188 protein-coding genes and 2 other RNA genes (2 of these 190 only partly in view) are annotated in these 230,686 nt (G+C 61.4%); 100 read left to right on the top strand and 90 right to left on the bottom strand.

Translation table 11 applies throughout. The features are described 5' to 3' along the window. Positions 1-259 carry the 3' portion of an AraC family transcriptional regulator gene (locus J3P85_RS09440; RefSeq protein WP_434705580.1) on the top strand. Its footprint begins 659 nt before the window's first position, so only the last 259 of its 918 coding nucleotides appear in the window; the start codon falls outside the window, past its left edge; its stop codon occupies positions 257-259. 176 nt (positions 260-435) lie between these two features. On the opposite strand, the gene J3P85_RS09435 is transcribed toward J3P85_RS09440, so the two are convergent. Further along, a complete protein-coding gene (locus J3P85_RS09435) occupies positions 436-1,947 on the bottom strand; it encodes an amino acid racemase (protein ID WP_434705579.1) in 1,512 nt (503 codons plus the stop codon). 10 nt (positions 1,948-1,957) lie between these two features. Continuing rightward, positions 1,958-3,253: a dicarboxylate/amino acid:cation symporter gene (locus tag J3P85_RS09430; protein ID WP_434705578.1), complete on the bottom strand. Its 1,296-nt coding sequence runs from the start codon at positions 3,251-3,253 to the stop codon at positions 1,958-1,960. Between the two features lie 182 nt (positions 3,254-3,435). Between J3P85_RS09430 and J3P85_RS09425 the strand changes: the two genes are divergently transcribed. Beyond that, positions 3,436-4,383: a LysR substrate-binding domain-containing protein gene (locus J3P85_RS09425; RefSeq protein WP_434571321.1), complete on the top strand. Its 948-nt coding sequence runs from the start codon at positions 3,436-3,438 to the stop codon at positions 4,381-4,383. 578 nt (positions 4,384-4,961) lie between these two features. On the opposite strand, the gene J3P85_RS09420 is transcribed toward J3P85_RS09425, so the two are convergent. The 3 genes from J3P85_RS09420 to J3P85_RS09410 form a co-directional block, all read right to left on the bottom strand. Then, positions 4,962-5,237, bottom strand: a complete 276-nt coding sequence (locus J3P85_RS09420; RefSeq protein WP_434705577.1) for a hypothetical protein — start codon at positions 5,235-5,237, stop codon at positions 4,962-4,964. Between the two features lie 518 nt (positions 5,238-5,755). Further along, on the bottom strand, positions 5,756-6,607 hold the full coding sequence (locus tag J3P85_RS09415; protein WP_434705576.1) for a TIGR03915 family putative DNA repair protein: 852 nt from the start codon (positions 6,605-6,607) through the stop codon (positions 5,756-5,758). Continuing rightward, positions 6,598-7,818: a putative DNA modification/repair radical SAM protein gene (locus J3P85_RS09410; protein WP_434705575.1), complete on the bottom strand. Its 1,221-nt coding sequence runs from the start codon at positions 7,816-7,818 to the stop codon at positions 6,598-6,600. The genes J3P85_RS09415 and J3P85_RS09410 overlap by 10 nt, the downstream gene beginning before the upstream one ends. 140 nt (positions 7,819-7,958) lie before the next feature. Here J3P85_RS09410 and J3P85_RS09405 point away from each other — a divergent pair, with 140 nt between their 5' ends. The 4 genes from J3P85_RS09405 (at position 7,959) to J3P85_RS09390 (ending at position 10,611) form a co-directional block, all read left to right on the top strand. After that, positions 7,959-8,129 carry a YhfG family protein gene (locus J3P85_RS09405; protein ID WP_003199786.1) on the top strand — a complete coding sequence of 57 codons (171 nt, stop codon included), beginning with the start codon at positions 7,959-7,961 and terminating at the stop codon, positions 8,127-8,129. After that, positions 8,129-8,728, top strand: a complete 600-nt coding sequence (locus J3P85_RS09400; RefSeq protein WP_434705572.1) for a putative adenosine monophosphate-protein transferase Fic — start codon at positions 8,129-8,131, stop codon at positions 8,726-8,728. The genes J3P85_RS09405 and J3P85_RS09400 overlap by 1 nt, the downstream gene beginning before the upstream one ends. A 93-nt stretch (positions 8,729-8,821) precedes the next feature. After that, positions 8,822-9,544, top strand: coding sequence for a metallophosphoesterase (locus J3P85_RS09395; RefSeq protein WP_434705571.1), 723 nt, complete (start codon positions 8,822-8,824; stop codon positions 9,542-9,544). A 755-nt stretch (positions 9,545-10,299) separates the two neighbouring features. Then, a complete protein-coding gene (locus J3P85_RS09390) occupies positions 10,300-10,611 on the top strand; it encodes a hypothetical protein (RefSeq protein WP_434705570.1) in 312 nt (103 codons plus the stop codon). A gap of 218 nt (positions 10,612-10,829) precedes the next feature. On the opposite strand, the gene J3P85_RS09385 is transcribed toward J3P85_RS09390, so the two are convergent. After that, positions 10,830-11,138 (bottom strand): BrnA antitoxin family protein, encoded by a 309-nt coding sequence (locus J3P85_RS09385; protein ID WP_434705569.1) that lies wholly within the window; start codon positions 11,136-11,138, stop codon positions 10,830-10,832. Continuing rightward, positions 11,116-11,322, bottom strand: coding sequence for a BrnT family toxin (locus tag J3P85_RS09380; protein WP_434705568.1), 207 nt, complete (start codon positions 11,320-11,322; stop codon positions 11,116-11,118). Before J3P85_RS09380 ends, J3P85_RS09385 begins: the two co-directional genes overlap by 23 nt. A 245-nt stretch (positions 11,323-11,567) precedes the next feature. Here J3P85_RS09380 and dusA point away from each other — a divergent pair, with 245 nt between their 5' ends. Further along, positions 11,568-12,554: a tRNA dihydrouridine(20/20a) synthase DusA gene (gene dusA / locus J3P85_RS09375; RefSeq protein WP_434705567.1), complete on the top strand. Its 987-nt coding sequence runs from the start codon at positions 11,568-11,570 to the stop codon at positions 12,552-12,554. Between the two features lie 178 nt (positions 12,555-12,732). After that, entirely contained in the window at positions 12,733-13,659 is a 927-nt protein-coding gene (gene tal / locus J3P85_RS09370) for a transaldolase (RefSeq protein WP_434705566.1), read from the top strand. Between the two features lie 218 nt (positions 13,660-13,877). Here the strand turns inward: tal and rssC are convergent, their stop codons facing one another. The 3 genes from rssC to J3P85_RS09355 form a co-directional block, all read right to left on the bottom strand. Next, a complete protein-coding gene (gene rssC / locus J3P85_RS09365; RefSeq protein WP_025212773.1) occupies positions 13,878-14,360 on the bottom strand; it encodes an anti-sigma factor antagonist RssC in 483 nt (160 codons plus the stop codon). Then, positions 14,360-15,541, bottom strand: coding sequence for a two-component system response regulator RssB (rssB, locus tag J3P85_RS09360; protein ID WP_053120765.1), 1,182 nt, complete (start codon positions 15,539-15,541; stop codon positions 14,360-14,362). Before rssB ends, rssC begins: the two co-directional genes overlap by 1 nt. A gap of 345 nt (positions 15,542-15,886) precedes the next feature. Then, positions 15,887-16,576, bottom strand: a complete 690-nt coding sequence (locus J3P85_RS09355; RefSeq protein WP_186705211.1) for an MlaA family lipoprotein — start codon at positions 16,574-16,576, stop codon at positions 15,887-15,889. A gap of 202 nt (positions 16,577-16,778) precedes the next feature. Between J3P85_RS09355 and J3P85_RS09350 the strand changes: the two genes are divergently transcribed. Both J3P85_RS09350 and J3P85_RS09345 read left to right on the top strand, forming a co-directional pair. Continuing rightward, the gene (locus tag J3P85_RS09350) at positions 16,779-17,399 is read left to right on the top strand and encodes an HAD family phosphatase (RefSeq protein WP_411386950.1); all 621 of its coding nucleotides are present in this window, start codon (positions 16,779-16,781) and stop codon (positions 17,397-17,399) included. A gap of 108 nt (positions 17,400-17,507) precedes the next feature. Further along, positions 17,508-17,771 (top strand): DUF4404 family protein, encoded by a 264-nt coding sequence (locus J3P85_RS09345; protein ID WP_057452381.1) that lies wholly within the window; start codon positions 17,508-17,510, stop codon positions 17,769-17,771. Positions 17,772-17,986: 215 nt separating this feature from the next. Here J3P85_RS09345 and queF read toward each other — a convergent pair whose 3' ends face one another. Then, positions 17,987-18,817 carry an NADPH-dependent 7-cyano-7-deazaguanine reductase QueF gene (queF, locus tag J3P85_RS09340; RefSeq protein WP_434705565.1) on the bottom strand — a complete coding sequence of 277 codons (831 nt, stop codon included), beginning with the start codon at positions 18,815-18,817 and terminating at the stop codon, positions 17,987-17,989. 61 nt (positions 18,818-18,878) lie between these two features. After that, entirely contained in the window at positions 18,879-19,400 is a 522-nt protein-coding gene (gene copI, locus J3P85_RS09335) for a copper-resistant cuproprotein CopI (protein WP_434705564.1), read from the bottom strand. 152 nt (positions 19,401-19,552) lie between these two features. On the opposite strand from copI, the gene J3P85_RS09330 reads away from it, so the two are divergent. Both J3P85_RS09330 and J3P85_RS09325 read left to right on the top strand, forming a co-directional pair. Then, positions 19,553-20,233 (top strand): heavy metal response regulator transcription factor, encoded by a 681-nt coding sequence (locus tag J3P85_RS09330; protein ID WP_434571345.1) that lies wholly within the window; start codon positions 19,553-19,555, stop codon positions 20,231-20,233. After that, the gene (locus J3P85_RS09325; RefSeq protein WP_434705563.1) at positions 20,230-21,582 is read left to right on the top strand and encodes a heavy metal sensor histidine kinase; all 1,353 of its coding nucleotides are present in this window, start codon (positions 20,230-20,232) and stop codon (positions 21,580-21,582) included. Before J3P85_RS09330 ends, J3P85_RS09325 begins: the two co-directional genes overlap by 4 nt. 200 nt (positions 21,583-21,782) lie before the next feature. Here J3P85_RS09325 and J3P85_RS09320 read toward each other — a convergent pair whose 3' ends face one another. The 3 genes from J3P85_RS09320 to J3P85_RS09310 all read right to left on the bottom strand — a co-directional run bounded on the left by J3P85_RS09320 (position 21,783) and on the right by J3P85_RS09310 (position 25,032). Beyond that, positions 21,783-23,027, bottom strand: coding sequence for a lipoprotein-releasing ABC transporter permease subunit (locus tag J3P85_RS09320; RefSeq protein ID WP_434705562.1), 1,245 nt, complete (start codon positions 23,025-23,027; stop codon positions 21,783-21,785). Positions 23,028-23,090: 63 nt separating this feature from the next. Beyond that, complete coding sequence (gene lolD, locus J3P85_RS09315) at positions 23,091-23,774, bottom strand: lipoprotein-releasing ABC transporter ATP-binding protein LolD (RefSeq protein ID WP_162843734.1); 684 nt, start codon at positions 23,772-23,774, stop codon at positions 23,091-23,093. Positions 23,775-23,781: 7 nt separating this feature from the next. Then, positions 23,782-25,032, bottom strand: a complete 1,251-nt coding sequence (locus tag J3P85_RS09310) for a lipoprotein-releasing ABC transporter permease subunit (protein WP_434705561.1) — start codon at positions 25,030-25,032, stop codon at positions 23,782-23,784. A 94-nt stretch (positions 25,033-25,126) separates the two neighbouring features. Between J3P85_RS09310 and J3P85_RS09305 the strand changes: the two genes are divergently transcribed. Together J3P85_RS09305 and J3P85_RS09300 are read left to right on the top strand one after the other, a co-directional pair. Next, positions 25,127-25,723, top strand: coding sequence for a PilZ domain-containing protein (locus J3P85_RS09305; RefSeq protein WP_207961299.1), 597 nt, complete (start codon positions 25,127-25,129; stop codon positions 25,721-25,723). Further along, positions 25,720-26,442, top strand: a complete 723-nt coding sequence (locus tag J3P85_RS09300; protein WP_434705560.1) for a glycerophosphodiester phosphodiesterase — start codon at positions 25,720-25,722, stop codon at positions 26,440-26,442. The genes J3P85_RS09305 and J3P85_RS09300 overlap by 4 nt, the downstream gene beginning before the upstream one ends. A gap of 42 nt (positions 26,443-26,484) precedes the next feature. Here J3P85_RS09300 and sthA read toward each other — a convergent pair whose 3' ends face one another. Next, positions 26,485-27,879, bottom strand: coding sequence for a Si-specific NAD(P)(+) transhydrogenase (sthA, locus tag J3P85_RS09295; protein WP_003183399.1), 1,395 nt, complete (start codon positions 27,877-27,879; stop codon positions 26,485-26,487). A 348-nt stretch (positions 27,880-28,227) separates the two neighbouring features. Continuing rightward, positions 28,228-29,277: an FAD:protein FMN transferase gene (locus J3P85_RS09290; RefSeq protein ID WP_434705559.1), complete on the bottom strand. Its 1,050-nt coding sequence runs from the start codon at positions 29,275-29,277 to the stop codon at positions 28,228-28,230. A gap of 172 nt (positions 29,278-29,449) precedes the next feature. On the opposite strand from J3P85_RS09290, the gene J3P85_RS09285 reads away from it, so the two are divergent. Then, entirely contained in the window at positions 29,450-30,751 is a 1,302-nt protein-coding gene (locus tag J3P85_RS09285; protein WP_434705558.1) for an MFS transporter, read from the top strand. A 183-nt stretch (positions 30,752-30,934) separates the two neighbouring features. Here J3P85_RS09285 and J3P85_RS09280 read toward each other — a convergent pair whose 3' ends face one another. Continuing rightward, positions 30,935-32,398, bottom strand: coding sequence for a glyceraldehyde-3-phosphate dehydrogenase (locus tag J3P85_RS09280; RefSeq protein WP_434705557.1), 1,464 nt, complete (start codon positions 32,396-32,398; stop codon positions 30,935-30,937). 168 nt (positions 32,399-32,566) lie between these two features. On the opposite strand from J3P85_RS09280, the gene mfd reads away from it, so the two are divergent. Genes mfd through J3P85_RS09265 form a run of 3 tightly spaced genes read left to right on the top strand, consistent with a single transcriptional unit; the run spans position 32,567 to position 39,298 of the window. Next, a complete protein-coding gene (gene mfd / locus J3P85_RS09275) occupies positions 32,567-36,016 on the top strand; it encodes a transcription-repair coupling factor (protein ID WP_186705224.1) in 3,450 nt (1,149 codons plus the stop codon). A gap of 10 nt (positions 36,017-36,026) precedes the next feature. Beyond that, entirely contained in the window at positions 36,027-36,593 is a 567-nt protein-coding gene (locus J3P85_RS09270; protein ID WP_186705225.1) for a CsiV family protein, read from the top strand. Positions 36,594-36,604: 11 nt separating this feature from the next. After that, on the top strand, positions 36,605-39,298 hold the full coding sequence (locus J3P85_RS09265) for a DEAD/DEAH box helicase (RefSeq protein WP_434705556.1): 2,694 nt from the start codon (positions 36,605-36,607) through the stop codon (positions 39,296-39,298). 299 nt (positions 39,299-39,597) lie between these two features. Here J3P85_RS09265 and nagZ read toward each other — a convergent pair whose 3' ends face one another. Next, complete coding sequence (nagZ, locus tag J3P85_RS09260) at positions 39,598-40,596, bottom strand: beta-N-acetylhexosaminidase (protein WP_434706345.1); 999 nt, start codon at positions 40,594-40,596, stop codon at positions 39,598-39,600. 183 nt (positions 40,597-40,779) lie between these two features. Further along, a complete protein-coding gene (locus tag J3P85_RS09255) occupies positions 40,780-41,487 on the bottom strand; it encodes a TetR/AcrR family transcriptional regulator (protein WP_013692622.1) in 708 nt (235 codons plus the stop codon). A 242-nt stretch (positions 41,488-41,729) separates the two neighbouring features. Here J3P85_RS09255 and lexA point away from each other — a divergent pair, with 242 nt between their 5' ends. Further along, entirely contained in the window at positions 41,730-42,338 is a 609-nt protein-coding gene (lexA, locus tag J3P85_RS09250) for a transcriptional repressor LexA (protein ID WP_003199651.1), read from the top strand. 10 nt (positions 42,339-42,348) lie between these two features. Beyond that, positions 42,349-42,822, top strand: coding sequence for an SOS-induced cell division inhibitor SulA (gene sulA / locus J3P85_RS09245; protein WP_003199648.1), 474 nt, complete (start codon positions 42,349-42,351; stop codon positions 42,820-42,822). 71 nt (positions 42,823-42,893) lie between these two features. On the opposite strand, the gene J3P85_RS09240 is transcribed toward sulA, so the two are convergent. The 7 genes from J3P85_RS09240 to J3P85_RS09210 all read right to left on the bottom strand — a co-directional run bounded on the left by J3P85_RS09240 (position 42,894) and on the right by J3P85_RS09210 (position 51,338). Continuing rightward, positions 42,894-43,127 carry a hypothetical protein gene (locus J3P85_RS09240; protein WP_250962697.1) on the bottom strand — a complete coding sequence of 78 codons (234 nt, stop codon included), beginning with the start codon at positions 43,125-43,127 and terminating at the stop codon, positions 42,894-42,896. Between the two features lie 106 nt (positions 43,128-43,233). Beyond that, positions 43,234-43,758 carry a DUF6586 family protein gene (locus J3P85_RS09235; RefSeq protein ID WP_434705555.1) on the bottom strand — a complete coding sequence of 175 codons (525 nt, stop codon included), beginning with the start codon at positions 43,756-43,758 and terminating at the stop codon, positions 43,234-43,236. 227 nt (positions 43,759-43,985) lie between these two features. Next, positions 43,986-46,598, bottom strand: a complete 2,613-nt coding sequence (gene topA, locus J3P85_RS09230; RefSeq protein WP_434705554.1) for a type I DNA topoisomerase — start codon at positions 46,596-46,598, stop codon at positions 43,986-43,988. A gap of 115 nt (positions 46,599-46,713) precedes the next feature. Continuing rightward, positions 46,714-46,950 (bottom strand): DUF1653 domain-containing protein, encoded by a 237-nt coding sequence (locus J3P85_RS09225; RefSeq protein ID WP_003199644.1) that lies wholly within the window; start codon positions 46,948-46,950, stop codon positions 46,714-46,716. A 109-nt stretch (positions 46,951-47,059) separates the two neighbouring features. Beyond that, positions 47,060-48,235: an acetyl-CoA C-acyltransferase FadA gene (fadA, locus tag J3P85_RS09220; RefSeq protein WP_053120718.1), complete on the bottom strand. Its 1,176-nt coding sequence runs from the start codon at positions 48,233-48,235 to the stop codon at positions 47,060-47,062. A 31-nt stretch (positions 48,236-48,266) separates the two neighbouring features. Then, a complete protein-coding gene (gene fadB, locus J3P85_RS09215) occupies positions 48,267-50,414 on the bottom strand; it encodes a fatty acid oxidation complex subunit alpha FadB (RefSeq protein WP_434705553.1) in 2,148 nt (715 codons plus the stop codon). A gap of 486 nt (positions 50,415-50,900) precedes the next feature. Continuing rightward, on the bottom strand, positions 50,901-51,338 hold the full coding sequence (locus tag J3P85_RS09210) for a hypothetical protein (RefSeq protein WP_186705232.1): 438 nt from the start codon (positions 51,336-51,338) through the stop codon (positions 50,901-50,903). A gap of 101 nt (positions 51,339-51,439) precedes the next feature. Here J3P85_RS09210 and J3P85_RS09205 point away from each other — a divergent pair, with 101 nt between their 5' ends. Then, positions 51,440-51,880: a universal stress protein gene (locus tag J3P85_RS09205; protein ID WP_060738415.1), complete on the top strand. Its 441-nt coding sequence runs from the start codon at positions 51,440-51,442 to the stop codon at positions 51,878-51,880. Between the two features lie 105 nt (positions 51,881-51,985). Here the strand turns inward: J3P85_RS09205 and J3P85_RS09200 are convergent, their stop codons facing one another. Next, positions 51,986-53,902, bottom strand: a complete 1,917-nt coding sequence (locus J3P85_RS09200; RefSeq protein ID WP_186705233.1) for an ATP-binding cassette domain-containing protein — start codon at positions 53,900-53,902, stop codon at positions 51,986-51,988. A 213-nt stretch (positions 53,903-54,115) separates the two neighbouring features. Here J3P85_RS09200 and J3P85_RS09195 point away from each other — a divergent pair, with 213 nt between their 5' ends. Then, complete coding sequence (locus tag J3P85_RS09195) at positions 54,116-56,044, top strand: transglycosylase SLT domain-containing protein (protein ID WP_434705552.1); 1,929 nt, start codon at positions 54,116-54,118, stop codon at positions 56,042-56,044. Between the two features lie 206 nt (positions 56,045-56,250). Here the strand turns inward: J3P85_RS09195 and J3P85_RS09190 are convergent, their stop codons facing one another. Then, positions 56,251-58,017, bottom strand: coding sequence for an ABC transporter transmembrane domain-containing protein (locus tag J3P85_RS09190; RefSeq protein ID WP_434705551.1), 1,767 nt, complete (start codon positions 58,015-58,017; stop codon positions 56,251-56,253). A gap of 257 nt (positions 58,018-58,274) precedes the next feature. Here J3P85_RS09190 and J3P85_RS09185 point away from each other — a divergent pair, with 257 nt between their 5' ends. Beyond that, the gene (locus J3P85_RS09185; protein WP_186705236.1) at positions 58,275-58,454 is read left to right on the top strand and encodes a PA1571 family protein; all 180 of its coding nucleotides are present in this window, start codon (positions 58,275-58,277) and stop codon (positions 58,452-58,454) included. Between the two features lie 234 nt (positions 58,455-58,688). Here the strand turns inward: J3P85_RS09185 and pdxB are convergent, their stop codons facing one another. Further along, positions 58,689-59,828 carry a 4-phosphoerythronate dehydrogenase PdxB gene (gene pdxB / locus J3P85_RS09180; RefSeq protein ID WP_434705550.1) on the bottom strand — a complete coding sequence of 380 codons (1,140 nt, stop codon included), beginning with the start codon at positions 59,826-59,828 and terminating at the stop codon, positions 58,689-58,691. Positions 59,829-60,121: 293 nt separating this feature from the next. On the opposite strand from pdxB, the gene J3P85_RS09175 reads away from it, so the two are divergent. Further along, complete coding sequence (locus J3P85_RS09175) at positions 60,122-61,525, top strand: MATE family efflux transporter (RefSeq protein WP_434705549.1); 1,404 nt, start codon at positions 60,122-60,124, stop codon at positions 61,523-61,525. Here J3P85_RS09175 and tusA read toward each other — a convergent pair. Both tusA and rlmM read right to left on the bottom strand, forming a co-directional pair. Then, positions 61,522-61,773 (bottom strand): sulfurtransferase TusA, encoded by a 252-nt coding sequence (gene tusA, locus J3P85_RS09170; protein ID WP_434705548.1) that lies wholly within the window; start codon positions 61,771-61,773, stop codon positions 61,522-61,524. The genes J3P85_RS09175 and tusA overlap by 4 nt on opposite strands. Positions 61,774-61,971: 198 nt before the next feature. Continuing rightward, positions 61,972-63,045, bottom strand: coding sequence for a 23S rRNA (cytidine(2498)-2'-O)-methyltransferase RlmM (gene rlmM / locus J3P85_RS09165; protein WP_186728209.1), 1,074 nt, complete (start codon positions 63,043-63,045; stop codon positions 61,972-61,974). Between the two features lie 172 nt (positions 63,046-63,217). Here rlmM and acnA point away from each other — a divergent pair, with 172 nt between their 5' ends. The 3 genes from acnA (at position 63,218) to J3P85_RS09150 (ending at position 68,752) form a co-directional block, all read left to right on the top strand. Continuing rightward, positions 63,218-65,959 (top strand): aconitate hydratase AcnA, encoded by a 2,742-nt coding sequence (acnA, locus tag J3P85_RS09160; protein ID WP_434705547.1) that lies wholly within the window; start codon positions 63,218-63,220, stop codon positions 65,957-65,959. Positions 65,960-66,320: 361 nt separating this feature from the next. Further along, entirely contained in the window at positions 66,321-67,109 is a 789-nt protein-coding gene (locus J3P85_RS09155; protein ID WP_434705546.1) for a lysostaphin resistance A-like protein, read from the top strand. Positions 67,110-67,186: 77 nt separating this feature from the next. Continuing rightward, positions 67,187-68,752 (top strand): methyl-accepting chemotaxis protein, encoded by a 1,566-nt coding sequence (locus J3P85_RS09150; protein WP_434705545.1) that lies wholly within the window; start codon positions 67,187-67,189, stop codon positions 68,750-68,752. A gap of 191 nt (positions 68,753-68,943) precedes the next feature. Here the strand turns inward: J3P85_RS09150 and J3P85_RS09145 are convergent, their stop codons facing one another. Continuing rightward, the gene (locus J3P85_RS09145; protein WP_434705544.1) at positions 68,944-69,630 is read right to left on the bottom strand and encodes an alpha/beta family hydrolase; all 687 of its coding nucleotides are present in this window, start codon (positions 69,628-69,630) and stop codon (positions 68,944-68,946) included. 96 nt (positions 69,631-69,726) lie between these two features. Between J3P85_RS09145 and ccoN (J3P85_RS09140) the strand changes: the two genes are divergently transcribed. The 18 genes from ccoN (J3P85_RS09140) (at position 69,727) to J3P85_RS09055 (ending at position 86,495) form a co-directional block, all read left to right on the top strand. After that, on the top strand, positions 69,727-71,151 hold the full coding sequence (gene ccoN, locus J3P85_RS09140) for a cytochrome-c oxidase, cbb3-type subunit I (RefSeq protein WP_186705242.1): 1,425 nt from the start codon (positions 69,727-69,729) through the stop codon (positions 71,149-71,151). Positions 71,152-71,161: 10 nt separating this feature from the next. Then, positions 71,162-71,770, top strand: a complete 609-nt coding sequence (gene ccoO, locus J3P85_RS09135) for a cytochrome-c oxidase, cbb3-type subunit II (protein ID WP_053120686.1) — start codon at positions 71,162-71,164, stop codon at positions 71,768-71,770. 5 nt (positions 71,771-71,775) lie between these two features. After that, a complete protein-coding gene (locus tag J3P85_RS09130) occupies positions 71,776-71,976 on the top strand; it encodes a cbb3-type cytochrome oxidase subunit 3 (RefSeq protein WP_186705243.1) in 201 nt (66 codons plus the stop codon). Next, a complete protein-coding gene (ccoP, locus tag J3P85_RS09125) occupies positions 71,973-72,926 on the top strand; it encodes a cytochrome-c oxidase, cbb3-type subunit III (protein WP_411386932.1) in 954 nt (317 codons plus the stop codon). The genes J3P85_RS09130 and ccoP (J3P85_RS09125) overlap by 4 nt, the downstream gene beginning before the upstream one ends. Before the next feature lie 481 nt (positions 72,927-73,407). Then, positions 73,408-74,850: a cytochrome-c oxidase, cbb3-type subunit I gene (gene ccoN, locus J3P85_RS09120; RefSeq protein ID WP_053120682.1), complete on the top strand. Its 1,443-nt coding sequence runs from the start codon at positions 73,408-73,410 to the stop codon at positions 74,848-74,850. After that, positions 74,850-75,458: a cytochrome-c oxidase, cbb3-type subunit II gene (ccoO, locus tag J3P85_RS09115; protein ID WP_072407855.1), complete on the top strand. Its 609-nt coding sequence runs from the start codon at positions 74,850-74,852 to the stop codon at positions 75,456-75,458. Before ccoN (J3P85_RS09120) ends, ccoO (J3P85_RS09115) begins: the two co-directional genes overlap by 1 nt. A 5-nt stretch (positions 75,459-75,463) precedes the next feature. Beyond that, positions 75,464-75,649 (top strand): CcoQ/FixQ family Cbb3-type cytochrome c oxidase assembly chaperone, encoded by a 186-nt coding sequence (locus tag J3P85_RS09110; RefSeq protein WP_003183474.1) that lies wholly within the window; start codon positions 75,464-75,466, stop codon positions 75,647-75,649. Then, the gene (ccoP, locus tag J3P85_RS09105; protein WP_186705245.1) at positions 75,646-76,629 is read left to right on the top strand and encodes a cytochrome-c oxidase, cbb3-type subunit III; all 984 of its coding nucleotides are present in this window, start codon (positions 75,646-75,648) and stop codon (positions 76,627-76,629) included. The genes J3P85_RS09110 and ccoP (J3P85_RS09105) overlap by 4 nt, the downstream gene beginning before the upstream one ends. Before the next feature lie 152 nt (positions 76,630-76,781). Continuing rightward, positions 76,782-77,036 carry a type II toxin-antitoxin system Phd/YefM family antitoxin gene (locus tag J3P85_RS09100; RefSeq protein WP_434705542.1) on the top strand — a complete coding sequence of 85 codons (255 nt, stop codon included), beginning with the start codon at positions 76,782-76,784 and terminating at the stop codon, positions 77,034-77,036. Further along, positions 77,037-77,447 carry a type II toxin-antitoxin system VapC family toxin gene (locus tag J3P85_RS09095; protein ID WP_434705541.1) on the top strand — a complete coding sequence of 137 codons (411 nt, stop codon included), beginning with the start codon at positions 77,037-77,039 and terminating at the stop codon, positions 77,445-77,447. Positions 77,448-77,854: 407 nt separating this feature from the next. Further along, positions 77,855-79,270, top strand: a complete 1,416-nt coding sequence (gene ccoG / locus J3P85_RS09090) for a cytochrome c oxidase accessory protein CcoG (RefSeq protein WP_434705540.1) — start codon at positions 77,855-77,857, stop codon at positions 79,268-79,270. 11 nt (positions 79,271-79,281) lie between these two features. Continuing rightward, complete coding sequence (locus tag J3P85_RS09085) at positions 79,282-79,821, top strand: FixH family protein (protein WP_186705249.1); 540 nt, start codon at positions 79,282-79,284, stop codon at positions 79,819-79,821. A gap of 196 nt (positions 79,822-80,017) precedes the next feature. Further along, positions 80,018-82,468, top strand: coding sequence for a heavy metal translocating P-type ATPase (locus J3P85_RS09080; RefSeq protein WP_434705539.1), 2,451 nt, complete (start codon positions 80,018-80,020; stop codon positions 82,466-82,468). Positions 82,469-82,492: 24 nt separating this feature from the next. Further along, the gene (gene ccoS, locus J3P85_RS09075) at positions 82,493-82,711 is read left to right on the top strand and encodes a cbb3-type cytochrome oxidase assembly protein CcoS (protein ID WP_003183505.1); all 219 of its coding nucleotides are present in this window, start codon (positions 82,493-82,495) and stop codon (positions 82,709-82,711) included. Next, positions 82,704-83,387: a sulfite exporter TauE/SafE family protein gene (locus J3P85_RS09070; protein ID WP_434705538.1), complete on the top strand. Its 684-nt coding sequence runs from the start codon at positions 82,704-82,706 to the stop codon at positions 83,385-83,387. Before ccoS ends, J3P85_RS09070 begins: the two co-directional genes overlap by 8 nt. Before the next feature lie 271 nt (positions 83,388-83,658). Then, complete coding sequence (gene hemN, locus J3P85_RS09065; protein WP_434705537.1) at positions 83,659-85,041, top strand: oxygen-independent coproporphyrinogen III oxidase; 1,383 nt, start codon at positions 83,659-83,661, stop codon at positions 85,039-85,041. 94 nt (positions 85,042-85,135) lie between these two features. Further along, positions 85,136-85,870, top strand: coding sequence for a fumarate/nitrate reduction transcriptional regulator Fnr (gene fnr, locus J3P85_RS09060; RefSeq protein ID WP_053120659.1), 735 nt, complete (start codon positions 85,136-85,138; stop codon positions 85,868-85,870). Positions 85,871-85,946: 76 nt separating this feature from the next. After that, positions 85,947-86,495, top strand: coding sequence for an adenine phosphoribosyltransferase (locus J3P85_RS09055; RefSeq protein WP_003183509.1), 549 nt, complete (start codon positions 85,947-85,949; stop codon positions 86,493-86,495). A gap of 127 nt (positions 86,496-86,622) precedes the next feature. Here J3P85_RS09055 and recR read toward each other — a convergent pair whose 3' ends face one another. The 4 genes from recR to dnaX form a co-directional block, all read right to left on the bottom strand. After that, positions 86,623-87,225, bottom strand: coding sequence for a recombination mediator RecR (gene recR / locus J3P85_RS09050; RefSeq protein WP_003183510.1), 603 nt, complete (start codon positions 87,223-87,225; stop codon positions 86,623-86,625). A 66-nt stretch (positions 87,226-87,291) separates the two neighbouring features. Further along, positions 87,292-88,320, bottom strand: a complete 1,029-nt coding sequence (locus J3P85_RS09045) for an NADP-dependent oxidoreductase (RefSeq protein ID WP_434705536.1) — start codon at positions 88,318-88,320, stop codon at positions 87,292-87,294. Between the two features lie 287 nt (positions 88,321-88,607). Continuing rightward, entirely contained in the window at positions 88,608-88,946 is a 339-nt protein-coding gene (locus J3P85_RS09040; RefSeq protein WP_003183512.1) for a YbaB/EbfC family nucleoid-associated protein, read from the bottom strand. 64 nt (positions 88,947-89,010) lie between these two features. Next, complete coding sequence (gene dnaX, locus J3P85_RS09035; protein WP_434705535.1) at positions 89,011-91,086, bottom strand: DNA polymerase III subunit gamma/tau; 2,076 nt, start codon at positions 91,084-91,086, stop codon at positions 89,011-89,013. A 132-nt stretch (positions 91,087-91,218) separates the two neighbouring features. Between dnaX and J3P85_RS09030 the strand changes: the two genes are divergently transcribed. Then, positions 91,219-91,989 (top strand): substrate-binding periplasmic protein, encoded by a 771-nt coding sequence (locus J3P85_RS09030; protein ID WP_434705534.1) that lies wholly within the window; start codon positions 91,219-91,221, stop codon positions 91,987-91,989. On the opposite strand, the gene J3P85_RS09025 is transcribed toward J3P85_RS09030, so the two are convergent. Next, positions 91,935-93,683, bottom strand: coding sequence for a putative bifunctional diguanylate cyclase/phosphodiesterase (locus J3P85_RS09025; protein WP_434705533.1), 1,749 nt, complete (start codon positions 93,681-93,683; stop codon positions 91,935-91,937). The genes J3P85_RS09030 and J3P85_RS09025 overlap by 55 nt on opposite strands. 338 nt (positions 93,684-94,021) lie before the next feature. Here J3P85_RS09025 and J3P85_RS09020 point away from each other — a divergent pair, with 338 nt between their 5' ends. Both J3P85_RS09020 and J3P85_RS09015 read left to right on the top strand, forming a co-directional pair. Further along, positions 94,022-94,336: a helix-turn-helix domain-containing protein gene (locus J3P85_RS09020; RefSeq protein WP_186705257.1), complete on the top strand. Its 315-nt coding sequence runs from the start codon at positions 94,022-94,024 to the stop codon at positions 94,334-94,336. A 201-nt stretch (positions 94,337-94,537) separates the two neighbouring features. Then, entirely contained in the window at positions 94,538-95,044 is a 507-nt protein-coding gene (locus J3P85_RS09015; protein ID WP_434571399.1) for a DUF4823 domain-containing protein, read from the top strand. A 157-nt stretch (positions 95,045-95,201) separates the two neighbouring features. Here the strand turns inward: J3P85_RS09015 and ffs (J3P85_RS09010) are convergent. Then, positions 95,202-95,298, bottom strand: an RNA gene (ffs, locus tag J3P85_RS09010) — signal recognition particle sRNA small type. Positions 95,299-95,602: 304 nt separating this feature from the next. Between ffs (J3P85_RS09010) and J3P85_RS09005 the strand changes: the two genes are divergently transcribed. Together J3P85_RS09005 and J3P85_RS09000 are read left to right on the top strand one after the other, a co-directional pair. Beyond that, positions 95,603-96,460 carry a hypothetical protein gene (locus J3P85_RS09005; protein WP_434705532.1) on the top strand — a complete coding sequence of 286 codons (858 nt, stop codon included), beginning with the start codon at positions 95,603-95,605 and terminating at the stop codon, positions 96,458-96,460. A gap of 351 nt (positions 96,461-96,811) precedes the next feature. After that, entirely contained in the window at positions 96,812-99,598 is a 2,787-nt protein-coding gene (locus J3P85_RS09000) for a hypothetical protein (RefSeq protein ID WP_434705531.1), read from the top strand. 319 nt (positions 99,599-99,917) lie between these two features. Here the strand turns inward: J3P85_RS09000 and J3P85_RS08995 are convergent, their stop codons facing one another. From J3P85_RS08995 to J3P85_RS08965, 7 genes are all read right to left on the bottom strand, one after another. Continuing rightward, the gene (locus J3P85_RS08995) at positions 99,918-100,214 is read right to left on the bottom strand and encodes a DUF6538 domain-containing protein (RefSeq protein ID WP_434706344.1); all 297 of its coding nucleotides are present in this window, start codon (positions 100,212-100,214) and stop codon (positions 99,918-99,920) included. A 114-nt stretch (positions 100,215-100,328) separates the two neighbouring features. After that, an RNA gene (gene ffs, locus J3P85_RS08990) (signal recognition particle sRNA small type) lies at positions 100,329-100,425 on the bottom strand. A gap of 349 nt (positions 100,426-100,774) precedes the next feature. After that, entirely contained in the window at positions 100,775-101,935 is a 1,161-nt protein-coding gene (locus tag J3P85_RS08985) for a zinc-binding metallopeptidase family protein (protein WP_434705530.1), read from the bottom strand. 229 nt (positions 101,936-102,164) lie between these two features. Continuing rightward, positions 102,165-104,522, bottom strand: a complete 2,358-nt coding sequence (ligA, locus tag J3P85_RS08980) for an NAD-dependent DNA ligase LigA (RefSeq protein WP_434705529.1) — start codon at positions 104,520-104,522, stop codon at positions 102,165-102,167. A 153-nt stretch (positions 104,523-104,675) separates the two neighbouring features. Continuing rightward, positions 104,676-105,521 (bottom strand): cell division protein ZipA, encoded by an 846-nt coding sequence (zipA, locus tag J3P85_RS08975; RefSeq protein ID WP_186705260.1) that lies wholly within the window; start codon positions 105,519-105,521, stop codon positions 104,676-104,678. A gap of 258 nt (positions 105,522-105,779) precedes the next feature. After that, entirely contained in the window at positions 105,780-109,268 is a 3,489-nt protein-coding gene (gene smc / locus J3P85_RS08970) for a chromosome segregation protein SMC (RefSeq protein ID WP_434705527.1), read from the bottom strand. Between the two features lies 1 nt (position 109,269). Then, positions 109,270-109,929 (bottom strand): GntR family transcriptional regulator, encoded by a 660-nt coding sequence (locus J3P85_RS08965; RefSeq protein ID WP_434705526.1) that lies wholly within the window; start codon positions 109,927-109,929, stop codon positions 109,270-109,272. Positions 109,930-110,297: 368 nt separating this feature from the next. Here J3P85_RS08965 and xdhA point away from each other — a divergent pair, with 368 nt between their 5' ends. From xdhA to guaD, 4 genes are all read left to right on the top strand, one after another. Beyond that, the gene (gene xdhA / locus J3P85_RS08960; protein WP_434705524.1) at positions 110,298-111,752 is read left to right on the top strand and encodes a xanthine dehydrogenase small subunit; all 1,455 of its coding nucleotides are present in this window, start codon (positions 110,298-110,300) and stop codon (positions 111,750-111,752) included. Then, the gene (xdhB, locus tag J3P85_RS08955) at positions 111,745-114,144 is read left to right on the top strand and encodes a xanthine dehydrogenase molybdopterin binding subunit (RefSeq protein ID WP_434705523.1); all 2,400 of its coding nucleotides are present in this window, start codon (positions 111,745-111,747) and stop codon (positions 114,142-114,144) included. Before xdhA ends, xdhB begins: the two co-directional genes overlap by 8 nt. A 156-nt stretch (positions 114,145-114,300) precedes the next feature. Further along, on the top strand, positions 114,301-115,137 hold the full coding sequence (xdhC, locus tag J3P85_RS08950; protein ID WP_186705265.1) for a xanthine dehydrogenase accessory protein XdhC: 837 nt from the start codon (positions 114,301-114,303) through the stop codon (positions 115,135-115,137). A 20-nt stretch (positions 115,138-115,157) separates the two neighbouring features. Continuing rightward, positions 115,158-116,462: a guanine deaminase gene (gene guaD, locus J3P85_RS08945; RefSeq protein WP_434705522.1), complete on the top strand. Its 1,305-nt coding sequence runs from the start codon at positions 115,158-115,160 to the stop codon at positions 116,460-116,462. 123 nt (positions 116,463-116,585) lie between these two features. Here the strand turns inward: guaD and J3P85_RS08940 are convergent, their stop codons facing one another. Continuing rightward, entirely contained in the window at positions 116,586-117,350 is a 765-nt protein-coding gene (locus tag J3P85_RS08940) for a GntR family transcriptional regulator (RefSeq protein ID WP_003183531.1), read from the bottom strand. 368 nt (positions 117,351-117,718) lie between these two features. Here J3P85_RS08940 and J3P85_RS08935 point away from each other — a divergent pair, with 368 nt between their 5' ends. Continuing rightward, positions 117,719-118,909, top strand: coding sequence for a benzoate/H(+) symporter BenE family transporter (locus tag J3P85_RS08935; RefSeq protein ID WP_434705521.1), 1,191 nt, complete (start codon positions 117,719-117,721; stop codon positions 118,907-118,909). A 157-nt stretch (positions 118,910-119,066) separates the two neighbouring features. On the opposite strand, the gene J3P85_RS08930 is transcribed toward J3P85_RS08935, so the two are convergent. Then, entirely contained in the window at positions 119,067-119,411 is a 345-nt protein-coding gene (locus J3P85_RS08930) for a YggL family protein (RefSeq protein WP_186705268.1), read from the bottom strand. Between the two features lie 233 nt (positions 119,412-119,644). Here J3P85_RS08930 and dacB point away from each other — a divergent pair, with 233 nt between their 5' ends. Then, positions 119,645-121,111 carry a D-alanyl-D-alanine carboxypeptidase/D-alanyl-D-alanine endopeptidase gene (gene dacB, locus J3P85_RS08925; protein ID WP_434705520.1) on the top strand — a complete coding sequence of 489 codons (1,467 nt, stop codon included), beginning with the start codon at positions 119,645-119,647 and terminating at the stop codon, positions 121,109-121,111. A gap of 261 nt (positions 121,112-121,372) precedes the next feature. Here dacB and J3P85_RS08920 read toward each other — a convergent pair whose 3' ends face one another. Together J3P85_RS08920 and rlmKL are read right to left on the bottom strand one after the other, a co-directional pair. Then, entirely contained in the window at positions 121,373-123,757 is a 2,385-nt protein-coding gene (locus tag J3P85_RS08920) for a sensor domain-containing diguanylate cyclase (protein WP_434705519.1), read from the bottom strand. Positions 123,758-123,899: 142 nt separating this feature from the next. Continuing rightward, positions 123,900-126,170: a bifunctional 23S rRNA (guanine(2069)-N(7))-methyltransferase RlmK/23S rRNA (guanine(2445)-N(2))-methyltransferase RlmL gene (gene rlmKL / locus J3P85_RS08915; protein WP_186728184.1), complete on the bottom strand. Its 2,271-nt coding sequence runs from the start codon at positions 126,168-126,170 to the stop codon at positions 123,900-123,902. A 532-nt stretch (positions 126,171-126,702) separates the two neighbouring features. On the opposite strand from rlmKL, the gene rmf reads away from it, so the two are divergent. Next, on the top strand, positions 126,703-126,918 hold the full coding sequence (gene rmf, locus J3P85_RS08910; protein WP_003223300.1) for a ribosome modulation factor: 216 nt from the start codon (positions 126,703-126,705) through the stop codon (positions 126,916-126,918). A gap of 350 nt (positions 126,919-127,268) precedes the next feature. On the opposite strand, the gene J3P85_RS08905 is transcribed toward rmf, so the two are convergent. Beyond that, positions 127,269-128,288, bottom strand: a complete 1,020-nt coding sequence (locus J3P85_RS08905; protein WP_186705272.1) for a quinone-dependent dihydroorotate dehydrogenase — start codon at positions 128,286-128,288, stop codon at positions 127,269-127,271. Between the two features lie 232 nt (positions 128,289-128,520). Between J3P85_RS08905 and J3P85_RS08900 the strand changes: the two genes are divergently transcribed. The 8 genes from J3P85_RS08900 to cobA all read left to right on the top strand — a co-directional run bounded on the left by J3P85_RS08900 (position 128,521) and on the right by cobA (position 140,377). Continuing rightward, positions 128,521-129,732, top strand: coding sequence for a CmpA/NrtA family ABC transporter substrate-binding protein (locus J3P85_RS08900; protein WP_434705518.1), 1,212 nt, complete (start codon positions 128,521-128,523; stop codon positions 129,730-129,732). Between the two features lie 14 nt (positions 129,733-129,746). Beyond that, the gene (locus J3P85_RS08895; protein ID WP_003199539.1) at positions 129,747-130,322 is read left to right on the top strand and encodes an ANTAR domain-containing response regulator; all 576 of its coding nucleotides are present in this window, start codon (positions 129,747-129,749) and stop codon (positions 130,320-130,322) included. Positions 130,323-130,812: 490 nt separating this feature from the next. Then, positions 130,813-132,024, top strand: a complete 1,212-nt coding sequence (locus J3P85_RS08890; protein ID WP_053120618.1) for a nitrate/nitrite transporter — start codon at positions 130,813-130,815, stop codon at positions 132,022-132,024. Positions 132,025-132,033: 9 nt separating this feature from the next. Then, a complete protein-coding gene (locus tag J3P85_RS08885) occupies positions 132,034-133,704 on the top strand; it encodes a protein kinase domain-containing protein (RefSeq protein ID WP_434705517.1) in 1,671 nt (556 codons plus the stop codon). Positions 133,705-134,126: 422 nt separating this feature from the next. Next, complete coding sequence (nirB, locus tag J3P85_RS08880; protein ID WP_434705516.1) at positions 134,127-136,580, top strand: nitrite reductase large subunit NirB; 2,454 nt, start codon at positions 134,127-134,129, stop codon at positions 136,578-136,580. Beyond that, a complete protein-coding gene (nirD, locus tag J3P85_RS08875; RefSeq protein ID WP_186705301.1) occupies positions 136,577-136,894 on the top strand; it encodes a nitrite reductase small subunit NirD in 318 nt (105 codons plus the stop codon). The genes nirB and nirD overlap by 4 nt, the downstream gene beginning before the upstream one ends. Then, positions 136,894-139,611, top strand: coding sequence for a nitrate reductase (locus J3P85_RS08870; RefSeq protein ID WP_434705514.1), 2,718 nt, complete (start codon positions 136,894-136,896; stop codon positions 139,609-139,611). Before nirD ends, J3P85_RS08870 begins: the two co-directional genes overlap by 1 nt. 10 nt (positions 139,612-139,621) lie before the next feature. After that, a complete protein-coding gene (gene cobA / locus J3P85_RS08865) occupies positions 139,622-140,377 on the top strand; it encodes a uroporphyrinogen-III C-methyltransferase (protein ID WP_434705513.1) in 756 nt (251 codons plus the stop codon). 723 nt (positions 140,378-141,100) lie between these two features. Here the strand turns inward: cobA and J3P85_RS08860 are convergent. From J3P85_RS08860 to ppsA, 8 genes are all read right to left on the bottom strand, one after another. Then, positions 141,101-142,135: an OmpA family protein gene (locus J3P85_RS08860; protein WP_186705304.1), complete on the bottom strand. Its 1,035-nt coding sequence runs from the start codon at positions 142,133-142,135 to the stop codon at positions 141,101-141,103. 107 nt (positions 142,136-142,242) lie between these two features. Continuing rightward, entirely contained in the window at positions 142,243-142,833 is a 591-nt protein-coding gene (sigX, locus tag J3P85_RS08855; protein WP_003183614.1) for an RNA polymerase sigma factor SigX, read from the bottom strand. 91 nt (positions 142,834-142,924) lie between these two features. After that, positions 142,925-143,749 (bottom strand): mechanosensitive ion channel family protein, encoded by an 825-nt coding sequence (locus J3P85_RS08850; protein ID WP_003199523.1) that lies wholly within the window; start codon positions 143,747-143,749, stop codon positions 142,925-142,927. 2 nt (positions 143,750-143,751) lie between these two features. After that, a complete protein-coding gene (locus tag J3P85_RS08845) occupies positions 143,752-143,997 on the bottom strand; it encodes a hypothetical protein (RefSeq protein ID WP_014337331.1) in 246 nt (81 codons plus the stop codon). A 63-nt stretch (positions 143,998-144,060) separates the two neighbouring features. After that, on the bottom strand, positions 144,061-145,056 hold the full coding sequence (locus J3P85_RS08840; protein WP_434705512.1) for a zinc transporter ZntB: 996 nt from the start codon (positions 145,054-145,056) through the stop codon (positions 144,061-144,063). Between the two features lie 25 nt (positions 145,057-145,081). Continuing rightward, positions 145,082-145,573, bottom strand: coding sequence for a ribonuclease E activity regulator RraA (rraA, locus tag J3P85_RS08835; RefSeq protein WP_186705306.1), 492 nt, complete (start codon positions 145,571-145,573; stop codon positions 145,082-145,084). A 125-nt stretch (positions 145,574-145,698) separates the two neighbouring features. Next, positions 145,699-146,688 carry an alpha/beta fold hydrolase gene (locus J3P85_RS08830; RefSeq protein WP_434705511.1) on the bottom strand — a complete coding sequence of 330 codons (990 nt, stop codon included), beginning with the start codon at positions 146,686-146,688 and terminating at the stop codon, positions 145,699-145,701. 219 nt (positions 146,689-146,907) lie between these two features. Next, entirely contained in the window at positions 146,908-149,283 is a 2,376-nt protein-coding gene (gene ppsA, locus J3P85_RS08825; protein ID WP_434705510.1) for a phosphoenolpyruvate synthase, read from the bottom strand. Between the two features lie 184 nt (positions 149,284-149,467). Here ppsA and ppsR point away from each other — a divergent pair, with 184 nt between their 5' ends. Beyond that, the gene (ppsR, locus tag J3P85_RS08820) at positions 149,468-150,286 is read left to right on the top strand and encodes a posphoenolpyruvate synthetase regulatory kinase/phosphorylase PpsR (RefSeq protein WP_003199510.1); all 819 of its coding nucleotides are present in this window, start codon (positions 149,468-149,470) and stop codon (positions 150,284-150,286) included. Between the two features lie 161 nt (positions 150,287-150,447). On the opposite strand, the gene J3P85_RS08815 is transcribed toward ppsR, so the two are convergent. Continuing rightward, positions 150,448-151,293, bottom strand: coding sequence for a type 1 glutamine amidotransferase domain-containing protein (locus J3P85_RS08815; RefSeq protein WP_434705508.1), 846 nt, complete (start codon positions 151,291-151,293; stop codon positions 150,448-150,450). A gap of 103 nt (positions 151,294-151,396) precedes the next feature. Here J3P85_RS08815 and J3P85_RS08810 point away from each other — a divergent pair, with 103 nt between their 5' ends. Beyond that, complete coding sequence (locus tag J3P85_RS08810; RefSeq protein WP_434705507.1) at positions 151,397-152,293, top strand: LysR family transcriptional regulator; 897 nt, start codon at positions 151,397-151,399, stop codon at positions 152,291-152,293. A 189-nt stretch (positions 152,294-152,482) separates the two neighbouring features. Here the strand turns inward: J3P85_RS08810 and J3P85_RS08805 are convergent, their stop codons facing one another. The 5 genes from J3P85_RS08805 to J3P85_RS08785 all read right to left on the bottom strand — a co-directional run bounded on the left by J3P85_RS08805 (position 152,483) and on the right by J3P85_RS08785 (position 157,121). Continuing rightward, entirely contained in the window at positions 152,483-152,710 is a 228-nt protein-coding gene (locus tag J3P85_RS08805) for an MbtH family protein (RefSeq protein ID WP_063322270.1), read from the bottom strand. A gap of 84 nt (positions 152,711-152,794) precedes the next feature. Further along, on the bottom strand, positions 152,795-154,207 hold the full coding sequence (locus J3P85_RS08800) for an aspartate aminotransferase family protein (protein ID WP_434705506.1): 1,413 nt from the start codon (positions 154,205-154,207) through the stop codon (positions 152,795-152,797). Positions 154,208-154,303: 96 nt separating this feature from the next. Then, the gene (locus tag J3P85_RS08795) at positions 154,304-154,825 is read right to left on the bottom strand and encodes a GNAT family N-acetyltransferase (RefSeq protein WP_434705505.1); all 522 of its coding nucleotides are present in this window, start codon (positions 154,823-154,825) and stop codon (positions 154,304-154,306) included. 284 nt (positions 154,826-155,109) lie between these two features. Further along, complete coding sequence (locus J3P85_RS08790; protein ID WP_434705504.1) at positions 155,110-156,444, bottom strand: ATP-binding protein; 1,335 nt, start codon at positions 156,442-156,444, stop codon at positions 155,110-155,112. Further along, positions 156,441-157,121: a response regulator gene (locus tag J3P85_RS08785; RefSeq protein ID WP_434705503.1), complete on the bottom strand. Its 681-nt coding sequence runs from the start codon at positions 157,119-157,121 to the stop codon at positions 156,441-156,443. The genes J3P85_RS08790 and J3P85_RS08785 overlap by 4 nt, the downstream gene beginning before the upstream one ends. Before the next feature lie 176 nt (positions 157,122-157,297). Between J3P85_RS08785 and dsbD the strand changes: the two genes are divergently transcribed. Genes dsbD through dsbG form a run of 3 tightly spaced genes read left to right on the top strand, consistent with a single transcriptional unit; the run spans position 157,298 to position 160,637 of the window. Then, positions 157,298-159,025 (top strand): protein-disulfide reductase DsbD, encoded by a 1,728-nt coding sequence (gene dsbD / locus J3P85_RS08780; RefSeq protein WP_434705502.1) that lies wholly within the window; start codon positions 157,298-157,300, stop codon positions 159,023-159,025. Next, the gene (locus J3P85_RS08775; protein WP_411386902.1) at positions 159,025-159,894 is read left to right on the top strand and encodes a TlpA family protein disulfide reductase; all 870 of its coding nucleotides are present in this window, start codon (positions 159,025-159,027) and stop codon (positions 159,892-159,894) included. Before dsbD ends, J3P85_RS08775 begins: the two co-directional genes overlap by 1 nt. Next, on the top strand, positions 159,870-160,637 hold the full coding sequence (gene dsbG, locus J3P85_RS08770) for a thiol:disulfide interchange protein DsbG (RefSeq protein WP_434705501.1): 768 nt from the start codon (positions 159,870-159,872) through the stop codon (positions 160,635-160,637). Before J3P85_RS08775 ends, dsbG begins: the two co-directional genes overlap by 25 nt. Positions 160,638-160,807: 170 nt before the next feature. On the opposite strand, the gene J3P85_RS08765 is transcribed toward dsbG, so the two are convergent. Further along, a complete protein-coding gene (locus tag J3P85_RS08765) occupies positions 160,808-161,614 on the bottom strand; it encodes an alpha/beta fold hydrolase (protein WP_434705500.1) in 807 nt (268 codons plus the stop codon). A 198-nt stretch (positions 161,615-161,812) separates the two neighbouring features. Then, on the bottom strand, positions 161,813-174,817 hold the full coding sequence (locus J3P85_RS08760; protein ID WP_434705498.1) for a non-ribosomal peptide synthetase: 13,005 nt from the start codon (positions 174,815-174,817) through the stop codon (positions 161,813-161,815). A gap of 281 nt (positions 174,818-175,098) precedes the next feature. Here J3P85_RS08760 and J3P85_RS08755 point away from each other — a divergent pair, with 281 nt between their 5' ends. Next, positions 175,099-175,647, top strand: coding sequence for an RNA polymerase factor sigma-70 (locus J3P85_RS08755; RefSeq protein ID WP_434705497.1), 549 nt, complete (start codon positions 175,099-175,101; stop codon positions 175,645-175,647). 110 nt (positions 175,648-175,757) lie between these two features. On the opposite strand, the gene J3P85_RS08750 is transcribed toward J3P85_RS08755, so the two are convergent. The 3 genes from J3P85_RS08750 to J3P85_RS08740 all read right to left on the bottom strand — a co-directional run bounded on the left by J3P85_RS08750 (position 175,758) and on the right by J3P85_RS08740 (position 178,359). After that, positions 175,758-176,771 (bottom strand): GNAT family N-acetyltransferase, encoded by a 1,014-nt coding sequence (locus J3P85_RS08750; RefSeq protein WP_434705496.1) that lies wholly within the window; start codon positions 176,769-176,771, stop codon positions 175,758-175,760. 70 nt (positions 176,772-176,841) lie between these two features. Continuing rightward, a complete protein-coding gene (locus tag J3P85_RS08745) occupies positions 176,842-177,618 on the bottom strand; it encodes a substrate-binding periplasmic protein (protein WP_434706343.1) in 777 nt (258 codons plus the stop codon). A 117-nt stretch (positions 177,619-177,735) separates the two neighbouring features. Next, entirely contained in the window at positions 177,736-178,359 is a 624-nt protein-coding gene (locus J3P85_RS08740) for a TetR/AcrR family transcriptional regulator (RefSeq protein ID WP_434705495.1), read from the bottom strand. A 180-nt stretch (positions 178,360-178,539) separates the two neighbouring features. On the opposite strand from J3P85_RS08740, the gene J3P85_RS08735 reads away from it, so the two are divergent. From J3P85_RS08735 to J3P85_RS08710, 6 genes are all read left to right on the top strand, one after another. Beyond that, entirely contained in the window at positions 178,540-180,330 is a 1,791-nt protein-coding gene (locus tag J3P85_RS08735; protein ID WP_434705494.1) for an acyclic terpene utilization AtuA family protein, read from the top strand. A 163-nt stretch (positions 180,331-180,493) separates the two neighbouring features. Further along, positions 180,494-182,110 carry a geranyl-CoA carboxylase subunit beta gene (gene atuC / locus J3P85_RS08730; RefSeq protein WP_434705493.1) on the top strand — a complete coding sequence of 539 codons (1,617 nt, stop codon included), beginning with the start codon at positions 180,494-180,496 and terminating at the stop codon, positions 182,108-182,110. Between the two features lie 26 nt (positions 182,111-182,136). After that, positions 182,137-183,294, top strand: coding sequence for a citronellyl-CoA dehydrogenase (gene atuD / locus J3P85_RS08725; protein ID WP_434705492.1), 1,158 nt, complete (start codon positions 182,137-182,139; stop codon positions 183,292-183,294). Positions 183,295-183,426: 132 nt separating this feature from the next. Then, entirely contained in the window at positions 183,427-185,397 is a 1,971-nt protein-coding gene (locus J3P85_RS08720; protein WP_434705491.1) for an acetyl/propionyl/methylcrotonyl-CoA carboxylase subunit alpha, read from the top strand. A 62-nt stretch (positions 185,398-185,459) separates the two neighbouring features. Then, positions 185,460-186,002, top strand: coding sequence for an exonuclease domain-containing protein (locus J3P85_RS08715; protein ID WP_250962337.1), 543 nt, complete (start codon positions 185,460-185,462; stop codon positions 186,000-186,002). Between the two features lie 93 nt (positions 186,003-186,095). Continuing rightward, complete coding sequence (locus tag J3P85_RS08710; RefSeq protein WP_014337306.1) at positions 186,096-186,380, top strand: pyrimidine/purine nucleoside phosphorylase; 285 nt, start codon at positions 186,096-186,098, stop codon at positions 186,378-186,380. A gap of 231 nt (positions 186,381-186,611) precedes the next feature. Here the strand turns inward: J3P85_RS08710 and J3P85_RS08705 are convergent, their stop codons facing one another. Together J3P85_RS08705 and J3P85_RS08700 are read right to left on the bottom strand one after the other, a co-directional pair. Then, positions 186,612-187,421 (bottom strand): MOSC domain-containing protein, encoded by an 810-nt coding sequence (locus J3P85_RS08705; RefSeq protein WP_434705490.1) that lies wholly within the window; start codon positions 187,419-187,421, stop codon positions 186,612-186,614. Positions 187,422-187,492: 71 nt separating this feature from the next. Further along, positions 187,493-188,416 (bottom strand): chemotaxis protein CheV, encoded by a 924-nt coding sequence (locus J3P85_RS08700; RefSeq protein ID WP_434705489.1) that lies wholly within the window; start codon positions 188,414-188,416, stop codon positions 187,493-187,495. Between the two features lie 479 nt (positions 188,417-188,895). Here J3P85_RS08700 and J3P85_RS08695 point away from each other — a divergent pair, with 479 nt between their 5' ends. The 3 genes from J3P85_RS08695 to J3P85_RS08685 all read left to right on the top strand — a co-directional run bounded on the left by J3P85_RS08695 (position 188,896) and on the right by J3P85_RS08685 (position 191,133). After that, entirely contained in the window at positions 188,896-189,363 is a 468-nt protein-coding gene (locus J3P85_RS08695; protein WP_250962339.1) for a hypothetical protein, read from the top strand. A gap of 220 nt (positions 189,364-189,583) precedes the next feature. Continuing rightward, positions 189,584-190,477, top strand: coding sequence for a sensor histidine kinase (locus tag J3P85_RS08690; RefSeq protein WP_434706341.1), 894 nt, complete (start codon positions 189,584-189,586; stop codon positions 190,475-190,477). After that, positions 190,474-191,133 carry a response regulator gene (locus J3P85_RS08685; RefSeq protein WP_434705488.1) on the top strand — a complete coding sequence of 220 codons (660 nt, stop codon included), beginning with the start codon at positions 190,474-190,476 and terminating at the stop codon, positions 191,131-191,133. Before J3P85_RS08690 ends, J3P85_RS08685 begins: the two co-directional genes overlap by 4 nt. Here the strand turns inward: J3P85_RS08685 and yegS are convergent. Continuing rightward, on the bottom strand, positions 191,117-192,034 hold the full coding sequence (yegS, locus tag J3P85_RS08680; RefSeq protein ID WP_434705487.1) for a lipid kinase YegS: 918 nt from the start codon (positions 192,032-192,034) through the stop codon (positions 191,117-191,119). The two genes, J3P85_RS08685 and yegS, sit on opposite strands and share 17 nt — an antisense overlap. A gap of 314 nt (positions 192,035-192,348) precedes the next feature. Here yegS and J3P85_RS08675 point away from each other — a divergent pair, with 314 nt between their 5' ends. Continuing rightward, positions 192,349-192,657, top strand: coding sequence for a hypothetical protein (locus tag J3P85_RS08675; protein WP_434705486.1), 309 nt, complete (start codon positions 192,349-192,351; stop codon positions 192,655-192,657). Between the two features lie 59 nt (positions 192,658-192,716). On the opposite strand, the gene J3P85_RS08670 is transcribed toward J3P85_RS08675, so the two are convergent. Together J3P85_RS08670 and moaB are read right to left on the bottom strand one after the other, a co-directional pair. Further along, positions 192,717-193,904, bottom strand: a complete 1,188-nt coding sequence (locus tag J3P85_RS08670; RefSeq protein WP_434706340.1) for a molybdopterin molybdotransferase MoeA — start codon at positions 193,902-193,904, stop codon at positions 192,717-192,719. Positions 193,905-193,926: 22 nt separating this feature from the next. Beyond that, positions 193,927-194,466 carry a molybdenum cofactor biosynthesis protein B gene (moaB, locus tag J3P85_RS08665; protein WP_250962343.1) on the bottom strand — a complete coding sequence of 180 codons (540 nt, stop codon included), beginning with the start codon at positions 194,464-194,466 and terminating at the stop codon, positions 193,927-193,929. Positions 194,467-194,544: 78 nt separating this feature from the next. Here moaB and mobA point away from each other — a divergent pair, with 78 nt between their 5' ends. Both mobA and J3P85_RS08655 read left to right on the top strand, forming a co-directional pair. Further along, entirely contained in the window at positions 194,545-195,147 is a 603-nt protein-coding gene (gene mobA, locus J3P85_RS08660; RefSeq protein WP_434705485.1) for a molybdenum cofactor guanylyltransferase MobA, read from the top strand. Positions 195,148-195,222: 75 nt separating this feature from the next. Then, the gene (locus J3P85_RS08655) at positions 195,223-195,444 is read left to right on the top strand and encodes a YgdI/YgdR family lipoprotein (protein WP_003199454.1); all 222 of its coding nucleotides are present in this window, start codon (positions 195,223-195,225) and stop codon (positions 195,442-195,444) included. Positions 195,445-195,828: 384 nt separating this feature from the next. Here the strand turns inward: J3P85_RS08655 and J3P85_RS08650 are convergent, their stop codons facing one another. The 3 genes from J3P85_RS08650 to J3P85_RS08640 all read right to left on the bottom strand — a co-directional run bounded on the left by J3P85_RS08650 (position 195,829) and on the right by J3P85_RS08640 (position 197,440). Beyond that, positions 195,829-196,719: a pseudouridine synthase gene (locus J3P85_RS08650; protein ID WP_434705484.1), complete on the bottom strand. Its 891-nt coding sequence runs from the start codon at positions 196,717-196,719 to the stop codon at positions 195,829-195,831. Positions 196,720-196,790: 71 nt separating this feature from the next. Further along, a complete protein-coding gene (locus J3P85_RS08645) occupies positions 196,791-197,111 on the bottom strand; it encodes a transcriptional regulator (protein ID WP_207964516.1) in 321 nt (106 codons plus the stop codon). Between the two features lie 92 nt (positions 197,112-197,203). Continuing rightward, positions 197,204-197,440, bottom strand: coding sequence for a glutaredoxin family protein (locus J3P85_RS08640; protein ID WP_434705483.1), 237 nt, complete (start codon positions 197,438-197,440; stop codon positions 197,204-197,206). A 188-nt stretch (positions 197,441-197,628) separates the two neighbouring features. On the opposite strand from J3P85_RS08640, the gene J3P85_RS08635 reads away from it, so the two are divergent. Further along, positions 197,629-199,341 (top strand): cation:proton antiporter, encoded by a 1,713-nt coding sequence (locus tag J3P85_RS08635; protein WP_434705482.1) that lies wholly within the window; start codon positions 197,629-197,631, stop codon positions 199,339-199,341. A gap of 19 nt (positions 199,342-199,360) precedes the next feature. Here the strand turns inward: J3P85_RS08635 and J3P85_RS08630 are convergent, their stop codons facing one another. Next, positions 199,361-200,569 (bottom strand): ammonium transporter, encoded by a 1,209-nt coding sequence (locus J3P85_RS08630; protein ID WP_434705481.1) that lies wholly within the window; start codon positions 200,567-200,569, stop codon positions 199,361-199,363. A gap of 330 nt (positions 200,570-200,899) precedes the next feature. On the opposite strand from J3P85_RS08630, the gene J3P85_RS08625 reads away from it, so the two are divergent. The 7 genes from J3P85_RS08625 to J3P85_RS08595 all read left to right on the top strand — a co-directional run bounded on the left by J3P85_RS08625 (position 200,900) and on the right by J3P85_RS08595 (position 211,228). Then, the gene (locus J3P85_RS08625) at positions 200,900-201,214 is read left to right on the top strand and encodes a DUF883 family protein (RefSeq protein WP_092166820.1); all 315 of its coding nucleotides are present in this window, start codon (positions 200,900-200,902) and stop codon (positions 201,212-201,214) included. A 2-nt stretch (positions 201,215-201,216) separates the two neighbouring features. Then, a complete protein-coding gene (locus J3P85_RS08620) occupies positions 201,217-201,606 on the top strand; it encodes a phage holin family protein (protein WP_060738527.1) in 390 nt (129 codons plus the stop codon). Further along, entirely contained in the window at positions 201,603-201,938 is a 336-nt protein-coding gene (locus tag J3P85_RS08615) for a hypothetical protein (RefSeq protein ID WP_053120523.1), read from the top strand. The genes J3P85_RS08620 and J3P85_RS08615 overlap by 4 nt, the downstream gene beginning before the upstream one ends. A 179-nt stretch (positions 201,939-202,117) precedes the next feature. Continuing rightward, a complete protein-coding gene (locus tag J3P85_RS08610; RefSeq protein ID WP_186705338.1) occupies positions 202,118-203,446 on the top strand; it encodes a deoxyguanosinetriphosphate triphosphohydrolase in 1,329 nt (442 codons plus the stop codon). 460 nt (positions 203,447-203,906) lie between these two features. Continuing rightward, positions 203,907-204,533 (top strand): response regulator transcription factor, encoded by a 627-nt coding sequence (locus J3P85_RS08605; RefSeq protein ID WP_186705339.1) that lies wholly within the window; start codon positions 203,907-203,909, stop codon positions 204,531-204,533. Positions 204,534-204,541: 8 nt separating this feature from the next. Beyond that, positions 204,542-208,162 carry a transporter substrate-binding domain-containing protein gene (locus tag J3P85_RS08600; RefSeq protein ID WP_434705480.1) on the top strand — a complete coding sequence of 1,207 codons (3,621 nt, stop codon included), beginning with the start codon at positions 204,542-204,544 and terminating at the stop codon, positions 208,160-208,162. Between the two features lie 117 nt (positions 208,163-208,279). Beyond that, positions 208,280-211,228 carry an HD domain-containing phosphohydrolase gene (locus J3P85_RS08595; RefSeq protein ID WP_434705479.1) on the top strand — a complete coding sequence of 983 codons (2,949 nt, stop codon included), beginning with the start codon at positions 208,280-208,282 and terminating at the stop codon, positions 211,226-211,228. Here the strand turns inward: J3P85_RS08595 and J3P85_RS08590 are convergent, their stop codons facing one another. Further along, on the bottom strand, positions 211,229-211,711 hold the full coding sequence (locus J3P85_RS08590; protein WP_434705478.1) for a GAF domain-containing protein: 483 nt from the start codon (positions 211,709-211,711) through the stop codon (positions 211,229-211,231). Continuing rightward, on the bottom strand, positions 211,708-212,598 hold the full coding sequence (locus tag J3P85_RS08585; protein ID WP_434705477.1) for an ATP-binding protein: 891 nt from the start codon (positions 212,596-212,598) through the stop codon (positions 211,708-211,710). Before J3P85_RS08585 ends, J3P85_RS08590 begins: the two co-directional genes overlap by 4 nt. A gap of 163 nt (positions 212,599-212,761) precedes the next feature. On the opposite strand from J3P85_RS08585, the gene J3P85_RS08580 reads away from it, so the two are divergent. Then, positions 212,762-215,083 (top strand): response regulator, encoded by a 2,322-nt coding sequence (locus tag J3P85_RS08580; protein WP_434705476.1) that lies wholly within the window; start codon positions 212,762-212,764, stop codon positions 215,081-215,083. Here the strand turns inward: J3P85_RS08580 and J3P85_RS08575 are convergent. From J3P85_RS08575 to msrB, 3 genes are all read right to left on the bottom strand, one after another. After that, a complete protein-coding gene (locus J3P85_RS08575; protein WP_122567843.1) occupies positions 215,067-215,528 on the bottom strand; it encodes a MarR family winged helix-turn-helix transcriptional regulator in 462 nt (153 codons plus the stop codon). The two genes, J3P85_RS08580 and J3P85_RS08575, sit on opposite strands and share 17 nt — an antisense overlap. After that, positions 215,525-216,010 carry a glutathione peroxidase gene (locus tag J3P85_RS08570; protein ID WP_003199416.1) on the bottom strand — a complete coding sequence of 162 codons (486 nt, stop codon included), beginning with the start codon at positions 216,008-216,010 and terminating at the stop codon, positions 215,525-215,527. Before J3P85_RS08570 ends, J3P85_RS08575 begins: the two co-directional genes overlap by 4 nt. Positions 216,011-216,268: 258 nt before the next feature. Beyond that, the gene (gene msrB / locus J3P85_RS08565) at positions 216,269-216,661 is read right to left on the bottom strand and encodes a peptide-methionine (R)-S-oxide reductase MsrB (RefSeq protein ID WP_434705475.1); all 393 of its coding nucleotides are present in this window, start codon (positions 216,659-216,661) and stop codon (positions 216,269-216,271) included. A gap of 220 nt (positions 216,662-216,881) precedes the next feature. On the opposite strand from msrB, the gene J3P85_RS08560 reads away from it, so the two are divergent. Both J3P85_RS08560 and htpX read left to right on the top strand, forming a co-directional pair. Beyond that, positions 216,882-218,093 carry a pyridoxal phosphate-dependent aminotransferase gene (locus J3P85_RS08560; RefSeq protein ID WP_018603142.1) on the top strand — a complete coding sequence of 404 codons (1,212 nt, stop codon included), beginning with the start codon at positions 216,882-216,884 and terminating at the stop codon, positions 218,091-218,093. 303 nt (positions 218,094-218,396) lie between these two features. After that, positions 218,397-219,284 (top strand): protease HtpX, encoded by an 888-nt coding sequence (htpX, locus tag J3P85_RS08555; RefSeq protein WP_186705346.1) that lies wholly within the window; start codon positions 218,397-218,399, stop codon positions 219,282-219,284. Between the two features lie 193 nt (positions 219,285-219,477). Here the strand turns inward: htpX and J3P85_RS08550 are convergent, their stop codons facing one another. Further along, complete coding sequence (locus J3P85_RS08550) at positions 219,478-220,131, bottom strand: thiopurine S-methyltransferase (protein WP_434705474.1); 654 nt, start codon at positions 220,129-220,131, stop codon at positions 219,478-219,480. A 102-nt stretch (positions 220,132-220,233) separates the two neighbouring features. Here J3P85_RS08550 and J3P85_RS08545 point away from each other — a divergent pair, with 102 nt between their 5' ends. Beyond that, entirely contained in the window at positions 220,234-221,001 is a 768-nt protein-coding gene (locus J3P85_RS08545) for a DODA-type extradiol aromatic ring-opening family dioxygenase (RefSeq protein ID WP_434705473.1), read from the top strand. A gap of 195 nt (positions 221,002-221,196) precedes the next feature. Here J3P85_RS08545 and J3P85_RS08540 read toward each other — a convergent pair whose 3' ends face one another. Continuing rightward, the gene (locus tag J3P85_RS08540; RefSeq protein ID WP_014337279.1) at positions 221,197-222,870 is read right to left on the bottom strand and encodes a DEAD/DEAH box helicase; all 1,674 of its coding nucleotides are present in this window, start codon (positions 222,868-222,870) and stop codon (positions 221,197-221,199) included. Between the two features lie 489 nt (positions 222,871-223,359). Beyond that, the gene (locus tag J3P85_RS08535) at positions 223,360-224,115 is read right to left on the bottom strand and encodes a spermidine synthase (RefSeq protein ID WP_186705349.1); all 756 of its coding nucleotides are present in this window, start codon (positions 224,113-224,115) and stop codon (positions 223,360-223,362) included. A gap of 141 nt (positions 224,116-224,256) precedes the next feature. Here J3P85_RS08535 and J3P85_RS08530 point away from each other — a divergent pair, with 141 nt between their 5' ends. Further along, a complete protein-coding gene (locus J3P85_RS08530) occupies positions 224,257-225,603 on the top strand; it encodes a class II 3-deoxy-7-phosphoheptulonate synthase (RefSeq protein ID WP_053183144.1) in 1,347 nt (448 codons plus the stop codon). Positions 225,604-225,730: 127 nt separating this feature from the next. Here J3P85_RS08530 and J3P85_RS08525 read toward each other — a convergent pair whose 3' ends face one another. Together J3P85_RS08525 and J3P85_RS08520 are read right to left on the bottom strand one after the other, a co-directional pair. Next, entirely contained in the window at positions 225,731-226,960 is a 1,230-nt protein-coding gene (locus J3P85_RS08525; protein WP_434705472.1) for a winged helix-turn-helix domain-containing protein, read from the bottom strand. 64 nt (positions 226,961-227,024) lie between these two features. After that, complete coding sequence (locus tag J3P85_RS08520; RefSeq protein ID WP_039588913.1) at positions 227,025-227,243, bottom strand: DUF1127 domain-containing protein; 219 nt, start codon at positions 227,241-227,243, stop codon at positions 227,025-227,027. A gap of 97 nt (positions 227,244-227,340) precedes the next feature. Between J3P85_RS08520 and J3P85_RS08515 the strand changes: the two genes are divergently transcribed. Beyond that, positions 227,341-228,195 (top strand): LysR substrate-binding domain-containing protein, encoded by an 855-nt coding sequence (locus tag J3P85_RS08515; protein WP_027912697.1) that lies wholly within the window; start codon positions 227,341-227,343, stop codon positions 228,193-228,195. Here J3P85_RS08515 and J3P85_RS08510 read toward each other — a convergent pair. Next, positions 228,185-228,961: a sulfite exporter TauE/SafE family protein gene (locus J3P85_RS08510; RefSeq protein ID WP_434705471.1), complete on the bottom strand. Its 777-nt coding sequence runs from the start codon at positions 228,959-228,961 to the stop codon at positions 228,185-228,187. The genes J3P85_RS08515 and J3P85_RS08510 overlap by 11 nt on opposite strands. 119 nt (positions 228,962-229,080) lie before the next feature. Between J3P85_RS08510 and J3P85_RS08505 the strand changes: the two genes are divergently transcribed. The 3 genes from J3P85_RS08505 to J3P85_RS08495 form a co-directional block, all read left to right on the top strand. Further along, positions 229,081-229,542, top strand: coding sequence for a MarR family winged helix-turn-helix transcriptional regulator (locus J3P85_RS08505; RefSeq protein ID WP_053120491.1), 462 nt, complete (start codon positions 229,081-229,083; stop codon positions 229,540-229,542). A gap of 392 nt (positions 229,543-229,934) precedes the next feature. Continuing rightward, positions 229,935-230,354: an organic hydroperoxide resistance protein gene (locus tag J3P85_RS08500; protein WP_186728124.1), complete on the top strand. Its 420-nt coding sequence runs from the start codon at positions 229,935-229,937 to the stop codon at positions 230,352-230,354. 35 nt (positions 230,355-230,389) lie between these two features. Further along, positions 230,390-230,686, top strand: the 5' portion of a protein-coding gene (locus J3P85_RS08495; protein ID WP_434705470.1) for an alpha/beta hydrolase. The gene runs 717 nt beyond the window's last position; only the first 297 of its 1,014 coding nucleotides appear in the window; the start codon lies at positions 230,390-230,392; its stop codon lies off the right edge, out of view.

Genomic DNA, 230,686 nt, shown 5'->3' with positions numbered 1-230,686 from the left:
AATGAGCGCGCCGACGTTTCACCACCACTTCCGCCAGCTCACGGCGATGAGCCCGCTGCAATACCAGAAGTGGCTGCGGTTGAACGAAGCAAAACGCTTGATGCTCAACGAGCACGTGGACGTGGCGAGCGCGGCCTTCAAAGTGGGTTATGAAAGCCCTTCCCAGTTCAGCCGCGAATATGCCCGCTTGTTTGGTGCACCGCCCAAGCGAGACATCGCGGCGTTGCGCGGGCTAGGCAATCACACCAAGGCGGTTTGATTGATCCGGACTTGATCCATTGTGGCTTGATCCATTGTGGCTTGATCCATTGTGGCTTGATCCATTGTGGCGAGGGAGCTTGCTCCCGCTGGGCTGCGTAGCGGCCCGCTTTTTTGTGAGCGCTTCGCACTCAAGCGGGAGCAAGCTCCCTCGCCACAAGGGCCAACTTTCACCCGTCAAATCGCGGCAACATGCTCCAGGCTGTTCAAGGCACTAGGCTTGCCAGCCTTCTGCGCCAACGCCACACACTTCAACGCCAGGATCATCGTCGGATCAACAAGCGCCACCCTATGCCCGTTGATCTCGAACGCCTCGCAATGCCCCAGCACCAGCGGCAACTCCGTGCACCCCAGGATCAGCACGCCCGCGCCCAACTCACACAAGTGCTCGGCCGCCAGCAGCAACTGCTCCTTGCAAAGCCCTTGCGTGAAGCCGGCCTTGATACCCCGCGGTCCGTAGATAGCGTCCATGACCATCGCCTGATAATCGACACCGGGCGTGAGGACCTGGAGTCCGGCATGACGCGCCGCCTGGTGATAGACCTGGCTCTGCAGCGTACCGGATGTCGCCAGCAGGCCAATCGCCTGGCCCGAACCATGGGTGCGCGCAATCCACTCCACCGTCTCGCTCAACATGTTCACGATGGGCACCCTCAAGTGCGCCTGGATCCGCTCGACGAAGGCATGGGCGGTGTTGCAGGGAATCGCGATGGCGTTGGCGCCGGCGCTTTCAAGACGTTTGCAGGTGGCATACATCGCCATCGTCGGATCGGTCTCGTCCCGCAGCAGGCTGGCCGTCCGATCCGGTATTTGCGGGTTTTGCTCGACCACCATCTTGATGTGGTCCTGGTCCCTTCCCGCCGGCGTATTGGCTACCACCTTGGCCATGAAATCCACCGTGGCAGCAGGCCCGACGCCGCCCACGATACCCAGCTTGAAGGGTGGGCGCCTGGGCTGCTGGTCCAGCGTCGCGAAGTCGGCGTAGATCTCATTGATGTCCAGCACGGTAATCCCGCGGCGCTGCAAGTCGGCACACACCAGGGACAGCTCGGTCATGCCGGGCAGGATCACCGTCGCGCCCTGGGCCTGCAACGACAGGCACGCCTGGTAGACCGCTTCAAGCGGCGCGCCCTCGAGGTGACCGTCCTTGATGCCGTTGAGACCGTACATCGCCTCCATCAACTTCGCTTGAGTGTCTGCGTCGGGGTAAACAATCTGGAAGTCTTTGGCAAAATGTCGCTCGAACAAGCCGCAATGGCGCACAAAGTCGGAGGCGATCACCCCTAACGTCGTCTGGGGCGGCACCGTGTGGCTGACGTGCCGGGTCAAGGCCGTCATCATGTCCAGCACCGGAATGCCCAGCTCCTCCTCGATTTCAGCGCGAAAGGTATGGCTGGCGAAGCACGGAAGCATCACCGCATCGAAGCCACTGTCCTCGAACGATTTGCACACCTGGAACACATAGAACTTGCGCGACGTCATGCTCGCGCCTTCGTCCAGTGGCAGCAGCACGTCCTTGAAGGGGTGCTGCTCGAACAGGAAATGGTAGCGGCCCTGATCCTCCAGCACCGCCCGGGACTTGACCAACTTGTAGAACAGATCGCCCCCGGCCAGTGACCCAAGCCCACCGACGATGCCCAACTTGCGAACCATAGAAGCCTTGCGACTCGACTTCGCTTTAGCCTTCATGAACGTCTCCTCAAGCCACCGGCACCGGCTCGGATCGCGACCGAATAGGGGCATGTACATCCTCGTCCTCGTCGGCTTCTTCGTGGGGTTCGGACTTGGCGACCACCGCCGTGGCAATGCTGTTACCCACCACGTTGGTGGCGGTGCGGGCCATGTCGAGGAACTGGTCGATGCCGATGATCAACAGCAACCCCGCCTCGGGCAAATTGAACATCGGCAACGTGGCCGCGACCACGACCACCGAAGCCCGGGCGACACCGGCCATGCCCTTGCTGGTGATCATCAGTGTCAGAAGAATCAGCATCTGTTGAGTGAAACTCAAATCGATGTTGTAGGCCTGGGCGATGAACAGGATGGCGAACGCCTGGTACATCATCGAACCGTCGAGGTTGAACGAATAACCCAACGGCAGCACGAAGCTGGACACGCGTTTTGGCGCGCCAAACTTCTCCAGCGCCTCGATGGTTTTCGGGTAGGCGGACTCGCTGCTGGCAGTGGAAAAGGCCAGGAGAATCGGTTCGCGAATGAGCTTGCCAAGGTGGAAAACCGAGCGGCCAAGGAACAGGTAGCCAGCACCGAACAGCAACGCCCAAAGGATCAAGATCCCCAAATAAAACTCGGCAATCAACTTGCCGTAATCCACCAGCAACCCAAGCCCCTGAGTCGTAATGGCCGAGGCGATGGCGGCAAACACCCCAATCGGCGCGAAGGCCATCACGTAGTCGGTGATCTTGAACATCACCTTCGCCAACTCCTCGATGGTATCGGTGATCCGGGTGTAGCCCGCCCGCTTCACGCCCGCCAATGCAAAGCCGAAGAACAGCGAAAACACCACAATCTGCAGGATCTCGTTGTTGGCCATCGCTTCGGCAATGCTGCGGGGAAACACGTGGCCGATGAACGCCTTGAGACTGAAGTCACCGGTATTGACCGGCACGGTCGCAGCCGCATGCTGGGCCACGTCCATGTTCAGCCCGGCACCGGGTTGGAACAGGTTGACCAGCCCCATTCCGATCAACAGCGAAACGACCGAGGCGGTGACAAACCAGGCCATCGCCCGCGCCCCTATCCTGCCGACGGAACGGGAATTGCCCATGCTGGCGATACCGCCCACCAGCGTTGCGAAGACCAGGGGCGCGATGATCATCTTGATCATGCGCAGGAAAATATCCGTGACCATCGAGAAGTAACTGGCGATCTCTTTGGCACTTTGCTCGCTCCCTGCGAAATGGTGACACGCCCAACCGACCAGCACGCCCAGGGCAATACCCATTGCAATACGACGTGGGAGCTTATTCTTCTTCACGGTGCTGTCCTCAAGTAGTTCCTGGAGTTTTTTACTTGGCAGGATCGATTCTAAGGAGCGGACTCAAGAGGATGATGAGTAATCCAGCTAGCCCCATGCGCTTTTGGAATAGTTAGCGAAAGGCCGCGCTACGCCGGGAGATCGCGCAGTAAAATCGTGCTCTCACAGCGGGAGTTCTCGATATGCAACTCAAATGGCTGGACGATCTTCTGGCGATTGGCGAATGGAAAAACTTCTCCCGTGCGGCCGAGGTACGTTGCGTGACGCAATCGGCCTTGTCCCGGCGTATCCGTTCACTGGAGGAATGGGTGGGGGTCAAGTTGGTGGACCGGGGCACCTACCCGGTCCAGCTCACTCCCGCGGGGGTCACCTTCTGCGATGAAAGCAGAGAGGCGCTCGCCGGGTTATTGAGGTTGCGCTCGACCCTGCGTGACGTGGAACGCATGCCCGGACGCTCGATCCAGATCACCGCCGGCCACAGCCTGTCGATGACCTTCCTGCCCAAGTGGCTTTCGCAGTTCCAGCCACACAACGAACAGTTCAACGCCAGGGTGGTGGCCGCCAACATTCATGACGCCGTCATTGCATTGGAGGAAGGCAGTTGCGACTTGATGATGGTCTATCACCACCCGCTCGCCCCCATTCTGCTGGACCCCGAACGGTTCGGCAGCCTGGTGCTCGGCCACGACGCATTCATCCCCCTGTGCGCGCCCAACCGCAAGGGAGAACCGCTGTTCCGCCTGCCCGGCCGCGCCGGCAAACCGGTGCCCTACCTGGCGTACACGGCAACGACGTTCCTCGGTCGCGTCGCCGACATCGTCATCAACAACGGCCCTGAACCGATCGCGCTGGAGCGCTGTTATGAAGCGGACATGGCGATGCTGCTGATGCGCATGGCCATCGAGGGCTACGGCGTGGCCTGGTTGCCGCAGAGTGCGGTGGCCGACGAGTTGGAGCGCGGGCTGTTGGTGCGGGCCGGTGGCGAGCAATGGAGCACGCGATTGGAGATTCGCTCGTACTGTGCGATTGCCAATCGCAACCCCACGATGCGCAAGCTGTGGAAAACGTTGGAGGGGGCTTCGTTGCAGCGGCCGGGCAGCGCGCCCTCTGCGCCAACGGAGGCGAACTGATCATGTTACTCAAGCACTGCTCACACGTTTTACTGTGGGAGCGAGCTTGCTCGCGATGACGGCAGCACATCCAGCCACTCATCAACTGACCCACCGCTATCGCGAGCAAGCTCGCTCCAACAGTGGATCTACGGCGAACGCACTGTCTGTGAACACCCCGGAAAAAACTGTGGGAGTTCAGCCTGCTCGCGATGATGGCAGCACATCCAACCTCTCAACCAACTGACCTACCGCTATCGCGAGCAAGCTCGCTCCCACAGTGGATCTACGGCGAACGCACTGTCTGTGAACACCCCGGAAAAAACTGTGGGAGCGAGCCTGCTCGCGAAGACGGCAGCACACCCAACCTCTCTACCAACTGACCTACCGCTATCGCGAGCCCCACAGTGGATTTACGGCAAACGCACTGTCTGTGAACACCCCGGAAAAACTGTGGGAGCGAGCCTGCTCGCGAAGACGGCAGCACATCCAACCTCTCTACCAACTGACCTACCGCTATCGCGAGCCCGCTCCTACGAATCGCAGGCTGCAATGGATGGTGAGTCAGGCAGGTGACCTTATGAGATCACCCGTTTCCATTACAACGCCAGCACCTGCGCCTGCAATCGCCGCCCTATCACATCCAGCAAATCACACCCATCGCGCAGGGGAATCGCTAGCACTTGGGCGAAATCATGGAGTACCACCGAGTCCGTACTGATGTCGGAACGCATGGCGAGGTTTTCCAATAACTGGGTGACAGCGGCAATGCGGTAAGCGGCGGTGTCATGCAGCACGTCCAGCGGCGCTTCTGTGTCGATCAAAAGTGCGTGGAAATTGTTTTCGATACCGGTGATGGGCATGTAGCGGGACATGAGGGGTTACTCCTGCGGGGATGGGAGGTCAGTGGCGGATTGGGGTGCCGCTGGCAAACGGAGCGAATCCGGGATCGAGCTTCGGATATTTGGCAGGAGATATTCTTGGGTGACGCTAGACGAAAGCCACCTTGGATTGGTTGTGGTTTTCGGAGGGTTGGGGGTGAGCTTTTTCATTTGGCTAACTTCCTGAGTAAGAGAAATATCTGCCAGCATCACTTCCACATGATGGGTGGCAGCTGTACGCGGGTGTGGAAGACCGGTACTCAGGAACCCGGCGCGCCCTAGGACGCCCCGCGTACAGCCGCCGTAATTTAACAGCAGACATAAGAAAAGTGCCTGCTTTAAATTTTGCGGCGCTACGCGCCTCTGAGTAAGGGCTTCCACACCCTGCCGCTGAATTTGCAGCGACGGAGAGAATTTAGCGCACGGGGTGATTGGCTGGATAGTCAGCCGGGAGCGACACAGCTTGAGGGAAACGTCCGATGGGAATGTCCGGCGATGGATTCAGAACCTGTTTAATTCTCAACAACAGCACCAACAACTATTCGCTTACCGATTTGCACCCCCACCTCCAACGCCTGCCCATCCCGCTGCTTCCCCCGCCGCGCCAACCCCACCAGTCGAGGAATCAACGCCCCTTCCGGCAAGTGCCGCCAGAATCGCCCCGGCATGTGCTGACGCAGCGCCTGGGGATTGAGCCGCGCCGGGTTGAAGATGTGCTTGTAATACGTTCGCCACAGCTCGGCGCCGGGATCCTCAGCGTGACGCGCCCAATGCTGCCAATGCTCGGGGCAACGACGCTGGTAATCCAATGACTGCCCATCGAAACGAATGCCGTCGCGCGGCGTTGCGATCAGCCAGCGTTGCTGCCCCAGCCGCTCGGCAAAATGGCCGCTGGCGCTTTCGAGAATGTCGTGGGCCGGCTGATGAAAAGCGACCAGATCCAACTGCAGTTGCTCGACCAATGGCTGCGGCAAGGGAATAAAGCGCACGAAGGCATGCAGGTGATGAGCCTCGCGTTGCACCTGCTTGATCCGCCGCTGCAATTCAGTGCCCAGGCGGTCACCGGCGAGCATGGCCGTACGGTCACCATGGGCCACCCGCCAAAGCACTTCGTACAACAGATTCCAGCGTTGTTCGCCCTGGTAGCGGCCAGCCTGTTCGAGCTGAGCCAGCAAGGCCGCAGGGACCCGCGTACGGAACGGGCCAAGCCCTTGAGGCAGCGCTGCCGGCACGGCCAACAGATCGGCCATCGGACCTTGGGCCCAAGTGACATCACTCGGGTCGATACCGTGGCCAAGCAACGTTCGAGCCTGGTCGCGCCACGTGGAGAAATCATCCTCACAATCCAGGGCAATCACGACCAAAGCCCCATCTGCTCTGGCCGCTGGGGGTCGCGCAACCGCGCCCGTAGCAGACCGCTGCGCACCTGGGCGTCGGCAGGCCGGTAATCGCTGGTCACAATGAACGGTCGCGCCTTCTCCAGCACGCACCGCAACTGCACCAGGTCGTCATAACGCACCCGCCGCTCCCGACGCAGTGCAACCAGACGTTGCACGCTACGCAGGCCAATCCCCGGAATACGCGCCAGCAATGCGGGTTCGGCGCGGTTGATATCCAGCGGGAACACCTCACGATTGGCCAGCGCCCAGGCCAACTTGGGGTCGATGTCCAAATCCAGGTTACGGGTTTCACTCAAAAGCTCCCCCGCCTTGTAGCCGTAACCGCGCATGAGAAAGTCGGCCTGATACAGCCGATGCTCACGCAGCAACGGCGGTGCCGCCAGGGGCACGCTGGCGGGGCTGTCGGGAATCGGGCTGAACGCTGAATAGTAAACCCGTCGCAAACCGTACCCCTGGTAGAGCGACTCGGCGTTGCTCAAGATGGCGTGATCATCAGTGGTATCCGCCCCCACAATCACCTGCGTGCTCTGCCCGGCCGGGGCGAAACGCGGCGCTCGCGGCTCGCCGACTACCGCCTGTTGCCCCTGATGGATGGTGCCCATGGCCTGGCGAATGGTCGTCAATTGCTTCTCCGGCGCCAGGCGCTTGAGGCTGACATCGGAGGACAACTCGATATTCACGCTCAAGCGATCAGCCAACCGCCCCGCTTCCTCGATCAACAGCGGATCGGCATCGGGAATGGTCTTGAGATGGATATAGCCACGAAACTGGTGCTCCTCCCGCAACAACCGCGCCACCCGTATCAACTGCTCCATGGTGTAATCGGCCGAGCGAATGATGCCGGAACTCAAAAACAGCCCACTGATGCAGTTGCGACGATAGAAATCCAAGGTCAGCCGCACCACCTCCTCCGGCGTAAAACGCGCCCTCGGTACATTGCTGGAGCGACGGTTAACGCAATACTGGCAGTCGTACAGGCAAAAATTGGTCAGCAACACCTTCAGCAACGAAACGCAGCGTCCGTCCGGCGTATAGCTGTGGCAAATGCCCATGCCATCGGTGGCCCCCAGCCCCTCACGACCACGAGAGCTACGCTTGGGGGCACCGCTGCTGGCGCAGGAGGCGTCATATTTGGCAGCGTCGGCAAGAATGCCGAGCTTGGCGATCAGTTGCATGGAACGCTCTCGAACACTGGATATAAACACAGTATTTTGAGGCGCACCGAGATGCAAGCGCCGTTGGTCATTTCCGCGACATAGGTCATGCCAACGGATGGGCTATAATCGGTCAACCAACGAGATTTGAGGTCCAGCCCATGGGCAATGTCAGCCTTGAAACCAAAAAGGCCTACGCCGCGAGAACACGTAGATCCAACTACGCGGCCAGCCTCCGTCTGGAAGGTTTCAAAACGACCTTCGCCGACGGCGAACGCAAAATGCCAACGCGTGAAGAGGTCTTGAAGGCCTTCACCCAGACCAGAACCTGATGCCTGATAAATATGGAGTCGGTGAAGACGCTTATTGCTATCCCGGCTCCACGGTCCTTCGCAACAAACTCGATATCCGTGACGAACCGACCCTGAGCGAAGCCGAACAACAACTCTCGGCCATCGCAGCGGACAATGTCGAATTCAGTCCTCCTCCCTACAGCCTGGCCTACCTTCAAAACATTCATCGAATCCTCTTTTCGGACTTGTTCGAATGGGCTGGAGAGTTGCGCACCGTTGGCATGTCCAAACAAGCCACACGGTTCTGCCAACCTGAGTACATGGAGAAGGAAGCCAATAAGATCTTCGCCAACATGGCCGCGGCAAACTGGTTCGAGGGCATGGAAAGGGCTGAGCTGATCGTCGCTGTGGCAGAGGCTTATTCCGACATCAACGTCGTACATCCCTTCCGCGAAGGCAATGGCCGTGCGCAGCGGATTCTGTTTGAACACCTGATCATGAATGCCGGGTTTGAAATCAGTTGGTGGGGGATTGAAAAGGACGAGTGGATCTACGCCAATATCACGGCTTATAACGGCGTCATGGGGCCTATGGAGCAGGTTTTTGAAAAGTGTATTGGTGAGGCGATTCAAGCTTGACCGTAAAACGCTACTCCTCCCGTTCATTGCCTTACTGTTTATTTCGCCAAGTGCTACAGTCACCACCATTCAACATCTGCTGAAGCACCCAAAATGTACAGGACGACATCTTTCCCAGCCAACAAAAAAGGTCGCGATTTTGTGGTGGGCGACGTTCACGGGCATTTCAAACTTCTCACAGCAGCCTTAAACAAACTAGACTTCAACACTGAGCTGGATCGCATCTTTTCCGTAGGCGACCTCATCGACCGAGGCCCCGACTCCATAGACGTATTGAACTGGCTTAAGAAGCCTTGGTTCCACGCCGTACGCGGTAATCATGAGCAGATGCTTATTGACTGCATCTCCGGTCATGGGAACATACCCGGACATATTCGAAATGGTGGAGCCTGGCTCTACGAGTTGCAACCAGACATCCAGCATGACCTCTTAAAAGCCTTGCAAGAACTTCCATTGATCATTGAAATCAATTTATCACGCGATCAAACAATTGGAATAGTCCATGCCGAAGCCCCTGTCATCAGGAGTAATGATGGCTGGCAGGAAGCTAAAGACGCTATCACTGGAAAATCGGGGGAACAGTATCAGCGGCAAGCCTTGAAAACAGCGCTGTACGCTAGAAAAAAAATCGAACAACAAAACCACACTTCCATTAAAGGAATAGACCGAATCTATGTTGGGCACTCAACAGTGCCCAGCGTTATGCGCCTGGGCAATGTCGTATATATTGACACTGGCTGCGCATTTTCCGATGGTGCATTAAGTCTGATAGACATCCAAACTGAAACCATCACAAGTATAAATATGAGCCAGTAAACAAGGCATCGCTCTACTTAGTTTTTTTCTCCGAGGCGTAATCGCCATCAGATGAAGTTGCCGAGTCTACCGGGGTGCGTAGCAGATGATTCAGTTTGAGAGGCCAGAGATTCCGCGGCCTTAGCGGCTCCGCAATCGACCTCGCCCATAATTTAGGGAAGTTTCCTACGCACCAAACTCTTGCTGAATTTTTATCAGGAGGCTTATAGTTCCGGCGTTCATCAATGAATTAATGACTATGAAATTTTATCAAGAGGGCGATAAGAGTCTGGCAATTTGCAATCGCTGCGAAGACTTGGTCCAGACGACATTTACCCGCAGAAATGTACCCTTCGATGATAGTATTGGTCAGGTAAAGGGCGTTTTAGTTTCAGTGTGTGACGTATGCGATCAGGTTGTGGGAGTTCCCGCTCAGTCCACTACTGCAATCAAAGCGGCTAGGGAGGCTGCAGTTGCGCCTCCCGCTCCGCTTACTTATAAGCGCTTTTTGAGTCTCCTGGAACAAATGACATGGCCTCCTTAATCCGTGCGCCGCTGGGCGAGCATCACACCGCTATGTCGGGTGGGTTCTGCTTGGTTCACGGAGGTAGTAAAATCGGCGACTCCATGCCCGGTGTTGCACAGTTTTTCTCGACAAAACGCGCCGATTGGTACGGGAATTGGTACGAGGTTTCCCGCAAAGACGGGAACGGGACGTCTATCCTCAACGCCTGCCTTCACGCAGGCTAGCATCTAATTCGAAAAGGAATACCGCATTGACTCAATCGTTACTTCCAATGGCTTTCAGCGAGTACGACGAGCCAGTCCCCACAGCAGAGCAAGTCCGTACCATTTTGGCGGTATTACCGGTAGAAGTTGGAAATGGCTTACGCAAGAAACTCAACGATGTACTTAAGGCCAGCGCGCCGGGTCCATTCTGTGATGCCCTCGGGGATTTGGAAGCATACTTGAGCGCGTTGGACGATACTCGTCTAATGCCTTTCGAAAACCAAATTGCGCTTAAGACGTATGTCATGCTCGGCTGGAGAGAATGGCGAGCTAGCTTTAACACATTCGAAGCTCTTTAATTTCTAGCAACCGCAATCAAAAACCAATATACCTGTAAAACAACAAACCTCCTCCCCTGATCCAAAGTTTGGGGGGAAGGGGTTGTTCAACATTTACGGGGAAAGGGGACGGGAAAAGGGGACGGATTTATTATCCCGTTACCGAAACAAAGCTAATCAGCACGCAGCAAAAAGCCGCCTCATCGGCGGCTAATTATTTTGCGAATAATATCTGGCGACTAAGCCTTCAGCTCTTCTGGTGTATGCGTCTTGAGCCAATCGGCCAAGGCGGCGTTCATCCGTGTTTGCCAGCCCGGGCCAGAAGCTCTGAATCTCTCCAGCACGTCAGCATCGAAACGAACATTGACGTGCTCTTTAGTGGCTACCGACTTGGGTCGACCACGCTTTGGCTTGAGCATTTCCTTTGCCTGGGCTTTGCCAAACAACCCAACAAGCACCTCGCTGGCTGGTTTGGCGTTGGCAAAGTCTTCGGTCGACCATTCGGGATTTGCCGTATCGACCCTCTCAGGACTGGGTTTCTTGGTCATAATTTTTGACCTCCCGTTTGTTGGCTTTACGAAAGCTGATGACGTGGACCGCGTCACCCCGTGGGGTAAACACTACGACATGCAGCCGATCCCCTATGTACCCCATCGCCCGATAACGACACTCGCCATAGTCGAATCGATCATCTTCCAGGATCAATGCTGTAGACCATTCAAAGTCCCGCACGAGGGTAAACGGAAGTCCACGTTCTTCGACGTTGCGAGCGTCTTTGGCTGGGTCATAGGTAATCTGTATGCAATTATCGTAGCCACATTAAATCACCAATACAAGGTGCGCGTTAAAACGCTGACCGAGCGTGCGCCCTGTCTGGCTGTCATCAAAGATTGAGTGGCTAGGCTTGAGAGCCGCCAAGTACCCGACAAGCATCCCTGATAAACTGCGCCCATTCGCCCCGATGAATCAGATTTCCAATGCCCCTACAACCTGTTCCACTCTCCCGCCGTTTCTCCGTCGCCCCCATGATGGATTGGACCGACGCTCACTGTCGCTTCTTCCTACGCATCCTCTCCAAGCACGCCCTGCTCTACACCGAAATGGTCACCACCGGCGCTTTACTCAACGGCGACCACGAACGCTTCCTACGCCACCACCCATCCGAACACCCCCTGGCCCTGCAACTAGGCGGCAGCGTCCCGACCGACCTCGCCGCCTGCGCCCGCATGGCCCAGGAACATGGTTACGACGAGGTAAACCTCAACGTCGGCTGCCCCAGCGACCGGGTGCAGAACAACATGATCGGCGCCTGTCTGATGGGTCATCCGGACTTGGTGGCCGATTGTGTGAAGGCGATGCGCGATGCGGTGTCGATTCCGGTGACGGTCAAGCACCGCATCGGAATCAATGGGCGGGACAGTTACGAGCAGTTGTGTGAGTTTGTCGGGACGGTGCGTGAGGCCGGTTGCACGAGTTTTACCGTGCATGCGCGGATTGCGATTCTGGAGGGGCTGTCGCCGAAGGAGAACCGTGACATCCCGCCGCTGCGTTATGACGTGGCCGCGCGGTTGAAGGCGGATTTTCCGGAGTTGGAGATTGTGCTCAACGGTGGAATCAAGACGCTGGAAGCCTGCCACGAGCATTTGCAGACCTTCGACGGCGTGATGCTGGGACGCGAGGCTTATCACAACCCGTATCTGCTGGCTGAAGTGGATCAGCAGTTGTTCGGCAGCACCGCGCCAATCATCTCTCGGGCCGAGGCGCTGGCGCAACTGCGGCCTTATATCGCCGATCACCTGGCCGCGGGTGGGGCGATGCATCACATCACCCGTCACGTGTTGGGGCTGGGCACCGGGTTCCCGGGGGCACGGCGGTTTCGGCAGTTGTTGTCGGTGGACATTCACAAAACCAAGGATCCGTTGGGGTTGCTGGATCAGGCGGGGCAGTTGCTGGAGGGGCGTTAACCGTCACTTGCTTTGAACCTGCGGGCGGTTTTGGCATCGTATCTACCGATACCGCCCCGGTCTTTCAAACAGCCGTTTTCAGGTTGTTGCCGCCGGGGCCCGTCGATACCTCTTCACGCCCTTGAGTGGCTGCCGGCCCTCGGGTAATGTCAACAGACCCATAGGACAGAGCACGCTCATGACTTCCAAGCTGGAACAACTCAAACAGTTCACTACCGTCGTGGCCGATACTGGCGACTTCGAAGCCATCGCCCGCGTCAAACCCGTAGACGCCACCACCAACCCTTCCCTGCTGCTCAAGGCGTCGGCCATTCATGGCTATGCCGAGCAACTGAATGGCTGCGTGGCGGACTGCAAGGGCGATGTGGGTTTGGCCAGCGACCGTTTTGCCGTGGCGGTCGGGCAAGAAATCCTGAAAGTGATTCCTGGGCGTATTTCCACTGAAGTGGATGCGCGCCTGTCGTTCGACACCGAGGCCATGTTGAAGCGTGCGCATCGTCTGATCGATCTGTACGAAAAGGCCGGCATTGGCCGCGAGCGCGTGCTGATCAAGATCGCCTCCACCTGGGAAGGCATTCGCGCAGCCGAGCAGTTGGAGCGTGAAGGCATCCAGTGCAACCTGACCCTGCTGTTCTCCTTCGCCCAGGCCGCCGCCTGTGCCGATGCCGGGGTGTTCCTGATTTCGCCGTTCGTGGGCCGTATCTACGACTGGTACAAGAAAGCCAACGGCAACGATTACACCGGCGCGGATGATCCGGGCGTGCAGTCGGTGACGCGTATCTACAACTACTACAAGGCCAATGACTACAAGACCGTGGTCATGGGCGCGAGCTTCCGCAACCTCAACCAGATCGAGCAACTGGCCGGTTGCGACCGCTTGACCGTCAGCCCGGACCTGCTGGAAAAACTCGCCGCCGACGAAGGCAAGCTGGAGCGCAAGCTGGCACCTGGGCAAGCCGGGGAAGCGCGCTTGATCCTCAACGAAGCGCAGTTCCGCTGGTTGTCCAACGAGGACGCCATGGCGACCGAGAAACTGGCTGAAGGCATTCGTCAGTTTGCCCGAGACCAGGAGAAGCTGGAGGCGTTGCTGCAAGCCAAGCTTTGAGCTGATTCAGCAGGCATGCAAAAAGGGCGAACCTAGGTGGGTTCGCCCTTTTTTATGCGGTTTGGCCTAGGGAATGTGGTGGATTGATAAATGCCATCGCGAGCAAGCTCGCTCCCACAGGAGATTGAAGGCAGATCCAAATGGTGTGGTCGATGCAAGACACTGTGGGAGCGAGCCTGCTCGCGAAAGCGTCAGTTCGATCTACACAAGCCCGAGGCTCAGGGCCGCTCCAACGCATTCACCAGATCATGAAACGCTTCACGATTGGAGTCGTTGAGCCCCATGAGAATCTTGTGGGCTTCGAGCACCTTGATCCGCACTTCCTCTTCGGACTGGTCCTGGTCTGGCAGGTCGTCCAGGCATTCCGGGCACGGCACAGGGTCGCCCACGATGTTGAACACCTGGTCGAAGCCCATCGATTGCAGCAGACGGGTAATGTCGTTGTGGGTGGTGACGACGGTCGGCAGCAGGCCGACCTTTTGCCGCGACAGGATTGACAGCTTGGCCAACAGGCCCAACGTGGTGCTGTCGATGCTGCGGGTTTCGGTCAGGTCGATCACGATGGCGCTGAAGTTCAGCGCGGTGAAGATCCGCTCAATAGTCGCATCCAGCGCCGAACACAGGGTCAGGCGCACTTCACCGACAAACTTCAGGACGAAGGTGCCGTCCTGCTCGGCGAACTGGATTCTACCGGTACTCATCAAAGGTTCCTGCTCAACACTAACAGGGCGATATCATCCGGCATCTCCCCGAGCGTGGCTAATCCAAACACTTGACGCAAGCCTTCCAGGCTGCCGCCCGCTGCACTCACCCGTTCAGGCAAGGCCGCTTCTTTCTCTTTGAGTGTAGGTTCTGTCAAAAGGTCCAAAATGCCATCAGACATCAGCGTCAGGCTGAAGGTCGGCGGCAGTTCAAGCACATGGTCTTCGTAGGTGGCCTCGTTGAACAGGCCCACCGGCAAACCACGCCCTTCCAGGTAACGAACACTGTCTGGCGTATACAACACAGGCAAAGGCAGGTGACCGCCGATGCTATAGGTCAACAAACCAGTCTCCTCGTCGATGACTCCACCGACCATTGTGACGTGTTTGCCCAGCTTACAACTGATCAGGCCTCGGTTGATATGCCCAAGGACTTCCGAAGGCTTGAACTCAGGCAGCGTGCCGTTGCGCTTGGACTCGAACAACAGCCGCGTGGTCATGAACTTCAACAGCACCGTCACGAAGGCCGAAGACGCACCGTGGCCGGAAACATCCGCCAGATAGAACGCCACTCGGCGCTCGTCAACACGGAAATAGTCCACGAAATCGCCCGACAGGTACAACGACGGGATGATCTGGTGGGCAAAGCGGAAATCGTCGACGGTCCAAGGGCTGACCGGCAGCATGTTCATCTGCACTTGGCGCCCGGCGTTCTGGTCTTCCTGCAACAGGTTCAGGCTGGCTTCCAGCTCGCGATTGGCGGTTTCCAGCTTCTCGCGGTAGCGCTGGTTTTCCACCAACAGGCGCGAACGGTCCAAGGCCCGGCGCACCGAATGTTCGAGCACCGCAAGATCTTCAAGGGGCTTGATCAGGTAATCCGCCGCGCCCAGGCGCAATGCCTCGACCGCGTCGTTCATCACGCCCGCGCCCGACACCACGATCACCGGCGTCTGCGAGGAGATCTCGGTGACCTGGCGAATGAGTTCGAGTCCGCCCATCTGCGGCATGCGCAGGTCGCAGATGACCAGGTCGGGCTTGTCTTGCTCGAATACCTGAAGACCCTGTTGGCCATTGCTGGCCTGCAGGACGCTGAAACCACTGTCTTCCAAGTAGGCTGCGAGACTGGCTCGCACCACTTCGTCATCGTCGATTATCAGCAGCGTGGCACTGGTTTTTGGCATGTGGGCAAACGGCGCCAGAATTAGGTTGGCGTAGCGGGCTGGGCGGTCTGGCCTGGCACGCACTACTGGATTCGCTTTCTAGCCTCTCTGTCGTACCGGTTTCAGGCGATTGCCCTACACACAATTACATCAGAGGTGCCCTTCTAAGGCGCAGACGGTACTCCCATCCGCGGGGCGTTTCAAGCTCATGCAGATAGCCGCTTGCCGTCTTTATTTGTCAAAGCACAGAGAGTTATAAGAACCGAGCGAAGCGTAACTCAATGGAAGGATCAAACCCGCTCAAACCCGCCCCGAAAGCACAGAAGGCGGCCTTATGGGCCGCCTTCGTGGTTTTACAGGACGAAATTAAAAGTCGTCTTCGACCTGCCCATCCTTGACCTTGAACTCGCGGTTTTGCAGGTAGGCGTTACGGATGAAGACATATTTGTCGCCACTCACCATTTTCTCGGCGGACAACAGGCTGGCGCGGGTGTCGACGATGTTCAGGCCCCAGATGGAGTTACGCACCGAAACGTTATCGATATAGCGATACGGGGCGGTGTAGTTATCCACCAGCTTGGCCGGCGCATCTCGCAGGGTGCTTGGCCCCATCAGCGGCAACATGACATACGGACCACTGCCCACGCCCCAGTAGCCGAGGGTCTGGCCGAAATCTTCATCGCTGCGCTGCAGGCCCATCTGGGTCCCCACGTCAAAGAAGCCCAGCAGGCCGAAGGTGGTGTTGAAGATCAATCGGGCGGTGTCGACCCCGGCAGCGGCCGGCTTGGCCTGCAGCACGTTGTTGGCCAGGTTGCCCACGTCACCGATGTTGCGGAACATATTGTGAATGCCGTCTTCGAGGAACTGCGGCGTCACGTATTGATATCCCTGGGCCAGTGGCTTGAGCGCATAGGTATCGAGGGTGTCGTTGAAGGTGAAGATGGGCCGGTTGACGCTTTCCCAAGGATCTTCTTCCGTAGCGGCCTGGGCGGCGAACGGAACCAGCAGGACGCAGGCGGAAAGACACAGCTGAGCTAGACGATGGCTCCAGCGCATAGGGGAAAACTCCTTGGATTATTCAGGCAAGGGCGCCGAGCCCAGGCGGTAAGCTGGCTAGTATAAGACGGAACGCGAGGATAGGCAGCACCGAAAAAACACGCCGGCCGTAGGACGATTCCGCAACTGGTGCCCTTCACTTCGCTGTCACTAGACTGTCATCCGCGCGCTTTAGGCTGCTGGTTATTTCAAGGACGTTCCCATGCCCCGCACCGAAGCCCTGCCCCTTCCTGCCCCCAGCCTCACCGCTGTTCTGTTTGGCCTGAGCGGGTGCCTGGTGGATTTCGGGGCGCGCATTCGTCAGCCAGGGGCGGCGCCGGCGGATCACGCCCAGCCGACACCCGGCGCGTTGGAAAGCCTGCAAAGCTTGCAGCATCTGAACATCCCCTGCGCCTGGCTCGACGAATTGCCTCCCGCCACCAGTCATAGCCTTGCGGCCGCATTACCTACGTCCATCAAAGCACCGCAACTTCCTGCAACAAATTATCCATGGCCGGCTCCGCACGCCTGCTGGCAAGCCCTGATGGCGCTGAATGTCCAGCAGTTGGACGGCTGCGTGTTGGTCAGCGGCGAACCCCGGTTGTTGCAGTCTGGGCTCAACGCAGGTTTGTGGACCATCGGACTGGCCTCCTGCGGCTCTTTGTGTGGCCTGGCGCCCGCCGAGTGGCAGGCATTGAGCCAACAGGCGCGGGAAGCCAAACGCGCCAAGGCCACCGTGCAGTTATTCAGCCTGGGGGTGCATTCAGTGATCGATCACTTGGGCGAACTCGAGACTTGCCTGGCCGATATCTGTCTGCGTCGCATTAAAGGCGAGAAGCCCTGACCGGGATCATGCAGGGCGCGTGAGTGTGGATTACTCTTAAGGAAGGCCATGGACTTTTGCCGCTGCGTCGCGGTCCATGGTGTGCCTATCAATAAAGGGAGTACGCCAATGCCTGCCCGCGAATTGCAAGAACAGCTCAATAAACTGCGCGAGCAATTGGAACAGAATCCACCGCTTTCCGAAGTCGAGCGCGATGACCTGCACGCGCTGATGCAAAAGATCGAATTTGAGCTTGAGTTGGAAACCAAAACACCGGACAACAATCTTGCCGACAATGTGAACCTGGCTGTCGAACGCTTCGAGGTGGAACACCCGACTCTGGCCGGGACCTTGCGCAACATCGTGCAAGCCTTGGGCAATATGGGGATCTGAACCCTTTAAATGCAAAAAGCCCTGCTATCGCTAGCAGGGCTTTTTAGTTTCACAAAACTGAACCGCATTTCCTGTGGGAGCGAGCTTGCTCCGGGCGGCGATCCGACGATAGCGGTGTGTCAGCCAACCTCAATGTTGAATGTGCCGGACTCATCGCGAGCAAGCTCGCTCCCACAAGAGCTCACCTCCACAAGAACCCACTGCCACAAGAAAAGTTATTGGCGGACCAGGCGATGGTTCGGCAGTTGAACGGCTTCAGTACTGCGATACGGGTTGATGTCCAGCCCACCACGGCGCACATACCGCGCATACACCGTCAGTTTCTCCGGCTTGAGCAACCGCTGCAGGTCAAGAAAGATCCGCTCCACGCATTGCTCATGGAAATCCGAATGCTGGCGGAAGCTGACGATGTAGGCCAGCAGGCTGGCCGGGTCCAGGGCCGCGCCGCGATATTCCACCGCCACGCTGCCCCAGTCTGGCTGGCTGGTCACGGGACAGTTGGACTTGAGCAAATGACTGTGCAGGCTTTCCTCGACGATGCGCGAAGCATCGCAACGCAGCAGTTCCGGGCGCGGGTGTGCGTAGGAATCGACGCTGATGTCCAAGTCGTCAATGCACGCACCGGGCAGCGCCACGATGCCTTCGCTTTCCACATCCTTGAGACTGCGGATCCGTACACCCACTGGCTTGCCGGCAGCCGCCGAAAGGTCTTTGCGCAGCGTCGCTTCCAGGGTCGCGGTGTCGGCGAACGGGGTCTGGTTCAAGGAGTTGAGGTACAGCTTGAAGGATTTGGATTCGATGATATTCGGCGAATCCGCCGGGATCGCGAATTCGCCGATGGCCACCACCGGCTTGCCGGACGGCAGCAGCCACGACAGCTCGAAACAGTTCCAGAAATCCACGCCCTTGTACGGCAGGGTCTCGGCCGTCAGGCCCAGTTCCGCCCATTTCGCGGTGCGCGGGATCGGGAACAGCAGTGACGGCGTGTAGGTGGCGATGTATTCGCTGGATTTGCCCAGCGGCGAATGTTCGGCTGCGGGATGCATGATGGAAACCTGACTGAAGAATCAGCGGATTCTATCAGCCTTTGCCGCCGCCTTTGAGTACTTACTGACTGACTGTCAGGTCGCCCTTCATCCCGGCCTGGTAGTGGCCGGGAATATTGCAGGCGAATTCCAGGCGCGCGGCCTTGCTGAAGGTCCAAGTCAGCTCGCCGGTCTTGCCCGGCTCCACCAGCACACTGTTGGGATCATCGTGGCGCATGCTCGCCTGGTCGTGGCCCATGGCGGCGTGATCCATCCCTGGCTTCATCGCGGTCGGCAGCAACTGGCCGCTCTGCTGCATCTTGAGCATTTCCTGCTGGTGGTCGGCGTGCATGGTCGCGTTGCCCAGGTTGAATTCGTGGAGCAACTGGCCTTTGTTGACCAGCACGAACCGAACGGTCTCGCCGGCCTTGATATCCAGGGCTCCGGGATCGAACGTCATGTCACCCATCACCACCTCGATGCTGCGACCGGCCTTGGTCGCCGGTGCAGGCTGGCCGAAATCATAATGCCCCGGCGATGCCCACGACGGCGTACTGAGGGCCAGCGCGCAAGCGGCCAGGATCAAGCGTTTTCCCATCAACATGTCCATACTCCAATCAGGTTCGGCGTGTGGGAAACTCTAACGTTGCAGGCCTGCCAATCGGCTTACAGCTCGATTACAACTTTGTCAGGTTGCGCCACGAACCCACCTGCCACGGTATAACGCCCTCGTCCCAACCCTGCATTGAGCCGTCCATGAAATTGCTGATCGTCGAAGACCAAACCAAAACCGGCCAATACCTGCGCCAGGGCCTCGGCGAAGCCGGGTTCACCGCCGACCTGGTGGCCGACGGCATCACTGGCCAGCAACTGGCCTTGAGCGGTGAATACGCCTTGTTGATCCTCGACGTGATGTTGCCCGGCCGTGATGGCTGGCAAATCCTCCAAGCGGTCCGTGGGGCCGGCCTGGATACCCCGGTGCTGTTTCTCACCGCGCGGGATGCGGTGCAGGACCGGGTCCACGGCCTGGAGCTGGGCGCCGATGATTATCTGGTCAAGCCTTTTGCCTTTTCCGAGTTGCTGGCGCGAGTGCGCAGCCTGTTGCGTCGAGGCAACTCGACACAACAGGAAACCAGCCTGCAACTGGCCGACTTGCGCCTGGACCTGATCCGCCGCCGCGTCGAACGCAGCGGCCGGCGCATCGACCTCACCGCCAAGGAGTTCGCGTTGCTGGAAATGCTTCTGCGCCGCCAGGGTGAAGTGCTGCCCAAATCGCTGATCGCCTCCCAAGTCTGGGACATGAATTTCGACAGCGACACCAACGTCATCGAAGTCGCCATCCGGCGCCTGCGCATCAAGATCGACGATGAGTTCCCCAATAAGCTCATCCATACCGTGCGCGGCATGGGCTATGTGCTTGAAGAGCGCAGCCTGTGAGGGGCCGGTGGTCGCTGAGCAGCCGCCTGGCGCTGCTGTTCGCCGCCTGCACGGCGGTGGTGTCGTTGTTCGCCGGGGTCTTGTTCAGCCGGGGCAGCGAGGCGCACTTCATCGAGCTGGACCAGCAACTGCTCGAAGGCAAGCTGATCGGCCTGCGCCGGGCCTTGCAAGATCTCGACGCCGAACAGACTCAGAGCCGTCTGGAGGATGAGCTGAGTCGTCAGGCCGACCTGGCGTTGCGCATCAAGGGCAGTGACGGGGTGCGCTGGTACGACAGTTCGATCCGGATCCCGGCGCAATTGCCGGAGCGCCCCGGCCTGTCGACCCTCAGCGATGCCGACAACGATTATCGAGTGTTGAACGCGCCGCTGTATCCCGACCGAACCGATTCGCCGCAACTGACCTTGCTGCTGGATATCACGCATCACCAGCACTTCCTGCAGCGCATGCAACGGCTGATCTGGCTGACCGTCGGCCTCTCGGCCCTGGCCACCGCCCTGCTCGGTGCCTGGGCCGCCCGGCGCGCCTTGCGGCCGTTGCGACGCATGGGCGCCATAGCCGGCAATGTCTCGGCCCGCTCCCTCAACGCCCGGCTGCCCGAAGAGCAAATGCCCGCCGAACTGGCGGAATTGGCCCACAGCATCAACGCCATGCTCGGACGCCTCGACGACGCGTTCCAACGGCTCTCCGCGTTCTCCGCCGACATCGCCCACGAATTGCGCACACCGCTGTCGAACCTGCTGACCCACACCCAAGTCACCCTCACCCGCGAGCGCGCCCTTGAGGATTACCGCGAGGCGTTGCACAGCAATCTCGAAGAATTGCAATGGATGTCGCAACTGGTCAACGACATGCTGTACCTGGCCAAGGCCGACCACGGCCTGCTGGCGCTCCATCGCGAACCGCTGCAATTGGCCGAGGAAGTGGACATGTTGCTGGATTTCTTCGCGCTCCTGGCCGAAGACGCTAACGTACGCCTGAGTCGCGACGGCGAAAGCCTGATCGCGGGTGATCGCAACATGCTACGTCGAGCCCTTTCCAACCTGCTGGACAACGCCCTGCGCTTCACCCCGGTTGACGGCGAAGTGCGGGTGAGGATGGTCGATGGGGCTCAAGGGGTGAGCATAAGCGTGGAAAACAGTGGCGAGGGAATTCCAGCGGATTTGCTGCCGCGCCTGTTCGACCGTTTCTACCGCGCCGACCCGGCCCGCCAGGAAGGCAGCAGCGAACACGCGGGGCTTGGACTGGCCATCACCCGCTCGATCATCCGCGCCCATGGCGGGCAGATCCGTTGTGAATCGGCCGATGGCTGGACGCGGTTTTTGATCGAACTGCCAAAGGGTAATTAAGGCCGACGCAAGTCCCTGTGGCGAGGGAGCTTGCTCCCGCTGGGCTGCGCAGCAGCCCCAAATGCTGCGCACGCATGCGCGGAACTTACGTTTTTTGGGAGCGCTTCGCGCTCCAGCGGGAGCAAGCTCCCTCGCCACAAGGGCAATCGTCACTTGCCAGTGGGCTTGCAGTGAGTCAGCAAATCCACTGCTGCAGGGCCTCAGGAATACCGCAACGCCTGCGCCGGTTCGATCTTCGCCGCGCGCCACGCCGGGTACACGGTGGCGAGGAAGCTCAGGATGAACCCGGCCGAGCAGATCAGCACCACGTCCCCACGCTGCAGTTCCGACGGCAAGTTGCTGACGAAGTACACGTCGGAACTGAAGATGTGCTGGCCACTGACCCGCTCCAGCCAACTCACCAGCGCACTGACGTTCAACGCCGCGATCACGCCCAGCACGCCACCGATCAGCGTGCCGACGACGCCGATCACCGTGCCCTGGACCATGAAGATCGCCATGATCTGCCGCGGCGTGGCGCCGATGGTGCGCAGGATCGCGATGTCCGCGCCCTTGTCGTTCACCACCATGATCAGCGTGGCGATGATGTTGAACGCCGCCACCGCGACGATCATCAGCAACAGCAGGCCAATCATGGTTTTTTCCATTTTCATGGCGCTGAACAGGCTGCCCTGGGTGTGGGTCCAGTCGTCAGACTTGTAACTCGCACCAAGACCGGCGGCGATGTCACCGGAGACCTTCGGCGCCGCGTACAAGTCTTTCACCGCCAGGCGCACGCTTTGCACCTGGTTCGGCTGCCAATGCTGCATCTGCGCGGCATCGGCCAGGTGAATCAGCGCCATGGAGCCGTCCAGCTCCGCACCGACCTTGAACACACCCACGACATTCAAGCGCTGCATCCGCGGGGTAATACCGCCCGGCGCGGTGCTGACTTCCGGCACGATAAGGGTCAGTTTATCGCCCACGTTCAGGCGAAAGCGCCGAGCCGTGATCTCACCGATCACCACGCCAAACTCGCCCGGCTTCAAGGCATCGAGACGCCCTTGGACGATATGCTGGGCAACGATGGACACCTTGCCTTCCTGGGCCGGGTCGATGCCGCTGATCTGGATCGGCTGCATCGAACCCTTATGGCTCAGCATCCCTTCCATCTCGGTAAACGGCACGGCCGCCGTGACTGCGGGATTTTTCAGCGCCGCGGCGGCCACCGGCTGCCAGTCGTCGATCGGGTTGACGCCAACGATGGTGGCGTGGGGCACCATGCCGAGGATGCGCGAGCTCATTTCGCGCTGGAAGCCGTTCATCACCGACAACACCACGATCATCGCCAGCACGCCCAGGGCGAGGCCGATCATCGAGGTCATGGAGATGAACGAAACAAAGCGATTACGGCGCTTGGCGCGGGTATAGCGCGTGCCGATGAAAATCGATAACGGTCTGAACATTCGCTGGGCACCGTATGCAAATAAAAGACCCGGCACTTGCAGCAAGTGCCGGGTTTCGGTCGGTCAGATGGGCGTCAGGCAACCTTCCTGCAAATGCAGGACGCGGTCCATCTGGCGGGCCAGGTTCATGTCGTGGGTCACCACCAGGAACGCCGTGCGCATCGAGGTGCTGAGTTCCAGCATCAAGTCCTGGATGCCTTGGGCGGTGTGGGAGTCGAGGTTGCCGGTCGGCTCGTCGAGCATCACCAAGCCAGGCTTGTTGACCAGGGCCCGGGCAATCGCCACGCGCTGGCGCTCGCCACCGGACAGTTCGGCCGGCTTGTGCTCCAGGCGATGCCCCAACCCTACCCGTTCCAGCAACGCCGTGGCGCGCTGACGAGCCTCGGGAATTGCCGTACGGCCGATCAACAGCGGCATGCAGACGTTTTCCAGCGCGGTGAACTCGGGCAGCAGGTGGTGGAACTGGTAGACAAAGCCCAGGGACCGGTTGCGCAGCAGGCCACGGGCCTTCTCATTCAGCGCCGAAAGCTCTTCGCCGGCCAGCCAGACGCTGCCAGCGGTCGGCGTGTCCAGCCCGCCCAGCAGGTTGAGCAAGGTACTTTTGCCCGACCCGGAAGTGCCGACAATCGCCACGCGCTCGCCTGGATGCAACTCCAGTTGCAGGCCCGACAACACCACCACCGACTCTGGGCCTTCCTCGTAGGATTTGCCCAGGTTGCGGCAGCTCAAGATTGCTTTTTCACTCATGCCCGACTCACTCATAACGTAACGCCTCCGCAGGCTGGGTGCGCGCGGCACGCCAGGCAGGATATAGGGTGGCGAGGAAACTCAGTACCAACGCGGCGCCGCAGACCATCAACACGTCATCGGACTGCAGCTGCGATGGCAAGTAGTCGATGAAGTACACGTCGGCGTTGAGGAACTTGTGCCCGATCAGCCCTTCGAGGCCGGCGATCGCGGCACTGACATTCAGCGCGGCGAACATGCCGACCAAAGCGCCGACAAACGTGCCGATGACGCCGATGACGGTGCCCTGGACCATGAAGATCCGCATGATCTGCCCCGGCGTGGCACCGAGGGTACGCAGGATGGCGATGTCGCCCTTCTTGTCGTTCACCACCATCACCAGCGTGGAGATGATGTTGAACGCCGCCACGGCGACGATCAGCAACAGCAGCAGGCCGATCATGGCTTTCTCCATGCGGATCGCCTGGTACAGGTTGCCGTGGGTGCGGGTCCAGTCCCGGGCGTAGTAACGGTCTTCGCCAAGCTGCTGGGCGATGGTCCAGGCCACTCGAGGGGCCTGGAACAGGTCGTCGAACTTCAAGCGCAGGCCCTGGACCTGATCCGGCTTCCAGCGATGCAGGCGGGCGAGATCCTGGAGATTGGTCACGCCGAGGTAGCCGTCCAGCTCGCCAGCACCCACATGAAAAATGCCGACCACGGTAAAGCGCTTCATGCGCGGGAACATGCCGCCCGGCGTCACGGTGACTTCCGGCGCCACGAACGTCAGCTTGTCGCCGATGGCCACGCCGAGCTTCGCCGCGGCCTTGTCGCCGATGACGATGCCGAAGCTGCCCGGCGCAAGGTTGTCGAGTTTGCCCTGCTTCATGAAGTTGTCGATGATCGACACCTGCCGTTCCAGCCCGGGATCGATGCCGTTGAGCAAGACCTTGGACACCTTGCCGTCGTTGGTCAGCAGCCCCTGCATCTGGGTGAAAGGCGCCACGGCCAGCACCTGCGGGTTCTGCTTGACCTTGGCGGCCAGGCTCGGCCAATCGCTGATGGCTTCGCCGGTTTCGAGGGTCGCGTGGGGCACCATGCCCAGCACGCGGGTGCGCATCTCATGATCGAAGCCGTTCATCACCGACAGTACGACAATCATCACGACCACGCCGAGGGCGAGACCGATGATGGAGGTCAGGGAAATGAACGATACAAAATGATTGCGACGCTTTGCACGGGTATAACGCGTGCCGATAAATACGAAGAGAGGTCTGAACATGTCGGGGCTTGTTCGGAGGGAAAAGGAACGTCCTTGTGGCGGGGGTCACAAACCAGCTTTACACTCAGACCACCGCCGCTACCATGGGTTCGCCATGTCGACATTAGATGAAGAAGATCGCCGCGAATACTACCGTATCGAGGACACGATCGCACTGGAAATTCGGCCCCTGTCCATTCCTGAAGCTGCTGGCCAGGAAGTGTTGCAGGATGCTTCTCCATTGTTCAATCTGCTCAGCGAACTGCACCTGAGCGAATTCGAGTCGCAACACCTGCTGCGCCAGATCAGCGAGCGCGAACGCAGCATCGCGGCGTACCTCAAGGCGATGAACAAACGCATCGACCTGCTCAGCCAGGTCATTGCCCTGACGGTGCTCGGCGAAATCGGGGAACCGCAGCCGGTGATCATTTCCGAAGGCGGCATCGACTTCCAATACCCCACCCCCATCGCCGTCGGCGCGCACCTGTCGATCAAGCTGGTGCTGATGCCCCAGGCCCTCGGCTTGCTGCTGCGGGCGCGGGTCACGCACTGCGACCCCAAGGGCGACGGCTACGACGTGGGCACCGAGTTCGAACGCCCGACCGACGCCCAGCGCCAGTTGCTGGCCCGCTACATCCTGCAGAAACAGGCGCAAGAACGGCGCCTGGCCCGGGAACTGAACGAATCAGGCATCAATAAGGAAGAACCGTGACCCTCATTTATGGCCACCGCGGCGCCAAGGGCGAAGCGCCGGAAAACACCCTGACCGGTTTTCAGGAGTGCCTCAAGCACGGCGTACGCCGCTGCGAGCTGGACCTGCATCTTTCAATGGACGGCGAGTTGATGGTGATCCACGACCCGACCCTCAAGCGCACCACCGACCGGCGCGGCAAGGTGGTGGAGCATTCCGCCGCCGAGCTGGTGACCTACGATGCGCGCAAGGGTGGCCCGGGCTGGATCAAGCCGTGCCCGATCCCGCGCTTGGAGGAGCTGTTCGAGCAGTGTGATTTCGAGCATTGGCAACTGGAGGTCAAGAGCGCTTCACGCACCCGCGCCGCCGCCACCGTGCTGGGCATCCGCGAAATGGCCCAGCGTTTCGGGCTGCTGGACAAGATCACCATCACTTCCAGTTCCCGGGAAGTGCTCAAGGCGGCCCTGGACCTGACCCCGGACATTTCCCGTGGACTGGTGGCCGAATACGCCTGGCTCGACCCGTTGAAGGTCGCCCAGAGCTACGGCTGCGAGATTCTGGCGCTGAACTGGACCCTGTGCACGCCGGAACGCCTGGTCAAGGCGCAGCGCCAGGGGCTGCATGTGTCGGTGTGGACCGTCAACGAGCCCGCGCTCATGCGCAGGCTCGCCGACTTTGGCGCTGACAGCCTGATTACAGACTTTCCCGGTTTGGCCACTGCCACCCTCGAGAATTGCTGAAATCGGTCTCCCCGGCCGGCTCAGGCCACCGGCCGGAGCCGCTCAAAAAAGCCGGTTGAGCCCGTCGTAGGCGGCTACCCGATAGGCTTCGGCCATGGTCGGGTAGTTGAACGTGGTGTTGACGAAGTACTTCAGCGTGTTCAGTTCGCCCGGCTGGTTCATGATCGCCTGGCCGATATGCACGATCTCCGATGCCTGGTAGCCGAAGCAGTGCACGCCGAGCACTTCCAGGGTCTCGCGGTGGAACAGGATCTTCAGCATGCCTTGCGGCTCGCCGGCGATCTGCGCACGCGCCATGCTCTTGAAGAATGCCTTGCCCACCTCGTACGGCACCTTGGCCTGGGTCAGCTCCTGCTCGTTCTTGCCGATCGAGCTGATCTCCGGAATGGTGTAGATGCCGGTCGGCACGTCGTTGACGAAGCGCCAGCTGCCGTTGTCGACAATGCTGCCGGCGGCCGAACGACCCTGGTCGTGAGCGGCGCTGGCCAGGCTCGGCCAGCCGATCACGTCACCAGCACCGTAGATGTTCGGCACGCAGGTGCGGTAGTTCTCGTCGACTTCGATCTGGCCACGGCTGTTGACCTTCACGCCGATATTTTCCAGGCCCAGGGTGTCGGTGTTGCCGGTACGGCCGTTACACCAGAGCAAGGCGTCGGCCTTGATCTTCTTGCCAGACTTGAGATGCAGGATGACGCCATTGTCGACGCCTTCGACGCGGTCGTAATCTTCGTTGTGGCGCACGGTGATGTTGTTGTTGCTGAAGTGATAGCTCAGGGCCTGGGAGATTTCCGAGTCCAGGAAGCTGAGCAACTGGCCGCGGTTGTCCACCAGCTCGACCAGCACACCCAGGCCGCTGAAGATCGAGGCATATTCGCAACCGATCACGCCGGCACCGTAGACGATGAGCTTACGCGGGGTGTGACCCAGGCTCAGGATAGTGTCGCTATCGTAGATCCGCGCATGGTTGAAATCGATGTCGGCGGGGCGATACGGGCGCGAACCGGTGGCGATGATGATGTGCTTGGCCACCAGCTTCTCGACCACGCCGTTGCCACAGACCACTTCGACCGTCTGCTCATCGGCAAAGCTGCCGGTGCCGAAGAACACGTCCACGCGGTTGCGGGCGTAGTAGCCGGTGCGCGAGGCCACTTGCTTGGAGATGACCTTCTCGGCGCTCTTGAGCACGTCCGGGAAGGAGAACCAGCGCGGCTCGCCGATGGCCCGGAACATCGGGTTGGTGTTGAACTGCATGATCTGCCGGACCGAGTGACGCAAGGCCTTGGACGGGATGGTACCCAAGTGGGTGCAGTTGCCGCCGACCTGCCGACGGCTGTCGACCATCGCCACCTTGCGCCCTGCCTTGGCGGCGTTCATTGCCGCGCCTTCCCCCGCCGGGCCGGAGCCCAGTACCACCACGTCGTAGTTGTAGACAGCCATGCGTACTCCTCAGAACAGGCCGCGATGCCACGCTTGGCATCCACGGCTAAATCATGCCGGCCGGCGGCATGAAGGAACAATTTTAGGCCGGTTCACGCGCCCGGCCACAGTCTATAGAAGCGTCAACGCCGCGCACATTACCCCTTGGTCGCGTCGTAGGCTAGTTTTGCCTGCGCTATTTCGCCACAGGTAGGCTTTCAAAACGCTGTCAGCGTTCACTTAAGATTCGCCCAAATCATCGTGGCGAGGGAGCTTGCTCCCGCTGGGCTGCGCAGCGGCCCCCTTTTGTGAGCGCTTCGCACTCAAGCGGGAGCAAGCTCCCTCGCCACGGTAATCCCGCTTCACTGGTCATTGGTTTTTTCCACGGGTCATCCGTTCAAAGATGTCGTTGGTGCGGCTGACGAAACGCTCCCCATCCCGCAGCACGAAAAATACCCCGATGTGATTTTTTTCGGCATAGTCCCAACCCCGTTCAGGACCGAGAATCAGCAACAGCGTCGATAGTCCATCGGCCATCATCGCCGAAGGATGAATCACCGTGACGGACGCCAGGTTGTGTAGGACCGGCGCACCAGTACGACCATCAAAGGTATGGGAATAACGCTGACCACCCTGTTCGAAATATTTACGGTAGTCACCCGAGGTGGAAACCCCGTAGCCGTTGACCTCGATGATACGCTCAGCCACCTGCCGGTCATCCCGAGGCTCCTCCAAGGCGATGCGCCAGGTCGAACCATCAGGTTTACGCCCGACAGCCTTGAGCTCACCGGTGGCTTCGGCTAGGTAACTGTCGACGCCCAAGGCCTGGAGCCTGGCGGCGATGCGGTCGACGGCATGACCGGCGGCGATACTGTTGAAGTCGACTTCCACCGCCGCATCCTTGCACAACCGATCGCCCTCAATGCGCAGATGTTCGTGGCCAACGCGCTGGCGCACCTCGGCCAGTGCCTCGGCGCTCGGCACTTGCTCTGTGCGGGACTGGGGACCGAAGCCCCACAGGTTCAACAGTGGCTCCACCGTCAGGTCGAAGGAGCCATCGCTTTGGACCGACAATTGCTCGCCCACGCGGATCAACGCCAGGACCGGGCCAGGCATGACCTGGCAACTGTTGGCCGGCAGCGCATTGAAGCGCTCGACGTCCGAGTCGCTGCGATAGGTCGAGAATTGCCGATCCACTTCGGCCAGGATGTTTTCCACCTCAGCCTGCACCGTTTTCGGACCGGGCCCGGCGGGATGTCTTACGTACTGGATGGAATAGTGACTGCCCATGGTCGGGCCGTCGAAGCGCTCCAAGGTGTCGCCACCGCCGCAACCGGACAACACGCCGGCCAGCACCACAAGGCCTATCCATCGTCCAGTTAACAAATCTTCATCTCCCCTCAAAACCGCGCCCGCCATTATGGGCTACGGCGCGAACAAAAAAACTGTGGGAGCGAGCTTGCTTCGGGCGGCGATCCGACGATAGCGGCGGAACATTCGGCACCAAGGTGACTGACACATAGCCATCGCGAGCAAGCTCGCTCCCACAGGTTCTGCGTTTCCAACAAAATGTGAAAGTGAGTACCTACCCATGCCTTCCAATACAAGCAACGGCAAGGCGATTTTTCGCGTTGTCAGCGGCAACTTCCTGGAGATGTTCGACTTCATGGTCTATGGCTTCTACGCCACGGCCATCGCCAAGACGTTCTTCCCCGCCGACAGTGCGTTCGCCTCGCTGATGCTGTCCCTGGCCACGTTCGGTGCCGGGTTCCTGATGCGCCCCCTGGGGGCGATTTTCCTCGGTGCCTACATCGACCGCCACGGCCGTCGCAAAGGCTTGATCATCACCCTGGTGTTGATGGCCATGGGCACCATACTGATCGCCTGCGTGCCGGGCTATGCCGTCCTCGGCGTGGCGGCGCCCTTGCTGGTGCTACTCGGCCGCTTGCTGCAAGGTTTCTCCGCTGGTGTGGAATTGGGTGGCGTGTCGGTTTACCTGGCGGAAATCTCCACGCCGGGGCGCAAGGGCTTCTTTGTCAGTTGGCAATCGGCCAGCCAACAGGCCGCCGTGGTGTTTGCCGGTCTGCTGGGGGTTGGCCTCAATCACTGGTTGAGTCCCCAGGAGATGGGGGATTGGGGCTGGCGCGTACCGTTCCTGGTGGGTTGCATGATTGTCCCGGCAATCTTCATGATCCGTCGCTCGCTGGAGGAAACGCCCGAGTTCCAGGCAAGAAAACATCGCCCTACCTTGTCGGAAATCGTCCGCTCAATCGGTCAGAACTTCGGCATCGTCCTGGCCGGCATGGCGCTGGTGGTGATGACCACCGTGTCGTTCTACCTGATCACGGCTTACACACCGACCTTCGGCAAGGCCGAGTTGAACCTGTCGGACCTGGACGCGCTGCTGGTCACGGTGTGCATCGGCTTGTCTAATTTTTTCTGGCTGCCAGTGATGGGGGCGTTTTCCGACAAGATCGGACGCAAACCCCTGCTGCTCGGTGCGACTGTCCTGGCGATCCTGACCGCTTATCCGGCCCTGTCCTGGCTGGTGGCGAACCCCAGTTTCAGCCATTTGCTGATCGTCGAGCTGTGGCTATCGTTCCTGTATGGATCCTACAACGGTGCAATGGTCGTCGCCTTGACGGAAATCATGCCGGTCGAGGTGCGCACCACCGGGTTCTCCCTGGCCTACAGCCTGGCGACGGCAACGTTCGGCGGGTTTACCCCGGCGGCCTGTACCTACCTGATCCATGTGCTCGACAACAAGGCCGCACCGGGGATATGGCTCACCGGGGCGGCAGTGCTGGGGCTGATTGCCACCCTGGTGCTGTTCAAGGGTAATCGGCATGAACTGCGCACGGCGCAAGCCTCTGTAGTAGTGGGCGGCGCCTGATAAATCGTCATCGCGAGCAAGCTCGCTCCCACAATTGACCGAGTTGTTGCTGATGTATGCGGTCCAATGCGGGAGCGAGCTTGCTCCGGGCGGCGATCCGACGATGAGGCCAGCCCAGGCACCACAAACTCCAGACAAAAAAACGCCCCGACAAGTCGGGGCGTTTTCACAAGCGGCTAACGCTTAGCGCGGGAACGCTGGCGGGTTTACCCCGGCCATGTCTTCCATCACGCGAACCACCTGGCAGCTGTAACCGAATTCGTTGTCGTACCAGACGTACAACACAACGCGGTTATCTTGGCTGATGGTGGCTTCAGCATCCACCACACCGGCGTGGCGCGAGCCCACGAAGTCGGTGGACACCACTTCCTGGGAATTGACGAAGTCGATCTGCTTGTGCAGGTCGGAGTGCAGCGCCATGTAGCGCAGGTACTCGTTCATCTCTTCACGGGTAGCGGCTGTCTCAAGGTTCAGGTTGAGAATGGCCATCGACACGTTCGGCGTCGGCACGCGGATCGCGTTGCCGGTCAGCTTGCCGGCCAGTTCAGGCAGGGCCTTGGCGGCGGCGGTGGCGGCACCGGTCTCGGTGATAACCATGTTCAGCGCGGCGCTGCGGCCACGGCGATCGCCCTTGTGGAAGTTGTCGATCAGGTTCTGATCGTTGGTGTACGAGTGAACCGTTTCGACGTGACCGTTGACGATGCCGAACTTGTCGTTCACGGCCTTGAGCACCGGCACGATGGCATTGGTGGTGCAAGAGGCGGCGGAGACGATCTTGTCGTCGGCGGTGATTTCGCCGTGGTTGATGCCGTGAACGATGTTCTTCAGCTTGCCCTTGCCAGGCGCGGTCAGGACAACGCGGTCGACACCCGGGCAGGCCAGGTGCTGGCCCAGGCCGTCGGCGTCACGCCATACACCGGTGTTGTCCACCAGCAGTGCGTCCTTGATGCCGTACTGGGTGTAATCCACCTCGGTCGGGTTCTTCGCGTAGATCACCTGGATCAGGTTACCGTTGGCGGTGATGGTGTTGTTTTCTTCGTCGATGGTGATGGTGCCGTTGAACGAACCATGGACCGAATCGCGACGCAGCAGGCTGGCGCGCTTGGTCAGGTCGTTCTCGGCGCCCTTGCGCACCACGATGGCCCGCAGGCGCAGGCCGTCGCCACCACCGGTTTTTTCGATCAGGATGCGCGCCAGCAGACGGCCGATACGACCGAAGCCGTACAGGACCACGTCAGTGCCTTTGCGAGCCGAAACGTTCTGCTGGCCAACCACATCAGCCATCTCTTCACGTACGAATTGCTCGGCGCTACGGCCATTGCCTTCGTTGCGGAATTTGAACGCCAACTTGCCCAGGTCCACCGAAGCCGCGCCGAGCTTGAGCTCGCTCATGGCCTTGAGCAGGGGGAATGTTTCGTGGACGGAGAGTTCGCTGTCGTCGGAAGAACGGTGGCGAGCAAAGCGGTGGGCTTTGAGGATCGCGATGACAGACTGGTTGATCAGGCTGCGGCCATAGATCGAGCTCACCACGTTGTTATTGCGGTAGAGCTGACCGATGAGAGGGATCATCGCTTCGGCGAGCGCTTCACGATCAATCCATTCACCAAGACACTGGTCGGGCTTCTGAGTCACGGTAACCTTCCACATGTAGGGGCTGAAAAAAGGGGCTACATTATGCCGCCGAGTCCTCTGCGGAGCAATGCGCGCCCGTCGCGCCGTGGTTTTCCTGCCTGCCTGGGTAGTCTGCGACTGACAGCAGCCCCCTTCCCCCGCTACAATTGTCGACTTTGTCGCAATGCTGGAGCTCAATCTTCCGTGCCCGTTCTGCGTCTTCCGCTTCTCCCTGCCGCGGCAGGTAAACAGCACTGGGGCAACCTGCCCGGTGCCGCCCTGAGCCTGGCCATCGCCGAGGCTGCCAGCGCTGCAAAGCGTTTCACCCTGCTACTGACCGCCGACAGCCAAAGCGCCGAACGGCTGGAACAGGAGCTGAGTTTCTTCGCGCCGGATTTGCCGGTCTTGCATTTTCCGGACTGGGAAACCCTGCCCTACGATCTGTTTTCGCCGCACCAGGACATCATTTCCCAGCGAATCGCCAGCCTTTATCGGCTGCCGGAGCTCAGTCATGGCGTTTTGGTAGTGCCGATCACCACAGCCCTACATCGCCTGGCCCCGACCCAATTTTTGCTCGGCAGCAGCCTGGTGCTGGACATCGGCCAGAAGCTCGACGTCGAGCAGATGCGCACCCGCCTCGAGGCCAGTGGCTATCGTTGCGTCGACACGGTGTATGAGCACGGCGAGTTCGCGGTGCGTGGCGCCTTGATCGACCTGTTCCCGATGGGCAGCAAACTGCCGTATCGCATCGACCTGTTCGATGACGAAATCGAGACGCTGCGCACCTTCGACCCGGAAAACCAGCGCTCCATCGACAAGGTTCAGTCGATCCGCCTGTTGCCGGCCAAGGAATTCCCGTTGCAGAAAGACGCCGTGACCCGCTTCAAGGCGCGCTTTCGCGAACGCTTCGATGTGGATTTCCGCCGTTGCCCGATCTTCCAGGACCTGAGCAGCGGGATCACGCCCGCCGGTATCGAGTACTACCTGCCGCTGTTTTTCGAAGAAACCTCCACCCTGTTCGATTACTTGCCCCAGGACACCCAGGTGTTTTCCCTGCCGGGCATCGAGCAAGCGGCGGAGAACTTCTGGAACGACGTGCGCAACCGCTACGAAGAGCGTCGCGTCGATCCGTCCCGGCCTCTATTGCCGCCAGCCGAGCTGTTCCTGCCGGTAGAAGATTGCTTTGCCCGCCTCAAGAGTTGGCCGCGCGTGGTGGCGAGCCAGCAGGACGTGGAAACTGGCGTCGGCCGTGAGCGCTTCCCGGCCAAGGCATTGCCGGACCTGGCCATCGAAGCCAAGGCCACGCAACCGCTGGCGGCGCTGGCGGGTTTCCTCGATGCATTCCCCGGTCGCGTACTGTTCACCGCCGAATCCGCTGGACGTCGCGAAGTGCTGCTGGAACTGCTCGAACGTTTGAAGCTGCGACCGAAGACTGTCGACAGCTGGCCGGACTTCGTTGCCGGCAAGGATCGCCTGGCGATCACCATCGCGCCGCTGAACGACGGCCTGGTCCTGGATGAGCCAGCCTTGGCGCTGGTGGCCGAAAGTCCGTTGTTCGGCCAGCGGGTCATGCAGCGCCGCCGTCGCGAGAAACGTGCCGACGCCGCCAACGACGCCGTCATCAAGAACCTCACCGAGCTGCGTGAAGGCGCGCCCGTGGTACACATCGATCACGGCGTGGGTCGCTACCTGGGCCTGGCGACACTGGAAATCGACAACCAGGCCGCCGAGTTCCTGACCCTGGAATACGCCGAGGGCGCCAAGCTCTACGTGCCGGTGGCGAACCTGCACCTGATCGCTCGCTACACCGGCAGCGACGACGCCCTGGCCCCGCTGCATCGGCTGGGCTCGGAAACCTGGCAGAAAGCCAAGCGCAAGGCGGCCGAACAGGTGCGCGACGTCGCTGCCGAACTGCTGGACATCTACGCCCGTCGCGCGGCTCGCGAGGGCTACGCCTTCGCCGATCCGAAAGCCGATTACGAAACCTTCAGTGCCGGCTTCCCCTTCGAAGAAACCGTCGACCAACAGACCACCATCGAAGCCGTGCGCGCCGACATGCTCGCCCCCAAGCCCATGGATCGCCTGGTCTGCGGCGACGTGGGCTTTGGCAAGACCGAGGTGGCGATGCGCGCCGCGTTCATTGCCGTGCATGGCGGCAAGCAGGTGGCGATCCTGGTCCCGACCACCTTGCTCGCCCAGCAGCACTACAACAGTTTCCGCGACCGCTTCGCCGATTGGCCGGTGACCGTGGAAGTGATGAGTCGCTTCAAATCCACCAAGGAAGTGAACGCCGCCGTGGCCGACCTGGCCGAGGGCAAGATCGACATCGTCATCGGCACGCACAAGCTGCTGCAGGACGATGTGAAGATCAAGAACCTGGGGCTGGTGATCATCGACGAAGAGCACCGTTTTGGCGTGCGCCAGAAGGAACAGCTCAAGGCCCTGCGCAGCGAGGTCGATATCCTGACCCTGACCGCCACGCCGATCCCGCGTACGTTGAACATGGCGGTGTCGGGCATGCGCGACCTGTCGATCATTGCTACGCCGCCGGCCCGGCGCCTGTCGGTGCGCACCTTTGTCATGGAGCAGAACAAAAGCACGGTCAAGGAAGCCCTGCTGCGTGAGCTGCTGCGCGGCGGCCAGGTCTATTACCTGCACAATGACGTGAAGACCATCGAGAAATGTGCCGCCGACCTGGCCGAGCTGGTGCCGGAAGCGCGCATCGGCATCGGCCACGGGCAGATGCGCGAGCGTGAACTCGAACAGGTGATGAGCGACTTCTACCACAAGCGCTTCAACGTGCTGATCGCCTCGACCATCATCGAGACCGGCATCGACGTGCCGAGCGCCAACACCATCATCATCGAGCGCGCCGACAAATTCGGCCTGGCCCAACTGCACCAGTTGCGCGGCCGGGTCGGTCGTAGCCACCACCAGGCCTATGCCTACCTGTTGACGCCACCGCGCCAACAAATCACCCCGGATGCGGAAAAACGCCTGGAAGCCATCGCCAACACCCAGGACCTCGGCGCCGGTTTCGTGCTGGCCACCAACGACCTGGAAATCCGTGGCGCCGGCGAATTGCTCGGCGACGGCCAGAGCGGCCAGATCCAGGCCGTCGGCTTCACGCTGTACATGGAGATGCTCGAACGCGCGGTCAAGTCGATCCGCAAGGGCGAGCAGCCGAACCTCGACCAACCCCTGGGCGGCGGGCCGGAAATCAACCTGCGAGTCCCGGCACTGATCCCGGAAGACTACCTGCCGGACGTCCACGCACGGCTGATCCTCTACAAACGCATCGCCTCGGCCAGCGACGAGGAAGGCCTCAAGGACCTGCAAGTGGAGATGATCGACCGCTTCGGCCTGCTGCCGGAACCGACCAAGAACCTGGTGCGCACCACGCTGCTCAAGCTCAAGGCCGAGCAACTGGGCATCAAGAAAGTCGATGGCGGCCCCAATGGCGGCCGGATCGAGTTCGAGGCCCAGACGCCAGTCGACCCACTGGTGCTGATCAAGTTGATCCAGGGCCAGCCCAAACGCTACAAGTTCGAAGGTGCCACGATGTTCAAGTTCATGGTGCCCATGGAACGCGCGGAAGAGCGTTTCAATACCGTAGAGGCGCTGTTCGAGCGCCTCACTCCGACCACTGCTTGAAGGACGCCCCATGCGCCTGTTTCGCTCATTGACCTTGTTGTTGACCCTGGTCGCTCCCCTGGCGTTCGCCGACGACCTGTATCAGGTTGAAATGATCCTGGTACGCCAGAACGCCGAGCCGGCGATTGTCAGCCGCGCCGCACCGGAAGACTGGGACGCCGGCGCGCAACGCCTGGGCGCGGACAGCCAGCGCACGCCGGCCTTGGGCAATGTCGTCGAGAAACTCACCGCCAGCGGCCAATACACCGTATTGATGCACAAGGCCTGGCAGCAGACCCTCGGCGAACAGGGCCGAAAAGTTGCCATCAGCGACGGTACCGAACAGTTCGGCCAGTTTCCCATCGAGGGCACCCTGGAACTGAAACTGGGGCGCTTCACCGACGTGGATGCCGATTTCTGGGTCAACCAGATCGACGCCAATGGCCTGGTCACCGCCAGCGAGCGCCTCAAACAGCAGAGCCATACCAAGAATGGCCAACTGAACTTCCTCGACAACGGTCACCTCGGCCTGTTGATCAAGATCACTTCGCTGACTGCGCCCGCACCTCGGCAGGCACCTGAAGTCATTCCGGACTGATTGGCGCGCCTATGCCCTCGCCCCTGAGCAAACCCCTGGCACCCTCCTGGGTCAATCGATTCAAGGAACAGAGCCTGGAGCGCGGGCGCCGTTACGCGCTGGAAAACCGCGTCAGGATCGTCGAGGCCGGCGACAGCACCATCATCGCCAGTTGCGAAGGCTCTGGCGGCAGCGTCTACCGTCAGACCATTCGCCTTAAAGAGTCAGCCAAGGGCACGCTGATTCTGCTCGAAGCCGCTTGCTCATGCCCGGTGCGCATCAACTGCAAGCACTGCGCGGCCGTGTTGCTGCAAGTCCAGGAAACCCTGGCCTACCCGGCCGCCGAAAAGGACGCCCACCTGCTGGAGAAACTCCAGGCAGTGCTGGACAACCGCAGCCCCAAGGCCCCGCCACAAGTGCTGGTGGACAACGTGCAGCCGGTGCCGCGCCTGTGGCTGGCCAGTATCGAGTTCAGCGCCTTCGAGCCACGCAACGGCAAGATGCAGCGCTACATCCAACACCGCGCCGCGCTGTCCTTCAGTTATCTGGATGAATACGTCAGCGGCCAGCGCAACACCGACGTGCTGATTCGCCAGGAAACCCAGACGTTGCGGATAAAACGCCACACCGATGTGGAACAGTCCTACCGCGAACAACTACGAATCCTCGGCTTCAAGGTCGCGACCCGACAAAGCAAGGCCCTGCCGGAAAGCGCCGGCGAACTGTACGAAATGGTCAACGACAGCGCCTGGCTGACCTTCACCCTCAACGACCTGCCGAAACTACGCACCCAGGGCTGGGAGTTGCAGATCGACGAGGACTTCGGCTTTGACCTGACGGCGGTGGACGAGTGGTATGCCACGGTCGAGGAAACGCCGGAACGGGACTGGTTCGACCTGGAGCTGGGGATCATCGTCAATGGTGAGCGCCTGAGCCTGCTGCCGATCCTGTTGAACCTGATGCGCTCGCACATTGAATTGTTCAATCCGGAACGCCTGGCCCGGCGCCGGGACGATGAACTGATCCTGGTCAACCTGCCCAACCGCCCGAACTCGGAGTTCGGCCCGCAGCAAGTGGCCCTGCCCTATGGCCGGCTGAAACCGGTGCTGGCGACCCTGGGCGAGTTTTACCTGCAAGAGCCCGGCACCACCAAACTGCGCCTCAACAGCGCGGACGCCTTGCGCCTGAACCCGCTGCAAGACATGCCGTTGACCTGGGAGGGCGGCGAACACATTCGCGGCCTGGCCCAACGCCTACGGGACATCAAGGATTACACCGCCACCGCGCCAGAGGGCCTGAACGCGACGCTGCGGCCTTATCAACTCGAAGGCCTGAGCTGGATGCAGTCGCTGCGACAGCTGGAAGTCGGCGGCATCCTCGCGGACGACATGGGCCTGGGCAAAACCCTACAGACCCTGGCCCACATTCTCAGCGAAAAACACGCCGGGCGCCTCGACCGACCGTGCATGGTGGTGATGCCGACCAGCCTGATTCCCAACTGGCTCGACGAAGCGTCCCACTTCACGCCGCAGCTCAAGGTCCTGGCGCTTTACGGTGCGGGACGCAAAAAACATTTCGAGCGGCTGGTGGATTACGACCTGATCCTCACCACTTATGCCCTGCTCCCCAAGGATGTCGAACGCCTGAAAGCGCAGCCACTTCACGTGCTGATCCTCGATGAAGCCCAGTACATCAAGAACCCCACCAGCAAAGCCGCCCAGGCCGCCCGGGAACTCAACGCCCGCCAGCGGCTGTGCCTGTCCGGTACGCCCCTGGAAAATCACCTGGGCGAATTGTGGTCGCTGTTTCACTTCCTGTTGCCGGGCTGGCTCGGGGACGTCAAGAGTTTCAACCGCGATTACCGTGTACCGATCGAAAAGCGCGGCAGCGACGTACGATTACAGCACCTCAACGGTCGGATAAAACCCTTCCTGCTGCGCCGGACCAAGGAACAAGTGGCGACGGAGTTGCCACCCAAGACCGAGATCATCCATTGGGTCGAACTCAGCGACGCCCAGCGGGACGTCTACGAAACCATGCGCCTGGCGATGGACAAGAAGGTCCGCGACGAGATCACCCGCAAAGGCGTGGCCCGCAGCCAGATCATCATCCTCGAAGCACTGCTCAAGCTGCGCCAGGTGTGCTGCGACCTGCGCCTGATCAACGACGCCACCCTGCCCGTCCGAGGCAGTACCTCGGGCAAGCTCGACAGCCTGATGGAAATGCTCGAAGAGCTGTTTGAAGAAGGGCGCCGGGTACTGCTGTTTTCGCAGTTCACGTCCATGTTGACGCTGATTGAAGATGAACTGAAGAAGCGCGGCGTCGACTACGCCATCCTGACCGGCCAGACCCGGGATCGACGCACGCCCGTCAAGGAATTCCAGAGTGGCAAGCGTCAGATCTTTCTGATCAGCCTGAAGGCCGGTGGTGTAGGCCTGAACCTGACCGAGGCCGACACGGTGATTCACTACGACCCGTGGTGGAACCCGGCCACCGAAAACCAGGCCACTGACCGTGCCTACCGCATCGGCCAGGAAAAACCGGTGTTCGTCTACAAGCTGATAGCCCGAGGCACGGTGGAAGAGAAGATCCAGCTGCTGCAAAAGGAAAAATCCGACCTCGCCGCTGGCGTGCTGGATGGACGCGTGTCCGGTGATTGGAAATTGCAGAGCGACGATATCGAGGCGTTGTTCGCGCCGCTGCCGGACAAGCTCGAAAAGCGCTGACACCCCCTGAACTCATCCCGGGTGTCCATGAGCCGCTGTGGGAGCGAGCTTGCTCGCGATAGCAGTGGTTCAGTTGATGCAGATGTTGACTGTGCAGCCATCATCGCGAGCAAGCTCGCTCCCACAGGGGATTTCAGCGCCCGCAATGCCGGAGCCCGCCCCAGTTCCAAAATGTGGGAGCGAGCCTGCTCGCGATAGCAGTGGCTCAGCCGGCCTAGATGCTGACTGTGTTGCCGTCATCGCGAGCAGGCTCGCTCCCACAGGGGGTGTTGCAACGTTCACACAACCAGAATCCCCTACTAATCAATAAGCTGCGCAGCCCTTAGTGCGCCGAGCGCCGTCAGCCAGCGTGGGTCCTGGCGGTACTCCGTGGAAGCGAAGGCCTGGCCGCGCATGCGGGCGATCCGCGCCGAAGGTTTGACCTTCAGGCGTTGGGCAGCGCTCAGGGCCAGCTCCGCGGCGGCGCGATCGTTACACACCAGGCCCATGTCGCAGCCCGCCGTCAAGGCCGCCTCGATACGACTGGCGGCATCACCGACCACATGTGCACCGGCCATCGACAGGTCATCACTGAAGATCACACCGTCAAATTGCAACTCGCCGCGCAGGATGTCCTGCAACCAGCGGCGGGAAAATCCGGCTGGATTGGCATCAACCTGCGGGTAGATGACGTGGGCCGGCATGACCGCGGCCAGTTGCTTGCTCAGCTTGGCGAACGGTACCAGGTCGTTGGCGCGAATCTGCTCGAGGCTGCGCTCATCGCTCGGGATCGCCACATGGGAATCAGCCTCAGCCCAACCATGACCCGGGAAGTGCTTGCCAGTAGCCCCCATCCCGGCGGCGTTCATGCCACGGATGAAGGCGCCGGCCAGCAACGCTGCGCGTTCAGGGTCACCTTCGAAGGCACGACTGCCGACGACGGCGCTGCGCTGGTAATCGAGGTCCAGCACCGGGGCAAAACTCAGGTCGAGACCCACCGCCAGCACTTCGGTGGCCATGATCCAGCCGCACTGCTCGGCCAGGTATTCGGCGTTCGGGTTGTCGGCGATCGCCCGCATCGCCGGCAACCGCACAAATCCTTGGCGCAACCGTTGAACACGACCGCCTTCCTGGTCCACCGCCAATAGAAGGTCGGGGCGGATGGCGCGGATCGACGCACTCAATTCGCGCACCTGACGTGGATGCTCGATATTGCGGGCAAAAATGATCAGGCCGCCTACCTCGGGCTGGCGCAACAGGTGGCGATCTTCGGCCGTCAGCCAGGTACCGGCGACGTCCACCATCAACGAGCCTTGCAGGCCAGCAGTCATAGCATTTCCTTAATAACGATGAACCCGCGCGGTGACACAGACACGACCACACCGCCAGGCCCAAGGCCCGGCAGGTCGCGATCATGCAATATAGAATGGAACGGGTTCGAAACGAGAGTCGACATGGGCGGCTAGCTTAGCGGATGTAGGCAGCCGCGCCCACCCGTGCGCTCAAGCCTTGGCCAGCGCTGGCGTCGATTTGCTGCGTGGACGCAGTTGCGCGGCCGCCATGGCCTCATCGGTGACGCCACTTTCGGCACGCATGCCGGCTGCCAGGAACGGCACCATCAGGCGCATCACCTGCTCGATCGAGGTGTTCACGCCAAAATCGGTTTCAGCGATGGCCCGCAGCGCTTTGATACCGGACATGCTGAATGCGGCGGCGCCAAGCATGAAGTGCACCCGCCAAAACAGTTCGATAGGCGGAATGCGCGGCGCGGCTTCGTTGACCAGCAGCATGTAGCGACGAAAGACCTTGCCGTACATGTCTTCCAAGTAACGCCGCAGGTGGCCCTGGCTCTGGCTGAAGGCAAGGCCCAACAGGCGCATGAAAATGGACAGATCGTTACCGCTGCGCGGTTGCACGACGAGGGCTTGCTCGACCAGGATTTCCAGCAGTTCTTCCAGGGTTGGCTTGACGTCGGGCTTGGCCTGGCGCCGCTCCAGTTCACGATCGAGGCTGAGACAGAAAGGCCCGAGGAACCGCGAGAAAACCGCTTGGATCAAGGCTTTTTTCGAGCCGAAGTGATAGTTCACCGCCGCCAGGTTCACCCCGGCCTTACTGGTGATCAGACGCAACGAGGTTTCGGCGAAACCTTTTTCCGCGAACAACTGCTCGGCAGCATCGAGAATGCGTTCAACGGTTTCCGACTGGGCCATGGTTACTCCGCCTGACAAACACTTGTTTGAAACATACGTTTCAGCCTAGGGGGTTGTCAAGCCTGCCGGGGCGTTTTGCGAACGGTCGGTCACGTATTTAACCACACCTTTTCACAGGTGGTAGCCCTGCCCCAACCAACAAGCCGACCGACCGTCCAGCGGCCCGCGAAAAAAGGAGGATTGCCAAGCGGCGCCTACTGTATATAATCCCAGTCACTGTATAAAAAGACAGAGCGATCAATATGCTAAAGCTGACGCCACGCCAAGCAGAGATTCTGGCCTTCATCAAACGCTGCCTCGAAGACAATGGCTACCCGCCGACCCGCGCGGAAATCGCCCAGGAACTGGGTTTCAAGTCGCCCAACGCGGCTGAAGAACACCTCAAGGCGCTGGCGCGCAAGGGCGCGATCGAAATGACCCCGGGCGCATCCCGTGGCATTCGCATCCCTGGCTTCGAAGCCAAGGCCGACGAAACCACCCTGCCGATCATTGGCCGGGTCGCGGCAGGCGCACCGATCCTCGCCCAGCAGCATGTCGAGGAATCCTGCAATATCAACCCTTCGTTCTTCCATCCCCGGGCCGATTACCTGCTTCGGGTACACGGCATGAGCATGAAGGACATCGGTATCTTCGACGGTGACCTCCTGGCCGTCCACACCACCCGCGAAGCCCGCAATGGCCAGATCGTCGTGGCGCGCATCGGCGACGAAGTGACCGTCAAGCGCTTCAAGCGCGACGGCAGCAAGGTCTGGCTCATCGCCGAGAACCCTGAGTTCGCCCCCATCGAAGTGAACCTGAAAGATCAGGACCTGGTCATCGAAGGCTTGAGCGTCGGCGTCATTCGCCGCTAAAGGAGGCTTTATGCAGTTCCCTCACACACCACAACACACACAACTTCCGCTGTTCGAGGCATTCATGGCCCAACCGCTGGTTCCAGTCCTGAAAGAGGTCATCGAGTCGCCCTGGGGCGTCGAACCCGAGGCTTTCAGCGAACTGTCGTTACGTGGTGCGGCCGGAAACTGCCTGAACCTGCTGGCGCCGATTCTGCGAGAACTCAGCCAGGACCAGGATGCTCGCTGGTTGACGCTGATCGCGCCCCCGGCCAGCGTTACCCAGGCCTGGCTGCGGGATGCCGGCCTGAACCGTGAACGCATCCTGTTGCTGCAGCCACGGGGCACCCAGAGTGCCCAACAGTTGACCTGCGAAGCCTTGCGCCTGGGCCGTAGCCACACCGTGGTCAGTTGGCTCAACCCATTGACCGCGACCGCACGGCAACAGTTGATCAGCGCCGCCCGCACCGGGGACGCACAAAGCCTGAATATTCGATTGGGCTAAGACAAACGCGGGGCTTCTCCAAGACAGAGAAGCCGGTCAGTCACATTTTTCAAAAAAGCCGACAGGCGGGGTTAATGAAGGACCCGCGGCCCCTCGTCCTTGTTGAATTCGCCTTCAACCAGGCGACCGGCCATCTGGACGCCCACGCTCAGCATCGCCTTGGCGACTTCGACGTGTTGGCCTTGGAGGAACACCTTGGCATCTTCGGAGAAGTTCAGGGTAACCAGAGAACCCTCGTCCTCGGCCCTGCGCAGCTCGATGCGGCCATCAGGAAGTTCGACAATTTCTAGAAAGGACGTAGGCATAAAAGTCTGTTCTCCACGAAAGGCGAGGATTATATAGTCATCGGCCAGGCTCCGCTCGGGATCTTGACCAAGCGTTATCAATGGACGTAAAGGGCCGAAGGGAAACTCAGCACTCGTTCAACCCTTCACGAAAGCGTATCGCCAAGCCCTTGAGGTTCTGGCGCCAACTCTCCAGCTCTTCCCGGCTCAGCTCCTGCTCGGGATCCTGCTCGTCCAGATTGACCGCCACGATCAACGGCTGGGTCACGTCCCCCTTGGGCTTGCGCGGGGCTCGTGGCGGCTCGAACAGCGCCGCATGGGCCGCCAACAGCTTTGCCAGCCAGGTTTCCGGGTTGTGTGCCAGCTCGACCATTTCGGCCATTTCCGGGATGGCGATGGTTTCCAGCACTTCGCGGGTCAACAGCAGCTCGGCCCGCGGCGCATTCGCTTGTGGCAGGCGATAGAAACCCGCGATTTCATGGCATAACCCCAACAACGCACCGTATAGGTGAAACAGCGCGGACTCACGCCCTGCCTGGAGCAGCGCCGGGGAATTTATCGCACGCCCGTCTTCAGCCCGGGTGAGCGCTTCGAGCGACAGACCGGCGAAATAGATTTTCTGATTGGTGCGGGTATAGAGTTCGTGGGCCATGGCGGCATCTCCCCAACGAAATGAAAGCTTCACGCAAGTGCGACAGTGTCGTGGATCAACCAAGACCACTGCAAGCCAAAAACAAAAAGGCCACATGAAAACCTATGGGTTGTCATGCGGCCTTTTTGTTCAGTCGGGCCCTATCGAGGACGGCTGTGCCGCCCAGCGGGAGCAAGCTCCCTCGCCACGGGAGTCTCGCTTAGCCCTTCCTCCTAACAGGCGTTCAATCAACGCTTGTCTTCAACCGTCCACTTACCGCCATCGTAATAGGCCTTCCAGCCGGTCGGCTTGCCGTCGACTTCGGTCTGCACGTACTGCTCCTTGGTCTTGCGGCTGTAGCGAATGACCGCCGGACGCCCTTCCGGATCCTTCTGCGGTGCTTCACAGAGGAAATGGTACTTCGGATCGATCTCGTCCTTGTGCGGCACGATCTCCATCACCAATGGCGCACGGGTCTCACGGTTTTTCGGGAACTGGCTGGCTGCCAGGAACAGGCCGGAGGCGCCGTCACGCAGGATGTAGGTGTCGTTGACCTTCTCGCATTTGAGCTCAGGCATCTTCACCGGGTCCATCTTCGGCGGCGCCGCGTCACCGCTCTTGAGCAGTTTGCGGGTGTTCTTGCAGGTCGGGTTGGTGCAACCGAAGAACTTGCCGAAACGGCCGGTCTTGAGCTGCATCTCGCTGCCACACTTGTCGCATTCCAGGCTCGGGCCTTCGTAGCCCTTGATGCGATAAGTGCCCTCTTCAATCTCGTAGCCGGCACAGTCCGGGTTGTTACCGCAGATGTGCAGCTTGCGCTTTTCATCCAGCAGGTAGGCATCCATCGCCGTGCTGCAGATCGGGCAACGATGCTTGCCGCGCAGTACCAGGGACTCCGACTCACCCTCGTCGTCCGCAGCGATTTCGTCGCCCGGCACCAGGTTGACGGTAGCCTTGCAGCGCTCCTTGGGCGGCAGGCTGTAGCCCGAGCAACCGAGAAACACGCCAGTCGAGGCGGTACGGATTTGCATCGGACGCCCGCAGGTCAGGCACGGGATGTCGGTCATGACCGGCTGGTTGGCGCGCATGCCGCTGTCAGGGCTTTCGGCTACTTCAAGTTTTTTCTTGAAGTCGCCATAGAATTCGTCGAGGACATTTTTCCAGTCCCGTTCGCCCTGAGCTACATCGTCGAGGTTTTCTTCCATGCCGGCGGTGAAGCCGTAGTCCATCAGGTTCGAGAAGCTCTCGGACAGACGCTCGGTGACGATGTCGCCCATCTTTTCCGAATAGAAACGACGGTTGTGCAGCGCCACATAACCGCGGTCCTGGATGGTGGAAATGATCGCGGCGTAGGTCGAAGGACGGCCGATGCCGCGTTTTTCCATTTCCTTGACCAGGCTGGCTTCGGAGTAACGGGCCGGCGGCTTGGTGAAGTGCTGGGTCGGATCGAGCTTGATCAGCTTCATCACGTCGCCCTGGGCCATGTCCGGCAGGACATCGTCATCCCCAGGCTTGGTGATCTGCGGCATGACGCGGGTGTAGCCGTCGAATTTCAGGATGCGCCCCTTGGCGCGCAGCTCGAAGTCGCCGGCACCGACGCTGACCGTGGTGGACAGGTATTGCGCCGGCAGCATCTGGCAGGCCAGGAACTGGCGCCAGATCAGCTCGTAGAGACGCTCGGCATCGCGCTCCATGCCCGACAGCTTGCTTGGCTCGGTGTTGGCATCGGACGGACGAATCGCTTCGTGAGCCTCCTGCGCGCCTTCCTTGCTGCTGTAGACGTTCGGCGTCTCCGGCAGGTACTTCTTGCCGAACTCGCTTTCTATATAAGTGCGCGCCATTGCCACGGCATCGGCCGACAGGTTCGTCGAGTCGGTACGCATGTAAGTGATGTAGCCGGCTTCGTACAAACGCTGGGCCATCATCATGGTTTTCTTCACGCCAAAGCCCAGGCGATTGCTCGCGGCCTGTTGCAGCGTGGAGGTGATGAACGGCGCGGACGGCTTGCTACTGGTCGGCTTGTCTTCGCGCTTGACGATGCTGTAGCTCGACGCCTTGAGCTTCTCCAGCGCCGCCATGGCCTGGGCTTCATTGAGCGGCTTGAAGGCTTCACCCTTCTCGCGGGCCACGTCGAAGCGCACAGTCGCGCCCTTGGCAGTGCCGAGGTCGGCGTGGACTTCCCAGTACTCTTCAGGGATGAACGCCCGGATTTCCCGCTCGCGCTCCACCACCAGCTTCACGGCGACGGACTGCACGCGACCAGCCGACAGGCCGCGGGCGATCTTGGCCCACAGCAGCGGCGAAACCATGTAGCCCACCACGCGGTCGAGGAAACGCCGCGCCTGTTGGGCGTTGACTCGGTCGATATCCAGCTCGCCCGGCTGGGAGAAGGCTTCCTGGATGGCCTTCTTGGTGATTTCGTTGAACACCACGCGCTTGTAGCGGCTGTCATCCCCACCAATGGCTTCGCGCAGGTGCCAGGCAATGGCTTCCCCTTCGCGGTCCAAGTCCGTCGCGAGATAGATGGTGTCGGCATCCTTGGCGAGCCGACGCAGTTCTTCGATGACCTTTTCCTTGCCTGGGAGAATCTCGTACTTGGCTTTCCAGCCGTGTTCCGGATCGACCCCCATGCGTGAGACCAGCTGCTTGCGCGCCTTGTCTTTCGGCGACAGCGCCGGCGCTTCACCGGCAGCAGCCTTGCCGCGCTTGGCGGCTGGCTCCTTACTGGCGCTAGCCGAACCGCTGGTGGGCAGGTCTCGGATATGGCCGATACTCGACTTCACCACGTATTGGTTGCCCAGATACTTGTTGATGGTCTTGGCCTTAGCCGGGGATTCCACAATGACCAGCGATTTGCCCATGGATCAGAAAATTCCTGAATTCTAAAAAGTGAAAGGCGGTTGGCGCCTGACGCGGCACCGCTATATATAGTGGCTGCAAGGTGAGGTCAAGCGCAGGGTTGCCCGCATGCCGGCCTCAAGGCTTGGAAAAAATGCTCTCCTCGGCCTGCACCAAAGCAAAGCGTGGCACCTGTTCGCCGTCAACCTCGACGGACTCCTCGAACATGCTCAAGGGACGCACCCAAAAGCCGTAATCGCCATACAGGGCTTGATAGAAGACCACTTCTTCCTCGGTCTCGGAATGCCGCGCAATGCTGAATACGCGGTACTGCGGACCTTTGTAATGCTGGTAGAGCCCAGGTTGTATCGGCATGCTTTGGCCCTCACTCAAATCTTTTCAAAATAAAAACAAAATCTTTTTGTACTAACCCCGAAAAAACAAAAACCGGGGCACTTGGCCCCGGCTTCCATCGACGCAACGCTTAGACGCGTTCGAAGACAGTGGCGATGCCTTGGCCGAGGCCAATGCACATGGTCGAGACACCGAAGGTGCCGCCATTCTGCTTCATGACGTTGAGCAGCGTGCCGGAGATACGCGCACCGGAGCAACCGAACGGATGACCCAGGGCGATCGCGCCGCCGTGCAGGTTAACCTTCTCGTTCATCTTGTCGAGCACTTTCAAATCTTTCAGCACCGGCAGGGCCTGTGCGGCGAAAGCTTCGTTGAGCTCGAAGAAGTCGATATCGGCGATACTCAGGCCTGCACGCTTCAAGGCTTTCTGCGTGGCCGGTACTGGACCATAGCCCATGATCGCCGGGTCCACACCCGCCACGGCCATCGAACGAATCACTGCCATCGGCTGGATACCCAGGTCCTGGGCACGCTGGGCCGACATCACGATCATGCACGAGGCACCGTCGGTAATCTGCGATGAAGTACCCGCTGTCACGGTGCCACCCTTCGGATTGAAGGCCGGCTTCAGGGCCGCCAGGCTTTCCAGGGTGGTTTCCGGACGAATGGTTTCGTCGTAGTCGAACAGCTTCAGGAAGCCATTCTCGTCATAGCCCTGCATCGGGATGATCTCGTCCTTGAACTTGCCTTCCACGGTCGCCTTGTGGGCGAGCTGGTGGGAGCGCACGCCAAAGGCGTCCTGCTGTTCGCGGCTGATGCCGTGCATCTTGCCCAGCATTTCCGCGGTCAGGCCCATCATGCCCGAGGCCTTGGCCGCGTACAGGGACATGTGCGGGTTCGGATCGACGCCGTGCATCATGCTCACGTGGCCCATGTGCTCGACACCACCGACGACGAACACATCACCATTGCCGGTCATGATCGCCTGGGCGGCGGTGTGCAGCGCGCTCATGGACGAACCGCACAGGCGGCTGACGGTCTGGCCGGCCGCGGTGTGAGGAATCTGGGTCATCAGCGAGGCCATGCGGGCGATGTTCCAGCCCTGCTCCAGGGTCTGGTTCACACAGCCCCAGATCACGTCTTCGACTTCGTTGGGGTCGACCTTGACGTTGCGCTCCAGCAGCTTGCTGATCAGGTGCGCCGACATGTCTTCGGCGCGGGTGTTGCGGTGCATGCCGCCCTTGGAGCGGCCCATCGGCGTACGACCGAAGTCGACGATCACGACGTCTCTAGGATTCAAGCTCATAAAATGTTCTCTCGCTCTAGTCGTTGGGCGCTTAACCGAAGAAGCGTTGGCCGTTCTTGGCCATTTCACGCAGCTTCGCGGTCGGGTGGTACAGCGCGCCCAGATCAGCGTACTGGTCAGCCAGGGCAACGAACTCGGCCACACCGATCGAATCGATGTAACGCAGCGCACCGCCACGGAATGGAGGGAAACCGATACCGTAGACCAGACCCATGTCGGCTTCGGCGGCGGTTTCGACAATGCCGTCTTCCAGGCAACGCACGGTTTCGAGGCACAGCGGGATCATCATCCAGTTGATGATGTCCTCGTCGGTGACGTCGCGCTGCTCGTAGACGATCGGCTTGAGCACTTCCAGCACCGACGCATCGGCAACTTTCTTCTGCTTGCCGCGCTTGTCGGTCTCGTAGGCGTAGAAGCCCTTGCCATTCTTCTGGCCCAGGCGCTTGGCTTCGTAGAGCACGTCGACAGCCGAACGACGGTCGTCTTTCATGCGGTCCGGGAAGCCTTCAGCCATGACGTCGCGACCGTGGTGGCCGGTGTCGATGCCGACCACGTCCATCAGGTACGCCGGGCCCATCGGCCAGCCGAATTTTTCCATGATCTTGTCGATGCGCACGAAGTCCACACCGGCGCTGACCAGCTTGGCGAAACCGCCGAAGTATGGGAACAGCACGCGGTTGACCAGGAAACCCGGGCAATCGTTGACGACGATCGGGTTCTTGCCCATTTTCTTGGCGTAGGCCACGGTGGTGGCAACAGCCAGCTCACTGGACTTCTCGCCACGGATCACTTCCACCAGCGGCATCATGTGCACCGGGTTGAAGAAGTGCATGCCGACGAAGTTCTCCGGACGCTTGAGGGCCTTGGCCAGCAGCGAGATGGAGATGGTCGAGGTGTTCGAGGCGAGGATGGTGTCCTCCCTGACCTTGTCTTCGACTTCAGCCAGTACCGCCTGCTTGACCTTCGGGTTCTCGACAACCGCTTCGACCACCAGGTCGACATGGCCGAAATCGCCATAGGACAGGGTCGGACGAATGCCGTTGAGCACTTCGGCCATCTTCGCGGCGGTCATGCGCCCCTTGTCGACGCGACCGACCAGCAGCTTGGCGGCTTCGGCCAGGCCCTGCTCGATCCCGTGTTCGTTGATGTCCTTCATCAGGATCGGCGTACCTTTGGACGCCGACTGGTACGCGATACCACCGCCCATGATGCCGGCGCCGAGCACGGCGGCCTGCTTCACGTCACGGGCGATTTCGTCGTAGGCCTTGGCCTTTTTCTTCAGTTCCTGATCGTTGAGGAACAGGCCGATCAGGCTTTGCGCAGCCGAGGTCTTGGCCAGCTTGACGAAGCCGGCGGCCTCGACTTCCAAGGCCTTGTCGCGACCGAAGCTTGCGGCTTTCTGGATAGTCTTGATCGCTTCGACCGGCGCCGGGTAGTTCGGGCCAGCTTGACCGGCCACGAAACCCTTGGCGGTTTCGAAGGCCATCATTTGTTCGATGGCGTTGAGCTTGAGCTTTTCCAGCTTCGGCTGGCGCTTGGCCTTGTAGTCGAACTCGCCGCTGATGGCGCGCTTGATGGTTTCAAGGGCCGCTTCCTGGAGCTTGCCAGGCTCGACCACCGCATCCACGGCGCCGACTTTCAGTGCGTCTTCGGCACGGTTTTCCTTGCCGGCGGCAATCCACTCGATGGCGTTGTCGGCACCGATCAGGCGCGGCAGGCGCACGGTACCGCCGAAGCCCGGGTAGATGCCCAGCTTGACTTCCGGCAGGCCGATCTTGGCCGTGGTGGCCATGACGCGGTAATCCGCCGCCAGACACATCTCCAGGCCGCCACCCAGGGCGATGCCGTTGATGGCCGCGACGGTCGGTACGTTGAGGTCTTCGAAGTCGCTGAAAATACGGTTGGCTTCGAGGTTGCCAGCGATCAGTTCGGCATCGGGCAGCTTGAAGTTGTCGACGAATTCGGTGATGTCGGCACCGACGATGAACACGTCCTTGCCGCTGCTGACGATCACACCCTTGATCGAAGCATCTGCCTTGATAGTGTCTACGGCCTGACGCAATTCATTCAGGGTTAGACGGTTGAACTTGTTGACGGACTCACCCTTGAGGTCGAATTTCAGTTCGACGATGCCACTTTCAAGAGCCTTAACCGTGATGGCTTTACCTTCGTAAATCATCAACTGATCTCCACGATATGGAAGCTGAACAGTACACGTTGGACGCTGGCCACTGGTTCGACACTGACGTTACCGTCGATGCTACGCCAATCCGCCAGGCACACCCGTCAACGCGATAGTCGGGGTCTGTAGGAGCGTTCTGAAATACAAACGCTCAATTCATACGCCCGTTTGATTTGGGTACGTCACCTTCACGGAATTTCCGACAATTGTCAATCGCCCTAAACACGGGCGAGAACGCGACTTTACGGTCATTTCCGTACCGTACGGATCCGCAACACGGCGCCGCATGTGCAGCTATTCATAGGATCAATCATTAGAAAAATCGCCCTAATTCCAGACATATCGGGTCCAGCCGACTACGCTGTCGGGAATGCGATTGAAATTTCAGGAACGAAGGGCGCTGCGAACGCACGCCCTGACACGAGATGGATTACCGGCCTGCCTGGCCAACCGCCCGATGAGACTGTCGGGCTTTTTTATGCCTCAGGCCAGCGCCTTGAGCGTGCTGGCAATGTCTTGCAAAACACTGGCTTCGCCTTTTTCGCCCCAGTACACCGCAATCATTTGCCGGTCGGCTTCGACTTTGTAGACGTTGGCCGGCAATTTTTCGAAATGATTGAGCAAGGATTCATCCTGGCAGACTTCCCGCCACTGATTGGCCCAGACGCCCGGTGCCGTCTGCCAATAGCTCCAACAGGCCGGCTGGTTGCCTCGCCGAGGCCGATAGTACTGGGCACAAGGGTTTGGCGGCTGCTGGCCGAGCCAGTGCGGCCACTCCTGTGGCGCCAGTTGCATGGCCAGGCCCAGGCGTCGCGCTTCCATGCGCAGGGCCATCCGACCGTTCTGTACACGGGACGGACGCAACCATGCCAATGGGCTTAACACTACCAACAGGATTGACAGCACTATCCAGACCGTCATATTCGTACTCCCCGATTCTGATGAGCCATTGACCCAGGTCGCCGTCAATGCGCTTGAAACCAGCCATACTTACCGTATCGCAATTCTCTGGAGTGCCTTCCATGTACTACAACCACGTTCTGGTCGCCGTTGACCTCACTGAAGAATGCGATCCGGTCGTCAAGCGCGCCCTCGCCCTTTGCGAAGGCCGAGACACCCAGCTGTCGCTGGTGCATATCGTCGAACCAATGGCCATGGCCTTCGGCGGCGACGTGCCGATGGACCTTTCCCAGTTGCAGCAGCAGCAATTCGACCAGGCCAAGGAACGCCTTGACCGACTGATCGTGAAATACCCGGCCCTGAAGAAGGAGTTCAGCCACTTGACCTACGGCCAGCCACGCCAGGAGATCCATCACCTGGCCAAGGAACAGGGTTGCGACCTGATTGTCGTCGGCAGCCATGGTCGCCATGGCCTGGCGCTGCTGCTGGGCTCGACTGCCAACGATGTGCTGCATGGCGCGCCTTGCGATGTGCTGGCGGTGCACCTGGTCAAGCGCACATAAACCCAGACCCTGACCTTGTGGGAGCGAGCTTGCTCCCACAGGGATTGCGGCTCAAATAGAAATCCCGGCACTCATGACTGAATGCCGGGATTTTTTAGCACGAGATCAAGCGTCCAGCTCGGCCCAGCGCTCGACCAATGCATCCAGCTCGGCCTGCAGTTGTTCCAACTGTGCGATCACCTTGGCGGTTTCGGCCGCTGGCCGCTGGTAGAACCCGGCGTCGGCCATTTCGGCTTCCACCGCGGCGATCTGCTGCTCCTTCGCATCGATATCGCCCGGCAGAGCCTCCAGCTCGCGCTGCAGTTTGTAGCTGAGCTTTTTCTTCGCCGGGGCCGGAGCTGCGGCGGCAACAGGCGCGGGCTCGGCCTTGACCACCGCCGAATTCAGGTCGGCCTTGCCGGACTTGCTCTCGGTGACCCCAAGCAGACGCGGCGAGCCGCCCTGGCGCAGCCAATCCTGATAACCACCGACGTATTCACGTACCAGGCCTTCGCCTTCGAACACCAGGGTGCTGGTGACCACGTTGTCGAGGAATGCCCGGTCGTGACTGACCATCAGCACGGTGCCGTTGAAGGTCAACAGCACTTCTTCGAGCAATTCCAGGGTTTCCACGTCCAGGTCGTTGGTCGGTTCGTCGAGCACCAGCAGGTTCGCTGGCTTGCTGAACAGCTTGGCCAGCAACAGGCGGGCGCGCTCACCGCCCGACAGCGCCTTGACCGGCGTACGGGCACGCTGTGGACTGAACAGGAAATCGCCGAGGTAGCTCAACACGTGACGGCTCTGGCCATCGATGTCGATGAAATCGCGGCCTTCGGCCACGTTGTCGATCACGGTCTTTTCCAGGTCCAGCTGATGACGCAACTGGTCGAAGTAGGCAACGTCGATCTTCGTACCCTCCTCCACCTTGCCATTGGTCGGCACCAGGCCGCCAAGCATCAGTTTGAGCAAAGTCGTCTTGCCGGTGCCGTTGGCCCCTAGCAAGCCGATGCGATCGCCACGCTGCAGGACCATGGAGAAGTCCTTGATCAGGAACGGGCCGCCAGGGTGGGCGAAGCTCACGTTTTCAAGGACCATCACCTGCTTGCCGGACTTGTCGGCAGTATCCAACTGGATATTGGCCTTGCCGGTACGTTCACGGCGTTCGCTGCGCTCAACGCGCAAGGCCTTGAGGGCCCGCACACGGCCTTCGTTGCGGGTGCGACGAGCCTTGATGCCCTGGCGAATCCAGACTTCTTCCTGGGCCAGTTTCTTATCGAACAAGGCATTGGCGGTTTCTTCCGCCGCCAGCGCCGCTTCCTTGTGCACCAGGAAGCTGGCGTAGTCGCCGTTCCAATCGATCAGGCCGCCGCGGTCCAGTTCAAGGATGCGCGTCGCCAGGTTCTGCAGGAAGGAACGGTCGTGGGTGATGAACAGCACCGCCCCCTGGAAGTCCTTCAGGGCTTCTTCAAGCCAGGCGATGGCGCCGATGTCCAGGTGGTTGGTCGGTTCGTCGAGCAGCAGCAGGTCGGGCTCGGAGACCAGGGCCTGGGCCAGCAGGACGCGGCGACGCCAACCGCCGGACAACTCGGCGAGGGTCTTGTCGGCCGGCAATTGCAGGCGGCTCAGGGTGCTGTCGACCAGTTGCTGCAGACGCCAGCCGTCGCGGGCCTCGAGGTCGTGCTGCACGTGCATCAACTTGTCCAGGTCGGCGTCGGTGACGATGTTCTGGCTCAGGTGGTGATACTCGGCCAACAACGCGCCGACACCGTCCAGGCCTTCGGCAACCACGTCGAACACGGTCCGCTCGTCGGCCACCGGCAATTCCTGGGGCAATTCGCCGATCTTCAGGCCCGGCGCACGCCAGACCGAGCCGTCGTCAGGCTTTTGATCGCCCTTGACCAGCTTCATCATGCTGGACTTGCCAGTGCCGTTGCGGCCGATGATGCACACCCGCTCACCACGGGCGATCTGCCAGGACACCTTGTCCAACAACGGCATAGCGCCGAAAGCAAGGGACACATCGCTGAATTTGAGCAGGGTCATGAGCTTCTCCAAAAACCGGGCGCGCATTCTACCTGAGATGAGGCCTCAAGGGTCCGCCAATTTCGCCACTGAAGCACTCTGCACGACAAATGTTGCGAACTTGCACCGACAGCCCTGCAAAGCTTTCGCCGGCTGCTGGCAAAAGGCTAAGCTACAGACAGTTACCCTGGGTTAACCCTTGGGCTTGTCATGTTTTTTCTGCCCGGACGTCTCATGCGCAGTCGCCTTTTCAGTGTTTTATCGTGTCTTTTTGTATGTGCCACTGCCGTTCAATCCGCTCAGGCGGTGGATATTTCCACTCAGCGCCAGTATTACAACGAGGCCAAGCGGGCCTTGGCCAAGGGTGACTCCGGCCCTTACTTTCGCTACAGCCAGGCCTTGCGCGACTACCCGCTGGAGCCGTACCTGGCCTACGATGAACTGACCGCTCGCCTCAAGAGCGCCAGCAACGCCGAAATCGAAAAATTCCTCGCCGAGCACGGTGACCTGCCCCAGGCCAACTGGATGAAACTGCGCTGGTTGCGCTGGCTGGCCGAGCGCGGCGATTGGGCGACCTTTGTCAAGTATTACGACCCCAAGCTCAACTTCACCGAATTGGACTGCCTCAACGCTCAGTATCAGCTCAGCCATGGCCTTAAGGCCGAAGGCTATGCCAATGCCGAAAAGCTCTGGCTCACCGGCAAGTCACAGCCCCAGGCCTGCGACGCGCTGTTCGGCCAATGGGCATCCCAGGGCCAGTTGACCGAGCAGAAACGTTGGGAGCGCACCAAGCTGGCCGCCCAGGCGCGCAATTATCCGCTGGCCAACAGCCTGGTCAGCGGCCTGACCACCCTCGCCCCCCGTGGCAAGTTGCTGGTGGACGTGGCGCAAAAGCCTGAGTTGCTCAACCAACCCTCGCGCTTCAGCCCGGCCGACGAACCGATGTCCGACATCGTCAGCCTCGGCCTGCGTCGCCTGGCCCGCCAGGATCCGGAAAAAGCCATGGCGCTGCTGGACGGCTACGCCAGCACCATGCATTTTTCCCGAGATGAAAAAGTCGCGATTGCCCGGGAAATCGGCTTGACCCTGGCCAAGCGCTTTGACAGTCGCGCCCTGGACGTGATGACCAAATACGACCCGGAACTGCGCGACGACACCGTTTCGGAGTGGCGCTTGCGCCTGCTGCTGCGCCTGGCCCGTTGGGACGATGCCTACCAACTGACCCGCCGCCTGCCCGAGTCACTGGCCAGCACCAACCGCTGGCGCTACTGGCAAGCCCGTACGCTGGAGCTGGCGCAGCCGCAAAACCCCGAGGCCCTTGCGCTCTACAAGCATCTGGCCCGTGAGCGGGACTTCTATGGCTTCCTCGCCGCCGACCGCTCCCAGTCGCCGTACTCGCTCGTCAACAAGCCATTGGTGATGAGCCAGGCGCTGATCAATAAGGTGCGCAACACACCGGGCGTGCGTCGTGCGCTGGAGTTTCATGCCCGTGGGGACATCGTGGACGGACGCCGCGAGTGGTATCACGTCAGCCGGCATTTCAACCGGGACGAAATGGTCGCCCAGGCGAAACTGGCCTATGACCTGAAATGGTATTTCCCGGCCATTCGCACCATCAGCCAGGCCAAGTACTGGGACGACCTGGACATCCGTTTCCCAATGGCCCACCGCGACACCCTGGTGCGCGAAGCCAAGGTGCGTGGCCTGCATTCGAGCTGGGTCTTCGCAATCACTCGCCAGGAAAGCGCCTTCATGGACGACGCCCGCTCCAGCGTCGGCGCCGCAGGCCTGATGCAACTGATGCCTGGTACCGCCAAGGAAACCGCGCGCAAGTTCAGCATTCCCCTGGCCTCCCCTCAACAAGTGTTGAACCCGGACAAGAACATCCAGCTGGGCGCGGCCTACCTGAGCCAGGTTCACAGCCAGTTCAACGGCAACCGAGTCCTCGCCTCGGCGGCCTACAACGCCGGCCCCGGTCGTGTGCGCCAATGGTTGCGCGGTGCCGATCACTTGAGCTTCGACGTCTGGGTGGAAAGTATTCCATTCGACGAAACCCGCCAATACGTGCAGAACGTGTTGTCATATTCGGTGATCTACGGCCAGAAACTCAACTCGCCGCAACCGCTGGTGGACTGGCATGAGCGGTATTTCGATGATCAGTGAGCATTAGCGCAAGCTGTTCTTGAGAAGAAAAAATGCCCGCTTCGAAAGATGCGGGCATTTTTTTGCTCGGTTACTGGGTCGGTTGATGCCCCCTGTGGGAGCGAGCTTGCTCGCGATGACGGCGGCCGCTCGACATCGATGCAAGCTGGCTCACCGCTATCGCGAGCAAGCTCGCTCCCACAGGGGGATTCATGTAGACGCCATATTTACTCGGTTGCCAACCCCACATTGAACTGCAACGCCGCCAACCGCGCATACAGCGCATTACTGGCGACCAGCTCCTGATGAGTGCCCACGGCAACCACCTTGCCCTGATCCATCACCGCGATCCGGTCGGCGTTTTTCACCGTGGCCAGGCGATGGGCAATGACCAGGGTGGTGCGGTTTTTCATCAAGCTCGGCAGGGCTTGCTGGATAAGGTGTTCGCTTTGCGCATCGAGGGCGCTGGTGGCTTCGTCCAGCAACAGGATCGGTGCGTCCACCAGCAAGGCTCGGGCGATGGCCAGGCGTTGGCGCTGGCCGCCGGACAAGCCCAGGCCGCCGTCGCCCAGGTGAGTCTGGTAGCCATCAGGCATTTTTTCGATGAAGTCATGGGCATGGGCGATCTGCGCCGCCTCGCGCACCTGTTCGGGCGTCGCCTGGGGATTGCCGTAACGAATGTTCTCTTCGACCGTGCCGAAAAACAGCGCCGGATTCTGTGAAACCAAGGCAAAGTGCCGGCGCAGGTCCAGCGGATCGAGTTGGGTCAACGGTACGTCGTCTATCAGGATCTGCCCCTGCACCGGATCATAGAAACGCAACAGCAAGTCGTAGACCGTCGACTTGCCCGCACCGGAAGGCCCGACAAGGGCCAGGGTCTCGCCGGCCTTGACGCTCAGGTCGAGACCGTCGACCGCATAACTGTCCGGCCGGGACGGATAGGAAAAACGCACGCCTTCCAGGCGCAGATCGCCGCGGACCCGCACCGGCAAGGTCACCAGGCCCGTGGCCGGCGGCTGGATGATATTTTCCGAGCGCAGCAGCTCGGCAATGCGCTCTGCCGCGCCGGCCGCCCGCTGCAACTCGCCGATGACTTCGCTCAGGGTCCCGAAGGCACTGCCGACGATCAGGCTATAGAACACGAACGCCGCCAGCTCGCCACCGGAAATCCGCCCGGCGATCACATCCATGCCGCCGACCCAGAGCATCACCCCCACCGCCCCCAGTACGAGCACGATCACCAAGGTGATCAGCCAGGCCCGCTGGGCGATGCGCTTGCGAGCGGTGTCGAAGGCCTGCTCCACCGTCACGGAAAAACGTTGTTCGTCCTGGACCTGATGGTTGTAGGCCTGCACGGTCTTGATCTGGCCGAGGGTTTCGGAGACATAGCTGCCGACGTCGGCAACACGGTCCTGGCTCTCGCGTGACAAGCTGCGCACTCGTCGACCGAAGATCAGGATGGGCGCCAATACCAGCGGCAAGGCAATCACTACGATGCTGGTCAGCTTGGGATTGGTGATAAACAGCAACACGATACCGCCCACCACCATCAGGGCGTTGCGCAAAAACAACGACAGCGACGAACCGATCACCGATTGCAGCAACGTCGTGTCAGTGGTCAGCCGTGACTGGATTTCCGAACTGCGGTTGTTTTCGTAAAAGCCTGGGTGCAAGTACACCAGATGGTTGAAGACCTGCCGCCGGATATCGGCCACCACCCGCTCGCCGATCCAGGACACCAGGTAAAAACGTGCAAACGTACCGATCGCCAGCCCCGCCACCAGCACCATGAACAGGCCGATGGATTGATTGAGCAAGTGTGGCGAGCGGGTCATGAAGCCCTGGTCCACCAGCAAGCGAATGCCTTGGCCCATGGACAAGGTAATGCCGGCGGTGACAATCAAGGCCAGCAACGCGCCGGCGACTTGTTTGCGATAAGGGGCGATGAAGCCGCTGGCCAGGCGTATGGCACGGCGATGTCGGGAAGAAAGCATCAAGGGCGTCCGATAATACAGCGGGAAAAGGCCGGCCCGCGCGGTCGAAACGCAGCGGAACCAGGTTGAATCAGAATGAGTCAGGTTAAATATGACCACGACGACTAGCCGCTAGATGTTATCGGTCTAAAGTCTGGCTGGAAACGCAACTGTATTTCTGATTGAGTGGAGGTGTCGCCATGAACCTACAAGGAGTGTCATGGCTCGGTCACCTGGCGACATTAAAGTAGGCACACAACCTGATGAGGAGACAGGCCATGTCCTTGCAACATAGCAGCGACGACAAGATTCAAGTAATCCGCACGCAACCGGACCAGTCTCTGGGCTGCTCGTTCATCGATGAACAAGGGCGCGAAGTACCGATCACCGAAGACATGATCCGCAAAGCCTGCGGCGAGTTGGAAAAACGACTGGTCAAGCCTGCCGAACAAAAGTGATACAGCCCGTCTCGATTGAACCCGACCTTGATGTCGGGTTTTTTATGCCGGTTGATTTTGCAGGCTTCTGTGGTCAGGCTTCTGTGACCAAGCTCTGTGATCAGGCTCTTGTGGCGAGGGAGCTTGCTCCCGTTGGGTTGCGAAGCAACCCCATGCCTTGTCGGGAGCTAAAAAGCGACGACTGCTTCGCAGCCGAGCGGGAGCAAGCTCCCTCGCCACAAGAGCGCACCGCCCTTAAAGGGTGGCACCCAGCGCAGTCACGATCTGTTGCAAGGCCGCCGACGACCCTTCGATACGCACCTTCAAGCTGTCGATTTCCCGGCGTGGCGGGTAGTGCTTGCGCAAGGCATCGAACGCACTGCGTTGCTCATCGACGGTGCCGACCAGGCTGCGGCGGAAGTTCGCATCGTCGCCACGGGGGTCGTACACGCTCCGGCACAGCGCCGCCAAGGCCCAGGCCGGGTCGGCTTCGGCGTCCAGGGTGATGCCACCCAGCCACGGCCGAGGCAACAGGTCGCTGAGGCGGACTTCAACCGGCTGTTCGAGGAACGCGCATAAAGCCTGGTAGATCTGGGCCGTGCCACGCTGGCGACCATCAAGGCTGTAGCCGGCAATGTGCGGGGTAGCGATCACGCATAAGTCTGCCAGGTCCACGTCCACGGTGGGCTCCTGCTCCCAGACATCCAGCACCGCTTGCAGGTCTTCGCGCTCCAGCAACACCTCGCGCAGCGCGGCATTGTCGATCACCGGGCCCCGGGCCGCATTGATCAGCCAGGTGCCGGGCTTGAGCTGGTTCAGGCGCGCTTCGTCGAACAGGTGCCAGGTCGGTTGCTCGCCGTCACGGGTCAACGGGGTGTGCAGGCTGATCACATCGCATTGCTCGATGATCTGTTCCAGGCTCACATAATCGCCGCCCTCAACGGCCTGACGCGGCGGATCGCAGACCTTGACGGTCCAGCCCAGGCCCCTGAGCAGCTCGATCAATCGCCCGCCCACCTGCCCTGCGCCGACCACGCCGAAGGTCCGCTGCGCGAGCGCCACGCCTTCGATTTCCGCCAGGGTCATCAGGCTGCCCAGCACGTAGTCCACCACGCCGCGGGCGTTGCAACCGGGTGCGCTGGCCCAGTGGATACCGGCCTCGGCCAGATAATCCAGGTCCAGGTGATCGGTGCCGATGGTGCATGTGCCGACGAAGCGTACCTTGCTACCCTCCAACAGCGCCCGATTGACCTGGCTGACCGAACGAACCAGCAGCACATCGGCTTGCTCGACCATCGTCCGGTCGATTCCCCGGCCCGGTACCCGGCGGATTTCGCCGAACCCTTGGAAGAACGCATCAAGCAGGGGGATGTTTTCGTCGGCGACGATCAGCATGGCAGAGCTCCTTTGGCGGGAGGGGCAGTGTAGGCGTTCCTCGCCTCGATGGGCCAGTCCATTGCCTCAGTGAACTAAATTGTGGCGAGGGAGCTTGCTCCCGCTGGCCTGCGAAGCGGGCCCAAAATGCAGGCGACTGCTGCGCAGTCGAGCGGGAGCAAGCTCCCTCGCCACAACAGCATCCGCACGATTGAGAAAGCGATTACAAATCCACAACACAGCTTTTTTCCTGACCACAGCGTCAAGGCGTAGAATTCGCCGCCTTGCGCTAATTTCTCTCGGACGCTTCGCCTGTGAATCCTGTCATCGACTCTCCTGCCACCCTTTCCCGCCCGGCCCGGGTGCGTCTGGAATTCAAGACCCTGCTGGCCTTGGCCGTGCCGATCATGGTGGCGCAACTGGCGACCACCGCCATGGGCTTTGTCGACGCGGTGATGGCCGGTCGGGTCGGCCCACGGGACTTGGCGGCCGTGGCCCTGGGCAACTCGATCTGGGTACCGGTGTTCCTGTTGATGACCGGCACATTGCTGGCGACCACGCCAAAAGTGGCCCAGCGCTTCGGTGCCGGCACGTTCGACGAAATCGGGCCGCTGGTGCGCCAGGCACTGTGGCTGGCACTGGTTGTGGGGTTGCTCGCGACCCTGGCGCTGTTCAGCGCCGAACCAATCCTGCACATCATGAAGGTCGATCCCGAATTGATCGGCCCCTGCATGGAATACCTGCGCGGCATCGGCGCGGGCCTGCCGGCCGTGGCGCTGTATCACGTGCTGCGCTGCTTCAGCGATGGCCTGGGCCGCACGCGACCGGCAATGGTGCTGGGGCTGTGCGGACTGGCATTGAACATTCCGCTCAATTACATCTTCATCTACGGGCACCTGGGCGTGCCCGCCATGGGCGGCGTCGGTTGCGGCTGGGCCACGGCCATCGTGATGTGGTTCATGACCCTGGGCATGGCCGGTTGGGCCCGTTGGGCACCGGCCTATCAGTCGAGTCGGTTGTTCAGCCGTTTCGACTGGCCGCAATGGACAGTGATCAAGCGCCTGCTGGGCATCGGCCTGCCGATTGGCATCGCGGTGTTCGCCGAGTCGAGTATTTTCGCGGTGATCGCGCTGCTGATCGGCAGCCTCGGGGCCACGGTGGTGGCCGGGCACCAGATCGCGCTGAACTTCAGCTCCCTGGTGTTCATGATCCCCTACTCCCTGGGCATGGCTGTCACGGTGAGGGTCGGCCAGGCCTTGGGCCGTCGCCAGCCCCGTGAAGCGCGCTTCGCCGCCGGGGTGGGCATGGGCACGGCCCTGGCGTACGCCTGCCTGTCGGCGAGCCTGATGTTCGCACTGCGCGGGCCTATCGCGGCGATCTATACCGCCGACCCGGTGGTGATCGAAGTGGCGTCGATGCTGATCGTCTACGCGGCGCTGTTCCAGTTTTCCGATGCGATCCAGGTCACGGCTGCAGGGGCGCTGCGCGGCTACCAGGACACCCGGGTGACGATGATCCTGACCCTGTTCGCCTATTGGGGCATCGGCCTGCCGGTGGGCTACGCGCTGGGCCTGACCGACTGGCTCGGCGCGGCCAGCGGCCCGAGCGGGTTGTGGCAAGGCCTGATCGTAGGCCTGAGCTGCGCGGCGCTGATGCTGTCGATCCGCCTGACACGCAGCGCGCGCAAGCAGATCCGCGTCAGCCACTCGCCGGATTAAGCGATTTTCTTGCGGATCCAGTAGAGGTAGGTGCCAGCCTCTTCCTGCTGGGCCACCAGTTCGTGATCCAGGAACACGCAAAACTTGGGGATGTCGCGGCGAGTCGAGGGATCGGTGGCGATGACTTTCAACAGGCCACCGGGGGCCAGGTCACGGATGTGCTGGTGCAGCATCATCACCGGTTCCGGGCAATTGAGGCCCGTGGCATCCAGTGTGCCGTCGACCGGCGTGTCGTTCATTTCACTCATGTTCTACTCCTGAAACTGGCCGGCATTGTCGCGCAATGCCGGCGCTCTTAACAGATGTACATCAGCCCTGTGGCGAGGGAGCTTGCTCCCGCTCGGCTGCGAAGCAGTCGTCACTTTTAGGAGTCCAACAGGACATTGGGGTTGCTTCGCAACCCAGCGGGAGCAAGCTCCCTCGCCACAAAAGCTCGCTCCATAGCTTCAGCGGGACTTCGGCTTTTTGGTGTCCAGCCGCCGCAGATGGCACGTCACTTCCTCGCGGTCGTGGTACAGCTGCTTGCAACCGATCTCGACCTGGATACCCCGGGCCTTGAAACCCTCGGCGATGCGTTCGAGCAGGCGTTTCACCTCGGCATAACGCTGTTTCATAGGCAGTTTGAGGTTGACCACAGCCTCGCGGCAATGCCCTTCGCCAATCCACTCCTCCAGCATCGCCGCGTTGCGCGCGGGCTTTTCGACGATGTCGCAGACCATCCAATCCACCGGCTGCTTGGGCTTGAACGTGAAGCCGTCCGCCATCAAGTGCTGCACCAGGCCGGTATCCATCAGGCTTTCGGCCATCGGGCCGTTGTCGATGGCCGTCACCAGCATGCCGCGGTTGACCAGTTGCCAGGTCCAACCGCCCGGCGCGGCACCGAGGTCCACGCCGGTCATGTCACTGTGCAGGCGCTCGTCCCACTGGTCCCGGGGGATGAAATGGTGCCAGGCTTCTTCGAGCTTGAGGGTGGAGCGGCTTGGCGCCTCCCGGGGGAACTTGAGACGCGGGATGCCCATCGGCCACATCGCAGAGTTATCCGCGTCCGCCAGGCCCAGGAAGACTTCACGGCCACTCTTGAAGGTCAGCAGCAGGCGCGGCTTGCGCGGATCGTCCACCAACTTGCCGGCCCCGCTCAACGCCTTGCGCAGCGGGCCTTCGAATTTCTTGCAGAAGTTCGACAGTTCCTTGCCGTCATTGGTGTCGACCACCTCCAGCCACAGGCTGCCACAGACCGGGAAGCCGCTCATGTGGGCCAGGATGACGCTGATACGGTCGGTTTCCGGCAAGTCAATGAACGTGCCCCGCGCCCACTGGCGCGGGAAAATCAGCTCGGCAAAACGCTGCCCACGCATCAGCCGTTCGGCGCCGTCCTCTTGCGTGCAGACAAATTCGGCGCAGGCGCTGGCCGGCTTGGCCTTGGCATAGCCGGCCACGTTGAGCCGAGCCGCATGTTCGGCGATCTCGGAACAGACCTCGCCTTCGAAGCCCGGCCGGCAGTGCATAAAAAGCGTGTTCATTGAAACTCCGTAGCAAAGCCTGTCACGAAAACCGCCGCATGATAGCGGAGTTCGGAACCACGAACCTTGCAATAGAGTCCAGTGATTAGTCATACGCTTAAAACAGGGCTAGGTTAAAGGCTCTGTCCGTTCCGTCAGTCCGTAGCCGTGCGGACTCAAAGGAGTGATTTCAATGCCGTCCCTCGATAGCCTGAAAACCCTTAAAACACTGCAAGTCGACGCCAGGACCTACCACTATTTCAGCCTGCCGGATGCCGCCCGAAGCCTGGGCGACCTCGACAAACTGCCCATGTCCTTGAAGGTGCTGCTGGAAAACCTGCTGCGCTGGGAAGATGAAAAAACCGTCACCGGCGCCGACCTCAAGGCCCTGGCCGGTTGGCTCAAGGAGCGCCGCTCCGACCGCGAGATCCAATACCGCCCGGCCCGGGTATTGATGCAGGATTTCACCGGCGTCCCCGCCGTGGTCGACCTGGCCGCCATGCGCGCCGCTGTGGAAAAGGCCGGCGGCGACCCCCAGCGGATCAACCCGCTGTCCCCCGTGGACCTGGTGATCGACCACTCGGTGATGGTGGACAAGTTCGCCAGCAGCCAGGCGTTCGAGCAGAACGTCGACATCGAAATGCAGCGCAACGGCGAACGCTACGCCTTCCTGCGCTGGGGCCAGAGCGCCTTCGACAACTTCAGCGTGGTGCCGCCGGGCACCGGCATCTGTCACCAGGTCAACCTCGAATACCTGGGTCGCACCGTCTGGACCAAAGAGGAAGATGGTCGCACCTACGCCTTCCCCGACACCCTGGTGGGCACCGACTCCCACACCACCATGATCAACGGCCTCGGCGTACTGGGCTGGGGCGTCGGGGGGATCGAGGCGGAAGCAGCGATGCTGGGTCAACCGGTGTCGATGCTGATCCCCGAAGTCGTTGGCTTCAAACTCGTCGGCAAACTGCGCGAAGGCATCACCGCCACCGACCTGGTGCTGACCGTCACGCAGATGCTGCGCAAGAAAGGCGTGGTGGGCAAATTCGTCGAGTTCTATGGCGATGGCCTGGCCGACCTGCCCCTGGCCGACCGCGCCACCATCGCCAACATGGCCCCGGAATACGGCGCCACCTGCGGGTTCTTCCCGGTGGATGACGTGACCCTGGACTACCTGCGCCTGTCCGGGCGTCCGGCTGACACCGTGAAGCTGGTGGAGGCCTATTGCAAGGCCCAGGGCCTGTGGCGTCTGCCCGGCCAGGAACCGGTGTTCACCGATACGCTGGAACTGGATATGGGTAGCGTCGAGGCCAGCCTCGCCGGCCCTAAACGCCCTCAGGACCGGGTCTCGCTGCCGAATGTCGGCCAGGCCTTCAGCGACTTCCTGGGGTTGCAGGTCAAACCCACCAGTAAGGAAGAAGGCCGCCTGGAAAGTGAAGGCGGCGGTGGCGTCGCGGTGGGCAATGCCGACCAGGTGGGCGAAGCCGAGTACGAATACGAAGGCCACACCCATCGCCTGAAAAACGGCGCGGTGGTGATTGCCGCGATCACCTCGTGCACCAACACCTCCAACCCCAGCGTCATGATGGCCGCCGGGCTGCTGGCGAAAAAGGCCGTGGAAAAAGGCTTGGTTCGCAAGCCTTGGGTCAAGAGCTCCCTGGCACCGGGCTCCAAGGTGGTCACTGATTACTACAACGCGGCCGGCCTGACCGAATACCTGGATAAACTCGGTTTCGACCTGGTGGGCTATGGTTGCACCACCTGCATCGGCAACTCCGGGCCGTTGCCGGACCCCATCGAAAAAGCCATCCAGAAAGCCGATCTCACCGTGGCCTCGGTCTTGTCGGGCAACCGCAACTTCGAAGGCCGAGTGCATCCACTGGTGAAGACCAACTGGCTGGCCTCGCCGCCATTGGTGGTCGCCTATGCCCTGGCCGGCACGGTGCGCATCGACATCAGTAGCGAGCCGCTGGGCAACGACCGGGACGGCAAACCGGTGTACCTGCGGGACATCTGGCCCAGCAGCCAGGAAGTCGCCGCCGCCGTGGCCCAGGTCAACACCAGCATGTTCCACAAGGAATACGCCGCTGTGTTTGCCGGTGACGAGCAATGGCAGGCCATCGAGGTGCCGCAAGCGGCCACCTATGTCTGGCAGGACGATTCGACCTATATCCAGCATCCACCGTTCTTCGACGACATCGGCGGGCCGCCACCGGCGGTCAGGAACGTCGAGGGCGCCCGAGTGCTGGCCCTGCTGGGGGACTCGGTGACCACCGACCACATCTCCCCGGCCGGTAACATCAAGGCCGACAGCCCAGCCGGTCGTTACCTGCGCGAACAGGGCGTGGAGCCACGGGACTTCAACTCCTACGGTTCACGGCGTGGCAACCATCAGGTGATGATGCGCGGCACCTTCGCCAACATCCGCATCCGCAACGAAATGCTCGACGGCGAAGAAGGCGGCAATACGATCTACATTCCCAATGGCGAACGCATGCCGATCTACGACGCCGCCATGCTGTACCAGGCCGCGGGCACGCCGCTGGTGGTGATCGCCGGCCAGGAATATGGCACCGGGTCGAGCCGGGACTGGGCGGCCAAGGGCACCAACCTGTTGGGGGTCAAGGCGGTGATCGCAGAGAGCTTCGAGCGCATCCATCGCTCCAACCTCGTGGGCATGGGCGTGCTGCCGTTGCAGTTCAAGCTCGACCAGAACCGCAAGAGCCTGAACCTTACAGGCAAGGAAACCCTGGACATCCTCGGCCTCAATGACGTCGAACTGACGCCGCGCATGAACCTGCCCCTGGTCATCACCCGGGAGGACGGCAGCCAGGAGCGAATCGAAGTGTTGTGTCGGATCGATACCTTGAATGAAGTGGAATATTTCAAGGCCGGCGGGATTCTTCACTATGTCTTGCGACAATTGATTGCCGCTTGAAAAAAACCGCCACGATGGCGAACAAGAGCCTGGACAAATACCTGTGGGAGCGAGCTTGCTCCGGGCGGCGTTCCGACGATAGGGTCAGTTCAGTCAACATTAATGTTGGCTGATCCACCGCTATCGCGAGCAAGCTCGCTCCCACAGGTTTTATAACTGACCGACCGCTATTTAACAGGCACTGTTTTTGGATCAGCCCGCCTATAATCCCGCCAGCACCCACACAACCGCGCCAGCCAAACCGCCAGCCCTTCCTGCGCATGAATCTGCATGGACACAAATGTGCTCTTTGCGCGACACAGTGGCGTCGAAGACCCGACGGCCGCCCTCGCCCAGAGTTCTCCCGCTAAAAGGATGTTGTATGCCCGCTCTATCCTGGCTTCACCTGGCCCTTCTTTCCATCGGCTATGGCTTGGCGCTGCTCTACGGCCAGTTGGCCTGGACCGCAGTCATCTCGGTGGCGCTGCTGCTGTTCGCCGGGTATGCGGTTCGCCAGCAACAGACCCCGGTTGGCCAGTTTCTCGGGCATGCGCTGTTCATTGTCATGGCCCTGGCATTGGCCCTGCACTGGATGCCTGGCTTCTTCAACGGCCGGGCCATCGCCCCCCAGCGCTTGACCGATGACGCCGTGCCGTTTGCCATGTACCTGAACCAAGACAAGCCGCTGATCGGTTTCTGGCTATTGCTGGCCTGCCCCTGGATCGTCGGCCGGCGCTCACTGCGCCTGTCCGTCCAGGCCACGGCACTGGGCCTGGGGCTGAGCGCGGTGCTGGCCCTCGGCGGGGCCGTGCTGCTGGGCATGGTCCATTGGGCGCCGAAGTGGCCGGATCACGCCTGGTTGTGGACCGCTAATAATCTTTTATTGGTCACGATCGTGGAGGAAGCGCTGTTTCGTGGCTACATTCAGGGGGGCTTGAGTCGACGTTTCAAACATTTGGCCCAGGGCGACAACCTGGCGCTGCTCCTGGCCTCGCTGCTGTTCGGCCTGGTGCACGCCGGCGCGGGCTGGCAGTGGGTGCTGTTGTCGGGCCTGGCGGGGGTCGGTTACGGCCTGGCGTATCGTTTTGGCGGCCTGGGCGCGGCGATTGCCACGCACTTTCTGCTCAACCTGCTTCATTTCGCCCTCTTTACCTACCCGATGCTGGCGTGATAGCGACAGGCAAAAATAACTTCAACTAAAACCTGACGACGCCGACAACCTTTCAAAGCCTTGCGGATCTACACACCATGCGTAACAACCAACCCGTCACACAACGCGAAAGGACCTTCCCGGCCCAGCAACGATTGATTTCCACCACCGACACCAAGGGTGTGATTACTTACTGCAACGATGCTTTCGTTGAAGTCAGCGGGTATTCGAAGGAAGAACTGATCCGTGCGCCGCACAATCTCGTGCGCCATCCCGATGTCCCCTCCGCCGTGTTCGCGCACATGTGGGGCACACTGAAACAAGGCTTGCCATGGATGGGCATCGTCAAGAATCGCTGCAAGAACGGTGACCACTACTGGGTCAACGCCTATGTCACGCCCGTGTTCGAGGGCAATCAGGTGGTCGGCTACGAGTCGGTGCGGGTCAAGCCCACCGCCGAGCAGATCGGCCGCGCCGAAGCCCTCTATCAACGCATCAACCAGGGCAAGTCCGCGGTGCCGGGCAGCGACAAGTGGTTGCCGATACTGCAGGACTGGCTGCCGTTCATCCTGGTCAGCCAACTGGGCTTCGTCGTCGGCGCGTTCCTGAATTCTTCCTGGGGCTTTGCCCTGGCCGCCCTGCTGTCGGTGCCCTTGGGGCTGATGGGCCTGCAATGGCAGCAACGCGGGATCAAGCGCCTCCTGCGCCTGGCCGAACAAACCACCTCCGACCCGCTGATCGCCCGGATGTACACCGACAGCCGCGGCGTCCAGGCACGCCTGGAGATGTCGATCCTCAGCCAGCAAGCGCGCCTGAAAACCTGCCTGACCCGCCTGCAGGACACCGCCGAACACCTCAACGACCAGGCCCGCCAGTCCAATACCCTGGCCCACGACAGCTCCAGCGGCCTGGAACGTCAGCGGGTGGAAACCGAACAGGTCGCCACGGCCGTCAACCAGATGGCGGCAACGACCCAGGAGGTCGCCAGCCACGTGCAGCGCACCGCCGATGCCACCCAGGAAGCCAATCGCCTGACCAGCCGCGGCCGCGACATCGCCGGGGAAACCCGCGAAGCCATCGAGCGGCTATCGGTGGTGGTGGGTGAGACCGGTCAAACCGTCACCCAACTGGCCAAGGACAGCGACGAGATCGGTGGCGTGGTCGACGTGATCAAAGGCATCGCCGACCAGACCAACCTGCTGGCCCTCAACGCGGCCATCGAAGCGGCCCGTGCCGGCGAGATGGGCCGCGGCTTTGCCGTGGTGGCCGACGAGGTAAGGCAACTGGCGCAACGCACCAGCGAATCCACCGGGCAGATCCACGCGCTGATCGCCAAGCTCCAGCAGACCGCCACCAACGCCGTGCAAACCATGGACGCCGGCCACCGCCAGGCCGAAGAAGGCGTGGCGCGGGTCATGGAAGCGGACCAGGCGCTGGTGGGCATCAGCGAAGCCGTGGCGCATATCACGGACATGACCACCCAGATCGCCGCCGCCACCGAGGAACAAAGCTCAGTGGCCGAGGAGATCAGCCGCAACATCAGCAACATCTCGGAACTGGCCGACCAGACTTCGGGACAGGCCCACAGCTCGGCGCTGCTCAGCGAAGAGCTGACCCGGACAGCCAATACGCAGTATTCGCTGGTGGAGCGGTTCAACCGCTGATAGATGCCTGCCCAATAAAAAACCGGGAAGGTGTTGCTTCCCGGTTTTTTATTGCCAATTCAAAAATGGTGTCGCGTTATGAACCATCTTCGCGAGCAAGCCCGCTCCCACAAGGGATTGCAGTTGTTCATGCGAACGCATTCTAAAATGTGGGAGCGGGCTTGCTCGCGAAGAGGCCAGGACAGGCGCTATCAATCCTGAAGAAACGCTGCCACCTTGCCTGCAGCAGCCTCCAAATGCTGCTCATGACTAAACCCTGAAACCTTCAGCGGCTTGAGGTCATGATCCCCCGCCACCAACCACAACACCTCGATGCTCGGTGACAAGGCGTAGCCCTGCACCGCCTCCCGGTTACCCAACGCATCCCGCTCGCCCTGGACGATCAAGGTACGGGTCTTCAATGCTGCCAAGTGCTCGACCCGCGGTTTCTCCGGCTTGCCCACCGCGTAGAAGGGATAGCCCAGGCATACCAACGCATCGGCGCCCAGCTCATCGGCCAGCAGGCTCGCCATCCGCCCCCCCATGGACTTGCCGCCAATGGCCAGCCGCCCAGCGACATAAGGCCGCACCTTGGCGTACACCTCTCGCCAGCATTCGAGCAGCTTGGGCGCCGGGTTCGGTGGACGCTTGCCGCCATCCAGACGCTGGGCCATGTAGGGAAACTCGAAGCGCAACACGTTGACGCCTTGTGCGGCAAGGCGTGCGGCCATTTCCTCCATGAAGCCGCTGTCCATCGGCGCACCGGCACCGTGGGCCAGGATCAGGGTCGGTGGTTCGGCGCACACCCCGGGCCGCGCGGCCGTCCACAACCAGCCATGTTGCTCCACGCACCGCGCCCATTGATCCCCGTCAATACTGGCCTTGTGCTGTTTGTCCATGCTTGCCTCGCTTTTAGTCTGCCTATAACTCCAGGCGAAGAACGCCGCACTGCCTTGCGCAGGCGCTCACTTCGGCTGAACCGTGGATGGGGAACCATGAACACTTCTATCAGTACCGCCTACAACTACAAGGTGGTCCGCCAATTCGCCATTATGACGGTGGTGTGGGGCATCGTCGGCATGGGGCTCGGGGTTTTTCTCGCGGCCCAATTGGTCTGGCCGCAGCTCAACTTCGATTTGCCCTGGACCAGCTTCGGTCGCCTGCGCCCGCTGCACACCAACGCGGTGATCTTCGCCTTCGGCGGCTGCGCGTTGTTTGCCAGTTCGTTCTACTCGGTGCAACGCACCTGCCAGACCCAGCTGTTTGCGCCGAAAATCGCCGCGTTCTGCTTCTGGGGCTGGCAACTGGTGATCCTGCTGGCGGCCATCAGCCTGCCGCTGGGCTACACCAGTTCCAAGGAGTACGCCGAACTGGAATGGCCGATCGACATCCTGATCACCATCGTCTGGGTCGCCTACGCCATCGTGTTCTTCGGCACCGTGGCCAAGCGCAACACCAAGCACATCTATGTCGGTAACTGGTTCTTCGGCGGGTTCATCCTGACCGTGGCGATCCTGCACATCGTCAACAACCTGGAACTGCCGGTGAGCTGGACCAAGTCCTACTCGGTGTACGCCGGGGCCACGGACGCGATGGTGCAATGGTGGTACGGGCACAACGCCGTAGGCTTTTTCCTCACCGCAGGTTTCCTGGGGATGATGTATTACTTCGTGCCGAAGCAGGCCGAACGCCCGGTGTATTCCTATCGCCTGTCCATCGTCCACTTCTGGGCGCTGATCACCCTGTACATCTGGGCCGGCCCGCACCACCTGCACTACACCGCGCTGCCGGACTGGGCACAGTCCCTGGGCATGGTGATGTCACTGATCCTGCTGGCACCGAGCTGGGGCGGCATGATCAACGGCATGATGACCCTCTCCGGCGCCTGGCATAAGTTGCGCAGCGACCCGATCCTGCGGTTCCTGGTGGTGTCCCTGGCGTTCTACGGCATGTCGACCTTCGAGGGTCCGATGATGGCGATCAAGACCGTCAACGCCCTTTCCCACTACACCGACTGGACCATCGGCCACGTACACGCCGGCGCGCTCGGCTGGGTGGCGATGATTTCCATCGGCGCGCTGTATCACATGATCCCGAAAGTCTTCGGCCGGCCACAGATGCACAGCATCGGCCTGATCAACGCGCACTTCTGGCTCGCGACCATCGGCACCGTGCTCTACATCGCCTCGATGTGGGTCAACGGCATCGCCCAGGGCCTGATGTGGCGGGCGGTGAACGAGGACGGCACGCTCACCTATTCCTTCGTCGAAACCCTGGTGGCCAGCCACCCAGGCTTCGTCGTGCGGTTGGCGGGCGGGGCGATCTTCCTCATCGGCATGCTGCTGATGGCCTACAACACCTGGCGCACCGTGCGGGCCTACCAGCCTGCCGAAGCCGCCGCTGCCGCGCAGATGGCCTGAGGAGTCCGCCATGAAACACGAAACAATTGAAAAAAACGTCGGCCTGCTGATGCTGCTGATGGTCCTGGCCGTGAGCATTGGCGGCCTGACCCAGATCGTGCCGCTGTTCTTCCAGGACGTGACCAACAAGCCGGTGGACGGCATGAAGCCCTACACCGCCCTGCAACTGGAAGGCCGCGACATCTACATCCGTGAAGGCTGCGTCGGCTGCCACTCGCAGATGATCCGTCCGTTCCGCGCCGAGACCGAGCGCTACGGCCACTACTCCGTCGCTGGCGAAAGTGTCTGGGATCACCCGTTCCTGTGGGGTTCCAAGCGTACCGGGCCGGACCTGGCACGGGTCGGCGCGCGCTACTCCGATGATTGGCACCGCGCCCACTTGTACAACCCGCGCAACGTCGTGCCGGAGTCGAAAATGCCGGCCTACCCCTGGCTGGTGGCCCAGGCAGTGGACAGCAGCCACACCGAAGGCAAGCTGCGCGCCATGCGCACCCTCGGCGTGCCGTACACCGACGACGACATCGCAGGCAGCGTGGCCTCGCTCAAGGGCAAGACCGAAATGGACGCGCTGGTGGCCTACCTGCAAGTGCTCGGCACTGCCATCAAGAGCAAGAGGTGAGCCTGATGTTCTTTGAAATGAGCACTGGAATGATCCGTGGGCTGGGCACCGTCGTGGTGTTCATCGCCTTCATCGGCCTGATCCTGTGGGTGTTCAGCAGCAAGCGCGGACCGGAGTTCGCCCAGGCGCGCCTGCTGCCGTTCGCCGACGAGCCACCCGCCGATCTCACCCCCCAAGACCCTGCAACAAGGAGTACCCGGCCATGACCACCTTCTGGAGTACGTGGATCTGCGTACTGACCCTCGGCAGCCTCATCGGCCTGACCTGGCTGCTGATCGGCACCCGCAAGGGCGAGACCAAGGGCAGCGTCGACCAGACCATGGGCCACAGCTTCGACGGCATCGAGGAATACGACAACCCACTGCCGCAGTGGTGGTTCCTGTTGTTCGCCGGCACCCTGGTATTTTCCGTCGGTTACCTGGTCCTCTACCCGGGCCTGGGCAACTGGAAAGGCATCCTGCCCGGGTACGAAAACGGCTGGACCGGCGCCCATGAATGGGAAAAGGAAATGGCCAAGGCCGACGCCAAGTTCGGGCCGATCTTCGCCAAGTTCGCGGCCATGCCCGTGGAAGAAGTCGCCAAGGACCCACAGGCCTTGAAGATGGGTGGCCGCCTGTTCGCCTCCAACTGCTCGGTCTGCCACGGCTCGGACGCCAAGGGTGCCTTCGGCTTCCCGAACCTGGCCGACAGCAACTGGCGCTGGGGCGGCGCCGCCGAGACCATCAAGGCGACCATCATGGGCGGGCGCATGGCGGCGATGCCGGCCTGGGGGGAAGTGCTGGGGGAGTCCGGGGTCAAGAACGTGGCCGCCTATGTTCGCCACGACCTGGCCGGCCTGCCTTTGCCGGCGGACAGCGGTGCCGACCTGCAAGCCGGCCAGCAGGCCTTCAACACCACCTGCGTCGCCTGCCACGGGGCCAACGGCCAGGGCACCGAAGCCATGGGGGCGCCGAACCTGACGCAACCGGCCGGCTTCATCTACGGCACCAGCCTGACCCAGTTGCAGCAGACCATTCGCCATGGACGCCAAGGCCACATGCCGGCACAGAATGAGTTGCTGGGCAATGACAAGGTGCAACTGCTCGCGGCTTACGTCTACAGCCTGTCCCAAGGTGTCGGCACCGAGCGCCTGCAAGCGGAACACAAAAGCGAATAAATCCTGACCACACGAACAGCCGCATTCATCTGGATGCGGCTGCTCCGTGCCCCTGCGCGACTCATTGTCGCACCCTCCCATGGTCTTTCTTTCGGTTCCCCTGAATCAGGTCTAAGCTTGCCTTTGCGTGCGCTGGCGACTGCCGGTTTCAGGTCGATCCGACCCGATGCGTTCGACAATCGTTCGACAAAAAGGCCGCAAAGGCAGGTGAATACCGGCTGTTGCGACAGTTGCCTGGCATCACCCGAACGCCGTGTTCGAACACACCCCGTTACAACCGACCTGACCCCCTCGCCTCTTTCCTTCGTTGCGACATTTTGCCGAGGGCCAATTTTGTCCCTACACCGAACATGGAAAGGCCGCAGAATCAGCTTTGGAAAGCATTGACCCAGGTCATGGCGCGTTGCAATGACCCCCCGCTTTCTCCATACTTGCGACCGATTTTTATCCTAATAAAACACCCAAACCGTGGAACCTTAGAATGAGCACAGCAATCAGTCCGACTGCTTATAACTATAAGGTAGTCCGCCAGTTCGCCATCATGACGGTGGTCTGGGGGATCCTTGGCATGGGGCTCGGTGTCTTCATCGCCTCGCAACTGGTCTGGCCGGAGTTGAACTTCGATCTGCCATGGACGACATTTGGACGCCTGCGCCCGCTGCACACCAACCTGGTGATCTTCGCCTTCGGTGGTTGTGCGTTGTTTGCCACTTCTTACTACGTCGTGCAGCGAACCTGCCAAACGCGACTGATTTCCGACAGCCTCGCCGCCTTCACCTTCTGGGGTTGGCAAGCGGTGATCGTCGGCGCGATCGTGACCTTGCCCATGGGTTTCACCACCACCAAGGAATACGCGGAACTGGAATGGCCCCTGGCTATCCTGCTGGCGATCGTCTGGGTGACCTACGGTTTGGTGTTCTTCGGCACCATCGTCAAGCGCAAGACCAAGCACATCTACGTCGGTAACTGGTTCTACGGTGCCTTCATCGTCGTGACCGCCATGCTGCACATCGTCAACCACGCCTCCCTGCCGGTCAGCTTCTTCAAGTCGTACTCGGCCTATTCGGGCGCGACCGACGCGATGATCCAGTGGTGGTACGGCCACAACGCCGTGGGGTTCTTCCTGACCACCGGCTTCTTGGGGATGATGTACTACTTCGTGCCGAAACAGGCCGAGCGTCCGATTTATTCCTATCGCCTGTCCATCGTCCACTTCTGGGCGCTGATCACCCTGTACATCTGGGCCGGCCCGCACCACTTGCACTACACCGCGCTGCCGGACTGGGCACAGTCCCTGGGCATGGCGATGTCGATCATCCTGCTGGCGCCAAGCTGGGGCGGCATGATCAACGGCATGATGACCCTGTCGGGTGCCTGGCATAAATTGCGCACCGACCCGATCCTGCGCTTCCTGGTGGTATCCCTGGCGTTCTACGGCATGTCGACCTTCGAAGGCCCGATGATGGCCATCAAGACCGTCAACTCCCTGAGCCACTACACCGACTGGACCATCGGCCACGTACACGCCGGTGCACTCGGTTGGGTTGCGATGATTTCCATCGGCGCCATCTACCACATGATCCCGAAACTGTTCGGTCGTGCGCAGATGCACAGCACCGGCCTGATCAACGCGCACTTCTGGCTCGCGACCATCGGCACCGTGCTCTACATCGCCTCGATGTGGGTCAACGGCATCACCCAAGGCCTGATGTGGCGTGCGATCAACGACGACGGCACCCTGACCTATTCGTTCGTCGAAGCGCTGCAAGCCAGCCACCCTGGCTTCATCGTGCGTGCCCTGGGCGGCGCGTTCTTCGCCAGCGGCATGCTGTTCATGGCCTACAACGTGTACCGCACCGTTCGTGCCTCTGACCCGGCTGAAGCTGAAGCCGCCGCCAAGATCGCCGTAGTTGGAGCTCACTGATGAAGCACGAAGCAGTAGAGAAGAATATCGGCCTGCTGGCCTTCTTCATGGTCATCGCCGTGAGCATCGGCGGCCTGACCCAGATCGTTCCGCTGTTCTTCCAGGATGTGACCAACAAGCCGGTCGAAGGCATGAAGCCGCGTACCGCCCTTGAACTGGAAGGCCGTGACATCTATATCGCCAACGGCTGTGTCGGCTGCCACTCGCAGATGATCCGTCCGTTCCGCGCCGAGACCGAACGCTACGGCCACTACTCCGTTGCCGGCGAAAGCGTCTGGGACCACCCGTTCCTGTGGGGTTCCAAGCGTACCGGCCCGGACCTGGCCCGCGTTGGCGGCCGCTATTCCGACGACTGGCAGCGTGCGCACTTGTACAACCCGCGCAACGTGGTGCCTGAGTCGAAAATGCCGGCCTACCCGTTCCTCGTAGAAAACAAGCTCGACGGCAAAGACACCGCCAAGAAAATGGAAGTCCTGCGTGCCTTGGGCGTGCCTTACACCGACGAAGACATCGCCGGTGCCAGGGATGCCGTCAAGGGCAAGACTGAAATGGACGCGCTGGTGGCCTATCTGCAAGGCCTGGGCACCATCATCAAAAGCAAACGGTGATTTAGATGGATATCGGGATGATTCGTGGCCTGGGCACCGTCGTCGTGATGGTGGCCTTCATCGGTCTGGCCCTGTGGGTGTTCAGCCCCAAGCGCAAGTCGGAGTTTGACGACGCGACCTTGCTGCCGTTCGCGGATGATCCCGAAGCCATCAAGCACGTCGAGCAAGCTTCTAGGAGTAACAAAGAATGACTACATTCTGGAGTCTGTACGTCACAGTCCTCAGCCTGGGAACGATCTTCGCCCTGACCTGGCTGCTGCTGTCGACCCGCAAGGGCCAGCGCAGCGAAGCCACCGAAGAGACGGTTGGCCACTCCTTCGACGGGATCGAGGAGTACGACAACCCGCTGCCGAAATGGTGGTTCATGCTGTTCGTGGGCACCATCATTTTCGCCCTCGGTTACCTGGTGCTCTACCCTGGCCTGGGCAACTGGAAAGGCCTGCTGCCAGGCTACAACTACCTGGACACCGAAAAGCAGACCGCCTTCGCCAACGGCCAGACCGGCTGGACAGGCGTTCATGAGTGGGAAAAGGAAATGGCGCGCTCGGACGCCAAGTTCGGTCCGATCTTCGCCAAGTTCGCCTCCATGCCGATCGAAGAAGTCGCCAAGGACCCGCAAGCCCTGAAGATGGGTGGCCGCCTGTTCGCCTCCAACTGCTCGGTTTGCCACGGTTCCGACGCCAAGGGTGCCTACGGTTTCCCGAACCTGACCGACGCCGACTGGCGCTGGGGCGGTGAGCCGGAAACCATCAAGACCACCATCATGGGTGGCCGTCACGCCGTGATGCCGGGCTGGGCTGCCGTGGTGGGCGAACAAGGCGTGGCCGACGTGGCCGCCTACCTCGTGACCGGCCTGCACGGTCGCAAACTGCCCGAAGGCGCCAAGGCCGATCCGGCCAACGGCCAGAAACTGTTCGCGGCCAACTGCGTGGCCTGCCACGGTCCTGCCGGCAAGGGCACGCCCGCCATGGGCGCACCTGACCTGACACATCCAGCGGGCTTCATCTACGGTTCGAGCTTCGCTCAACTGCAGCAGACCATCCGCTACGGTCGCCAGGGCCAGATGCCGGCCCAGGCCGACCTGCAAGGCAACGACAAGGTCCACCTGCTGGCGGCCTATGTCTACAGCCTGTCTCACGGCGAAAAGGCTCCGGCCGCTGACGCCCAGTAAGACAAGTCGCTGATACACGAAAGGCCCCGCCAATCTGATTGGCGGGGCCTTTTTGTTACCGGCAGAAAAACCTGGGCAAAGCTGTTGCGCTTGCGGCCTCTCCACACCAGTAGTAACGTGCCTACATTCCAACTGAACATGAGGGCACGCCCATGTCCATCACCACCCTCTCCAGCCGTGAATTCAACCACGACACAAGTGGTGCCAAAAAAGCCACCCGCGAAGGGCCGGTGATCATCACCGACCGTGGCAAGCCGGCCCATGTGCTGCTAAGCATTGAGGAGTACCAGAAACTGACCGGCCTCGGCACCAGCATTGTCGAGTTGCTGGTCATGCCCGATGCGCCGGACATCGACTTCGAGACCGAGCGCGCCGCCATCACGCCTCGCTCGGTGGACCTGTCCTGAATGTTTCTACTCGATACCAACGTCATTTCCGAACTGCGCAAATCCCAGGCAGACAAGAACGTCCAGGCCTGGGCGCGCAGCGTTCCCGCGCCCAGCCTGTATGTCTCGGCGATTACCGTACTGGAACTGGAAACCGGCGTGCTGCGCTTCGAACGCAAGGACCCGACGCAAGGCAGCCGCTTGCGGGCCTGGCTGGATGATCATGTGCTGCCGGCCTTTGCTGGCAGGATCCTGGCCGTGGACCGTGCCGTCGCGCTGCGCTGCGCTCGCCTGCATGTGCCTGACCGCAGCAATGAATGTGATGCATTGATTGCCGCGACCGCGCTGGTCCATGGGTTGACCGTGGTGACCCGCAACGTGAGTGATTTCCAGAGCTGCGGCGTGGCGGTGCTCAATCCTTGGGTTGGCTGATGCCTATTTGGCAGTCACAAGGTGGGCTTTTTGTGGCGAGGGAGCTTGCTCCCGCTGGGTGGCGAAGCCGCCCCAGAAAATCCAGACCGCACCAGCCTGATTTACGACGGCTGCGCCGCCGAGCGGGAGCAAGCTCCCTCGCCACAAAGGGCCTCCTCGCCACGAACAGGGGAGCCCTCAGAATGTGGCCTTCGTTTCGCCAACGCCTTCGACTGTCTATAGTCAATTGATCTGGATCATGACTTGTTACATCCGCTACACCATTCGACCCAGACGCCCAACGCGACCAAAGGTCGCACCCTTGAGCCAGAGCGACAGGCGTATCATTGCGCCACTGCAACACCCTTTCTGACCGAGGTCGGCACGTACTGGCCCCGGCACTTTTCCACTGCCGTGGGATGCAATTGATGAGCAACCAGATTCCGGTACATGACGTTACCCCGCCTGCCAAGGACGCCAACAAAAGCGTCGACCTGTATGCCTCTCGGGAAAAAATCTACACCCGCGCTTTCACCGGCCTGTTTCGCAACCTGCGGATGGTGGGCGGAGCGTTCCTGTTCCTGCTGTATTTCGGTACGGTCTGGTTGAACTGGGGCGGCCATCAGGCCGTCTGGTGGAACCTGCCGGAACGCAAATTCTTCATTTTCGGTGCGACGTTCTGGCCCCAGGATTTCATCCTGCTCTCCGGAATGCTGATCATTGCCGCGTTTGGCCTGTTTTTCATCACGGTCTATGCCGGACGGGTGTGGTGCGGCTACACCTGTCCACAAAGCGTGTGGACCTGGATCTTCATGTGGTGCGAAAAAGTCACCGAAGGTGACCGCAACCAGCGCATCAAGCTCGACAAGGCGCCCATGGGTGCCAACAAATTCCTGCGCAAGTTCGCCAAGCACAGCCTGTGGCTGCTGATCGGTTTCGTCACCGGTGTGACCTTCGTCGGTTACTTCACGCCGATCCGCGAACTGGTGTTCGAGTTCTTTACCGGCCAGGCCGATGGCTGGTCGTATTTCTGGATCGGCTTCTTCACTCTCGCCACCTACGGCAACGCCGGCTGGCTGCGTGAACAGGTGTGCATCTATATGTGCCCTTACGCGCGTTTCCAAAGCGTGATGTTCGACAAGGACACCTTGATCGTGTCCTACGACCCGCGTCGTGGCGAAAGCCGTGGGCCGCGCAAGAAGGGCGTGGACTACAAGGCCCTGGGCCTGGGCGACTGCATCGACTGCACCATGTGCGTCCAGGTCTGCCCCACCGGCATCGACATCCGCGACGGCCTGCAGGTCGAGTGCATCGGCTGCGCGGCCTGCATCGACGCCTGCGACAACATCATGGACAAAATGGATTATCCCCGCGGCCTGATCAGCTACACCACCGAACACAACCTCTCGGGGCAGAAAACCAATAAACTGCGCCCACGCCTGATCGGTTATGCGCTGGTGTTGCTGACGATGATCAGCCTGCTGGCGGCGGCGTTCTTCATGCGCTCGCTGGTGGGGTTCGATGTCAGCAAGGATCGCGTGCTGTACCGCGAAAACGCCGAAGGCCGGATCGAGAACGTCTACAGCCTGAAGATCATGAACAAAGACCAACGCGACCATACGTACGTCCTGGACGCCGTTGGCCTGCCCGACCTCAAGCTGCAAGGTCGCCGGGAAATCAAGGTCGCCGCCGGCGAGATCTACAGCCAGCCGGTCGAGCTGTCCAGCGCACCGGAACAACTGCCATCGAGCGCCAACGAGGTGACGTTCATCCTCAAGGACGCCGATGACGAAAGCGTACATGTCGAAGCCAAGAGCCGGTTCATCGGCCCACAAACTCGTTGAGAGAAATGAACATGCCTGCAGCAACCGCCACCAGCCCTTGGTACAAGCACCTCTGGCCGTGGATCATCATTGCGATCCTGAGCTGCTCGGTGACACTGAGCCTGACGATGGTGACCATTGCGGTGAACAACCCCGACAACTTGGTCAATGACAACTATTACGAAGCCGGCAAGGGCATCAACCGCTCGCTGGAGCGCGAACTGCTGGCCCAGACCCTGCAATTGCATGCCAACGTGCAACTGGATGACGTGACCGGCGAAGTCAACCTGCGCCTGAACGGCGACAGCCGTCCCCAGACCCTGGAACTGAGCCTGATCTCGCCGACCCAACCGGAGAAGGACCGCAAGATCGTCCTGACCCGCAACGACAGTGAGCCGGGGCGCTACGTCGGCCAGCTGACGGACAAGATCGAAGGCCGGCGCTTTGTCGAATTGCTGGGGGTGGAGCACGACAAGACCTGGCGCCTGTTCGAAGAAGAGCAGATCAACCACGACCAAGCCATCCTGCTGGGCGATGAACCGCTGCAAGGCGCTGAAGACCTGAAAAAATAAGCTGCTGTTGTGGCGAGGGAGCTTGCTCCCTCTGGGCTGCGAAGCGGCCCTGAAGCCTGAGTCCCGGCACTATCAGGCTCCATGGTGTCGGCTGCTTTGGGCCTGCTACGCAGGCCAGCGGGAGCAAGCTCCCTCGCCACAAAAAGCGCCCTCACTTGTAGCAAGCTCTTTCCACACAGGCCTTCATGCGATACCCATGACCACTCCACAGCCCTGCTACCACTGCGCCCTGCCCGTCCCCCCTGGCAGTCGCTTCACCGCCGTTGTCCTCGGTGAAACCCGCGAGCTGTGCTGCCCGGGCTGCCAGGCAGTGGCCGAGGCCATTGTCGCTGGCGGCCTGGAAAGTTATTACCAGCATCGCAGTGAAGCATCGGCCAATCCCGAGACCTTGCCCGTCCAGTTGACCGACGAGCTGGCGCTGTACGATCGCCCTGACGTACAGCAATCATTCGTGCGCCATGAAGGCGAACTGGCCGAAACCACCCTGTTGATGGAAGGCATCAGTTGCGCCGCCTGCGGCTGGTTGATTGAAAAACAATTACGCAGCCTGCCGGCCGTGGCCGAGGCGCGGTTGAACCTGTCCAACCATCGCCTGCACGTGCGCTGGGCCGATGCCCAATTGCCGCTGAGCACGCTGCTCGCCGAATTGCGCCAGATCGGCTACGTAGCGCACCCGTACCAGGCCGACCAGGCCTGTGAACAACTCGCCGCACAAAACCGCCTGGCCCTGCGCCAATTGGGCGTGGCCGGCCTGTTGTGGTTCCAGGCGATGATGGCGACCATGGCGACCTGGCCGGAATTCAACATCGACCTGAGCCCGGAGATGCACACCATCCTGCGCTGGGTCGCCCTGTTTCTCACCACGCCCATCGTCTTCTACAGCTGTGCGCCGTTCTTCAAAGGCGCCATGCGCGACCTGCGCACCCGCCACCTGACCATGGACGTTTCGGTGTCCCTGGCCATCGGCAGCGCCTACATAGCAGGTATCTGGACATCGATCACCGGCATCGGCGAGTTGTACTTCGATGCCGTGGGCATGTTCGCCCTGTTCCTGCTGGCCGGCCGTTACCTGGAGCGCCGGGCCCGGGAGCGCACGGCGGCCGCCACCGCCCAGCTGGTCAATCTGTTGCCGGCCTCGTGCCTGCGCCTGGCGGATGACGGCCAGGGCGAACGTATCCTGCTCAACGAATTGCGCACCGGCGACCGCGTGCTGGTACATCCCGGGGCGGTCCTGCCGGCCGATGGCAAGATCCTTGAGGGTCAATCCAGCATCGACGAATCGCTGCTGACCGGTGAATACCTGCCACAGCCTCGGCAAGTGGGCGATGCGGTCACCGCGGGCACGCTGAATGTCGAAGGCGCCTTGACCGTCGAAGTGCTGGCTCTCGGGCAAGACACCCGGCTGTCGGCCATCGTGCGTCTGCTGGAGCGGGCCCAGGCCGAAAAACCGCGACTGGCGGAAATCGCCGATCGCGCCGCCCAATGGTTCCTGTTGTTCTCCCTGGTCGCGGCGGCGGCCATCGGCTTGCTGTGGTGGCAACTGGATCCCTCGCGGGCCTTCTGGATCGTCCTGGCGATGCTGGTTGCCACCTGCCCCTGCGCGTTGTCCCTCGCCACGCCGACCGCCCTGACGGCGGCCACGGGCACCTTGCACAAACTTGGCCTGCTGCTGACGCGCGGCCATGTGCTGGAGGGCCTGAACCAGATCGACACGGTGATTTTCGACAAGACCGGCACCCTCACCGAAGGCCGCTTGGCCTTGCGCGCCATTCGGCCACTGGCGGGCCTCGACAGCGATCAGTGCCTGGGCTTGGCCGCGGCCTTGGAAAACCGCTCGGAACACCCCATCGCCCGGGCGTTTGGCCGCGCGCCGTTGGCCGCCGAGCAGGTGCATAGCACCCCGGGGCTGGGGCTGGAAGGCCGGGTGGCGGAACAGCGCCTGCGCATCGGCCAGCCCGGTTTTGTCTGCGAGCTGAGTGACGCTCCCGTACCGCAGATGCCGGACGAAGCCGGGCAATGGCTGTTGCTGGGCGATGAGATCGGGCCGCTGGCCTGGTTCGTCCTCGATGACCGCTTGCGCGTCGATGCCCCGGCCCTGCTGGCGGCCTGCAAGGCACGAGGCTGGCGAACGCTGCTGCTGTCGGGCGACAGCTCACCGATGGTCGCCAGTGTCGCGGCCGAGCTGGGCATCGATGAGGCCCGCGGCGGCCTGCGTCCGGATGACAAACTGGCGGTGTTGCAGCAGTTGCATCAACAAGGCCGCAAGGTGCTGATGCTTGGCGATGGCGTGAACGACGTGCCGGTCTTGGCGGCGGCGGACATCAGTGTCGCCATGGGTTCGGCCACTGACCTCGCTAAAACCAGCGCCGATGCGGTGCTGCTGTCCAACCGCCTCGAGGCCCTGGTCCACGCCTTCAGCCTGGCCCGACGCACGCGCCGGGTGATCATCGAGAACCTGCTGTGGGCAGGGTTGTACAATGGCCTCATGTTGCCGTTCGCCGCCCTCGGCTGGATTACGCCGGTGTGGGCCGCGGTCGGCATGTCCATCAGTTCGTTGACCGTGGTGTTGAATGCCTTGAGGCTGACCCGCCAACCGAAGGCGCAGGTGTTCGCCGCCACGCCCGATACCCGTCCGCTGCCGGCCTGAGCCGCGCGGGCATGGAGTTCCGACATGCCAGCTCTCTACGTGATGATTCCGGCCGCGCTGCTGATCGTGGCCATCGCCGTGTACATTTTTTTCTGGGCCGTGGACAGCGGCCAGTACGACGATCTCGACGGTCCGGCCCACAGCATTCTGTTCGACGACCAGGACCCGAACCACAAGGCGGCGGTGGACGAAGCCAGTGGCGAGGCCCGCAAGCCGGACGACAAGGCCCCGCCCCATGCTTGACCTGGCGCCATTGCTGGTTTCGGCGGTCATTCTTGGCCTGCTCGGTGGCGGCCATTGCCTGGGTATGTGCGGTGGCCTGATGGGCGCCCTCACCCTGGCGATCCCCAAGGAACAGCGCAGTCGGCGCTTTCGGTTACTGCTGGCGTACAACCTGGGGCGGATCCTGAGCTACGCCACCGCTGGGCTGCTGATCGGCCTGGCGGGATGGGCCGTGTCCAACAGCCCGGCCGCGATGATCATGCGGGTGCTGGCCGGCTTGTTGTTGATCGCCATGGGCCTGTACCTGGCGGGCTGGTGGAGCGGCCTGACCCGCATCGAAAGCGTGGGGCGTGGCTTGTGGCGGCACATCCAGCCCGTCGCCAACCGCTTGCTGCCGGTGTCGAGCCTGCCCCGGGCCTTGCTGCTCGGCGCCCTGTGGGGCTGGCTGCCGTGCGGGTTGGTCTACAGCACCCTGCTCTGGTCCGCCAGCCAGGGCAATGCCTTGGACAGTGCCCTGCTGATGCTTGCCTTCGGCCTGGGCACCTGGCCGGTGCTGCTCGCCACCGGCCTGGCCGCCGAACGCATCACCGCCCTGTTGCGCAAACGCAGCGTGCGGATGACCGGTGGGTTGCTGGTGATGGTCTTTGGCATCTGGACACTGCCGGGGCCGCATCAGCATTGGCTCATGGGGCATTGATGATGTCAGTCCAGACAACTCAAAACCCTGTGGCGAGGGAGCTTGCTCCCGCTGGCCTGCGAAGCAGGCCCCAACACTCCTCAGGTAGAACGCATTAGCTGATATTGCGACTGCTGCGCAGCCGAGCGGGAGCAAGCTCCCTCGCCACGGGTTTTGGGTTGTCTGGACTAACATCATCGACAGCTCCGATGCGCCGTTGACGCAAATCAAAACAGCCTCGCCCACAGCCCCCTAGACTCGCCCCATGCCAGCCTATCCGGGGAACACCCGCATGCTCGACGCCATCCGTTGGGACTCAGACCTGATCCGCCGCTACGACCTGGCGGGACCACGCTACACCTCGTACCCGACTGCGGCGCAGTTCGGCGGCCAGGTGGGCACCTTCGACCTGCTCCATGCCCTGCGTGACAGCCGCAAGGCCCGACGGCCGCTGTCGCTATATGTGCACGTACCGTTCTGCGCAAACATTTGCTACTACTGCGCCTGCAACAAGGTCATCACCAAGGACCGTGGCCGCGCCCACGCCTACCTCCAACGCCTGGAACAGGAAATCCAGCTGATCGGCTGCCACCTGGACCCGACCCAGCGCGTCGAACAATTGCACTTTGGCGGCGGCACACCGACGTTCCTCAGCCATGACGAACTGCGGCAACTGATGGCCTCGTTGCGCAAGCACCTGAACCTGCTGGACGACGATTCCGGTGACTACAGCATCGAGATCGATCCCCGGGAAGCCGACTGGTCGACCATGGGCTTGTTGCGTGAACTGGGTTTCAATCGGGTCAGCATCGGCCTGCAAGACCTCGACCCGGCCGTGCAACGCGCCGTCAATCGCCTGCAAAGCCTGGAAGAAACCCGCGCGGTGGTCGAGGCTGCCCGGACCTTGCAGTTCCGTTCGATCAACATCGACCTGATCTACGGGCTGCCCAAGCAGACTCCGGACAATTTCGCCCGCACCGTCGAAGAAGTCATCCACTTGCAACCGGACCGCCTCTCGGTGTTCAACTACGCCCACCTGCCGGAACGCTTCATGCCCCAGCGGCGCATCAACAGCCAGGACTTGCCAAACCCGGAGCAGAAGCTGGCGATGCTGCAAGGCACCATCGAACAGTTGACCGCCGCCGGCTACCGCTACGTCGGCATGGACCATTTCGCCCTGCCCGACGACGAGCTGGCCATCGCTCAGGAAGAGGCCACGTTGCAGCGCAATTTCCAGGGCTACACCACCCATGGCCATTGCGACCTGATCGGCCTCGGCGTGTCCGCCATCAGCCAGGTCGGTGACCTGTACTGTCAGAACAGCAGTGACCTGAATCATTACCAGAACACCCTCGCCGACGGGCAACTGGCAACCAGTCGAGGACTGACCTGCACGGCCGACGATCGGTTGCGACGTGCGGTGATCCAGCAATTGATCTGCCATTTCCACTTGGCGTTCGCGGACATCGAGCACCGTTTCAATGTCGATTTTCGCGGTTACTTCGCGCCGCTGTGGCCGCAATTGCAGGCCATGGCCGAGGATGGGCTGATCGAGTTGAATGACACCCACATCCGGGTACTGCCCGCCGGGCGCCTGCTGGTGCGATCCGTGTGCATGGTGTTCGATGCCTATTTGGAGCAGCACAATCGCCAACGTTTCTCCCGGGTCATTTGAGCGCGACAATTTGACGAGTCAACCGCACTGGCCGGAGCGTCTGCTCTGGGGTACCCTTACGCCTTATGTGTGATTTCCCACAAGGATTTAAGAAATGTCCGAGCCAGTCAAACTGCGCGCCCACAACCAGGCCCATTGCAAGGATTGCAGCCTGGCCCCCCTCTGCCTGCCACTTTCGTTGAATCTGGAGGACATGGACGCGCTGGACGACATCGTCAAACGAGGCCGCCCGTTGAAAAAAGGTGAATTCCTGTTTCGCCAGGGCGACGCGTTCGATTCCGTCTATGCAGTGCGCTCGGGCGCCTTGAAAACCTTCAACTTGAGCGACGGCGGCGAAGAACAGCTCACCGGTTTCCACTTGCCCAGCGAACTGGTGGGCCTGTCGGGCATGGACACCGAGACCCATCCAGTCTCGGCCCAGGCGCTGGAAACCACCTCGGTGTGCGAAATCCCCTTCGATCGCCTGGACGAGTTGGCCATACAGCTGCCGCAACTGCGCCGCCAGTTGATGCGAGTCATGAGCAGGGAAATCCGTGACGATCAGCAGATGATGTTGCTGCTCTCGAAAAAAACCGCCGACGAGCGGATCGCCACGTTCCTGGTCAACCTCTCGGCACGCTTCCGCGCCCGCGGGTTCTCGGCCAACCAGTTCCGCCTGAGCATGTCGCGCAACGAAATCGGCAACTACCTGGGCCTGGCGGTGGAAACCGTGTCCCGGGTATTCACGCGTTTCCAGCAGAACGAGCTGATTGCCGCCGAAGGCAAGGAAATTCACATTCTCGACCCGATCCAGCTCTGCGCCCTGGCTGGCGGCTCGATCGACGGCTGATGAACCTGCGCGGCTGAGGGATTGGCCTCGCCGCGCTATACTGCCGCGTTTGCAGCCCTGCCAGGACACCTCGACGATGGTCTTTGACTCCTTCGACATCAAATCCCTGATCCGCCCCGTGATCGACTTCCCCAAGCCCGGCGTGATCTTTCGCGACATTACCCCACTGTTCCAATCCCCGACCGCCCTGCGCCTGGTCATGGACAGCTTTGCCCACCGCTATGTCGAGGCTGAGTTCACTCATATTGGCGCAATGGATGCTCGCGGCTTCCTGATCGGCTCGATCCTGGCCTATCAGTTGAACAAGCCGCTGGTGTTGTTCCGCAAGCAAGGCAAACTGCCGGCCGACGTGCTGGCCGAGGGTTACCAGACCGAATACGGTGAAGCCTTCCTTGAAGTGCACGCCGACAGCCTGTGCGAAGGTGATTCAGTGGTGATGTTCGATGACCTGATCGCCACCGGCGGCACGCTGATCGCCGCCGCCAACCTGATTCGCCGCATGGGCGCCAAAGTCCACGAAGCCGCGGCGATCATTGACCTGCCGGAACTGCTCGGCTCCCAGCGTCTGGAAGACATGGGGATTCCAACGTTCTGCCTGACGCAGTTTTCGCTTAGCGAGAAATAATGGTCGAATAAACCTCCTGTGGGAGCGAGCTTGCTCGCGATAGCGATGGATCAGCCAATATCCATGCTGGCTGACACACCGTTATCGCGAGCAAGCTCGCTCCCACAGGGGTTATAGGTTGTGGCTGTTACAAGGCGATCGGCTTACGCCCCGCAAACGAATGCGCCAGCGTCCCGCCGTCCACCAATTCCAGCTCCCCACCCAGCGGCACGCCGTGGGCGATGCGGGAGGCGACCAAGCCTTTGTTGCTCAGCAATTGGGCGATGTAATGGGCGGTGGCTTCGCCTTCGACCGTCGGGTTCGTGGCGAGGATGACTTCCGTGAACGTGCCCGCCTCTTCGATCCGCGCGATCAACTGTGGGATGCCAATGGCTTCAGGCCCCAAGCCATCGAGCGGAGACAAATGGCCCTTGAGCACGAAATAACGGCCACGGAAACCGGTCTGCTCCACCGCATACACATCCATCGGCCCTTCCACCACGCAGAGCAGGCTGTCGTCCCGGCGCGGGTCGGCACATTGCGGGCAGAGGTCGTCTTCGGTGAGGGTGCGGCATAAACGGCAATGCCCTACGCCCTCCATGGCCTGGCTCAGGGCCTGGGCCAGGCGTGAACCGCCGCTGCGATCACGCTCAAGCAATTGCAACGCCATGCGCTGGGCAGTTTTCTGACCGACACCCGGCAACGTTCGCAGGGCATCGATCAGTTGGCGAATCAAAGGGCTGAAGCTCATGGAGGAAATGTCCGACATAACAACGAGACGCGGTTTATACCCGCGCCTCCGATTAGCGTCAAATACTCAATCCTGCGCGACCCGCACCACCAACTTGCCGAAGTTGCGCCCTTCCAACAGGCCAATAAACGCCTGTGGCGCATTTTCCAGGCCATCGACCACGTCCTCGCGGAACTTGACCTTGCCATCGCGCACCCAAGGCGCCATGGCACTGACGAACTCCGGCTGACGGTCACCGTAGTCGTCAAACACAATAAACCCCTGGATCCGCACGCGCTTGGTCAGCAAGGTGCGCTGCAGTTGCGGCAAGCGATCCGGACCACTCGGCGCCTGATGATCGTTGTAGGACGCGATCAAGCCACAGAGCGGGATTCGTGCCTTGGCGTTGAGCAACGGCACGACGGCATCAAAGACCTTGCCGCCGACGTTTTCGTAATAAATGTCGATACCCTTGTCACAGGCCCGCGCCAATTCCTCGGCAAAATTGGCGCTCTTGTGATCGACACAGGCATCAAAGCCCAACTCGTCGACCACGTACTTGCATTTCTCGCTGCCGCCCGCGACGCCGACCACCCGCAGGCCCTTGATTTTCGCCACCTGGCCGACCACCGAGCCCACGGCACCCGAGGCTGCCGCGACCACCAGGGTTTCCCCGGCCGTGGGCTGGCCAATGTCCATCAGCCCCATGTAAGCGGTCAGGCCCGGCATGCCCAACACCCCCAGGGCCATCGACGGACTGGGTAGCCCGGAAGGAATGGGCATCACGTTGCGCCCGTCACTGATGCTGTGGGTTTGCCAACCCGTAGCGCCAACCACCAAATCGCCCTCATGGAATTTCGGGTGCGTCGAACGCTCCACGCGGCTGACAGCGCCGCCGGTCATCACCTCATCGATTTCCACCGGAGCGGCGTAGGAAGGCGCATCACTCATGCGTCCGCGCATGTAGGGGTCCAAGGACAGGAACAACGTCTTGAGCAGGATCTGTCCCTCTGCCAGATCCGGCAGTGTCACATGTTCAAGACGAAAATTTTCAGGGGTGGGCGCACCTTGGGGACGGGAGGCCAGGACGATGCGCTGGTTGGAAATCGATGACATGGAGGCGTCTCCTTGTTCGTTGAGCGGACACGTATAGGAAGCAGACCATTACCGAGGGGGCGGCGTTCGATGTTTGTTCGGTTGGGCCGTGGGGTCGCCATCGCGAGCAAGCTCGCTCCCACAGGGTTCATGGGTGAACACAACTCTTGTATTCAACACCGTCCACTGTGGGAGCGAGCTTGCTCGCGATAGCGGCCTGACATCCACCGAGGTATTTGGACCAGAAACAAAAATGCCAGGCGCGATGCCTGGCATTGTGTGTAGCCCATCCCGACCGGGATGGCGAATCAGAACGGCAGTTTCATGCCCGGCGGCAATTGCATGCCAGCCGTCATGCCGGACATCTTGTCCTGGCTGTTGGCTTCGATCTTGCGCACCGCGTCATTGACGGCGGCGGCGAACAGGGCTTCGAGCATTTCCTTGTCGTCTTCGCTCAGGCCTTCGACCACGCTTGGGTCAATGCTGACGCGCTTGATGTCATGGCGACCGGTCATGACCACGGTCACCATGTCGCCGCCGGACTTGCCGGTGACTTCGGCGTTGGCCAATTCTTCCTGCATCTTGGCCATCTTTTCCTGCATCTGCTGCGCCTGCTTCATCAGGCCGGCCATGCCACCTTTCATCATGGGAATCACCTCGAAAGTACTTGGATAAACAACGCGCCCGGCCCGTTCGGCCCGGCGCCTTCAGTTATGAGCCCTGGGTGACCGGGGCCTCGACAGGTTCGATAGTATCGTGACGGACCACGGCGCCGAACTGTTGCATCATCTGTTGGATGAATGGATCGCCGTGGATCGACTCCTCGGCTTCGCGCTGACGGTCGGCACGACGGCGGGACGCGGCCTGGGCCGGGGTCTCCTGCTCGGGCTTGATCAGCTCGATGGTCAACGTCAGGTTACGCTGGTGGTACTGGTTCAGCGCATCGTTGAGGCGACGCTGCTGGGTCGCGTTGAACAGTGCACTGTGTGCCGGATCCAGGTGCAGCAGCCAGTGGTCGCCTTCCACGGCCATCAGCGTGCAGTTGGCGGCGATGCTGCCGGTCATGCCGCTGATCGGCAATTTAGGGAACAGTTCCAGCCATTGCAGGGCCAGGCCGGTGGCCGGCATCGCCGCCGGTTCGGGCTCGGGCTCCGGGGCCGGTTCAGCGGCGTGCTCGCTGGCCAGGTCGTCCAGGTAGCTGTAGGCCGAATCCATGTCCGGCTCGATATAATCCTCGTCCAGCGGCGGCTCGTCGTCCAGGTCGATGCCCGGCGTGGCGACATCGACGTCGGCCACCGTCGGCTCGGGCACCGGCGCGGCCACCCACTCTGGTGCATCGGGCACCACGCTGTCGGGCGTTGGCAGCGGCATTGGCGGCAACTCAGGCTGCTCGGCAACGGTTTCCAATACGGGCTCGACGACCGGCTGCTGGACAACTTCCGGCTCGACCGGGTCGTTCCAGGGCAGGTCGATGATTTCTTCAACGACGGGCTCGGGCAGCGCCTCGACGACCGGTTCGGGTTCCGGCTCAGGCGTCGCGACAACAGGCGTCGGCGTCGGCTGGGCGACAGGCACCACCGCGGCCGGAGCCGAAGCCACTGCCGGCGCAACGACAGGCGCGGCAGCCACTGGCTTGGCGGAATCAGCTGTGGCTTGGCTGATCCCCACTGGCTTTAGCGCTTGCCTCGGCGCATCCGCCGTGTCGGCTGGCCGGAACGCCAGCATTCGCAACAGGACCATTTCGAAGCCGCCGCGCGGATCCGGCGCCAGGGGCAGATCGCGCCGGCCGATCAGGCCCATCTGGTAATAGAACTGCACATCTTCGGCCGGCAGCGCCTGGGCCAGGGCCAGTACGCGGTCACGGTCGCCGTGGCCGTTGTCGACGCCTTCAGGCAGGGCCTGGGCGATGGCGACACGGTGCAGCACGTTGAGGATTTCCGAGAGCACGCCATTCCAGTCCGGGCCCTGCTCGGCCAAGTGACGCACCGCCTCGAGCAGCGCCTTCGCATCGCCTTCGATCAGCGCATGCAAGACGTCATAGACCTGGCCATGATCGAGAGTGCCGAGCATGGCCCGGACATCGGCGGCCATGACCTTGCCTTCACCGAAAGCGATGGCCTGGTCGGTCAGGCTCATGGCGTCACGCATCGAACCATCGGCGGCGCGGCCCAGCAGCCACAGCGCATCGTCTTCGAACGGGACGTTCTCGACACCCAATACGTGGGTCAGGTGCTCGACCACCCTTTCCGGCGTCATGTTCTTCAGGGAGAACTGCAGGCACCGCGACAGAATCGTTGCAGGAAGTTTCTGTGGATCGGTGGTCGCCAGGATGAACTTGACGTAGGGCGGCGGTTCTTCAAGTGTCTTGAGCAGCGCATTGAAGGAATGGCTGGAGAGCATGTGCACTTCGTCGATCAGGTAGACCTTGAAGCGCCCACGGCTTGGCGCGTACTGCACGTTGTCGAGCAGTTCGCGGGTGTCCTCGACCTTGGTGCGGCTGGCGGCGTCGATCTCGATCAGGTCGACGAAGCGGCCCTCATCGATTTCCCGGCAGACCGAACACTCGCCACAAGGCGTCGAGGTGATGCCGGTTTCACAGTTCAGGCACTTGGCGATGATCCGCGCGATGGTGGTCTTGCCCACGCCCCGGGTCCCGGTGAACAGATAGGCATGGTGCAGCCGCTGGCTGTCCAAGGCATTGATCAGAGCCTTGAGCACATGGGTCTGGCCGACCATTTCGCGGAACGAGCGCGGACGCCATTTACGTGCAAGAACCTGATAACTCATCGAAAACCGTCGCAACGAAGGAACATAAGCGGCTAATGCTAGCGGAGCAGGGGCGAAATTGCATCCGGTGTGCTCGTCTAATCTGACTAAGCTTGGATTGTCGACGCGGTTTTACACAGTCAGGGAGAGTTTATGCGCTCAGCCATGGGGGCTTTGCTGTTGTTGGGTACCGGTTGTTTCGCCGAAGAAGCCCCCTTGCGTTTCGCCATTACCGACGGCTGGGCAATGCCCATGGTACAGATCGAACGAGGCCGCCCGATCCAGGGCATCCTTCCCGATATCATGACCAGCCTGGCGACCCAAGTGGGAAGGCCGGCGCAATTCCACGTCCTGTCCCGCGCCCGGCTCGACGCCGCCATGAAGCACGGCGAAATCGACATGCGTTGCTATGTCAGCCCTGACTGGGTGAAGGACAATGGCGATTATCTGTGGAGCATCCCGTTGTTTTTCCAGCGCGACCTGCTCGTCGCCCCGACCAGCGCGCCGGCGACGGTCATGCCAGCAACGCTGTCGCACCAAGCCATCGGTACCGTGCTCGGCTATAGCTACCCGACCCTGCAACCCTTGTTCGACACCGGTCAACTGCACCGCGACGATGCCCGTAGCCAGGAACAAGTGCTGGCGAAACTGCTGGCCGGGCGTTATCGCTATGGGGTCACCAACCAATGGGCGCTGGACTGGTTCAATCAACGGCATACCGCTGATCGCCAGCTCCATGAGGTGACTGTCCTGCAGGAACAGCTGTTGAGCTGTTACGTGCGCAACGATCCGGACATTCCCGCACAACGCATTCTGAGGACATTGCTGAACATGAAAACGTCCGGGGAAATCGACGCGATCATCCAGCTTTACACCGGCCGCAGTGAAACATCGCGGGTCAGGAGCGAGGCGCCTTCGCCCTGATCGTCGGACCGCTGTTGCCATTGGGACGGTGGGATGAAGCCCTGAACCCAGTCGGGTATCTGTTCGGGCGGCATGGGCCGGGCGATGAAATAACCTTGTGCCACCTCGCAGCCCAGGCTCAGCAGCAGTTGGCCGTGCTCCAGGCTGTCCAGCCCCTCGGCGACCACCTCGCGACCAAAGGCCCGGGCCAGGCCGATCACCGCTTCAGTCAGCGCCAGGTCGTCGCGGTCATCGAGGATGTCGCGGACAAAGGTCTTGTCGATCTTGATGGTTTGCGTGCGCAGGTGCTTGAGGTCGTTGAGCGAACAGTAGCCCGTGCCAAAACCACCCAGGGAGAACCCCACGCCCAACGCCTGGCATGCCTGGAGGCAGGCGCTGACGTGGGCCAGGTTCTCCACGGCGACGGACTCGACAATCTGCAGGTCCAACAGGCGTGGCGGCACCGCCGGATGCCGTTCCAACACCTGCCGCAGCCGCTCGACAAAATCCGCCCGCTGGAAATGCCGTGCCGAGATATTGATGCTCACCGGCCAGCCTTGCCCCACTTGCTGCCATTGCTGCAGCTGGGTCAAGACCTGTTCCATGACCCACTCGCCGATCTCGACGATCAGGTCAGTCTCCTCCACCAAGGGCAGGAACTCCCGAGGCGGCACCAGGCCACGTTGCGGATGCTTCCAGCGCAGCAACGCCTCCAGGCCGACCACGGTGCCATGGCGCATGTTGACCTTGGGTTGGAAATGCAGCCGCAGCTCGTTATCGGCCAGTGCCTGGCGGACCCGTTCGACGGTCTGGTAAGTGGCCCGTACCTCCTTGTCCCGGGACACATCGAACAAGTGGAAACGATTGCGACCGCTTTGCTTGACCACATACATCGCCTGGTCGGCGTGACGCAGCAGGGTCTCGGCGTCTTCGTTGTCCCACGGGAACAGCGTGACACCAATACTGGCGAAGACCTTGATGTCCTTGCCATCAATGCCATACGGCATGGAGACGGCAATCAACACCCGGTTCAACGCGGCATGCAACTCGTCCATTCCACGCACATGGCGCAGCACCAGCACGAACTCGTCCCCGCCCAGCCGCGCCACCACATCCTCGCCACGCACGATGCTGCGCAGGCGCCTGGCAACCTCCACCAGCAGCCGATCACCGCTGGCATGACCATAGCCGTCGTTGACGGCCTTGAAACCATCGAGATCGAGCATGCACACCGCCAGGGGCAGGTTCTCCGTGCGGGAAAATTCCAGGGCCTGGTCCAGCAGGTCCGACAGATAAGTGCGATTGGGCAGTCCGGTCAGCACATCGTGACCGACCCGCCACTGCAGCGAATGCAGCAAGCGACGCTTTTCACTGACGTCGAAGCGAATCGCCAGGTAGCGCTCGATTTGCCCGGTCTCATCGTCGATCACTGGCACCAGGGTGGTGTCGACCCAATGCAGCGTGCCGTCCTTGGCCCGGTTGCAGATTTCCCCTTTCCAGACCTGCCCCAAGGCAATGGTGCGCCACATGGCGCTGAAGAACTCGCCGGGGTGCTGAGCGGAATTGAGCAGGCGATGGTTCGCGCCCAGCAACTCATCGCGCCGGTAACCAAAAAGGCTGCAAAATTGATCGTTGACGTAAGTGATGCGCCCGCTCAGATCGGTCTCGGAAAAAATCGCGGCGGCGTCAACGGCCCTGCGGTACTTCTTATCCATCGAAGCAGTCATCCATGAGTCAGGCTCATTTGTCGCGCGCGGTTGCACCGCCTTCAAGACAGGCGAAGATCAACTAGGCTCAAACACTTTGAGGGAAGCTGGAGCGCGGGCCCTGGCGGTGCCCAGGGAGGGCTCAGCCCTTGCCTTGTATCGTGGCAAGAAACACAAGGCCCGGTCTTTGCACACCCCTCGGCTTCGCAAAGCGGGTCACCAAATACCCGTGCCAAAGGCCGATTCTACGAAACACATCACACTTTGCAAAGCAAGGTGATGGATCACGCGGTTGCCTAATGCGAAAATCTATCGTTAAGTTCTTGATTCTAAATGGGAATTAAGCGATGCAAATTTCAAGTTTGGGTCCGGCCATCAGACGCTACCGCAAAGTAGCGGGGCTTACTCAGGCTGAACTTGGCGAAAAAACCGGTTTTGACCCTAAAACCATCAGCCGCTTCGAAACCGGCACCTACACCCCCAGCGTCGAAGCCTTGTTCCTGCTTGCCAATGTGCTGGACGTGCAACTGAAGGCTTTTTTTGCCGACATGACCGATGAGGACGAACAGCGGGCGTACCTGTTCGGTGTCATACACAAAGCCACCCCGAAGGATCTTGGGAAGCTGATTGCGGCGGTCGACCAGGCCTTGTCCAAGCCTTGATGCAATGGAAGAGAAGCCTGGCCTGTCGATGCGAGACAGGCCAGGCTTCTCTCTTTGCGCGCTTGCCCAATTCCGAGCGTGACACAAGACATAATGTCACGTTGACATCCCTTGCCACGAAACCGGACTATCAACGCGCTGATTCCTGCGTCCCTATGACGCCTACCGACTCGTCGACATAATAAAATCCCCGGGGACACTGTGCATAAACTTTCGATCATTCTTGTCTCGATACTCGCCACCGGCTGTACCGCCAAATACGCTCAACAGGACGTATTCCCCAACCCGGGAAAACTTGATCGGCAAATGCCCGTCACCATCGCCACACCGGTCGATGGCCGCTACGAAACGACACCCTACGCCGCGTCTGGCGATATGACAGCTGCCGCGGTCAAGACGGCATTCTCTTATTACACCAACCGTGTGACGGTAATGGGCTCGTGCCGTGAACTGAGCTGCCTGAGACAGAACAACCCTTCGGGCTACTACGTCATCCCGGAAATCCTGCATTGGGAAGAACGTGCTACGGAATGGTCGGGCCTCCCCGACAAAATTGAAGTGAAGCTCGCTATTTATGGTCCGACTGGCGCACAGCCGCTGGGGTCAGCGATCTTGTCCGGTAAAAGCAAATGGGCGACTTTCGGCGGGGATCATCCACAGGATCTTTTGCAAGAGCCGATTGCTGAGTATGTGAAGGCTCAGTACTGACCGGGGGGCCGGTCCCGGCTATGCGCAGGGCCGGCCTCCGCCCATCCGGCAAGAGCCTGGACAGCAGAAAGCACCGATCAGTATCGATTAGTGAAGCAAAAAGAAATTTTGAATTTGGCAAACCTTGCGAATGAAGGCTTGGGCGTTATGGAGGCAACCCCACCAGCCACACCCCGGCACACAATGTTCCCGCTGTGGCTGCTTCCTTCCGGATCTGACCAGGTTCACGGGTAATCGTTGCGGGGGGACCGATGGGGTCACCATAACGACGCCCGCCTGACGGCGAGCCGCGCCTATCCTGGTTCTTCACATCTCAATACGCGGACACAATTGTTGGCGACATAATAAGCCAGCATGGCATGCGGTGGGTAAGCATTTGTACCGCTCTCTTGGTTCACTTTTGTACCACCCAAGCCAACTGGGTATGCCGCCCACACTAGTACCCACGTGGAAATCTCGGCTGAGGATTTCCGGCAGGACAGCGCTTGTATTGCTGAGAAACGATACCTATGCTAGTAATAAAAGGCATTTTGCCATTATTGAATGGATTCTACTAAAATGACCAACACCTACGACCTCACACAGTTAAGCGCAGATTCCTTTGAACATATGGTTAATTTTTTGGCTATAAGGGTGCTTGGTAAAGGAATAACAGGTTTCGCGCCGGGAGCGGATGGGGGCCGCGATGGATACTTTAAAGGCGAAGCACCCTACCCCAGCGAAAAAAACAGATGGTCCGGCATTTGGTTTATACAATCTAAATTTCATAAACCTCATGCAAGCAAAGATCCACAAAAATGGCTTATAGCTCAAGTAAAAGAAGAAATTAAAAGCTACCTTAAACCTAACGCCCGTAATTTGCCTGATAATTGGATACTAGCGACAAACATAGACCCATCTGGCACGCCAGAAACAGGTGCGTTCGACCAAATTCAAAAAATAGTGAAAAGCGAACTGGGGAAAAATATAAAATTTGATATCTGGGGAGGAAGGAAAATCTTAGATTTCCTAGCGACTGACCCGGCAGCAGCTAATCATTATGGACACTTCTTGACCCCAGGCAATGTTCTTACATCTTTATATGAAAGCATAAACGACTCCGCCAGCCAAACCAAAAGCATAATAGAACATCTTGTAGTAGGCCAATTCAACGAACAAATATATACCAAATTGGAGCAGGCGGGATCTTCGGCAGATACGCGCCCTAAAATTTATGAGCTGTTTGTGGATTTGCCCTTCTGCTCAAACAGCACAGACTACTCAGCAAACATATTGTCTACCTTAGTTTCCAGCTCTTCAAACGTGCACAAACCCTCGGCGTGGAGCGAAGACAAGGAATGTTGGCGCGAGTGGAACAAGGTACCGAAGCGAGCCCGTATATTAGTTTTGAAAGGTGGACCCGGACAAGGAAAATAGACTGCGGGACAATATTTCGCTCAAATTCAACGAGCAGCACTGATTTTAGGCGCAGATGGGCCGCAAACAACAATCAAGCTACGCGCTATCGCAGAACAGCTTCGAACTGTAGCAGTAAAACAAGGCTTTTGGAGTGACAACCCCAGAATACCTATCACCATTGAGCTCAAAGATTTCGCCACTTGGTACGGCCAGAGAAATGAAGATACCCCTAAGGGAGTATTATCTTATATTTCATACAAAATCAAACAAAAGACAGAGCAAGATGTTAAAGTCGGAACCCTTAAACGAGCCTTCAGCGCACGAAGCTGGTTCGTCAATTTCGACGGCCTCGACGAAGTACCAAACGACGTGAAAGATAGCGTCGCCGAAGAAATCATTAGATTTACAGAAGAGAGTCTCCCTTTACTAGATGCAGACGTACTTACACTTTGCACGACTAGGCCGCAAGGTTACTCTGGGCAGTTTGATAAATTAGACGCATCCATAGGTAGCCTCACTGACCTTCCGCCTCCCATCGCACTTGCTTGCGCATCGGCTGTAGTAAAGTTTGATCGAAGCGAAGCAGAAGCGGATTATGCAGTGAAGGTTTTAGAAAGTGCTATGGAATCTGCGCAGGTCCTCGAACTCATGACCACGCCGCTGCAGTCTCATATAATGGCGGTAGTAGTTCGCGACGGAGGCCGCCCTCCCGAAAAAAGATGGGAGCTGTTTGATAATTTTTATAAAGTAATGAAAAAACGAGAAAGCCAGAAAAATTTTCAGGATCAACGAATAGCTAAGCTTTTGAGGGAAGGTGATACATTACTTAAAGCCATTCACACCAGACTTGGCATTGTATTACACGCGTCAGCGGAGATTAGCAAAGGTGCTGAGACCACCTTGGACAAAGCAACATTTGAAGTTTTAGCCCGCAAAACTACGGCGATGTTGATCGATGAAAGTGTGGAGGAGGTAGTCGAGGCCTTAATGGAGGCCACCATAGAACGACTAGTTTTTGTAAACACTCCGGAAAGCAGCAGTACTGTCAGGTTCGACATCCGTCAGCTACAAGAATTTTTTGCTGGTGAATTCATATATCTTGACGTACCTCAAGACACATTGCGCTCACGCTTAGAAGTTATCTGTTCGGACGCCCACTGGCGAGAGGTTATGCACTTTACACTAAGCGCACTGGTCGCTAACGCTCGACCAACAGAACTTGGAATAGCTGCATGCGTACTTAGCAATGCTGACAACTCAGGCAACACCCACAAAATTAAACTTTTTAATAAAAGAATGGCCGTCGGCGCACTATTGGGCCTTCGGCTTCTTCAGGAAGGGGTATTGGAGCAGGATAAGCGGTTGCGCCATCAGTTCCTTAATGTTATTACTCCGCTTTACGCTATGCTTGATACGAAAATCGTTTCCATCCTCTCCAACATCAAACATACAAACAGTAACGCTTGGCTATTAAACTCAATGATCGATCATATATTTGAAGGTAGCGAGCCGGAAAATATAGGAGCTGCCCTTGCATTAATTAGATCCCTTCCAGACGATCACTCTAGAATTGAAGATGTATATGTGAAATTCCAAAAATCCTCAAACAGCTTCTTAGACATTATCTACAGATTGCAACATAACAGCAACCACAGCCTTCAGGGCCGAAGCTTCGCTAGAGAATTTACCACATCCCAAAATTGGTTTATTGTATTTAGCCTCCACTTAATAACATCACCATTAACCAGGCAAGGTTTTGACTACAGCCTCCCTATTATATTTCTAAAAAATCACGCCTTTACACTTTTCAGCACCAATGAATTCAAAAAATTATCAACTTTGGAAACAAAGTTGATTTTCATTTTATTAGGCGTAGAAAACTCCCAAACACTAACTACTAAAGAAGCAAAAAACATATACAAAGGAATGACAATAGATCAACACAAACATACTTGGCAAAACGGAACAACCCCTGACTTCCTAGATATCATCACACTACCTCTCTTAGACTCCGTCGCATTAAGCCCCGTACTGAGTTTGGTATACTACATCGCGAAATTCGCCAATAACAGGACCCATGAAAATTTCTCTATAATTATCGAGCAGATAGAAAATCTTTCCCCTACGCGCATCACAAAATCGCTCACATCAACATTAAGCGCTCTTATACCTTTAGATTCTTTAGGCAGAAATGACTACAACCAACTACTTCTCCTCAAGTCACTTTCAAGCTTTGAATTTGACAATCTGATCAAAACAGGCAAACTAAACGGAAAACCTATACTACCAAGCACTGGTGGCATCAGCATAACTGGGAAGTTCACGAAAAAAGGCTGGCTAAATTTTTGCCGAGATTTTCCAGCCTTGGCAGTTGACGTATGGATACAAGACATAGGTGACAACACAGAAGCTTTTATTGAAGAGTACTTTATCCACTGCATAGAGGAAATTTTAATCCATAGACCCGATATTGCGGCGACGTACATTCTACAATGGGGCCAATTGTTCAATTTACTGCCAGATCGAGGAGTAAAAATTCGCCAATCCCTTTCCACACAAAATCTTGTGTTCAATCTGGATTATTATCCGCAGAGCCACATCACGCCTTTCGCTATTAACATACAACGGGAACTTGGCTGGCTTCCCGCCATCGCGGAGGTTATGGTTAACAGATTACCTTACGGGCCTAATTTAAGTGAACGCTTCTTCTATAACCGAGCTGAACGCCATTCAAGCGACACACTTGAAAAATTTGGCCTAACCGACCAAACTCTTCAATCCATATATTTAGATGAATCTTTAAACACTAATTATCGACTTTCCGCTTTGGCCATTTTTCTGTCTCAAGATTTTACCGAACCAGAAAATATCAGGGAGATCTTTTTCAGCAAAAAAATTGATTGTCTCCTGATGCGCCTAATGAACGTAAACACTCCCAACTGGGTCGTCACCTCCCTATTTATGTTCAGCGAAAAACACCTTAATCATGATGATGAAAGATCAGTTGAGCTAATTGGGCATTGCTTTGATGTATATCGTGAAAATTATCAGCTGCGCGCGATGATGCATTCACTTCTTACAAATTGGCGGGAACGCTCTAGCGCGCCAGTAGGCAACAAACAGGTTTTGGAGCGCTGGCTGGATCAAACAATTTAATATCCATTATACGATGCGCCTTCAACTGCAAACGCGGCGGGACTAACGGTTATTAGAATATCAGTTGAGGTAGGTGAAGACGCGGCGGCAGCTTCAGCGCGGTTCCCGAAACTGATGCGCATCCTTCCGTATGAGCTGGTCAATAGGTATGTCACCGACGATTCAGGCTAGCAACAAGGCCACCGTACGTTTGTCATCCAGCGACTTCACCAAGACCTCCCCCTAGCTGCTGGGCCAGATGCTCTTCAACGACAGCAAGAAACGAGTCCTACACTGCTGAAGGCGCTAAGAGGCCCTGCCAGGGCTGTTCCAACGGTGCCTAGGGTAACGCATGGTAGTACCGATTAGTTGCTGCTGACGCAACCATGAAACCAACAGGCAAAGTCACTACCTCCCTCCTCCCGGCACCACGAACCAATTCGAGTGACGGTCTGATGCCCTGAAATACTTGTGGGAACAGACACTGGACTTGGGCCAATAGGTCGCGTCCACGAATCAGCGCTTCACGTTTGCAGCGAGTCTGTAGGGACCGACGGATTTGCCTTTGAGGGAACAACGGACGGATGACATCCGGCACCACGATTCGGAAGTAGTAAACCGAGTGGAGGGACAGCATGAGGTAAGACGGGATGGTCAACACGGATGTATCACTCCTTTTACCAGCTCGTGGTAAAAGAGCGAAAAACTGTTAGATATCAGAGTGTTAGCATGGTAGCTGATTAGGAGGCAACCCCACCAGCCACACCCCGGCACACAATGTTCCCGCTGTGGCTGCTTCCTTCCGGATCTGACCAGGTTCACGGGTAATCGTTGCGGGGGGACCGATGGGGTCACCATAACGACGCCCGCCTGACGGCGAGCCGCGCCATTGTACCTATCTGGCAAGAAGTTACAACCGTTCGTGTCGGATTAAAAAACTGAAGGCGTTCAAGCACTTGCCGTGGGAGCAAAGCTTGCTCGCGATGACGTTGGCACATCGGGCATGGATGCAGGCTGACCCACCGCTTTCGCGAGCAAGCTCGCTCCCACAGGGGCTCTGTGCCTGACGGAGCTGTGGACACCCGGGAGCCAGTGTGGGAGAGAGCTTGCTCGCGAAGGCGTCGGTACATTCGGCATCGATACAAGCTGACCGGTCACTATCGCGAGCAAGCTCGCTCCCACAGGGGCTCTGTGCCTCTACAACAGCACCTCATCCGCCCGACCGCCCTCCTCCTGGATCACCAGATGGATGAAGTGCAGCTTGGTAATGACGGCGGCCGGTACGACGAACGGGTAGAAATCCGGTTGGCCCATGCTGCGGGACAGCTCGTTGAGCATGCCGGCCAGTTCGATCCAGGCGTTGACGAACGAGAGAAAGGCCGCGCCGCCTGCGTGTTCGGCGTCGTACAAGGTCTCGGGCGGGAACGGCTGGTAGTCGAAATCCATCTCCCGAGCACTCATGCCAAAGCCCAGGGCAGTGTCCACCGCGTCCATCATGTGCAGGTAATGGGCCCAGGTTTCCGCCCAGTCCTCCCATGGGTGCATGGTGGCGTAGGCACTGACGTAGCGGGTTTGCCAATCCAGCGGCGCGCCTTGCTGGTAATGCCGCTCCAGGGCGTCGGCATAGCTGGCGCGCTCGTCGCCGAACAGTTCGCGAAAAGCCTCGAGCCAATGGCTGTTGGCAATCAGCCGGTCCCAGTAATAGTGCCCCACCTCATGGCGAAAATGCCCGAGCAAGGTGCGATACGGTTCGTGCATTTGCTGGCGCACATGCTCGCGATGGGCATCGTCCGCCTCCTTGATGTCGAGGGTGATCAATCCGCTGGCATGACCCGTGGTCGGCGGCGTGCCATCTGGGTCGACGCCGATGAAATCGAACGCCAGGCCGATGTCTTCATTGACGGTTTTCGGGATGACCGGCAAGCCGAAGGTGATCAGTTGCGCGACCAGTCGACGCTTGGCGGTCTCGACCTTGCGCCAACGTTCAGGATTTTCCGGAATCGACAGGTCGGGAATGGTGCGATTCAGGCTACAGGCGATGCACAGGGTATCGTGGCCATTGTCCGGCAGCAGCCAATTGCAGGCCGCCGGGGTGTCGAGGTTGGCGCAACGGCGGAACAGCCCCGCGTGCGGATCGGCATCCAGCGTCCAGGTGTCGGGTTGCTCACCGGGTTGCAGGGAGGACAGGCGGCTCCGCTCAGGTTGATAACCCAGCGCCGCCAGACAGGCCAGGCACTGGCTGTTGCGAAAGAACAATGACTGGCCGCAGCGGCACGGCCAGACCTTGCTGTTACGTGACCGATCACCCAGGAACGGCGCGGCGATGCGTGAACTCAGCTGTTCGAAGAAGCGGTACATGGCGATCTCTCCCTGGAGCCTGCAAGACTAGATCACCTTACGCTCATGATCGTTCCAAAACGCTGGGTCATAACACCATGAACCGTGGCGAGGGAGCTTGCTCCCGCTCGGCGGCGCAGCCGTCGCAAAACCGGCTCATGCGGTCTACCAGGAGGATTGCGTCGCCCCGATTGGGGTGGCTGCGCCACCCAGCGGGAGCAAGCTCCCTCGCCACAAAAGCCTAGCCCCCTCAGAGGGCGATGCCATGCCGTGTCAGGAAATCGACAAAGGCTTGTTCGTCGAGCACCTTGAGACCCAGCTCATTGGCCTTGGTCAACTTCGAACCAGCACCCGGCCCGGCCACCACGCAGTGGGTTTTCGCCGACACAGACCCTGCGACCTTCGCCCCCAGGCTCTCCAACTTATCCTTGGCGACGTCACGGCTCATCAGTTCCAGCGAACCGGTCAGCACCCAGGTGTGACCCGCCTCGGGCAAGCCTTCGACGACCTTCTTCTCGCTCTGCCAGTGCATGCCAAAGTCGCGCAACTGCTGTTCCGCCGCTTCGGCCTGCTGACGGTTGGCGGCGATGGCAAAGAACTCGCGCACGGCATTGGCCTGTTTTTCCGGCAGGGCCTGGCGCATGTCCAGCCAGTCGGCGTTCATCACCGCGTCGAGCGAGCCGAACTTGTCCGCCAGCTTCTGCGCCCCGCCCGGCCCCACCGAGGGAATGTGCAACTTGTCGAGAAAGCCGCCCAGGGTGGTGCTGGCGGAGAACTCGGCGCCCAACTCGCCCTGGTCCTGGATCTCCAGGCCATGACGCAACAGGTCCTTGATCACCTGGCGGTTGTGCGGGTCTTCGAAGAAGCTGTGGATCTCGTGGGCGACTTCCAGGCCGACATCTGGCAAGTACGTGAGCACCTGGGGCAACGCCGCCTGCACGCGCTCCAGCGAACCGAGGGAGCGGGCCAGGACCTTGGCGGTCTCCTCGCCCACGTCCGGGATGCCCAGGGCATAGATGAAACGTGCCAGGCTCGGCTGCTTGCTGTCGACGATGGCGGCCAGCAGGTTCTTGCTCGACAGTTCGGCGAAGCCTTCCAGGTCGACCACCTGCTCGAAGGTCAGCGCATACAGATCGGCAGGCGATCCCACCAGGCCCTCATCCACCAGTTGCTCGACGCTTTTCTCGCCCAAGCCTTCGATGTCCATGGCCCGACGCGAGACGAAATGGATGATCGCCTGCTTGAGCTGCGCACCACAGGCCAGGCGACCGACGCAGCGGTACACCGCGCCTTCGCTGACGGTCTCGCGGCCCTTGCTGCGCTTGATCAGCTGCGTGCGCTCGACGTGGGAGCCGCAGACCGGGCATTGCTGGGGCACTTCCACCGGGCGGGCGTTTTCCGGACGGCGCTCGGTGACGACCTGCACCACCTGCGGGATCACGTCCCCGGCACGGCGGATGATCACCGTATCGCCGATCATCACGCCCAGGCGCGCCACTTCGTCCATGTTGTGCAGCGTGGCGTTGGCCACGGTTACGCCGGCGACTTTCACCGGTTTGAGACGGGCCACCGGAGTCACCGCGCCGGTACGGCCGACCTGGAACTCGACGTCCAGCAACTCGGTGAGCTCTTCGGTGGCGGGAAACTTGTGGGCAATGGCCCAGCGCGGTTCCCGGGCACGGAAACCCAGCTCGCGCTGGGAAGCGATGCTGTTGACCTTGAACACGACACCGTCGATCTCATAGGGCAACGCGTTGCGGCGCTCGCCGATGTCACGGTAGTAATCCAGGCATTCGTCGACGCCGTGGGCCAGCTTCAACTCACGGCTGATGGGCATGCCCCACGCCTTGAGTTGCTTGAGGTTGCCAATATGGGTGTCGGCGATGTCCGCCGTCACCTGGCCAATGCCGTAGCAACAGAACTCCAGAGGACGGTTGGCCGTGATCCTGGAGTCAAGCTGACGCAGGCTGCCGGCCGCCGCGTTGCGCGGGTTGGCAAACGTCTTGCCGCCCGCCTCCAACTGCGTGGCGTTCAGGCGCTCGAAGCCGGCCTTGGACATGTACACCTCGCCGCGCACTTCCAGCAGCGGCGGCCAGCCACTGCCCTGCAGCTTGAGGGGAATGTTGCGCACGGTGCGTACGTTGACGCTGATGTCCTCGCCCGTGGTGCCGTCACCGCGGGTGGCGCCGCGCACCAGCATGCCGTCCTGGTACAACAGGCTGACCGCCAGGCCATCGAGCTTCGGTTCGCAGCTGTACTCCACTGCCGCGCCACCGCCCAGCAAATCGCCCATGGGCAGGTCGAGGCCTTCCGTCACCCGGCGGTCGAATTCGCGCAGGGTAGTTTCGTCGAAAGCGTTGCCCAGGCTGAGCATCGGGATCTCGTGACGCACCTGGCTGAACGCCGACAGCGCCACGCTGCCGACCCGCTGGGTCGGGGAATCGCTGGTGACAAGTGAAGGGTGCTGCTCTTCCAGGGCCTTGAGCTCGTGGAACAGACGGTCGTACTCGGCGTCCGGGATGCTGGGTTCGTCGAGGACGTGGTAGCGGTAGTTGTGCTGGTCCAGCTCGGTGCGCAGCTCTAGGATGCGGGTTTCGACGGCGTTCATGGGTGTTCTCTCATAAAGCAAAAGAGCAGCCTGGGCTGCTCATTCTTTTTAAACCTTTTGGGGGGCTTCGCCCCCAGCGGGAGCAAGCTCCCTCGCCACAAAAGCTCTCCTGCCACAAAAAGCTCTCTGGTCAGGGAGAGCCTGTGTCATTGATCAGCGCTTCTGGGTCAGCGCCCGGCGCTCGAATTCGACGATGCGCTGGCGGTAGTGCTCGATGGTCTGGGCGGTCAGCACGCTGCGCTGGTCATCCTTCAGTTCGCCGTTGAGCTCCTGGGACAACTTGCGAGCGGCGGCCACCATCACGTCGAATGCCTGCTTGGGATGACGCGGGCCCGGCAGGCCAAGGAAGAAGCTCACCGCCGGCGTGCTGAAATGATCGATGTCGTCGAGGTCGAACACGCCAGGCTTGACCGCGTTGGCCATGGAGAACAGCACCTCGCCGTTACCGGCCATGCTTTCGTGACGGTGGAAAATGTCCATTTCGCCAAAACGCAGGCCGCTTTCGAGGATGTTCTGTAGCAACGCCGGGCCCTTGAAGCCGGCCGGGTCGCGGCAGATCACGCTGATCACCAGCACTTCTTCAGCCTGGGCCTGGTCCTTGTCGGCGCTCGGGGCCTTGTTTTCGTCCGGGAAGTCGCCGTCGCGACTGCTGAAGCTCGGCCCGCCATCCAGGTCGAGGTTCAGGTTCAAATCACCCTGGGACGGCTCGCTGTTGCGCTTGCCACGCTTGGAACCCGACTCCCGTGGCTCACGGGCAGGCGCGCTCATCGACGGCAAGTCATGCTCGTCCAGCTGCGGCTCCTTGTGGGCGTCCAGCACCCGCGGCGGACCCAGCAGCTCGGCGCTATCATCCTCATCGGGCAGGTTCGACAGGCTGCGATCCAGGCGAAACTTCAGTTTCCCCTTGCCGCCGCGCATGCGACGCCAGCCGTCGAAAAGAATACCGGCAATAACAATGATGCCGATGACGATCAGCCACTCGCGCAGACCGATTTCCATGTAATCCCGTGCCTCTATAAAAATGCTGAAAAATAAGGGGCTTAGCTATTTGCAAACCGCTTTAAAACGTGGCGCCAACTCTATGTTCTGAATGGCGTTTTGCCCACGCATACGAAAAATTGACATTAAACTAGCACGACCAAAGATAACTTTACACCGTCTGTCGCATAGGCTTGTGCCCAATCTGTGAATTGAACATCAGCCCCAAGGGTAAAAAATACCTACGGCGTTCGAAGTTGAAGCCCTACAAGCCGTTGTTCAGGCATCCACCATGGCCATGGCCTCCTCCACATCCACGGCCACCAGTCGCGAACAGCCCGGCTCGTGCATCGTCACCCCCATCAACTGATCGGCCATTTCCATGGCGATCTTGTTGTGGGTGATGTAGATGAACTGCACCGTTTCAGACATTTCTTTCACCAGCCGTGCGTAACGGCCTACGTTGGCGTCGTCCAGCGGCGCGTCGACCTCGTCGAGCATGCAGAACGGCGCCGGGTTCAATTTGAAGATGGCAAAGACCAGGGCCAGCGCGGTCAGCGCCTTTTCGCCACCGGAGAGCAAATGGATGGTGCTGTTCTTCTTGCCTGGAGGACGCGCCATGATTGTCACCCCTGTATCGAGTAAATCTTCGCCCGTCAGTTCCAAGTAGGCGCTGCCGCCACCGAAAACTTTTGGAAAAAGGGCCTGCAAACCGCCGTTGATCTGATCAAAGGTATCCTTGAAGCGGTTACGGGTTTCCTTGTCGATCTTGCGGATGACGTTTTCCAGGGTTTCCAGCGCCTCCACCAGGTCGTCGTTCTGGGCGTCCAGGTAGCGCTTGCGCTCGGACTGCTGCTGGTACTCGTCGATGGCCGCCAGGTTGATGGCCCCCAGGCGCTGGATGCGCTGGGCAATGCGCTCCAATTCCTCCTCGGCATCCTTCTCGTTCGCCCCGGCCGCCAGGGTAGCGAGCACGCCGTCGAGGTCATAGCCGTCTTCCAGCAACTGGTCCTGCAAGGCTTTGCGCCGCACCGTCAAGGCTTGCCATTCCATGCGCTGCTGTTCCATCTGGCCACGGATCAGTTGCGATTGCTGCTCGGCCTGGCTGCGGCGCTTTTCGGCGTCGCGCAGTTCACGGTCGGCGTCCTCCAAGGCGATTTGCGCGGTCTTGAGTTCCTCGTCGACACTCATGCGCTTGTCGAGCAACTCTTCGAGCTTGAGGCGCAGTTCTTCCAACGGCGCTTCGCCCTCCTCCAGATTGAGGCTCAACTGCTCGCGCTTTTCGGTCAGGCGCTCGGACTGCATTTCCAGCCGTTCCAAGGCCTGGCGCGTGGAATCGTGCTGGGCTCTGAGCGAGCCCAGGCGCACCGCCAATTGATGGGCGTGGTCCTTGTGCTGGCGCGCTTCCTGGCGCACCCGGTCCAGGCGCTCGCGCAAGCTGTCACGCTGGGCCAGCAACAGCTCGCGCTGCTCGGTGTCCAGCGCCATGGCATCGAGGGCTTCTTGCAGTTGCAAACGCGCTTCGCCGAGCTGTTCGTGCTCTAACGCCCGCTGCTCACCCAGCTCGGCGATTTCTTCTTCCAGGCGGGTGCGGCGCAGCGCCAGTTGTTCAACCTTGGCCTTGCCGGCCGACAACTGCGCCTTGAGCTCGCCTTGCTGGCGCGCTTCATCCTGCAACAGCCGCCGCAGGTGTTCGCGGCCGTTTTCCTGTTGACGCTGTTGCGCCCGCAGGTTTTGCAATTCGGTTTCCAGGGCTTCGACGCTGGCTTCGCGCTCTTCGCGCTCGGCGCCCAGGCGCTGGATTTCCTGGCCGCGGGCGAGCATGCCGCTCTCGGCTTCGCTGGCCCGGCGCACCCGCAGGAAATGCCGGCCAACCCAATACCCGTCACGACTGATCAAGCTTTCGCCGGCTGCCAATTGTCCACGCAGGGCCAAGGCCTGCTCAAGGCTGTCCACTGGCTTGACCTGCCCGAGCCAGGGCGACAGGTCGACCTGGGCCTCGACCTTATCGAGCAAGCTGCCGGGAATTCGCACGCCATCGCCGGCCGGGCTGAGCAGACGCAGATCGCCTTGAGTAAAGCCCGACAGGTCGAAGCCAGCGAAATCATCCACCAGCACCGCTTGCAGGTCGGCGCCGAGCACGGTTTCCACCGCCAATTCCCAGCCAGCATCGACCTTCAGGCCCTCGGCCAGTCGTGGACGCTCGGCCAACTGCTGGTCGCGCAGCCATTCAGCCGTACCCGTGCCCGGGTCCAACGCCGCTTGCTGCAAGGCCTCCAGCGAGGCCAGCCGCCCATTGAGCCGCTGCAATTCGCCCTGGGCCTGTTGCTGGTTCTGCAAGGCCAGTTGCAAAGCCTGGCGCAGTTGTTCAAGGCGCTCGACCTGGGCATCTTCGCTGGCCTGCAAGTCTTCGAGGGTGGCTTCGCTGGTCGCCAGTTGCTCGCTCAGCTCCAGTATCGCGGCGTCTTCCGGATCCGCGGCGAGCAAGGCGCGCTCTTCGGACAGGCGGCGCTGACGTTCGGCCAGGCGCTCCATGCTGGTTTCCAACTGCTGGATGCGCGACTGCTGGACTTCTGCCTGGCGCCGCGGCTCGGCCGACGTCAGGTTGAAACTGTCCCACTGCTCTTGCCAGCCATGCATGGTCAGCTCGGCTTCTTCCAGGGCTGCGGCGGCCTCTTCGGCGGCGGCGCTGGTGATTTCCTGCTCCGGCGTCAGCCTGTCCAGCTCTTCGCCGAGGGTCAACAGCAGCGTGCGGTCATGACCCAGGTGCGATTCGGTTTCCAGACGCGCCCGTTCGGCTTCTTTCAAATCATCCTGCAACTGCCGCAGCCGCTGCTGACCATGCTGGATGCTCTGCTCGACCCGAGCGATGTCGCCCCCCACGGAATAGAAGCGCCCTTGCACCAGATTAAAGCGCTCGGACAGGTCATGGTGGCCGTCGCGCAGGCGCTCGATGGCCGCGTCAGCGTTGCGCTGCTCGGCCACCAGGGCTTCGAAGCTGACTTCCTGGTTGCCGATGATCGCTTCGCGCTGGCCGACCTGCTCGTTCAGCGCCTGCCAGCGCAAAGCCGACAGTTGGGCCTTGAGCTGGCGCTCCTCGCCCTTGTATTCCTGGTACTTCTTCGCGGCCTCGGCCTGACGGTGCAGACGCTCGAGCTGGCGTTCGAGTTCTTCGCGCAGGTCGGTCAGGCGCGCCAGGTTTTCGTGGGTGCGACGAATGCGGTTTTCGGTCTCGCGCCGGCGCTCCTTGTATTTGGAGATGCCGGCGGCTTCTTCGATGAAGTTGCGCAGGTCTTCGGGCTTGGCCTCGATCAGCTTGGAGATCATCCCCTGCTCGATGATCGAGTAGCTGCGCGGGCCCAGGCCGGTGCCGAGGAAAATATCGGTGATGTCGCGACGTCGGCACTTGGCGCCGTTGAGGAAATAGCTGTTCTGGCTGTCGCGGGTCACTTTGCGACGAATGGAGATTTCCGCATAGGCCGCGTACTCGCCCACCAGGGTGCCGTCGGAGTTATCGAACACCAGCTCGATGCTGGCCTGGCTCACCGGCTTGCGACTGGTGGAGCCGTTGAAGATGACGTCGGTCATCGACTCGCCGCGCAGGTTCTTGGCCGAGCTTTCGCCCATCACCCAGCGCACGGCGTCGATGATATTCGACTTGCCGCAACCATTGGGCCCGACCACCGCCGCCATGTTACTGGGGAAGTTCACCGTGGTCGGGTCGACGAAGGATTTGAACCCCGCCAACTTGATGCACTTGAGCCGCACGTCAGGCCGCCGTCAGGGCAGAAACCACCAGATCGCAACTGCGCTGGGCGTAGGCCGTGAGCACGATGCGGATCTGCGGCAAATCACGGGCCAGCACCGCGGCGAGCAGGCGCTGGAAGAGATCGAGGAATTCGCTCATTTCCGCCTTGCGCTGGTCCAGGGCCAGGAAATAGGCACGGCTCATGGCCGGTTGCAGGTTCTCGACGGTTTCCTGCAAATACGGATTGTTGGCAAAGGGATAGGCGGCGCGCATCACGCTGAAGCTTTCATCGACGAAGGTGCGGATGTCCTGGCGCCCGTAGGCGTCGTTGAGACGCTGCTGGATCGCGACGAACGGCGCCATGTCGGCCTGTTCTTTCCAGCCATGGGCCACGGCGTTGCCCAGCAGGATGTACAACTCGCTCATCAGCGCGCAGAGGCTGCGCACCTTGTGCTCGGTGAGTTCGGTGACGTGGGCGCCACGGCGCGGCAGGATCGCGATCAAATGGCGTCGCTCCAGGATCAGCAAGGCCTCGCGGACCGAGCCGCGGCTGACGTTGAGCGCCAGCGTGACCTTCTGCTCCTGGATGCGCTCTCCCGGTTTCATTTCGCCGCGAATGATGCGTTCGGCGAGGTGATGGGCGATTTGCTCGGCGAGGCTGTCCGGGGCCTTGAACGTCATGGTTGTCCTTCAATCTCTTCGATTTGCACAAGCGGCGCAGTGTAGCGCACTCGGTACGTCATGGCGCAGGGCCTGCAGCGGGTTTTTGGCACGATATAAGCAAAAAAGTCGAGACGTTTGCTCTGAGACAAAACCTGTGGAGCGAGCTTGCTCGCGATAGCGCTCTGTCAGCTTGCATCCATACTGAATGTACCGCCGTCATCGCGAGCAGCTCGGCTCCCACAGGGTTCCACCGTGTCCATAAAGCGTTGTTCATCGACCAGATGGATTTTCTTGACCCTTAAGTCAGAAAATCGTTGACCGAAAAGTCAGACCTGATAAATTCAGGCCCACGTCGAAACAACAATAATGAGTCTGCGAGGCCTTCCGTGATCCAGTTTTTACTCAACCAGGAACTCCGTAGCGAGCACGCCCTGGACCCGAACCTGACCGTGCTCAACTATTTGCGCGAACACGTTGGTAAACCAGGCACCAAAGAAGGCTGCGCCAGCGGCGACTGTGGCGCGTGTACCGTGGTGGTGGGCGAATTGGAAACGGACGCCAATGGCCGCGAACGCATTCGCTACCGCAGCCTCAACGCGTGCCTGACCTTCGTCTCTTCCCTGCACGGCAAGCAACTGATCAGCGTCGAGGACCTCAAGCACCAGGGCCAACTGCACAGCGTCCAGCAAGCGATGGTCGACTGCCACGGTTCGCAATGCGGTTTCTGCACACCGGGCTTCGTCATGTCGCTGTTCGCCCTGCAGAAGAACAGCGAGCAAGCCGACGCCCACCAGGCCCACGAAGCCCTGGCCGGCAACCTGTGCCGTTGCACCGGCTATCGGCCGATCCTTGCCGCCGCCGAGCAGGCCTGCTGCGGCAAGCAGCCGGACCAGTTCGACGCCCGCGAGGCCGAGACCATCGCCCGCCTCAAAGCCATCGCCCCCACCGAGACCGGTGAACTCAACAGCGGCGACAAACGCTGCCTGGTGCCGCTGACCGTGGCCGACCTGGCCGATCTCTACGACGCCTATCCCCAGGCACGCCTGCTGGCCGGCGGTACGGACCTGGCCCTGGAAGTCACGCAATTTCATCGCACCCTGCCGGTGATGATCTACGTGGGCAACGTCGCCGAACTCAAGCGCATCGAGCGTTTCGACGACCGCCTGGAGATCGGCGCCGCCACCGCCCTCTCCGATTGCTACGAGGCCCTGAAAGCCGAATACCCGGACTTCGGCGAACTGTTGCAACGCTTCGCCTCGCTGCAGATCCGCAACCAGGGCACCTTGGGCGGCAACATCGGCAACGCCTCGCCTATTGGTGACTCGCCGCCCCTGTTGATCGCCCTCGGCGCGCAAATCGTGCTGTGCAAAGGCCAGGCCCGCCGCACCCTGGCCCTGGAAGACTACTTCATCGACTACCGGGTCACCGCCCGCCAGGAAAGCGAATTCATCGAAAAGATCATCGTGCCGCTGGCCAATGCCGAACAGGCGTTCCGTGCCTACAAGGTGTCCAAGCGCCTGGACGATGATATTTCCGCCGTGTGCGCGGCGTTCAACCTGCGCATCGACAACGGTGTGGTTCGCGATGCCCGCGTGGCCTTCGGTGGCATGGCCGCCACACCGAAACGTGCCAAGCATTGTGAAGCCGCCTTGATCGGCGCGCCGTGGACCGACAGCACCGTCGAACGCGCCTGCGCCGTCCTGGCCGAGGACTTCACGCCGCTGTCGGACTTCCGCGCCAGCAAGGAATACCGCCTGCTCAGCGCCCGCAACCTGTTGCGCAAATACTTCATCGAACTGCAAACGCCGCACATCGAGACTCGGGTGACCGCTTATGTCTAACCATCACGCCGTAGAGAAGACCCAAGCCGAACTGGCCGAGCTGTTCGCCCGCGACCTCACCACTGGCGTGGGCCGTAGCGTCAAGCACGACAGCGCCGCCAAGCACGTGTCCGGCGAGGCGCAGTACATCGATGATCGCCTGGAATTCCCGAACCAGTTGCACGTCTATGCCCGACTGTCGGACCGCGCCCACGCCCGGATCATCCGCATCGATACCGCGCCGTGCTACGCCTTTGACGGCGTGCGCATCGCCATCACCCATGCAGACATTCCAGGCCTGAAGGACATTGGCCCGCTGCTGCCCGGCGATCCGTTGCTGGCCATCGATGATGTGCAGTTCGTCGGCCAACCGGTGCTGGCTGTTGCGGCCAAGGACCTTGAGACCGCACGCAAGGCAGCGATGGCCGCCATCATCGAATACGAAGACCTGGAGCCGGTGCTGGACGTGGTCGAGGCCCTGCGCAAGCGGCACTTCGTGCTGGACAGCCACACCCACCAGCGCGGCGATTCGGCCACGGCACTGGCGAGCGCCGAGCATCGCATCCAGGGCTCGCTGCACATCGGCGGCCAGGAACATTTTTACCTGGAAACCCAGATTTCCTCGGTGATGCCCACCGAAGACGGCGGCATGATCGTCTATTGCTCGACCCAGAACCCCACCGAAGTGCAGAAACTGGTGGCCGAAGTACTCGGCGTGTCGATGAACAAAGTCGTGGTGGACATGCGTCGCATGGGCGGCGGCTTTGGTGGCAAGGAAACCCAGGCCGCCAGCCCGGCGTGCCTGTGCGCCGTCATCGCGCACCTCACCGGGCAGCCGACCAAGATGCGCCTGCCCCGGGTCGAAGACATGCTGATGACCGGCAAGCGCCACCCCTTCTACATCGAATACGACGTCGGCTTCGACAGCCGCGGGCGCTTGCACGGCATCGCCCTGGAACTGGCCGGCAACTGCGGTTGCTCGCCGGACCTGTCGGCCTCCATCGTCGACCGGGCGATGTTCCACGCCGACAACGCCTACTACTTGGGCGATGCGACCATCAACGGCCATCGCTGCAAGACCAACACAGCGTCGAACACCGCCTACCGGGGGTTCGGCGGGCCGCAGGGCATGGTCGCCATCGAAGAAGTGATGGACGCCATCGCCCGGCACCTGGGGCTCGATCCGCTGGCGGTGCGCAAGGCCAACTACTACGGCAAGACCGAACGCAACGTCACCCATTACTACCAGACCGTCGAGCACAACATGCTCGAGGAAATGACCGCCGAGCTTGAAGAAAGCAGCCAGTACGCCGAACGCCGTGAAGCGATCCGTCGCTACAACGCAGGCAGCCCGATCCTCAAGAAGGGCCTGGCGCTGACACCGGTCAAGTTCGGCATTTCGTTCACCGCCAGTTTCCTCAACCAGGCCGGCGCCTTGATCCACGTCTACACCGACGGCAGCATCCACCTCAACCACGGCGGCACCGAGATGGGCCAGGGCTTGAACACCAAGGTTGCCCAAGTGGTGGCCGAGGTGTTCCAGGTGGAAATGGACCGCGTGCAGATCACCGCGACCAACACCGACAAGGTGCCGAACACCTCGCCCACCGCCGCTTCCAGTGGCGCTGACCTGAACGGCAAGGCGGCGCAGAATGCCGCCGAAATCATCAAGCAGCGCCTGGTGGAATTTGCCGCGCGGCACTACAAGGTCAGTGAAGAGGATGTGGAATTCCACAACGGCCATGTGCGGGTGCGCGATCACATCCTGACCTTCGAAGCGTTGGTGCAGCAGGCGTATTTCGCCCAGGTCTCACTGTCCAGCACCGGCTTCTACAAGACCCCGAAAATCTACTACGACCGCAGCCAGGCCCGTGGCCGGCCGTTCTACTACTACGCCTATGGCGCCGCGTGTGCCGAGGTGATCGTCGACACCCTCACCGGCGAGTACAAGATGCTGCGCACCGACATCCTCCACGATGTCGGCGCCTCGCTGAACCCAGCCATCGACATCGGCCAGGTCGAAGGCGGTTTCATCCAGGGCATGGGCTGGCTGACCATGGAAGAGCTGGTGTGGAATGACAAGGGCAAGCTGATGACCAATGGCCCGGCCAGCTACAAGATCCCCGCAGTGGCGGACATGCCACTGGACCTGCGGGTCAAGCTGGTGGAAAACCGCAAGAACCCTGAAGACACGGTGTTCCATTCCAAGGCCGTGGGTGAGCCGCCGTTCATGCTCGGCATCGCCGCGTGGTGCGCCATCAAGGACGCCGTGGCGAGCCTGGGGGATTACCGGCAGCAACCGAACATCGATGCCCCGGCGACGCCGGAGCGGGTGTTGTGGGGGTGTGAGCAGATGCGTGGGTTGAAGGCGGTCAAGGCTGAGAAAGCTGAAGCCGAAGTGGCTTCGCTCTAGGACCGCGGCGCGGCTATCGCGAGCAAGCTCGGCTCCCACAAGGGATCTTAGCAAGCTCGGCTTCCACCTGGGATCTCAGGGTTAACAAGATTCCTGTGGGAGCTGAGCTTGCTCGCGATGAGGCCGCCACAGACAACAAAGATGTCGAGGTGAACTATGTACAACTGGATCAGCGCCCTCGCCGACCTGCAAACCCGCGGCGAACCCTGCGTGCTGGTGACGATCATCGAAGAGCTCGGCTCCACCCCGCGCAACGCCGGTTCGAAGATGGTCATCAGCGCCAGCCAGACGTTCGACACCATCGGTGGCGGGCACCTGGAATACAAGGCCATGGAGATCGCCCGGCAAATGCTCGCCAGCGGCCAGCAGAACACCCACCTGGAGCGCTTCAGCCTTGGTGCGAGCCTGGGCCAGTGCTGCGGTGGCGTCACCGTATTGCTGTTCGAACCCATGGGCCAGGTCCAGGCGCAGATCGCCGTGTTCGGCGCCGGCCATGTCGGCCGCGCCCTGGTGCCGCTACTGGCGAGCCTGCCCTGCAAGGTGCGCTGGATCGACTCGCGAGAAGCGGAGTTCCCCGAACACTTGCCCCATGGCGTGCGCAAGATCGTGGCCGAAGAGCCATTGGATGAAGTCGATGAATTGCCCGCCGGCAGCTACTGCATCGTCATGACCCACAACCATCAGCTCGACCTGGAACTGAGCGCCGCGATCCTCAAGCGCAACGACTTTGCCTACTTCGGCCTGATCGGTTCGAAGACCAAGCGCGTCAAGTTCGAACATCGCCTGCGTGATCGTGGTTTTGACAGCAGCACTTTGCAACGCATGCGTTGCCCGATGGGCATCGGCGAAGTCAAAGGCAAGTTGCCTGTGGAAATCGCCATCTCCATCGCCGGCGAAATCATCGCCACCTATAACGCGGATTTCGGCCAGCACACCTCGCGCGCCGAACCCATTGCCAAGTTGCTGCCAGCTTCGCGCCGCAGCCAGCGTTAATTCTTTTATCGAGACAGACCATGCCCCTGACACGCAAAGCCTACCGCGCCGCCCTGCTCCACAGCCTCGCCGATCCGGCCGACGTGGGTATCGAAGCGTCCTATGAATATTTCGAAGACGGCCTGCTGGTGGTGGAAAACGGCCAGATCAGCGCCATCGGCCACGCCCATGACCTGTTGCCGACCCTGGCGGCAGACATCGACATCGCCCATTACCCGGACGCACTGATCACGCCAGGCTTGATCGACACCCACATCCATTTGCCGCAAACCGGCATGGTCGGCGCCTATGGCGAGCAATTGCTGGATTGGCTCAACACCTACACGTTCCCCTGCGAAAGCCAGTTCGCCGACAAGGCCCACGCCGATGCGGTAGCGGATATTTTCGTCAAGGAGTTGCTGCGCAACGGCACCACCACCGCGCTGGTGTTCGGCAGCGTGCACCCACAATCGGTGAATTCGTTTTTTGAAGTAGCCGAAAAACTTGATCTGCGGATGATCGCCGGCAAAGTGATGATGGACCGCAACGCCCCGGACTACCTGGTCGACACCGCCGAATCCAGCTACACCGAGAGCAAGGCGCTGATCGAGCGCTGGCACGGCAAGGGCCGGTTGCACTACGCCGTGACGCCGCGCTTCGCTCCCACCAGCACCCCGGAACAACTGACCCTGGCCGGTCAATTGCTGGGGGAATACCCCGACTTGTACATGCAGACCCACATCAGCGAGAACCTGCAGGAAGTGCAGTGGGTCAAGGAGCTGTTCCCGGAGCGCAAGGGCTACCTGGACGTCTACGATCACTACCAACTGCTTGGCGAGCGTTCGGTGTTCGCCCATGGCGTGCATTTATGTGATGACGAATGCGCGCGGCTGGCCGAGGCCGGCTCGGCCATCGCTTTCTGCCCGACCTCGAACTTTTTCCTAGGCAGCGGCCTGTTCAACCTGCCAATGGCCGAGAAGCACAAGGTGAACGTCGGGTTGGGCACGGACGTGGGTGGCGGCACCAGTTTTTCGCTGCTCCACACCCTGAACGAAGCCTACAAGGTGATGCAGCTGCAGGGCGCGCGGCTGAGCCCGTTCAAGTCGCTGTACCTGGCCACCCTCGGCGGCGCGCGGGCCCTGCGCCTGGAGGACAAGATCGGCACGTTGCAACCGGGGACGGACGCGGACTTCCTGGTGCTGGACTACAACGCCACGCCGCTGCTGAGCTATCGCCTCAAGCAGGCCAAGGACATTGCCGAACGGTTGTTCGTGTTGATGACGCTGGGGGATGATCGGACGGTGGCGCAGACTTATGCGGCCGGCAGGTTGGTGCATCAGCGCTAGGTTGTATTGCCTGCCAGGACGCTATCGCGAGCAAGCTCGCTCCCACAGTGGATTTGTGGTGTACACATACCCCCTGTGGGAGCGAGCTTGCTCGCGATCGGCGGTATGACTGACTCAAATCCCTCAGAGCTTGGCCGTCGACCGCCCCGGCTTCTTGCTCTGCAACAGATGCGAGAACACCGCGTGCAAGTCATCCGACGCGCTTTCTTCGTCGAGGTTGAGCTTGCTGTCGATGTGGTCCATGTGATGCATCATCAGGTCCACAGCCAGCGTGGCATCGCGGGCCTCGATGGCGTCGATCAACTGGGTGTGTTCGTCGTAGGAGCAATGGGAACGGTTGCCGCTTTCGTACTGGGCGATGATCAACGAGGTCTGGGACACGAGGCTGCGCTGGAAACTGATCAGCGGGGCATTCTTCGCCGCTTCGGCCAGCTTGAGGTGGAACTCGCCCGACAAACGGATGCCGGCGCCACGGTCGCCCCGGGAAAAACTGTCGCGCTCGTCGCTGACCATCTGCCGCAGCTCAGCCAGTTGTTCGGCCGTGGCGTGCTGCACCGCCAGTTCGGTGATCGCCCTTTCCACCAGGCGCCGGGCCATGAACACCTGGCGGGCCTCTTCGACACTCGGGCTCGCCACCACGGCACCACGATTGGGCCGCAGCAACACCACGCCTTCGTGGGCCAGGCGGGACAAGGCCCGGCGGATGATCGTGCGGCTGACTCCGAAAATCTCCCCCAGCGCCTCTTCGCTCAATTTGGTCCCGGGCGCCAGGCGTTGTTCGAGGATGGCCTCGAAGATGTGCGCATAGACAATATCGTCCTGGGTTCCGCTGCGGCCGGCTTTACCAGCTCGCGGTTGTTTCTTGAGGGGCTGCAACTGTTCGTTCATGGGCACTCGAGTCGGGAGAACTGCGGCGAATTGACCGTGACTGTAATACGGCACAGCGGGTCGCTGGCAAGTATCGCGTAAAAAACAGCTCGATTGTACACAACCTCTGATGGCAACACGACTGTACGGCTGTTTGCGGGCATGGCTGTATTGCAATCGATGATGGGGTTGAGTTTAGGCTTAAACCTCGGTTTTGTGGCGAGGGAGCTTGCTCCCGCTGGATTGCGAAGCAATCCCCCCGCATTCGTTCAGATCTCCAACAGGATGCATGACGACCGCTCCGCGGCCGAGCGGGAGCAAGCTCCCTCGCCACAAAAGCAATGGCTCGCCCGAGTCCAGACAATCTACAACAAGGACCACCGCCCACCATGACCGAAGTCACGACCACGCCACTTCGTCCATTGGCCGACACCTCGCCTTCGGCCATCGTCGCCGGGTTCATCGCGATGATGACCGGCTACACCAGTTCCCTGGTGCTGATGTTCCAGGCCGGACAGGCGGCGGGGCTGAGCAGCGGGCAGATTTCCTCGTGGATCTGGGCGATCTCCATCGGCATGGCGGTGTGCTCCATCGGGCTGTCGCTGCGCTATCGCACGCCGATCACCATCGCCTGGTCGACACCCGGCGCCGCGCTGCTGATCACCAGCCTGGGCGGCGTGAGTTATGGCGAGGCCATCGGCGCCTATATAACCTGCGCGGTGCTGGTGACGATCTGCGGCCTGACCGGCAGTTTCGAGCGCCTGGTCAAGCGCATTCCGGCCTCGCTGGCGGCGGCTCTGCTAGCGGGGATTCTGTTCAAGATCGGCAGCGAGATCTTCGTCGCCACCCAGCATCGCACCGGCCTGGTGCTGGGGATGTTCTTCACTTACCTGATCGTCAAGCGCCTGTCGCCGCGCTACGCGGTGCTCGCGGCGCTGCTGATCGGCACAGCGCTTTCCGGCCTGCTGGGGTTGCTGGACTTCAGCGGCTTTGCCCTGGAAGTCGCGACGCCGGTCTGGACCACGCCGCACTTTTCCTTGGCAGCCACCATCAGCATCGGCATTCCGCTGTTCGTGGTGGCGATGACCTCGCAGAACATGCCCGGCATCGCCGTGTTGCGGGCCGACGGCTACAACGTGCCGGCTTCGCCGCTGATCACCAGCACCGGCATCGCCTCGCTGCTGCTGGCACCGTTCGGCTCCCATGGCATCAACCTGGCGGCCATCAGCGCGGCCATCTGCACCGGGCCCCACGCCCACGAAGATCGCAACAAGCGCTACACGGCGGCGGTCTGGTGCGGGATTTTCTACGGAATTGCCGGGGTGTTCGGCGCGACGCTGGCGGCGTTGTTCGCGGCGCTGCCCAAGGAACTGGTGCTGTCCATCGCGGCCCTGGCGCTGTTCGGCTCGATCATCAATGGCCTGAGCATCGCCATGAGCGAAGTGAAGGAGCGGGAAGCGGCGCTGATCACCTTCATGGTCACGGCGTCGGGGCTGACGCTGTTCTCCATCGGTTCGGCGTTCTGGGGGATTGTGGCGGGGGTGTTGACCTTACTGATCCTGAACTGGCGCAACAATTGAAAGCATCGCGAGCAAGCTCGCTCCCACAGGGGACGTGTATCGTTCACATCACCCTGTGGGAGCGAGCTTGCTCGCGATAGCGGCCTGAAGGGCAACAGCGACCCAACAGACAGACACAAAAAAACCGGCACCCAAAAGGGCTGCCGGTTTCTGACCATCAAGCGACCGGATTGATCGGCTTTTCCGGGTACCACACGTCCAGCAACGGGCTGACTTCAACGCTGGTCAGCTCAGGACGGGCCTTGAGCCAGGCTTCAACGGCAGCGCGCTGCTCTTCGGTGACCGAGCCACGCTTCTGCAGGCAAACCAGACCGTAGTCGTCACCGCCGACGTAGCCCAGGCCATTGGCTTCCATGGCTTCTTTCAGGAACGCGTCGAGGAAAGCGTCAATAGCCTCATCGGCCAGATCTTCTTTGAAATCCAGGTTCAGTTCGAAACCCAGCTCTTGAAATTCATCCACGCACAGCTTTTTGCGCAGACGCTGGGAACGGTTAGTCGCCATTGGAACAATCCTCATAAGTAATAACGGCCGGCACTTTACCAGTTTGGTGCGTCGATTGCCCGACTCATCGGGCAAGTCCGTTAACCGTTGGTAAAAAAATACCGCTTCGCTGGGCTTGGGCACGGCACATGCCGTTGCGCCTTGGGGCATAATGCCGACACTTTCATGACCGTTGAGGACGTTCATTTTCATGTCCTCGTATTTTCCCCCTCGCCTGTAGGGTTTTATTTCAAATGATCAAATCTTTGCGTCCATTGCTTCTGGCCAGCCTTCTTCTTCCCCTGGCCCTCCCTGTCACCGCCCACGCTGCCACGATCAACACCGCCCTGTCGCCCAACGTACAAAAGGCCCTCAAGGCCAGCAAACTGCAGAACGACGCCCTGTCCCTGGTGCTGGTGCCGCTCAACGGCCCCGGCACGCCGACCCTGTACAACGCCGATGTTTCGGTCAATCCGGCGTCCACCATGAAACTGGTGACCACCTATGCGGCCCTGGAGATGCTCGGCCCCAATCATCAGTGGAAAACCGAGTTCTACACCGACGGCACCCTGAGCGGCGGGATCCTCAACGGCAACTTGTACCTCAAGGGCGGCGGCGATCCCAAGCTGAACATGGAAAAACTCTGGCTGCTGATGCGCGATCTGCGGGCCAACGGCGTCCAGCAGGTCACCGGTGACCTGGTGCTGGACCGCAGTTTCTTCATCCAGCCGCAACTGCCCGAGTTCAACGACGACGGCAACGACGAAAACAAACCCTTCCTGGTCAAGCCCGACTCGCTGCTGGTCAACCTCAAGGCCCTGCGCTTCGTCGCTCGCAATGATGGCGGCCGGGTGCTGGTGTCGGTTGAGCCACCGATTGCCAGCATTCGCATCGAAAACGTGGTCAAGGCCGTTAATGGCAAGCAATGTGCCGGCGGCGTTCGCTACAACCCCGTCGCCCAGGCCGATGGCAGCATGACCGTCACTGTCAGCGGCCAACTCGGTGAAGGTTGCAGCTCCCAAACCTACCTGTCGCTGCTCGATCACGCCACCTACACCGCCGGCGCGGTGCGGGCCATCTGGAAGGAATTGGGCGGCAGCATCCAGGGCCAGGACCGCCTGGCCACGACCCCGAGCAACGCCAAGGTATTGGCCCGGGCGTTCTCCCCGGACCTGGCGGAGATCATCCGCGACATCAATAAATACAGTAACAACACCATGGCCCAGCAACTGTTCCTGAGCCTGGGCGCACAATTTCGCAATGAAGCCGACGGTGACGACGCGAAGGCTGCGCAACGGGTGGTACGCCAGTGGCTGGCGAAGAAAGGCATCACCGCACCGCACCTGGTGATGGAGAACGGCTCCGGCCTGTCCCGCGCCGAACGGGTCAGCGCGCGGGAAATGGCTGCGATGCTGCAAGCCGCCTGGCGCAGCCCGTATTCGGCGGAGTTCATCAGTTCGATGCCGATTGCCGGCACCGACGGCACCATGCGCAAACGCTTGAAGACCACCGCCATGGCCGGCGAAGCCCACGTCAAGACCGGGACCCTGAACACCGTCCGCGCCATCGCTGGCTACAGCCGCGACATCAACGGCAACACTTGGGCAGTGGTGGCGATCCTCAACGATCCAAAGCCATGGGGCGCTTCGTCGGTGCTGGACCAGGTGCTGCTGGACCTGTACCGCCAACCGAAACTGCCACAGACGGCTTCGGTGCTCTAACCCAGCACATACCCAATGTGGGAGCGAGCTTGCTCGCGATAGCGCCAGGTCAGCAAATATCGATGTCGGATGACACACCGCCATCGCGAGCAAGCTCGCTCCCACAGGGAATCGGCCATACACAAATCTTGTGCCCACTGAAGATCAATTGTGGGAGCGGGCTTGCTCGCGAAGGCGGTATGTCAGTCAACACAATGGTTGAATGTTATACCGCCTTCGCGAGCAAGCCCGCTCCCACACTCTGACCTCAATAGCCCCCGACTAGCCCAACTGCGTCTCGACCCGATCCCGCCCGGCCTGCTTGGCCGCGTACACGCCTGAGTCGGCCCTGAGCAGTAACGCATCGGCGCCCTCCCCGGCGCGCCAGGTGGCGATGCCAAAGCTGGCGGTGACCACCCCGACATCGTCGATGGGCGCAGCCCGCAAGCCCTCCCAAAGCCCCAGCGCCAGGGAATATGCGCTGTCACTGTCGGTGTCCGGGCACAGCACCACGAACTCTTCCCCACCCAACCGGCAAAACACATCGGTACGGCGCAACCGTTGGACGATGCGCTGGCAGACCGCCTGCAACACCCGGTCGCCCACCGCATGGCCGTGCTGGTCGTTGATGCGCTTGAAGTGATCGATGTCGAGCATGATGACCGCCAGCCCACCGGAACCGCGCTCGACCCGGGCCATTTCCGAGGTCAGGCGCTCCTGGAAATACCGGCGGTTGCGAATGCCGGTCAGGGCGTCGGTCACGGACAAGGCCCGCAGCTCTTCTTCCACCCGCTTGAGGTCGGAAATATCCGAGATATAGCCGTGCCACAACACCCCGCCGCCAGGCAGCTCCTCGGGTGTGGCCTCGCCGCGCACCCAGCGCAGCCCGCGCAAGGGTAATTGCACCCGATACTCTTCCCGCCATGGGCTCAAGGTATTGGCCGAAGCACGGATCGAAGCGCGGACGCGCGTACTGTCCAACGGATGAATACGGGAGAAAATCGCCTCGGCGTTCTGCACCAGTACATCGGGTTCCAATTCATAGATGTCGCGGATACCGTCGCTGGCATAAATCACGCTGAAGCGACCATTGAAATCCATCCTGAACTGGTAGATCCCCCCAGGCACATGAGCACTGAGTTTTTTCAGCAACAGGTCGCGGGCCGCCAGGGCTTCGTGGACGCGCTTGCGTTCGGTGATGTCGATGCAGATCGCCAGGTGCCCGACCCACAGCCCCTGCTCATCGAGCATCGGCGTGGCCAGCATGTTCACGGTCAGGTGACTGCCATCGCGGCGCACCAGGGTCCATTCCCGCGCCTGCTGCCCACCCTGCTCGCCGCCCTCGAGCAGCATCGCATGGCAGGTCGGAATGGGTTTACCAAAGCGCGCGGCAAGCTGAGCGGCCCGAGCCTGGAGTTCGCGCGGCACATGCAGGCTCTCCAGGGTCATGCTTTGCAGCACCTCGCAGCCCGGATAGCCAAGCATCTGCTCGGCGCCAGCATTGAAAGTGGTGATGACGCCGCGCAGGTCGGTGGCAATGATCGCCACCTGGGTCGCGGCATCCAGCACACCGCGCAACTGGCCGTGGGTACCGCGCAACTCCTGCTCCCGGGCACGCAGTTCACCGGTGCGTTGTTCCACCAGTGCCAAGGCTCGCTGCCGCTGGCTGACCAACATATAAAGCAAGGCACTGAGCAGCAGGCTGAGCAGGCTACCCAGCACTACCAGGCTCGTCACCGAAGAGTGATTGGAGGACAGGAATACCCGGCTGGGCCGCAACTCTACCCGGTAGTCGCGATCGGCCAGGCGTAGCAGGCGCGTCGCCGACAACTCGCTCTGGCCCGGCGGGTTTGGGGATTCGAACAGCGCCTCCCCCCCGTTTTCGCTAGACAGGTCCACGACACGCATCGACAGATTGTCGTGACCGGGCGCGGGCAGTCCGTCGCCCGCCAACTGACGCATGCTGATGGCCGCCATCACGTACCCGAACGGTTCGCTGGCCGATTCCCGTATAACCGGCGCGACCAGCAGTACCCCGCGGGTGAACATCGGGTCGGCCCCCATAAAATCCAGGGGTTGCGAGGCCGCCACCCCGCCACGCTGACGCGACCGCTCGACGGTGGCACGGCGCAAGGGTTCGGAAAGCAGGTCCAGGCCCAATGGGGCCCCGTAGGCGCTCCGACTATGAATGTAAAGCACCGGAACGTACTCGTCCCGTTCGGCGGCCAGTTGCAGGCCACCGTGGCCGTCCGGCTCGCGAATCATGAATTGAGCCCCACCGTCGGCCTGCGCCTGCCGTTCGAACGCTTGCCGCTCGTCCCGAAGGACCCTGGGCGCCCAGGCGAAGGCCCGGGTACGACGCATCAGCGAGTCGGCGTAGCCATGGAACTCATTGCTGGCTACCGCTTCGGAGTTGGCAAAAAAACGCCCGAGGCTGTCGAGAAACTGCTCTTGGTCCTGGAACTGTTCCTCGATGCGGCTGAAGCGCTCCTCGACTTGCAACTCGAAGCGCTCGCGCAATTGCCGATTGAACAGGTCCATCATCGCCCAGCTCAGCACGCCGCTCAGGCAGGTACCGGCCAGCAGCACCAGCGAAGCCACCAGCCAGGCCGAAACGTCTTCGCGGATAAAGCCCAGGATTCTGGGGCGCACCTGATGCAATGCCATAAATACAACTCGCAAAGGTACCAGGCATAGGCACAGCCCCGGACACAGCCTAAGTTATAGCTATTCGCCATCACTTTGGCCAGTCCCTAAATGAGGCTAGAAGCCTTGAACTACAAGGCTCCGTGGATCCAATCGATCTCCTTCAACGCGCCATGATCTTCCAAGCGCGGTGGATCTTGCCGTTGCGGGCGAAATCCGGATCGATGGTCTTGGCAGTGATCTCCTCCACTGCATAGCGCTCGCCGAGGTTGTCCTCGAGCTGGAACTTGCGGAAGTTATTGGAAAAATACAGCACGCCGCCCGGCGCCAGGCGCGCCATGGCCAGGTCCAGCAACTGGACGTGGTCGCGCTGCACGTCAAACACACCTTCCATGCGCTTGGAGTTGGAGAAGGTCGGCGGGTCGATGAAGATCAGGTCGTACTCGTCACGACTGGCTTCCAGCCAGGCCATCACGTCGCCCTGCTCCAGGCGGTTCTTGTCGGAAAAACCATTGAGCGACAGGTTGCGTCGCGCCCAGTCCAGGTAGGTTTTCGACAAGTCGACACTGGTGGTGCTCCGGGCACCGCCCTTGGCAGCGTGGACGCTGGCGGTCGCGGTGTAGCAGAACAGGTTCAGGAAACGCTTGCCGGCGGCTTCTTTCTGGATCCGCAGGCGCATCGGCCGATGATCGAGAAACAGCCCGGTGTCCAGGTAGTCCGTGAGGTTGACCAGCAGCTTCACGCCGCCTTCGTTGACCTCGGTGAATTTGCCCTGGGCGCTCTGGCGCTCGTACTGCTTGGTGCCGCTCTGGCGCTCGCGGCGCTTGATCACCACGCGGCTCTTGTCGACGTTCAGTGCCTGGGGAATGGCCGCCAGGGCGTCGAACAAGCGGGCCGAGGCCTTTTCCGGGTCGATTGACTTCGGCGCGACGTATTCCTGGACGTGTACCCAGTCGTGGTACAGGTCGATGGCCATGGAGTATTCCGGCATGTCGGCGTCGTAGACCCGGTAGCAATCCACACCTTCCCGCTTGGCCCACTTACTCAGCGTCTTGAGGTTCTTTTGCAGGCGATTGGCGAACATCTGCCCTCCTTCGCTCAACCGCGCCTGCTCGACCACAGGGGCTGGGGCTGGCGCCGGCTTGATCGGGTTGCCGTTCTTGTTGTACTGGCGCTCTTGTGGCACTTCAGGGGTTTGATCGTAGGCGGCCTGTTCACGCTCGGCCTGGCGCTGTTCCGGGGTGCGACGCTCGCCGGTGACGAACTGGTCCGGCAGCACCTTGATCAGCAGCAACTTGCACGGCAAGGCGCCGTTCCAGAACGAATACTGCTTGTGGCTGCGAATGCCCATGCGCTTGCCCAGGTCCGGCGCGCCGGTGAACACCGCTGCCTCCCAGTTCAGGCACGCCTGGCGCAGGCGCTCGCCGAGGTTCTGGTAGAGGTAGAGCAGGCTGGCTTCATCCCCCAGACGCTCGCCGTACGGCGGGTTGCAGATCACCAGGCCCTTCTGGTTCTGGTCCGGGCGCGGCTCGAAGGTGGCGACTTCGCCTTGATAGATCTTGATCCACTCGCTCAGGCCCGCACGCTCGACGTTATTGCGGCCCGGCTGGATCAACCGTGGGTCGGCCTCGTAGCCACGAATCCACAACGGTGGCTTGGCCAGCCCGGCGGCGGCGCGCTCGGTGGCTTCTTCGTGGAGTTTCTTCCACAACGCCGGCACGTGGCCGAGCCAGGCGGTGAAGCCCCACTGCTGGCGACGCAGGTTCGGTGCCATGTCGGCGGCGATCATGCCGGCTTCCACCAGGAACGTGCCGACACCGCACATCGGGTCGGCCAGCGCCCCGCCTTCAGCGGCAATGCGCGGCCAACCGGCGCGGATCAGGATCGCGGCGGCGAGGTTTTCCTTCAGCGGCGCGGCGCCTTGCTGCAGGCGATAACCGCGCTGGTGCAGGCTGTGGCCGGAAAGGTCGAGGGAAAGGATCGCTTCGCCGCGGTCCAGGCGCAGGTGAATGCGCAGGTCCGGGTTGAGCTTGTCGATGGACGGCCGCTCACCCGATGGCGTGCGCAGCTTGTCGACGATGGCGTCCTTGACCTTCAAGGCACCGAAGTGAGTATTGTCGATACCCGAGCCATGGCCGCTGAATTCAACCGCCAGGGTGCCATCGGCCAGCATATGGTCTTGCCAATCGACGTCCAGCACGCCGTGGTAGAGATCTTCGGCGTCCTTCATCGGGAAGCGCTTGAGCACCAGCAACACGCGGTTGGCCAGGCGCGACCACAGGCACAGGCGATAGGCCGTTTCCATGTCGGCCATGCCGCGCACGGCCGAGGTGTGCTCGCGCGCCTCTTCAAGGCCAAGCCCGACGGCTTCCTCGATCAGCAGGCCTTCGAGGCCCTTGGGGCAAGTGAGGAAGAGTTCGAAACGATCGGACATGGGATTTCCAGAGCCTTTGGCTAAGTGGACCGGGCAACGCATTGCCGGGCCGGGTTCAGTCAGGTGCTTTTCTCAAGAGCACCCGCGTGGCACGAAAGTGTGCCGTGCCGCCCTCGCCGCTCAGGTTAAAAGAGCTTAGATGCGAAGGCAGATAAAAAATTCTGTGCAACAAATTGTGAAAAACTCGACCCTTTCGTCGAATAGTACCCGAGTGCAACGGGTGGACATTCTCATTCGAGAAAGGGCAGCCCCTGTTGGCGCAGGGCCGATCATACAGGGGTCTTGCTCAAAAGCGGTCAACGAACATCAAGTTACTTATCGCCCTAACATCTTTATTGTTACGTGCTTATGACAAAACGATCATTCCATCCCTGTGACGCTTTGGTTAGAACTCAACACAGGTTGACGTCGCAACGGCGTCAACACCTCGGCTCGTCACGCCGGCAACGAGCCACCAACGGCAGAATGATTCTGCCCCGGCCTCGATAGAGGTCGACGCTAAGCAACAGTCAACAAGTGAGGGCAACACCCTATGAGAAGACTTAAGCGTGATCCGTTGGAAAGAGCATTTTTGCGTGGTTACCAATATGGCGTTGGTGGTAAATCCCGTGAGCTTTGCCCCTTTACTCTACCGTCGGTACGTCAAGCCTGGATCAATGGCTGGCGAGAAGGACGCGGCGACAACTGGGACGGTATGACCGGCACTGCGGGTATCCACAGACTCAACGAACTTCACGCCGTCGGCTGACACAGGGCTTATTACTCAAGAACTCGACAATTTGACATCCCAATCGATTTAACCACGCACGTCCCATCCGGGCGGCGGGCTACGGCCCAGGGGGCTCCTTCGAGGAGCCCTTTTTAATGCCTGGGTTTCATGAACGCTGTGAGTGCCTGAGCTTCATGGACACTTACGAATGCCTGAGCTGTGAACATTATTGTGGCGAGGGAGCTTGCTCCCGCTGGGCTGCGCAGCAGCCCCAAAACCATGACACGCAGTTATCCAGGAAAACAGTGCCAACCGGGTTCAGGACTGCTTCGCAGTCCAGCGGGAGCAAGCTCCCTCGCCACGATCAGCGCCAAACTTTAATCCTCGGTTCACCCCAACGCCGCAATCGCATCCACCGACTCACGAATCAACGCCGGCCCCTTGTAGATGAAGCCCGAGTAAACCTGCACCAGGCTCGCTCCGGCGGTGATTTTCTCGGCGGCGTGCCGGCCTTCGGTGATCCCGCCCGCCGCAATGATCGGCAAGCGCCCCGCCAATTCAGCGGCCAGCACCTTCACCGTGTGAGTGCTCTTGTCACGCACTGGCGCGCCCGACAAGCCACCCGCCTCGTCACCGTGCTCCAGCCCTTCGACGCCTTCGCGCCCCAGGGTCGTGTTGGTGGCGATCACTGCGTCCATGCCCGTCTCGATCAGGGCCTGGGCCACCTGGGCAGTCTCTTCGTCGGTCATGTCCGGGGCGATCTTGATCGCCAGGGGCACGTGCCGGCCGTGGGTCAACGCCAGCTCCGCGCGACGTTGGGCCAGGTCGGCCAGCAGTTGCTTGAGGGAATCACCGAATTGCAGGCTGCGCAGCCCCGGGGTGTTGGGGGAGCTGACGTTGACGGTCACGTAGCTGGCGTGGGCGTAGACCTTGTCCAGGCAGATCAGGTAGTCGTCGACGGCGCGCTCCACCGGCGTGTCAAAATTCTTGCCGATGTTGATGCCCAGCACGCCCTTGTACTTGGCCGCGGCCACACGGGCCAGCAAGTGATCGACGCCGAGGTTGTTGAAACCCATGCGGTTGATGATCGCCTCGGCTTGCGGCAGGCGGAACAACCGTGGCTTGGGATTGCCCGGCTGTGGTCGCGGCGTGACGGTGCCGATTTCCACAAAGCCGAAACCCAACTGCGCAAAGCCGTCGATGGCCGCGCCATTCTTGTCCAGCCCCGCCGCCAGCCCGACCGGGTTGGGGAATTCCAGGCCCATGACCGTCACCGGCACTTTCGCCGGCGCCTTGCACAGCAAACCGTTGAGGCCCAAACGTCCGCCCGCGCCGATCAGGTCCAGGGACAGATCGTGGGAGGTTTCCGGGGAAAGTTTGAACAACAGCTGACGGGCCAGGGTGTACATGGGCGGCTTTGACTCGGGCGAAGAAATGAGGCGGCGATTATAGCCGGGCAACGGCGGCTCAAGCGAGGCGCCCGCACAAAACGATAGCGCTGGCATATGCCTTGCACCCTTTTGGTCATCAGCGCCCATGCCAGCGACGGAATGAGTGCCACACTGTTTTAAGGGACAACGGCGTCGTCGTCCGGTCTCCTGGGCCCGGACACGGCGCTTTTTCATGTGGAAGGTGATAGTGATGAATGATGTTCCAGCCAACCCCCTGGCCTGGGTCAACGGCAGCGATGCCCCGGAAAAGAGCGCGGTCAACCTCGGTTTCATGGCCTTGAGCGACTGTGCCCCGGTCGTGGTGGCCGCCACCCAGGGCTTCGCCCAACCCTACGGCTTGACCCTGAATCTCAAGCGCCAGGCGTCCTGGGCCAACCTGCGGGACAAGCTGGTCAGCGGCGAAATCGATGCCGCCCACAGCCTGTATGGGCTGATCTACGCCGTGCACCTGGGCATTGGCGGGGTCGCACCGACTGACATGGCGGTGCTGATGGGGCTGAACCAGAACGGCCAGAGCATCAACCTATCCCATGGCTTGCAGGCCCAAGGCGTGACCAGTCCTGAAGCACTGGAGCGGCACGTGCACCAAACTCGCCCGAAACTGACCTTTGCCCAGACCTTCCCCACCGGCACCCACGCCATGTGGCTCTATTACTGGCTCGCCGCCCAGGGCATCCACCCCTTGTCGGATGTCGACAGCGTGGTGGTACCTCCGCCGCAAATGATCGCGCACCTGCAAGCCGGACGCATCGACGGGTTTTGCGTCGGCGAGCCCTGGTGCGCCAGCGCGGTGAAACAGAACCTCGGCTTTACCCTGGCGACCACCCAGACCATCTGGCCCGACCACCCGGAAAAAGTCCTGGGCTGCACCCGTGCGTTCGTCGAGCAATACCCCAATACCGCCCGGGCGTTGGTGATGGCAATTCTCGAAGCCAGCCGCTTCATCGAACAAAGCAGCGAAAACCGTCGCAGCACCGCGCAACTGTTGAGTGCACCGGAATACCTCGACGCCCCGCTGGACTGCATCGAGCCGCGCCTGCTGGGCATCTATGCCGACGGCTTGGGCAACAGCTGGCAGGATCCCCACGCGATGCGCTTCCATGGCGACGGCGAGGTGAACCTGCCGTACCTGTCCGACGGCATGTGGTTCATAACCCAATTCCGTCGCTGGGGCTTGCTGCGCGAAGACCCGGATTACCTGGCCGTGGCTCGCGAAGTCCAGCAGCTCAAGCTCTACCGTGAAGCCTGTGGGGCGCTGGACATTGCGTCCCCAAGCCAGGACATGCGCAGCAGCCAACTGATCGACGGCACCACCTGGGACGGCTCGGACCCGGCCGGGTACGCCCGCAGCTTCAAACTGCACGCCTTGAGCGATGCGGCTCCCCTTCTCGCCAGCCGCTGACAGGAGCCACGACCATGCTGCGTATCCTGCTGATCAACGACACCGCGAAAAAAGTCGGCCGCCTCAAGGCTGCCCTGATCGAAGCCGGCTTCGAAGTGATCGACGAATCCGGCCTGACCATCGACCTGCCGGCGCGCGTCGAAACGGTGCGTCCGGACGTGATCCTGATCGATACCGAGTCACCCGGACGCGATGTGATGGAGCAAGTGGTGCTGGTCAGTCGCGACCAGCCACGCCCGATCGTCATGTTTACCGACGAGCACGACCCCAATGTGATGCGCCAGGCGATCAAGTCGGGCGTCAGTGCCTACATCGTCGAAGGCATCCACGCCGCGCGCCTGCAACCGATCCTCGATGTGGCCATGGCCCGCTTCGAAAGCGACCAGGCCCTGCGCGCCCAACTCCTGGCCCGGGACCAGCAACTGGCCGAACGCAAGCGCATCGAACTGGCCAAGGGCATGCTGATGAAGATGAAGGAATGCAACGAGGAGCAGGCCTACACCCTGATGCGCCGCCAGGCCATGAGCCGCCAGCAGAAGCTGATCCAGGTGGCGGAGCAGATCATTGCCATGAATGAGTTGCTCGGCTGAAAGCCTTCTAGCGCCTGGCCTGCGCCCTTCGCGAGCAGGCTCGCTCCCACAGGGTTCCGGAACGGACTTCATATTTGTGAACACCACAAATCCACTGTGGGAGCGAGCTTGCTCGCGATAGCGGTCTTGCATCCAGCATCACTGTCGACTGACCCACCGTCATCGCGAGCAAGCTCGCTCCCACAGGGGGGGCCGGTGTGGACTTCATATTTATGAACGCCACACATCCACTGTGGGAGCGAGCCTGCTCGCGATAGCCCTCACACCAGACCCTCCTGTTGGCACAGATCTCGCTTAAGCAACCCCACAGGTAACCAACGGCGGTTGCCCCACCTACGACAAAGACGTCGCACACCCTCCTTGCCTCTCTGGCGATCCGGGTTGCGGCGTTTTTTTGTTTTGGCCCTTCGGGGCCGGTGGTGCGACCACAGGCGGCGCACTGCTCTAAGCACTGACTCATTTCTCGAGACTTTTACAGCTGAGGTGCGCGATGAATTCAAGCTTCTGGAAATCCGGCCACACCCCGACACTGTTCGCGGCCTTCCTTTATTTCGACCTGAGTTTCATGGTCTGGTACCTGCTCGGTCCACTGGCGGTACAGATCTCCGCCGACCTGCACCTGACCACCCAGCAACGCGGCCTGATGGTGGCGACACCGATCCTGGCCGGCGCCGTGCTGCGCCTGTTCATGGGCCTGCTGGCCGACCGGATTTCACCCAAGACCGCCGGCATGGTCGGCCAGGTGATCGTGATCGGTGCGCTGTTCTGCGCCTGGAAACTGGGCATCCACAGCTACGAACAAGCCCTGCTGCTGGGCCTGTTCCTCGGTGTGGCCGGCGCTTCGTTCGCCGTCGCCCTGCCCCTGGCCTCCCAGTGGTATCCGCCGCAACACCAGGGCAAGGCCATGGGCATCGCCGGGGCTGGCAACTCGGGTACCGTGCTCGCCGCGTTGATCGCACCGGTCATGGCCGTAGCCTTCGGCTGGACCAACGTGTTCGGCTTCGCGCTGATCCCGCTGGTGCTGACGCTGGTTCTCTTCGCCTGGCTGGCCAAGAATGCCCCTGAGCGACCAAAAGCCAAATCCATGGCCGACTACCTCAAGGCACTGGGCGACCGTGACAGCTGGTGGTTCATGTTCTTCTACAGCGTGACCTTCGGCGGCTTCATCGGCCTGGCCAGCGCCCTGCCCGGCTACTTCAACGACCAATATGGCCTGAGCCCGGTCACCGCCGGCTACTACACCGCCGCCTGCGTCTTCGGTGGCAGCCTGATGCGCCCACTGGGCGGCGCCCTGGCGGACCGTTTTGGCGGCATCCGCACTTTGCTCGGCATGTACACCGTAGCGGCCGTCTGCATCGCCGCGGTGGGCTTCAACCTGCCGAGCTCCTATGCGGCCCTGGCCCTGTTCGTTTGCACCATGCTCGGCTTGGGTGCGGGCAACGGCGCGGTGTTCCAACTGGTGCCACAACGCTTCCGTCGCGAAATCGGCGTGATGACCGGGCTGATCGGCATGGCCGGCGGCATCGGCGGCTTCGCCCTGGCGGCGGGCATGGGCGCGATCAAGCAAAGCACCGGCAGCTATCAGCTGGCGCTGTGGTTGTTCGCCAGCCTCGGTGTCCTGGCCTGGTTCGGCCTGTATGGCGTCAAGCGTCGCTGGAGAACCACTTGGGGTTCGGCAGCCGTCACCGCTGCTCGGGTATAACCTGCAACCATGAGTCTGCAATTGAGTTTTGCCGAAGCCAGCGCCATCGGCCCGCGGGAAGAAAACCAGGACGCCCTGCGCCTGGTCACGCCCGCCCCGGCCCTGGCTGCCAGCAAGGGTTACCTGTTCGCCATCGCCGACGGCGTGAGCCAATGCGCCGATGGTGGGCTGGCCGCCCGTTCGACCTTGCAGGCCCTGGCCCTGGACTACTATTCCACGCCGCAAACCTGGGGCGTGGCCCAGGCGCTGGACCGGCTGTTGCTGGCCCAGAACCGCTGGCTGCAGGCCAACGGTGGCGGGCAACCGCTGCTCACCACCGTGAGCGCCCTGGTCCTGCGGGGCCGGCGCTTCACCTTGGCCCACGTCGGCGATTGCCGGGTCTACCGCTGGCATGCCGATCACCTGCAACGGGTCAGCGAAGATCACGTCTGGGAACAGCAGGGCATGCAGCATGTGCTAAAGCGGGCCCTGGGGCTGGACCAACACCTGATCCTCGACTTTCTCGACGGTGAACTGCGCACCGACGAAACCTTCGTGTTGCTCAGCGACGGCGTCTGGGCGGTCTTGGGGGACACGGCCATCGCCGGCATCCTTCGCGACCAACCCGACCTGGACCTCGCCGCGCAGACGCTGGTCAACGCCGCGCACCTGGCCGGTAGCCAGGACAATGCCAGCGCGTTGTTGGTGCGAGTCGATGCCCTCGGCGAAGCCAGCATCGGCGATGCCTTGATCCAGCTGCAGCAATGGCCCTTGCCGCCGGCGCTGAAACCGGGCCAGGTGTTCGAGGGCTGGCAGATCGAAAGCCTGCTCGGCCAAAGCCAGCAATCGTTGCTTTACCGGGTGCGCGACGGCCAAGGTCAACCTTGGCTGCTGAAAACCTTGCCCGTGCAGCTACGGGACGACAGCCGGGCCGGTCAGGCCTTGCTCTCGGAGGAATGGTTTCTCAAGCGCGTCGCCGGGCGGCAGTTTCCCGAAGTCCATGGGGTGCCCCAGCGTCAGCATTTGTACTACGTGATGCGTGAATATCCGGGCGCGACCCTGGCCGAGCTGTTCAACCAGGGCGGTCCGCTGCCCCTGGCCCAATGGCAGGACCTGGCGCAACGGCTGGTGCGGGCGGTGGGCCTGTTGCATCGACGGCAGATCTACCACCGCGACATCAAGCCGGAGAACCTGCACCTGGGCGACGACGGGGAATTGCGCTTGCTGGATTTCGGTCTGGCGTATTGCCCGGGCTTGTCCGAGGACCAGGCCAACGTGCTGCCCGGCACGCCCAGCTACATTGCCCCGGAAGCCTTCGCCGGCACCGCGCCCACGGCGCAACAGGATTTGTATGCCGTCGGCGTGACCTTGTATTTCCTGCTGACCGGGCATTATCCCTACGGCGAGATCGAAGCCTTCCAGCGCCCGCGCTTCGGCGTGCCGGTCAATGCCAGTCGCTATCGGCCGGACTTGGCCGAATGGCTCGGGCAAAGCCTGGAACGCGCCGTCGCGGCAGACCCGGGCCAACGCTTTGAAACCGCCGAGGAATGGCTGTTGCTGCTGGAGCAGGGCGAACGCCGCAGTTTGAGTGTAAGGCCCCGGCCGCTGCTGGAAAGAGAGCCGCTGAAGGTCTGGCGGACGTTGGCGCTGGTGTCGTTGGTGGTGAATGTGGTGCTGTTGTTCTTGGTATTCCACTCATGACCGTGGCGAGGGAGCTTGCTCCCGCTCGAGCGCGCAGCGGTCGCCTTTTTTTGGGTCTGCTTCGCAGCCCAGCGGGAGCAAGCTCCCTCGCCACAAAAACTTTTTCGCTCGCCCTAGCGCGCTCCATTACCGGGCAACACGCTTTGATTCGGTGCAATAAATCCCTCCCCAATCCGCTCAACCAGCCCGCTGCTCAATAAATCCGCGCCTTCGCGCCACTTGGCACAACCACTGCATTACCTACCCCACCATACATAAAGCAACGCCTCCAACGATGAAGGCGGTGCTTCCCGAGAGAACGGGGCCAGGACAAAGGCGTCCTCGCTAGCTTGCTAGCGGGACGCCTTTTTTTGTTTTCGTAAAAATTGCCGAGCCAGTCCGATCGCCGTGATGAAACGGACATGAGCTTGCGGAGAACCCTGATGAAAAAACTCAAACTGGTGATGATCGGCAACGGCATGGCCGGGGTTCGCACCCTCGAGGAACTGCTCAAGCTGAGCAACGAGCTGTACGACATCACGGTGTTCGGCGCCGAGCCCCACACCAACTACAACCGCATCCTGCTTTCGCCGGTGCTGGCCGGCGAGCAGACGTTCGAAGAGATCGTGCTCAACGACCTGAGCTGGTACCTGGACAACAACATCAAGCTGCTGCTCAACCGCAAAGTAGTGGAGATTGACCGGGTCAAGCGCCGCGTCATCGCCGAAGACGGCAGCGAAGCCGAATACGACCGCCTGCTGATCGCCACCGGTTCCACGCCGTTCATCTTGCCGATCCCCGGCAACACCCTTGAAGGCGTGATTGGTTACCGCGACATCGCCGACACCCAGGCGATGATCGACACCGCCAAGACCCACAAGCACGCCGTGGTCATCGGCGGCGGCCTGCTGGGCCTGGAAGCGGCCAACGGCTTGAAGCTCCGGGGCATGGACGTGACCGTCGTCCACATCGGTGAATGGTTGTTGGAACGGCAACTGGACAAGACCAGCGGCCAACTGCTGCAAACCGCCCTGGAAAGCCGTGGCCTGAAATTCCGCCTCAGCGAACAGACCCAAGCCCTGCACGACGCCGGCAACGGCCGGGTCGGCTCGGTCCAGTTCAAGAATGGCGACATCATTCCCGCCGACCTGGTGGTGATGGCCGCCGGCATCCGTCCCAATACCGAACTGGCGGAAAAATCCGGCATCCCCTGCAACCGTGGGATCCTGGTCAATGACACGATGCAGACCTACGATCCACGCGTTTATGCCATTGGTGAGTGCGCCAGCCACCGCGGCACCGCCTACGGCCTGGTGGCGCCGCTGTTCGAACAGGCCAAGGTCTGCGCCAACCACCTCGCGCAACTGGGCTTCGCCACTTACAAGGGTTCGGTCACATCGACCAAGTTGAAAGTCACCGGCATCGACCTGTTTTCTGCTGGCGACTTCATGGGCGGCGAAGGCACCGAGACCATCACCCTTTCCGACCCGATCGGCGGCGTCTACAAGAAACTGGTGATCAAGGATGACGTGCTGGTGGGTGCCTGCCTGTACGGCGATACCGCGGACGGCGGCTGGTATTTCCGGCAGATTCGTGAGAACCACGGCATCAGCGAGATCCGCGATCACCTGATGTTTGGGGAAAACGCTTTAGGCGATGTAGGCCACCAAGGCCAGGACAAAGCCATGAGCATGGCCGACACCGCCGAAGTCTGCGGCTGCAACGGCGTGTGCAAGGGCACCATCGTCAAGGCGATCCAGGAACACGGGCTGTTCAGCGTCGATGACGTGAAAAAACACACCAAGGCCGCCAGTTCCTGCGGCTCTTGCGCCGGCCTGGTGGAGCAGATCCTGATCAACACCGTGGGCGGCGCGGCGGACGTCAAGCCAAAAAGCGAAAAAGCCATCTGCGGCTGCAGCGATCTCAACCACGGCCAGATCCGCCAGGCGATCCGCGACCAGCACCTGCTGACCATCGCCGGCACCATGAGCTACCTGAACTGGCGCACCCCGAACGGCTGCGCCACCTGCCGCCCGGCGTTGAACTACTACCTGATATCCACCTGGCCCGGCGAAGCCCACGACGACCCACAGTCGCGCCTGATCAACGAACGCGCCCACGCCAACATCCAGAAAGACGGCACCTACTCGGTGGTCCCACGGATGTGGGGTGGCGTGACCAACCCCTCCGAGCTGCGGCGCATTGCCGACGTCGCCGATAAATACAACGTGCCGATGGTCAAGGTCACCGGCGGCCAGCGCATCGACTTGCTGGGTATCAAGAAGCAAGACCTGCCCGGCGTCTGGAAAGACCTCGACATGCCGTCCGGCCATGCCTACGGCAAATCCATCCGCACCGTGAAGACTTGCGTGGGCAGCGAGTTCTGCCGCTTCGGTACGCAGAACTCCACCCAGTTGGGCATCGAGCTGGAACACGACCTGTTCAATATGTGGTCGCCGCACAAGGTGAAGCTGGCCGTCTCCGGTTGCCCACGCAACTGCTCGGAAGCCGGGATCAAGGACGTCGGCATTATCGGCGTCGATTCCGGCTGGGAGATGTACATCGGCGGCAACGGCGGGATCAAGACCGAAGTCGCAGAGTTTTTCGTCAAGCTCAGGACCGCCGAGGAGGTGCGTGAATACAACGGCGCCTTCCTGCAGCTGTACCGCGAGGAAGCCTTCTACCTCGAACGCACCGTGCATTACATGCAGCGGGTCGGCATGGAGCACATCAAGAAAGCCGTGCTGGAAGACCCCGAGCGGCGCAAGGCCCTCCACGAACGCCTGAAGTTTTCCCTGTCGCTGGAACAGGACCCTTGGAAACAACGCCTGGAACAGCCTCAGTTGAAGAAAGAGTTCGAAGTCATCCCCGTGAAGAACCTGGAGGTGCCGGCATGAACTGGCTGGATATCTGCGCACTGGAAGAGATCAATATCCTCGGTTCGCGCATCATCAATGGTCCCAAAGGCGATATCGCGATTTTTCGTACCAGCGACGATGAAGTGTTCGCCCTCGATGACCGTTGCCCGCACAAGGGTGGCCCGCTGTCCCAAGGGTTGGTCTACGGCAAGCGCGTGGCCTGCCCGCTGCACAACTGGCAGATCGACCTGGAAACCGGTCTGGCCCAAGCCCCGGACGTGGGCTGCGCCCATCATCATTCGGCCCGGGTCGAAAACGGCCGGGTGCAACTGGCCCTGCGGGACGCAAGCTGATGAACCGCCAGATCACTGCCTCGACCTGCTGTTATTGCGGGGTCGGCTGCGGCGTGCTGATCGAGCATGACGGCGAGCGCATCCTCGGCGTCAGCGGCGATCCCGCCCACCCGGCCAACTTCGGCAAACTGTGCAGCAAGGGTTCGACCCTGCACCTGACCGGCGACCTCGCCGCCCGCGCCCTGTACCCGGAGCTGCGCCTGGGCAAAGGCCTGGCCCGGGCCCGTACCGGCTGGAACAGCGCCCTGGATCACGCCGCCAGCGTCTTCGCCGACACCATCGCCGAGCACGGCCCCGACAGCGTGGCGTTCTACATCTCCGGCCAGTTGTTGACCGAGGACTACTACGCCTTCAACAAACTCGCCCGGGCGTTGGTGGGTACCAACAATATCGACAGCAATTCGCGGCTGTGCATGTCTTCCGCCGTGGTGGGCTACAAGCGCAGCCTCGGTGCCGACGCCCCACCCTGCAGCTACGAAGACCTGGAGTTGAGCGACTGCGTGATGATCGTCGGCAGTAACATGGCCTACGCCCATCCCATCCTGTTTCGCCGCCTCGAAGAGGCAAAATCCCGCCGACCGCAGATGAAGATCATCGTCATCGACCCCCGGCGCACCGACACCTGCGACCTGGCGGACCTGCACCTGGCGATCTTGCCGGGCACCGATGTCGCCTTGTTCCATGGGATTTTGCACCTGCTGCTATGGGAAGACTGGGTCGACCGCGACTTCATCAAGACCCATACCGAAGGTCTGGCGGACCTGAAGAACCTGGTCCGCGACTACACCCCGGCGATGGTCGCCCAGTTGTGCGGCATCAGCGTCGAGCAACTGCACCAGTGTGCCGAATGGGTCGGCACGTCGCCGAGCTTCCTGTCCTTGTGGTGCATGGGCCTGAACCAGTCCACCGCCGGCAGCGCAAAAAACAGCGCGTTGATCAACCTCCACCTGGCCACCGGACAAATCGGCCGGCCGGGGGCGGGGCCGTTCTCGCTGACCGGCCAGCCCAACGCCATGGGCGGACGGGAAACCGGCAGCCTGTCGAACCTGCTGCCAGGCCATCGTGAAGCCGCCAACCCGGAGCATCGTGCCGACGTCGCCCGTTATTGGGGTGTGGAGCAATTGCCCGCCACCACCGGCCTGAGTGCCATCGAGCTGTTCGAGCAGGTGCGCAGCGGCAAGATCAGGGCCTTGTGGATCGCCTGCACCAACCCGGCCCAGTCAATGCCCGACCAGACGGCGGTACGTGAGGCCCTGCAAGCCTGCCCGTTCGTGGTATTGCAGGAAGCCTTCCGCACCACCGAGACCGCCACGTTTGCCGATCTACTGTTGCCGGCGGCCAGTTGGGGCGAGAAAGAAGGTTCGGTGACCAACTCCGAGCGGCGTATTTCCCACGTCCGCCGGGCCATCGACGCACCCGGTGAAGCGCGTCCGGACTGGGCAATCACCGTGGATTTCGCACAGCGCCTGGAGAAACGCCTGCGCCCGGGCCAACCCAGCCTGTTCGCCTTCGACACCCCGGCCCAGCTGTTCGATGAGTACAAACAGCTGACCCGTGGCCGCGACCTGGACTTGTCCGGCATCAGCCATGTCCTGATCGACCGCCTCGGCCCTCAGCAATGGCCCTTCCCGGAAGGCGCCACGGTTGGAACGGCGCGACTGTACGTGGACGGGATTTTCCCGACCGACAGCGGCCGGGCGCACTTTGTGGCCGATCCCTATCGCGCCGCCAAGGAACTGCGTGACGCCCGCTACCCATTGACGCTGAACACCGGGCGTTTGCGGGACCAATGGCACGGCATGAGCCGTACCGGTACCGCCGCGCAGTTGTTCGGCCATGTGAACGAAGCCGTGCTCAGCCTGCACCCCGACGAACTGCTCCGGCATCGCCTGCAAGCGGGCGACCTGGTCAACCTCAAGAGCCGTCGCGGTAGCGTGATCGTGGCCGTGGACAGCGACGACAGCGTGCGCCCCGGCCAGGCGTTCCTGCCGATGCACTGGGGCGATCGGTTCCTCAAGGGCGGCGTGAATACCCTGACTCAACCGGCCTTCGACCCCTTGTCGAAACAACCGGAACTCAAGCACAGCGGCGTGCGCCTGGAACCGGTGAACCTGCCTTGGCAGCTTTTCGCTTTGATCGAAGACGATGTTCAACAGCATCTGGAGGCCCTGCGTCCCCTGTGCGAGGCGTTTTCCTACGTCAGCCTGAGCCTGACCGGTCGTGAACGTCCCGCGCTGTTGATTCGCGCTGCCAGCGCCGTCGCGCCCGAACCGCAACTGCTCCAGGCCATCGACGAGCAATTGGGCCTGATCGACGGGCCGGTGCTGGCCTACGACGACCCGCGTCGCTCCATCGGTAAACGGGTGCGCATCGAAAACGGTCGCATCACCGCCATTCGCCTGGCCGGTGAAACCCTGGCCCGGCATTGGCTGCAGAACTTGTGGCTGGAAGGCCGTGCCGATGAACAACTGCGGCGCTGGCTGCTGGCGCCGTTGAGCGCGCCGCCGGGGAATGTTGGCGCCACAACGGGTGGCAGCAAAACGCTGTGCAACTGCATGAACGTCAGCCAGCGCGCGGTCTGCGCCGGCATCGAGCGTGGCCTGGACTTGCAGGGGCTCAAACAGGAACTGGGCTGTGGCACGCAATGCGGCTCCTGCGTACCGGAAATCAAGCGCCTGCTGGTTGCCACCGCGCAACCACTGGCGGCTATCTCGTGAGGAAAACACTATGAACGCAAAAGTCTGGCTGGTGGGTGCAGGTCCCGGTGACCCTGAATTACTGACCCTCAAAGCCGTGCGCGCCTTGGGCGAGGCCGACGTGGTGTTGATCGACGATCTGGTCAATGCCGCGGTGCTGGAGCATTGCCCCGCTGCACGCATCATTGCCGTGGGCAAGCGCGGCGGCTGCCGCTCCACCCCCCAGGCCTTCATTCATCGATTGATGCTGCGTTATGCCCGCCAGGGCAAATGCGTGGTGCGCCTCAAGGGCGGCGACCCGTGCATCTTCGGCCGCGGCGGTGAAGAGGCGCAGTGGCTGCGCGAGCGTGGCGTCGAGGTGGAGATGGTCAATGGCATCACCGCCGGCCTCGCGGGGGCGACCCAATGCGATATTCCACTGACCCTGCGCGGGATTGCCCGGGGCGTGACCCTGGTCACGGCCCACACCCAGGACGGCAGCAGCCTGAACTGGCAAGCCCTGGCCCAAAGCGGGACCACTTTGGTGGTGTACATGGGCGTGGCGAAGCTGAGCGAGATCCGCGAGCAACTGCTGGCCGGCGGCTTGGCGGCGAACACGCCCGTGGCCATGATCGAAAACGCCTCCCTGCCCCACCAGCGTGACTGCCGCAGCGACCTGGCCTCGATGGAAGCCGCTGCCAGCGCCTTCCAGCTCAAGAGCCCGGCGATCCTGGTGATTGGCGCCGTGGCCGAAGCAGCCGAACTGGCCGCCTCACCGCCGGCTTTGGCCCAGGTTTGCGCCCTCTAGCAGACACCCCAAAACCGGTGGGAGCGAGCTTGCTCGCGATGACGGTGGTTCAGTTAGAAATACATTGACTGACACACCGCCATCGCGAGCAAGCTCGCTCCCACAGTTGGATCGGCGTATGACCGGGAGAGATAGGTCGGCTGTCAGGCCGCATCGCGAACAAGCTTTGCTCCCACAGATCTGATGGGCGTACGACCGAAAGAGCCAGGTCGGCTATCAGGCCGCCTCGCGAGCAGGCTTTGCTCTCACAGATCTGATGGGTGTACGACCGAAAGAGCCAGGTCGGCTCTCAGGCCGCCTCGCTTTTGCTTTTGATCTGGAGGCCCCGTTAACCACGATGGCCGAACGCAGGCATTGTGGAGTGGGCATCCCGGCATGGATGCCGGGATAGCCGCGCTGGGCCATGGATGGCCCTTCGCGGCGGCCCACGGAGCAATGCTGGAGTGAGGGCACACCGAGCCTTAGCGAGGTGCCGAGTGGTGGGGCAAGCCTTTTTGGTTACTTTTTTGGCGTCTGAAAAAAGTGACCCGCCGTAAGGGCGGAACCCTAAGTAGCCGTTACCGCAGCAACAGATATGTACCCGATCAAGCCATCAGACCGCCATCGCGAGCAAGCTCGCTCCCACAGGTCTCCCACAGGTCTTGTCTTCCCCCCGGGATCTCCATAAATCGCAGGCAAAGAAAAGCCCGGCCTAGGCCGGGCTTTTCCAAAGCTGTGGGCTAATTACTTAGCTTGAGCTTCAACCTGCGCTTCTACGCGACGGTTAACTGCACGACCAGCGTCAGTGGCGTTGTCGGCAACTGGGCGGGATTCGCCGTAGCCAACAGACTGAACGCGGGACGATTCAACACCGTACTGGTTGGTCAGAACGTTCTTAACGGCGTTTGCACGACGCTCAGACAGCTTCTGGTTGTAAGCGTCAGGACCGACGGAGTCAGTGTGACCTTCAACAGTAGTGCTGGTAGCTGGGTACTGCTTCATGAAATCAGCCAGGTTCTTGATGTCGCCGTAGCTGTTTTCTTTAACGACCGACTTGTCGAAGTCGAACTTAACGTCCAGCTCAACACGAACGACTTCAGCAACAGCTGGGCAGCCATCAGCGTCAACAGTTACGTTGGCTGGGGTGTCAGGGCACTTGTCGACGTTGTCGCACACGCCATCGTTGTCGCTGTCGGAGCAGACTTCAGCAGGTGCTGGAACTGGAGCAGCAGCTGGCTTGGAGCCGCCACCGAAGTTCACACCGATACCAACGCTAGGAGCCCACTCGGTGTCGCCCTGGTCGATGTTGTACTGAGCTTCAACGCCAGCACGGGCGTAGAAGTTGTCAGTGAAATACAGCTTGGCGCCGCCACCAACGTTGGCGAAGGTAGAACGGTTACGACCGTTGCTGCCATTCTGGTCGATGCTCTGGTCGGAGAAACCGGCCGAAACATAAGGACGCAGCATGTCGCCTGGGTTGTTGAAGTGGTACAGAGCGTCCAGAGCGGTGTTCGCGCCCTTAACGTTAGTGCCGTCTTCGGTACGTGCGTTGTGCACTTCGTCGTAGGCCAGACGCAGTTCAACGTCGTCGGTCAGGAAGTAACCAACCGAACCGCCGAACAGGTTGCCGTTGTTCTTGAAATCACGAGCGCTGTCGAACATTTCTTTCTTGGCGAAGCCTTCGATTTCAACTGCGCCTTGGCCTTGTGCCAGAGCGCCGAACGAAGTGGCAGCAATCAAAGAACCAATGGCAAAGCCCAAGGTGTTTTTCAGTTTCATCCGTTAAATCCCCATCTGGTGATTGTGAAGCAGTCCCGCAAACCGGGGGACAACTCGGCGGCAAGTCTATCAGAACTTGCCTACACGTAAGAGATATTTGCGCCGAACTAAGTTTCAGCAATGCCTGCAAATTTCTCACGCAATTTGTCAAGAGCGCGCTTGTAACGCATTTTTGTCGCGCTCAAACCCATATGCATTATGTCTGCGATCTCCTGGAATTCCAGCTCTGCGACAAATCGTAGCACCAGAATTTCCCGGTCGATCGGGTTTACATAGACCAGCCAGCGATCGAGTCCACCCTTTTCCTCGGGCTTGGGCGCCTTATCTTCCGACGCTTCCTCGAGAGGGTCCAGGCTCAACGCGTCCATCAAGCGACGCTTTCGCCGTTCCTTGCGATACTGCGTGATGCATTCGTTGTACGTGATGCTATAAAGCCATGTCTTGAACTTCGATTTCCCCTCGAAGTTCTTCAGGCCATACAGCACCTTCAACATCACCTCCTGACAGACATCGTCAGCATCACGATCGTTCCCGAGATAGCGCGCACAAACGTTAAATAAAGTTCTCTGGTAACGACGCATCAACTCTTCATAGGCGCGTGTTACGTGAAACAGCTCCGTATGCGCGCGCGCGACCAACTCCTCATCGGAGAGATCACGGGGGTCGTAGCGCGTGGATAGCGATTGGGGTTTGTTCAAAACAAGTCGGGCCGACAGTCTAGGTCAATGTGCGCCGCAGCCTGGGCTAGCAGGCATTTCGCGGCGGCATACATTAGCAGGATTTGCCGGGTTAGCGGCTACTCACATGCTGTTCCAGCAAGATCCGATTGGAAAGCGACACCAGTTCGCCCTCCTCGGTCAGCAATGTGGTTTTCACCGTGCCGATCTCTTCGATCTGGCCTTCGACCTCGCCAACACGCACTTGTTGCCCAACCTCATACAATTCACGCACATAGATTCCCGCAAGAATCTGACCGGCGATCTCCCGGCTTCCCAATCCCATTGCCAGCGCAACCGCCAGACCAACGGTAATCAATACGATCACGATCACATGGTTGAGCAGGTCAGTCTTGACCTCCAACTGGCTGATCGCCACCGAAATACTGATGATAATCACCAGGCCCTGGGCGATACGCCCCACGCCAGCGGCGTAATCCAGCCCGACGCCTTCGGCCGCACCGCGCACCAGCCCATTGGCCAGTTGCGCCAGCAGGACACCGACCAGCAACACCAGCGCGGCACCAAAAACCTTCGGCAAATACAACGCGAGCATATCGAGCGTAGCCGAAACTCGCTCAAGGCCAAGGGATTCTGCTGCGGAAACCAGGAAAATCAACAATACGAACCAGTACACGATCTTGCCGACCAGGGTCGAGATCGGCACTTGGATGCCGCCACGGGACAGCAACTTGGTCAGGCCGGTGCCGCCCATCAAGCGATCGAGACCCAGCTTGGCGAGCAGCTTGGACAGCAGCGTGTCCAGCAACTTGGCCACGACAAAACCCAGCAACAGCACCACCAGCGCGCCGAAGAGGTTCGGGATGAAGTTAGCTACCTTGGTCCACAACGCAGTCATTGCCGTGACGAGGCTCTGGGTCCAGAGATCAAGTTCCATATTCAATCAGCCTTATCAGCGGTGCGAGTAACAGGTTTACGGCGGGAAACCGGCGAGACATGGGCCGATCCATTATTCAGGGCGATCATCAGCGCGGGCAACCAGCGGCCCAGCAGGCTGAACAGATCGCCCGCGCCGACCTGGCGGTTGGCGGTTTTCAGTACACGCCCCAAGCATGCGTCGTCGTCCCGGCTGGACGGCGAAGCCTTGAGCATGTCGCGCAAAGACTGTTCAAACGGATCGTGCATACGCACCTCTCGTGATGTCTGTGGAAGACGCGATCACATTTCGTCGGGTCACATGAAACCCCATCACACCCAGCGCAAACGACGGAACAACAACCACTGCCCCGTCGCGACGCAGATCATCAGCAGGCACGCGACCATGAAACCGTAGGGGCTTTCGGAAAACGGAATGCCGCCGACGTTGATACCTAAAAGGCCGGTGAGAAAACTCATCGGCAGGAAAATCCCGGTGATGATGCCGAAGCGGTACATGGTCCGGTTCATGCGCACCGACAGGCGCCGGTCTTCGGCCTCCAGCACAAGCCCCACGCGCTCTCGGGTCAATTCCAGCTCTTCGAGATAACGGGTCAGGCTGTTGTTCAATTCGTTCCAATAGTCGCCATCGTCCTCGACGAACCAGGGCAACTTGATCCTCGACATCTGGCCGAAGATATCTCGCTGTGGCGCCAGGAATCGCTTGAGTCCGGCAGCCCTTCGACGGATGTGCAAAATGGCGTCATGCTCGGGAGCATACCGTTCGTCGGCGTCGAGTTTTTCTTCCTCGCCATCGACGATTTCCGAGAGGCAAGTGACCAGGTCCTGCACCTTGTCGGTGAGGTATTGCGCCATATAAAGGATGAGTTCGGAAGCGTTCTCGGGCCCCTTGCCCTCGGCCAGTTGCGCCAACAATTCATCGGTGGCGCGCAACGGCCGCAGGCGCAGGGAGATCACCCGCTGGGCGGACGCGAAGATCCGTACCGAGACCATGTCTTCAGGCTCGGCGCCCGGGTTGAGGTTGATTCCCCGCAGGAACAGCAGCAATTCGGCGTTGGGCAACGGCAACAACCGCGGCCGGGTATTCTCTTCCAGCAGCAGGTCGCAGTTGAATTCGCTCAGGCCGCTGGATTTGCGCAGCCAGGTGTGGGTTTGCGGATGACTGCGATCCCAGTGCAGCCATAGGCTTTCGTGGGCCTGCAGCTGCAATTCGTCGAGTTCGGTCCGGGCTATGGAACGCGCGCCGCCTTTACCGTCCAGCACCAGGGCATGCACCAGCCCCCATTGCGCGTTTTCTTCCTCGAACATCCTCATCCCTTATGACTGCGGTACTTTATTCAGGCATCTTCAGTGGGCTTGGCGAAACGATCACGCCGTTGTTGTCGGCATAGACATACTCGCCCGGGCGGAACGTCACGCCGGCAAAGGTCACCGCTATATTGAGTTCGCCGACACCACGCCGATCGGTCTTCATCGGATGGCTGGCCAGGGCCTGGACCCCAAGGTCGGTCTGGGCGATGACGTCGACGTCACGGATGCAGCCGTAGATCACCAGGCCTTCCCATCCATTCTTAGCCGCTTTCTCGGCCAGCATGTCACCCAGCAGGGCCCGGCGCAGCGACCCGCCGCCATCCACAACCAGCACTTTACCCTTGCCATCGAGTTCAACCTGCTCCTTGACCCGCGAGTTGTCCTCGAAGCACTTGATGGTCACGATTTCGCCGCCGAAGGAATCGCGGCCACCGAAATTGCTGAACATCGGCTCCAACACCTGCACCAGTTCCGGGTAGGCGTCGCACAGGTCGGGCGTGAGGTAATGGTTCATCGAACAACTCCTGAAAGGCTGGAACGTCAGATTGAATGGCAACCGTTTGTGACCGGAACCGCTTGAAGCGTCATATCTTAGCCGCAAGCAGACCAGAGCGAAATGCCCTTGTCAGAGCCTTCGCCTCAAACCGCCTCGGCCAACTGGGGCTGTTCACCCAGCAGGGGCGCCTGCTGATCCTCGAGCCAGCGCGCCACCAACGGCCAGACCTCAAGGTGGGCGGCCTTGCTGACCAGCATCTCGACGTGACCGAAATCGTCACTGAAACCCTGTCCCCGACCCAGACAGACAAATTGCTTGTGCGTGGAACCGATCTGATCGAAGAGTTTGCGGCACGCCCAAGTCGGGTCCTGGTGATCGCCCGCGGCACTCACCGCCAGCACCGGCAACTGAACATCGGCCAACCCGGCCCACCAGTTCTTCTCGGCATCGCCGAAACGCCCGAACAGGCCGTACCAGCGCATGCTTTCCAGGGCCAGGCCAATGGGCTCGTCCTCGGGGCCGCGCTTGAGCCTTGAACCGGACAACTGGGCAAAGCGCTTGAGGATGAAGCGGCCGCTCCATTCCACCGGCGGGATCTTCAACGGCCAGTAGGTGCGGCTGACCTGGGTGCCGAAAAACGCCGCGGAAGCCACCGCAGGCTCGCCCAGGTAGTGGCCGCCCAAGGCTGCCGCCAGGGTAATGCCCCCCAGGGAATGACCGATCCAGTGAGGCACTTGCCCACTCTGCTCACGCACGAAGGCGCCGATGGCCGGCAGGTCGTAACGGGCGTAGTCAGCCACCCGATTGTGGCGATAACCCTGGTTACGCTGGGATAAGCCATGGCCGCGCATTTCGGGAATCCAGACATCGAATCCCAGGCGCGTCAGGTACGCGCCCAGGCCGAGGCCTTTGGGCGAATACCAGAAACGCCGGTTGGAAAAACTGCCGTGCAACAGAATCACCGGGACACCACGGGTTTCGCCGGGATCAGCCATGCCCAGCCGGGTGACGGCCAGTTCGACGCTGGCGTCCGGGCTGTTGCCGGGTTTCAAGCGATAGACGTCTTCGCTCAGATCACCGCGCCGCTCGGCGCTGATCAGGGCGACAGGAAAGAGGTTGCTGCTGCTTTGCATAATCTTCTTGCACAAAAAAGGGCGGCATCCTTGTGGAGCCCGCCCTACTTCAATCAAAAGGGGCCAATGAAACTGATCACCGGAAAACTGTGGGAGCGAGCTTGCTCGCGATTGCGGTGGGTCAGCAAAATTAATATCGGCTGACACTCCGCCATCGCGAGCAAGCTCGCTCCCACAAGGTTACCCGGCAGACATTATCGGCGCGGCCCCTTCACTCGATCAGACCGCCGCCTGACCCTCGGCCAGGAAGAACCAGGTTTCCAGCACGGAGTCCGGGTTCAACGAAACGCTTTCGATGCCTTGCTCCATCAGCCATTTGGCCAGGTCCGGGTGGTCCGAAGGGCCCTGGCCGCAGATGCCGATGTACTTGCCGGCCTTGTTGCAGGCGGCAATGGCGTTGGCCAGCAGCTTCTTGACCGCCGGGTTCCGCTCGTCGAACAGGTGGGCGATGATCCCGGAATCGCGGTCCAGGCCCAGGGTCAGCTGGGTCAGGTCGTTGGAACCGATGGAGAAACCGTCGAAGAACTCGAGGAATTCTTCAGCCAGGATGGCGTTGGACGGCAGCTCGCACATCATGATCACGCGCAGGCCATTGTCGCCACGGGCCAGGCCGTTTTCCGCCAGCAGGTCAACCACCTGGCTCGCTTCGCCCAGGGTCCGCACGAACGGCACCATGATCTCGACGTTGGTCAGGCCCATCTCGTTGCGCACGCGCTTGAGGGCGCGGCACTCGAGTTCGAAGCAATCGCGGAACGATTCGCTGATGTAGCGCGACGCACCTCGGAAGCCCAGCATCGGGTTCTCTTCTTCCGGCTCGTAGAGCTTGCCGCCGATCAGGTTGGCATATTCGTTGGACTTGAAGTCCGACAGGCGCACGATGACTTTTTTCGGCCAGAACGCCGCCGCCAGGGTGCTGATGCCTTCCACCAGCTTCTCGACGTAGAAACCGACCGGATCGTCGTAGCCGGCAATGCGCTTGTCGACGCTGTCCTTGATGTCCTGGGGCAGGCCGTCGTAGTTCAGCAGTGCCTTGGGGTGCACGCCGATCATGCGGTTGATGATGAACTCCAGGCGGGCCAGGCCCACGCCGGCATTCGGCAATTGCGCGAAGTCGAAGGCACGATCCGGGTTGCCGACGTTCATCATGATCTTGAACGGCAGCTCCGGCATGGCGTCCACGGAGTTCTTCTTGATGTCGAAGCCCAGTTCGCCCTCGAAGATGTAGCCGGTGTCGCCTTCGGCGCAGGAAACAGTCACGCCCTGGCCGTCCTTGAGCAGTTGGGTGGCGTTGCCGCAACCGACCACTGCCGGGATTCCCAGTTCACGGGCGATGATTGCCGCGTGGCAGGTACGCCCGCCGCGGTTGGTGACGATGGCGCTGGCGCGCTTCATCACCGGTTCCCAGTCCGGGTCGGTCATGTCGGATACCAATACGTCGCCGGCCTGGACCTTGTCCATCTCCGAGACGTCCTTGATGATCCGCACCTTGCCCGCGCCGATGCGCTGGCCGATGGCCCGGCCTTCCACCAGCACGGTGCCGGTTTCCTTCAGCAGGTAGCGCTCCATGACGTTGGCCTGGGTGCGGCTCTTCACGGTTTCCGGACGGGCCTGCACGATGTACAGCTTGCCGTCGTCACCGTCCTTGGCCCACTCGATGTCCATCGGGCACTTGTAGTGCTGCTCGATGATCATCGCCTGCTTGGCCAGCTCGCCGACTTCAGCGTCGGTCAGGCAGAAACGCGCGCGCTCGGCCTTGTCCACGTCGACGGTCTTCACCGAGCGACCGGCCTTGGCTTCGTCGCCGTAGATCATCTTGATGGCCTTGCTGCCCAGGTTGCGACGCAGGATGGCCGGGCGACCGGCTTGCAGCGTGCCTTTGTGAACGTAGAACTCGTCCGGGTTCACCGCGCCTTGCACGACGGTTTCACCCAGGCCGTAGGCGCCGGTGATGAACACCACGTCACGGAAGCCCGACTCGGTGTCGAGGGTGAACATCACGCCGGCGGTGCCGGTTTCGGAGCGGACCATGCGCTGCACACCGGCGGAGAGGGCGACCAATTTGTGGTCGAAGCCCTGGTGCACGCGGTAGGAAATGGCACGGTCGTTGAAAAGGGAGGCGAAGACTTCCTTGGCGGCGCGGATGACGTTTTCCACGCCACGGATGTTCAGGAAGGTTTCCTGCTGGCCGGCGAAGGAGGCATCCGGGAGGTCTTCGGCGGTGGCCGAGGAACGCACGGCGACGGCGATGTCGGGATTGCCTTCGGACAGCTTGGCGAAAGCGGTGCGGATCTCGGCGTTCAGTTTCTCGGGGAACTCGGCTTCCATGATCCATTGGCGGATCTGGGCACCGGTCTTGGCCAGGGCATTGACGTCGTCGACGTCCAGGGCATCGAGCGCATCGTGGATCTGCTTGTTCAGGCCGCTCAGTTCCAGGAAATCACGATAAGCCTGGGCGGTCGTGGCGAAGCCACCTGGCACCGATACGCCGGCACCGGCGAGGTTGCTGATCATCTCGCCCAGGGATGCGTTCTTGCCCCCCACATGCTCCACATCATGGACGCCGAGCTTATCGAGGGAAACTACGTACTCTACCAAGGTGATCTCTCCACTAACTGTGTTGGAAAAGCTCAAGGCACCGGCGGCTCCAGGGGAGCGCTTGCCGGCGATATGGCCTGGACCTGGAAAATAAGTGAGAATGCGGGCCAATGGTGGCCGGCAAATCGCGCCTATCATATCCAAGAATCGTCACTAGCTCACTAGCTTAAGGCCCAAGGCGCAAATGAAACGATCTGCTTTCTTTATCTCCGACGGCACCGGCATCACGGCCGAAACGCTAGGCCAAAGCCTGTTGGCACAGTTCGAAAACATTACCTTCGCCAAATTCATACGTCCGTACATCGACAGTGTCGACAAGGCGCGGGCCATGGTACAGCAAATCAATAAAGCCGCCGAAACCGACGGTTTCCGCCCGATCATCTTCGATACCATCGTCAATCAGGACATCCGTGAGATTCTCGCAACGTCCAATGGTTTCATGATCGACATTTTTTCCACCTTCCTGGCGCCCTTGGAACAGGAACTGAGCGAGCATTCTTCCTACTCGGTCGGCAAGTCCCATTCCATTGGCCACAACTCCAACTACATGGAGCGGATCGAGGCGGTCAACTTCGCGCTGGACAACGATGATGGCGCCCGCACGCATTATTACGACAAGGCCGACCTGATCCTAGTGGGTGTGTCGCGTTGTGGTAAGACACCGACGTGCCTGTACATGGCAATGCAATTTGGCATCCGCGCGGCCAACTATCCATTGACGGAAGACGACATGGAGCGCCTGCAACTGCCCAGCGCCCTGCGCGCCCACCAGCACAAGCTGTTCGGCCTGACCATCGACCCGGACCGCCTCACCGCGATCCGCAACGAGCGCAAGCCCAACAGTCGTTATTCAAGCTACGCCCAGTGCGAGTTCGAAGTGCGCGAGGTGGAAAACCTGTTCCGGCGGGAGAACATTCCCCATATCAACTCCACGCATTTTTCCGTGGAAGAGATTTCGGCGAAGATCCTGGTGGAGAAAGGGGTGGAGCGGCGGTTCAAGTAAACCCACTACACCACTAAAACCTGTGGGAAAACCCTGTGGGAGCGAGCTTGCTCGCGATAGCGGAGTGTCAGCCAACACCAATGCTGCTGACGAACCGCAATCGCGAGCAAGCTCGCTCCCACAAGGGAATCGCCCACAGGAGAATCCGTGGTGTTCCTGGATCAGTGTTTCAACCGCTCGACCAACACCTTCCCCACCTCCAGCGCCGACGCCGGGTTCTGGCCGGTGATCAACTCACGATCCATGACCACATGGGACGTCCAGGGTGATGTGTTGCTGCTGTATTGGCCCCCCGCCTGCTCCAACGCATTCTGCGGGTAGAATTTCATGCTCCCGCCACCCAGCAGCCCCTTGGCCAATTCTTCCTCCTGATTGCTGATCACCGTCATCTTGTACCCGGCATAAATCCAGCTGGCCTTGGCCGAGGCCTGGCCTTTGGCTGCCAACTGGCCAACGAAGCCCTGGGCATCGGTCATGGTCGACAGCAGCGCGATAGGGCCATGGCAGACCAGCGCGGTGGTCTTGCCCTTGTCATGAAAATGCGTCAGCACCCGCCCCAGCGGCGCGCTCGTGAGCAAATCCTGCATCGGCGCATGCCCGCCCGGGATGTACAGGGCATCGAACCGGTCCAGGCCGATCTGCTCGACACGGGCCAGGCTGATCACCGGTGAGTCCTTGGCCGAGGTGATCTTCAACTGCCCCAGCAACGCCTGGTAACGCTCAAGCTCCGCCGAGTCATTGTTGAAATACATCTTGTCCACCGAGGAACGGTCCAGCGTCGGCGCCTTGCCCTCGGGCGTTGCGAACGTCACCTGGTGACCCGCCTCCAGCAAGCGTTTCACCGGTTGCAGCAATTCGTTGAGGTAGAACCCGGTGGAGAAGACCTGGCCATTTTTCAGGTCCAGGTGATTGGCATCCGACAAGACCACCAGTACGTTATCGGCATGGGCCGCGACGCTGATGCCTGCCAGAACGACAGACGTTGCCAAGGTAGTGAGCTTTTTCATGATGACTCCAGGACGCTTCGATAAAAGATGCGCTCACTGTATTGATGCGCTTACCGGCGATAAACTGGCTGCCCGGAACATCACCTGGCCCCTGGAGGCAACAATGCCCCGTCGATTCGATCATCTGGCCGACGTGGAAGCCTTCGTCACGGTCGTGGAAAAAGGCACTCTCAGCGCCGGCGCCGTGGCGCTGGGAACCACGCCTTCGGTCCTGAGCCGCGCCATTTCCCGCCTCGAAGCTCGGCTCGGCGTGCAGTTGTTGCGTCGTACGACCCGGCGGCTGAACCTGACCGATGCCGGCACGTTGTACCTGGAACAGTCGCGCTCGGCCTTTGCCCTGATTGACGATGCGGAGCGGCGAATCCAAGGCCAGGACGGCGTCCTGACTGGTCGCGTGCGCCTGAGCGTGCCGACCACCTACGGCCATTACCGCCTGCCGTCGCTGCTGTCGCGTTTCGTCCAGGCTTTTCCACAGGTTCGGGTCGAGCTGAGCATTACCAACCGCAATGTCGACCTGGTGGCCGAGGGGTATGACCTGGCGATCCGTCTCGGGCCATTGCCGGACAGTGGGCTGGTCGGCCGCAAGCTCGAAGACGCCCGCCTTTGCCTGGTGGCCGCGCCGCACTACCTGGCACGCGCCGGAACGCCCCGGCACGTCGATGAACTGGCGGCCCACGCCTGCCTGCCCTTCGTGATGCCCAGCAGCGGACGCATCGCACCTTGGCTATTTCGCGAGAACCAGCAAGATCGGGAATGGCTGCCGGCGGGCAATGTCCAGGTGTCGGACGATGTATTGGGCATCGTGTCCCTGGCCCAGGCCGGGATGGGGATCTGCCAGACCTATGAATTCATCGTCCGGGAGCGAATCGAGCGCGGGGAACTGGTGGTGCTGCTGGAAGACGTTGGCGGGCGCAGCCGACCGTTTTCAATCATCTATCCGCCCCATCGGCAATTGCCGGCGGCGGCACGGGCGTTGATTGATTTTTTGATTGGGCAATAGCTATAACACCGACCGGACCCTGTGGGAGCGAGCTTGCTCGCGATTGCGGCGGATCAGCAATATTGATGCTGGCTGACACTCCGCTATCGCGAGCAAGCTCGCTCCCACAGTGGGTCTGGTGTGACTGCAGGAGTTGTATTTCCCGCAGCCCTCCTGTGGAAAGCTTCCTTGCTGCTACAGGTTCTAGATTCAGTGGGCCGCAGCCGCCTGCTCTTCCATCTTCTTGCGCAAGCTCAGCGGGCGCATGTCGGTCCAGACTTCTTCGATGTAGGCCAGGCATTCCTTCTTGAACCCGCTCTTGCCTACGGTGCGCCAGCCCTCGGGCACGGCCTTGTAGTCTGGCCAGATCGAATACTGTTCTTCGTGGTTGACCACGACCTGAAAGACGATGTCCTCGCGGTCGAATACTGAAGTCATGGGTGTCTCTCCATCTATGCTCGAGGTTCGCTGCATCACATGCGCAGCCAGGATATGAAAGGAACGTATAGGGTCGGGTGAAAATTAACGGTCAGTGATCGCCGCCTGCAGGGCTCGCCCGAAAATCTCGGCGACCCGGTCGATTTCCGCCCGGGTGATGATCAACGGTGGCAGGAACCGCACCACGCTACCCTGCCGACCGCCCAGTTCCAGGATCAGCCCGCGCTTGAGGCATTCGCGTTGCAGGCGTGGCGCCAGCTGCGCATGTACCGGCGGATGACCCAGGGCATCCCGCTTACCCGTCGGATCAACCAGTTCAACGCCGAGCATCAGCCCGCGACCGCGGATATCGCCCAGTTGCGGGAAGTCCCGCTGGAGGATGTGCAGGTGCTCGCTCAAGCGTTCGCCCATGGCCGCGGCATGGGCCGGCAGGTCGTGCTCTTGCAGGTAGCGCATCACTGCGGAACCGGCGGCCATGGCCATCTGGTTGCCGCGAAAGGTGCCGGCGTGAGCGCCCGGCAGCCAGGTGTCGAGCCAATCGCGGTAAACCACCACCGCCAGCGGCAGGCTGCCGCCGATGGCCTTGGACAGCACGACCACGTCGGGGATGATCCCGGCATGTTCGAAGGCAAACATTTTGCCGGTACGGCCGAAGCCGCTCTGGATTTCGTCGACGATCAACGCCACCCCGGCCTGCTCGGTGATTCGCCGCAAGCCGCGCAGCCAGTCCAGGTCGGCGGGAATGACCCCGCCCTCACCCTGCACCACCTCGACGATGACCGCCGCCGGCAATTGCACGCCGGCCTCCGGGTCGTGCAGCAGGTTTTCCAGGTAATGCAGATTGGCCTTGACGCCCTCGGCACCGCCCAGCCCGAACGGGCAGCGGTAATCGTAGGGGTACGGCATGAACTGCACGCCGTTGCTGAGCAAGGCGCCCAAGGGTTTCTTCGGTCCCAGGCTGCCCATCAGGCTCAATGCGCCCTGGCTCATGCCGTGGTAACCGCCCTGGAACGACAGCACGGTGCTGCGTCCGGTGGCGGTGCGCACCAGTTTGAGGGCAGCTTCCACCGCGTCGGTCCCGGTGGGGCCGCAGAATTGGATCTTCGCCTCGGCAGCCAGCGGCGCCGGCAACAGGCCGAACAGATCCTGGACAAACCGGTCCTTGACCGGCGTGGTCAGGTCCAGGGTGTGCAACGGCAACTCATCGGCCAACACCTGCTGGATCGCTTCGATCACCACCGGGTGGTTATGCCCCAGCGCCAGCGTGCCGGCCCCGGCCAGGCAATCGATGAAGGTGCGGCCTTCGACGTCCTCGACGTACAACCCCTTGGCGCGCTTGAGGGCCAGGGGAATCCGCCGTGGATAGCTGCGGGCATTGGACTCCTGCCGACTCTGGCGAGCCAGCAGCGGCGATTCATTGAATTGGTAGAGCGTCTCGGCCGGCACGGGGCTGACCCGCGCCGGCTGTGCTTCGATAAGGCTGTTGGCGACTGACATCTCTCGACCCCGCAATAGGTAGTGACCCAAACGGCACACCGGGCAGGTGCGCATCCGGTCGGGGCGCACATGCAGGTTTCCTGTTGAGGAAACGCATCAGCCACGGGGGGATTTACTCTCGGACAGCACTTTCGCCGTCGGCGCGATCAGTGGCTTGTGCATCGCGACGGCCTTGACCCCGCCAAGGGCAAAGGCCTCGGCGCTTTGCTCGAAGCCCAGGTGCCGATAGAAGGCCTGGCTGGAACGGGTGCTGTTGAGGCGCACCCGGGCCACCCCGCGCCCGCGCAGCCAGGTCTCGATGTCTCCCACCAGCGCCTGGCCGACACCCCGGCGGAAGGATTCTGGCTGCACATAGCAGAAGGCGATCCGGCCACTGGCCGTGGCCATGGCGACACCCGCCGGGCGACCCTGCAAACGTGCCAGGGTCAGGCGCAACCGTGGGTCGATCAGCCAGGGGCGAATATACGCGAGGGTGTTGTGGCGCACCCAGGCGGCCACGACAGTGGGATCGTTGCGGTGTTCGGCGGCACACCCGACCCGGATGGAGCGCTCGGCGATCCGGCTGATGATGCCGGCATCGCTGGGCGTGGCCGTGCAGATTTCAATGAAGGTGTCCATGGCGCGGTTTTCCTCAGTCCTTGAGTCGAGCTGAAAAAAACATAGACCCGGATAACGCCAGTGCGCCAATGGCAGGTCGTTACAGCAGATGTACAACAACCACGCCGAGGTATTACCAATACGCTTGGGGCGCAGCCTGAAACACTGTGGCGAGGGAGCTTGCTCCCGCTGGGCTGCGCAGCAGCCCCAAAGTCAGAGAGTGCGGTGGGTCTGGCGGTCCGCGGCGGTGGATCCAAGCCCGCTTCGCGGTCCAGCGGGAGCAAGCTCCCTCGCCACGCAATCACCTACTTAACAACGGTTGCCTGCACCGGCATCGTCAATTCGACCCGCAACCCATCCGGGCGGCTGTCGAAATGCAGGCCACAGCCGCAACGCTGGACGATGGCCTGGACGATCGCCAGCCCCAGCCCGCAGCCGGTGCTCTGGCCGTTGCGCCAGAAGCGCTGGGTCAAGTGCTGGATGTCGTCGGCGGCGATGCCGGGGCCATGGTCGCGGACCTGGAAGCGCACGCGCTGGCCAACCATTTCCAGGCTCAATTCCACATCGGTATCGTCCGGGGTATGGCGCAGGGCGTTATCCAGCAGATTGCGCAGGGCGGCGATGGAGAGCACCGCCGGCATCTGCACGGGTGCGTCGGACAGCCCTGGGGCCAGGTGCAGCTTGATGCGTCGGGACTCATTGCTGGCAGAGTCCTGGATCGCCAACCGCGCAACCTGCTCGGCGTTGCAGTGCACGCCATCGTCGAACGACAGGCTGCCTTCGACCCGCGCCAGCAACAGCAACTGTTCAAGGGTGCGGTGCAAGCGGTCAGCGCCCTCTTCGGCCCGGGCCAGGGACTGGTCGCGGGCAGCCCCTTCAGTCATGCGCGCCACTTGCAGGTGCGTCTTGATGGCGGTCAACGGGCTGCGCAGTTCGTGAGCGGCGTCGCCGGTCAGTCGTCGCTCGCGCTCGATGGCTTTGCCGATGCGCTGGAACAATTGGTTCTGGGTTTCCAGCAACGGCTGCAACTCGCTGGGCAGCGGATGGATCTGCAAGGGCTCCAGGGAATCGGCATTGCGCCGCATCAGCGCATCGCGCATGCGATTGAGCGGTGCCAGCCCCTGGCCGATGCCCAGCCACAACAAGCACAGGCAACCGAGCAACGCCACCCCCACCGGCACCGAGGCGGCCAGCAACACCGACATGTTCAAGGCTTCGCGTTCGATCTGGCGGTCGGCGGTGGTGATGCGCAAGTCGCCCTGGGCCAGGGTGAAGCTGCGCCACGGCGCGCCATCGATCATCTGGTCGTGGAAGCCCATCTTCTCGGCTTCCAGGACCTGTTCCGGGGTGCCGTGGCTGCGGGCCAGGATCTCGCCGCGCAAGGAGCTGACCTGACAGGCCATGCCTCCGGGAATACTCAGTTGCTCGGCGCTGAGATGCGTGCCGTCACCCTTCGTCGGCAAGGGCGGCAGTTGCTCCAGCAACCCGGCCACCATCCGCGCCGAGGCCACCAGGCGCTGGTCGAGGGAGAACATCATCTGGTTGCGCAGGTCGCTGAGCATCCACGCCGCGGCCAGGGCCCAGATCAGGGCGAAGGCCGCGCCGAGGGTCAGGCTCAGGCGCAGTCGCAGGCTCATCACTTGGAGGACTCTCCACCGTCGGCCGGCCCCAGGCGATAACCCAGGCCGCGCACGGTCTCGACAATGCCGTTACCCAGTTTACGCCGCAGGTGATGGATATGGACGTTGAGGGCGTTGCTTTCCAGTTCGTCATTGAACCCGTAGACGCTGTCCTTGAGTTGCTCGCTGGACAGCACCCGGCCACGACTGTGCAGCAGTGCCTGCAACAGCGACTGCTCGCGCCGGGACAGATCCACCGGCTGGCCGTCGAGGGTGGTTTCCCGACTGCTGGGGTCGTAGGTCAGGCGACCGTGCTCGATCAGGTTGACGCTGCGCCCCGCCACGCGCCGCAGCAACGTGTGCAGGCGCGCCGCAAGTTCGCGCAGGTCAAAGGGCTTGAGCAGATAGTCGTCGGCGCCGGCCTGCAAGCCGTCGACCCGGTCGGTCACCGAGTCGCGGGCGGTGAGGATCAGCACCGGCGTTTCCAGCCCCTGCTGGCGCAATTGCTTGAGCAGCTTGAGACCATCTTCATCGGGCAATCCCAGGTCCAGCACCATGACATCGAACTCCGCCACGCCGACCATCGCCCGCGCCGCCGATGCGGTGGCAACGTGCTCGACCGTCAGGCCCTGCGCCGTGAGGCCGGCAACGATCCCGCTGGCAATCAACTCATCGTCTTCGCACACCAGTACGCGCATGGTAAGCCCCGTGGAAAAAGGTACATTAGGCCGCCGGCCGATTAAGCCGACATTATGCGACGAGTCCGGCCAACATGGGCGATCATTGCTGCCTGCCGGTCGTCGCCGGGTTAATCGACGGTTAATCGCCAGCCGCCATTGTCCTCGTCACTTGTTCCGTTCTAAGGCTTTTATCCATGCGTCGATTGTTTTTGTTGTGGCTGTTCCTGATCTCGGGCTTGGCCCAGGCCGCCAATCCCTTCGAAACCAAACCCGATTTCCTGCCGGTGGAAAAGGCGTTCGCGTTGACTTCCGAACGTCTGGACTCTGGTGAAACACAGCTGTTCTGGCAGATCGCCGACGGCTACTACCTATATCAACAGCGCCTCAAGTTCGATGGGCTCACCGAGGCCCAGAAACCGAAACTGCCGGAGGGCGAGGCTCACAGCGACGAGTTTTTCGGCGACCAGCAAATCTATCGCCAGGCGCTGGAACTGAAGATACCCGCCGGTGCCACGGGCAAGATCAAGGTCGGTTTCCAGGGCTGCGCCGACGCCGGCCTGTGCTATCCGCCCCAGACGCAAATGGTAGACCTGGGCGGCAGCCCGTCGCTGGCAAACACTGGCGAGGCGCAGGACCAGGCGCTGGCCAGCGGCTTGCAACAGCGCGCGCTGGGCTGGAGCCTGCTGGTGTTTTTTGGCCTTGGGCTGTTGTTGGCGTTTACGCCTTGCTCGCTGCCGATGCTGCCGATCCTGGCGGGATTGGTGGTGGGCAGCGGCGCCGGCCCTCGGCGCGGCCTGGCATTGGCCGGCAGCTACGTGTTCAGCATGGCGCTGGTGTACGCCGCCATGGGCGTGCTCGCCGCGCTGCTGGGGGCGAATCTGCAGGCCTTGCTGCAACAGCCGTGGTTGCTGGGTACCTTCGCGGCAATCTTCGTTGTATTGGCCCTGCCGATGTTTGGCTTCTTCGAACTGCAACTCCCGGCCGCCCTGCGTGACCGCTTGGAAAACGCCGGCCGTCAGCGCCGCGGTGGCAGCCTGGTGGGCGCTGGCGTCCTCGGGGCGCTGTCCGGTCTGTTGGTAGGGCCGTGCATGACCGCGCCACTGGCCGGCGCGCTGTTGTATATCGCCCAGAGCGGCAATGCGCTGCACGGTGGCCTGATCCTGTTCACCATGGGCGTCGGCATGGGCCTGCCGCTGCTGTTGCTGGTGACCGTCGGCAACCGCTTCCTGCCCAAGCCCGGCGCCTGGATGAACCTGCTCAAAGGCGTGTTCGGCTTCTTGTTCCTGGGTACCGCGTTGCTCATGATCCGTCCGGTCATCGATGGCTCACTGTGGATCGGACTGTGGGGCGCGCTGCTGGTGATAGCCGCCTATTGCGCCTGGCGCCAGACCCAAGGGTTCGGGCGCGCGCCCTATCTGTGGGGCAGCGTATCGCTGCTGTTCGGGTTGTGGGGCAGCCTGCTGGTGGTCGGGGCGGCGGGCGGCAGCGACGACCTGTTCAAGCCGCTGGAGGTCTACAGCGGTGCCCGGGGCAACGCGACTGCCGACGCCCACGACGCCTTCATCACCGTCAGCGAGCCCGCCGCCCTGCAACGGGAACTGGACAGCGCCAAGGCCCAGGGCCAATGGGTACTGCTGGACTACTACGCCGATTGGTGCGTGTCGTGCAAAATCATCGAGAAACAGGTGTTTGGCCGCGCCGAAGTCATGACCGCGCTTAAAGACGTACGCCTGCTGCGCCTTGATGTCACGGCCGACAACGCCGCCAGCCGAGCGCTGCTCCAGCGCTATCAGGTGCCGGGCCCGCCAAGCCTGCTGTGGATCGGAGCCGACGGAGAGGAACGCCGCGGCCAGCGCATCACGGGCGAGATCGATGCCAAAGGTTTCCTGGAACGTTGGAACCTGACCCGGGACGCAGGCTGATGCTGACTTTTACCCTGGGCACCTTTGCCATCGCTATCCATCACCTCCTGTTGATCAGCGCGTTGGCATTGGCGACTTTCATCGGCTGGCGAGTGGCCAAGCGCGGTGGCGAGAACCCCGAATCGGTGCTGTTCGCGCTGTTTCTCCTCGGGCTGCTCGCCGCGCGGACAGGTTTTGTCGTGGCCTACTGGAGCCACTATCGGGACGACCTGTGGCAAATCATCGATCTGCGCGATGGCGGCTTCCTTGCATGGCCGGGGATCCTGGTGCTGCTGGCCGCGGCGCTGCTTTGGGCGCGGCGCCGACCGGCCCTGCGTCGGCCATTGGGCTTTGGTGTCGGCAGCGGCCTGCTGTTCTGGCTGGTGGCGACGATGTCGCTGACCATCTATGACCAGGGCACGCGGCTGCCGGAGATCGAGCTACGCAACGCCGACGGCCAGACCGTCAAACTCACCGACTATCAGGGTGGGCCTCTGGTGGTCAATCTCTGGGCCACCTGGTGCCCGCCCTGCCGGCGCGAGATGCCGGTGCTGGAAGCCGCCCAACAGGAACGCCCGGACCTGACATTCCTGTTCGTCAACCAGGCCGAAGGCATGCACAGCGTCAGTACCTACCTCGCCACCCAGGGCCTGAGCCTGCACAACGTGCTGTTCGATGGCAGTGGCCGTCTCGCCCAGGCCGTCGGGTCAATGGCGTTGCCGACGACGCTGTTCTACGGCGCCGACGGCCGCCTGCTCGGCAGTCACCTGGGTGAACTGTCGGAAGCGAGCCTGGCCCGCGCCCTGGAAAACTTCGAAACGCCGGATCCGACCTCGGCGAACCCACTCCCAACAAGGAAACTGCCATGCCCCGCCTCCGCCACCTGCTGACCCTGGCTTTCGCCGGCGCGTTGTTACAGGCACCGCTGCTTCACGCCGAAGACTTGCCAGCGGCCATCAAGAAAATCGAAGCCAAGGGCGCGAAGATCGTCGGCACCTTCGAAGCACCGGACGGCCTGCGCGGCTACGCGGCGCAATACCAGAACCGCGGCATGGCCCTGTACCTGACGCCGGACGGCAAACACGTTCTGCTGGGCAACCTGTACGACGCCGACGGCAAGGACTTGAGCGCCGAACCGCTGCAAAAATTGGTCTACGCCCCGATGGCCAAGGAAATCTGGGCAAAGATGGAAGCCAGCAACTGGATCGCCGACGGCAACAAGGACGCACCGCGTACGGTGTATCTGTTCAGCGATCCGAACTGCCCGTACTGCAACATGTTCTGGGAACAGGCCCGGCCTTGGGTCAAGGCTGGCAAGGTGCAGTTGCGCCACATCATGGTGGGCATCATCCGCGAAGACAGCCCGGGTAAATCCGCTGCCTTGCTGGCCGCCAAGGACCCGGAAAAAACCCTGGCCGAGCATGAAAAGGCCGGCAAGGGCAGCCCGCTCAAACCGCTCAAGGACATCCCACCCGCCATCCAGGCCAAACTGGACGCCAACCAGCAGTTGATGGACGAACTGGAACTGTCTTCCACCCCGGCGATTTTCTACCTGGATGAAAAAGGCGACCTGCAACAGCAGCAAGGCGCGCCGTCGCCGGACAAGCTGGTGAAGATTCTCGGGCCGAAGTGACGAGCCTCACTGCAGACCCCTTGTGGGAGCGAGCTTGCTCGCGATAGAGGCAGATCAGTCAGCATTGATATGACAGACACACCGCAATCGCGAGCAAGCTCGCTCCCACAGTAGATTGGCATTGGTTACGAAATCCCTGAGGGAGCAAGCCTGCTCGCGATGGGGATAGTTCAGCGACGCAGGAACTCCAGCAACGCCTCTGTCACGAATTCCGGATTCTCCAGGTTGGAAATATGTCCAGCCTCGGGGATCAGCATGTGAGAGCAACCAATCAGCTCGGCCATTTCCAGCGCCTCGGACGGTGGACGCGGCTTGTCCTGGTCGCCGCACATCACCAGCGTGCGCTTGGCATCCAGTTCATGCAGGCGCGGCAGGATGTCGTCCCGGCCAAAAATGATCCGTCCCAGCGGCACGATGCTGTCGCGCAGGCGCTCGGTCGGCAACGCGGCCAAGGTGGCGCGGAACTGCTGGTAGAGGGCTGACTGCGGATCGATGCCTGGCCGGAAGAAGATCGGCACGATGATGTCCAGCAACGGCTCGGGGATACTGCCGCTGGCTTCGATCTTGTCGAACAGCGAGAAGTAGTAAAGCCGGGTCGGCTCCGGCTCGACACCGACGTAGGTGTCCATCAATACCAGCGACTGCACGCGCTCGGGCGCCGCCAGTGCCAGCCGCGCACCCCACATCCCGCCCACTGAAAGCCCCACCAGGTTGAAGCAGTCAATATCCAAGTGATCCATCAACGACAGCGTCTGGCGGGCCAGGTCGTCCAGGGAGGACATGCCTTCTGGCAAGCGTCCGGACTGGCCGTGGCCCCATAATTCCGGAACGATTACCCGGTAGTGTTTCGACAAAGCGTCAATCTGCGGTGCCCACATGGTGTGGTCCAACAGATAGCTGCTGCCCAGCAGCACCACCGGGCCCTGGCCCTGGTCCAGATAATGGAGCGGTTGTCCGTCGATCATTGCAAAGGGCATCGGTGACCTCCTTGTTTGAGTCTGGAAAAAAGCCCTGGGGAGACTGAGCCGCCAGGCGCGAGGCGTCAACCTTGAGTTTTTTGCTGTTTGTGCCGCCGCCATCGCGAGCAAGCTCGCTCCCACAGGGTTTTGTGATCGACGCAAATCCCGTGTGGGAGCGAGCTTGCTCGCGATGAGGACATTAAAGACAGCGCAAAACTACATGCCTTCCAACTCCGCCATCAGGTCATTCAACCGATCCACCTTCTCCTCGGTCATCTCACTGGCCGCCAGCCCGTCGATGTACTCGGCCAGTTCCTGCACCGTGCTGCACTCGAACATCGCCCGCAGCGGCACGTTGCGTTGCAAGGCCTTTTGCACCCGTGAGGCGATTTGCGTCGCCAGCAAGGAATGGCCGCCCAGTTCGAAGAAATTGTCCCGTACCCCTACCCGCTCGACTTTCAGCACCTGGGCCCAGATGTCGGCCAGGGTCTGTTCCAGCTCATTGCCGGGGGCCTGGTAGTCCTGGCGGTGCAACTGGCCGATCTCCAGGGCCGGCAAGGCCTTGCGGTCCAGTTTGCCGTTGGCGTTGAGGGGCAGGCGGTCGAGCCACAGCCAGTGCAGCGGCACCATGTATTCCGGCAGTTCGGTCCGCAGGCGCTGCTTGATGCGCTCCAGGCGTTCGGCGGGTTTCAGCGCCGAGTCGGTGGCGACGAGGTAGCCCACCAGATGTTTGCCATTAACCCCCTCCTGCACGCCCACCGCGCCATCGCGCACTTCCGGCTGCTCATGCAACCGAGCCTCGATTTCCCCCAGCTCGATGCGGTAGCCGCGGATCTTCACCTGATGGTCGATGCGCCCGACGTATTCCAAGACCCCGTCGCTGCGCCGCCGCGCCAAGTCGCCGGTGCGGTACAGCCGTTCCCCCGGCGCCCCGAACGGGTTCGGCACAAATACCGGGGCGGTGCGCAACGGATCGCTGACATAACCACGCCCGACCCCGGTGCCCGCCACGCACAACTCACCCACCGCGCCCAGCGGCACCAGGTCCAGCGCGCCGTCGAGCAGATACAAACGGTTGTTGTCGGTGGGCGTGCCAATCGGCAAGTAAGTGCCGCGGGTCGACGCCTGATCGACGCGGAAGAACGCTACGTCGTCGGAGCATTCCGCCGGGCCGTAGGCGTTGACCAGGCCGATGTCCGGGTAGCGCAACAGCCACTGGTGAGCCAGCTCCGGCGGCATCGCTTCGCCGGTGGGCAGCATCCAGCGCAGGCCGTCCAGACTGATGCGTTCCTGGGCGAGCATGCCCTGGATCAGCGACGGCACGCTTTCCAGCACGGTAATGCCCTGCTGCTGTACATGCCCCAGCAGCCCTTGCGGATCGTGGGCGATGGCGTTGGGCACGACGTCGACCCGGGCGCCGAACAACGGCGCGGCGAGGAACTGCCAGACCGAAATATCGAAGCTCTGGGAAGCCGTCTGGGCGATCACATCCGCCTCGCTCAGCGCCAGGTACGGCACTTTGCTCAGTTGGTTGTTGAGCATGCCCCGTTGTTCCACCATCACGCCTTTGGGCAGGCCGGTGGAGCCGGAGGTGTAGATCACGTAGGCGAGGTTGTCCGGCCCGCTGTAGACGCCAGGGTTTTGCGGGGAAAAGTCGCCGGCCTGGACGCTTTCCCACACCAGCAGCTTCGGCCGCCCGGAGCAGGCAAACTCATCCAACAAGGCCAGCGCCTGGGCCTGGCAGGCCTGGGTGCAAACCAGCAACGGCGTGCGGCTCAACTCGATGATGCGGCTCAGGCGCTGGCTCGGCAGGCCGGGATCCAGCGGCAGGTAACCGGCACCGGCCTTGAAGCTGCCGATGATCATGCCCAGCAACTCGGCATCTCGTTCGGCCAGCAGCGCCACCGGTTGATCCAGGCCGACACCGGCCGCAATCAGGGCGTGACCGAGGCGGTTGCTGCGGGCATTCAACTCGGCGTAGCTGTAGGTCGCGTCCAGGCAACTGACCGCCGGGCGTTGCGGATGGGCCGCGACCCGCGCCTCGAACAGCTCGACGTAGCTCTGCTCCAGCGGATAAGCATGCTCGCTCTGGTTACAGCCTTCGATCAGGAAATCCTGTTCTTCGGCACCGATCAGCGGCAGTTCGCTCATATCGCCGTGCAAGCCCTCCATCAGCGCCAGCAGCAGCCGCTTGAACTCGCCCAGCAGGCCTTGGACGGTGCTTTCATCGAAGTAGCGCTGGTCGTACGAAAGGTGCAGCCCCAGGTCGTCTCCCGGGTAGCAGACCGCCGTCAGCGGGAAGTTGGTGTGGGTACGACCCGAGTCTGAAGTGGCGTTGAGGCTTTGGGCGCGATCCAGCACCGAGACTTCTACCGGCGCGTTCTCGAACACGAACAAGCTGTCGAACAATGGCTGGCCCTTGGGCAGTTCGCTGACCTCCTGAATGCTCACCAGCGGCAGGTATTCGTACTCGCGCAGTTGCATGTTGCGGTCCAGCAAATCGCTGAGCCACTGGCGCACGCTGCAGCGCTGATGAACCTCGGGCATCTGCACGCGCAAGGCGATGCTGTTGATGAACAGCCCCACGGTGCGTTGCATCTGCGGCAACTCCACCGGGCGCCCGGCCACGGTGACCCCGAACAACACGTCGCGGTCGCCGCTGACCCGGCGCAGTACCAGGGCCCACGCCGCCTGGGCGAAGGTGTTGACCGTCAGTTGATGGGCCTGGGCCAGCTCCCGCAGCCGCGCACCGTCCCGAACGTCGAGGCGGGTGTAGCAGTCGCCGACGATCATGCCGCCGCTGTCACCGGCGTGCTCGCGCAGGAACGGCCGGTCGCCAGGGATCGGCGTGGTCCGCTCGAAACCTTGCAGGTTGTCCTTCCACCACTGCCGGGCTTCGTCCAGGCTCTGGTGCTGCAGCCAGCCGATGTAGTCGCGATAGCGCGGCGGCACGGCCAACTGCGGTTCGCGCTGTTCACCCAGGGCGGTGTAGACCTCGAAGAAGTCGTCCATCAGCAGCGAACGGCACCAGGCATCGATGAGGATGTGGTGATTGCTCATCATGAACCAGTAGCGTGCCGCGCCGACCCGGATCAGCCGCAAGTGGAACGGGGCCTGGTTCAACAGATCGAAACCGGCCTCGCGCTCATCCTTGAGCAGGGCCTGGAGCTTGGCTTCCTGGGCGCCTTCGGCCACCTCGGACCAGTCGAGATAGTCCACTGGCGTGCGGCCGGGCTTGTGGATGATTTGCAGCATGTCTTCGCCAACGTTCCAGCAGAACGAGGCGCGCAAGGCTTCGTGGCGAGCGATGACCGCCTGCCAGGCCTGGGCGAAACGCTGAGGGTCCAGTTCGCTGTTGATGCGGTAGCGATCCTGCATGTAGTACAGGCCAGTGCCCGGCTCCAGCAGGGTATGCAGCAGCATGCCTTCCTGCATCGGCGTCAACGGGTAGACGTCTTCGATCTGCGCGGCCGGCACAGGCAAGCTGTCGAGCTGGCCCTGGGTCAGCTTCGCCAGGGGAAAGTCCGAAGGCGTCAGGCCGCCCGCCTCGTCCGTCAGGCAGTGTTCGATCAGGCGTTGCAACTCATCGAGGTAGGCCTCGGCCAGCGTGGCAATGGTCTCGCGCTCATGACGTTCGGCACTGAAGGTCCAACGCAACACCAGCTCGCCGCCGCTGACCTGGCTGTCGACGCTCAGCTCATTGGGCAGCGGCGCGTCGGGATCATGAATCGCCCCCAGCGGCGCATCCAGCGGCTGGAACAGCGCCTCCTGGCCCAAGGTCTGGTCGAGCTGGCCCAGGTAGTTGAAGGTGATCGCCGTGTGCGACAGGCCGGCCATCGCCTCGCGAGTCGCCGCGTCCGCCAGGTAGCGCAGCACACCATAACCGAGGCCCTTATGGGGCACCGCGCGCAGCTGCTCCTTGATAGCCTTGATCGAACCGCTGACGCTTTCGCTCGCGGGAGTCAGGCGCACGGGGTAGACGCTGGTGAACCAACCCACGGTGCGGGTCAGGTCAAGGTCGTCGAACAGCGCCTCGCGGCCGTGGCCTTCGAGCTGGACCAGGGCCGAATCATGGCCGCTCCATCGGCACAACACTCGAGCCAGCGCCGTGAGCAGCAGGTCATTGACCTGGGTGCGGTAGGCGCTCGGCGCCTGTTGCAGCAGCTGCCGGGTGCGCTCGGCGTCCAGGCGCACGCTGATGGTTTGCGCGTGACGCTCCTGGCGTCCACCCTCGGGGTTCGTGCACGGCAGCGCGACGTGCGCACCGCTCAACTGCGCTTGCCACCAACCGAGTTCTTCGCGCAGGGATTCGCTGCCGGCGTAAGCTTGCAAACGTGCAGTCCAGTCACGCAACGGGCTGGTCTTGGCCGGCAATTGCGCCTCTTGCCCGGCGACGAGCTGGCGGTAGACGGTTTGCAGGTCGTCCATCAGCACCCGCCACGACACACCGTCCACCACCAGGTGATGGATGACGATCAGCAACCGTTGCCGGCCATCCGGCGTTTGCGCCAACACGGCATGCAGCAACGGCCCGGTGGCTAGATTGAAACGGCTCTGCACCTGGGCAAACAACGCTTCGCACGCTTGCGCGGTGTCCACGGATATCTGCTGCAACAGCACGGCGTCAGACAGCGGCTGGTGCTCGGCGCGCCAGTGCCCGGCGGTTTCGCCGAAGACCAGGCGCAAGGCATCGTGGTGCTGGAAGATCGCGTGCAGGGCCTGTTCCAACGGTTGCGGGTCCAGGGCCGTGGTCGGTTCCAGCAGCAACGCCTGGTTCCAGTGATGCCGGTTGGGCATCGGGCGGTCGAAGAACCAATGCTGGATCGGCGTCAACCCGGACTCACCCTGCACCAGGCCCTGTTCGGCGTGCACCTGCTGGCTGCGCGTGGCAACGGCGGCCAGGGTCTGTACGGTCTGGTGCTGGAACAAGTCCCGGGGCGTGAAATGAATGCCCTTCTGCCGGGCGCGGCTGACCACCTGGATCGACAGGATCGAATCGCCGCCCAGTTCGAAGAAGTTATCGTTGAGGCCCACCTGCGTCACGTTCAGCACGTCGCACCAGATCGCCGCCAGGGTCTGCTCCAGGGCATTGCTCGGCGCCACGTAGTGTTGGCGATTGAGTTCAGGATCGGGCAGCGGCAAGGCGCGGCGGTCGAGCTTGCCGTTGGCGGTCAGCGGCATGCTCGCCAGCAGGATCAGGTGCGTGGGCACCATGTAGTCCGGCAGTTGGGCCTTGAGATGGTTCTTCAAGGCGTCGCGCAGGCTCGCTTGTTGCTCGCCGTCCTGGCTGGCGATGTCGCTCACCAGGTAGCCGGCCAGTTGCTTGCCGCCCGGCAGGTCGAGCGCCAGGACCACGGCCTCGCGCACCGCCTCATGTTCCAGCAGGCGGGTTTCGATTTCCCCCAGTTCGATGCGGAAACCACGGATTTTCACCTGATGGTCGATCCGTCCCAGATACTCCACCAGACCGTCGGCACGCTGGCGCACCAGGTCGCCGGTGCGATACAAGCGTCCGCCTTCGGAGGCGAACGGGTCGGCGACGAAACGCTCGGCGGTCATGCCCGGACGCTGGTGATAACCCTGGGCCAGGCCAGCACCGCCGACATACAACTCGCCCGTGGCCCCTGGCGGCACCAACGCCAGGTCGGCGTCGAGGATGTAGGCCACCCGGGCACCAATGACGCTGCCAATCGGCACACTGGCCGCACCCTCCTCCAATTGCTCGGGGGCCAGGCTCGCCAGCGGCATGACCACGGTTTCGGTCGGACCGTAGGCGTTGAAGAACAGGCTCGGGCTGAACGCCGCGCGAATGCGCTGCAAATGCTCGCCGGTCAGGGCTTCGCCGCCGGTGATGCACATGCGCACTGGCAAGGTCTGCCCTTGGGTCGCCAACCACTGCGCCAACTGACTGCCATAGCTGGGGGTGAAGCCGAGAATGTTGATGCGATGCTGGCGAATCAGCTCGCAGATCTCCTCGGCGTCCCACTGGCCTTGGGCACGCAGCACTACCTGGGCACCACTGAGCAACGGCACCAACAGGCGTTCGGTGGCGGCGTCGAAGTTGATGGAATAGAAATGCAGCTCGCAATCGTCCGGGCGCATGCCAAAGCGCTGGATCACCGCCTGGCAATGCATGGCGATTTCACCGTGGGACACCACCACGCCCTTGGGCTTGCCGGTGGAGCCGGAGGTGTATATCAGGTACGCCTGGTGTTGCGGCAGGTTGATCAACGGCAACGGGTGGTCCGGGTAGTGGGCCAAGGCCGCCGAGTCGTCTTCCAGGCACCAGCAGCCCACGCCCTCGGGCAAAGCATCAAGGGCCTGGAGCATCGCCCGATCGCTGAGCAACAGGCTGATGCCGCTGTCTTCGATCATGTAGTGCAGGCGATCCAGCGGGTATTCCGGATCCAGCGGCACGTAGGCACCGCCGGCCTTGAGGATCGCCAGCAGGCCGATGACCATTTCCAGCGAACGCTCCAGGGCCAGGCCGACCCGCACCTGCGGTCCGACGCCTCGCTCGCGCAAGTGCCAGGCCAGGCGATTGGCGCGGCTGTCCAGTTGCGCATACGTCAGGGTCTGCCCGGCGAAGGTCAGCGCCGGCGCATCGGGACGCGCCCGGGCCTGTTCGTCGAACAGTTCATGAATACATTGGTCGAGGCGATGCTCACCGGGCTCGACGCCCAGGCTGTCGAGCAATTGTTGCTGCTCGCCAGCCTCCAGCAACGGCAGCTCGCTCAACCGGCGGGCCGGATCGTCCAGCAACGCTTCCAGCAGATTGCGCCAGTGCCCGGCCATGCGCGCGATGCGCGGCTCGTCGAACAGGTCGGTGCTGTAGGTCAGGCAGCAACCCAGGCGCTGGTCCAGATCCGTGACTTCCAGGTTGAGGTCGAACTTGGTGGCCCGGGCGTCGTTGACCAGGTAGTCGACGCTCATGCCGGCCAGCGTGCGGCTCTGCTGGAATTCCCAGCGCTGCACGTTACACATCACTTGGAACAGCGGGTTGTAGGCCGCACTGCGCGGTGGTTGCAGGGCTTCCACCAGATGATCGAACGGCAAGTCCTGATGGGACTGGCCTTCGATGACGGTGTGGCGGATCTGTTCGAACAACTCGCCCACCGACATTTGCCCGTCGAGTTGGCAACGCAGCACCTGGGTGTTGAGGAACGCACCGATCAGCCCTTCGCTTTCCGGACGGATACGGTTGGCCACCGGCGCGCCGATGCGCAGGTCGGTCTGGCCGCTGTAGCGGTAAAGCAGCACCGCCAGGGCGGCGGTCATGGTCATGAACAGGGTCAGGCCCTGTTGCGCATTGAAGGCGCGGACTCGCGCCGCCAGCTCATCGCTCAAATCGAAACGGAACAACTCGCCGCGATGGCTCTGCACCGACGGACGCGGGCGGTCACCGGGCAGTTCCAGCAGCGGGTGTTCGCGGCCCAGTTGCGCGGTCCAGTAATCCAGCTGCCGCTGACGCTCGCCGGACTCCAGCCATTGGCGCTGCCAGACGCTGTAGTCCAGGTACTGCACCGGCAACGGTTCGAGCGGCGACTCGCGGTCGTCGACAAAGGCTTCGTACAGCGCGCTCAGTTCCCGGGCGAAAATGTCCATCGCCCAGCCTTCGGTGACGATGTGGTGCAGCGTCAGGACAAAGTAATGTTCATGCTCGGCGGTCTTGACCAGGCAGGCCCGTAGCAGCGGCCCGGTTTCCAGGTCGAATGGCTGGTGGGCCTCGCTGTCCGCCAGTTGCTGCACCCGCTGCTGGCGCGTGTCGGCGGCCAGCGTGGAGAAGTCCTTCCAGTCCATGCGCAGGCCCGTCTCGCTGTGCACCTGTTGGCGGGCCACGCCGTCGACGCTCGGGAACGTGGTGCGCAGGGTTTCATGACGCAGGATCAATGCCTGCAAGGCCGCCTCGAAGCGCCCGACATCCAGCACCCCGCGCAAGCGCGCCATGCCGCCGACGTTGTAGGCCGGGCTGTCCGGCTCCATTTGCCAGAGGAACCACATGCGCTGCTGGGAATACGACAGCGGCACCGGTTGACTGCGGTCGACCTGCTCGATGGGTGGCTGGCGGTTGGTCTGGCCGCTGGCCTGGATCAAGCGCACCTGTTCGGCGAAGACCCCCAGTTCACTGGCCTCGAACAGCGCCCGCAACGGCAGTTCCACGTCACAGGCCTGGCGAGTGCGGGAAATGATCTGGGTCGCCAGCAGCGAATGGCCGCCGAGGGCAAAGAAATCGTCCCGCAGGCCGATACGCGCCAGTCCCAGCACATCGCGCCAGATGCCGGCGATTTGCTGTTCGAGGGCGCTGACCGGCTCGACGTGCTCGCGCACCTGCCAGTGCGGTTCGGGCAAGGCGCGACGGTCGAGCTTGCCGCTCGGGCTCAAGGGCATGGTGTCCAGGCGCAGCAGCTGGGCCGGCACCATGTAGTCCGGCAGCTCGGCGGCCAGGGCGGCCTTGAGTCGACTATTCAACTCGTCCTGACCTTGAGCGACATCCGGCGCGGTGTAATAGCCGATCAGTTGCGGGCCGGCCGAGGTGTCGCGCACCAGCACCGCCACTTGGGCGATGCCGTCCTGGGCCAGCAGGCGCGCTTCGATTTCCTGCGGCTCGACCCGGAAACCGCGCAGCTTGACCTGCTGGTCGAGGCGGCCGAGGTATTCGATCACGCCGTCGGCGCTCCAACGGGCGCGGTCGCCAGTCCGGTACAACCGCGCCCCGGCCGGGCCCAAGGGGTCGGCGACGAAACGCTCGGCGCTCAGGCCCGGACGTCCGAGGTAACCCCGGGCCAGGCCCAGGCCGCCGATGCACAGCTCGCCCGGGACACCGGCCGGCACCGGATTGAGGTCGCTGTCGAGCACCCGGCACAGGACGTTGCCCAAGGGACGGCCGATGGGCGAGCGCTCTCCATCGGCTTCGGTGCACTGCCAATGGGTGACATTGATCGCGGTTTCGGTCGGGCCGTAGCGGTTGTGCAACTGCACCGACGGCAGTTGCGCCAACACCCGGTTGCGCAATTCGGCCGGCAAGGCTTCGCCGCCGGAAAACAGGCGGCGCAGGCTAGCGCATTGGCCACTCAGGGGTTCATCGATGAACAGGCTGAGCAACGGCGGCACGAAGTGCAGCGTGGTAACGCCAAACCGCTGCACCAACTGGGCGATGCGGTGCGGATCACGGTGTTCGCCGGGGCCGGCCAATACCAGTTGGCTGCCAGTGATCAGCGGCCAGAAGCATTCCCAGACCGACACGTCGAAACTGATGGGGGCCTTTTGCATCAGCACATCGCTGGCCTCCAGCCCGTAGGTCGCCTGCATCCATTGCAGGCGCTCGGCCAGGGCCGCGTGGGTGTTGCCGACGCCTTTGGGCTGACCGGTGGAACCGGAGGTGTAGATCACGTAGGCCAGGTGATCGCCATGCAGGTGCAGGCCCGGCGGATTGCTCGGCCATTGCTCCAGATGCAGGGCATCCATGGCGATGACACTGACGCCGTCGCAGGCTGGCAAATGCTCCAGCAACGCGGTTTGGGTCAGCAGCAGATCGACGCCACTGTCCTGAAGCATGTAGGCCAGACGGTCGGCCGGGTAGTCCGCATCCAGCGGCACATAGGCACCGCCGGCCTTGATGATGGCCAGCACGCCGATGAGCAACTGCGGCGAGCGCTCGGCGGCAATCGCCACGCAGATATCCGGGCCAACGCCCTTGTCCCGCAGGTAATGGGCCAGGCGATTGGCCTGGGCGTGCAGCTCGGCATAGTCGAGTTGGCCGCCGTCCCAGCGCAACGCGATCCGTTGCGGCGTGCAACGGGCCTGCTCGTTCAACAGTTCCGGCAGCCATTGACTGGCCGGCGCGCACGGGGCCGCGCTCCATTGCTGCTGTTGCCAGTGCTCATCGGCGGTCAACAGCGGCACGTCGCCAATGGCTTGCTGCGGATCGGCACAGACCGCCCGCAACAGGTTGCAGTAGTGCTCCGCCAGGCGGGTGATGGTCGTCGCCTCGAACAATTCGTCGGCGTAGTCGAACGACAGGGTCAAGCGACCGTTGCGATCTTCTTCGCTGTGCAGCTGCAGGTCGAACTTGGCTTCGCGGCTGTGCCACGGCAACTCTTCGGCGAGCAGCCCCGGCAGGCGTCGCAAGGCACTCAGGTCACGTTGCTGGTGGTTGAACATCACTTGGAACAGGCCGTGCTCGCGCGCCTCGGGAAACGCTTCGAGCAACTGTTCGAACGGCAGGTCCTGGTGAGCCTGGGCACCCAGCGTGGCTTCGCGGGCCTGGGCCAGCAGCGCGGCGAACGGTTGACGGGAATCGACCTGCCCACGCAGGACCTGGGTGTTGATGAAAAAGCCGATCAGCCCCTGGGTTTCCAGGCGCGGACGGTTGGCGTTGGGTACACCGATGCGCAAGTCGGATTGCCCGGTGTAACGCTGCAACAGCGCCTGCAAGGCGGCCAGCAACAGCATGAACGGCGTCGCGTCATGGGCCTGGGCCACTTGGCGCAGGGCCTCGCCGAGGTCTTTGTCCAGACGCACACTGTGCCGCGCGGCGCCGCGTTGGCGTTGAGCGCTGCGTGGATGATCGGCGCCCAACATCAGGGCCGGATGTTCAGCGCCCAGCTGCTGCTTCCAATAGCTCAGTTGACGCTCGGCCTCGCCCTCGGCGAGCCACTGGCGTTGCCAACTGCCGTAGTCGGCGTACTGCAAGGGTAATGGCGCAAGCTCGGCGACCTGGCCTTGGGAAGCGGCGGCGTACAAGCGGGAGAACTCTTCGATCAACACATTCATCGACCAGCCGTCGGCGATGATGTGGTGCAGCGTCACCAGCAGTTGATGGTCGTCCTCGTCGAGGCGCAGCAGGGTAACCCGCAGCAGCGGTCCCTTCTCCAGATCGAACCGCGTGGCCGCCTCGTCTTCTCGAACCTGTCGCGCCCGGTCTGCGCGCGAGTCGGCAGGCAGGTCGCCAAGGTCGATGACATGCAGCTCGAACTCGCCGACCGGATCGACTTGTTGCAGGGCCACGCCATCGCGTTCCAGGAACCGTGTGCGCAGGGACTCATGACGCTCGATCAGTCGCTGGAAGCTGGCGCGCAATGCGTTTTCGTCCAACTCGCCGCGCAGGTGCAAGCCACCGGGAATGTTGTAGGCGCGGCTCGTCGGGTCGAGCTGCCAGGTGATCCATAAACGGTTCTGCGCCAGGGATTGCGGCAGTGGCGCATGGCGCGGCAACGTGCTGATCGTGCCCTGGGCCTGGCCGCCGTCCTGCTGCTGGTTCGCCACCGCTGCCGCGAACGCGGCCAGGGTCGGGGCTTCGAACAGCAGGCGCAGGTTGAGCGCCAGCCCGAGGGTTTCACTCAATCGCGCAATCACCTGGGTGGCAGCGATGGAGTTGCCGCCCAGCAGGAAAAAATGATCATCAGCCTGGACGTGCTCGACTTGTAGTTGCTCTCGCCAGACCTGGCCGATGAGGGTTTGCAATTGGCAGGACTGCGCGGATTCATCCGCCACGGTGACTTCGGTTGACGGGGTTACTTCGGCTGAGGGGAATTGGGCATAACTGTCCAAGCTGCCGTCGGCCAAACGGGTGCGGCAGGCCGAGCGCTGCAACTTGCCGCTGGAGGTCTTGGGCAACGCGCCGGGATTGAGCAGCACCACCACGCTTGGGGCTTGCTGGCAGGCCTCGGCCACCGCCTGGCGAATGACGTTGATCAGCGCTTCCGGCGGCAGGATTTTCTGCACGCTGCGGCTGATTTCCGCGGCGATGCCGATGCCTTCCTCACCCCCGTCGTCGACTGCGAACGCCGCCACCCGGCCCTTGCGCACCACCTCCACTTCACGCTCGATGGTTTGCTCGATGTCCTGGGGATAAAGGTTGTGCCCGCGCACGATCAGCAAGTCTTTCAGGCGCCCGGTGATGAACAGTTCGCCGCCGCGCAGGAACCCCAGGTCACCGGTGCGCAGCCAGGTCCGGCCGTCGTGCTGGACAAAGGTCTTGGCGCTGGCTTCAGGGTTGCGCCAATAGCCCAGGGCGATGCTCGGCCCGGCGGCCCAGACTTCACCGACCTGATTGTCGGCCAATGGCTGCAACGTCGCCGGCTCGACGATCAGCACCGCGTGCCCGGGCTGACTGACACCACAACTCATCACCGCGCTGCCCTGCCCCGGCTCGATCCGGTTTTGCGCCAGCGCCGCATCAACCACCCGCAGCGAAGGAATGCCGTGGTGGCGTGGCGTGCCGGCGACGAACAGGGTCGCTTCGGCCAGGCCGTAGGAGGCCATGAAATTATCCGGCGTGAAGCCGCACGGGGCGAACTTCTCGGCAAATCGCTCCAAGGTGTCGAGGCGGATCGGCTCGGAGCCGGAATAGGCCACGCGCCAGCCGCTCAGGTCGAGACGCTGCAGGGCTGAATCACTGACCCGCTCGCTGCATAACCGGTAGGCGAAATCCGGACCACCGCTGATGGTGCCGCCGTACTCGCTGATCGCTTCGAGCCAACGCAGGGGGCGGGCCAGGAAATAAGCCGGGGACATCAATACACAGGGAACGCCACTGAACACTGGCTGCAACAGGCCGCCAATCAGGCCCATGTCGTGGTACAGCGGCAGCCAGCTGACGATCACATCGTCGGGGTTCAGGTCGATGCCGAAGCCATGGCGGATCAGCAATTCGTTGGCCACCAGGTTGCCGTGGCTGACCTGCACGCCCTTGGGCAATGCAGTGGAACCAGAGGTGTATTGCAGGAAGGCAATGTCATCGTCCTGCAGCATCGGCATCCGCCATTGTCCGGCGCGGGCCGGATCAAGGGTATCGACGCACACTACCGGTGGCGCCGATTCGATGCCTTGCAGCGGCTCGCGCAGGTCGCTGCTGGTGAGCAGCAGGCGCGGTTCGGCGTCCTTGAGGATCGACAACAGTCGCTCCTGATGGTGGCGACGAGTGGATTCCGGCGGATAGGCCGGCACGGCAATCACCCCGGCGTAGAGACAGCCAAAGAACGCGGCGACGTAATCCGGACCACTGGGGAAGAGCAGCACCACGCGATCGCCCAGCGCCGCGTCGGCCTGCAAGGCGCTGGCGATGGTCCGGGCGCGCAGGTCCAGGTCGCGATAACTCAACACCACACCCTGCTCCGGGGTGTCGGCAAGGAAGCGCAGGGCCACCCGGTCCGGCGTCAGCGCGGCACGGCGCTGGAGGGCATGAGCCAGGGTGCTGGGGAGTTCGAACGCGTCGGTCATGGGGGTTTCCTGCCTGAATTCGGCTTGCAAGTTGTCCCCCATGGAACGGATAGCGGCGGCAAATAATTAGTCGGGCAGCTGACTCACCAAGGCCTGGCGCGAAGCATCCGACAGCCAGGCGCCGCGGCAATGGGTCGCGGCGCCGAGGCTGGACTTTATTGCATCAATAATTCTTCTTCTCAATTGACAATCATTATCATTAAGCCTAATTTGGCGCTCGATGTGTAGGACGGGTCCGGCATCCGGACGTCCCGCTAACTTTTTGCAGCAAGGTGAATTCCATGACGGAACAAGTATCCACAAGCAGGTGCGACTCACCGTTACTCCAGGCTTTCGTCGATAACCGACTGATCCTGGTCAAGATCGCGGCGCGCATTACCGGCTGCCGGTCCCGCGCGGAAGATGTGGTGCAGGACGCTTTTTTCCGGCTGCAATCGGCGCCACAAATCACCTCCTCGTTCAAGGCGCAGCTCAGTTATCTGTTTCAGATCGTGCGCAACCTGGCGATCGACCACTACCGCAAGCAGGCGCTGGAACAGCGATACTCGGGGCCGGAAGAGGAAGGGTTGAACGTGGTGATCCAGGGTGCTTCGCCAGAAACTTCCCATATCAACTTCTCCACGCTGGAGCACATCGCCGACGCGCTGACCGAACTGCCCAGCCGCACCCGCTATGCCTTCGAGATGTACCGCCTGCACGGCGTGCCGCAGAAGGACATCGCCAAGGAACTGGGCGTCTCGCCGACCCTGGTGAACTTCATGATCCGCGACGCGCTGGTGCATTGCCGCAAGGTGTCGGGGGGTCGCGGGGATACGTTCGCCCGGCGGTGACTTGCGGTGGTTTTGCCGGCCTCATCGCGAGCAAGCTCGCTCCCACAATTCTGGCAATCACTGAAGATCCACTGTGGGAGCGAGCTTGCTCGCGATGAGGCCATAAGGTTTCACATCAACCCACACCGATCAAAGAACCGCTCACGCCCCAGGATCATCAGCGCCGCGCGCTTATGGGGAAAATCGAATTCCTTCTCGCAATGAAAGCACTGGTTATGCAAGTGCCCGATCATCCGTGCATTGTCGGCCCGGGGCTCGGCGACCACGCGCTGGGTGCGCGGGTCGTCCAGGAACAGGTAGTGCACCAGCGCCGACAGCCAGCTCGCCACCTTGTGCGGCCCGCGGTGCTGCTCTTCGCCCACCAGCATATGGATGCCGCGGTCGTAGTGGTCGGCCTCATAAAACGGCGCGATCCGATCTTCCTTGGCCCAATAGGCTTCGAAGTAAGCGAACGGCTGGTCATCGAAGCAACCGATCAGGGTCAAGACCCGCGGATCAGCCTGCAGCTTGCCCAGGTACTCGCGATGCTGTTCCAGACTGCCCTCCTCCTGCCAGAAACTCGCCACCCGCGGGCTGTTCTGCCAGCGGTTGAAACGTTCCAGGTCCTGCTCGATTTCCAGGGTGCGCAACGACACCCAGGCCCCCAGCCGCGCATCGAAACGTCGGTACACCTCACCGCGCGGCTTGATCGGCCGGCGTGGATGGCGACGACCATCGGTGATGACCATCTGTTGCGGGTAACTGCCGCTGAACGACTCCCCCTGCCAAGGCTGCGGCAATTGCCAGAACAGCGTGCGCTCGCAACGGTATTCACCGGCACGTTCGGTGCCCGTCAGTAAACCGCTGAGCAAGGCTTCACCAGGGCGCTCGTCGAGGTGCCAGGTCAGGCGCTGACATTCGGGATCGCGGGCAAACAGCCAATAGCAGGCTGCCCACAACGCAGGGCCCATCGGACGGTCGTTGATTTCCTGTAAATGCACATGCAACTCGGGACCGCGCACCAGGCGCAGCCGGATCAGCGGCGCGCCTTCGAGCATCAGGCTCAGGTGGCGTTCGGTTTCATCGGCGCCGAGGCGACGACCGCCGGGCAAGGGCAGCGTCGTCGGGTGGTTGAGGTTGGACATGGGAGCGGCTCGCGTATTCGTCGGTAGTCAACGTGGGACGTGAGCCGGGTAGGGAAATTTAGTGTCACCGTCAATGGGAATGCGCGGGCATCAGCTGGATCTGGTAGGGCTGGAAAATCTTCAGCAGTTGACCGTTGTCCCGCAGCTTTTGCAGCAATTGTGCGAACGCTTCGCTGGAAATGGGCGCGTGCGGCCGGAGCAACGCGTAATGGTGGTAAACCTGATCAATGCGTTCGGACACCAGCAATTGCGGGCCGACTTCCGGATTGCGCAACACGTAATCGTTGAGGTACGAGCGGGTCACCAGGGCGATATCCGCCCGCCCGCGCAGCACCATCAGCAGGTTGCTGTCATGGGAATACGTCAGCGTGGCGTTGTATTGGCCGGCGAGGAACTTGGGGTCGGGGTTGAATTCGGCAAAGGCGTAGTGGTAACCACTGAACAACGCCAGGCGCTTGCCCCTGAGGTCGGCGAAATAACTTTGCTGGCGATCCGGCTGGCGCTGGGCGACGAAGACCTCCGCATCTTCCAGGCCCATGTCCACGGCAGTGTGTGGCACATCCTGCCAACCCCATTCGGGGTTCTCGAAAATCGCCATGTCGACCCGGCCTTGCTTGAAATCATTGAAGCGGCGCGGGATCGACGTCGGCACCAGTACGAACTGATAGTCGGTCTGCAACTGGTTCAGAGCCTCCACCATCTGCGGCAGCAGGCCGGTGTCGGCGCCGTTCTCGGGACGAACGGTATAGGGCGGAAAATGCGCCGCACCGATCCGCACCTGTTGCGCCGCCTCGATCGGCAACGCCAGGAAAGCGGCCAGAGCAGCCAGCAGCACACGCGAGGTCATCCCCATCGGCGAAAACGTCAAGATAACCCACTCCCCAAAAGTCCCGTCACTACAATCAAGCTAGGCGGTTTCAGCCGCTTAGCCAGCCACACGGCCCTTCAAAGCACCGTTCGATTATTATTTTTCTTCAAGCACCAGGATCAGGGCCTGCTCGGCCAGTTCATCGAGACCCAAGCTGCCTTCGGCGCGAAACCAGGTGGTGGTCCAAGACAACGCCCCCGTGAGGAACCGTCGAGTAATGGACACGTCCCCGCGAATATACCCGGCCTCCTTGGCTTGGCCCAGAACCTCCAGCCACAAGTCTTCATAAATGTCACGCAGAGCCAGTACCTGCCGCTGTCCGTCCTGCGAAAGCGAACGCCATTCGTAGACCAGCACGGCCATGGCCTCGCCCGTGCCGCCCATGATCGACTGCAATTCGCAGCGGATCAGCGCTAGCACCCGCCCGCGCACGCTATCGGCCTCGGCCAGGGCGGCGCGCATCAACGCAGTGTTGTAGCGGATGGTTTCTTCCATCACCGCCCGCAGGATTTCATCCTTGCTTTTGAAATGGTGGAAGATGCTGCCCGACTGGATGCCCACGGCACTGGCCAGGTCGCGCACCGTGGTGCGCTCGAAGCCCTTGTTGCGAAACAGATGGGCGGCGGTCTGGAGCAGTTTGCCGCGAGCACTGTCCGGGTCGGTCAGTTGCCCGCTGTCGACCAGTTCACGCATCACGTCCAAGGCTTTTTGCTCGTCCACCCATTCTCTCCTACAGTCGATCAACCAACGCGCCGCCATTGCCCGTCAAACCATCGGTGGCGCGGGCAATTTAAGCCGAGCGAGGCAACCAAGCAAGCGCTCGGCCACAAGTACGGGACAGCATTTACAAACCAAGCGCTTGCTTGGTAGTCTCGAACCACCTTTGCCGGAGGGAACGCCATGCCAAAAACGATCCGTATCGGTTGCGCCAGCGCCTTTTGGGGCGATACCTGCACCGCGGCGGCGCAACTGGTCGAGGGCGGGAAGCTGGATTACCTCGTATTCGACTATCTGGCCGAAGTGACGATGTCGATCATGGCCGGGGCGCGCTTGAAGGACCCGTCGAGCGGCTATGCCACGGACTTCATCGAGGTCCTCACCCCGTTGCTCAAGCGATTGCATGACGACCGGATCCGCGTCATCAGCAACGCCGGCGGGGTCAATCCCCAGGCCTGTGCAAGGGCCTTGCAAGCCGCCTGCGATCAGGCCGGCGTACCGCTGAAAATCGCCGTGCTGCTGGGCGATGACCTGCAACCGCAAGGCGAACGGCTCGCCGCCCAAGGCATCCGCGAGATGTCCAGCGGCGAGCCCCTGCCGCCCGCGTGCGTGTCCATCAACGCCTACCTCGGCGCGCCCGGTATCGTCGAAGCGTTGCGCCTGGGCGCCGATGTGGTGATCACCGGGCGGGTGGTGGACAGCGCCGTGGTCAGCGCCGCCCTGGTGCATGAGTTCGGCTGGGCCTGGGACGATTACGACCGATTGGCCCAGGCCGCGCTGGCGGGGCATCTCATTGAGTGCGGTGCCCAGTGCACCGGCGGCAATTTCACCGACTGGCAGCAAGTGCCGGATTTCGAGCACATTGGCTTCCCCATCGTCGAAGCCAGCGCCGACGGCCAATTTATCGTCACCAAGCCCGAAGGCAGCGGTGGACTGGTCACGCCGCTGACCGTCGGCGAGCAGTTGCTCTACGAAATCGGCGACCCGCAAGGTTACCTGCTGCCGGACGTGATCTGTGATTTCAGCCAGGTCAGGTTGATCCAGCAGGGCAAGCACGCCGTGCGCGTCCACGGGGCCAAGGGGCTGCCGCCCAGCGACCGGTACAAGGTCTGCGCCACCTGGTTGGACGGCTGGCGCTGCACCGCCACGTGCCTGATCGCCGGCATCGATGCCGTGGCCAAGGCTGAACGGGTCAGCCAGGCGATCATCGCCAAGACCTCGCAGCTATTGCGCCAGCGTGGCTGGGCGCCCTTCAGCGAAGTGAACATCGAACTGCTGGGCAGCGAAGCCACTTACGGCCCACATGGCCAGCGCCGGGACAGCCGTGAGGTGGTGATAAAACTGGCGGTACGACACCCGGACAAACAACCGTTGGTGCTGTTTTCCAGGGAAATCGCCCAGGCCGCCACCGGCATGGCGCCGGGACTGACCGGCCTGGTCGGCGGCCGGCCGACGGTGTCGCCGTTGATTCGCCTGTTCTCGTTCCTGATCGACAAAGCCACTTGCCGGCTCGACATCGAGTTTGACGGCCAGCGCCACCCGTGCCCCCTGCCCGCCCTCGAACCGCTGGACATCACCGGCCTGCCGGTCGCCCCGGACCTGCCCAAACCCCAGGGCCGGGCCGACGCCAGCGTGCCGCTGATCAAACTGGCGGTGGCGCGCTCCGGCGACAAGGGCAACCACAGCAACATTGGCGTGATTGCCCGCGAGCCCGAATACCTGCCCTGGATCGCCGAAGCGCTGACGCCGGAGGTGATGGTCGACTGGATGAGCCACGTGCTCGACCCGCAGTTGGGCCGGGTCGAACGCTGGTACCTGCCGGGCACCCACAGCTTGAATTTCCTGCTGGAAAACGCCCTCGGTGGCGGCGGTGTCGCCAGCCTGCGCATCGACCCCCAGGGCAAGGCGTTCGCCCAGCAATTGCTGGAGATCCAGATACCGGTGCCGCAACACGTTGCCGATCAGGTCGGCTAAGGACGGTCGCCATGGCAAATGATCAGCAGAACTGTGGCGAGGGAGCTTGCTCCCACTGGGTTGCGCAGCGACCCCGGCTTTTGCGATTGCTGCGCAATCGAGCGGGAGCAAGCTCCCTCGCCACAGGGTTTGGCGCTAATCCGTTCCAACACGAGGAGTCTGCATGCCGGTCATCGAATCGCACCTGGATCCCCACAGCGCTGACTTCGCGCGCCATTACACGGCGATGCTGGCCGGCGTCGAACAACTGCGCCAGCTCGAACAGGCCGTGGTGGAGAAAGCGGCCCAGGCCCAGGGCAAATTCGAACGGCGCGGCCAACTGTTGCCGCGCCAACGCCTGAACCTGCTGCTGGACCCCGGCGCGCCGTTTCTTGAGCTGGCGAGCCTGGCCGGCTACAAACTCCATGACGACAAGGATGGCAGCCAGGCCGGCGGCGGCCTGATCGCCGGGATCGGCTACGTGTCCGGGACGCGGGTGCTGGTGGTGGTCAACAACAGCGCGATCAAGGGTGGCACGATTTCTCCCAGCGGCTTGCTCAAGACCCTGCGCCTGCAACAGATCGCCATGGAAAACAAACTGCCGGTCATCACCCTGGCCGAAAGTGGCGGCGCCAATCTCAATTACGCCGCGCAGATTTTCGTCGAAGGCGCGCGCTGCTTCGCCAATCAGGCACGTATGTCGGCCATGGGCCTGCCGCAGATCACCGTGGTGCATGGCTCCGCCACAGCCGGCGGGGCCTATCAGCCGGGTTTGTCGGACTACGTGGTGGTGGTGCGCGATAAGGCGCGGTTGTTCCTGGCCGGGCCGCCGTTGCTCAAGGCCGCGACTGGCGAAGTGGCCAGCGAGGAGGAACTGGGGGGTGCGCTGATGCACGCGCAGGTGGCCGGCACCGCCGAATACCTGGCCGAGAACGACGCCGACGGCGTACGCCTGGCCCGGGAAATCCTCAGCCTGCTGCCCTGGAATGCACAACTGCCGCCACAGCCCGAACGAACCTGGACCGAGCCGCTCTACCCCGTCGACGAATTATTGGGACTGGTGCCCGACGACCCGAAGAAGCCCTATGACGTGCGGGAAATCATCGCCCGCATCGCCGACGGCTCGAACTTCCTGGCTTTCAAAAGCGAATTCGACGCCCAGACGATTTGCGGCCACCTGCACATTCGCGGCCATGCCTGTGGCCTGATCGGCAACAACGGACCGATCACGCCCCAAGGCGCCAGCAAGGCCGCGCAGTTCATCCAATTGTGCGACCAGAGCCGCACGCCATTGCTGTTCTTGCACAACACCACCGGGTTCATGGTCGGCACCGAGTCCGAGCGACAAGGGGTGATCAAGCACGGGGCCAAGATGATCCAGGCCGTGGCCAATGCCCGGGTGCCCAAGCTGACCGTCGTCGTAGGCGGCTCCTACGGCGCCGGCAACTACGCCATGTGCGGCCGCGGGCTTGATCCGCGCTTCATCTTCGCCTGGCCCAACAGCCACACCGCCGTGATGGGCGGCGCCCAGGCCGGCAAGGTCCTGCGGATGATCACCGAGGCCACGCAACTCAAGAACGGCCTGAGCCCCGACCCGAAGATGCTGGACCTTCTCGAGCACACCACCGCGCAGAAACTCGACAGCCAATCCACCGCCCTCTACGGCAGCGCCAGCCTGTGGGATGACGGGCTTATCGACCCGCGCGATACCCGCACATTGCTAGGCTTTCTGCTGGACATCTGTCACGAGGCCGAACAGCGGCCATTGCAAGCCAACAGCTTTGGCGTGGCCCGTTTCTGAGCGCTGACTCCAGGAGAACAACAAGAATGATCTTCACCCAAGAACATGAAGCACTGCGGCGCACCGTTCGCCAATTTGTCGACCGTGACATCAACCCCTACGTCGACGAATGGGAGCGCGCTGGTCGTTTCCCCATCCACGGGATTTTCCGCAAGGCCGGCGAGCTGGGCCTGCTGGGCATTTCCAAGCCGACGGCATTCGGCGGCATGGGCCTGGACTACAGCTATTCGATCGTCGCGGCCGAGGCGTTCGGCACCATTCATTGCGGCGGTGTGCCGATGTCCATCGGCGTGCAGACCGACATGTGCACCCCGGCCCTGGCCCGGTTCGGCTCCGATGAGTTGCGTGACGCATTCCTGCGCCCGGCCATTCGCGGAGAACAGGTGGGCTGCATCGGCGTCTCGGAAGTCGGCGCCGGTTCCGACGTCGCCGGGCTCAAGACCACCGCGCGCAAGGATGGCGACGACTACGTCATCAACGGCAGCAAGATGTGGATCACCAATGCGCCGAGCGCCGATTTCATTTGCCTGCTGGCCAACACTTCGGACGACAAGCCCCACGTCAACAAATCACTGATCATGGTGCCAATGGACAGCCCCGGCATCAGCCTCGGCCAACACCTGGACAAGCTCGGCATGCGCAGCTCGGAAACCGCCCAGGTGTTTTTCGACGACGTGCGCGTGCCACAACGCAACCGCATTGGCCAGGAAGGCGCCGGGTTCATGATGCAGATGCTGCAATTCCAGGAGGAACGCCTGTTCGGCGCGGCCAACATGCTCAAGGGCCTGGAACAGTGCATCGACAGCACCATCGCGTACTGCAAGGAGCGCAAGACCTTCGGCACGGCCCTGATCGATAACCAGGTGATCCACTTTCGCCTGGCGGAACTGGCCAGCGAGATCGAATGCCTGCGGGCGCTGGTCTACCAGGCCACCGAGCAGTACATCAACGGCCAGGACGTCACGCGACTGGCGTCCATGGCCAAGCTCAAGGCCGGGCGCCTGGCCCGGGAAACCACCGACAGTTGCCTGCAATACTGGGGCGGCATGGGTTTCATGTGGGACAACCCGGTCGCCCGGGCCTATCGCGACGTACGGCTGGTGTCCATCGGCGCCGGCGCGGACGAAATCATGCTGGGCATCATCTGCAAGCTCATGGGGATTTTGCCGGGGAAGAACAAGTGAGCGGTTGGCCTGGCAGGCCGCCATCGCGAGCAAGCTCGCTCCCACATGGGATCGCATTCGCCCTCCCCCTGTGGGAGCGAGCTTGCTCGCGATGAGGCCCTGACAGCCACCACAAAAACCAGGAATGCTTCCATGCCCACCTTCAGCAAAATCCTCATCGCCAACCGCGGCGAAATCGCCTGTCGCATCCAGCGCACCGCCCAGGCCCTGGGCTACCGCACGGTAGCGGTGTTCAGCGAGGCCGACGCCGATGCGCTGCACGTGCGCATGGCCGATGAAGCCGTGCTGATCGGCCCGGCCCCGGTGCAGCAGTCCTACCTCAATCCCTTGGCCATGCTCGACGCAGCCCGGCGCAGCGGCGCCGACGCGATCCACCCCGGCTACGGCTTTCTTTCGGAAAATGCCGGGTTCGCCCAAGCCTGCGAAGAAGCCGGCATGGTTTTCATCGGCCCCAGCCCCCAGGCCATCGACCTGATGGGCAGCAAACGCCGCGCGAAAATTGCCATGCTTGCAGCCGGTGTTCCCTGCATCGCCGGTTACCAGGGCGCGGCCCAGGACGACGACACGCTGCAACGCGAAGCCGAGCGCATCGGCTATCCGCTGATGATCAAGGCCAGTGCCGGTGGCGGCGGTCGCGGCATGCGCCTGGTCCAGCGCGCCGAAGACATGCTGGAGCAATTGCGCAACGCACGCTCGGAAGCCTTGCATGGTTTTGGCAGCGACGAGTTGATTCTTGAACAGGCGTTGATCGATCCACGGCATGTGGAAGTGCAGATCTTCGGCGACCATCACGGTCAACTGATCCACCTGGGGGAACGGGACTGCTCGATTCAGCGGCGCCACCAGAAAATCATCGAAGAGGCGCCCTGCCCGGTCATGACCGCCGACCTGCGCCGGGCCATGGGCGAGGCGGCACTCAAAGCAGGGCGTGCTGTGAATTACGTCGGTGCCGGGACCGTGGAATTCCTGCTCGCGACGGACGGTCGATTTTACTTTTTGGAGATGAACACGCGCTTGCAGGTCGAACACCCCGTCACCGAGTTGATCACTGGCCTGGACCTGGTGGCCTGGCAGTTGGATGTCGCCGCCGGCAAGCCGCTGCCCTTGGGCCAGGATCAGGTGACGTTTAGCGGCCATGCCCTGCAAGTGCGGCTGTACGCCGAGGACCCGGCGACGGATTTCCTGCCCCAGACCGGGCGGTTGATCGGCTGGGCGCCGCCCATCCGCGACGGCGTGCGGATCGACCATGGCCTGCTGGAGGGCCAAGCCATCACCCCGTTCTACGATTCGATGCTGGGCAAACTCATCGCCCACGGCGCCACCCGCGACGACGCCCGGCGCAAATTGCTCCGGGCGGTGGAAGATTGCGTGCTGCTGGGCGTCCAGAGCAACCAGCGCTTGCTCGCCGGCTTGCTGGCACATCCGCGGTTCATAGACGGCGACTTCGGTACCGGTTTCATCGGTCAGCACTTTGCCAATCATCCCGCACTACTACCCATTGAGCCCTCGACCGAGCAACTGGCCATCGCCACGGCAGCGTTTTATCAGGCCTCGCAGGCACGGCATGCACCCGGCCTGGGCGGGTGGCGCAACAGCGTCGGCACGGCGCTGCATTTTCGGATTGGCGTCGGGGAGCGCGACTGGACGCTGACCCTTGAGGTCGAAACCGACGGGACATTGAACATCCGCAGTGCCGAACGCCTGGTCGAACTGAGGCTGCTTGACGTTGACGCCAATGGCGCGACGCTGATGGTCGATAGGATTCGCCAGCGCCAGGCTTGGCGCCTCGATGGCCACGACCTCTGGCTGTCCACCCGCCCCGGCGGCCTGCACCTGCAAGACCGGACCCTGGCTCCGGTCGCCGCCAAGGCCACCACCAGCGACGGAACGCTCAAGGCGCCCATGGACGGCGCCATTGTCGAGCTGCTGGTCAGCGAAGGCAGCCCGGTGCGCCAGGGCCAACTGCTGATGGTGCTCGAAGCGATGAAAATGGAGCATCCACTCATGGCCGGCGTCGACGGCGTGGTCAGGCAATTGCAGGTCAAGCGGGGTGACCAAGTGAAAAACCGTCAGGTTTTGTTGCGTGTCGAAACAGCCCACTAGTCGGATGCCCGGGGTTTGACTACGCTCAAACCCATCAGCACGCCGATACCGGGAACCCTGCGATGCCTCACTGGCTGGTGATTGATCTGGAGGCCACCACCGATGAGGGTGGCTGGCCGGTAACCGAAATGGAAATTATCGAAATCGGCGCCACGCTGGTGAATCGTGACGGCCGCGAAGTGGATCATTTCCAGCGCTTCGTGCGGCCCCTGAGACGCCCGCTGCTCACGCCTTTCTGTCGCGAACTGACCCATATCACCCAGGCCAATATCGACAGCGCCGAGCCCTTGACTGAAGTCTGGCCGGCGTTCGAGCGCTGGCTGGCGCCGTATCATCCGAAGCTGGAAAGCTGGGTCAGTTGGGGCGACTACGACCGCAAGCAACTGCTGCAGGAATGGCAGCAACAGCAGTTACACAGTGTCCTCGGCCAAGTGCCGCACATGAACCTCAAGCAACGCTTCGCCAAGGCCCGTCGGCTGGAACGACCGCTGGGGCTCAATGGCGCACTGCAACTGGCGGGCCTGCAATTCTGTGGTCAACAGCACCGAGCCCTGGAAGATGCCCGCAATACCGCGCGGTTGTTGCCCTTGGTGCTGCCGGGTTGAGCGGTGTCCGCCGCCCGGCGCGGCAGATGACGAACGCTACAGCCTTGTGCATACTGGCCGGCCTTTTTCAGCCCCTTTTTCGAGGAATCGCCCATGTTCAAAGTCAACGAGTACTTCGACGGCACCGTCAAGTCGATCGCTTTTGGCACTGCCGAAGGCCCAGCGACCATCGGCGTCATGGCTCCGGGCGAATATGAGTTCGGCACGGCCCAACGGGAAATCATGCACGTCGTCTCCGGTGCCCTGACCGTGAAGCTGCCCGACAGCACCGACTGGGAAACCTTCGAGGCCGGCAGCCAGTTCAATGTACCGGCCAACAGCAAGTTCCAGCTCAAAGTGGCTGTCGACACTGCGTACCTGTGTGAGTACCGCGGCTAAGCCGACGAACCACCAGAGATGCTCCCCTTTTGGGGACATGGTTAACCCTGTGGCGAGGGAGCTTGCTCCCGCTGGACGCGCCAGCGTCCCCTACGATGTGATGACTGAAATGCGGGGGCCGCTTCGCAGCCCAGCGGGAGCAAGCTCCCTCGCCACAAAAGCTAAAGCGGTTGCGTGATAAACAAAAATGCCCGTGTCCAATGACACAGGCATTTTTATTCACGGTGCTTTTTACTCAAGCACCTCAACCGGCATGCCGACTTCAAGCCGACCGTTGCTGTCGTTGACCAGGTTCTGGCCGAACATCGCGCCGTCCGGTGTCGAACGGTATTGCTGCAGCGTGGCAAAGGGTTCGCGATTCGGATCGCGCTCGCCGGTTTGCGGATCGACCGTGGTCATGATGCACCGCGAGCAAGGCTTGACCAGCCGGAACTCCACCTCGCCGATACGAATGCGCTTCCACCCGTCCTCGGCAAACGCTTCGCTGCCCTCGACCACCAGGTTGGGACGAAAGCGCAACATGTCCAGCGAACGACCGACCCGACTCGACAGGTCCTGCAACGAGGCCTGGCCAATCAGCAGCAAGGGGAAACCATCGGCAAAGGCGACCTTGTCGTCGTCCTTGCCATAACCGGCTGCGGTGGTGCGCGCCAGCTCCACCGGCACATGCACCAGCCGCGTAGGGTTGCCGATGAATTCACTGACCCAGGCCGCGGCCTCGTCACCGGCATCCGGCACACGCAAGGTGTCACGCCAGATGATCACACCGCGCCGCTGCTCTTCCTGGGTAGGTGGCAACGACACGTCGATGGCACCATGGCCAGGCGCACTGAGCGTCAGCCCCCCCGCCTCGTTCCACAAGGCCGAAAGCTGGCTCATCTTCGCCACGGCGCGCTGGGTCAGGAATCGCCCCGTGCCCTCGTCCACCAGCATCCAGCGCCGATCGCCGTCCAGCCCGAGCTTGTCCAGGCCGATTTCCGACAGGGGCTGGCCCTTGCCGGACTTCAACGGATACCGATACAGCGCGCTCAGCCGCAACATGCTCAACTTCCCCGGGGGCAAAAAAATGCCACCTTATACGAGCCGGCCATTGAAGCAAACCACCATCGGTTTCAGTCGAGCATCAACCGCTGGCGCACGACATCGACCAGCTTGTCCGGCTGGAATTTGGAAAGAAAGTTGTCGCAGCCGACCTTCTTGACCATCGAGTCGTTGAAGCTGCCCGACAGCGAGGTGTGCAGTACGACATAGAGCTTGCGCAAACGCGGGTCGTTACGGATTTCGGTGGTCAGGCGGTAGCCGTCCATTTCCGGCATTTCCGCGTCGGTGAAGATCATCAGCAATTTATCGGTCATGACCTCGCCGGTATCGGCCCAGGCCTTGAGCATGTTCAGCGCCTTCAGGCCGTCGCTGGCAATGTGCATTTTCACGCCCAGTTGACCCAAGGTGTCGCGCAGTTGCGAGAGCGCCACATTGGAGTCGTCCACCAGCAACACTTCGCGGCCACGGGCGCGCTCCAGCACCGGGTCTTCGAGTTTGTCCCGGGAGACCTTGGCGTTGTACGGCACGATTTCGGCCAGGACTTTTTCCACGTCGATGATTTCCACCAACTGATCGTCCACCTTGCTGATGGCCGTCAGGTAGTGCTCGCGGCCGGCACTGGTCGGCGGCGGCAGGATGGCTTCCCAGTTCATGTTGACGATGCGGTCGACGCCGCCCACCAGGAATGCCTGCACCGAACGGTTGTATTCGGTCACGATAATGGTGCTGTTGGCGCCCGGCACCAACGGGCGCATGCCAATGGCCTGGGACAGGTCGATCACCGGCAGCGTCTGGCCACGCAGATTGACCACACCGCACACGAACGGGTGACGTTGCGGCATCAACGTCAGCTTCGGCAGTTGCAGGACTTCCTGGACCTTGAACACGTTAATGGCGAAAAGCTGTCGACCCGCCAGGCGAAACATGAGAATTTCCAGGCGATTCTCACCCACCAGTTGGGTTCGTTGATCTACTGTGTCGAGAATGCCGGCCATCGATGACTCCTGGGCTTGTTCGGATGAATCCAATAAAACAGCTATCGGCGGCACGAGCCGAATCTTGACCCCAGATAAAATACAGCGCGGGGAATTGATATCACATTAACATCATGTTTTACTGGCTTCACGATTTCATCCCCCGCTTTTCCCGCTGCGCGACCCCGGTTTGCGCACTAAGTTCCCCTGCCTAAGGGATTCCCCTAGGTACAATCAGGTCCAACCTGATATTCCCGCTTTCCAATAGCCATTAATGTGACGCCATTCTCATTGCTGAACGGAGTCAGGCTTTTGTGCGCGACCACAGGACATCGGACCTGCTGCCTTTCGGCCGATCCCATCCGTGCAATCGTTTGCGAACTCGCCATCGCGCAACGGCGCGGGCGTGTCGCCGCGCGTCCGTCCGCGGTCGTCCTTGAGATCCAGCCGTTCGCCATACGCGGTTTCCTTTCGCCTGACATGATGTTGTGGAGATAAGCATGCCGAACGATCGTAGAAACTGGAATCAACGTCTTCCCGAATTTCTGATCGAGGCCGAGACGCTGCTGGCCAAGTCGGAGGAATGCCTGAGCCATCTGCAATTGATCAACAACGACAAGGACGCCATCGATTGCATGCTCAGCACCTTGCTGAAGCTGTCGAACAAAGCCAATGCCCTGGCGCTGGAAGCCGTTTCGGAGTTTTCCATGCACATCCATGGTTTGCTCAGCCACGCGCAAAACATGGAATTACATGACCAGGCCTTGGAAGCCTTGAAGGATTGCTTCACCCTGATGGCCTGGCAATTGGAGCTGGTCGATCACACCACCGGCCAGTTGGGTCTGGACAGCAGCGAGCAGACCTCCTTGATCGAGGCATTCGCTTTCCAGGTAGGCCAAAGTCCCGGCCAGGCATTGGCCGCGTCACGCCCGTTGGCGTTGGTGTCCTACCCCCAGAAACAAGCCTGATCTGATGGCAATTAGCCTGCGCTTTAGCCCGTTCACGGCACCATGCCGAGCGCGACCCGCGATAGGCGAAGTGGTACTATCTCCTGCGTCAGCCACTTCAAGACAGCGCCGTAAAAGCCGCCGACCGAAGCTGCCTTCGACCTGAAACGTTTACCCGACCCGGCTTGTCAGATGCGCTGACCGGCCTGCCCGCAGCGAACATTCATTGGCTCCATCCGCTATGCACGCCAGCCTCAAGTCATTTATCACCTGGCCTCCTTCCCGAGATAACGCCCGTCGCTTCACATTACTACTGTGCATCTGCTCGACCCTCGGCTGCCTGCTGGCCTACCTGTACGCCCACACGGTGCCGCTGGGCCTGCTGGCCCTGAACGTCGCGGCCTTGAGCTGTGTCTGGATCCACCATCGATTGTCGCGCAAGTCCATCAAGTTCCAGCCCCAGGAGCTGGCCGACCGGCTGCTGGAGGTCCAGGAGAATGAGCGCCATCGGCTCAGCCGTGAATTGCATGACGACATTGGCCAGTTGCTGACCGCAGCGAAACTGCAAGGCGAATGGCTCAAGCGGCGGATGCCGGAAGAATTGCAAGACCAGTGCGCACTCCTGTGCGAGACCCTGGACGAAACCCTCCACAAGGTCCGTGATGTATCGGCGATCCTCAATCCGCGGGAACTGACCAGTCTCGGACTTGAAGCCAGTCTGCGGGCGCATCTGCTCAAGACCCTGGCCAACGTCCCGGTGAAGTGGAGCCTCGATTGCCAGCAGCGCATGACGGGCATCCCGGAGGAGATGTCGGTGGCGGTGTTCAGGATCACCCAGGAAGCGGTCACCAATATCTTGCGCCATGCCCGGGCGACAAATCTGCTGGTACGCCTGCAACGCTTGCCCGACGGCCTGACCCTGCTGATCAGCGACGATGGCCTGGGTTTTGCGCCCGCCAGCCACCCCGCTCGCGAAGGTCAACGGGGCATGGCCGGCATGTCGGAGCGGGTCGAACAATTAGGCGGCACCCTCAAGGTCATCAGCGAGGCCGGCAAAGGCACGCACATCGAAGCACGCTTTCCCTGGGCGCCGCGTGCCCTGGAACGAGCCAGTAAGAATAAGGTTCTCCTTTGATTTGTAATTTGCTTCTGGTAGATGACCACTCCCTGATCAGGGCCGGCGTACGAGCCCTGGTCATGGATATCCCAGGTTATGCCGTGATCGGCGAAGCCAATGACGGCACGCATTTGGCGGAGTTGGTGGAGCGACTGAACCCCGACATCGTGCTGCTGGACATTTCCATGAAGGACACCAGTGGCCTGGACGCCTTGCAGCAGCTCAAGCGAATGCGCCCCCACAGCAAGGTGCTCATCCTGTCGATGCACACGGATCCGGCGCTGATCATGCAGGCGCTGGAATACGGAGCCCATGGCTATCTGCTCAAGGACACCACCGCCACGGAGCTGAAACACGCCCTGGAGGCGCTGCGCAACAACGAACGCTACCTGAGCCCGGCCATCGCCCATACCGTGATCAACCAGGCGCTGACCCGTGTCCAGAAACATCAGCCGGACCCAGCCCAGACCCATAACCTGACCGCACGCCAGTTGGAGATCCTGCGGCTGATCGTGCGCGGCAAGTCCACCCGGGAAATCGCCAACGGCCTGAACCTGAGCATCAAGACCGTGGAAACCCACCGGGCGCAAATCATGAAGCGCCTACAGATCCATGACGTGGCCGGCCTTGTGCTGTTCGCGGTGCGCGAGCAAATCATCAGCCTGGACGATTGAGCGCCGTCGCGCCGCCCAACAGCGGCGAATCGGACGGCAGGTGCAGCCGCAACGCCTTTGGGCGGACAGTGAAGCGCAGGGTATCGACCTGCAACGGCTCGCCATCGAGATTGATGTCCAGGCCTTGCGCGACCTTGATCTCCACCCAGGGCAAGCGCGCGCGGACAAACATGTTGTCGATGCCCAGGCCGCCCGCGAGCAAGTCCTTCAAGGTACTGACCACTTCCTGGGGCGCCGGCAGGATGCTGATGTCCAGCAATCCATCATCCGCCAACGCCTCCGGGCACAGCACATGGCCTCCCCCCGCCTGCCGGCCGTTACCGATGCCCAGCGCGAGCAAATCGCCCTGCCAGTGGAAATCGGGCCCCTGCAGCTCACCATAGGCGGCACTCAGCTCACTGAATCGCGACAGGCCCGTGAACAGATAGGCAGCGCCGCCCAGGACCTTCTTGAGGTCCTCGGAGGTGTTCGCCGTCACCTGGCTGCCGAAACCACCGGTGGCCATGTTCAGGAAAATCCGCCCGCCGACTTCGCCCACGTCAACGGCCCGCGGCACAACGTCCAATAAATCCATGGCTTGCGCAGGTTCCAACGGCACACCGGCCGCCCGGGCGAAATCGTTGGCCGTGCCCAGCGGCAACAGGACCAGGCTGGCATCGCTGGACTTGTGAGCGATCGCTTCGGCGATATCACGCAAGGTCCCATCACCGCCGCCAGCGATCAGTCGCGTATACCCGGCAGCCAGCGCCTCATCGACCCAGCGCTGGGCATCACCGGCTTCCCAGGTCAACCGTACCGCCAGGTCCCAGCCCTGCTCGCGCTTGAGCATCACGGCCGAGCGAACCTCTTCGTTGAGCGCTTGCTTGCCATGCAAAATCAACAGCGCCTTGCCTTTGCTCATCGTGGTCTCCGTCATTGGAAGGTTCAGGCATGGGACCGCTCATTCAAGCGAAAAAGCCCAGTGCACCTCATTATTTTAAAAGCGCAGGACGGCTCGTCCGATCACATGCCCTGATTCGAAGAGTTTTCTTACAAGATCTGGCGAATCAGCTCAATTGACCCTCTAGCGGTATTGAGACACCTTGGGTTCATGTTTTGCTGGATCGCTTAAACCTCATCACACAAGGAAGCATGCTCCCATGGATGGATACGTTACGGCCCGCAAGGGCCGGATCACTCGCTCGAACAGTTATGGCCAAGGGGATGGACCGTCCCATGCATAACCGTGAATACAAGCTGTCTCCCCGGCAGCTCGCGTCCTCTGGAAGCGGGCGGGCCGATACTCGAAACGAATGCAAAAGTTGCAGTAATCCCGTTGGAGGAATTGATTTGGAACCGCGCGTCGTTGAACTGGAAACCCACCTCAAATACATCCGCAAAGACATGGATGAAATTCGCACCGACGTCAAGGTGATCCGCCACAGGCTGGCCTATTCGGCTGGCGCCGCGGCGGTGGTGCTCGGCCTGCTGGGCTGGGTCGCCAACAACCGATTCGATCAGCTGGTGATGCTGCTCACGCGATAAGGTGAGGCGCGCAACGGCCCGAGCGTCCCACTCGGGCCGGAGAACACCTGGTAGGCATGCTAGCCCAGGACTTCGCTCAAGGGGATGAAGCCCACTTCGTCACCCTCCACCAGCGTCTGTCCTTCGAGCACTTCGACCAATCCTTCGGCCCAGGCCGCGCTGCGCAGGACCCCCGAGTTCTGATTCCGGTAGATGACCGCTCGACCATTCTCCATGCGGCCTCGCAGGTATTCTCGGCGACTGCCCGCCTTCAGCCAGGCGAAACCGGCCGGCACCTTGAACTTGAGCGGCGTCACCGACTGAACGCCTTGGCGTCTCAACAGGTAAGGCCTTGCCAGCTGTGCGAACGTCACGAGGGTCGACGCGGGATTTCCAGGCAGACCTATGACCGGCACGCCACGGTAATGCCCGAACGTCAGCGGCTTACCTGGCTTGATGGCGAGCTTCCACAATGCCAGCTCACCGTCCTCACGCAAGGCGATGCCGAGGAAGTCCGCTTCCCCCACCGAGACACCACCGGTGGACAGGATCAGATCGACATCCGACAACTGCGCCAGGCGCTCGCGGGTGGCCGGTAAATCGTCGGGCAGGATACCGGCATCAAGCACCTCACAACCCAGGCGTTGTAGCCAACCACACAGCAGCACGCGGTTACTGTTATAGATCTGACCAGGCCCCAGTGCCTGGCCGGGCTCGACCAGCTCATCACCCGTGGACAGAACGGCGACGCGGACCTTGCGCACCACGTCCAGCGATGCACAGCCCAAGGATGCCGCCAAGCCCAGCTCGATCGGCCCCAGGCGAGTGCCGGCAGAGAGGACCTGCTCGCCAACGGTTGCCTCCTGTCCTTGAGGACGAATGTTCTGTCCATTGACCATGGGCTCGGTAAACCGCACCCGCTGGTCGCTTTCAACCACGGCGTTTTCCTGCATCTCGACGCAATCAGCGCCAGCAGGGACTGGTGCCCCCGTGAAGATCCGCGCGCACGTGCCAGCGGCCAGCGGCTCCGGCGCCTGCCCGGCAAAAATCCGCTGGCTGACCACCAACGGCTCGCCGTTCCAGTCCGCCAGTCGCAAGGCATAACCGTCCATGGCGCTGTTGGGCCATGGCGGCAAGTCAAGGGTCGATACCAGGTCCTCGGCCAGCACTCGCCCTGATGCCTCGGCCAAAGGCAAACGCTCGCGCTGCACAATCGGTGTGCTCGCCGCCATCTCGAGCAGCCGTTCCAACGCCACCTCAACGGCCATCAAGGCGCCGGCCTTGCCCGCTTTACCCACGGGATTCACAAGGGGCTGCCTGTTTCAAATGAGCCACAAAGTTACATGGCCGATGCCGCACATCCAATTGTTCGGCCAGGATCCCATCCCATCCGGTACGCACCGCGTTGGTCGACCCTGGCAGGCAACATACCAGCGTGCCATTGGCCAGGCCGGCCAGCGCGCGGGACTGCACAGTGGAAGTACCGATGTCGGCCACGGATATCTGCCGGAACAACTCGCCAAAGCCATCGACCTGCTTGTCCAGCAAGCACGTGACGGCTTCCGGCGTACTGTCACGCCCCGTGAAACCGGTGCCGCCGGTGATCAGCACGACTTGCACCACGTCCTCGGCAATCCAGGTCGCGACTTGTGCACGGATCTTGTACAAATCATCTTTGAGCAGGACCCGTGCCGCCAGGTTGTGACCCGCCTCCGTGAGCCGATCGACGAAGACCTGCCCGGACGTATCGGTTTCCAGGGTACGGGTGTCGCTGACTGTCAGCACCGCGATATTGAGCGGCACGAAAGGTACATCAGCCTTGGCTTTCATAGGCTCGTCCAGTTGTGAAGGAAACAGCCCGGTGTTATATCACAGCGCTTCATTTTTTCGCCCGTGCGGAGACACGCCATGACCTCGGAAACGCCACTGCCATCCTGCTCCATTCTGCTCCTGGCGGGCGGGCGCGGACAACGCATGGGCGGCCAGGACAAAGGGCTGGTGCAATGGCAAGGCGAACCGCTGATTGCCCACCTCCATCGCCAGACCCGCGCCATGAGCGATGACCTGATCATTTCCTGCAACCGCAATGCGCAACGTTATGCGCCGTATGCCGATCAGTTGGTGCACGATGAGGAAGGTGATTTTCCCGGGCCATTGGCGGGCATCCGCGCAGGTCTCAAGGCCGCGAGATACCCCTACCTCTTGGTCCTGCCATGCGACGTGCCGCAAATCGACGCAAGCCTGCTCGACAATATGCGCAGGACGGCCAGCCGGCACCCCGACCAACCGTTGATGGTGCGCCACGGCGAGCATTGGGAACCGCTGCTGTGCGTCATCCCGTTGACCCTGGCAACACGCTTCGAACAGGCCTGGAGCGAAGGCGAACGCAGCCCCGGCCGCATCATGCGCGCGCTGCACGCCGTTGCCTTGCAATGCCCTGCCGATGATCCGCGACTGGCCAATCTGAACACCCCGGAACTACTGGCTCGACATAAAGGCGTGTCAGATTGACACTAGCCAGGAACTTGCGCGCAATGTATACGTCTGAAGGTCAGTAACTTGAAGAATCCATTTCGGAGAAACACCATGACACAACGGACCCTCGCCACGTTCATGCTCGCTCTGGGCCTCGCCACCCTTGCCGGGTGCGCTTCGCCAACAGTGATCACCTTGAATGACGGTCGCGAAATCCAGGCCGTCGACACCCCACATTACGATGAAGAAAGCGGCTTCTACGAATTCGAACAACTGGATGGCAAGCAGACTCGCGTGAACAAGGATCAGGTTCGTACCGTTAAGGATTTGTAATCTGTAACGCTGCTGCCCGATGTTGCTAAAAACCGGCGCTTCCTGAAGAGGGAAGCGCCGGTTTTTTTTGGGCTTGGTTTTGGTTTTTTGGATAGCCGACCTGGTTCTTGGTGAGGCCAAGTTTCCCCTGTGGGAGCGGGCTTGCTCGAGAAAGCGGTGTGTCAGTTTGCGGTGATGTTGGATGGGCCGGCCTCTTCGCGAGCAAGCTCGCTCCCACAGGTTTGGCGGTGCACATGGGCTTTGGGTCTGCTGAAAATCCAATGTGGGAGCGAGCTTGCTCGCGATAGCGGTGGCTCGGCCACATAGATACCAGCATGTGCCCTGCTCTTGCTCTCCTAACGAAAAAATCAAAACCTCACACAGTAATAGCGGGTTCTAAACCAACTACCACTGCAACGAAATACCACTCTCGAACACCCGCTCCCAACCACTCACCGGATCAACAAAACGCAACCCCTGAGCCAGCAACTTCAAAGGATTGGCATAATCATCCTCAACATCCCGAAGCACATCCGGATAAAACGGATCATTGCAGATCCCCGCCCCAAGGGCATTCATGTGAACCCGCAATTGATGCTTCTTACCCGTAACCGGATACAAGCCATAACGCCACAACTCACCATTCCTTTCCAACACCTCAATGGCCGTTTCGGTATTGGGCTCACCCTGCCCTTCCTGCATCCGGAAGAACGGTTCGCCATCAATCATCCGGCTTTTATGCACCAGAGGAAAATTCAACCCAGGCAACGCACGGGCGATGGCTTGGTAGCGTTTCTCGATTCGCCGTGTCGGGAACAATGACTGATACGCCGAACGGGTTTGCGGGTTGGCCGAAAACAACACCAGCCCGGCCGTATGCCGATCGATGCGGTGCAGGGGCACCAGATGCGGATTGTCCAGCCGCCGGATCAACCGTCGCAACAAGGTTTGCTCGACATACTCGCCCGCCGGAGTGACCGGCAGGAAATGCGGTTTGTCTGCCACCACCAGGTGCTCGTCGGCGTACAGGATCGACTCCACCACCGGGATCGGTTTCTCGTCGGGTACTTCCCGGAAGTAGTGGATGCGCAAGCCTTCGCGGTACGGCAAGTCGACAGGAATCACCTTGCCCTCCCCGTCCAATACCCGGCCCCGGGCGATCCGGTCCAGCCACTGTTCACGACTGATGGCGCTGAAATGCTCGCATAGACATTCCAGCACCGTCGACCAGGAACCGGGCGGCAGGTACAACGTACTGGCCTGATGATGAGCGGCGGAAAACGATGAACCGGACATTAAAAACTCTTGGATATTTGGCATGCCGGCATTATCCGACAGTCGCCCCAGCCAGCCCAGCGATGATTGCTTTACGCCGTGGCCGACGTCGGTTTTGCCGCCGCTTCGGTGAACTCTTTCAACCAGCGCAGTACGTCCACCGCCTCCCAGCGACCCGGATCGTAGAGCGCGTACAGCAAGCCCTGGTAACCCACCACATCCAGCTGCTTGTGATAGCCGGCACGCTGGAACAACGCTTCGATTTCGGCGAAGCAGGTATTGAAATGCAGTTTATTGAAGGGTGTCTTGCCTTCGGTCACCAAGCCATCCAGGCGCAACTCCAGGACCGCCTCACGCACAACGTCCGCGGACATCCTGTTTACGCTGCTTTTCAGTTGTTCGACATTGACCAAGGGGGAGCACTCCAAGTAGCTGTATGCACATACAGTAACCGAAGCACGCCACTTTCGCCAATCACAGTGTCAGGAACTGACGAACGAGCCGTTCAACGGAGGAATGCCACGATCTGGTCGGTATCGAAGGGCCAGTCCAGCTCGGCACCGGTATCCAGCCTGCGCAGCACGGGAATCCGCAGCCCATAGTCCTCCACCCAGTCTTCACGTTCTGCAATGTCCACCAATTCCACCAACAATCCATGTTCAACCAAAGGCATCAGTTCAGCTTCGGCGAATTCGCAAAGATGGCATCCCAGGGTACCGAACAATTGGCATTCAGGAGGCATGGCGGGTAGACCCAAAAAAGATAGACGGTCATTCTAGGCTCGCCTCGGAAAACCGTCGAGTCGCTGGCTCGCTTCAGGGTGTTTCGGTAAAACGCTGATGCAAATCACTGAACGCAAATGCTTTTCCAGCGACGCTTGTCGCGTTTTCCCTTCTACGCTGTGCGTTGTGCCTTGAAACGGAGTTCCCCTTGTTTGCCAACCTGCTGATCATCCTCGCCTCGTCCCTGGTGGTCATCGCCCTGTTCAGGCGGCTGCGCCTGCCACCGGTGCTGGGTTATCTCTGCGTCGGGCTGGCGGTCGGCCCTACCGCGCTGGACTGGGTCAACGACAGCGAAGAATTGCCAGACCTGGCCGAGCTTGGGGTGGTATTCCTGCTGTTCTCGTTGGGCCTGGAATTTTCCCTGTCGAAAATGCTCGAACTGCGCCGGGTCGTGTTCGGCCTGGGCAGTCTGCAGGTGCTGTGCTCGGGGGCGCTGCTGGCGGGATTGCTGGCTGTGTGCGGCGCGCCAGCGATCGCCGCGTTGCTGCTCGGGGCCGGGCTGGCCTTGTCCTCCACCGCCATTGTCAGCAAGGAGTTGACCAGCCTGGGCGAGATCTTCAGCAGCCACGGCCAGAACGCCATCGGTGTGTTGTTATTCCAGGACGTTGTCGCGGTGCTGCTGTTGACCCTGGTGCCGGTCTTCGCCGGCAGCAGCGAGCACCCGTGGTATTGGGCGCTGCCCCTGACCCTGGGCAAGACCCTGGTGCTGTTCGGCGGCCTGCTGCTGGCCAGCCGATTGCTGCTGCCACGGCTGTTCCATGAAGTGGCGGCGTCCCGGTCCGCGGAACTGTTCGTGCTGCTGGCCCTGGTGATTGTGCTGCTGACGGCATGGCTGACCCACCTGCTCGGATTATCGCCGGCCCTGGGTGCCTTCCTGGCGGGCATGCTGCTAGGGGAAAGCCATTACCGGCATCAGATCGAGGCCGATATACGCCCGTTCCGTGACATCCTGCTGGGGCTGTTTTTCGTCAGCATCGGCATGCTGATCGACCTGCAGCTGTTTCTCGATGACGGCCTGTTGATCCTGGGATTGACCCTCGGCTTGATGCTCATCAAGGGCTGCGTGGTCGCCGTCCTGGTGAAATGGCGCGGCAGCGACGGTGAAACCGCCTGGCGCAGCGGCCTGGCCCTGGCCCAGGGCGGCGAATTCTGTTTTGCCTTGATGGCGCTGATGCAGCAGAACCGACTCATGCCCGCCGACATCAGCGGCCTGCTGCTGGCTGCGACGTTCTGCTCGATGCTGCTGACCCCGTTACTGCTGCGCGCGGCGCCACGCATCGCCGCACGCCTGCATCGCAAACCCAACGAAGAGGCACAACTGGACCAGATCAGCGCACTCAATGCCGGCTTGTCGAATCATGTGGTGATTTGCGGCTACGGACGCGTCGGCCAGTCCATCGGACGCTTCCTGCGTCGCGAAGGCCAGGCGTTCGTCGCCCTGGATGACGACCCGGTGATCATCCAGGAGGCCACCGTCGGGGAGAACTGCGTGCATTATGGCGATTCGCGACGAGGGGACCTGCTCGCCGCCGTTGGCTTGAACCGCGCCCAGCTGCTGGTGATCGCGGTGGACAAGACCGACATCGCCATCACCGTGCTCCAGGCGGCCCGGCGGATCAACCAACAGGTACCGATTCTGGTGCGCACCCGTGACGACAGCCAACTGGCCGAGTTGCAGGCGGCCGGGGCCAGCGAAGTGGTCCCCGAGCTGTTGGAGTCGAGCCTGATGCTGGCGTCCCACGCCTTGATCATGCTCGGCCTGCCTGAACAGCAGGTCCGGCATCACGTGGATCAGGTCCGCCACGACCGCTACCGCCTGCTCCACGGTTTTTACCCTGGCAACCAGGACAAGGAGCCTTAAGCGACCACTCATGCAGCGATCAGTCCTGGCTAACCGCGCCGATCTTGTGAATCGACAGGTCGGCGCCGTAATACTCTTCTTCCTGGGTCAGGCGCAGCCCCAGCACAACCTTGATGGCGCCATAGACCGCGAACCCACCGGCCAGGGCGATGACCACACCCAGCGCCGTGCCGATCAACTGGCTGATCAGGCTGACCCCACCCAGGCCGCCCAAGGCACGCTGGCCAAAGACGCCACAGGCAATGCCGCCCCAGACACCGCACAGCCCGTGCAGCGGCCAGACGCCGAGTACATCGTCGATCTTCCATTTGCCCTGGGCAGCCGTGAAGCACCAGACAAACAAGGCACCGGCAATGGCACCGGTGGCCAGCGCACCCACCGGGTGCATCAGGTCGGAACCGGCGCAGACGGCCACGAGCCCGGCCAGCGGGCCGTTGTGCAGGAAACCTGGGTCATTGCGCCCGACAATCAATGCCGCCACGGTCCCCCCCACCATCGCCATCAACGAATTGATCGCGACCAGCCCGCTTACCCCTGGCAAGGTCTGGGCACTCATCACGTTGAAGCCGAACCAGCCGACAATCAGGATCCACGAGCCCAGGGCCAGGAATGGAATGCTCGAAGGCGCGAACGCCACCAGGCGACCGTCCCGGTAGCGGCCATTACGCGGGCCGAGCAGGAGCACGGCGGCCAGCGCGAGCCAGCCACCCATGGCATGCACCACCACGGAACCGGCGAAGTCATGGAAACTGGCACCGAACCGGGCTTGCAGCCAGGCCTGCAGGCCGAAATTGCCGTTCCAGACCAAACCTTCGAAAAACGGATAGACAAACGCCACGATCAGCACCGTGGCGCACAACTGCGGGGTGAACCGCGCGCGCTCGGCAATACCGCCGGAAATGATGGCCGGGATCGCCGCAGCAAAGGTCAGCAGGAAGAAGAACTTCACCAGGCTATAGCCATGATCGGCACTGAGCACCGCTGCCGGTTGCAGGAAGGTCACGCCGTAGGAAATCCAATAGCCGACAAAGAAATAGGCCAGGGTCGAGACCGCAAAATCGCTGAGGATTTTCGACAGCGCATTGACCTGGTTCTTTTGCCGGACCGTTCCCACTTCAAGGAACGCGAAGCCGGCATGCATGGCCAGGACCATGACCGCGCCGAGCAGGATGAACAGCGTGTTGGAGCTGTGGACCAGACTGTCCACGGCACTTTGCATATTTTCCATGGTGTTGGCAGACCTGAAAAAGTTGAAAAAAGCACCAAGCCGGTTCGCTCACCTCACAAACGCACCAAGTTGAAACGGGACAATGACCGAATGCAGGCCGGTGAACCGCTTTGGTGCGCCAGAATGGGCAAAACGAAGCCCCGCTTCGCGGGTTTTAATTATTTGGGTTAAGGTTTTGCGGGCTTGCGCCCAGCTTCAGCGCACTGGCACGGGCTGATGCACCAGTACATGGCGCAAGCCTGAGCAAAAGTTGTACCAGCCACTTGCACTGAACCTTCCGGCAAGGCTCATACTCGAACGCTTCAGACGTCACTTACGGAGATTCACCCGATGGCCAGAACCCAGGCAAAGACTGCTCAAGAAATCCTGATGGAAGACTTCCAGACGCTGGTCAGCGACACGGAGCGCTTGCTCGATCACACCGCGACGCTGGCAGGCGATCAAGCCGATGCACTACGCAGCCAGATCCACGAAACCCTCCTGCGCGCCCGCGAAACACTCAAGCTGACCGAAGACTCCATGCGCGAACGCGGCCAGGCTGCGGTCGTCGCCACCGAGGAATATGTACAGGCCAACCCTTGGCAATCGGTGGGCATCGCCGCGGGCGTTGGTTTTCTGATCGGTCTGTTGGCAACACGGCGCTGATCATGGGTATCGACGAATCCGGCTCGTCCGAAGCGGGCACACAACCTACAGCGCGCCGCCTGGGCGCGGCGTTTCTCGGCTTGCTGCACAGCCACGTCGAATTGTTCGGCATGGAACTGCAGGAACAGAAGGCACGCACCGTCAGCCTCCTGCTGTTCGCCGGCCTTGCGCTGGTATTCGGCTTGCTGCTGTTGGTCGGGCTTTCGGCGCTGGTGCTGATCCTGGTGTGGGACACCTATCGTCTGTCGGGCATTATCGGCCTGTGTCTGTTTTACCTGCTGGCGGCCCTGTTTTGCGGTCTGCGGCTCAAGGCAGCGATCTATGACGAGTCCTCCCCTTTCAACGCCACCCTCGAAGAACTGGCCAATGACCGGGAGCGCCTGCTGCCATGAGCCTGCCTGATATCCCCCAAGCCCGGACACGACAGGAAATGCGCAAGGCACTGGTGCGCCTGCGCATGGAAATGCATCGCCAGGAAATCCGGCAAGAGACGCGTCAGTTGTTGCAGCCGTTGCATCGGGTGCGTGGCTTGACGCAAAGCTGGCACGAAGGCTTCGGCATCAAGCATGCGCCACTGTGGGGCGTGGCGGCGGTGTCCCTGCTGGGCTTTCTCACCGGCAAACGGACCCGCCGTGGTGGTGGCGGTGGCGTGACAGGCTTGATCCGCCTGGCAACCACATTGCTGCCGCTGATCAAGCTGGCCAAGACCCTGCGTAAACCCTGAATACCTACACCTGTGGCGAGGGAGCACTCACAAGATTTGGCCTGCTTCGCAGTCCAGCGGGAGCAAGCTCCCTCGCCACAAAGGGTATGTATCCAGCCTGTGCAGGCTTATAGGCCTTGCAGGCCGCCCCACGAACCGGGAAGCTAGGGCATCGACCTCATCGAACGGAGCAACCGGCCTTGGATTGGCATACCCTGCTGACTCGCGAACGTCTCGGAAAACCGCTGCACAGCCCCCAAGAGCTGGGCCGTAGTCCCTTCCACAAGGACCACGACCGCATCATCTTTTCCGGGGCCTTCCGCCGCCTCGGGCGCAAGACGCAAGTGCATCCGGTATCCAGCAATGACCACATCCATACGCGCCTGACCCATTCCCTGGAAGTCAGTTGCGTCGGGCGCTCCCTGGGCATGCGTGTGGGCGAAACCATCCGCAACGCCCTGCCCGACTGGTGCGAGCCCAGCGACCTGGGCATGGTGGTGCAATCGGCTTGCCTGGCCCACGACATTGGCAACCCGCCGTTCGGTCATTCCGGCGAGGACGCCATTCGCTATTGGTTCCAGCAGGCCGCCGGGCGTGGCTGGCTCGATGCCATGAGCGAAGCCGAGCGCAACGATTTCCTCAACTTCGAAGGCAACGCCCAGGGCTTCCGCGTCCTTACCCAGCTTGAATACCATCAGTTCGACGGCGGAACCCGGCTGACCTATGCCACCCTCGGCACCTACCTGAAATACCCCTGGACCGCCCGTCACGCCGACTCCCTGGGCTACAAGAAGCATAAGTTCGGTTGCTACCAGAGCGAACTGCCACTGTTGGAACAGATTGCCCACAAGCTCGGTTTGCCACAGATCGAGGATCAACGCTGGGCACGGCATCCCTTGGTGTATCTGATGGAGGCCGCCGATGACATCTGCTACGCGCTGATCGACCTGGAAGACGGCGTGGAGATGGATCTTCTGGAATACCCCCAGGTGGAATCGCTGCTCCTGGACCTGGTGGGCGACGATCTTCCGGACACCTACCGGCAGCTCGGGCCCCAGGACTCTCGGCGGCGCAAGCTGGCGATCCTGCGAGGCAAGGCCATCGAACACCTGACCAACGCCGCCGCCCGGGCGTTTGTCGAGCAGCAGGAAGCGTTGCTGGCCGGCACGCTGCCGGGGGACCTGGTGGAACATATGCACGGCCCGGCGAAACGTTGCGTGTTGAATGCCAAGGACATGGCACGGCGGAAAATCTTCCAGGACAAGCGCAAGACCCTGCATGAAATCGGTGCCTACACCACGTTGGAAATCCTGCTCAACGGCTTTTGCGGCGCCGCCCTCGAACAGCACGGCGGGCGCACGCCTTCGTTCAAGAATCGCCGCATCCTCGACCTGCTGGGAAACAATGCGCCGGATCCCAACGGCCCTTTGCACGGTGCGTTCTTGCGCATGATCGATTTCATCGCCGGCATGACTGACAGCTACGCCAGCGAGATGGCCCAGGAGATGACCGGCCGTACGCGTCAATAAAAGACGCGGAGTCGACGGTGTGCGGCACCTGGCACAAAACCTGTGGGAGCGAGCTTGCTCGCGATGGCGGTAGATCTGTGCTCATCAATACAGGATGTGCCACGTCATCGCGAGCAAGCTCGCTCCCACGGGGAATGGCGGTGAATGTGAATTTTGTAGCGCTGCCCCACAGGAAGTTTGAACTGGATAAATAAATGTATGGCTTACACAAACCTTGATTTAAACGCTTCCTTTGTTTGCGCAAACAACACAATCAAAGAAATATTCCTTCACACATTGCCAACACCTCCCCCCTCTTTATTGTCATCCACCTACTAAAAAACCGTTTACGTCGTAATATCTTGCCTCTTTTTTTGTAGGAAACTTCTGAAATTGAAGTTGCATGCCTGTCTCTTCGTACGGCCCTGGCTGTAAGTGGGCTAAGGTGCGCGCTTTATTCAAGTTCGCAGGGTATTTATTCATGAACTCCGTTTTCATTGTCGACGATCATCCGGTCATTCGCCTCGCCGTTCGCATGCTCCTGGAACATGAGGGTTATAAGGTCGTAGGAGAAACTGACAACGGCGTCGACGCGATGCAAATGGTGCGCGAGTGCATGCCAGACCTGGTTATCCTGGACATCAGCATCCCCAAACTCGACGGGCTGGAAATCCTGTCACGCTTCAACGCCATGACCACGCCGCTCAAGACGTTGGTGCTCACGGCACAATCGCCGACGCTCTTCGGGATCCGATGCATGCAATCCGGTGCCTCTGGTTACGTTTGTAAGCAGGAAGACCTCAGCGAACTCGTCAGTGCGATCAAAGCGGTATTGTCCGGCTACAACTATTTTCCCAGCCAGGCGCTGAACCCGGTACGCCCGGATGATCCACGCAGTGTAGAGCTGGACCTTTTCAAAAGCGTCAACGATCGGGAACTGATGGTGCTGCAACTTTTCGCCCAGGGCCGTACCAACAAGGAAATAGCCAAGGGGATGTTTCTCAGCAATAAAACCGTCAGCACTTATAAAAAACGCCTGATGCAGAAACTCAAGGTCAAGTCCCTGGTCGAGCTGATTGAAATGGCGAAGCGCAACGCGCTGGTGTGAGAAACAGCATGCTCAGACGCATAACCGAATGTCTCTTGCTGATCAGCGTAGCGTTGTACGCAGGAGCGCTCGCGGCGACGCCAGATATGCCCGGGCAGTACACGCTGCTGGGTCGGTCGTCCACGGCTCAGGCCGAGATCAAGCTCGATGACGATCACCGCGCCTGGCTAAAAGACCGACAGGAACTGGTCCTGGGAACCTCCGCACCGGATTACCCGCCCTTCGATCTCTCCGCCAGTGGACGCGACTACGAAGGCCTGACCGCCGACTATGCCAATATCGTCGCCAAGGCCACCGGCCGGCCCATCAGCGTCCTGCGCTTCGCTTCCCGTGAGGCCGCCATGGCGGCTCTCAAGAACGGGCACATCGATATGCTTGGCACCGCCAACGGTTTCGAAGCCCGCGACCCCGACATTGTGCTATCGACGCCATACGCGGTAGATCAACCCGTGCTCGTCACCCGAACGAATGAAAGCCGATCCCTGAATGAAGACCTCAAGGGGTTGCGGCTGAGCATGGTCTATCACTACCTGCCGCTGCGGGAAATCGAAAAACTCTACCCCAAGGCGATCATCACCACCTACCCGTCCTACCAGAACGCCATCAATGCCGTCGCCTTTGGCCAGGCCGATGTATTTCTCGGCGATACCCTGTCCACCCACTACATGATCAGCAAGGGCTACCTGAGCAATATCCGCATGGCCAGCTTCGGCAAGCATGAAACCTACGGATTCGGTTTCGCCGTACGCCGTGGCGATACCCGCTTGCTGGAAATCATCAACACCATACTGAACCAGGTCCCCATTGCCGAGCAGGCGGCTATTTCCAAACGCTGGAGTGCGGGCAGCGACCTATACCTCACCGATCACCGGGTACAACTGACCGACCGCGAGCAACGTTGGCTGGACAGGCATCCGGTGGTCCGGGTGGTGGTGAACGAAACCTCCGCCCCCTTCACCTTCTTCGATTCGGACGGCGATTTTCGCGGCATCAGTGCCGACCTGCTTGAACTGATCCGGTTGCGCACCGGCTTGCGCCTGGACATCCAGCGGCGCCAGAACGACAGCGAGATGATCGCTGCCGTCCTGAACGATCAAGCCGACATGATCGCCGCACTGTTGCCCAGCAGTGAACGGCAACGCCAGTTGAAATTCAGCCGCCCCTACATTGACAGCGCGTTCGTCCTGCTGACCCGCAAACAGTCCGACACCCCCACGACACTCGATCAGTTCGGCCAAGCCAGCCTGGCGATCGCCAAAGGCAACCCCGTCATTGACTGGCTACGCAGCCAGTACCCGAATATCCGGATCATCGAAACGGACGGCTCCGTGCGCGCCGTGGAAATGCTCGCCCATGGCCAGGTCGACGGCAGCGTGCACTCGCAGGTGATGGCCAACTACTTCATCTCCTCCCACGCCTGGCGGGACAGGTTGCAAATCAGCAGCACGGTGGGCACCCAGCAAGCCCTGTTCGCGCTGGCCACCGCCAGACACGCCAGCGAGTTGAACGCCATCCTCGACAAGGCCCTGACCAGCATCGACCCTGACGAACTGGGCGTCATCAACAACCGCTGGCGCGGTTACGTCTCGCCCTCGGAACACACCTGGCGAACCTATAACCGCCTGTTCTTCCAGGTCGTCGCGGGGGTTGGCCTGTTGCTGCTGCTGTCCCTGGCCTGGAACGCCTACATGCGGCGCCAGATCAGGCAACGTCAACGGGCGGAACTGGCGCTCAACGATCAACTGGAATTCATGCACGCACTGCTCAACGGCACCCCGCATCCCATCTACGTGAGGGATCGCAACGGTATCCTGCAAAGCTGCAACGACAGTTACCTGGAAGTGTTCAACGCCAGGCGTGAAGACGTCATCGGCAAGGACTCGATGCCAGGCTCCATGAGTAACGCCTTCGAAGCGCAGGAGTACCAGGCGGACTACCAACGCGTCATGGCCGAAGGCAGCGCCCTGATCGTCGACCGCCCGCTGCACATCGGCGACCGGAAGCTGACGATCTATCACTGGATCCTCCCCTACCGAAACTCCGCCGCCGAAGTGCAAGGCATCATTGGCGGCTGGATCGACATCAGCGAACGTCGCCAGTTGTTCGAGCAATTGCGCGCCTCCAAGCAACAGGCCGATGACGCGAACCGCGCCAAAAGCACATTCCTCGCCACCATGAGCCATGAAATCCGCACCCCCATGAACGCGGTGATCGGCATGCTCGAGCTGGCCCTGAAACACGCCGACAAGGGCCACCTGGACCGCTCGACCATCGAAGTCGCGTACGAGTCGGCGTCCGGCATGCTCGAGCTGATCGGCGATATCCTCGACATCGCCCGTATCGAAACCGGCCATCTGAGCCTAGCCCCCGAACGCGTCAATCTAAGGGCCCTGCTGCAATCGGTCATACGGGTCTTCGAGGGCGTGGCCCGGCAAAAAAACCTGGTGTTGTCGTTGCAGTTCGACGCCGCCGTGGGAAACCCTGACGTGTCGATAGACCCCTTGCGATTCAAGCAGGTGCTGTCGAACCTGATCAGCAATGCCCTTAAATTTACCGAGCAGGGCCAGGTCGTGGTCAAGGTCCGGCTATCGCCAACCGAGCGGGACGACGTCCTGGACATGCACCTGGAAGTCAACGACAGCGGCATCGGCATCGGCCCGGCCGATCTGCATCGATTGTTCGAGCCTTTTGCCCAGGTCGATAACAGCAGCCGGATGGCCCGCAAAGGCGCGGGACTGGGGCTGGTGATCAGTCGCAACCTGTGCCAGATGATGGGCGGCAACCTCCATATGAGCAGCCAACCCGGCGTCGGCACCCAGGTCCAGGTCCGCCTGCAACTCACCGTCCTGTCAACGGCGCCGTTCAGCGCCCCACTGGAACCGGTCATCGAAACGGCACAGGCCATCTTGAACGTCCTGATCGTGGACGATCACCCGGCCAACCGCCTGCTGATGTCCCAGCAATTGGAATACCTCGGCCATCACTACCAGGTCGCCCACGATGGCGCCCACGGGCTCGAGGTTTGGCAAAAAGGCGATTTCGATCTGGTCATTGCCGATTGCAACATGCCCATCATGAGCGGCTACGAACTGGCCCGGTCGATTCGTCGCGAGGAGTCCGAACAGCGACAGGCGCCCTGCACCGTCCTGGGGTTCACCGCCAATGCCCAGCCGGAGGAAAAACAACGCTGCCTGGACGCCGGAATGGATGATTGTCTGTTCAAACCGATCAGCCTGAGCGCCCTGAGCCAGTGGATCAAGACCGTCAAACCGGTCGGCCATCCAGCGGTTTTCTCCCTCCACAGCCTCCAGGCGTTGACCGGCGGCGACCCTTCGTCGAACCGGCGCCTGCTGGCGGAGTTACTCAGCAGCAGCCGCGCGGATCGCCAGGAGTTGCTCGACGTCGCCCGGGGAGCGAACCGGCAAGCGCTGACCGAAACGGCGCACAAGATCAAAGGCGTCGCCCGCATCGTCCAGGCGACCTCTTTGATCCAGCGGTGCGAGGCGCTGGAACAGGCGTGTCATCAGGCACAGGCACCTGAACGCCTCAGCGACTGTATCGATGCCCTCGACCGCGCCATGACCGAACTGGAACGGGCCTTGGAAACGGAAATCGCCAAGGCAAAATAACCCAGTGTTTACTATGCTATTCGCTCAGCAGTGCGTACCTGGGGGGTTCTCGATCGGTTTCCCTTGCACGCGGAAACACCCATCGAGAACGCCCCCTGCCCCCATGGAGTGACTGCAATGCCCAGCGCACCGCGTCCGGACAAACGCCGGTTCCCCCTGCACGTCCATATCAGCGTGATGTTTACCCTGCTTTTGTTGTTGACCGGGGTGGTGCTGGGTATTTTCAACTACCGGCAAACCACGCAAATCATCCTCTCCAGCAGTGAAAAACTGTTCAACCGCATTGAGCAGGATGTGCGCCTGGACCTGTATGACACCTACGAACCCATCCGCCACCTGTTGAGCCTGTTGGCCGATTACCCGGCGACGCGCACGCCGCAGATGGCGCAACGCCTGGCCCTGCTCGCGCCCTTCAGCCAGGCACTGCGGGACAACCCGAACCTGGCGTCGTTGTACCTGGGCGATCAGCGTGGCAATTTCCTGATGGTTCGACCATTGCGCACCCCAGCCCTGAGAACCGCCCTGCAAGCACCCGCCGAGGCGGTCTATCAGGTCTGGACCGTTGAGCGAGCCTCCGAGCAAGGCACCGTCCATTCCCAGTCGCTGTTCTACGACGAGACCCTGACGCTCATCGAGCGCCGGGACATGGCCAACGAAACCTACGATCCGCGCAGTCGGGGCTGGTTTCGCAGCGCCGCCGACAGCACCGAGCAGATCACCACCGAACCCTACGTTTTTTTCTCCACCCACAATGTCGGCACCACCCTGGCCCGGCGTAGCGGCGAGCAAGCGGTCATCGGCGCCGACCTGACCCTGGCGGCCCTGTCCCAGACCCTGGCCAAGCACAAGGTCACCACCGGCACCGAGATCGTCCTGCTCGACCCCAAGGGCAACGCCGTGGGTTATCCCGACAGCGACCGGCTGCTCGCCGACGCCCAGTCGGCGCGCCTGATCAAGGCCCGTGACCTCAGCCCGGCCATCGCCGCCGTCCTCGATGACAACGCTGACACGACCCGCCTGGAAGCGGCTGGACGCCAGTGGATCGTTTCCCGCAGCCACATGCAGGAAGGCGGGCCCCAAGGCCTGGAACTGGCGTTGCTGGTGCCTGAAGACGAGCTGCTGGACAACGCCTATCGCATGCGCTGGCAAGGCGCGCTCATCACCCTCGCCACCCTGCTGCTGTGCCTGCCCCTGGGCTGGTTGACGTCGAGGATCCTGGTCAAGCCGTTGCGCGAACTGGTGCAGGAAGCGGACGCCATTCGCAGCTTCGATTTCAACTACCCGGTGTCACGCCGCTCCCCGGTGCTGGAGGTCGACCAGTTGAGCGTCTCGATGGCGCGCATGAAAGAAACCCTGGCGAGTTTCTTTGAAATCACCGCCAGCCTGCGCGCCGAAACACGCTTCATCCCACTGCTGGAGCGGGTGCTGTTCGAAACCGTAAAAATCGGCCAGGCCCAGGCCGGCCTGATCTACCTGCGCGAGAACGACGACAATCGGCTCAAGCCCTACGGGCTGGTGATCGATGGCACGCCCAGGGACCTCGAGACCTTCATGCTGCGCAGTCATGAGTTGCAGGCTGCCGACAGCCCGCAATGGCTCCAGCAACTGGCCGTCTCGGACAATCTGGTGACCTCCCTGGGCTTCGAGCAGGCGGCCGACCTGCAGGGCATCCTGCGGGCATTGGACTCGCCTCGGGTTCACCTGATTGGCATCCGCCTGCGCAATCGTCACCAGGAAACCGTAGGCGTGTTGGTGTTGCTGATCACCGACAGCGGCACCGAAACCGACCTGGAAAAACTCCAGCCCGACCGCATCGCCTTCCTCCAGGCCGTGTCCGGCGCCGCCACCGTGAGCATCGAAGGCCAGCGCCTGCAAGCCAAGCAAAAACAACTGCTGGACGCCTTCATCCAATTGCTGGCTGGCGCGATTGATGCCAAGAGCCCCTACACCGGTGGCCATTGCCAGCGGGTGCCGGTCCTGACCCTGATGCTCGCCCAGGCCGCCGCCGCCAGCCAGGCGCCGGCATTCGACGCCTATCGGCCCACAGAGGATGAATGGGAAGCCCTGCACATCGCTGCCTGGCTGCACGACTGCGGCAAGGTCACTACCCCTGAATACGTCGTCGACAAAGCCACCAAACTGGAAACCCTGAACGACCGGATCCACGAGATACGCACCCGCTTCGAAGTGCTCAAGCGCGACGCCTGGATCGATTACTGGCGGGCCGTGGCAAACGGTGGCGAGTCGTCACCCCTGGCGCAACAGCGTGACGCGACGTTGACCGCCCTGGATGACGACTTTGCTTTCGTCGCGCGCTGCAACCTGGGCTCCGAAGCCATGGCCGAGGCCGACCTGCAACGCTTGCAACACATCGCGCAACGCCCGTGGACCCGGACCCTCGACGATCGCCTGGGGGTTTCCTGGGAAGAGAACCGGCGCCAGGCCCGTACGCCCAAGCCGACGCTACCGGTCACCGAGCCGCTGTTGGCGGACAAGCCCGAGCACCTGTTCGAGCGCCACGCGGCCGAACTGATCCCGGCGGACAACCCGTGGGGCTTCCAGCTCGATGTGCCGGCCTGGAAATACAACCGCGGCGAGCTCTATAACCTGAGCATCACGCGCGGCACGCTGACCCGCGAGGAGCGCTACGTCATCAATCATCACATGGTGCAGACGATCCTGATGCTCAGCCAGCTGCCCTTTCCCAGCCACCTGAACAATGTGGCGGAGATCGCCGGCGGTCATCACGAGAAGATGGACGGCAGCGGTTATCCCAAGCGCCTCAAACGCGAGGAAATGAGCCTGCCGGCACGCATGATGGCGATTGCCGACATCTTCGAAGCACTGACAGCGGCCGACCGCCCCTACAAGAAAGCAAAGAAGCTGAGCGAGGCCCTGGGCATCATGGCCACCATGTGCCGTGACGCCCATATCGATCCCGAACTGTTCGGGCTGTTCATCGAGGAAAAGATCTACCTGAGCTACGCCGAGCAGTTCCTCGACCCGCACCAGATCGATGAAGTCGACCCCGACAGCCTGCTGGCCAAGGCCGGGCTGAAGGCATGATCAGCAATCCGTCAGGCGCAGGAAGATCGCAGCCAACGCTTCAATGCCGGCCTGGTCATGTTCGCTGAAACGCGCCAATTCCGGGCTATCCAGGTCGAGCACGCCGATCAGGCGCCCGTCCTTGACCAGCGGCACCACCAGCTCGCTGTTCGACGCACTGTCGCAGGCGATGTGCCCAGGGAAGGCATGGACATCTTCGACGCGCTGGGTCTGCCGGGTCGCTGCCGCCGTGCCGCAGACGCCGCGGCCAAAGGGAATCCGCACGCAGGCGATCTGGCCCTGGAACGGCCCCAGGACCAGTTCTTCATTGCGATTGAGGTAAAAACCAGCCCAGTTCAGGTCTTCCAGTTGCGTGAACAGAAAGGCCGAGAACTGCGCGGCATTGGCGATGAAATCACGCTCATCGGCCAGCAAGGATTCCAGCTGTGCCGATAACAAGCCGTAGCCATCGAGGCCTTCTCCGGCAGCGTTCAAATCGATCATGCCTTGTGCTCCAACAGTTTCAGGCCGACCCAGTAACGGGCAAACTGATAAGCGCAACGTCCGTTGCGGTTGCCGCGACCGGTTGCCCAGCGCACGGCCTGTATCTCCAGGGCTTCATCGCGCTCCCAGGCCAGCCCGGCCTTGGTCGCCAGTTCGCCGATCCAGTGCTCCACGACGTCGAGGAAATGCTCCTGGGTAAACGGATAAAACGACAGCCACAAACCAAAGCGGTCGGACAAGGCGATCTTGTCCTCCACTGCTTCGCTGGGGTGAAGTTCGCCGTCGACCCGCTTCCAGTTTTCGTTGTCGCTTTCCTTTTCCGGCACCAAGTGGCGACGGTTGGACGTGGCATACAGCAGCACGTTGTCCGGCGCCTGTTCCAGCGAACCATCCAACACGCTCTTGAGCACGCGGTAATCGCCTTCGCCGGACTCGAACGACAAGTCATCGCAGAACAACACGAAGCGCTGTGGCAGTTTCGCCACCTGCTCGACCACCCGGGGCAAGTCGGCCAGGTGATCGCGTTCGATCTCGATCAACCGCAAACCATGCTGGGCATGTTCGGCCAACAGGGCGCGTACCAGGGACGATTTGCCGGTGCCACGCGAGCCCCAGAGCAAGGCATGGTTGGCGGGCATGCCATCAATGAACTGCCGCGTGTTGCGCCCCAGTTGTTCGACCTGGCGATCCACGCCGATCAGGTCCGACAGGCGCATGTCGAGGCTGACTTGCAGCGGCAGCAGGTAGCCGCTGCGCCCGTCCCGCTGCCAGCGGGCGGCCAGGGTCTGGCTCCAGTCGATGGCGGGCCGGGGCGCCGGCAGCAACGGCTCGATCCGGGCCAGCACGGCATCGGCGCGCTCAAGAAAAGCATTCAATCGCGAGTCCACGTCTTCTCCTCGGACAGGTTCACAGTAATGATGGCGCTACAGCAACGAAACGCCGTATCCAATGGCGGGTCTACTTCACACAAAACCAACCGGTTGCACCGGTATTCAGAGATGATCAGCTATGCTTGACCGGCGAAGGGAAACGTAAGTGGTTCATCACTCCATGGACATCCGATTCACTCAACGGCTTTCCTATAAGCAGGCCCGCCTGACCGTCCTGGTGGGCTTCGTGCTGGGCACCTTGCTCAGCCTGATGCAGATCGGCATCGATTATGCCAGCGAAGACGCGTCAATCAACCGTGAAATCCTGTCGTTGCTGGAAATCAGCCACAACCCGGCCTCGCGCATCGCCTACAACATCGACGCCGAACTCGCCCAGGAGCTGTCCATGGGCCTGTTGCGCTCACCGGCCATCATCGGGGCCGAGCTGATCGACAACAACAATACCGTGCTGGCCAGCGTCAAGCGGCCCGAGCTGCAAAGCAGCTACCGGTTCATCAGCGACTTCCTGTTCGGCGCCCAGCGTCAGTTCGAGGACCGGCTCTACCTGGATCATTTGCCCGGCGAATCCCTGGGCATACTGCGACTGGACGTCGACACCTATGCGTTCGGCAGCCGTTTCCTGCGCCGCGCCGAGGTCACCTTGCTCAACGGTTTCGCCCGCAGCCTGATCCTGACCGGGCTGCTGCTGGCGCTGTTCTACGTGATGCTGACCAAGCCCCTGGTGCGGGTCATTCGCGAGTTGAGCAGCCGCGATCCAAGCAGCAACGAACAGAATCGCCTGGAATGCCCTTCCGGCCACCAGTCCGATGAAATCGGCGTGCTGGTGTCCGTCGCCAACCAGCAGTTCGAAAATATCTCCACGGAAATTCAACAACGGCGCACGGCCGAAAATCGCCTGACCGAATACCTGGCGCAACTGGAGAACATCGTCTCGGCACGCACCGCCGAACTCAAGGCCATCAACGCCCGCCTCAGCCAGTCCAACGAGGAATTGGAGGTAGCCCGGCGCACGGCCCTGGACATGGCCGAAGCCCGCTCCGTGTTCCTCGCCAACATGAGCCATGAGATCCGCACGCCGCTCAACGGCCTGCTGGGAATGATCGCCCTTTCCCTGGACGGTCCCCTGACGGCCGAGCAACAGCAGCAGCTCTCGATTGCCCATGACTCAGGCAAGGTATTGGTCGAACTGCTCAACGACATCCTTGATCTGTCGAAATTCGACGCCGGTCAACTGGAACTCGAACGCATCCCGTTCGACCTCGGCGCCCTGGTGGAGGACACCGCCAACCTGCTTTCCCAGAACGCGGCCCCCAGTGTCGAACTGGCCTGCCTGATCGAGCCGCAGTTCCCGGCACAAGTCATCGGCGACCCGACCCGGGTGCGCCAGATCGTCAGCAACCTGCTGTCCAACGCATTGAAGTTCACGCGCTTTGGCCGGGTCGACGTGAAGTTGAGCCATTACGAAGGCGGCGTGCGAATCGAAGTCTGCGACACCGGTATCGGTATTCCCCAGGAGGCCCAAGCGCGGATCCTGCAACCGTTCACCCAGGCCGGGGCCGGGATTACCCGTCAGTTTGGCGGCACCGGGCTGGGCCTGGCATTGACCTACAACCTCTGCGAAGCCATGCAGGGCCGATTGACGATCAGTTCCGAAGCCGGCTTCGGCAGTCAGTTCTGTGCAGAGCTGCCGCTGCCCTGCCATCTTCCGGCAACGCCGGTCGAACCGCTGCACGGCAATGTCGTCGCCATCACCGCCAGCAGCAGCGGCCTGGCCGAGTTGCTAGGCATGCTACTGCCGGGATGGGGCCTGGATTATGTGCGGCGCTCCATCGATGACGGGCTGCTGGGGCTCAAGCCTGATGTGCTGATCACTGACTGCCCGGAATGCCTGTTCAACCTGCGACCGACCTTTGATGCGCCGATCCTGCTGGTGACCGCCTATGGCAGCTTCATGCCCAGCGAAGAAGCGGCTGCCCTCGCACCACTGATACAACAGGCCCGACCATTGGCACGCCATGCGCTATACCAGATCCTGCGACGCGCCATGCAAAACGAGGCGACCACCATCAACGACGCACGGATCGAAACCCTGGTGCCGTCCAGGCGCGGACAGGTATTGCTGGTGGAGGACAATCCGGTTAACCAACTGGTGGCCAAGGGCATGTTGGTCAAGTTGGGCTGTGAAGTCACCGTCGCGGCCCACGGCGTCGAAGCCCTGGATCAACTGGAACAGCGGGTGTTCGACCTGGTGTTGATGGACTGCAACATGCCAGTGATGGACGGTTACGAAGCCAGCCGGCAGATTCGCCGCAGCGGGCGCTGGTCGGACCTGCCGATCGTTGCACTGACGGCCAACGCGATGCCCGAGGAACGTGAGCGCTGCCGGGCGGCCGGCATGAACGATTACCTGTCCAAGCCGTTCCGCCGCGAAGAACTGGCGGCCGTGCTGGACCAGTGGGTGCCCACTACGTCAGCGCTTTGATCTGGCCCAGCAAATGATCGAGACCGTCTCGCAACGCGCCCAGGCGGTCCAGATCGACACCGCTGTCGCACAACAGGCGGGCCTTGAGCGGGCCGACCTGCTCGCGCAAGGCGCGCCCCGCAGCCGACAGGCTCAAGTGCACCTCCCGCTCGTCCCGGGCTGAACGCTGGCGCTGGACCAGGTCCAACTGCTCCAGGCGCTTGAGCAGCGGCGTCAGCGTGCCGGAATCCAGCAGCAAACGCTCACCCAGGGCCTTGACCGTCGGCTGTGGCGGGGCCGTGTCCTGCCACTCCCACAACACCAGCATCGCCAGGTATTGCGGATAGGTCAGGCCAAGTTGATCGAGCATCGGCTTGTAGCCACGGATCACCGCACGGGAAGCAGCGTACAGCTTGAAGCACAATTGGCTGTCGAGCTTCAACGAATCGACTGACAGATCATTCATTTGAGCAGTGCTTCGATCTCGCCGGTCAGGTCCTGGGGTTTGGTGGTCGGGGCAAAACGCTTGACCACCTGGCCGTCCTTGCCGATCAGGAACTTGGTGAAATTCCACTTGATGCCTTTGGACCCCAGCACGCCAGGGGCTCGCTGTTTAAGCTGGACGAACAGCGGATGGGCGTTGGCGCCGTTGACTTCGATTTTCTTGAACAGAGGAAAACTCACGCCGAAATTCAGTTCGCAGAACTCGGTGATCGCCCCTTCATTGCCCGGCTCTTGCTTGCCGAACTGGTTGCAGGGAAAGCCCAGTACCACCAGGCCCTGGTCCTTGTAGGTCTGCCACAACGCCTCCAGCCCTTTGTACTGCGGGGTAAATCCGCACTGGCTGGCCGTGTTGACCACCAGCACAGCCTTGCCGGCGAAATCAGCGAGGGTCTTTTGCTCACCCTTGATGGTGGTGCACGGGATGCTCAGCAGGTTGTCGCTCATGGCAAGACTCCGAAAAATCAATAGGATTGGCGGCGAAGATAGCGAACGATTCAATTGCGTGCAATCTAATTGTCCGCCCCGATGTTTTTTAGAATCTATGGGACCCTGTGGCGAGGGAGCTTGCTCCCGCTCGGCGGCGCAGCCGTCGTAAACCGGCCGACACGGTCTTCTTGAAAAACCGCGCCAAGCCGTTTTGGGGCGGCTGCGCCGCCCAGCGGGAGCAAGCTCCCTCGCCACAGGGGTCGTGGTGAACAGTCCCTACCGGGGGACCAGGTCCAGGCACACCGAATTGATGCAGTACCGCAACCCCGTAGGCGGCGGGCCGTCGGGGAAGACATGGCCCAGGTGGGCATCGCATTGGGCGCAGACCACCTCGGTGCGGATCATGCCGTGGCTGACGTCCCGTACCTCTACCACCGCGCTGCCTTCGATCGGCGCGTAGAAACTCGGCCAGCCACAGCCCGAATCGAATTTGGTCTGCGAATCGAACAGCGGCTCGCTGCAGCAGATGCAGTGGTACACACCGTCAGTCTTGGTTTCGTTGTATTTACCGGAGAATGGCCGCTCGGTGCCCTTCAATCGACAGACGTTGTACTGCTCCGGGTCGAGCATGGCGCGCCATTCTTCAAGGGTTTTCTGCAACTTTTCCATCGTCCTACCTCGGCAATTGAAAAAGCCCGATCCGACGCTTTTCCGCAGATCGGGCGGCACGTATGATTGCGCCTCGTCAGACGCCAGTCTGGCAGTCACGTCATGCGCATTCAAACGGATTGTGGCGCCTATACCGCGTCAGGCCTGGGCACAGACGCAGGATCCCCAGTACGGTAGTTCACACGCCGCCTGGATCGTTCATTTTCGGGAACACATCGCCATGCAGGTCAGCAAATCGAACAAGCTCGCCAACGTCTGCTACGACATTCGCGGCCCGGTGCTCAAGCACGCCAAACGCCTGGAAGAGGAAGGCCATCGCATCCTCAAGCTGAACATCGGCAACCCGGCGCCCTTTGGTTTCGAAGCGCCCGATGAAATCCTCCAGGACGTCATCCGCAACCTGCCGACCGCCCAGGGCTACAGCGACTCCAAGGGCCTGTTCAGCGCGCGCAAGGCCGTGATGCAGTATTACCAGCAAAAGCAGGTCGAAGGGATCGGCATCGAGGACATCTACCTGGGCAACGGCGTGTCCGAGCTGATCGTGATGTCCATGCAGGCCCTGCTCAACAATGGCGACGAAGTACTGGTGCCGGCTCCGGACTATCCGCTGTGGACCGCTGCCGTGAGTCTGTCCGGCGGCAACCCGGTGCACTACCTGTGCGACGAACAGGCCAACTGGTTCCCCGACCTGGCGGACATCAAGGCCAAGATCACCCCGAATACCAAGGCCCTGGTGATCATCAACCCGAACAACCCGACCGGCGCCGTGTATTCCAGGGAAGTGTTGCTGGGCATGCTGGAACTGGCCCGCCAGCACAACCTGGTGGTGTTCTCCGACGAGATCTACGACAAGATCCTCTACGACGACGCCGTGCACGTGTGCACCGCGTCCCTGGCGCCGGACCTGCTGTGCCTGACCTTCAACGGCCTGTCCAAATCCTATCGGGTTGCCGGTTTCCGCTCCGGCTGGATCGCCATCTCCGGGCCCAAGCACCATGCCCAGAGCTACATCGAAGGCATCGACATGCTGGCCAACATGCGCCTGTGTGCCAACGTGCCGAGCCAGCACGCGATCCAGACGGCACTGGGCGGCTACCAAAGCATCAACGACCTGGTCCTGCCCCAGGGCCGGCTGCTGGAACAACGCAATCGCACCTGGGAATTGCTCAACGACATTCCCGGCGTCAGTTGTGTCAAGCCCATGGGTGCGCTGTACGCCTTCCCACGGATCGACCCGAAGGTCTGCCCGATCCACAACGATGAAAAATTCGTCCTCGACCTGCTGCTGTCCGAAAAGCTGCTCGTGGTCCAGGGTACGGCGTTCAACTGGCCATGGCCGGACCACTTCCGCGTCGTGACCTTGCCGCGGGTCGATGACCTCGACCAGGCCATTGGCCGGATCGGCAACTTCCTCAAGTCCTACCGTCAATAAGCCGGACTGCGTGCGAGGCGTCCTCACCTCGCACGCTGTTTGATTCAGCAACATATCCGTTCGGGCCGGTTTCGTCGGGCCTTCTACACTCGGTGCAGGACGGCCAACGTGCAGCGGGGCTCAACGTTCACGGGGCGCAGGCAGCGCATTTCTTTTCCCTTGTCATTTTCAGAAAAGTCTTTCAAACATTTAGGACGGCTGTAGGACACAGTTTGAAATAGTCGGCGAGTTGAATAGCCTGCGGCAGCACCTTATATACCCCGCATAACGCTACATCTTTAGCATGAGGAGATTTTCACAACCATGATGCGCATCCTGCTGTTCTTGGCCACTAACCTGGCGGTCGTGCTGATTGCCAGCATCACCCTGAGCCTCTTCGGCTTCAACGGGTTCATGGCGGCCAATGGGGTTGACCTCAACCTCACTCAGCTGCTGATCTTCTGTGCGGTGTTCGGTTTCGCCGGTTCCCTGTTCTCGCTGTTCATCTCCAAGTGGATGGCGAAGATGAGCACCGGCACCCAGATCATCAGCCAGCCGCGCACGCGTCACGAACAATGGCTGTTGCAGACAGTCGAGCAGTTGTCCCGCGAAGCCGGTATCAAGATGCCGGAAGTCGGTATCTTCCCGGCCTACGAGGCCAACGCCTTCGCCACCGGCTGGAACAAGAACGACGCCCTGGTCGCCGTCAGCCAGGGTTTGCTCGAGCGGTTCTCGCCCGATGAAGTCAAGGCCGTGCTGGCCCACGAGATCGGCCACGTCGCCAACGGCGACATGGTGACCCTGGCGTTGATCCAGGGCGTGGTGAATACCTTCGTGATGTTCTTCGCCCGGATCATCGGCAACTTCGTCGACAAGGTGATCTTCAAGAACGAAGAAGGCCAGGGCATCGCCTACTACGTGGCGACCATCTTCGCCGAGCTGGTACTCGGCATCCTCGCCAGCGCCATCGTCATGTGGTTCTCGCGCAAACGCGAGTTCCGCGCCGACGACGCCGGTGCACGCCTGGCCGGCACCAGCGCCATGATCGGCGCCCTGCAGCGCCTGCGCGCCGAGCAAGGCCTGCCGGTGCACATGCCCGACACCCTGAACGCCTTTGGCATCAACGGCGGCATCAAGCAGGGCCTGGCTCGCATGTTCATGAGCCACCCGCCGCTGGAAGAGCGTATTGACGCACTGCGTCGTCGGGGCTGATAGGTAACTCAAAAGAAAGCCCGCAGTAATGCGGGCTTTTTCTTGTCTGCTCATTTGTGTGCTGCCCGAACTGACGCCATCGCGAGCAAGCTCGCTCCCACAGGGGGAACTTGGGTGACCGCAGGTTCTGTGTTCACAACCCATCCAATGTGGGAGCGAGCTTGCTCGCGATGGGGCCATCTCAACCGACACATCAACGGCTGGAAATCCGATACACCCGCTCATCCAGCCTCTTCACACCCGCCTGCAAGAACTTCCAGCTCTCCCCCAACACATCCTGCTCCTGCAAGACCTCCAGCCGCCAGGCACCTCCCAGCAGCCGCTGCACCTCATCATCCTCGACGGAAAACGGTGGGCCAGGCATTTCATCCTGGTTGTAATCCAAGGTAATCAACAAGCCGACCCCGCCGGGCAAAATCTTCTGCAGATGGGCCGCGTACCGTTCCCGCATTGGCATTGGCAAGGCGATCAACGCGGCGCGGTCGTACAGCCCCGTGCAATCGGCAACATCCTGCGGGCCCAGGGCAAAGAAATCACCGCAGCGAATCTCGATATCACCGGCACGGAACACCCTGAAAGCCCCCTCCTCGCTCACCACCGGCTCAAGCTGATGCTCAAGGAAAAAATCAGTGGCGGCTTTTTCCGACAGTTCCACGCCCAACACCGAATATCCTTGGTGAGCGAGCCACAACAGATCCAGGCTTTTCCCACACAGCGGCACCAGCACCCGACTGCCCTGGGCCAATCCCAGCTGCGGCCAGAACCGTTGCAGGTAGGGGTTCACTTCCGGCAAGTGAAAACCGATCTGGTTCGATGACCAGCGCTTGTGCCAAAACTCGGGCTCCATGATTCACTCCATAAAATCGATCAAAACGGGCTAAAACTTATATTAGATTTAGATCATAGACCTGACGGAAGATGACCCATCTTAACGCTCAGGAGTCCGTTCATGCTGCCCAGCCTGTTTATCTCCCATGGCTCACCGATGCTCGCCCTGGAGCCCGGCGCCAGCGGCCCGGCGCTGGCCAGCCTTGCCGCTCAATTGCCCAAGCCCGAGGCCATCGTCATCGTCTCCGCCCACTGGGAAAGCAATGACCTGCTGGTCAGCGCCAACCCGCAACCGCGCACCTGGCACGACTTCGGCGGTTTTCCACCGGCGCTGTATGAAGTGCAATACCCCGCGCCAGGCAATCCTCAACTGGCGACGCGAGTAGCAGACATGCTCAACACAGCCCACCTGCCGGCCCGCCTCGACCCTCAACGGCCGTCCGACCATGGCGTCTGGGTGCCATTGTCGTTGATGTACCCCGACGCCGACATCCCGGTGGTACAGGTTTCCCTGCCTAGTCGCCAGGGGCCGGTGTTACAGACCCAGGTGGGCCAGGCCTTGGCGAGCCTGCGCGACGAGGGCGTCTTGCTGATCGGCTCCGGCAGCATCACCCACAACCTGCGCGACCTGGACTGGAATGCCGGCCCTGACCGTATCGAGCCCTGGGCCAAGGCCTTTCGGGATTGGATGGTCGAGCAACTGACGGCCAACGACGAAACCGCGTTGCACGACTACCGCCGCCAGGCGCCCAATGCGGTGCGCAGCCATCCCAGCGACGAGCACTTGCTGCCGCTGTATTTTGCCCGGGGTGCGGGTGGGAAATTCAGTGTTGCCCATGGGGGGTTCACCATGGGGACGCTGGGGATGGACATCTATCGGTTCGACTGATTGACCGAGTCGCTTCCATCGCGAGCAAGCTCGCTCCCACAATGAATTTTCGGTGCTCACAAATCCCCTGTGGGAGCGAGCTTGCTCGCGATGGCGTCCACGCCACCTTCCTGAAGGAAGACCAAACGACAGACGAAAAAAATCCCCGAACCAGTCGGGGATTCTTCATGTTCGATCAATCAGCCCGAGAGCCGATCAATCCTCGCGGTAGCGACGCAGCTTGAGCTGCTTGCCAGCCACGCGGGTGTCTTTCAACTTGGTCAGCAACTTCTCCAGACCATCTTCCGGCAGCTCTACCAGGCTGAAGCTGTCACGCACCTGGATACGACCGATCGCTTCACGAGCCAGGCCACCTTCGTTGAGGATGGCACCCAGCAGGTTCTTGGCGGCGATGCCGTCACGGGCACCCAGCGCAGTACGGCAGCGCGCACGACCTTCGGCCAGCGGGATCGGTGCACGACGCTCGCGATCACCACGGTCCGGACGATCACCGGTGCGCTCAGGACGATCGCCACGCGGTGCGTTGTTAGGCACCAAGGGACGTTCCTTCTCGATTGCAGCCAGGTTCAGCGCTTGGCCATTGGTGGCCTTGCGCAGCAATGCTGCGGCCAGGGCGCGTGGGGTGCAACCGATGTCGGCGGTCAGGCGATCAAGCAGATCACCGTGGGTCGATTCGGCATCAGCCACCAGTGGCGACAGGCTGTTGGTCAGTTTCTTGATGCGGGCATCGAGAACGGCCTGGGCGTCCGGCAGGCGAACTTCAGCCACCTTCTGGCCAGTCACACGCTCGATCACTTGCAGCATGCGGCGCTCACGCGGGGTGACCAGCAGCAGCGCACGGCCTTCGCGACCGGCACGGCCGGTACGGCCGATACGGTGAACGTAGGACTCAGGATCGTACGGCATGTCCACGTTGAATACGTGGGTGATGCGCGGAACGTCCAGGCCACGGGCCGCGACGTCGGTCGCCACAACGATGTCCAGGCGGCCATCCTTGAGGGAGTCGATCACGCGCTCACGCTGGTTCTGGGCAATGTCACCGTTCAGCGCGGCGGCTTTGTAGCCTTTGGCTTCCAGGGCGCTGGCCAGGTCCAGGGTCGCTTGCTTGGTGCGTACGAACATGATCAGGGCGTCGAAGTCTTCCACTTCCAGCAAGCTGAGAACGGCGGACGTCTTCTGGTCAGCGTGAACCAGCAGGTGAGCCTGTTCGATCGCGGTGACGGTCTGGGTCTTGGTCTGGATCTTCACGTGTTGCGGATCGCGCAGGTGGCGCTCGGCAATGGCACGGATCGATTGCGGCAGGGTGGCCGAGAACAATACGGTCTGGCGAGTCGCTGGCAGGGCCTTGAAGATGACTTCCAGGTCATCCATGAAGCCCAGCTTGAGCATTTCGTCGGCTTCGTCGAGAACCAGATGGTTCACGGTAGCCAGGACTTTTTCGTCACGACGCAGGTGGTCGCACAGACGACCCGGGGTGGCGACAACGATCTGCGCGCCGTTACGGATGGCTTTCAGTTGTGGGCCCATCGGGGCGCCGCCGTAAACGGCCACAACGGTAACGCCAGGCATTTGCTTGGAGTAGGTTTCGAAAGCGGTTGCTACTTGCAGCGCCAACTCACGGGTTGGCGCCAGGATCAGGGCTTGCGGTTCGCGCTTGGCAGGATCGATGCGATGCAGGATCGGCAGGGCGAACGCAGCGGTTTTACCCGTACCGGTTTGCGCCTGGCCAATCATGTCGTGGCCGGCCATGATGATCGGGATCGATTGCTGCTGAATCGCCGAAGGTTCTTCGTAGCCGGTCGCAGTGACGGCAGCAAGAATGTTCGGGTTGAGATTAAAAGCGGCGAAGCCGCCGGTTTCCTGGGTCATGGGTCTGCCTCTAAGTGCATCCGCAAAGACCCATGCTCCAAAGCTGCGCATGCCGTGTTGAGACTCAAGAGTCGCCCTGGCTGCTTTGTCGGCGGGGATTTGCGAAAACGAATGAATGGAAAAAGAACGTCGTGGAAGCATCCGTTGTGCGGACACGCAACCGAAGCTGACTCCGGAGAATTGCGCTACCTTGACGCGGCCCGGCTAAAGGCCGGCGCGCACTATACCGGAATTCGCCCAAAAAGGGAGCTTTTTTTATTGCCAAACCCCGTTATGGGGCTCGCTGCCCCAGGCCCGGGGACAACCGGCTAAAACGGTTCACCTCCAGACGCCTCTGCCCTTGTGGCGAGGGAGCTTGCTCCCGCTGGGTCGCGAAGCGGCCCCCTTCAATTTCAGAGATCAACCCAGGCGTCTGCTTCGCAGCCGAGCGGGAGCAAGCTCCCTCGCCACAGGGGAACTCACCGGCCATAAAACTCCTGGCGTCCCTGATCAGGTCGCCGGGCGAATGGCCTTGATCAACGATTGCAACGAATAGCCCAATCGCGGTGCCAACCCTTCGGCCCTGGCCACCAGCCCTTGCATATCCAGTTCCTGATCCAGGTCCGCCGGCACGATCAGGATCACGTTGCCCTCTTTCACCGGCAGCTCCCAATAATGCCTGTGGTACAAACCACGCAACAGCGCCGCGCCCAACGGCTTGCCGTCGTCGGTAGCCCATTGGTTGATCACCAGCCAGCCGCCGGGGTTGAGGCGTTTCTGGCAGTTTTCCAGAAACCGCCAGGCCAAGTGCCCGACGCCTGGGCCGACATCGGTGTAGAGGTCGACGAAGATCAGGTCCGCCGGCTCCGCCGTTTCAAGCAATTCCAAGGCATCGCCAACGCGGATATACAGTCGCGGATCGTCGTCCAGCCCCAGGTATTCGATGGCCAGGCGCGGCACGTCGGGGCGCAGCTCAATGGCTTCGACATCTTCCAGCGGCAGGAACTTGAGGCAGGCCTGGGTCAGCGTACCGGCGCCGAGCCCCAGGAACAGCGCACTTTCCGGCTGCTCGTGACACAACGCACCGATGAGCATGGCGCGGGTGTAGTCATATTCGAGCCAGCTGGGATCGGCCGTGAACACGCAGCTCTGCTCGATGGCATCGCCAAACTCGAGAAACCGGTAATCGGCCACTTCGAACACGCGGATCATGCCGAACTCGTCGTGCACCTCGGCGAGCAAATGCTCGACGCGCTCCTCAGTCATTTCATCTCCTGATGTTGCCGGGCGGGCATGGGCCTGCGCATACGGGGCAAAGGCGCGATTGTCCGCGAAGCAAGCGGAACAGGTCACGCACTAATTTGCTGATAACATGAGCGCCCGAGCGTAAACCACCTAGAGATCATGATGAGCCAACCCTGGAGCCCTGACAGCTGGCGCGCCCTGCCGATCCAGCAGCAACCCCGCTACCCCGACGCCGCGCACCTGTTGCAGGTGGAGCAGACCCTGGCCAGTTATCCGCCACTGGTGTTTGCCGGTGAAGCCCGGGAGTTGCGCCGTCAGTTCGCCGAGGTGACCCAGGGCCGGGCGTTCCTGCTGCAAGGCGGCGACTGCGCCGAAAGCTTCGCCGAATTCTCGGCGGCCAAGATCCGCGACACCTTCAAGGTGCTGCTGCAGATGGCGATCGTCATGACATTTGCCGCCGGTTGCCCGGTGGTCAAGGTCGGGCGCATGGCCGGGCAGTTCGCCAAGCCGCGCTCGGCCAACGACGAAACCATCGACGGCGTGACACTGCCGGCCTATCGCGGCGACATCGTCAACGGCATCGGTTTCGACGAAAAAAGCCGCGTACCGGATCCGGAGCGGTTGCTGCAGTCCTACCATCAGTCCACCGCCACCTTGAACCTGCTGCGCGCCTTCGCCCAGGGCGGCTTTGCCGATTTGCACCAAGTACACAAATGGAACCTGGATTTCATCGCCAATTCAGCCCTGGCAGAAAAATACAGCCACTTGGCCGACCGCATCGACGAAACCCTGGCATTCATGCGTGCCTGCGGCATGGACAGCTCGCCGCAACTGCGCGAAACCAGTTTCTTCACCGCCCACGAAGCACTGCTGCTCAACTACGAAGAAGCCTTCGTGCGCCGTGACAGCCTGACCAACGATTATTACGACTGCTCGGCCCACATGCTGTGGATCGGCGACCGTACCCGTCAGTTGGACGGCGCCCATGTCGAATTCCTGCGCGGGGTGAACAACCCGATCGGCGTCAAGGTCGGCCCGAGCATGGACCCGGACGACCTGATCCGCCTGATCGACGTGCTCAACCCGGACAACGATCCCGGCCGGCTGAACCTGATCGCCCGGATGGGCGCCAACAAGGTCGGCGAACACCTGCCGCCACTGTTGCGCGCCGTGCAGCGTGAAGGCAAGCAGGTGCTGTGGAGCTCCGACCCGATGCACGGCAATACCATCAAGGCCAGCAGTGGCTACAAGACCCGGGACTTCGCGCAGATCCTCGGTGAAGTGAAGCAGTTCTTCCAGGTCCACGAAGCCGAAGGCACCTACGCTGGCGGGATTCACATCGAAATGACCGGACAGAACGTCACCGAATGCATCGGCGGCGCGCGGCCGATTACCGAAGACGGGCTGTCGGACCGCTACCACACCCACTGCGACCCGCGGATGAATGCCGATCAGTCGCTGGAACTGGCGTTTTTGATTGCCGAGACGTTGAAACAGGTTCGGCGCTAGGTTCTTCTTCGCCGGTTAGACTGCTGTCGCGAGCAAGCTCGCTCCCACATTGGATCGGCGGTGAACACAAGACTTGTGGCCACCCGAGATCCCTTGTGGGAGCGAGCTTGCTCGCGATGACGCCCGCTCAGTCACCCTCGATCTGTGCCAACGCCACCGCCAACCGCACCCCACCCTCCCGCCGGCAATTGAGCTGAACCCGCTCCAGCCCCAACCACCGCGCCATGCGCCACAGGTTCAGTGCAAGAGCCTGCATCCCTTCCTCGTCCAGCCCCGACGCCTCCTCGTGCACGGCATGCACCGCCAACTGTCCCAAGGCCCGCTCCGCCCGCAGATCGACCCGGGCGGCAATTCGTTCGTTGTGCAGAAATGGCAGGACGTAATAGCCATACACCCGCTTTTGCACCGGTGTGTAAATCTCCAACCGATAGCGAAAGTCGAACAACCGCTCGGTACGACCGCGCTCCCAGACCAGCGAATCGAACGGCGACAGCAAGGCACTGGCGGCAACTTTGCGAGGAATTTTCACCGCGGGCCGGCACCAGGCCGGTTGCTTCCAGCCTTGCACCTGGCAACGCAGCAGTTCCCCAGCCTCCTCCAATTCGGCCAGGCGCCCGCGACTGTCGGCCGGGTCGAGGCGAAAGTAGTCGCGCAAGTCTTTCTCGGTCGCGATGCCCAGGGCTTCGGCGGCATGTACCAGCAAGGCGCGCTGGGCCTGGGCTTCGTCCGGCAGCGGTTGCTGCAGGATCGAAGCCGGCAGTACCCGCTCGGGCAAGTCATAGAGCCGCTCGAACCCACGCCGCCCGGCTACCGTGACTTCGCCTGCCGCGAACAACCATTCCAACGCATGCTTCTCAGCGCTCCAGTCCCACCACGGCCCGGCCTTTTCCTGGCGTGTGGACAAACTGCCTGCGCCAAGAGCGCCCTGCTCCTGGACCGCCGCCAGGACACGGCGGATGACATCCTGGCGTTCCTGGCCGAAACGCGCCAATTGTTGGTAGATCCCTTCGCCACCCGACGCCCGATTCATGCGCCAGCGCATCAGCGGATACATCGACATCGGCAATAGCGACGCCTCATGACCCCAGTATTCGAACAGCGTGCGACGTCGGCCCTGGCTCCAGGCAGCTTGATCGAGCAAATCGCGATTGTAGTGACCGAGGCGAGAGAACAGCGGGAGGTAATGCGAGCGCACCAACGCATTGACGGAGTCGATCTGCAGGACGCCGAGGCGTTCGATCAGGCGGTTGAGGCGCGAGGGTTGCACCGAAGCTGGCGACGACCGCCCATCGAATCCTTGGGCGGCCAACGCCAGACGCCGGGCCTGTTTGAGGGTAAAGGACACAGTCGCGGGCATGGAGATCTCCTTGTCTGCTCGCAACCTACCTCACCAATAAGGGGTTTGTGTAGGAAAGGATGGCTCATTTGTGCATTGGGTCATCCCAGAATGGCCGAACCACTTCCTGCTCTACATCGGCACGACTCACGCCAATGTCCTTGAGCGCCTCGTCGCTCATGCCGGCCAGCAACTCACGTTCGTGGTGCAATTCGTACCAGCGACTAACCTTATGCAGCAGAGCACTGACCGAGAAGCCGTGGGAGAGTTTGTCTATCAGTAGATAACCTTTTTGACCTTTCATCGTGATGTCCTCCGTTGGGGATGGCTCAAGTCTCGCGCTAACGCTAAGATCAATCCAACGAATGTTTCTTATGCAATACATCTCGGAGATTGATCAATTGTCGAGTTACCCGAGCATCGATACGGAAGTGCTGCGCACCTTTGTCGCCATCGCCGACCAGGGCGGTTTCACCCGGGCCGGGGAATTGGTCAATCGCACCCAGTCCGCTGTCAGCATGCAGATGAAGCGGCTGGAAGAAGACGTGTTGCAGCGACGACTGTTCGAGCGTGACGGGCGCCAGGTCAAGCTCACCGCCGAAGGCCAGGTGCTGCTGGGTTATGCCCGGAGGATCCTCAAGCTGCACAGCGAGGTGTTCAATACCCTGCGCGAACCGCACATGGTCGGTACGGTGCGCATCGGCACGCCGGACGATTACGTGATGCGCTTCCTGCCGGGCATCCTGCAACGCTTCGCCCAGTTCTACCCTTTGATCGAAATCGAAGTGCACTGCGAATCGTCCAAGCAGTTGCTGCTGCGCCAGGACCTGGACCTGTCCATCGTCACCCGTAAACCGGGGGACGAGATCGGCCAGTTGCTACGCAAGGAGCGCTTTGTCTGGGCCGAAGCCGCCTGCTTCAACGTTCACGAACAAACACCGCTGCCGCTGGCAATGTTCAACAGCGATTGTTTCTGCCGGCAATGGGCGTGCAACGCATTGGATGCCATGGGCCGCGATTATCGCGTGGCGTACAACAGCTCGAGCCTGTCGGCGCTCATGGCGGTGGTGGGGGCTGGCCTGGCAATCACGGCGCAGCTGGAAAGCCTGCTGACCCCGGACATGCGCGTACTCGGCGAGGCCGAAGACCTGCCGGAACTGCCCGAGGCCAGCATCATGTTGATCCGCAACCTGCACAACCCGTCGCCGATCACCGAGTGCCTGGCCGAACACATCGTCGAAGGTTTCAAACTTTAAAGGCGAGCAGCACCGCGCACAGCACCAGGAAACCGCAGAACAGCCCGCGCAACAGCCGCTCCGGCAGCGCGTGGGCAACTTTCACTCCCCAACTGATGCTCAGCAGGCCACCGATGGCCAGCGGCAGGCCGATGCTCCAGTCCACTTCGTGGTGAAACGCGTACGTGGCGAGGGTCACGCCAGTACTGGGCAAGGCCAGCGCCAGGGACAAGCCTTGGGCAACCACCTGGGTGGTGCCAAAAATGCTGGTCAGGATCGGCGTGGCGACCACGGCCCCACCAACACCGAACAGACCGCCCATGGTGCCGGATGCGGCCCCCAGCACGGCGAGCCATGGCCAGCCATGACGCATCTGCGCCGATGCCGGTGCAGTGGCGGCGAACATGCGGACCAGGTTGTAGAGTGTCAGCGCAATGAGGAACGCTACGAAGCCGATCCGCATGCGGTCCGCGTCGATCCCCACGGCCCAGATCGAGCCGAGCCAGGCAAAGCAGAACCCCATGGAAGCCAACGGCAGGACATGGCGCAACTCGATGCGATTGCGCTGGTGATAGCGCCACAACGCAAGCATGACGTTGGGCACCACCATGACCAGCGCCGTACCTTGGGCCAGTTGCTGGTCAAGGCCGAACCAGACGCCCAGCACCGGAATGGCAATCAGGCCGCCACCGATCCCGAACAATCCTCCCAAGGTGCCCAAAACGGCACCAAACAGCAAAAACTGCACAAATTCGAACAAGACGATTCCCCTTTCCTTAGGGCGCATATCCTACGCAGTCGGCGGCAGCGGGGAAACGGGACATCTGATCAGGTCGTCAGAATTATCTGGCGCATTAAAGATTTGCCCGCTAGATTCATAACGATCATTGATTTGAAGGTTTTGCCATGAACACCCTGCGCGACACCCCCGAAGCCTGCGAAGCCCTGCTGCTCGACAACCAGGTCTGCTTCGCCCTGCACTCCACGTCACTGCTGATGACCAAAGTCTATAAACCACTGCTACAGGCCTTGGGCCTGACCTACCCGCAGTACTTGGCGATGATGGTGCTGTGGGAAAAGGACGGATTGACCGTCGGTGAAATCAGCACACGCTTGCTGACCGACCCTGGCTCGCTGACCCCACTGCTCAAGCGCCTGGAGGCCGAAGGCCTGTTGAGCCGCACCCGCAGCCGTGAGGACGAACGCGTGGTGATTGTCGAACTCACCGAACAGGGCCGTGCCCTGCGGGAAAAAGCCCTCGACATCCCCCAATGCATCCTCGCCGCCAGCGGCCAGACCCTGGAGCAGTTGAAGAAACTGCAACTTGACCTGCAGGCGCTGCGCGGGCATTTGCAAGACAGCCTTTAAAAACACCGCTAATCCCTGTGGGAGCGAGCTTGCTCGCGAAAGCGGCGGCACATCCAACATCCTCTGTGCAGATCCACCGCTATCGCGAGCAAGCTCGCTCCCACAGGGGTCTTGTGTCGGACATGAATTTTGTGTTCACCGCAGATCCAGTGTGGGAGCGAGCTTGCTCGCGATAGCGGCAGCCCTGTCTAACCCCTGCCCTTCCTCAAAAAATTTTTACGCTCAATAACCGCTCTAGCTAAAGGCTTTCAGGCCTTTTCAGATCGCCGGTTCCATGGCATCTCGAAAATTTATCTTGCGCACAAAATATTAGCGCTATACATTATCTCCACACCTACTTAGCGCGCAAACATTTAGCGCAAAACACCCAACCCAGAAACGAGGCGATCATCATGCAAACTCTCTACACCGCAATCGCAACTTCCACTGGCGGCCGTGACGGTCGTGCCATCTCCAGCGACAACATCCTCGACGTCAAACTCGCCACACCCAAGGAACTCGGCGGTGCAGGCGGTGCGGCGACCAACCCTGAGCAGCTGTTCGCCGCCGGCTATTCGGCCTGCTTCATCGGCGCCTTGAAATTCGTGGCTGGCCAAAGCAAACGCAAGATCCCGGACGACGCCTCGATCACCGCCCATGTCGGCATTGGCCAGATCCCCGGCGGTTTCGGCCTCGACATCGACCTGCACATCAGCCTGCCGGGCCTGGACCAAGCCGACGCACAAAGCCTGGTGGACGCGGCTCACCAAGTCTGCCCGTACTCCAACGCCACCCGCGGCAACGTCGATGTGCGCCTGCATGTCGCCGTCTGACCACAGCCCCTGGACCCGAACTTAAGGAGATACACATGAACACGCTCAGCAAAGTCTTGACCGGTACTCTTCTCGCCCTCAGCGTCAGCAGCGCCTTCGCCGACGGCATCGTCGAACACAACACCCAGGCGTTTCTCGACGCTCTGAATGCCGGCACCGGCAAGCCGTTGGAACAGCTGTCGCCCAAGGATGCACGTGCCGTACTGGTCGGCGCCCAGGCAGGTGTGAAGTTGACGCTGCCCAAGGCCGATGTCAGCGAGAAGACCATCAAGGTCGACGGCCAATCGATCAGCCTGACCATCGTTCGCCCAGCCGGGGTCAAGGATGAGTTG

Source organism: Pseudomonas sp. Z1-12 (assembly GCF_051132015.1).
Lineage (GTDB): Bacteria > Pseudomonadota > Gammaproteobacteria > Pseudomonadales > Pseudomonadaceae > Aquipseudomonas > Aquipseudomonas zanjanensis.
This window is presented reverse-complemented; position numbering and strand designations above follow the sequence as displayed.

Excerpts from the sequence above, each read along its gene's own strand:
- J3P85_RS09435 (WP_434705579.1), bottom strand. The coding sequence starts at position 1,947 with ATGAAGGCTAAAGCGAAGTCGAGTCGCAAGGCTTCTATGGTTCGCAAG.
- J3P85_RS09425 (WP_434571321.1), top strand. The coding sequence starts at position 3,436 with ATGCAACTCAAATGGCTGGACGATCTTCTGGCGATTGGCGAATGGAAA.
- J3P85_RS09420 (WP_434705577.1), bottom strand. The coding sequence starts at position 5,237 with ATGTCCCGCTACATGCCCATCACCGGTATCGAAAACAATTTCCACGCA.
- J3P85_RS09410 (WP_434705575.1), bottom strand. The coding sequence starts at position 7,818 with ATGCAACTGATCGCCAAGCTCGGCATTCTTGCCGACGCTGCCAAATAT.
- J3P85_RS09405 (WP_003199786.1), top strand. The coding sequence starts at position 7,959 with ATGGGCAATGTCAGCCTTGAAACCAAAAAGGCCTACGCCGCGAGAACA.
- J3P85_RS09400 (WP_434705572.1), top strand. The coding sequence starts at position 8,129 with ATGCCTGATAAATATGGAGTCGGTGAAGACGCTTATTGCTATCCCGGC.
- J3P85_RS09395 (WP_434705571.1), top strand. The coding sequence starts at position 8,822 with ATGTACAGGACGACATCTTTCCCAGCCAACAAAAAAGGTCGCGATTTT.
- J3P85_RS09385 (WP_434705569.1), bottom strand. The coding sequence starts at position 11,138 with ATGACCAAGAAACCCAGTCCTGAGAGGGTCGATACGGCAAATCCCGAA.
- dusA (WP_434705567.1), top strand. The coding sequence starts at position 11,568 with ATGCCCCTACAACCTGTTCCACTCTCCCGCCGTTTCTCCGTCGCCCCC.
- tal (WP_434705566.1), top strand. The coding sequence starts at position 12,733 with ATGACTTCCAAGCTGGAACAACTCAAACAGTTCACTACCGTCGTGGCC.
- rssC (WP_025212773.1), bottom strand. The coding sequence starts at position 14,360 with ATGAGTACCGGTAGAATCCAGTTCGCCGAGCAGGACGGCACCTTCGTC.
- rssB (WP_053120765.1), bottom strand. The coding sequence starts at position 15,541 with ATGCCAAAAACCAGTGCCACGCTGCTGATAATCGACGATGACGAAGTG.
- J3P85_RS09355 (WP_186705211.1), bottom strand. The coding sequence starts at position 16,576 with ATGCGCTGGAGCCATCGTCTAGCTCAGCTGTGTCTTTCCGCCTGCGTC.
- J3P85_RS09350 (WP_411386950.1), top strand. The coding sequence starts at position 16,779 with ATGCCCCGCACCGAAGCCCTGCCCCTTCCTGCCCCCAGCCTCACCGCT.
- J3P85_RS09345 (WP_057452381.1), top strand. The coding sequence starts at position 17,508 with ATGCCTGCCCGCGAATTGCAAGAACAGCTCAATAAACTGCGCGAGCAA.
- queF (WP_434705565.1), bottom strand. The coding sequence starts at position 18,817 with ATGCATCCCGCAGCCGAACATTCGCCGCTGGGCAAATCCAGCGAATAC.
- copI (WP_434705564.1), bottom strand. The coding sequence starts at position 19,400 with ATGTTGATGGGAAAACGCTTGATCCTGGCCGCTTGCGCGCTGGCCCTC.
- J3P85_RS09330 (WP_434571345.1), top strand. The coding sequence starts at position 19,553 with ATGAAATTGCTGATCGTCGAAGACCAAACCAAAACCGGCCAATACCTG.
- J3P85_RS09320 (WP_434705562.1), bottom strand. The coding sequence starts at position 23,027 with ATGTTCAGACCGTTATCGATTTTCATCGGCACGCGCTATACCCGCGCC.
- lolD (WP_162843734.1), bottom strand. The coding sequence starts at position 23,774 with ATGAGTGAAAAAGCAATCTTGAGCTGCCGCAACCTGGGCAAATCCTAC.
- J3P85_RS09310 (WP_434705561.1), bottom strand. The coding sequence starts at position 25,032 with ATGTTCAGACCTCTCTTCGTATTTATCGGCACGCGTTATACCCGTGCA.
- J3P85_RS09305 (WP_207961299.1), top strand. The coding sequence starts at position 25,127 with ATGTCGACATTAGATGAAGAAGATCGCCGCGAATACTACCGTATCGAG.
- sthA (WP_003183399.1), bottom strand. The coding sequence starts at position 27,879 with ATGGCTGTCTACAACTACGACGTGGTGGTACTGGGCTCCGGCCCGGCG.
- J3P85_RS09290 (WP_434705559.1), bottom strand. The coding sequence starts at position 29,277 with ATGGCGGGCGCGGTTTTGAGGGGAGATGAAGATTTGTTAACTGGACGA.
- J3P85_RS09285 (WP_434705558.1), top strand. The coding sequence starts at position 29,450 with ATGCCTTCCAATACAAGCAACGGCAAGGCGATTTTTCGCGTTGTCAGC.
- J3P85_RS09280 (WP_434705557.1), bottom strand. The coding sequence starts at position 32,398 with ATGTGGAAGGTTACCGTGACTCAGAAGCCCGACCAGTGTCTTGGTGAA.
- J3P85_RS09270 (WP_186705225.1), top strand. The coding sequence starts at position 36,027 with ATGCGCCTGTTTCGCTCATTGACCTTGTTGTTGACCCTGGTCGCTCCC.
- J3P85_RS09265 (WP_434705556.1), top strand. The coding sequence starts at position 36,605 with ATGCCCTCGCCCCTGAGCAAACCCCTGGCACCCTCCTGGGTCAATCGA.
- J3P85_RS09255 (WP_013692622.1), bottom strand. The coding sequence starts at position 41,487 with ATGGCCCAGTCGGAAACCGTTGAACGCATTCTCGATGCTGCCGAGCAG.
- lexA (WP_003199651.1), top strand. The coding sequence starts at position 41,730 with ATGCTAAAGCTGACGCCACGCCAAGCAGAGATTCTGGCCTTCATCAAA.
- sulA (WP_003199648.1), top strand. The coding sequence starts at position 42,349 with ATGCAGTTCCCTCACACACCACAACACACACAACTTCCGCTGTTCGAG.
- J3P85_RS09240 (WP_250962697.1), bottom strand. The coding sequence starts at position 43,127 with ATGCCTACGTCCTTTCTAGAAATTGTCGAACTTCCTGATGGCCGCATC.
- J3P85_RS09235 (WP_434705555.1), bottom strand. The coding sequence starts at position 43,758 with ATGGCCCACGAACTCTATACCCGCACCAATCAGAAAATCTATTTCGCC.
- topA (WP_434705554.1), bottom strand. The coding sequence starts at position 46,598 with ATGGGCAAATCGCTGGTCATTGTGGAATCCCCGGCTAAGGCCAAGACC.
- J3P85_RS09225 (WP_003199644.1), bottom strand. The coding sequence starts at position 46,950 with ATGCCGATACAACCTGGGCTCTACCAGCATTACAAAGGTCCGCAGTAC.
- fadA (WP_053120718.1), bottom strand. The coding sequence starts at position 48,235 with ATGAGCTTGAATCCTAGAGACGTCGTGATCGTCGACTTCGGTCGTACG.
- fadB (WP_434705553.1), bottom strand. The coding sequence starts at position 50,414 with ATGATTTACGAAGGTAAAGCCATCACGGTTAAGGCTCTTGAAAGTGGC.
- J3P85_RS09210 (WP_186705232.1), bottom strand. The coding sequence starts at position 51,338 with ATGACGGTCTGGATAGTGCTGTCAATCCTGTTGGTAGTGTTAAGCCCA.
- J3P85_RS09205 (WP_060738415.1), top strand. The coding sequence starts at position 51,440 with ATGTACTACAACCACGTTCTGGTCGCCGTTGACCTCACTGAAGAATGC.
- J3P85_RS09200 (WP_186705233.1), bottom strand. The coding sequence starts at position 53,902 with ATGACCCTGCTCAAATTCAGCGATGTGTCCCTTGCTTTCGGCGCTATG.
- J3P85_RS09195 (WP_434705552.1), top strand. The coding sequence starts at position 54,116 with ATGCGCAGTCGCCTTTTCAGTGTTTTATCGTGTCTTTTTGTATGTGCC.
- J3P85_RS09190 (WP_434705551.1), bottom strand. The coding sequence starts at position 58,017 with ATGCTTTCTTCCCGACATCGCCGTGCCATACGCCTGGCCAGCGGCTTC.
- J3P85_RS09185 (WP_186705236.1), top strand. The coding sequence starts at position 58,275 with ATGTCCTTGCAACATAGCAGCGACGACAAGATTCAAGTAATCCGCACG.
- pdxB (WP_434705550.1), bottom strand. The coding sequence starts at position 59,828 with ATGCTGATCGTCGCCGACGAAAACATCCCCCTGCTTGATGCGTTCTTC.
- tusA (WP_434705548.1), bottom strand. The coding sequence starts at position 61,773 with ATGAGTGAAATGAACGACACGCCGGTCGACGGCACACTGGATGCCACG.
- rlmM (WP_186728209.1), bottom strand. The coding sequence starts at position 63,045 with ATGAACACGCTTTTTATGCACTGCCGGCCGGGCTTCGAAGGCGAGGTC.
- acnA (WP_434705547.1), top strand. The coding sequence starts at position 63,218 with ATGCCGTCCCTCGATAGCCTGAAAACCCTTAAAACACTGCAAGTCGAC.
- J3P85_RS09155 (WP_434705546.1), top strand. The coding sequence starts at position 66,321 with ATGCCCGCTCTATCCTGGCTTCACCTGGCCCTTCTTTCCATCGGCTAT.
- J3P85_RS09150 (WP_434705545.1), top strand. The coding sequence starts at position 67,187 with ATGCGTAACAACCAACCCGTCACACAACGCGAAAGGACCTTCCCGGCC.
- J3P85_RS09145 (WP_434705544.1), bottom strand. The coding sequence starts at position 69,630 with ATGGACAAACAGCACAAGGCCAGTATTGACGGGGATCAATGGGCGCGG.
- ccoN (WP_186705242.1), top strand. The coding sequence starts at position 69,727 with ATGAACACTTCTATCAGTACCGCCTACAACTACAAGGTGGTCCGCCAA.
- ccoO (WP_053120686.1), top strand. The coding sequence starts at position 71,162 with ATGAAACACGAAACAATTGAAAAAAACGTCGGCCTGCTGATGCTGCTG.
- J3P85_RS09130 (WP_186705243.1), top strand. The coding sequence starts at position 71,776 with ATGTTCTTTGAAATGAGCACTGGAATGATCCGTGGGCTGGGCACCGTC.
- ccoP (WP_411386932.1), top strand. The coding sequence starts at position 71,973 with ATGACCACCTTCTGGAGTACGTGGATCTGCGTACTGACCCTCGGCAGC.
- ccoN (WP_053120682.1), top strand. The coding sequence starts at position 73,408 with ATGAGCACAGCAATCAGTCCGACTGCTTATAACTATAAGGTAGTCCGC.
- ccoO (WP_072407855.1), top strand. The coding sequence starts at position 74,850 with ATGAAGCACGAAGCAGTAGAGAAGAATATCGGCCTGCTGGCCTTCTTC.
- J3P85_RS09110 (WP_003183474.1), top strand. The coding sequence starts at position 75,464 with ATGGATATCGGGATGATTCGTGGCCTGGGCACCGTCGTCGTGATGGTG.
- ccoP (WP_186705245.1), top strand. The coding sequence starts at position 75,646 with ATGACTACATTCTGGAGTCTGTACGTCACAGTCCTCAGCCTGGGAACG.
- J3P85_RS09100 (WP_434705542.1), top strand. The coding sequence starts at position 76,782 with ATGTCCATCACCACCCTCTCCAGCCGTGAATTCAACCACGACACAAGT.
- J3P85_RS09095 (WP_434705541.1), top strand. The coding sequence starts at position 77,037 with ATGTTTCTACTCGATACCAACGTCATTTCCGAACTGCGCAAATCCCAG.
- ccoG (WP_434705540.1), top strand. The coding sequence starts at position 77,855 with ATGAGCAACCAGATTCCGGTACATGACGTTACCCCGCCTGCCAAGGAC.
- J3P85_RS09085 (WP_186705249.1), top strand. The coding sequence starts at position 79,282 with ATGCCTGCAGCAACCGCCACCAGCCCTTGGTACAAGCACCTCTGGCCG.
- J3P85_RS09080 (WP_434705539.1), top strand. The coding sequence starts at position 80,018 with ATGACCACTCCACAGCCCTGCTACCACTGCGCCCTGCCCGTCCCCCCT.
- ccoS (WP_003183505.1), top strand. The coding sequence starts at position 82,493 with ATGCCAGCTCTCTACGTGATGATTCCGGCCGCGCTGCTGATCGTGGCC.
- J3P85_RS09070 (WP_434705538.1), top strand. The coding sequence starts at position 82,704 with ATGCTTGACCTGGCGCCATTGCTGGTTTCGGCGGTCATTCTTGGCCTG.
- hemN (WP_434705537.1), top strand. The coding sequence starts at position 83,659 with ATGCTCGACGCCATCCGTTGGGACTCAGACCTGATCCGCCGCTACGAC.
- fnr (WP_053120659.1), top strand. The coding sequence starts at position 85,136 with ATGTCCGAGCCAGTCAAACTGCGCGCCCACAACCAGGCCCATTGCAAG.
- J3P85_RS09055 (WP_003183509.1), top strand. The coding sequence starts at position 85,947 with ATGGTCTTTGACTCCTTCGACATCAAATCCCTGATCCGCCCCGTGATC.
- recR (WP_003183510.1), bottom strand. The coding sequence starts at position 87,225 with ATGAGCTTCAGCCCTTTGATTCGCCAACTGATCGATGCCCTGCGAACG.
- J3P85_RS09045 (WP_434705536.1), bottom strand. The coding sequence starts at position 88,320 with ATGTCATCGATTTCCAACCAGCGCATCGTCCTGGCCTCCCGTCCCCAA.
- J3P85_RS09040 (WP_003183512.1), bottom strand. The coding sequence starts at position 88,946 with ATGATGAAAGGTGGCATGGCCGGCCTGATGAAGCAGGCGCAGCAGATG.
- dnaX (WP_434705535.1), bottom strand. The coding sequence starts at position 91,086 with ATGAGTTATCAGGTTCTTGCACGTAAATGGCGTCCGCGCTCGTTCCGC.
- J3P85_RS09030 (WP_434705534.1), top strand. The coding sequence starts at position 91,219 with ATGCGCTCAGCCATGGGGGCTTTGCTGTTGTTGGGTACCGGTTGTTTC.
- J3P85_RS09025 (WP_434705533.1), bottom strand. The coding sequence starts at position 93,683 with ATGGATAAGAAGTACCGCAGGGCCGTTGACGCCGCCGCGATTTTTTCC.
- J3P85_RS09020 (WP_186705257.1), top strand. The coding sequence starts at position 94,022 with ATGCAAATTTCAAGTTTGGGTCCGGCCATCAGACGCTACCGCAAAGTA.
- J3P85_RS09005 (WP_434705532.1), top strand. The coding sequence starts at position 95,603 with ATGACCAACACCTACGACCTCACACAGTTAAGCGCAGATTCCTTTGAA.
- J3P85_RS08995 (WP_434706344.1), bottom strand. The coding sequence starts at position 100,214 with ATGCTGTCCCTCCACTCGGTTTACTACTTCCGAATCGTGGTGCCGGAT.
- J3P85_RS08985 (WP_434705530.1), bottom strand. The coding sequence starts at position 101,935 with ATGTACCGCTTCTTCGAACAGCTGAGTTCACGCATCGCCGCGCCGTTC.
- ligA (WP_434705529.1), bottom strand. The coding sequence starts at position 104,522 with ATGAACGCCGTCGAAACCCGCATCCTAGAGCTGCGCACCGAGCTGGAC.
- zipA (WP_186705260.1), bottom strand. The coding sequence starts at position 105,521 with ATGGAAATCGGTCTGCGCGAGTGGCTGATCGTCATCGGCATCATTGTT.
- J3P85_RS08965 (WP_434705526.1), bottom strand. The coding sequence starts at position 109,929 with ATGACGTTCAAGGCCCCGGACAGCCTCGCCGAGCAAATCGCCCATCAC.
- xdhB (WP_434705523.1), top strand. The coding sequence starts at position 111,745 with ATGTCTAACCATCACGCCGTAGAGAAGACCCAAGCCGAACTGGCCGAG.
- xdhC (WP_186705265.1), top strand. The coding sequence starts at position 114,301 with ATGTACAACTGGATCAGCGCCCTCGCCGACCTGCAAACCCGCGGCGAA.
- guaD (WP_434705522.1), top strand. The coding sequence starts at position 115,158 with ATGCCCCTGACACGCAAAGCCTACCGCGCCGCCCTGCTCCACAGCCTC.
- J3P85_RS08940 (WP_003183531.1), bottom strand. The coding sequence starts at position 117,350 with ATGAACGAACAGTTGCAGCCCCTCAAGAAACAACCGCGAGCTGGTAAA.
- J3P85_RS08935 (WP_434705521.1), top strand. The coding sequence starts at position 117,719 with ATGACCGAAGTCACGACCACGCCACTTCGTCCATTGGCCGACACCTCG.
- J3P85_RS08930 (WP_186705268.1), bottom strand. The coding sequence starts at position 119,411 with ATGGCGACTAACCGTTCCCAGCGTCTGCGCAAAAAGCTGTGCGTGGAT.
- dacB (WP_434705520.1), top strand. The coding sequence starts at position 119,645 with ATGATCAAATCTTTGCGTCCATTGCTTCTGGCCAGCCTTCTTCTTCCC.
- J3P85_RS08920 (WP_434705519.1), bottom strand. The coding sequence starts at position 123,757 with ATGGCATTGCATCAGGTGCGCCCCAGAATCCTGGGCTTTATCCGCGAA.
- rlmKL (WP_186728184.1), bottom strand. The coding sequence starts at position 126,170 with ATGTCCGATCGTTTCGAACTCTTCCTCACTTGCCCCAAGGGCCTCGAA.
- rmf (WP_003223300.1), top strand. The coding sequence starts at position 126,703 with ATGAGAAGACTTAAGCGTGATCCGTTGGAAAGAGCATTTTTGCGTGGT.
- J3P85_RS08905 (WP_186705272.1), bottom strand. The coding sequence starts at position 128,288 with ATGTACACCCTGGCCCGTCAGCTGTTGTTCAAACTTTCCCCGGAAACC.
- J3P85_RS08900 (WP_434705518.1), top strand. The coding sequence starts at position 128,521 with ATGAATGATGTTCCAGCCAACCCCCTGGCCTGGGTCAACGGCAGCGAT.
- J3P85_RS08895 (WP_003199539.1), top strand. The coding sequence starts at position 129,747 with ATGCTGCGTATCCTGCTGATCAACGACACCGCGAAAAAAGTCGGCCGC.
- J3P85_RS08890 (WP_053120618.1), top strand. The coding sequence starts at position 130,813 with ATGAATTCAAGCTTCTGGAAATCCGGCCACACCCCGACACTGTTCGCG.
- J3P85_RS08885 (WP_434705517.1), top strand. The coding sequence starts at position 132,034 with ATGAGTCTGCAATTGAGTTTTGCCGAAGCCAGCGCCATCGGCCCGCGG.
- nirB (WP_434705516.1), top strand. The coding sequence starts at position 134,127 with ATGAAAAAACTCAAACTGGTGATGATCGGCAACGGCATGGCCGGGGTT.
- nirD (WP_186705301.1), top strand. The coding sequence starts at position 136,577 with ATGAACTGGCTGGATATCTGCGCACTGGAAGAGATCAATATCCTCGGT.
- J3P85_RS08870 (WP_434705514.1), top strand. The coding sequence starts at position 136,894 with ATGAACCGCCAGATCACTGCCTCGACCTGCTGTTATTGCGGGGTCGGC.
- cobA (WP_434705513.1), top strand. The coding sequence starts at position 139,622 with ATGAACGCAAAAGTCTGGCTGGTGGGTGCAGGTCCCGGTGACCCTGAA.
- J3P85_RS08860 (WP_186705304.1), bottom strand. The coding sequence starts at position 142,135 with ATGAAACTGAAAAACACCTTGGGCTTTGCCATTGGTTCTTTGATTGCT.
- J3P85_RS08850 (WP_003199523.1), bottom strand. The coding sequence starts at position 143,749 with ATGGAACTTGATCTCTGGACCCAGAGCCTCGTCACGGCAATGACTGCG.
- J3P85_RS08845 (WP_014337331.1), bottom strand. The coding sequence starts at position 143,997 with ATGCACGATCCGTTTGAACAGTCTTTGCGCGACATGCTCAAGGCTTCG.
- J3P85_RS08840 (WP_434705512.1), bottom strand. The coding sequence starts at position 145,056 with ATGTTCGAGGAAGAAAACGCGCAATGGGGGCTGGTGCATGCCCTGGTG.
- rraA (WP_186705306.1), bottom strand. The coding sequence starts at position 145,573 with ATGAACCATTACCTCACGCCCGACCTGTGCGACGCCTACCCGGAACTG.
- J3P85_RS08830 (WP_434705511.1), bottom strand. The coding sequence starts at position 146,688 with ATGCAAAGCAGCAGCAACCTCTTTCCTGTCGCCCTGATCAGCGCCGAG.
- ppsR (WP_003199510.1), top strand. The coding sequence starts at position 149,468 with ATGAAACGATCTGCTTTCTTTATCTCCGACGGCACCGGCATCACGGCC.
- J3P85_RS08815 (WP_434705508.1), bottom strand. The coding sequence starts at position 151,293 with ATGAAAAAGCTCACTACCTTGGCAACGTCTGTCGTTCTGGCAGGCATC.
- J3P85_RS08810 (WP_434705507.1), top strand. The coding sequence starts at position 151,397 with ATGCCCCGTCGATTCGATCATCTGGCCGACGTGGAAGCCTTCGTCACG.
- J3P85_RS08805 (WP_063322270.1), bottom strand. The coding sequence starts at position 152,710 with ATGACTTCAGTATTCGACCGCGAGGACATCGTCTTTCAGGTCGTGGTC.
- J3P85_RS08800 (WP_434705506.1), bottom strand. The coding sequence starts at position 154,207 with ATGTCAGTCGCCAACAGCCTTATCGAAGCACAGCCGGCGCGGGTCAGC.
- J3P85_RS08795 (WP_434705505.1), bottom strand. The coding sequence starts at position 154,825 with ATGGACACCTTCATTGAAATCTGCACGGCCACGCCCAGCGATGCCGGC.
- J3P85_RS08785 (WP_434705503.1), bottom strand. The coding sequence starts at position 157,121 with ATGCGCGTACTGGTGTGCGAAGACGATGAGTTGATTGCCAGCGGGATC.
- dsbD (WP_434705502.1), top strand. The coding sequence starts at position 157,298 with ATGCGTCGATTGTTTTTGTTGTGGCTGTTCCTGATCTCGGGCTTGGCC.
- J3P85_RS08775 (WP_411386902.1), top strand. The coding sequence starts at position 159,025 with ATGCTGACTTTTACCCTGGGCACCTTTGCCATCGCTATCCATCACCTC.
- dsbG (WP_434705501.1), top strand. The coding sequence starts at position 159,870 with ATGCCCCGCCTCCGCCACCTGCTGACCCTGGCTTTCGCCGGCGCGTTG.
- J3P85_RS08765 (WP_434705500.1), bottom strand. The coding sequence starts at position 161,614 with ATGCCCTTTGCAATGATCGACGGACAACCGCTCCATTATCTGGACCAG.
- J3P85_RS08760 (WP_434705498.1), bottom strand. The coding sequence starts at position 174,817 with ATGACCGACGCGTTCGAACTCCCCAGCACCCTGGCTCATGCCCTCCAG.
- J3P85_RS08755 (WP_434705497.1), top strand. The coding sequence starts at position 175,099 with ATGACGGAACAAGTATCCACAAGCAGGTGCGACTCACCGTTACTCCAG.
- J3P85_RS08750 (WP_434705496.1), bottom strand. The coding sequence starts at position 176,771 with ATGTCCAACCTCAACCACCCGACGACGCTGCCCTTGCCCGGCGGTCGT.
- J3P85_RS08745 (WP_434706343.1), bottom strand. The coding sequence starts at position 177,618 with ATGACCTCGCGTGTGCTGCTGGCTGCTCTGGCCGCTTTCCTGGCGTTG.
- J3P85_RS08735 (WP_434705494.1), top strand. The coding sequence starts at position 178,540 with ATGCCAAAAACGATCCGTATCGGTTGCGCCAGCGCCTTTTGGGGCGAT.
- atuC (WP_434705493.1), top strand. The coding sequence starts at position 180,494 with ATGCCGGTCATCGAATCGCACCTGGATCCCCACAGCGCTGACTTCGCG.
- atuD (WP_434705492.1), top strand. The coding sequence starts at position 182,137 with ATGATCTTCACCCAAGAACATGAAGCACTGCGGCGCACCGTTCGCCAA.
- J3P85_RS08720 (WP_434705491.1), top strand. The coding sequence starts at position 183,427 with ATGCCCACCTTCAGCAAAATCCTCATCGCCAACCGCGGCGAAATCGCC.
- J3P85_RS08715 (WP_250962337.1), top strand. The coding sequence starts at position 185,460 with ATGCCTCACTGGCTGGTGATTGATCTGGAGGCCACCACCGATGAGGGT.
- J3P85_RS08710 (WP_014337306.1), top strand. The coding sequence starts at position 186,096 with ATGTTCAAAGTCAACGAGTACTTCGACGGCACCGTCAAGTCGATCGCT.
- J3P85_RS08705 (WP_434705490.1), bottom strand. The coding sequence starts at position 187,421 with ATGTTGCGGCTGAGCGCGCTGTATCGGTATCCGTTGAAGTCCGGCAAG.
- J3P85_RS08700 (WP_434705489.1), bottom strand. The coding sequence starts at position 188,416 with ATGGCCGGCATTCTCGACACAGTAGATCAACGAACCCAACTGGTGGGT.
- J3P85_RS08695 (WP_250962339.1), top strand. The coding sequence starts at position 188,896 with ATGCCGAACGATCGTAGAAACTGGAATCAACGTCTTCCCGAATTTCTG.
- J3P85_RS08690 (WP_434706341.1), top strand. The coding sequence starts at position 189,584 with ATGCACGCCAGCCTCAAGTCATTTATCACCTGGCCTCCTTCCCGAGAT.
- yegS (WP_434705487.1), bottom strand. The coding sequence starts at position 192,034 with ATGAGCAAAGGCAAGGCGCTGTTGATTTTGCATGGCAAGCAAGCGCTC.
- J3P85_RS08675 (WP_434705486.1), top strand. The coding sequence starts at position 192,349 with ATGCATAACCGTGAATACAAGCTGTCTCCCCGGCAGCTCGCGTCCTCT.
- J3P85_RS08670 (WP_434706340.1), bottom strand. The coding sequence starts at position 193,904 with ATGGCCGTTGAGGTGGCGTTGGAACGGCTGCTCGAGATGGCGGCGAGC.
- moaB (WP_250962343.1), bottom strand. The coding sequence starts at position 194,466 with ATGAAAGCCAAGGCTGATGTACCTTTCGTGCCGCTCAATATCGCGGTG.
- mobA (WP_434705485.1), top strand. The coding sequence starts at position 194,545 with ATGACCTCGGAAACGCCACTGCCATCCTGCTCCATTCTGCTCCTGGCG.
- J3P85_RS08655 (WP_003199454.1), top strand. The coding sequence starts at position 195,223 with ATGACACAACGGACCCTCGCCACGTTCATGCTCGCTCTGGGCCTCGCC.
- J3P85_RS08650 (WP_434705484.1), bottom strand. The coding sequence starts at position 196,719 with ATGTCCGGTTCATCGTTTTCCGCCGCTCATCATCAGGCCAGTACGTTG.
- J3P85_RS08640 (WP_434705483.1), bottom strand. The coding sequence starts at position 197,440 with ATGCCTCCTGAATGCCAATTGTTCGGTACCCTGGGATGCCATCTTTGC.
- J3P85_RS08630 (WP_434705481.1), bottom strand. The coding sequence starts at position 200,569 with ATGGAAAATATGCAAAGTGCCGTGGACAGTCTGGTCCACAGCTCCAAC.
- J3P85_RS08625 (WP_092166820.1), top strand. The coding sequence starts at position 200,900 with ATGGCCAGAACCCAGGCAAAGACTGCTCAAGAAATCCTGATGGAAGAC.
- J3P85_RS08620 (WP_060738527.1), top strand. The coding sequence starts at position 201,217 with ATGGGTATCGACGAATCCGGCTCGTCCGAAGCGGGCACACAACCTACA.
- J3P85_RS08615 (WP_053120523.1), top strand. The coding sequence starts at position 201,603 with ATGAGCCTGCCTGATATCCCCCAAGCCCGGACACGACAGGAAATGCGC.
- J3P85_RS08605 (WP_186705339.1), top strand. The coding sequence starts at position 203,907 with ATGAACTCCGTTTTCATTGTCGACGATCATCCGGTCATTCGCCTCGCC.
- J3P85_RS08600 (WP_434705480.1), top strand. The coding sequence starts at position 204,542 with ATGCTCAGACGCATAACCGAATGTCTCTTGCTGATCAGCGTAGCGTTG.
- J3P85_RS08595 (WP_434705479.1), top strand. The coding sequence starts at position 208,280 with ATGCCCAGCGCACCGCGTCCGGACAAACGCCGGTTCCCCCTGCACGTC.
- J3P85_RS08590 (WP_434705478.1), bottom strand. The coding sequence starts at position 211,711 with ATGATCGATTTGAACGCTGCCGGAGAAGGCCTCGATGGCTACGGCTTG.
- J3P85_RS08580 (WP_434705476.1), top strand. The coding sequence starts at position 212,762 with ATGGACATCCGATTCACTCAACGGCTTTCCTATAAGCAGGCCCGCCTG.
- J3P85_RS08575 (WP_122567843.1), bottom strand. The coding sequence starts at position 215,528 with ATGAATGATCTGTCAGTCGATTCGTTGAAGCTCGACAGCCAATTGTGC.
- J3P85_RS08570 (WP_003199416.1), bottom strand. The coding sequence starts at position 216,010 with ATGAGCGACAACCTGCTGAGCATCCCGTGCACCACCATCAAGGGTGAG.
- msrB (WP_434705475.1), bottom strand. The coding sequence starts at position 216,661 with ATGGAAAAGTTGCAGAAAACCCTTGAAGAATGGCGCGCCATGCTCGAC.
- J3P85_RS08560 (WP_018603142.1), top strand. The coding sequence starts at position 216,882 with ATGCAGGTCAGCAAATCGAACAAGCTCGCCAACGTCTGCTACGACATT.
- htpX (WP_186705346.1), top strand. The coding sequence starts at position 218,397 with ATGATGCGCATCCTGCTGTTCTTGGCCACTAACCTGGCGGTCGTGCTG.
- J3P85_RS08550 (WP_434705474.1), bottom strand. The coding sequence starts at position 220,131 with ATGGAGCCCGAGTTTTGGCACAAGCGCTGGTCATCGAACCAGATCGGT.
- J3P85_RS08545 (WP_434705473.1), top strand. The coding sequence starts at position 220,234 with ATGCTGCCCAGCCTGTTTATCTCCCATGGCTCACCGATGCTCGCCCTG.
- J3P85_RS08540 (WP_014337279.1), bottom strand. The coding sequence starts at position 222,870 with ATGACCCAGGAAACCGGCGGCTTCGCCGCTTTTAATCTCAACCCGAAC.
- J3P85_RS08535 (WP_186705349.1), bottom strand. The coding sequence starts at position 224,115 with ATGACTGAGGAGCGCGTCGAGCATTTGCTCGCCGAGGTGCACGACGAG.
- J3P85_RS08530 (WP_053183144.1), top strand. The coding sequence starts at position 224,257 with ATGAGCCAACCCTGGAGCCCTGACAGCTGGCGCGCCCTGCCGATCCAG.
- J3P85_RS08525 (WP_434705472.1), bottom strand. The coding sequence starts at position 226,960 with ATGCCCGCGACTGTGTCCTTTACCCTCAAACAGGCCCGGCGTCTGGCG.
- J3P85_RS08520 (WP_039588913.1), bottom strand. The coding sequence starts at position 227,243 with ATGAAAGGTCAAAAAGGTTATCTACTGATAGACAAACTCTCCCACGGC.
- J3P85_RS08510 (WP_434705471.1), bottom strand. The coding sequence starts at position 228,961 with ATGCGCCCTAAGGAAAGGGGAATCGTCTTGTTCGAATTTGTGCAGTTT.
- J3P85_RS08505 (WP_053120491.1), top strand. The coding sequence starts at position 229,081 with ATGAACACCCTGCGCGACACCCCCGAAGCCTGCGAAGCCCTGCTGCTC.
- J3P85_RS08500 (WP_186728124.1), top strand. The coding sequence starts at position 229,935 with ATGCAAACTCTCTACACCGCAATCGCAACTTCCACTGGCGGCCGTGAC.